The organism is Thioclava sp. F42-5 (assembly GCF_002213195.1).
GTDB lineage: Bacteria > Pseudomonadota > Alphaproteobacteria > Rhodobacterales > Rhodobacteraceae > Thioclava > Thioclava nitratireducens.
The window spans coordinates 170074-398313 of sequence record NZ_NBNZ01000003.1 but is presented as its reverse complement, the minus strand read 5'-3'; the positions used below and the strand labels follow the sequence as shown (position 1 = coordinate 398313).

Below are 228240 nucleotides of genomic sequence, written 5' to 3'. Positions count from 1 at the left end.
CTCTGCCATTGCTTCGGGGTTTCTCCGCCGGCGCGGGTGCCGCGCCCGGCGGCGACGATGATGATGGCGATGCTCATGGCGCCTCCCTGATCGCCCAAGGGCTTAGGCGAAGACGCGACTTTGCGCAATCGGTGCCGCTGGACGCGAGACGCTGCGGGATGTGACAACTGGCCGCGGACCGGTGATTAAAAAATAGGCGGATGCTGATTTTCCCACCTAAAAAGGGCTGGACGCAATTGTGATTCTTTGGTCAAACGCCTAATTCGAAGGAAGACGCGTAACAGGACAGTCTCCGTGCCGCAGAATTTGGTTCTCGACGATATTAAATTGACCCCTCCGGTCTTCCTCGCGCCGATGGCGGGGATCACCGACCTTCCGTTCCGGCGGATGGTGGCGCGCTTCGGCGCGGGTCTCGTCGTGTCCGAGATGGTGGCCTCGGGTGAGATGCTGACGGCGAAGTCCTCCGTGCGCGCGAAGGCCCGGGTCGAGATGGGGCTGGAGCTTCCGACCTCGGTGCAATTGGCGGGCCGTGAGCCCGAGCCGATGGCCGAAGCCGCGAAAATGGTCGCCGGCATGGGGGCGCGGATCATCGACATCAATATGGGCTGCCCGGCCAAGAAGGTGACGGGCGGGGCCTCGGGCTCGGCGCTGATGCGCGATCCAGATCACGCGCTGCGGCTGATCGAGGCGACGGTGGGCGCGGTCGATCTGCCGGTGACGCTGAAGATGCGGCTGGGCTGGTGTGATGACACCCGCAATGCGGCAGAGATCGCGCGCCGGGCAGAGGCTGCGGGCGTGAAGATGATCGTCGTGCATGGGCGCACCCGGATGCAGTTCTACAAAGGCAGCGCCGACTGGGAGGCGATTGCCGAGACGGTCGAGGCGGTCTCGATCCCGGTGATCGCCAATGGCGACGTGGTCGATGCGAGTTCCGCTCGCGCGGCACTTGTGCAATCGGGCGCGGCGGGCGTGATGGTCGGGCGTGGGGCGCAGGGCGCACCGTGGCGCTTGGCTGAAATCGGTCATGAAATCTTCGGATCGCCGAAGCCGCAGGTTCCGTACGGAAACGCACTTTGCGATTATATTTCAGAACATTACGAGGCGATCTTGAGCTTCTACGGCCGTGATCTCGGGCTGCGTCTCGCTCGCAAGCATCTGGGCTGGTATTGCGAGGCGGCGAACGCGCCGCTGCGCGCCGAGATGATGGTCAGCGAAACGCCGGAGGCGACCTTGGCGCTAATCGAGCGCGCTTTCGGCGAAAGGTGCGCCGCATGAACCTTCCGGCCCCCGGCATAATCTGGACTTCGCTGCCGACCCCGGCTTTGCTGATCGACGGCGATGATCTTGTCGACGAGGTGAACCCGGCCGCCGAGCTGTTCCTTAACCTGTCTGCCAAGGCGCTGAGGGGTAAGGCGATCGGCGAAAGGCTCGCGATTTCGGCGCCTTTGGAGGAAATCTTCTACCGGGTTCGGAAGAACCGCGCCTCTCTCTTCGTTAACGATGTCGAGCTGACGACGGGCGAGAAAGCCCCGGTGCAATGCAACCTTCAGGCTGCGCCGGTGGGCGAAGACCCCGACCGGGTGTTGCTGCTGATCGAGCCGCGCGAACTGGCTGACCGGCTGGGCCGCGCCAGTCTCGTGAAATCGGCGGCGCGCTCGGCCATCGGTATGGCGGAGATGTTGGCCCATGAGATCAAGAACCCGCTCGCCGGGATCGCCGGGGCGGCCCAGCTTCTGAGCATGAACTTGTCCGGAGAAGACCTTGAATTAACGGACCTGATCGTCGACGAGACGCGCCGGATCGTGAAGCTTCTCGAGCAGGTCGAACAGTTCGGCAATGTCCGTGCGCCCGAGAAGAAGCCGGTCAATATCCATGACGTGCTCGACCGCGCACGCAAATCCGCAGGTGTGGGTTTCGGCGCGCATATGGCGATCACGGAGGATTACGATCCCTCGCTGCCGCCGACGCTGGGCGATGCGGATCAGTTGACTCAAGTCTTCCTGAACCTGTTGAAAAACGCCGCAGAAGCCTCTGAAGGAGCTGGGAATATCAAGATCCGTACCTTCTACGAACACAGCCTGCGTCTGCGTCGCGCCGATGGGTCGGGGCAGCCCTTGCCGCTGCAGATCGAGATCATCGACGACGGCCCCGGTATTCCGCCGGAAATCTCCAACGAGATCTTCGAGCCCTTCGTCTCGGGTCGCGAGAACGGGACCGGGCTCGGTCTCGCCCTTGTCTCGAAGATTATCAATGATCACGACGGCTGGGTCACGCTCGACTCGGTCCCGGGCAAGACCCGGTTTCGCATTTCACTTCCCGTTGCGCCGAAGGAGGCCTGATCCATGGACGGCACCGTACTTGTCGCGGATGACGATCGCACAATCCGCACCGTTCTGACCCAGGCGCTGACCCGTGCGGGCTGCAAGGTTCACGCCACGGCCTCGCTCGTGACGCTGATGCGGTGGGTCGAAGAGGGCAAGGGTGATCTGGTGATTTCGGACGTCATGATGCCCGACGGGAACGGGCTGGAGGCGTTGCCGAAGATATCCGAGGAGCGTCCCGGCCTGCCGGTCATCGTTATCTCGGCGCAGAACACGATAATGACCGCGATTCAGGCGGCCGAGGCCGAGGCTTACGACTATCTGCCCAAACCGTTCGATCTGCCCGACCTGATGAAGCGTGCGCAAAAGGCGCTGGAGCAGAAACGCCGCAGTCCGACCGCGCCGCGCGAGATCGACGGACGCGCCGATGCGGGCGATCTGCCGCTGGTCGGGCGCACGCCTGCGATGCAGGAGCTTTACCGGCTCGTTGCGCGGGTGATGAATGCCGATCTCGCGGTGCTGATCGCGGGTGAGAGCGGCACCGGCAAGTCCCTCATCGCGAAGGCTATTCACGACTTTTCCGACCGCCGCACGCTTCCCTTCGTGGTGGCGCAGGCAGGCGATCTGCAGGGCGCGGACGGCCCCGCGGCACTGGTGGCGAAGGCCAAAGGTGGCTCGCTCGTTTTCGACGAGGTCGGCGATTACGACGACGAGACGCAGGCGCGGATCGTGCGTATGCTCGACGCGCTGCCCGATCCCGCACCGCGTATCATGGCGACGACGCAGATCGACCTCGCGGGGCTGATGGAGGCGGGAAAGTTCCGCCAGGACCTGTTCTACCGGCTGGGCGGCGTGACGCTGAACGTGCCGAGCCTGCGCGAGCGGGTCGAGGATATCCCGCTTCTGGCCGAGCATTTCCTTGCCCGCGCCGAGCGCGACGGGCTGGGGCTGCGCCGTTTCACGCCCGAGGCGCTGCAACTCGTGCGCGCCTATTCCTGGCCCGGCAACGTGCGCCAGCTGGAGAACACGATCCGCCGGCTTGCCGTGACCTCGCCCGAAGAGGAAATCACCCGGGCCGAGGCGGAATTCGTGCTGGGCAACCAACCCGCGATCGAGCCGCTACGTCAGGGCGGCGAGGGCGAGAAGTTGTCCTCCTCCATCGCACGCCACCTGCGGCGCTATTTCGACCTTCACGGCGGCACGCTGCCACCGCCGGGCCTCTACGACCGGATTTTGAAGGAAATGGAGGCGCCGCTGATCGAAATCGCCTTGGATGCAACCGGCGGCAATCAAGCCAGATGTGCCGATTTGCTCGGCATCAACCGCAATACGTTGCGGAAAAAGATCACTGATCTGGATATTCAGGTGACACGGCGCCGCAAACTGATGTAAACCCGCAACAGGGGCCTGTGGCTTTTCCGTCTAACGGATTCGCGAGCTTCAGCCCGGAATGAGGGGGCATTGGTGCAGGGCAGCACGGCATATCGCTCAGGCTGGGACCGTTTGGCGCGCTTTCGCCGCCAGAAGCGGGTCCGCAACCTGTTCACCTTCGGCCTGGTGGTGCTTGGCCCGGCGCTCGCGATTGCGACCTTTATCGTCCTCGGCCCCCTGGGACAGGGGGCGGACAGCACCGCGCTGCGCCTGATCCTGCTCGCCGATTTCGTCTATTTTCTGCTGCTCGCCGGTCTGATTTTGATGCGGCTGGTGCAGATCATCGCAGCCCGGCGCGCCCATTCCGCCGGCTCGCGGCTCACCCTGCGCCTGACGGGCGTTTTCGCGGGCATTGCACTGGTGCCGACGATCCTCGTCGCAGTCTTCGCGTTCCTTACCGTGAATATCGGCCTCGAAGGGTGGTTTTCCGACCGCGTGCGCTCGGTCGTCGGCACCTCGCTTCAGGCCGCCGAGGCCTATCAGTCCGAGCACAAGCGCGATCTGGTGCAGGACAGCCGGGCGCTCGCGAATTTCCTCGACCTGCGGCGGCAGGCGTCGACCTTCATGTCGGATGGCGAGCTGCGCGAATTGCTCATTACCGGGCAGGCGGGCATCCAGCGCGGCGTGAAAGAGGCCTATGTGATCGACGGTACGGGGCGCATCATCGCGCGCGGCGATCGCTCCTATCTCTTTGATTACGAAGAACCTTCTCCGCGTGACATCGTCGAGGCGCAGAAGGGCGAGACGGTGCTGATCGAGGATTGGCCGAACTCGGAACTGCGCGCGCTGATCCGGCTCGACGCTTTCGTGGATCGGTATCTGTATATCTCGCGCAAGGTGGATGGGCAGATTCTCGCTCTGCTGGACAAGACGCGCGAAACGGTGACGCTCTATCAGCAATTGGAGAGCGCCCGCGGTCGCGTCATCTTCGAATTCGGGCTGGTCTATTTCGGCTTCGCGCTGATCCTGATCCTCGCCGCGCTCTGGATGGGGCTGTGGTTCGCGGAGCGCCTGTCTCGGCCGATCGGGCGGCTCGCCGCCGCCGCGGAGCGGGTCGGCGCTGGTGATTTGGACGCGCGGGTGATCGAGGCCGAGGGCGACGACGAGATCGCGACGCTTGGCGAGGCGTTCAACCGCATGACCGGGCAACTGAAGGGCCAGCGCATGGCCCTGATGGAGAACCACCGCGAGACGGAAGAACGCCGGCGTCTGTTCGATTCCGTGCTGTCCTCGGTGACTTCGGGGGTGATCGGACTCGATGCCGACGGGCGGATCGATTTCATGAACCGGGCAGCTATGCAGCTGCTGGCGCTCAATAGCGTGAGCGATCATTCCCGCGACCTTGCAACCGCCGTTCCAGAGTTTCTGTCTATTTACAACAAGTTGCAGGACGGTCTTAATGAAGTCGCGCAGGAGGAAATCCGGATTTCGCGCGGCGGGCGGCTGGAGAGCCTGCTGGTGCGCATGGCCGTTCGACGCAACGATCTGGGCACGCCCGAAGGCTATGTGGTCGCGTTCGAGGATGTGACCGATCTGGTCTCTGCGCAGCGGATGGCGGCCTGGGGCGACGTGGCGCGGCGCATCGCACATGAGATCAAGAACCCGCTCACGCCGATCCAGCTCTCGGCCGAACGGATCAAGCGTAAGTTCGGCAAGATGACCGAGGGCGAAGACCTAGAAACGCTCAATCAGTTGACCGGCGTTATTGTGCGCCAGACCAATGACTTGCGGCGCATCGTGGACGAGTTCTCGCGCTTTGCCCGGATGCCCGAGCCCGACCGTGCCGATCACGATCTTGCGCAGCTCGTGCGCGATGCGGCGACCTTGCAGCAAGACAGCCTGCATGGCGCGAAACTGGTGACGGATGTCCCGACCGAGCCGGTGATCGTCGAACTGGACGCGACGATGATTTCGCAAGCGGTGACTAACCTCGTGAAGAACGCGGGAGAAGCGATTGAATCCTATACGGAAAAAGGGAATGTGGAGGAAGGCTACGCGCCCGAGGTGCGCCTCGATATGGAAGTCGCCTCTGATCACGTGACGATCCATATCGCGGATAACGGGATCGGCCTGCCGCCGGACCGTTCGCGCCTGTTCGAGCCTTACGTGACGACGCGCGAGAAAGGCACCGGGCTGGGTCTTCCCATCGTCAAGAAGATCATCGAGGAACATGGTGGAACGTTGACGCTGAGCGACGCGCCCGCCTTCGTAGAGGGCGCCCATCGCGGGGCGCTCGCCGAAATCAGGCTCCCACGCGCCCGAGCAGCGCTCAGAGCCATCAAGGAGAGGGGCGAAGCCCCCGGGGAAGTGACATGAGCGACATTCTGATCGTCGACGACGAGAAAGACATCCGCGAGCTGATCGCCGACATCCTGCGCGACGAAGGCTTCAAGACACGCCTCGCGGCGAATTCCAACGAGTGCATGGACGAGATCAACGCGCAGGAACCGGCGCTGATGATCCTCGATATCTGGCTGAAGGACAGCAAGATGGACGGGATCGACATCCTCAAGACGGTCAAGCGCGACAATCCGGACGTGCCGGTGATCATCATCTCGGGCCACGGCAATATCGAGATCGCTGTGGCGGCTATCAAGCAGGGCGCTTACGACTTCATCGAGAAGCCGTTCAACATCGACCAGCTGATGGTGGTGATCTCCCGCGCGATGGAGACGGCGCGGCTGCGGCGCGAGAACTCGACGCTCAAGCGCCGCGACATGTCCTCGGGCGAGATGATCGGCGACTCGGCGGCGTTCCGGCGGCTGAAGGATCAGCTCGACAAGGTGACCAAGTCCAACGGCCGGGTGATGCTGACGGGCGAGCCGGGCTCGGGCAAGGAGATGGCCGCGCGCTACATCCACCAGTTCTCGACCCGCGCGGCGGGGCCCTTCGTCACGGTCAATTCCGCCTCGATCGAGCCCGACCGGATGGAAGAGGTCCTCTTCGGACGCGAGACGCCCGAGCGCGGCGTCGAGAAGGGCTTGCTGGAGCAGGCCCATGGCGGCGTGATCTATTTCGACGAGGTGGCGGAGATGCCGCTCGGCACGCAGTCGAAGATCCTGCGCGTCTTGACCGAGCAGCAATTTCTGCGTGTGGGCGGGGCCGACAAGGTCCGCGTCGACCTGCGGGTTATCTCGTCGACGACCCGCGATCTGACGGCACAGATCCGCGAGGGGCATTTCCGGCAGGAGCTCTACGACCGGCTCAACGTGGTGCCGATCGAGGTGCCGCCGCTCTCCGAGCGCCGCGAGGACGTGCCGCTTCTGGCCGACCATTTCCTGCGCGGCTTCAACGAGACCCAAGGCCTGCCGCTGCGAGAAATCTCGGAAGAGGCGGCGGCGCTGATGCAGACGATGGAGTGGCCCGGCAACGTCCGCCAGCTGCGCAACGTGATCGAGCGGGTGCTGATCCTCGGGGAAGGCACGGGCGTGATCGAGGCGCGCGAATTGCCCGGCCAGGAAGGCCCGGCGGATGAAGGGCGCATCGTTCTGGGCGGCGCGCTTGCAACGCTTCCACTGCGCGAGGCGCGCGAGCTGTTCGAGCGCGAATATCTGCTCACCCAGATCAACCGTTTCGGGGGCAACATCTCGCGCACCGCGAATTTCGTCGGCATGGAGCGCTCGGCGCTGCACCGCAAGCTCAAATCGCTCGGCGTCGTCACCACGAACAAGGCCGGCGCCCGCGTCGCCCAGTTTGACGGTGGCGAGGAGTAACCCAAAAAAACGCGCGCTCCTTGCGGGGCGCGCGTCTTGTCTTCGGCTTGGAAGAAATATCCCGGGGTGAGCCCGGAACGGGCGAGGGGCAGAGCCCCTCTTTTTTATTTCTCCGGCAAGAGCCCGCGCGGGCTGAAGCGCAGCACCATCAGCAGGATGATACCCATCACCAGCATCCGCATATGCGGGGCCGATTGGATCAGGTGATCCTTGAACCCGCCATCGGGGAAGGGAGCCGCCAGCGCGCCCATGATATCCGGGCCCCAGTCGCCTGCCTTGACCCAGACATACCAGATCAGCACGCCACCGAGGATCGAACCCCAGTTGTTGCCCGAGCCGCCCACGATCACCATCACGAGGATCAGGAAGGTGTAGCGCAGCGGGTTGTAGGAGGTCGGCGTCATCTGCCCGTCGAGCGAGATCATCATCGCGCCCGCAAGCCCGATCACCGCCGAGCCCAGCACGAAGATCTGCAGATGGCGGCGCGTGACGTTCTTGCCCATTGCCGCCGCCGAGATCTCGTTGTCTCGGATCGCGCGCATCATCCGGCCCCAGGGCGATTTCAGCGACATCTCGGTCAGCCAGATCAGCGCGAGGATGACGATCACGAACAGCACGAGGAAGGCCAGCTTCACCACGATGGTCGAGCCAAGCTGCGGATCGAGGCCCCAGCTCTGCATCTGCGCGACGAAATCGGGCGAGTTCTGCAGGTCGATCTCGTAGGGCACCGGCCAGGGGCGCGGGATGCCATTGACGTTCAGCACGCCGCGGTCGAGCCACTGCTCGTTCTTCAGGATCGCAACGATGATCTCCGCGATGCCCAGCGTGGCGATCGCGAGGTAATCCGAGCGCAGGCCGAGGGCGGTCTTGCCGACCAGCCAAGCCGCGCCTGCGGCGAGAACCGCGCCCACGGGCCAGGAGATCAGCGTCGGAAGGCCAAGTCCGCCGAGGTTGCCCTGCGCCGAGGGGTTGATCGCCTCGATCACTTCGACCGCCGGATCGAAGAGCCAGCGATAGGTGAAGAAGCCGACGATCAGCACGGCCGTCACGGCGAGACCGCGCGTCTTTCCGCGCAGATTGCGCCAGATCCAGACCGCCGCCAGCACGGCGACGATGGCCACGAAGAAGGCCGCCATGATGCCCGGACCGCCGCCCGAGAAAGCGCCGGGAGTGGGCGGCATGGAGATCAGCACCGGGGCGAGGCCGCCAAGCGCGAGGAAGCCCATCGCGCCCGCGTTGAACAGGCCCGCATAGCCCCATTGCATGTTCACGCCGAGCGCCATGATCGCCGACAGAAGCCCCATGTTGAGAATGCCGAGCGCCGAGTTCCAGCCCGAGGTGAAACCTTCGAGCAGGATGAGCGCGGCCATGATGGCGAAGAAGAGGGGCGCACGGAGACGGCTGGTCTCACCAGCCTGACGATTGCTGCTCATACGATTTTCCCCTTGAAGAGGCCGGTCGGCTTGAAGATCAGGACAAGGATCAGGATCGTGAAGCTGACTGCGTATTTGTAGTCGGTGGAGAGAAGCTGAACGAGCCCGTCCGGCTCCCAGTTCGGGATCAGATAGGTCGCCACCTTCTTCCAAGCGTAGGTGAGGCCCACCTCCGAGAAGGAGATCACGAAGCCGCCCGCGATCGCGCCCACCGGGTTGCCGATGCCGCCGACGATGGCCGAGGCGAAGATCGGTAGCAGAAGCTGGAAATAGGTGAAGGCTTTGAACGACTTGTCGAGCCCGTAGAGCGTGCCTGCGATGGTCGCGAGCGCGCCGGTGATGATCCAGGTGACCGCCACGACCTTGTTCGGGTCGATGCCCGACAGTAGCGCCAGATCCTCGTTATCGGAAAACGCGCGCATGGATTTGCCGGTGCGCGTCTTGCCGAGGAACCAGAACAGCGCGGCCACGGTGATGATCGCGGTGACGACGGTGATCACCTGCGTCGAGCGCAGCGTCAGCGGCTCGGAGAGGCCCGTCATGTCGCGCCATTGCCGGGCGTTGATGACGAAGCGGGTGCCGTCGTCGAAATTGATCTGGTCGACGCCGATCAGGAAGCGCGTGAGCGCGTTCATCACGAACATCACGCCGACCGAGACCATGACCATGACCACGGGCGCAGCCCTGACTTTTCGGTAATACTGGTAAACGACCTTGTCGGTCCCGAGCATCAGCGCCGAGGTGATGACGATGCCGAATGGCAGGGCGAGCAGGGCGGTCGGCAGAGGCCCGAAGCTGATTCCCATCGCTTGGAAACCCCAGGTGATCAGGATCACGACCCCGGTGCCGAAGGCCATCGTATCGCCATGCGCGAAGTTGGAAAATCGCAGGATCGAGTAGATCAGTGTGACCCCGAGCGCGCCAAGCGCAAGCTGCGCGCCATAGGCGGTGGCGGGGATGATGACGTAATTGGTAACCGCGACGAGCGCGTTGATGAGTTCCATTCCTCAGCCCCCCAGGAAGGTGCGGCGGACTTCCGGGTCGGCCAGAAGGGCCTCGCCAGTGTCGGTGTACTTGTTCGCGCCCTGCACGAGCACATAGCCTTTATCCGCGATCTCAAGCGCTTGGCGGGCGTTCTGTTCGACCATCAGGATCGAGATGCCGGTGCGCGCGACCTCGATGATGCGGTCGAACAGCTCGTCCATCACGATGGGCGAGACGCCTGCGGTCGGCTCGTCGAGCATCAGGAGCTTCGGCTGGGTCATCAGCGCGCGGCCCACGGCCACCTGCTGACGCTGCCCGCCTGACAGTTCGCCCGCATTCTGGCGACGCTTTTCCTTCAGGATCGGGAACAGGTCGAAGACCTGATCCATCGTGCCCCGGAAATCGTCGTCGCGGATGAAGGCGCCCATCTCGAGGTTTTCCTCGACCGTCATGGTCGGGAAGACGTTGTTCACCTGCGGCACGAAGCCCATGCCTTTCTTGACGCGGTCCTGCGGCGAGAGGCCGGTGATGTCCTGCCCGTCGAGCGTGACCTTGCCTTCGCGCAGGCCGAGCATCCCGAAGACCGCCTTCATCGCGGTGGATTTGCCTGCGCCGTTGGGGCCGACGATCACCGCGATCTCGCCTTTTTCGACGGTCAGGGTGCAGTCGTGCAGGATGTCGGCCTTGCCGTAGCCGCCGGTCATGTGTGAGGCGTCGAGGTAGCTCATTGGTCGCCTCCATGGCCTGCTTCGTCGCCCAGACCGGGCTGCGCGCCGTGGTCTTCATGCGCGGCGGTCTCGGCGGTTTCCTCGGCCTTGACCTTGTTCTTCAGGCCGGTCCCCAGATAGGCCTCGATCACGGCCTCGTTTTCCATGATGTGATCGGCGGACCCTTGGGCCAGCACCTTGCCCTCGGCCATCACGATGACCGGGTCGCAGAGGCGGCCGATGAAATCCATGTCATGTTCGATCACGCAGAAGGTGTAGCCGCGCTCCTTGTTCAGTCGCACGATGGCGTCGCCGATCGTGTTCAGAAGCGTGCGGTTCACGCCCGCGCCGACCTCGTCGAGGAAGACGATCTTGGCTTCGACCATCATCGTGCGGCCCAGTTCCAGAAGCTTCTTCTGCCCCCCCGAGAGGTTCCCTGCCTTCTCATCCTTGAGATGCGAAATCGTCAGGAAATCAAGCACTTCATCGGCTTTCTTCAGAAGCGCCGCTTCTTCCTCGCGGATGTGTTTTCGCCCGAACCACGTGTTCCAGAGCGTCTCGCCGGCTTGCCCGGTGGGCACCATCATCAGGTTCTCGCGCACGGTGAGCGAAGGAAACTCATGCGCGATCTGGAAGGTGCGCAGCAGACCCTTGTGGAACAGCTCGTGCGGGGCAAGCCCGGTGATGTCCTCGCCATCCATCGTTACACGGCCCGCGGTGGGTTCGTGCACGCCTGCGATGACGTTGAAGAGCGTGGATTTGCCGGCGCCGTTCGGTCCGATCAGCCCGGTGATAGAGCCGGTTTCAATCTCGAGGCTCGCGCCATCGACCGCCCGGAATCCGCCGAAGGATTTGACTAGGTTTTCAACCCGGATCATAGGGTCCCCTGAGTTGTAGGCATGTTAGCTTCACGCCGCATCTTGTTGTTTTATAATTGAAAACAGCCCGGATTGCTCCGGGCTGCTTCAGCTCTGATGACCGCTTAGCGGTATTTCACCGTTTCGATCTTGTCGTCCTTGATCTCGATTTCGCGGAAGGTGCCCGCGGCTTCGCCATTGCCGATCAGGTTGACGGCGGTCGCGCCTTCGTAATCGACCGGCTTGCCTTCCTTGATCAGGTCGAGCGCCTTGCCCAGCTCGCCGGGATAGATCTTCTCGCCGGGGCCGTTCGCGACTTCCATGACCTTGTCCTTGTAGACTTTCGGGTCGGTGGAGTCGGCGGCCTGCATCGCCAGCAGCATCAGGGCCGCCGCGTCATAGGCGCCGCCCGAATAGGCCGACGAGCCGTCGAAGCCGGCTTTCTCGGCCATGCCGAGATAGGTCTTCATGCCGTCGCCCGCGGAGTCGGGAAGCTGGCCGAAGGAGCCGTTGATTTCCGAGCCGAAATTGTCTTCGAGCGTCTGGCTGACCATGCCGTCGGGGAAGACGAAGGTCTCGAAGGCGCCGGTGTCGAGCGCGCCGCGCAGAATGCCCGAGCCGCCCTGGTCGATATAGCCGACGATGACGAGCGCGTCGCCACCCGCGGAGGCGAGCGATGCGACTTCGGCGGAGTAGTCGCCCTTGCCGTCTTCATGCGCGGCCGAGATCGTGACGTTGCCGCCCTTGGCCTTGTAGGCTTTCTCGAAGCTGTCCGCGAGACCCTTGCCGTAGTCGTTGTTGGTGTAGGTGACGGCGGCGTTCTTGATGCCTTTCTCGATCAGCTCATCGGCCATGACTTCGCCCTGACGCGCATCCGACGGGGCGGTGCGGAAGAACAGGCCATCGTCTTCGAGATCCGAGAGCGCCGGCGAGGTCGCCGAGGGCGAGATCATCACGACGCCGTTCGGCATGGCGACGTTCTGCAGGACAGCGGTGGTCGCGCCCGAGCACATCGCGCCCATGATGCCAGCGACCTTGTCGGTGGTGACGAGCGTTTCGCCAGCCGCGGTTGCGGCTGCTGCGTCGACGCAGGTCGAGTCGCCGCGGACTGCGGTCACGGTGTCGCCACCCAGCAGCTTGCCGGAGTCGGAGACTTCCTTGATCGCCATCTCGGCACCCTGCGCCATCGGCGGGGCGAGCGATTCAAGCGGGCCGGTAAAGCCCAGCAGGACGCCCATCTTCACGTCATCGGCATATGCGCCGGTCGCGCCAAGCGCGATCGCAGCCGAAGCCAGAAGCAGTTTTTTCATGTGTTCACTCCCGTGTTGGAACTCGCGTTCTTGCGCGAGGTTAGTGCGCGGTGCGTCAAATGTGAAGAACCGCGAGTGGCGCGATGACGCGAAAAACCGACCCGAAGGTCAAGCATCGCGCAATGCGACGTAACGGCAATTTGGGCCGTTGTGCAAATTCGTGAAAGGCGAGGGGGCGGATTGCGCAATTTTCAGTCGAGCGAGTCTTCCGGTCCAACCTCGGAAGCGGCGTCCGGGATCTCCTTCTCGCCCGCAGCGCTCGCGCCGCGTTCACGGTAGGGTGTGGTCTGGTAATGCGCGCGGTAGCATTTCGAGAAATGCGAGGGGCTGGCGAAGCCGCAGGCCATGGCAACGTTGATCACGCTCATTTCGGTCTGCATCAGCAGGTTACGCGCCTTCTGCAGCCGCAATTCCATGTAATAGCGCTTGGGCGAGCGGTTGAGGTAGCGGCGGAACAGCCGCTCCAGCTGGCGCGCCGACATGCCGACCTCGGTGGCGAGCGTCGCGGGGCTGATCGGGTCTTCGATATTGCGCTCCATCCGGCCGATCACCTGCGCGAGCTTCGGGTGGCGCACGCCGATCCGGGTGGGAATCGATAGCCGCTGGGTGTCGCGGTCCGAGCGGATCGAGGAATGGATCAGCTGATCGGCGACGGTATTGGCCAGTTCCTCGCCGTGATCGCGGGCGATCAGCCGCAGCATCAGGTCGATCGAGGCGGTGCCGCCCGCCGTCGTCACCCGGTTGCCGTCGATCACGAACACGCCCTTGGTCAGTTCGATATCGGGAAAATCCTCGGCGAAGGCGTCGATATTCTCCCAGTGGATCGTCGCGCGCTTGCCGTCGAGCAGCCCCGCGCGGGCCAGCGCGTAAGAGCCGGTGCACAAGCCGCCCATCACCGCGCCGCGCCGCGCCTCGCGCCGCAGCCAGTTCAACAGCGGCTTGCTGACCGCCTCGGCCACGTCGATGCCGCCGCAGACCAGCACCATCGTGTCGCGGCCCAGCTCCTCCAGACCGATATCGGTGCGGAAGGTCGTCCCGTTCGAGCAGGTGACATCCGCGCCGGACTCTGAGGCGAGTTTCCACGTGTAGAGCGTGCGACCGGACACCTGGTTGGCGAGGCGCAGCGGCTCGATCGCGCTTGCGAAGGCCATCATCGTGAATCGCTCTAGAAGCAGGAAGACGACCGAACGCTGGCGTGCGTCCGGGCCAATCCGGATCATTCCTTGCGAAGGGGCTGGCCGACGGGTGGGGCGGGGATCAGGCATGTCGTCAATCCGTCATCTGTGGTGAATCACCGAAACAGGAAATTGGCGCGCGCCGCAAGAGGGGGGCAAGGTGGGCGCTGCAGACTTGTCGAAATGCAAATTCGGGTTTGTTTCCCAGACCCGCGCCGTCTATAAGCGGCGCCGAATGAACACGACCACGCTTTTGGAGGATCAGATGGGCAAGGGTTGGAGCAAATCGGACTGGCGCGCGAAACCGCGGGTTCAGATGCCCGACTATCCCGATCAGGGGGCGCTGAACGCTGTCGAGGCACAGCTGTCGCGGATGCCGCCGCTGGTCTTCGCGGGCGAGGCGCGCACGCTGAAGGCGGAGCTTGCGAAAGCTGCGCGTGGCGAGGCGTTCCTGCTGCAGGGCGGCGACTGCGCCGAGTCCTTCGGGGAATTCTCCGCCGACAATATCCGTGACACGTTCAAGGTGATGCTGCAGATGGCGGTCGTGCTCACTTGGGGCGCGAAGGTTCCGGTCATCAAGGTCGGCCGCATGGCGGGCCAGTTCGCCAAGCCGCGTTCGGCGCCGACCGAGACCATCGACGGCACCGAGCTGCCGAGCTACCGCGGCGACATCATCAACGGCTTCGAATTCACCTCGGAGGCGCGTCTGCCCGATCCGAACCGGATGCTGCAGGCCTACACGCAGGCGGCGGCGTCGCTGAACCTGCTGCGCGCCTTCTCGACGGGCGGTTTCGCCGACATCCACCGCGTCCAGAGCTGGATCGCCGGCTTCACCGATGCCGACGAGGCCGAGAAATACCGCGAAGTCGCCAACCATATCAGCGAGGCGATGGACTTCATGCGGGCCGCGGGCGTGACCTCGGAAACCGCGAATGAGCTGGCTTCGGTCGATTTCTACACGTCGCACGAAGCGCTGCTGCTGGAATACGAAGAGGCGCTCTGCCGCATCGATTCCACCTCCGGCCTGCCGATTGCGGGCACCGGTCACATGCTCTGGATCGGCGACCGCACCCGTCAGCCCGACGGTGCACATGTCGAATTCGCACGCGGCGTGCAGAACCCGATCGGTCTGAAATGCGGCCCGACCACCACCGAGGACGACCTCAAGGTGCTGATGGAGAAGCTGAACCCGGAGAACGAGGCGGGCCGTCTGACGCTGATCGCGCGCTTCGGCGCGGGCAAGGTTGGCGATCACCTGCCGCGCCTGATCCGCACGGTCGAGGCCGAGGGCGCGAATGTCGTCTGGTCCTGCGATCCGATGCATGGCAACACGATCAAGTCCGCGTCGGGCTTCAAAACCCGCCCGTTCGACTCCGTGCTGCGCGAGGTGAAGGAATTCTTCGCGATTCACAAAGCCGAGGGCACGATCCCCGGCGGCGTGCATTTCGAGATGACCGGCAAGGACGTGACCGAATGCACCGGCGGCGTGCGCGCGGTGACCGACGGCGATCTGTCCTCGCGCTACCACACCGCCTGCGACCCGCGCCTGAACGCCTCGCAATCGCTGGAACTGGCGTTCCTCGTGGCCGAGGAGCTGCAGGACCGCCGCAAGCTGGCGAAAGCGGCTTCGCAATAAGGCGCGATCGTCGCGCCGCGGCACAGTTTCGGAAATAGATCGGCCCGGACCCTTGCGTCCGGGCCTATTTATTGCTGTCGGCGGTGCAGAGGTCATCCATCACGGGTCTTAACCCGTCCTGTCGCACCACCCGGAACATCGCGCGGCGCTCTTCCGGGGTCATTTCCGCCAGATGTGCGGCGCGGGATTTCGGCCGCGGGGTGTAAGGCGTCTGGCTTTCGGCGAAGCCGGAGGTGGCTGCGGTCGGCACGGGCTGCTCGAAGGAGTGCGCCGGAGGAGACCTGCGCCCAGTCGGTCGGGGCGAAGGCTGCGGGTCGCGCAGGGGCGGCATCTCCAAAGGCTTGATCCGCGCGGCTGACACGCTAAAGCGGCGCGGGGCGCGTCCAGCGTCGAGGTTACCGTCCGCCGCGTCCGGAGCGCGCAGAGGCTCCGCTACGAAACATCCAAGCGCGCGCGTCACCGCCTCGAAATCGTCCGTCAGCGGCAGCATCAGCAGATGGCCCGTCAGTTCCGGTTTTCCAAGCCCTGCCGCCGAGGCCAGCTGCGCCTCGGCGATGGCGGGACGCGCGAAGACGGCCTCGGTCAGATCGGCAATCTGTTTGCGGGCTTCGGGCGCGAAGAGCGAGGTCAGGGGCATGCCGCGCACCTCCATTCCCATCAGGCCGCAGATATGCTGGCCGGCAAGGCGAAACCGCGCGATGCCCGGCGCGACGCGCTCGAGGATGAAGGCGAATTGCAGTGCCCGGTCGATGCCGCGCGGATCGATATCGGCGCGCGCGGGCATCGGGCGACCGTCGAGCAGCGCCTCCCAATAGGCGTGCAGCTCGTTGCCGACCCGGCGACCTTTGGCCGAGGCGGGGGATGCAGCGTTGCTGTCGGTCTCGCGATCCATTTCTATCATCCTTGTTTCGTCCCGCGCGGCACGGGCGCGGGGCCGCTTTCTCTCGCCCGGCGCGCCGGTGGCGCGGGGCGCCTTGCGGTTGACCGTCGGGACGAAATCGTTACTGAACTCTTACCGGGCCCCAAGTTAGGCCATTTTTTCGTCACATGGAGAAAGAAACTCTTAAATGGTTAAGCCCGCCCCAGAGCCGCGCCCGGAGGGGGCGCCCGCCGCCGCCACCGTCTCGATGACCGGATTTGCCGCCGGACAGGGGAGCGGCGCGGGGCATGACTGGAGCTGGGATCTGCGCTCGGTCAATGGCAAGGGCTTCGACCTGCGGTTGCGGCTGCCCGATATCGAGGGGCTCGAGCCGGCGCTGCGCAAGGCGGTCGGCGAACGGGTCGCGCGGGGTAACGTCACGCTGAACCTGAAGCTCACGCAGGCCGTAGGCAGTGCCGCGATGCGGATCGAGCCGGAGGTGCTGAACGCGGCCCTTGCTGCCGTCGACAAGGTCGAGCGCGCCGCCGAACGCAAGGGCGTGGCGCTGGCGCCGCTCAAGCCGAGCGACCTGATGGCGATGCGCGGGGTGATCGACCACTCGGGCAGCACGATCGAGGATCCCGCCGCACTGCTGGCCGCCTTGATGGAGAGTTTTGCGCCCGTTCTGGAAAGCTTCGTCGCGATGCGCCGCGAGGAAGGCGCGCGGACGGGTGCGTTGCTGGCCTCCCGCATCGACGAGATCGCGGCGTTGACCGATGAAGCGGAAATCGCCGCCGCAGCGCGCGCTCCGAAAGCTGCAGAGACGCTGCGCGCGGCGCTCGCGCGGGTGATGGAAGCGACCGAGGCCGATCCCGACCGGGTCGCGCAGGAACTGGCGCTGATCGCGATCAAGGCGGATGTCACCGAAGAGATCGAACGGCTCCGCGTCCATGTCGAGGCCGCGCGCGCGCTTCTCGCCGAGACCGGGCCCGTGGGCCGCAAATTCGAATTTCTGGCGCAAGAATTCGTGCGCGAGGCCAATACGCTGTGCTCGAAATCGGGCGATGCGGAGTTGACGCGGATCGGTCTGGCGTTGAAATACGCGATCGACCAGCTGCGCGAGCAGATCCAGAACGTAGAGTGATACCAATGCCCGACACTGCCCGCCGCGGCCTTCTGATCATCCTGTCCTCGCCCTCGGGCGCTGGAAAATCCACGCTCGCCAAACGGCTGATGAGCTGGGATCCGACGCTGCGCTTCTCGGTCTCGGCCACGACGCGCGATCCACGCACGGGCGAGACCGATGGTGTCGAGTATTTCTTCAAGACCCGCGCAGAGTTCGAAGCGATGGTGGTGCAGGGCGACATGCTGGAACATGCCGAGGTGTTCGGCAATTTCTACGGCACCCCGAAAGGCCCGGTGGAGGCGGCGATGGGCGAGGGGCGCGATACGCTCTTCGACGTCGACTGGCAGGGCGGTCAGCAGATCCGCAACTCCACGCTTGGCAAGGACGTGGTCTCGATCTTCATTCTGCCGCCTTCGATCGCGGCGCTGGAAGACCGTCTGCGCAGCCGCGCGCAGGACAGCGACGACGTGATCCGCAGCCGGATGGAGAAATCGCTCGCCGAGATCAGCCATTGGTCGGAATATGACTATGTTCTGGTCAATGACGACCTCGACCGCGCCGAGGAGATGCTGCGCACCATTCTGACTGCGGAGCGTAACCGCCGCGATCGTCAGGTCGGGCTCAGCGAATTCGTGCGAAAACTGAACTGGGAGTTTGACGCAAGATGATTTACGAACTGGACGGGATCGCCCCGAAAATCGCCGAAGACGCATGGGTCGCCGCCGACGCCAACGTGATCGGCAAGGTTGTGTTGGAGGCCGAAACCTCGGTTTGGTTCTGCGCGACCCTGCGCGGCGATAACGAGGAAATCCGGGTCGGACGCGGCTCGAACCTGCAGGAAAACGTGGTCTGCCATACCGATATGGGTTTTCCGCTGACCATCGGCGAAAATTGCACGATCGGCCACAAGGCGATGCTGCATGGATGCACGATCGGGGACGGCTCGCTGATCGGGATGGGGGCGACGGTTCTGAATGGGGCGAAGATCGGCAAGGGCTGCCTGATCGGCGCCGGTGCGCTGATCACCGAGGGCAAGGAAATTCCCGACCGCAGCCTCGTGATGGGCGCGCCGGGCAAGATCGTTCGCGAACTCGACGAGGGCGCGCGCAAGGCGCTTCTGGGCTCGGCCGCGCATTACCGCGAGAATGCGGCGCGTTTCGCCAAGGGGTTGAAAGCGATCGGCTAATTGTCGCGACGCTTGTCGACCGGCAAGGTGAATATATCGAAATCGAGCTGGGGATGCGCGGCGCGCACCTCCTGCCGGATGAAGTCGATATTCGGAAGCGGAGTGGAATAGGCCCGCAGCTTGCCGGTAAACCCGAACCGTTCGAGACGCTTTGCCAGATCGAGAATGTCGAACCGCGTGGTCAGCAGCGGCGCCAGCACCAGTTCGGGGCGCAGAGCCGCCATCTTTTTCGCGGTGATCTGGTCGTATTGCAGTACCTGAATCGCCTGGCCCGAAATCTCGTTGAGCGACGGGGGCAACTTTCCGCCCGGGTCTACAAGCAGAAGGTTGCTGCTCTCGGACGTTTTCACGCATTGAAAGAGAACAGCTTGTAGCGCAAGGCGGGAACTCGGGGTTCTTGGCATAATTCGTAATAACCTCATCGCCCCCGATGATGTATTCGACGGAACCCGACCGGGCTCCGCTAAATACACGCCTAGGTTTAACGTCTCGGTGACCATTCTACAACCCATTGATTGCGAACCGCGAAGCGAGAGTTGCGATGCCGATGCGGGGTTGGATTGCATGTCTATGACAAGCCTTTACAGCTCGCCTCGCATCGCTCAAACCTTGCTCCGAACGAGATGGCAGGCGGGGAGGCGCGGCAATGAGCCAAGGGGCGATCGGACAGGTTCTCGACGCGCTGCCGAGCGCGGTTTTGCTGATCGGGCGCGACGAGCGGATCGCGCAGGGCAATCTCGCAGCCAATCGGCTGTTCGGCACGCAGTTTCTCGGGCGCCCCTATGTGACGGTGTTGCGCCAGCCCGGCTTTGGCGCGGCGGTAAGCGCGGCGCTGCGCGGGGCGCGACCCGATCCGGTTCGCCTGCGGCTGCATCCCACCGGTCAGGCCGAGACGATCACGCTGGTGCATTTCTCTCCGCTGCCGCCCGCGCCCGAAGGGCCGCTTGCGACGAATTCGGTTCTGGCAAGCTTCGAAGACATCACGGCTCTCGAATCTGCCGAAGCCATGCGGCGCGATTTCGTTGCAAATGTGAGCCACGAGTTGCGCACGCCGCTGACCGCGCTGATGGGCTTCATCGAGACGCTCCGCTCGAGCGCGCGCGACGATGCGGCGGCGCGCGACCGGTTCCTGTCGATCATGGAGCGCGAGGCGGCGCGGATGAACCGTCTGGTGGGCGATCTTCTCTCGCTCAGCCGTGTCGAGGGCGAAGAGCGGATGCGTCCCACTGGCAAGGTCGATCTGGCGCTGGTGCTCAAAGGGATCACGCAGACGCTCGAACCCGTGGCAGAAGCGGCGTCCGTCAAGCTGATCTGCGAGGGCGAAACCGGGGCCTTGCCCGTCCAGGGCGATCCCGATCAGCTGACGCAGGTCTTCTCGAACCTCGTGGAGAACGCGATCAAATATGGCGGGCAGGGCGGCGAGGTGCGGCTGCGGGTCTCACTGATCCCGCATGAGCCGGTGTTGCGCGGCAAAGCCTATCGCGTCGATGTGATCGACCGCGGCGAGGGCATCGACGAACAGCACCTGCCGCGCCTGACCGAGCGCTTCTACCGCGTCGATACCCACCGCTCGCGCGAGAAGGGCGGAACGGGGCTGGGTCTCGCCATCGTCAAGCATATCGTGGCGCGCCACCGTGGCCGGTTCCGCGTCGACAGCAAGAAGGGCGAGGGCAGCTGCTTCACGGTGATCCTGCCTGCGGCCTGAGAGCGCGCCGGTAAGGTTCGGTTTCGGCAGACGAGATGCGCTGACGTTCTGTCACTTCCGCGTCGCGCTCCCTTGAACCGGGACGCGCAAACCGATAGCTTTATGGCAACTTCAAATCGGAGGGCGTAATGATGACGCCCAAGCGTCCCCGGTCGGCGGGCGCGCTCCCGACAGCTGCATCGCCCGCGCGGGCGGTGAAACCGGCTCAGGTCGAGTCCCCCGCGACCAAATCCGCCAAGTCCGGCGAGGGGCTATATGCCGCTCTCGATCTTGGCACCAACAGTTGCCGGATGCTGATTGCCCGTCCCAAGGGTTCTCAGTTTCAGGTCGTGGACAGCTTCTCGAAAGCGGTCCAGCTGGGTCAGGGTCTCGAAACCTATGGCCGGTTGTCGCGCAGCTCGATGTCGCGCACCGTTCAGGCTTTGCAAATCTGTCGCCGCAAGATCGAAACGCACGGGGTCACCCGGATGCGTCTGGTGGCGACCGAAGCCTGCCGGCGCGCCAAGAATGCGCGCGACTTCATCCGTTATGTGCGCCGCGAGACCGGCCTGCCGCTGGAGATCATCGCGCCCGAGGAAGAGGCGCGGCTGGCCGTGATCTCCTGCGCTTCGCTGGTGTCGCCCAATTCCGAGCAGGTTCTGGTGGTCGATATCGGCGGCGGCTCGACAGAGCTCGTCTGGATCGACCTCGAAGACGTGCCGCCCGGCGACAGGGCCCGCGCGATCATGCGCCTCTCGCAAGGGTTCAACCAGCCCGACGGGCCCGATCCGGCGGCACGCGTTGTCGATTGGATTTCGGTGCCGCTCGGGGTCGCGACGCTCAAGGATCAATTCGCCGATGTCGAAGACGATGCCGCACGCTTTGCGCTGATGAGCTGGTTCTTCGAGGAGAAGCTCGCGGACTTCACGCCCTACGCGGCGGGCAGCCCGCAGGACGGGTTCCAGATCATCGGCACCTCGGGCACCGTCACGACGGTCGCGGCCTGCCACCTCAACCTGAAGCGCTATGACCGCAACCGGGTGGACGGGCTGACCATGACCTCGGGCGAGATCGACGCTGTGATCCGCTCCTTCCTGCAACTCGGGCCCGCCGGGCGGCGCTCCGACCCGCGGATCGGGCGCGACCGACACACCTTGATCATGTCCGGCGCCGCAATTCTCCAGGCCCTTATGCGGGTCTGGCCCACCGACCAGATGTCCATTGCCGACCGTGGCCTGCGCGAGGGGCTCCTCTATGCGCAAATGGCCGGAGACGGCGTGTTAGAAGAGATTAAATGATGGCGAAGACACCCAGCGGCAAGAACACTTCGGGACGCGGGCAGCGCGACCTGCGCGTGCGCGTAAAGACGGCGAAGGGGCGCAAGCTGTCCTCGACCCTCTGGCTGGAGCGGCAGCTGAACGACCCTTACGTGCAGCGTGCCAAGAAAGAAGGCTATCGAGGCCGTGCCGCCTACAAAATCCTCGAGCTGGACGACAAGTATCGCTTCCTCGTGCCCGGCGCGCGCGTGGTCGATCTGGGTTGTGCGCCTGGCGGCTGGTGTCAGGTGGCGGTCAAGCGTGTGAACGCCTTGGGCGAGAAATCCGGCAAGAAGGTCGGCACCGTTCTGGGTGTCGATCTGCAGGAGGTCACACCGATCGCCGGGGCCGAAATCCACGTGCTCGATTTCCTCGAAGAAGGCGCCGACGACAAGGTCAAGGAATGGCTTGGCGGCTCTGCGGATGTGGTGATGTCGGATATGGCGGCCGCGTCCTCGGGGCACCAGAACACCGATCACCTGCGCATCATCACGCTGTGCGAAGCGGCGGCAGAGTTCGCCTTCGACGTGCTCGAAGAGGGCGGCACCTTTGTCGCCAAGGTTCTCGCAGGCGGCGCGGAGCAGGGATTGATGACGATCCTGAAGAAAAACTTCACCAAGGTCGCCAATGTGAAACCGCCAGCCTCGCGCTCGGACAGCTCGGAGAAATTCGTGGTGGCGCAAGGTTTTCGCGGGCGGCGGCACGAGGAGCCGTGAGCCTAGACTGTCTCAACCCCGAGACAGGTGCCTGCCCGCTCAGCGGGAATTTACGTTGTGAACGGTTCGAATCGGCCTAACCTGCGTGGGCTTTCATAGGCTGCGCAAGAGAGGGAGGCTTTCGCATGCCGTCACTGCATACGGGCGTTCCGCGCCAACATGCCGATATCGTGCGCGAAGTCGTCTCTTCGCCGAAATCCGCCACGCGGGCGGGGTTCGCGGCGAGTTGGCGCCGCTCGATGATCCATCACCGCATCGACCCCGAAACCGGTGGGCGCAACGAGCGCCTGACCCAAGCCGAGATGCGCGAGCGGCGCGAGCGGGCGGAACTGATGATGCGGATCGCCTCGCCGGTGCTCGACCGTCTGTCGCGGGCGGCAGGCGATGCGGGCTGCACGGTCCTTCTGTCCGACGCGGGCGGGCTCGTGCTGGACGAGCGTTTGCGCGACGCGGATAAGGATGATTTCCATTCCTCCAACCTCGCGCCCGGCTCGGACTGGTCCGAAGGGGTCGAGGGCACGAACGGCATCGGTACCTGCGTCGCCGAGGCGCGCCCCGTCACCGTCTGGCGCGATCAGCATTTCCGCACCCGCAACACGGTGCTGACCTGCATGGGCTCGCCCATTTTCGGCGCGCAGGGCGATCTGGCCGGCGTGATCGACGTCAGCTCCGCGCGCTCCGACATGACCGAGGGATATGCGCGCCTCGTGGCGCTGACCGTGCAGGACGCGGCGCACCGGATCGAGGCGGACCTGTTCCGCGCCTCCTATGACGGCGCGCGCATCCTCTCGACCGGCTCGGGCGAAACCGGGGCGCAGGGCGTGATGCTGTTGGCGCTCGACCGCGACGATCTCGTCGTCGGCGCCACCCGCGCCGCCCGGCGGCACCTCGGAATCGAGGCCGGGCAGATCGGCCAGCTTCCGGCCTCCGATCTGCTGGAACATGGCATCCGCAACGGTCTCGAAGAAGCGCAACGCGCCGAAATGGCCCGCGCACTGGCCCGCAACGGCGGCAACGTCTCGGCTGCCGCCCGCGATCTCGGCATCGGTCGGGCGACCTTCTACCGCAAGGCCAAGGCGCTCAACCTCGGCGTTTGAGTGGCGGTGAGGCGGGCAGGGGGCTGGCCGACCGATCACGGCGCTATTCTATCGCGTTTCCGGATCTCCGTTTCTTGCCTGGCACCCCGTGGGGCGCCTGCCTTGTCGTAACAGCTGCAAGGCGTCGTGCGCCCAATTAGGTGTGCAAAGTGCTTCACTCACATTTTCGCAACGGTTTCTCACATAGATCGTGTCCGGTGTCGCTCGGCACGATCTGCGCCCCAGAGTTGTAAAGATCATACGAAAATCGCCGCCCGAACGTCCAAAACACGCCACAGTTCGATGCTTCCTTGAGGCATGAAGACCTCGGAATCTTCCGGCACGTATCGCTCCGATACCCGCGGCGTGCCTGAGGCAAAGCATAGGGCAGAGGCGAATGATGAGCTGCAAGTGCGGTGCTAGCTCTTAGCATCCCGATGCAGGGTATGGCGGGCGAGGCTTACTTGGCGCGATGCTCCCCTTCGGTCCTGAAAGTATTCCGGCGGCTCCGCGAGTGCGGGGCGGCGCCCCTCCTTCCTCTGAATGCTGCGCCTGCACCTGTCTCAGGTCTGATACAGATGACGTATTCCCCCAGCGCAGGCCGGCTATGCGTAGCGTGCGCGATTAGGCAAGCTGAGCCCCATGCTGCGCGGCCCTGTCGGTTGCGCTCTAAACTGGGAGGAAGACCAATGGCCAATGATATGACGCCCGAGTTCAAAGGCGTTTCCGTGTCGCCGTTCCGCGACCGCTACGACAACTTCATCGGCGGCAAGTTCGTGCCCCCGAAAAGCGGCAAGTATTTCGACAACATCACACCGATCACTGGCGGCAAGGTCTGCGAAGTCGCCCATTCGAACGAGGCGGATATCGAAGCCGCGCTTGATGCCGCCCATGCCGCGAAAGACGCATGGGGCAAGACCTCGGCTGCCGAGCGCTCGAACGTCCTTCTCAAGATCGCCGACCGGATCGAGGAAAATCTCGACTTGATCGCCGCCGCCGAAACCTGGGATAACGGCAAGCCGATCCGCGAGACCACGGCCGCCGACATTCCGCTCGCCGTCGACCATTTCCGCTATTTCGCGGGCGTTCTGCGCAGCCAGGAAGGCACGATGTCGGAAATCGACGCCGACACCGTCGCCTATCACTTCCACGAGCCTCTGGGCGTCGTCGGGCAGATCATTCCGTGGAACTTCTCGGTTCTGATGGCGGCATGGAAGCTGGCGCCGGCGCTGGCGGCAGGCAACTGCGTGGTGCTGAAACCGGCCGAGCAGACTCCGGCAGCGATCATGGTCGTGGCTGAAGTCATCGCCGACCTGCTACCCGATGGCGTTCTCAACATCGTCAACGGCTACGGCGCGGAAGTCGGCGCGGCGCTGGCGCGCTCCTCGCGCATCGCCAAGATCGCCTTCACCGGCTCCACCGCGACGGGCCGCAAGATCATGCAGGCCGCGACGGAGAACCTGATCCCGGTCACCTTGGAACTTGGCGGCAAGTCGCCCAACATCTTCTTCTCCGACGTGATGGCCGAGGATGATGCATTCCTCGACAAGGCGGTCGAAGGCTTCGTGCTGTTTGCCTTCAATCAGGGTGAAGTCTGCACCTGTCCGAGCCGCGCGCTCATTCAGGAGGACATTTACGAGAAGTTCATGGAGCGTTGCATTGCCCGCGTCGAAGCCATCAAGCAGGGCGACCCTCGCGTGATGGAGACGATGGTCGGCGCGCAAGCGAGCCAGGAGCAGCATGACAAGATCATGTCCTATCTGAGCATCGGTCGCGAAGAAGGGGCCGAGGTGCTCACCGGCGGTGACGCCGCGCGCTTCAACGGCGATCTGGCGAACGGCTTCTACATCCAGCCGACGATCCTGAAAGGCCACAACAAGATGCGGGTCTTCCAGGAGGAAATCTTCGGCCCCGTGGTGTCGGTCACGACCTTCAAGGACGAGGCAGAGGCGCTCGAGATCGCCAATGACACGATGTACGGCCTTGGCGCCGGTGTCTGGACCCGTGATGGCTCGCGTGCCTATCGCTTCGGTCGCGGGATCGAGGCGGGCCGCGTCTGGGTTAACAACTACCACGCCTATCCGGCCCACGCGGCCTTCGGCGGGTACAAGCAGTCGGGCATCGGTCGCGAGACCCACAAGATGATGCTCGATCACTACCAGCAGACCAAGAACATGCTGGTCAGCTACAACCCGAACAAGCTCGGGTTCTTCTGATAGGGTTTACCTCCCCGAAACCCGGGCCGCGCCTGCAAGGGCGCGGCCCATTTCTATGCGGCGCGGCGGGCCGCCGATATCGCGTGAACGAGATGTTAGGAGAATCGTTCTAGTCCGGATCCGACTGACTTTGAGAAAGGGTCCGACATGTCCATTCGCCGGCAAATCCTGTTGTTGCCAATCGTGATCTCGCTCATCGCCTGCGCGCTGATGGCTGCGGGGATGTTCTGGGTCGGTGGCAAGCTCGAGGATGTCTCGCGCGTGCGCAATCTGAATGCGGCCGAGGAACGGATGCGTAGCGCGATCGAGGCCGCGAGTGTCGGTGCGCGCGACCGGGCGCTGCTGATCGCAGGATTGCCGCAGGTACAGGCAGCAATGGCTGCGCGCGACGATGCCGCGCTCGAAGCGATCTTCGCGCCGAACTGGCCGGTCTTGCGCGACGAGACCGGCGTGGCGCAGTTTCAGTTCCATCTGGCGCCTGCAACGTCGCTGATCCGTATCCACAAGCTGGAAAAACGCGGCGACGATCTGTCGGGGTTTCGCAAGACCGTGGTCACGGTGAACGAGACCGACAAGCCGGTCGCGGCGCTGGAATCGGGCAAGGCGGGGATCGGCGCGCGGGGCGTCGCCCCGGTCTTCCACGAGGGCAAGCAGGTCGGTTCGGTCGAGATCGGCCTCAATATCGGACAAACCTTCTTCGACGCGCTCAAGGCCCAGACCGGCTCCGAGTATGAATATTTCGGTCTCCTTGGGGATGGGAAAGCCGAACGGCTCGCCTTCACCGTGGATGAGCGGAACCCGCTGAACGACGCGGATTTCGCGGCATTGCGCGCAGGCGAAACGGTCGACAAGTGGATCTCCCATGACGGGGCGGACTACGTGCTGCGCGCGACACCGGTGCGGGATTTCTCCGGCGACGTCGTCGGTGCCGCGACTGTGGAACTGAGCGCCGATGAGCTGGCGGCTCTGCGGCGAATGATCTGGCAGATTTCGCTCGGCTTGATTGCTGCGGCCTTCGTCGTCTCCGGGTTGATCGCCTGGATCGCGGGTGGACGGATCACGCGCCCGATCGGCGCATTGGCGCGGGCGACCGATGCGATTGCAAAAGGGGATACGCAGGTCAAGGTTTCGGGCGCCAAGCGGCGCGATGAGCTGGGCGAGATGGCACGGGCACTTCAGGTCTTCGCCGAGAATATCGAGCGGAACGCCGAAATGCAGGAGAGCCTGCGTCTCGAAGAGGAAAATGCCCGAAAGGCGGATCGCGCGCGTCAGGAAGAGGTCGCGCAGGCCGAGGAGGCTCGCCGTGCTGAGGCAGAGGCCGCGCAACGCGCGGAGCGCGAAGCCGAAGCCGTGGAACAGGCAGCCCTGCGCCAGCGCGAGGAAGAGTCGCGGCAAGCTCTCGCGGATCAGAAGACCATCGTGAATACGCTCGCTGCGGGGCTCGATGCGCTCGCGCGCGGCGATCTCGGTGCTTCGCTCGATCACGAACTGCCCGGCGAGTATGAAAAACTCCGCCACGACTTCAACGCGGCCGTGGCCCAGCTTGCCGCTTCGCTCAGTCAGATAGACAGCGGGGCACGGCATATCGACGGCGAGGCCCGCGCAATCGCAAACTCCGCCGATGAACTCAGCGCCCAGACAGAGCGCAATGCCGCAACGCTCGAACAAACTGCGGCGGCCCTCAACGAGCTTACGGTCTCGGTCCAATCGGCAGCGGAAGGGGCGCAGTCGGCGCGCGATCTTGCCAGCGACGCGCGCGGACATGCCGAGAGCGGCTCCAACGTAGTGGATAGCGCGGTGGCCGCGATGGCGGAGATCGAGACCTCTGCAAAGGCGATTTCGCGGATCACTTCGGTGATCGACGATATTGCCTTCCAGACCAACCTGCTCGCGCTCAACGCCGGGGTCGAGGCCGCACGGGCGGGCGAGGCGGGCCGGGGCTTCGCGGTCGTCGCTTCAGAAGTGCGCGCGCTGGCGCAGCGCTCCTCCGAAGCCGCTAAGGAAATCTCAGAGCTGATCTCTTCCTCGGACCGGCAGGTGCAATCCGGCGTGAGTCTGGTCGGCCAGACCGGTGCGGCGCTAGCGCGGATCGTGGGCTCGGTGCGCGAAATCCATGACCGGGTCTCGGAAATCGCGGCTTCTTCGGGGGAACAGGCGAATGGTATCGCCGAAATCAACACTGCGGTGCACCAACTGGATCAGGCAACGCAACGTGGGGCCGCGATGTTCGACCGCAGCGCCGCTGCCAGCCGCGCGATGCTGTCCGAGAGCGCGCAGCTGATCGCCGCCGTTTCGAGTTTCACCCTACCGCAACGCGATGGCACCGCGAGCGCTGCATGATGCGTCTGATCCATGGGCTCGTTCCAAAGACGCACATCGCTGTGACAAACGCGCGAGGGCGATTTCCCCGCCGCCTCGGCGCACGGATCGAGGCGGCGAGGTATCGTCGCCCTTGGCGTGATGGGACGAATTCGCCCAGACGCGACCCACGCGTCGGCCGGTCGCAGTCCCCCGGGGCGATCGGCCCGGGGCCCGCTCGGAAGGCAAGCCCGCCGGCCCTTCCTCGCGGCGCGAGACGCCGCTCAGGTGGCGCGGCGGAAGGCGATCGGGGTACTGCCGGTGCCGGCCTGAAAGGCGCGGGAGAAATATCCGGCGCTGCGATATCCCAGAAGCTGCGCGATCTCCTTGATCGGGACGGGGGTATCGCGCAGCAGGCGGCGGGCTTCGTAAAGGCGCCGCTCCTGCATCAGTTCCAGAGCCGATTTCCCGCAGGCGTCGCGACAGGCGCGCGACAGATGGGTCGGTGTTACGCCCAGTTCGCGCGCGATATCCGCGACCGGCGTTCCCGCGCGATACTCGCGCTCGACCAGAACGGCGTAGCGCGTAACCAGACGGCGCGCCGCGCTCGGGCGGATCGCCTCGCTCGCATTGCTCGCGATCTGTCGCTCGAGCCAAACGCTGAGCAGGCCCAGATGGCTGCGCAGTGCCCGGTCGGCGGCGGGACGCGTGCTCTCGTTCTCGCGCTGGATCGCTTCCAAGATCGAGCCGATTTCGCCCTGTGCGATCGCCTCCCGGATGCGCAGGTGATGGGCGGCGGGCGGCAAGACGATGTCGCTGTCGCGCCCGAAGAACAGCGCCTGACCGTGGGTCTGGTTGGAAATCTCGAAGCCGTGCATCACGCCCGGCGGGATGAAAATCGCGTTATTTGGCCCATAGCCGCGCGTCACGCCCGCCAGCGTGATCCGGCCCTGCCCTCGAGAGAACCACAGAAGGCAAGGTTCGGAATGGGCGCGCATTGCCTCGACCCGCCAACGCCCGCCCTTGGCCAGATGGGCGATCTGCACCAGCCGTGGCTCTCGCGGAACGGTGGGCAGTTCCGAAGGCTGGCCGACGTCGCCGCGCGTCGGGCCGGACATGGACTGCGACCCGGGCCTTACGGTCTTGGCCTGCGACAGCTGCGACAGGGGCGGAGTGGAAAAGAGCTTCACGATGCGTTGATCCCAAGCGATGACGGCGGGAGGATAGCCCGCAACCCGCTTAGCGACCAAGGAATTTTCCACAGAAGCCCGGACGCGCAGTTGCCGTTGGGTCACAGTCTACGTGATCTTGTGCCACGCCTTCATACGGCTACGAAACCATGTGCGTTGCCGCTTGGCATATTGGCGACTTGCCGCCTGCGCGCGTTTGCGCGCCTCACTCAGATCGAGTTGGCCATGCAAATGCGCGATCAATTCCGGCGCTCCGATCGCCTTCGCCCAAAGCGCATCCGGATCCCAGATTGGCTCCACCCTGCGAACCTCGTCGAGCGCGCCTTGTTCAAGCATCAGATCGAACCGGCGATCGATGCGTTCGGCCAGCCAGTCGCGCTCCGGATCGAGGTGGAGGGGCGCCGCAGTCTCGAGCGGCAGAAGCGGCGGCGGGGTGCGGGCCTGCCACACGGCGAGGCCTTCGCCGGTGGCGCGCAACACCTCCCACGCGCGCTGGACGCGCATCGGGTTCTGCGGATCGATCTTCGCGCGGGTCGTCGCGTCGAGCTCGCCCAGCATCCCCGCATGGCCTTCCGAGAGCCGCCGCTGATCGGCCTCGGCGCGAATTTCCGGTGGCGTTACGGGGATCTCCGCCAATCCCTGCGTCAGCGCCGTGAAATAGAGCCCGGTGCCGCCAACGACGATCGGGCGCGGCCCGCCTGCGTGAAATGCCTCCAGATGCGGCGTGACATCGCGCAGCCAATGGCCGACGGAATAGTCCGCGCCGGGATCGAGATGCCCGTAGAGGGCATGCGGCGCGCGGGCCTCTTCCTCGGGCGAGGGTCGCGCGCTCAACACCCGCCAGCAGGACCAGACCTGAAGCGCATCGGCATTGATCACGATGCCGCCCGCGGCTTCGGCGATCGACAGTGCCAGCGCCGATTTTCCGCTCGCCGTGGCGCCCGCGATCAGCACGGGCGTTCGCGGCGATATATCGGGCAGGGCAGGCGGCATCGGCGGCTCTTGCAGGCTTTCTGTCGGGCTCGGGGAACAACGCTTCTGCAAGAGGTTGAACCCCGGCTCTATTTGGATCATTTTGCGCGCCAATGACAACAGCCCATCGGAGGATCAGATGAGCGCCGAGACGCATCCCGCGGCCAAATACAATCGCGTGCTACTGAAAATCTCGGGCGAGGCGCTGATGGGGGACCAGGGCTACGGCCTGCATCCGCCGACCGTGTCGCGTATAGCGCATGAAGTGAAGTCGGTGCGCGATCTCGGTGTCGAAATCTGCATGGTAATCGGCGGCGGCAACATTTTCCGCGGGCTTGCGGGCTCTGCTCAGGGGATGGAGCGCACGACGGCCGATTACATGGGGATGCTCGCGACCGTGATGAACGCGCTGGCGATGCAATCGGCGCTGGAAGGCCTGGGCGTCTTCACCCGCGTAATCTCGGCCATCCCGATGGATCAGGTCTGCGAGCCCTATATCCGCCGCCGCGCCGTACGCCACCTCGAGAAGAAGCGGGTCTGCATCTTCGCCGCCGGCACCGGCAACCCCTATTTCACCACCGACACGGCCGCGACGCTGCGCGCCAACGAGATGTCCTGCGAAGCGATCTTCAAGGGCACCAAGGTCGACGGGGTCTATGACAAGGACCCGAAGAAATTCGACGATGCGAAGCGGTACGATACCGTCAGCTATGACGAGGTTCTTCAGAAGAATCTCGGAGTGATGGATGCCTCGGCGATCGCGCTCGCACGCGACAACAACAAGCCGATCATCGTGTTCTCGCTTGACGAGCCGGGTGGCTTCCGCGGCATTCTGGCAGGCGAAGGCACCTACACCAAAGTGCAGGGCTGAGCGCCGCGCGACGATCACAAATGCTAGTTTTCGCCTGCGAGCTGCGCTAAAGCTCGGCCCGAGGCTCAACAAGAACGGGGAAATACCCAATGTCCGACGATTTCGAGATCGATACCGATGACCTGGCACGCCGTATGGATGGCGCTATGAGCTCGCTCAAGCATGAATTCGCGTCGCTGCGCACGGGCCGCGCCTCGGCTTCGATGGTGGAGCCGGTTCAGGTCGAAGCCTATGGCCAGATGACCCCGATCAACCAGGTCGGGACCGTCAACGTGCCCGAGCCGCGGATGGTCACGATCAACGTCTGGGACAAGGGCCTCGTCGGCAAGGTCGAGAAGGCGATCCGTGAATCGGGTCTGGGCATCAACCCGCAGACCAACGGGACGATCATTATGCTGCCGATCCCCGAGCTCAACGAGGAGCGCCGCCGCGAACTGACCAAGGTCGCTGCCCAATATGCAGAGCACGCCCGCGTCGCGATCCGCAACGTGCGCCGCGATGGCATGGACCAGATCAAGAAGGCCAAGGCCGACGGCATGTCCGAAGATGACGTGAAGCTCTGGGAGAGCGAAGTCCAGGAAATGACCGACGCGCATATCGCCAAGGTCGACAAGGCGCTGGAAGACAAGCAAGCCGAGATCATGCAGGTCTGAGGCCTCCGCCTCAGCCCCGCATTGCGTCCTGCGCGAGAAGGATCACATCGCCGATGGCCCCTAGCATTCCCGATATCGCCCAAACCCCGCAGGGGCATGACGGCGGCGCGCCTGCGCCGCTGCATGTCGCGATCATCATGGATGGCAATGGGCGGTGGGCCACCCAGCGGGGCTGGCCGCGTCTCGCCGGTCACCGCAAGGGGGCGGAGCAGATCAAGAAGGTCGTGCAGGCCGCGCCCGACCTCGGCATCCGCTACATGACGATCTACGCCTTCTCGACCGAGAACTGGAAGCGTTCGACGCAGGAAGTTCTTGGTCTGATGAAGATGTTCCGGCTGATGATCAAACGCGAGGCGGCGGAGCTCTCGCGTCAGGGCGTCGAGCTGCGCTTCATTGGGGACCGGACGCCGCTCGACCCGCTTCTGCGCGAGACGATGGACGCGATCGAGACCCGCACCAAGGGCAATTCGAAGCTGACGCTGGCGGTTGCGATCAATTACGGCGGGCGCGACGAGCTGAAGCGCGCCGCGCAATCCATCGCGCGTGACGTGGCCGCGGGCAAGATCGATGTCGATGCGGTCGACGAGGCCCTGATCTCGGCGCGGCTCGACAGCGCGGGGATGCCCGATCCCGATCTGGTGATCCGCAGCTCGGGCGAGACGCGGACCTCGAATTTCCTGCCGTGGCAGGCGGCCTATTCCGAATATGAATTCACGCCCACGCTCTGGCCCGATTTCACCCCGGCCGAGCTTGCGGACATCCTCGAGCGGTTCGCCGGGCGCGAGCGGCGCTTCGGCGGGGTCGCCTCGTGACCCGTCAGCCGCGGACCGGCAAATGGGGCGATCTCGTCCCGCGGCTCGCCTCCGGGCTTGCAATGGTCGCGATCGGGCTTGCCGCGATCTGGTGGGGCGGGCCGGTCTTCGCGGCGCTCTCGGTGCTCGTCACCGGGCTGATGGTCTGGGAGCTGACCGAGATGCTGCGCCCCGAACGCCCCGGCAAAGCCGTGGGTCTGGGGCTCGTGGCGGCGGCGACCCTGACCTTCGTCTTCGTGATCCACGAACCTTACGGGCTGCTTTACCTGCTGATCGTACCGATCATGGCGGCGGTGATCTGCACCGGGCGGCGCCGGATCGGCGCGGCCTATGCGCTGGCGATCATGCTGACGGGATACGGGCTGGTGGCGCTGCGAGAGGGCGCCGGGCTGGGTGCGATCACATGGATCGTCGCGGTGGTCGTTGTCTCTGATATCATGGGATATTTCGTCGGCCGGACGGTCGGCGGACCGAAATTCTGGCCCAAGGTCAGCCCGAAGAAGACATGGTCGGGCACGATCGGCGGCTGGGTCGGCGCGGCGCTCGTGGGCTTCGTCTTTGCCCAGATGGGCGGCGGTCTCGCGATGATCTGGATCTCGCCGCTTCTGGCCTTCGCGGGCCAGCTGGGCGACATCGCCGAAAGCGCGATCAAGCGCGCGACCGGGGTGAAGGACAGCTCCTCTCTGATCCCGGGCCATGGCGGTGTGCTCGACCGGTTCGACGCGCTGACCGGGGCCGTCGTGTTCCTGATGCTGATCTCGCAGGTGACGACCCTGCCGCTGACGGAAGGCTGAACGATGCGGAAGGTTTCGGTCTTCGGGGCAACCGGCTCGATCGGCGAAAGCTGCTTTGATCTGCTGATGGCACAGGGCGGGGCGGAAGCCTACGACGTCGTGGCGCTGAGTGCGGGCCGCAATGTTGCGCGACTGGCCGAGCAGGCCGTGGCGCTGAAAGCCGATCTGGCCGTAACCGCATTCGACGATTGCCTGCCCGCCTTGCGCGATGCACTGGCCGGGACCGGGATCGAGGTGGCCGCCGGGCCGCAGGCTTTGATCGAGGCGGCCTATCGCCCCGCAGATTGGGTTCTGTCGGGGATCGTCGGCGCGGCGGGGCTCGCACCCGGCTTCGCGGCGCTCTCGCAAGGGGCGACGCTGGCGCTGGCGAACAAGGAGTCGCTGGTCACCGCCGGGCCGCTCCTGATGGCCGAGGCGCGCACCCATGGCGCGACGATCCTGCCGGTGGACAGTGAGCATTCGGCGATTTTCCAAGGGCTCGTGGGCGAGGATATCGCCGCGGTCGAAAGGGTTATCATCACCGCCTCGGGCGGCGCATTCCGCGACTGGCCGATGGAAAAGCTGGCCCATGCGACCGTGGCAGAGGCCTCGGCGCATCCGAATTGGGACATGGGGCAGCGGATCACGATCGACTCCGCGTCCATGTTCAACAAAGCCTTGGAAGTTATTGAGGCGAAAGAGTTCTTCGGTTTCGCGCCAGAGCAGATCGAAGTCCTCGTGCATCCTCAGAGCATCGTCCATTCGTTGGTCGGGTTCCACGATGGCGGGCTGATGGCGCATATGGGTGTGCCCGACATGCGCCATGCGATCGGCTATGCGCTCAACTGGCCCGCGCGAAAGCCGCTTCCGGTCGAGAAGCTCGATCTGGCGAAGATCGGACAGCTCGATTTCCGCGCCCCCGATCTGCAGCGGTTCCCCGCGCTGCGATTGGCGCGCGAGGTGATGGAGACGGGCGGTCTGGCGGGCACCGTGTTCAACGCCGCCAAGGAGGTGGCGCTCGATCTGTTCATCGCGGGACGTATCGGATTTCTCGACATGGCGGCGCTGGTCGAGACCACCTTGGGCGAGATGTCGCGGGATCAGGGGCTTGGAATCGCGGCGAAAGACCTCGATATGGTTCTGAGCTGCGACGCCGAGGCGCGCGCGCGCGCAATGGCGATCTGTGAACACGGAAGGATCTGAGTTTTGGACCTGCTGCCCCAATTCGGAAATCTGCTCTATACCGTGGTGGCCTTCGTCGTCGCGCTCTCGATCATCGTCGCGGTGCATGAATACGGCCATTACATCATCGGACGGATTTCCGGCATCAAGGCAGAGGTTTTCTCGCTGGGCTTCGGGCCCAAGCTGATCAGCCGCGTCGACAAGCATGGCACGCGCTGGCAGATCGCGGCGGTGCCATTGGGCGGCTACGTCAAGTTTCTGGGCGATGCGAACGCGGCCTCGGCCGGGGTCGATGTCGAGGAGATGCAGCACCTGAGCCCCGAGGAACGCCGCCACACCATGCATGGCGCGCCTCTTTGGGCACGGGCTGCGACCGTGGCGGCAGGGCCCGTCTTCAACTTCATTCTGTCTATCCTCGTGATCGCGGGATTGAGCCTCTGGGCCGGAAAGGCGACCGAGACGCCCGCGATCCAGACTGTCGTGGCGCTGCCCGGTGGGTCAGGCGATCTGCAACAGGGCGACGTGATCGACGCGGTGGCGGGCAAGCCGACGCCGGATTATCAAGCGCTCTCCGACGTGGTCGATCAACTGCCCGCAGGGCCGACGCTCGATTACACCGTAACCCGCGACGGCAGCAAAACCGACGCCACGGGGCCGCAGCTTTTCCCGGCGCGATTTGCGGGCGTTCAACCCGGCTCGGCCGCCTATGATGCCGGGCTGCGGGCCGGCGACGTGATCACGGCGATCGACGGCAAGCCGGTCTATCGTTTCATCGATCTGCAGGATGCGGTGAAAGCGGGCGCGGGCAAGCCGGTCGCGCTCGATATCTGGCGGCCCGAGGGAGATGCGGGCAAGACGTTCTCCGTGACGCTCGAGCCGCGCCGCACCGATCTGCCGGTGGGCGACGGACAATTCGAGACCCGGTTCCTGATCGGCGCCACGGGCTCGTTCATGTTCGAGCCGGTAACCCAATCGGTCGGCCCTGTCGATGCGCTGGTGGGTGGCGTGACCCAGACCTGGGGCATCATCACGCAATCGGTCTCGGGCATTCAGGCGATGATCGCGCAGCGGATTTCGAGCTGTAATCTCACCGGCGCGCTGCGCATTGCCGAGACTTCGGCTGCGGCGGCGAAATCGGGGATGCTCGACTTCATCTGGTTCATCGCGGTGCTGTCGACGGCTGTGGGTTTCCTGAACCTCTTTCCGATCCCGGTGCTCGATGGCGGCCACCTTATGTTCCACCTCTACGAAGCGATCACGGGCAAGCCACCCTCCGATCAGTTGATGAACGTCTTCATGTCGATCGGGCTGGCGCTGGTGCTGACGCTGATGGTCTTCGGGCTGTGGAACGATCTGACCTGCTGAGCGGGGACTGACTGAGCGGGGCCTGATGGGCGCGCGAGCGGGCGGTGCCGCGGTTTCGCCACATTTGCCTCGCAATGCCGACATGAAGGCCGGGTAGGGAACCTTTAGGCGCAACTCGCGCGAAGGAGGCCACCCATGTCCGAGATCATCGCGCATCACTATCGCGAACTCCGCCCCTTGGTGGATATTGTCGGCGACCGGCTGCTGTTCATCGCGGCGGTTCTGGTCGCGCTTCTCGGTGCGGCTCTGATCGGTGTTCAACTGATCGATATTCTCGGCGGCGACGCTTCGAGTTTCCAGCGCATTTGAGCCGGAGCCGACAGGGGCGCAACGCCCGCAAAATCCGTTCTTCCTTGATCCCGGGGCCGCCTTCGCGGCCCTTTCCTTCGTGGCAAGATGATCGCGGTCCACAAAATCTCGGGGCCGAGGGGCCATCCCAGCTTTGACATCGGTTACGCCCTTCGCTACCACCCTAACCAAAGGGAAAAGTGAACTTCCGGCGGGAGAGGGCGATGTCGATGAGCGTGCAAACTATGCTGAGACTCTGTGCGACGCGAAAGGCACTGCGGGCCAGCGTAGTATTTCCAGCAGTTGCAATGAGTTGCCTCGCGGTTCCCGTGATCGCTCAGGCGCAGCAATACAGCTTCTCGCAGGTGGTCATCACCGGTAACGAGCGCGTCGACGCGGCGACGATTCTGTCCTTCGCCAGAATCGCCCGCAATCAGCCCGTCACCGCCGCCGATCTGAACGCGGCTTACCAGCGCCTGACGAATTCCGGCCTGTTCGAGAACGTTGCGATCACGCCGCAGGGCAACACGCTCAAGATCGCCGTGACGGAATATCCGACGATCAGCGTGATCAATTTCGAAGGCAACAAGATCATCAAGGATGCGCAGCTCGCCGCGATCATTCAGGCGAAGCCGAACCGTGTCTACAATCCCGCCCAGATCGAAGCCGACGCCCAGCGTCTGGCGCGTGCCTATTCCGAGGATGGCCGCATGGCCGCGCGTGTCGTGCCGAAGGTCATTCGCCGCGACAACAATCGCGTCGACGTGGCCTTCGAGATCAAGGAAGGCAAAGTCACCTCGATCGAACGTGTGACTTTCACCGGCAACCGCTCCTTCTCGGATCGTCGTCTGCGTCAGGTTCTCGAGACGAAGCAGGCGGGGATTTTCCGCACCTTCGTGAAGAACGACACGTTCAACGCAAGCCGCATTCCGGTCGACCGTCAGAAACTGATCGAGTTCTACCAGGCGCGCGGCTACAAGAACGTGCAGGTCACCGGCGTGTCCTCGCAGATGTCGCGTCAGCGCGATGCGTTCTTCATGACCTTCAACATCATCGAAGGGCAGAAATACCACTTCAACGCGATCAACACGAGCTCCGAGATCGACGGGCTTGCGCCTGACGAGTTCGCGCCGCTCACCAAGATCCGCCAAGGTCAGACCTTCTCGCCAAAGGCGATCGAATTGGCCGTGACCCGGATGGAACAGCTTGCGATCAAGAAGGGCGTGCAATTTGTCCGCGTCGATCCCCGCATCACCGAAGACCCGCGCACGCAATCGGTCAATGTCGATTTCGTTCTGGTCCGTGGCCCGCGCGTCTTCGTGCAGCGCATCGACATCGAAGGCAACACGGCGACGCTCGACCGGGTGATCCGGCGCGAATTCCGCACCGTCGAAGGCGACCCCTACAACCCGCGCGAGATCTCGAACGCGGCTGACCGGATCCGTGGCACCGGCTATTTCAAGTCGGTCGACGTGAACACCAAGCCGGGCAGCAACTCCGATCAGGTCGTGGTCGACGTGAACGTCGAGGAGCAGCCCACCGGCTCGCTCGGTTTCGGCGCGTCCTATTCCAAGACCGACGGGATCGGCTTCAACGCCTCGCTGGAAGAGAAGAACTTCCTCGGCCGCGGGCAATATCTCGGTCTGTCGCTCGGAACGACCAAGGACAACAACAGCTCGAGCATCCGCTTCGTCGAGCCGGCTTTCCTCGGCCGTGACGTGGCGCTGAAATTCTCGGCGATCTATGCGACGTCCAGCTCGGCCACGAACACTAATTACGACACGCGCCGTATCAGCATCGAACCGGCGCTGGAATTCCCGGTCTCCGAGCGCGGCCGGCTGCAGGTGAGCTACAAGATCGGCGAAGACACGCTGAACAACGTGCCGGCCGACTCCTCAGAAATCCTGCAGCGTGAAGAAACCGAGAAGGGCTCGCAGCGGTACAGCGGCCCGGGCCTTCGCTACAGCTACGACACCTCGCGCGAACAGATCGACCCGCGTTTCACCTGGCGCTTCAACGTCGACCAGCAGTTCTGGGGCCTGGGCGGTGACGTGAAAGGTGGCCAGACCACCGCGAAGATCGTCGGTGAGCGCAAGATCTTCAACGAGGAAGCGACGCTGCGCGCCTCGCTCGAAGGCGGCGCGGTCGATGCCACGGATGGTTCGACGATCCTGCAACGCTTCTCGGGTAGCCAGATCCGCGGCTTCGAGAGCTACGGTATCGGTCCGCGTGATCTCAATGCAGCGAACAGAGACGCGCTCGGCGGCAACTACTACTGGGTCGGCAAGGTCGAAGCGGAGTTCCCGATCGGTCTGCCCGAGGAATACGGCATCACCGGCGGTGTGTTCTGGGATGTGGGTTCGGTCTGGGGTCTGGATGACACCAACGGCACCGGCGGTAACGAGGTCGACGACTCGATGCATGTCCGTTCCGCGGTCGGCGTATCTCTGTTCTGGAAATCGGCGATCGGTCCGTTGCGTCTGAACTTCTCGCGCGCGATCAAGAAAGAAAGCTACGACAAGACGCAGAACTTCGATCTGTCTCTTTCCACGCAGTTCTAAGGGCGCGCGATGCGTCTGAGCCGTATCTCCGTCACCCTTATCGCAGCCGCACTGGCCTTCGGGCCCGGCGCGGCTGTCGCGCAATCGGCAGGTCAGACTCCCGACGCGCAGGCCTTGGGGCCACGCGCACAACAGAGCGCGGTTCTGACCCTCGATTGGGAGAAGCTTTACGACAACTCGCTGTGGGGCAAGCGAGTGCAATCCGAGATTCAGGCCGCCTCAAACGCGCTGCGCAAGGAAAACGACCGGATCGCGAGTCAGCTCGAGGCGGAGGAGCGAAAGCTCACCGAGGAGCGGCTGACGATGCCTTCGGACGCGTTCCAGAAAGCCGCCGATGCGTTCGACAAGCGGGCAACCGATATTCGTCAGGCCCAGAAGGCCAAGGCCGATGCGATCCAGCGCCAGCTCAATCAAGAGCACCAGACCTTCGTCCAAACGGTGGTGCCGTTGCTCGACGAGGTACTGCGGGCGCGCGGTGCGGTCGTGGTGCTCGATTCCCGCGCGATCATCCGCGGGCTCGCGCAGGCCGACGTGACGCAGGAACTCGGCGCGCGGGTCGATAAGGAAATCGGCGACGGGGCCGGGCGCGTGACACCGCTGGTCCCGCCCGCCTCCAATGACAGCGCGGGTGCGGCGACCGATACGCCCGCGCCTTCGGATCAGGCGGCGCCTTCCCAGCCCGCTCCGGATCAACCTGCGAATGGCGCGACGACGGATTCGAGTGGCGAGGCAGGCGTTTTCGTGGATACGACGCCGAACACGAAGCCCAAGGGCAACGGCAATTCCACGCTGGACGGGGCGACCCGCGATGCGCCCGGATTGCCGCTCGGTCTGCCGGTGGTAGATGGTACTCAGGCCACTCCGACGGACACCAAGCCGGGGCAATAGCAGGCGCGCGCTGCTTGCCAAGCGAGGCCGCGATTGCTAGCAACAAGCCAAAAGCGACGATTGCGTGATGCGGCGCCCTAATGCGGCCGCAGGCGCAATTTGCCCGAGAACGAGGACAGCTCATGACCGAACCCGCCCCCTATACCGAAGCCGATCTGTCGCTCATCAAGCGCATCATTCCGCATCGTTATCCGTTCCTGCTGATCGACAAGGTGCGTGACATCGTTCCGAACAAGGGCGCGGTCGGAATCAAGAACGTCACCGCGAACGAGCCGCATTTCCAGGGCCACTTCCCGGAAGAGCCGATCATGCCCGGTGTCACCATCGTCGAGGCGATGGCGCAGACCTCGGCGGTCGTCGTGGGGATTTCGCTCGACGTGATCGACAAGCCGCTGCTGACCTATTTCATGGGTATCGACAAGTGCAAGTTCCGTCGCAAGGTGGTTCCTGGCGACGTGCTGGAGCTGCATGTCTCCGTGAAGCGTGGCGGCGGCAAGATCTGGAAATTCGAGGGCCGGGGTACGGTGAATGGCGAACTGGCCGCCGAAGCCGAGTTCACCGCGATGATGGACCTTCAGGGCTGAATGCATGAGCATTGACCCAAGCGCGCAGATTCACGCCTCCGCGGTGGTCGAGCCCGGGGCGGTGATCGGTCCGGACTGCCGGATCGGTCCGTTCTGCGTGGTCGGGCCCGAGGTCGTGCTCGGCCGCGGCGTGTCGTTGCAAAGCCATGTCGTCGTGCAAGGCGCGACCGAGATCGGCGACGAGACGGAGGTGTTTCCTTTCGCCTCGCTCGGGCAGATCCCGCAGGATCTGAAATTCAACGGCGAGAAGACGCGGCTGAAGATCGGCAAGCGCAACCGCATCCGCGAATACGTGACGATGAACACCGGCACGGAGGGCGGCGGCGGGCTGACCGAGATCGGCGATGACGGGCTCTTCATGTCGTCGTGCCACGTCGCGCATGACTGCAAGCTGGGCGATCGGGTCATTCTGGTGAATTCGGTCGCGGTGGCGGGGCATTGCGTGCTGGGCGATGACGTGATCGTCGGGGGCCTCTCGGGCGTGCACCAGTTCGTCCGCATCGGGCGCGGCGCAATCATCGGCGCGCTGTCGATGGTGACGGCGGATGTTATCCCGCACGCGCTGGTCGCAGGACCGCGCGCCGGGCTCGAAGGGCTGAACCTCGTGGGCCTGAAGCGTCGTGGAACCCCGCGCGAGGAGATCTCGGCATTGCGCAAGACCGTCGAGGCGCTCGGTCAGGGCAGCTTCCGCGAAAGCGCGCGAACCCTGTCCGATGAGGGTGTCGAGGGCGAATTGGCGCGCGAAGTGCTCGACTTCATCCTCGGCCCGTCCGAGCGCAGCTTCCTGACGCCCGGCAAATGAGCGGGGGCAAGCATACCGCGCTGATCGCCGGCTCTGGCCGTCTGCCCGCGATCGTGCAAGAGGCCGTGCCGGACATCCTCGTTTGCGAGATGATCGGCGCGCCCTGCGATCTGGATGGCGATCACCTGCGATTCCGGATCGAGCGGCTGGTGCCGTTTCTCGACGAACTGGCCGATCGCGGGATCGAGCGAGTGGTGTTCGCCGGCGCGATGCAGCGACCGGCGATCGACCCCGAGCAGTTCGATCCGCGCTCGGCGCAACTGGTGCCGCGTCTCGCCATGGCGATGCAGGCCGGCGACGATGCGACGTTGCGCGCGGTGATCGAGGTCTTCGAGGAGTTTGATCTGGAGGTCGTCGGCGCGCATGAAATAGTGCCGACATTGCTGCCCGAGGCGGGTGTGCTGTGCGGCAAACCGTCCGCCGTGGACGAAGACGACGCCGAGCGTGGCGCCGAAATCGTGGCCGCGCTTGGGGCTTCGGATATCGGTCAAGGGGCGGTCGTTGGGCGCGGGCTTTGCCTTGCCGTCGAGACACTGCCGGGCACCGATGCAATGCTCGATTTCGTGCGTCACCACAAAGGCTTGCGCGGCGATCTTAAAGCGGTGAAAGGGGTCTTCTACAAGGCACCGAAGCCTGATCAGGACCGTCGCGCCGATCTGCCCGCCATTGGCGTTGAGACGGTGAAGAACGCCGCCGCTGCTGGCCTGTCCGGTATCGCCTTCGAGGCGGGCGGCGTGATGCTTCTCGACCGCGACGCGGTCATCGAGGCCGCCGAGGAAGCGGGCCTCTTTCTCTGGGCGCGGGCGTCATGAGGCTCTACGTCATCGCGGGCGAGGCTTCGGGCGACAAGCTCGGCGGCGCCCTGATGGCGGGGATTAACGAGCTTGCACCGCAGGTCGAATGGTCCGGCATTGGCGGAGAGGAAATGGGCGCGCAGGGCCTGACCAGCCTCTTCCCGATGGAAGAGCTTTCGGTCATGGGACTGATGGAAGTTCTGCCGAAATACCGCCATCTGAAACGTCGCATCGCCGAGACCGCGGATCATGTGATCGATAGCGGCGCCGAAGCGCTGATCACCATCGACAGTCCCGATTTCTGCCTTCGCGTCGCGCGGCTGGTGAAGGAAAAGCGCTCTGATCTCAAGGTGATCCACTATGTGGCGCCTTCGGTCTGGGCGTGGCGTCCGGGGCGTGCGCAGAAGATGGCGCGGGTGGTCGATCACGTGCTCGCGCTGCTGCCTTTCGAGCCGCCCTATATGGAAGCCGCCGGGATGAGTTGCGATTTCGTGGGCCATCCCGTCGTCGCCGAACCGCGTGCGACCGGTGCGGACGCGGCGGCCTTCCGCGAGACCCATATGATCGGCGAGGATCAACCGCTGGCGCTGTGTCTGCCGGGCTCGCGGCGCGGCGAGGTAAGGCGGCTCGGGGCACGGTTCGACGAGGCGCTGATGCAGCTGCGCGACCGCGAGCCGGGGCTGCGCGTCGTGCTGCCGACGGTGCGGGGCGTGGCGCCGATGGTGCGCGAGATGACGGCGCGCTGGCCGGTCGCGCCGATCGTGGTCGAGAATGCCGATGACAAGCGCGCGGCTTTCGCCGCCGCCGATATCGCTCTGGCGGCCTCGGGGACCGTCAGCCTGGAGCTGGCGGCGAACCGGGTGCCGATGGTCATCGCCTATGACGCGAATTTCCTGACTTGGCATATTATCTCGCGGATGCTCAAGATCGACACGGTGACGCTGGTCAATCTGGTCTCGGACACGCGGGTGATCCCGGAATTCCTCGGCCCAGAATGCAAGCCGCGCGAGATTTCGGCGAAGATGCTGGAGTTGCTGGAAGAAGACGCGGCGCGTGACGAGCAGATGGCCGCGATGGAAGAGGTGATGCGCCGTTTGGGCGAGGGCGGCGAGCCGCCCGGCCTTCGTGCGGCGCGTTCGGTTCTGGAGTTTCTCGGGAGGGCGTGATGCGCGTCTTTTTGGTGATGACGCTGACATTTTGGGCGGGAAGCGTTTTGGCCGAACCCGATCCGGCGCAGCTTTTCACGCAATCCTGTGGGCGCTGTCATCGCGATGCGGAGCGATTGATGGCACGGCTCGGCTGGGCGCTCGGTTCGAAGACGCCGGAGGAGCGGCGCGAATGGCTCGACGATTTCATCGTCTCGCATCATTCGCCCGATCCCGACAGCCGCGCGGCGATTGCCGCATGGCTGGCAGAGCTCGCCTCGTAAGACGACCCCTGCCGAGGGGCCTTAGCCCAGCACCGATTTCACGGCATCGGCGGTGACTTCGATGATCTTGTCGGCCTCCGCCTCGGTCAGGCACAGCGGCGGGGCGAGGCCAAGGATGTCGCCCTGCGGCATCGCACGCCCGATCACGCCACGCTCGACCATCGCGCCTGCGATCTTCGCGCCGATCTTGTCGGAGGCGTCGAAGAAGGTGCGGTTGTCGCGATCCGAGACGAATTCCACTGCGCAGAGCATCCCTTCGCCGCGGATATCGCCGACATTCGCGTGCTCGCCGATGGCGGCGCGCATTTGGTCATTGAGGTATTTGCCGACTTTACCCGCATTCTCGACCAGACCCAGCTTGTCGATCAGTTCGAGGTTCGCGACACCGGCCGCCGCCCCGATCGGGTGTGCCGAATAGGTCCAGCCGTGTCCGATCGGCCCATTTTCGTCGGTGCCTTGCTCGAGCACTTTCCAGACCTTGTCGCTCACGATCGTGCCGGAGAGCGGCGCATAGGCCGAGGTCAGACCCTTGGCGATGGTGATCAGGTCGGGCTTCATTCCGTAGTGATCCGAGCCGAACATGCTCCCCAGACGTCCGAAGCCGGTCACGACCTCGTCTGCGATCAGCAGGATGTCGTATTTGTTCAGCACTTTCTGGATCGCCTCCCAGTAGCCTTTCGGCGGGGGCACGATGCCGCCCGTGCCCAGAACCGGCTCACCGATGAAGGCGGCGATGGTGTCGGGGCCTTCGCGTTCGATCAGCTGCTCCAGCTCCGTGGCGCAATAGGCGGTGAAGGCCTCTTCCGACATCGCCTCATCGGGGCGGCGGAAGTAATAGGGCGCCTCGGTGTGGACTACTTGGCTCAGCGGCAGGTCGAACTTCTTGTGGAACAGCTCCAGCCCCGTGAGCGAGCCGGTCATCAGCCCCGAGCCGTGATAGCCGCGCCAGCGCGAGATGATTTTCTTCTTCTCGGGGCGGTTCAGGATGTTGTTGTAATACCAGACCAGCTTGATGTTGGTCTCGTTCGCATCCGAGCCCGACAGGCCGAAATAGACCTTCGACATGTGATCGGGCGCACGGTCGAGGACCATATGCGCCAGCGTGATCGAGGCTTCCGTGCCGTGGCCGACATAGGCGTGGTAATAGGCCAGTTCCTTCGCCTGCTCGGCGATGGCCTCGGAGATTTCGGTGCGCCCGTAGCCCGCGTTCACGCAGTAGAGGCCTGCGAAGGCGTCGAGCAGCTTGTTGCCGTCGCGATCCTCGATGAAGACGCCCTTGCCGCCGGTGACGATGCGGTTGGGGGACTCGCCGCGCGCGTGCTGGGCGAGATGGGTCGAGGGGTGGAAGAAGCTTTCGCGATCCCACTTGTCGAGTTGGTCATTGGTCAGCAATTTTCTCTCCTTCTTCTTGTCTTGGGGCGTCCGGGCGGGCGGGGCGATCAGCCCCAGTCGCGGCAGACGTATTTGATTTCCATGAACTCCTCCATTCCGCGGCGCGAGCCTTCGCGGCCGAGGCCGGACTGCTTCATGCCGCCGAACGGGATCGGCGCGCCGGTGACCTTGGTGCGGTTGACCGCGACCATGCCGAATTGCAGCGCGCGGGTGGCGCGGTAGATGCGTTTCGGGTTCTGGCTATGGACGTAAGCCACGAGCCCGTATTCGGTAGCGTTGGCGCGATCGAATACCTCTTCCTCGGTGTCGAAGACGGTGATCGGAGCGACCGGGCCGAAGGTTTCCTCCTGCATGATCTTCGCGCTGTCGGGCACATCCGTGAGAACGGTCGGCGCGAAGAACAGCGGGCCGCGGTCGAGCCGCTTGCCACCGCAGGCCAGTTTCGCGCCCTTGGCCAGCGCGTCGGCGACATGCTCTTCCTGCTTGGCGACGGCCTTTTCGTTCATCAGCGGTCCGATATCGGGGTCGTCCATGCCGATGCCCACGCTCAGCGCCTGTGTGGCCTCGGTGAACCGACGGCAGAACTCTTCATAGACGGGGCGCTCGACATAGATGCGGTTCGCGCCGAGGCAGTCCTGACCGGAGGTTGCGAATTTCGCCTTGATGACCTCTTCCACTGCCCGGTCCAGATCGGCCCCCTTGAAGACGATGACCGGGGCGTGGCCGCCCAGTTCGAGGACCAGTCGCTTCACCGTCTGAGCCGATTGGCGATAGAGCAGGCGGCCTACTTCGGTCGAGCCGGTGAAGGACAGCGCGCGAACACGGGTGTCTTCTCCCCAAGGCTCGACGATCTCGGCGGCGTGGCCGGTAAGCACGTTGAACACGCCTGCGGGAAGTCCTGCACGTTCGGCCAGTTCCGCCAGCGCCAGCGCGGAATAGGGCGTCTCGTGAGAGGGATGCGCGACTACGGTGCAGCCAGCCGCGATGGCGGCGGCGGCCTTGCGGGTGAGCATCGCGGCGGGGAAGTTCCAAGGCGTGACGAGGCCCACGACGCCCACCGGTTCGAGCCACAGCTCCACCTCTGCGTCATGCAGATGCGAGGTGACGCCCTCGATATTCGGGCGCTTGGCCTCTTCGGCGTAATATTCGATGAAGCTCGCCGCGTAGTCGATCTCGCCCAGAGCTTCGCTCAGCGGTTTGCCCTGTTCGAGCACCATGATCCGCGCGAGGTCATCCTTGGCCTCGATGATCAGATCGAACCAGCGGCGCATAATCGCGGAGCGCTCCTGCGGGAGCGTCGTCGACCAATCGAGAAACGCGCGCTGTGCGGCATCGACGGCTTCTAGCGACTGGCTGCGGCTGAGTGCGGTGATGTCGCCCAGCCGTTCCGAGTTGGCGGGGTTGGTGACGGGGATCACCTCGCCCGTCTCGCCCGCGACCCAGCGACCGTTCACATAGGCAAAGCTGCGCAGAAGGCGCTTGTCGGCGATATCGGGACGGGCGGAAATGGCGGTATCGAGCATGAGAGACCTCCTTGGTTGAGATCACTCTGCGCCCGTTTTGACAGGGTAATAGTCCGAATGGGCTGCGCGGGCCCCGCATTTGGGCTGAAATACCGCCGACCGTCAGTCCATTTGGTCTGCGAAGAGGTCGAAGGGCGGCATGGCGGCGTTCTTCACCTCCTTCGTGACGATATAGGTGAAGTAGCGCGCGATCCCGATCCGCGCGTCCAGCATCGAGTCGATCAGCCGCTGATAGGCGTCGATGTCGCGCGTGACGATCTGCATCAGGTAGTCGAATCCGCCGCCCAGAGCCCAGCAGCCCACGACTTCGGGGTGCTGATCGAGCGACCGCTCGAAGGTCTGGAAACTGGCGGCGGTGTGATCGGCCAGTTCGGCGGCCACGAACAGCGTCACATGCGGCCCGAGCTTCTTGAGGTTGAAGGTCGCGCGATAGCCAGCGATGAGGCCCGCCTTCTCCAGCTTTTTCAGCCGGTCCCATGCGGGCGTCGGCGAGAGGTTGATCTTCTCGGCCAGCGCCGCCTTGGTGATGCGGCCCTCGCGTGCCAGCACGCGCAGAATTTCGATATCGCGGGGGTCGAGCTTGATCATGGCGCCACGCTACACCGGCTCAACGCCTTGTGCATCCCCGATTTTCCGGCTGCTCTCTTGGGGGCTCACTCGGCCGCTTCGCGCGCCTCCTTGGACTGCGGAGCGTGGAAGCGTTCGCGCGAGGAGCCGTAGGGCTCGACCGTCCGGCGCTTGCGACGCAGCCCGTCGGCATCGCCCCGGCGCAAGCGCATGAAATAAAGCGCCGAGAGCGGTCCCGTCGCACCCGCGATGGCAAATCCCCAGAGGAAAGCGTGGATCGGGATCATCTCGGCCCCGGTGGTGGTCGCGGCCGCCCCGGCGGTCAGTTCCAGCACCACGCCCGCCAGCGCGATGCCGAGCGCGAGCGAGACCTGACGGCTCATCGCGGTGAAGGCGGTGGCGGGGCTCATCTCGCGCAGGTCGAGATCGGCAAACCCGATTGAGTTGATCGCGGTGAAGACCACCGATTGCGCGGCGCCGCCGATCAGCAGAAGCGGGATCAACTGCCAGTCATGGATGCTGGTCACGGTGAGGAAGCCGAAGATCGTGGCGCCTCGGATCACAGCCGCCCAGATCATCACCCATTTGAAGCCGAACCGATCGAGGATGCGCGGCACGAAGGTCCGCAGGCTGACCGCGCCCAGGGCGTTCAACCCGGTCAGTGCGCCGGAGACCATCACGGAAGCGCCGAGCCCCAGCTGGAAGAACAGCGGCAGCAGAAGCGAGATCGCCCCGTTCGACAGCCGGAAGATCAGCCCGCCGGTAATCGAAACGTCGAACGTCCTGTGCCGGAATAGCCGCAGATCGAGAAGCGGCTCGGACGTATTGCGCGCGCGCAGCCAGTAGAGGACCAGCAGGGCCACGCCCGCGACGCTGAGGGCGACTGCGGCCTGCCACGGCAGGATATGCTCGCCCAACGCGGAAAACCCGGTCATCACGGAGGCCAGACCTACGGCAGAGAGCACGAAGCCCGGAAAATCGAATGGTTTCGGCTCGGGCGGGCCGTCGGCGGGCATGTGGCGCAGCGTCAGCCAGATCGCCAGCGCGCCCAGTGGCAGGTTCATCAGGAAGATCGAGCGCCAGCCAAGGAAGGTCGTCACCGTCGCGCCCACGAAGGGGCCCAGCGCCGGGCCGATCAGCGCGGGCAGGGTGACATAGACCATCGCGCGGGTCATCTCCTCCTTGGAGGTGTGGCGCAGCACGATGAGTCGGCCCACCGGGCTCATCATTGCGGCCCCGATGCCCTGCAGCGCGCGGGCCAGCACGAGCCCCGTCACGCTCGTCTGGATCGCGCAGAGGAGCGAGGCCACGAGAAACACACCCATCGCGGCCAGAAACGTTCGTCGTGCGCCGATCCGATCCGCGATCCAGCCGGAAATCGGCACGAAGGCCGCGAGCGCGATCAGGTAGGTCGCCATCGCCATCTTGAGCGACAGCACCGGCACCGAGAGGTCCCGCGCGATCACCGGGATCGCAGTGGCCAGCACGGTCGCGTCGATCAGCTCCATCAGGAGCGACAGCGCCACCGTCAGCGGAATGATATTTTCGCGAAGCCTGCTCAGCATGACCGGGCATAGCTAGCACTTTGCCGCGCGGTGTCACCCCGCCGGGCGCGCGCAGAGCGCCGTGCTCTATCGCGCAGGTGAGATCGGCAAAGAAAAACCCCGCCCGAGAACGGGCGGGGAGTTGGGAGTGATGGGGCCTGCTTCCGGGCAGGAGAGACGAGAGAACCCGGAAGCAGGTCGTCGCGGAAACCCGGGCAGGGAGGGGGAGAGAGAGAAACCCGGCCTTTCCGAATGTCGCGAGGCATCTGCGCTCGACGGCGATGTCCGGGGGGTGGCGTATCCCGGCCTGCCATCTTGCCTATGCCCTTGCGTCTCGAGATGTGCAGGGAGAACCGATGCAGCAATGCCGCAGTTCCGATATTTCATTCGCCTCCCGTTCATGTGAGATCGCGCCGGTTTTCCGTGAGGTGCCGCGGGCGCGTCCTCCCTTGCGTCAGGTCAAACCAATGTCATGCTTTCTGCGCTAGGTTTGGCGTGGAATCGCACAGGCAGGAGACAGCGGGATGAAGGATCTGGCCGGGGACAAGGTGCCGCCGCGCAAGGGGACGTCACGCAAGGGGTCGCCGCGCAAGGGCGCGACGGCGGGCGCGGGATCGGCCAATGTGGTGAGCAAGCTCGCGGGCGTCGATCAGCCCCGGACCGAGGAACACAGCGCGGCGCTGGCCTCCTTCGAGGCGCTCGACCGTCTCTCTCACGCGTTGATGGGCCGGGCCGAGGGCGGGCTGTCTCCGATCTCGCTGAGCCTCGCCTGGGCCGATTGGGCGACGCATCTGGCCCTCAGCCCCGGCAAACAGGCCGAGCTTGGCTGGAAGGCCGGGCGCAAATGGATGCACCTGTTGCGCGCAATGGCGCCGCACAGCAGCGACGATGTCGAGGCGCAGCCGCTCGAACCGCTGCCGCAGGACCGCCGTTTCTCCGCGCCCGACTGGCAGCAGTTTCCGTACTCCCTCTACGCGCAGAGTTTCCTGCATGCCCAGCAATGGTGGCACAACGCCACGACGGACGTGCGCGGGGTCGAGGCCCGGCACGAACAGATGATGCAGTTTTACGCGCGCCAATGGCTCGACATGGTGGCGCCCACGAATTTCATCGCGACCAATCCGCGAGTGATCGAGCGGACGTTGAAGGAAGGCGGGGTGAACCTCCTGCGCGGGGCGCGCTATTGGGGCGAGGATGCGGTCAAGGCGCTCACCGGCGATACCAAGCCGGAACCCACGCTGATCCCGGGGACCGATGTCGCGCTGACGCCGGGCAAGGTGGTGCTGCGCAACGATCTGATCGAGCTGCTGCAATACGAACCGCGCACCGAGAAGGTCCATTCGGTGCCGCTGCTGATCGTGCCGGCCTGGATCATGAAATATTACATCCTCGATCTGGAGGAGACGAATTCGCTGATCCGCTGGCTCGTGGGGCAAGGCTTCACCGTTTTCGCGATCTCTTGGAAAAATCCCGACGAGGGCGACCGCGATCTCGGCTTCGACGATTACCGCGAGAAGGGCGTGATGACGGCGCTCGATGCGGTCTGCGCGATCACCGGTGCGGAGAAGGTTCACGGGTTGGGCTATTGCCTCGGCGGGACGCTCCTGTCGGTCGCGGCGGCGGCGATGGCGCGCGATGGCGACGAACGGCTGGCCTCGCTGACGATGTTGGCTGCACAGGTCGATTTTACCGAGGCCGGGGAGCTGAGCCTGTTCACCAATGAAGACCAGCTGAGCCTGATCGAAGATATGATGTGGGAGGAGGGCTATCTCGACAAGACCGCGATGGCGGGTACTTTCACCATGCTCAAGTCGAAGGATCTGATCTGGTCGCAGGCGGTTCATACCTACCTGATGGGCGAGCGCGAGACGGACAGCGCGCTGGCCTCGTGGAGCCACGACGCGACGCGGATGCCCTACCGGATGCATTCGCAATATCTGCGCCGGCTGTTTCTCGACAATGATCTGGCAGAGGGACGAATGGATACGCGCGGCGTGCCGGTCTTCCTGCAGGATATCGAGACGCCGGTCTTCGCCGTCGCGACCGAGGCCGATCACATCGCGCCGTGGCACTCGGTCTTCAAGCTGACATGGTCTCTGCCGGGAGCGGTGAATTTCGCGCTGGTCTCGGGCGGGCACAATACCGGGATCGTGCGTCCGCCGGGTGCGCCGCGGGCGCATTACCGCCTGATGGAGCATCGCCCCGGCATGCCGCATCCCTCCGCCGTGGACTGGGCCTCGGAATGTGCGCCCCGCGAAGGGTCGTGGTGGGAGCCTTGGGCGAAATGGCTGCGCAAGACCGGGGACGGGTCCGAGATCGCGCCGCCCCCGATGGGCAAGGGGCGCAAATACCGCGCGCTCTGCGATGCGCCGGGGGCGTACGTGCTGACCCGCTAGGGCTGCTCGACCTCGGGCAGCATCGCGCGCAGCGTCTCGATCCGGTCGGCCTCACCTGGGGGTTTGTCCCAGCGGATTCGCGAGATGCGCGGGAAGCGCATCGCGACGCCGGATTTATGTCGGGTGGAGCGGTTGAGCCCTTCGAAGGCGACCTCCACCACCAGATCGGGTGACAGGGATCGCACCGGGCCAAAGCGTTCCACCGTGTGATTGCGCACGAAACGGTCGAGCTTGCGCAGTTCCTCATCGGTAAAGCCGGAATAGGCCTTGCCCACGGGCACGAGATGCTCTCCCTCCCAGACGCCGAAGGTGAAATCGGAATAGAAGCCAGAGCGTTTGCCATGCCCGCGTTGCGCATAGAGGATCACTGCGTCGATGATCCGCGGGTCGCGCTTCCACTTGAACCACGGCCCCTTGGGGCGGCCCGCCATGTAGGGCGTATCGCGACGTTTCAGCATCACGCCCTCGATCACCACCTCGGGCGGCGCTTCGCGTAACTCGGCGAGATCCTCCCAAGTGTCGAAGGGCAGCAGTTCCGAGACGTCGAAGCGCTCGGGGTTGAGATCAGCAACAAACGCCTCCAGCCGGGTGCGGCGGGCCTCGAAGGGCAGGGGGCGCAGATCTTCCTCGCCCGCGATCAGGATATCGTAGAGCCGCAGCGCCGCCGGGTGGGAGGCGAGCATCGCCTTGCCCGGAGATTTCCGCCCCAGCCGCTTCTGCAGATCGCCGAATGGCGCCACCTGATCGCCGCGCCGTACGATCAACTCGCCATCGAGCGCGCCATCGAATGCCATATGCGCGACTACATCAGGAAACGCCCCCGAAATATCCTCGCCGGTGCGCGAATAAAGCCGCCTCTCGCCGCCCTCGGCCACGGCCTGCACGCGGATGCCGTCCCATTTCCACTCGGCGGCGAAGTCGTCGGGCATCAGCTCGGTGAGCGCGTCGAGATCGGTGGGAGTCGACAGCATCACCGGACGGAACGGCGCAAAACCTGCGCGCTCGGGTTTTTCGCCGCCCTCGATCCAGTCGAAAAGCGGCTGATAGGGCGGCGATAGCCCGTGCCAGATTTCCTCGATCTCCTCAAGTTCGGGCGTGCCGAGCGAGGCCAGAGCCACCCGGGCAAGCCGCGCCGAGACGCCCACGCGCAGCCCCCCGGTCGCGAGTTTCAAGAGCGCATAGCGTTCCGAGGGCTCGAGCCGGTCAAGCCACCCGGCGATCAGCGGCCCGACGCGGGTCTTGGGCGTGTCCTGCAGGGTCTCGACGATCTCCACCAGATCTAGGTCCTGGGGCGTGTTTTCCTGCGGCCAGATGAGTGCGATCGTCTCGGCCAGATCGCCTACGTAGTCATAGGACAGCGCGAACAGCTCGGGATCGACCCGTTCGCCCACCATCGCGCGCAGCACCGCAGGTTGCGCGCGGCCCAGTTCCAGTTCTCCGGTGAGCGCCGCAAGCGCATAGCCGCGCTCGGGGTCGGGCGCGTGGCGCAGGTAATCGGCCAGCGCGTCGATCTTGGCGTTGCGCCCGGGCGTGAAGGCGAGACGTTCGAGAAGGACCGCGAAGGCTTTCATTCCGGCTCCTCCTCGTAGCCCACAAGATGGAGCGGACGGGCCACGCGCCCCTCCAGTTCCGCCCAGCGCATCAGCGCCTCCTCGCGGCCATGGGTGATCCACAGCTCGGACGGGTCGATCTCGCGCACCGTGCGCGTAAGGTCCACCCAGTCGATATGGTCCGAGATCACCAGCGGCAGCTCGACCCCGCGCTGGCGGGCGCGGGCGCGGATTTGCATCCAGCCCGAGGCGAAAGAGATCACCGGGTCGGCGAAGCGCTGCACCCAAGGCGAAGAAAAGGCCGAGGGCGGCGCGATCACCAGCGCCTCGCGCAGCTCCCGCGCCTCTGCCTTGTCCATCGTGGCGGGGCGCAGATCGCCCAAGGGGATGCCCTGCTCCAGGTGGTAGTCGCAGAGCCGCTGCAGCGCGCCGTGGATGTAGATCGGCGCGTCATAGCCCGCCTCGCGCGCGAGCATGATGACGCGCTGCGCCTTGCCCAGCGCATAGGCGCCCACCAGATGCGGTCGCTCGGGGGCTGCGCGCATCGAGGCCATCAGCTTCGCCATCTCTTCGGCAGGATCGGGATGCTTGAAGACCGGCAGCGCGAAGGTGGCCTCGGTGATGAACGTGTCGCAGGGCACCGGCTCGAAAGGCGCGCAGGACGGGTTCGCGACGCGCGCGTAATCGCCCGAGGCCACGATGCGCTGCCCCTTATGCGTGATCGCGATCTGCGCCGAGCCCAGCACATGCCCCGCCGGATGAAAGCTGACATCCACGCCCCCCACCGAGAGCGGCCCCTCGTAAGCCTGCCGCTGTCCTGCGAAATCCTCGCCATAGCGGATCGCCATGATCTCCAGCGTCTGGCGCGTGGCCAGTACATGCCCGTGGCCTGCGCGCGCGTGATCGGCGTGGCCATGCGTGATCAGCGCACGCGCCACGGGACGACTCGGGTCGATGTAGAAATTGCCGCTCGGGCAATAGAGCCCCTCGGGGCGCGGGATCAGAAGCGGCTCGGCCATCGGTCTTTCACTTACGGTAACGCTCGAAATGCATACGCGAGGGCGCGCGCCCGGCCCAAATTTTCGGCAATCGCCCTAGTGCAAGCTTTTCGCGCGACGATTGTTCCAAATCAAACGATCTTCGGCGCGCCCATGTTAGGGTTGCGCTATCCAGTCACAAGGGAGGCTTACATGGCAGAGAAGAAATCCCCACCCGGCATGAACATGGCCGGCTGCATGCCGGTGCCGGATATGGGTTCGGTAAGCTCGGTGATGGCACCGCAGCTCAAAATGATGGAATCGATGATCGCGCAGAACATCGAACTGCTCGAATTCCTGAAAGCCCGGTTCGAGCGTGATCAGGAGATGGTCAACCAGCTGTCGGAAACTGCCGATCCGATGCGCGCGATGACGCTCTGGGGTGAGTTCTGGCAGCGTACGGCCAGCGATTACACCGCCGAGATGACCAAGCTCGCCACCTCGATGACGGGGATCGCGGAACGCGCGGTGCGCTCTGCCACCGAAGAGGGCGAAGCGCTCGCCAAGGCGGTCGGAAAAAAGTGACGACTCGGGTCGGCAAGCACGGGGTGAGCCTCGGCGGCGTGCCGGTCTGAGCGATCCGAAAACGCGTTGGCGCGGCAAGCCGAAGGGGCTCGCCGCGCGCAGTGCCGCTTGCGGGCAGTCTGCGGGCTTACTTCTTGTAGATCCAGCCGCCGCCGAAGATGCGGCTGTCCTCGGGCGCGTAGAACACGCAGGCCTGTCCGGGGCTGACGCCTTCCTCTGGCACGACCAGTTCGACCTCGGCCTCGGTCTCCGAGACGGGGCGGATGATCGCCTCGCGCGGCGGGCGGGTCGAGCGGACCTTGACCTTCAGGTGCCATTCCTCGCGCGAGGTGAAGGGCTCGTCGCCTAGCCAGTTGATCTCGCGCACGGGGATGGTGCGGGTCGACAGCGCCTCTTTGGGGCCGACGACGACATGGCGCGTCTCGGGGTCGAGCTTCACAACGTAAAGCGGATCTTCCAGTCCGCCGATGCCGAGCCCGCGCCGCTGACCGATCGTGTAATGGATCACGCCGCGATGCTGGCCGAGCACGTTGCCCTCCATGTCGACGATATCGCCGGGATCGGCGGCGCCGGGGCGCAGCTTCTCGATGACGCTTGCGTAGTTCCCGTTCGGCACGAAGCAGATATCCTGACTGTCGGGCTTGTCGGCCACCGCCAGCCCGTATTTCGCCGCCAGTTCCCGCGTCGCATCCTTCGAGGGCAGGTGGCCCAGCGGGAAGCGCAGGTAATCGAGCTGCTCCGGCGTGGTCGAGAAAAGGAAATAGCTCTGATCGCGGTTCGGATCGGCTGCGCAATGCAACTCGGGCCCGGCCGCGCCGTCCTTGCGCTGGATGTAATGGCCCGTCGCCATGCAATCGGCATCGAGATCCTTCGCCGTCTCCAGCAGATCCTTGAACTTCACGCGCTCGTTGCAGCGGATGCAGGGCACCGGCGTCGCGCCACCCAGATAGGCGTCGGCGAATTCGTCGATCACCGCCTCGCGGAACGTGTTCTCGTAATCGAGCACGTAATGCGGGAAGCCCATCTCCTCGGCGACGCGGCGGGCATCGTGGATATCCTGCCCCGCGCAGCACGCGCCTTTCTTGGCCAGCGCCGCGCCGTGGTCGTAAAGCTGTAGCGTCACGCCCACCACGTCATAGCCTTCCTCGGCGAGTTTCGCGGCCACGACCGAGCTATCGACGCCGCCCGACATGGCGACGACGACGCGGGTGTCCGCGGGCGGTTTGGCGAAACCGAGCGAATTGAGCGGCAGATCCTTGGGCATGATGAAGCGTCCTTTAACGAGACGTGCAGCAATATAGGAAAATGCGACCCACTCTCAACCCCGCGTTTCACGCAGTGTTAACGGCGTGCGCACCAATGTGGCCGGCGTGAAGAGCTTGAAGGGGTGAGCCCATGTATCTCAAGAAAGTCGACGGCCCGCGCGCGGTGACCCTCGCCGACGGCACGATCCTGACCCGTGCCGATCTGCCTTCTCCGAAAACCCGAAGATGGGTGGCGAGCCGAAAAGCCGTAATCGTGCAGGCGGTCGCGCATGATCTGATCTCGCGCGATGAGGTGCTGGAGCGCTACGGGCTCTCCGACGAGGAGCTCGACCTCTGGATCGAAGCGATCGAAAGGCACGGGATTCAAGGGCTTAAGGTGACCGCGATCCAGAAGCTCAAACAGCTTTAGGTTGCACCCTCGCGGAAACGTGAGAAGGTAACCCGGTGTTAACCATTTGATGTAAGTCTCGACCTGATCGAGGGATTAATGCGGAGAACCCAGAATGCGTATTTTATTGGTGGAAGACGACCCGACGACCTCGCGCAGTATCGAATTGATGCTGACCCATGCGAATCTCAACGTCTATTGCACCGATCTGGGTGAAGAAGGCATCGATCTCGCGAAACTCTACGATTACGACCTGATCCTGCTTGACCTCAATCTGCCCGACATGAACGGGCACGAGGTGTTGCGCCAGCTGCGCCTGTCGAAGATCGACACGCCGATTCTGATCCTCACCGGGGCCGACGATACCGAAAACAAGATCAAGGGATTCGGCTTCGGCGCCGATGACTACATGACGAAGCCCTTTCACCGCGAGGAACTGGTGGCGCGTATTCACGCGATCATCCGCCGGTCCAAGGGCCATGCGCAGTCGATCATCCGCACCGGCAAGATCTCGGTCAATCTCGATGCGAAGACGGTCGAGGTCGATGGCAAACCGGTGCATCTGACCGGCAAGGAATACCAGATGCTCGAACTCCTGAGCCTGCGCAAAGGCACGACCCTGACGAAGGAGATGTTCCTCAACCACCTCTATGGCGGCATGGATGAGCCTGAATTGAAGATCATAGACGTTTTCATCTGCAAGCTGCGCAAGAAACTCGCCGATGCCACCGAGGGCGAGAATTACATCGAAACCGTCTGGGGCCGTGGCTACGTGCTGCGCGATCCCGACCCTTCGGAGTTGGAGCGGCGCATCGCCATGGGCGCCTGACTTCACAAAGCCGGCGATCTCCGTCGTCACGGCTCTTTACGCCCCCTCGGCGCTTGCCTAAACCAAGGTCAGCACGAGGGGGTTTTCCATGTCCGAGCCAAGCCGCACCGAGATCGACGCGCTGAGCGAGGCCGAGGCCCGCGCAGAAATGCCCAGCCTGATCGCCAAGATCGAGGCGGCCAATACCGCCTATCATACTCATGATGCGCCCGAGATTTCGGATGCGGAATATGACGCGCTCAAGCAACGCCTCGCAGCGATCGAGGCGAAATTTCCCGCGTTGAAATCCGAGCAATCGCCCACCGAACAGGTTGGCGGCCAACTCGCGGAAGGCTTCGGCAAGATCACCCATGCGATCCGCATGATGAGCCTGGCCAATGCCTTTTCTGACGAGGAGGTGACCGAGTTCGACGAAAGCGTCCGCAGCTTCCTCGGTCTGAAATCCGACGCAAAGCTAAACTACACGGCCGAGCCGAAGATCGACGGGCTGTCGCTCTCGATCCGCTACGAGAAGGGCAAGCTGATCCATGCCGCCACGCGCGGCGACGGTGCGGTCGGCGAGAACGTGACCGAGAACGCACGCACCATCGACGACATTCCGACCTCGATCGCGGATGCGCCGGACGTGCTGGAAGTGCGCGGCGAAGTCTATATGAGCCATGCCGATTTCGACGCGCTCAACAGCCGCAACGAGGCCGCGGGCGAAAAGCGTTTCGCCAATCCGCGCAACGCCGCCGCTGGATCCTTGCGCCAACTCGACCCGAAAGTGACCGCGTCGCGCCCTCTGAAGTTCTTTGCTTATGCCTGGGGGGAGCTTTCCGCGCCGCTGGCCGAGACCCAGATCGAGGCCATCGCGCGGCTGCAATCCCTCGGCTTCCAGACCAACCCGCTGACCGAGCTTTGCGACGGACCTGCTGACATGCTCGCCCATTACCGCGAGATCGAGGCAAAGCGCGCCACGCTCGGCTACGATATCGACGGCGTCGTCTACAAGGTGAACGACCTCGCGCTGCAGCGCCGCCTCGGCTTCCGCTCGACCACGCCGCGTTGGGCGATCGCGCATAAATTCCCCGCCGAGCTTGCCTGGACGCAGCTCGAAGGGATCGACATTCAGGTCGGTCGCACCGGCGCGCTCTCGCCGGTCGCGCGGCTGACGCCGGTGACGGTGGGCGGCGTGGTCGTCTCGAACGCGACGCTGCATAACGAGGATTACATCGCCGGGCGCGATTCCAAGGGCGCGGAAATTCGCGGCGGCAAGGATATCCGCGTCGGCGACTGGGTGCAGGTCTATCGCGCGGGGGACGTGATCCCGAAGATCGCCGATGTCGATCTCGCGCGCCGCCCCGAAGACGCGGTGCCCTACGACTTTCCGACCCATTGCCCTCGCTGCGGATCCGAGGCGATCCGCGAAGAGGGCGATGCGGTGCGCCGCTGCACCGGCGGGCTGATCTGCCCCGCGCAAGCGGTCGAAAAGCTGAAACATTTCGTCTCGCGCGCGGCTTTCGACATCGAAGGTCTCGGCGCGAAACAGGTCGAGCAATTCTACGAGGATGGCTGGATCAAGGAACCCGCCGACATCTTCACGCTGGAAGAGCGCTACGGGCAGGGCATCCAGCAGCTCAAGAACCGCGAGGGCTGGGGAGAGAAATCGGCGCGCAACCTCTTTGCCGCCATCGCAGAGAAACGCAGGATTCCGCTGCAACGCCTGATCTTCGCGCTCGGCATCCGTCATGTCGGTGAGACGAGCGCAGGGATGCTTGCCACACATTACGGCACATGGGACGCATTCGAGACCGCGATGACGCAGGCAGACTGCGGCCAGGGCCCGGAATGGGACGATCTGATCTCGATCGACGGGGTCGGCGAGACACTCGCGACCTCGGTCGTGACGACGTTCCAGCAAGAGGCCGAGCGCGCCTCGATCGACCGTCTTACCGCACATCTGAGTGTCGAGGAGGCCGAGAAGCCGAAATCCGACAGTCCGGTTTCGGGCCTCACCGTGGTTTTCACCGGCACGCTGGAGAAGATGACCCGGGCCGAGGCGAAGGCGCGGGCCGAGGCGCTTGGCGCGAAGGTCTCGGGGTCCGTCAGCGCCAAGACCGACCTGCTCGTCGCGGGGCCGGGCGCTGGATCGAAAGCCAAGAAAGCGGCCGAGTTGAACATCCGCGTCATCGACGAGGATGAATGGATCGCGCTCGCGGGGGGCGCATGAGCACCCGGCCCTCCGAACTGTTCGAGCTCTTCGCCGAGCTCGACAGTCTCGCGGGCGTTGGTCCGAAAACGGCCAAGCATTTCGAAGGGTTGGGGATCACCCGCCCGCGCGACGTGTTGTTCACCTTGCCCTATTCGGTGATCGACCGCCGTCCTGTCGCGACCGTGCAAGGCGTGCCCGCGGGCACCACAGTCACCGTCGAAGTGACGATCGGCGCCCATAGTCCTGCGCGCAAGCAGGGCGCGCCAGACCGGGTTCTATGCCATGACGCGCAGGGCGACATCACGCTGGTCTTCTTCCGCGCGCGGGGCGACTGGCTCGCGAAACAGATGCCCAACGGGGCGCGGCGGATCATTTCGGGCAAGCTCGAGATTTATGACGGGCAGGCGCAGATCGTGCATCCCGATTACATCCTGCCGCCCGAAAATGCGGGCGAGATGCCCCGCTTCGAGCCGGTCTATCCGCTCACCGCGGGCGTCACGCAAAAGCTGATGGCGAAGGCGGCGGAGGGGGCCTTGGCGCGTGCGCCGGACCTGCCCGAATGGATCGACGCTGCGCTCAAACGCCGCGAGGGCTGGCCGGATTGGCGCGACGCGGTGCAAACAACGCATCACCCTGAAAAGATTGACGATCTCGCGGCCACAGCGCCGGCGCGCGCGCGCCTCTCCTATGACGAGCTTTTCGCGCATCAGATGACACTCGCGCTCGCCCGACGCCAGTCGCGACGCAAGAAGGGTCGGGTGACGCGCGGCACCGGCAAGCTCTCGGCGCAGGTTCTGGCCAGCCTGCCGTACAAGCCGACCGGTGCGCAGACCCGCGCGATCGCCGAAATCGCGGGCGATATGGGCTCCGAGCGGCGAATGAACCGGCTGCTGCAGGGCGATGTCGGCGCGGGCAAGACGCTGGTCGCCTTCATGGCGCTGCTGACGGCGGTCGAGGCTGGCGGGCAGGGCGTGATGATGGCGCCCACGGAAATTCTCGCGCGCCAGCATCTGGAAGGTCTGGCGCCGCTGGCCGAGGCGGCGGGCGTCCGGCTGGAGATTCTGACCGGACGCGACAAGGGGGCGGAGCGGGCGCGCAAGCTCGCCGATCTGGCCTCGGGCGCGATTGGTATCCTCGTGGGCACCCATGCGGTTTTTCAGAAAGACGTGGAATTTCAGGATTTGCGGCTTTCCGTGATCGACGAACAGCATCGCTTCGGTGTGGCGCAACGGATGGAGCTGGGTGCCAAGGGGCAGGCGGTCGACGTGCTGGTCATGACCGCGACGCCGATCCCGCGCTCGCTCGCGCTGGCGCAATATGGTGACATGGATGTGAGCCTTCTCGACGAGAAGCCACCGGGTCGGACGCCGGTCAAGACCGCGCTCGTCGCGATGGAGCGGATGGGAGAGGTGGTCGAGCATCTGCGCAAGGCGGTGGCCGAGGGGCGGCAGGCTTATTGGGTCTGCCCGCTGGTCGAAGAGAGCGAGCGGGTCGATCTGAGCTCCGCCACCGACCGCTTTCTGGCGCTGCGCGCAGCGCTTGGCGACGATGTCGTGGGGCTGGTTCACGGCCAGATGCCCTCCGCCGAGAAAGACGCCGCGATGGCGGCCTTCGTGAAGGGGCAGACCCGGGTGCTGGTCGCGACGACGGTGATCGAGGTGGGCGTGAACGTGCCCAACGCCTCGATCATGGTGATCGAGCGGGCCGAGAGTTTCGGTCTCGCGCAGCTCCATCAGCTGCGCGGGCGGGTCGGGCGCGGCGCTGCGGCCTCGACCTGCCTGATGATCTACCAGAGCCCGCTGAGCGAGACGGCAGAACGACGCCTGTCGATCCTGCGCGAAAGCGAGGACGGGTTCCGCATCGCGGAGGAAGACCTCGCCATGCGGGGCGCGGGCGATGTGATCGGCACGGCGCAGTCGGGCCTGCCGCGTTTCCGCGTGGCGGACCTTGAACGTCAGGCCGGTCTGATGGCGGTGGCGCAGTCGGATGCGCGCAAGCTCCTGTCCGACGATCCCGAGCTGAGCGGCCCGCGCGGACAGGCGGCGCGGGTGCTGCTGTGGCTGATGGAACAGGACCGCGCGATCCGCCTGATCGGCATCGGCTGAGCCCGGTTCGACTCACGTTCTCCCCCTAGTGTTCTCAAATGTTCCTAAAAAGTTCTTTACACGCGACGTCAATTATGAGAACAAAGTAGCAACAGAGGGAATGGAGGTGCCAGATGGCCAAGGAAATCAAGGAGCTTCTCGACCGCAATCACAGCACGCTGCTGGCCGACGCCGTAGGGGGCATCGCGCTTTGCGCAAGTTTCATCATGGCGCTTTGGCTGCCGGGGCTCCTCTAAGCCCGACCTGTCTCATCGTTACTGCCTCGCGCTTTTTGGCTGCCGCACCTGTCCCAAACCCGCGGCTTTGCCTGTCCCCCAGGCCCCGCCTGTCCGTAAAGCGCAACCTTCAGCCGCCGCTCTTTCGAGTGGCGGCTTTTTTATCGCGTAGGAGAGAGTTTAGCGGCTCAGCACTGCTCGAGCGCTTCGAGCGTCGCCTCGGGGGCGAGCAGGATCGAGCCATGCCGGTTGGGGTAGTCGCGCGCGGCTTGCAGTACTTCATAATCGCCGAAGGGCGCATCGGGGACAGGGCCGCCCTTGAGCATCTCGGCCAGCTGATCGCGCAGCTTCGCGATCTCATCGCGCGTGCGGCCCACGACCTGGGCCCCGAAGATCGCAGCCGAGGCCTGACCCAGCGCGCAGGCATGTACGGTCTGGCTATAGCCGGTCACGCGGCCGTCTGCGCAGGTCAGCGCGACTTCGACTGTGGAGCCGCAAAGCGGCGCGCGCTTGCGCATGGTCACGTCGGGCTCGGGCAGCGGATCGGTGCCCGGCATATCGGCGGCCAGCGCCAGAATACGCTGCGAATAGAGCTTGATCAGATCGGTGTCGCTCATCTCTTTCCCCTTCGGCCCGTCCGGCGTAGATAGGACCTGAGCCACAGGAAGGAAAGAGCCGATGCCATTCGATCCCGCCAGCTTGACCTATGACGCCAACGGTTTGATCCCCGCCATCGCGCAGGATGCGCTGTCCGGCGATATCCTGATGATGGCATGGATGAACGCTGAGAGCGTTGCGAGGACACTCGAAACAGGGCGCGTAACCTATTGGTCGCGCTCGCGGCAATCGTTCTGGGTAAAGGGCGAGACCTCGGGCCATGTGCAGCGCCTGCGCGAGATGCGGGTGGATTGCGACCGCGACACGCTTCTGGTGCTGGTGGAGCAGGAAGGCCCGGCCTGCCACACCAATCGCCGGTCGTGCTTCTATACCGCGATCCGCGATGGCGAGGAGGTCGAGATCCTCACGCCGATGGAAGATTGAGAGCGACCCTTCGGGGAGGATATTTCCGTCAAGAGGAAGCGGGTAGCCCGACCATGCGGCGAATCTCGTCCGGGGTGATCCCATCCTCGCGGTATTTCGCAATCGCGCGGGCGTCGTCGCGCTTGGCGAGGCGCTTGCCGTTTTCATCGCGGATAAGCTCGTGATGGCAATAAGTTGGCGTGAGAAGTTCGAGTAGTCTCTGAAGCAGCACGTGGATCTGCGTGGCGTCGAACAGGTCTGCGCCGCGTGTGACATGGGTAATGCCCTGTGCGGCATCATCTAGCACCACGGCGAGGTGATAGGACGTACCCATCTCGCGGCGTGCAAGCACGACATCGCCCACCTTGTCGATCAGATCGGCGCGAGAGATGTGATGCGTGCCTTTGTGCAGCGCGCAGATTTCCTCGAAGCGGATATCGCGGGCGGCGCGGGTCATATTCAGCCGCAAGGCGCTTTCAGGCAGCGGAGCCCCGGGTCGGCGCGCGCCGCTGTCGCGGCAGGTGCCGGGATAGATCAGGCCGTCGGGCCCGTATTGCGCGCCTTCCTGCGGTGCGGAGGCCGCCGCCTCGATATCGCGGCGGGTGCAGGAGCATGCAAAGAGCAGATCGCTTTCCCAAAGTATTTCAAGGGCTTCGCGATAGAAGTTCAAGCGATCCGATTGGCGCAGAACCGGCCCGTCCCAAGACAGCCCGAGCCAGTGTAGATCGTCGTAGATCTGCTGTTCCCAGTGCGGGCGCGCGCGGCTCTGGTCGATGTCTTCGATGCGCAGCAAGAACTGCCCGCCGGCCTTGCGCGCCATGTCATGCGCTAGGATCGCGCTATAGGCATGGCCCAGATGCAGCGGGCCCGTTGGCGAGGGGGCGAAGCGTGTGATCATCGACGCGCGCACCCTGCCAAATCAGCCGCCCGCGCGGCGATCCGCATGCGCCTGATAGATCAGGATCCAGGCGAGCGCGATGAACATCGGATGCGTCAGGCCACCCGAGAAGATGATCGCCGGAACCCAGACCACGAAGACGAGGATCGCAAGGAAGATGCGCCCGATCAGCAGGATCGAAAGCGGTGGCAGAAACAGGGCCAGAACGTAGTTCATACGGTCTCTCCTTGATGTGCCAGCCAGTCGCCGAAGACCGTCTTGGCGCGATCGGTATAGGCCTTGTAGCGGTCTTTGCGGCCACGCCGCCCGCCCTTGGCGTCGATCGGCGGGAAGAGCCCGAAATTGACATTCATCGGTTGGAACGTCTTCGCCTCGGCCCCGCCTGTGATGTGGGTGATCAACGCCCCCATCGCGGTTTCGGGTCCCGGCGGCGGCAACTCGCGGCCCTGAAGCTCCGCAGCGGCCATGCGACCCGCCAGAAGGCCCATCGCGGCGCTTTCGACATAGCCTTCAACGCCGGTGATCTGGCCCGCGAAGCGCAGGTTCGGGTGCGACTTGAGCCGCATCTGAGCATCGAGGAGCGTCGGCGAATTGATGAAGGTGTTGCGGTGAATCCCGCCGAGACGCGCAAACTTGGCATCCTGAAGTCCCGGAATCATCCGGAAAACAGAAGCTTGCGCGCCGTACTTCATCTTGGTCTGGAAGCCCACGATATTGTAGAGCGTGCCGAGCGCGTTGTCGCGGCGCAGCTGCACCACCGCCCAAGCCTTGGTCTGCGGATCGTGCTCGTTGGTCAGGCCGACCGGTTTCATCGGCCCGTGGCGCAGGGTCTCGCGACCGCGTTCAGCCATCACCTCGATCGGCAGGCAGCCGTCGAAATAGCCCGCGGTCTCGCCCTCGTGGAACTCGGTCTTGTCGGCCTCGAGCAGCGCGTCGATGAAGGCCTCGTATTGGTCCTTCGTCATCGGGCAGTTGATATAGGCCGTGCGCTCTTCCTCGGTCTCGCCCTTGTCGTAGCGCGACTGGCGCCATGCGACGGACATGTCGATCGTGTCGGCATAGACGATGGGCGCGATGGCGTCAAAGAAGGCCAGTCGCTCTTCGCCGGTGGCTTGCAGGATAGCTTTGCCGAGGCTCTCAGACGTCAGAGGCCCGGTCGCAAAGATCCATTTTCCCTCTGAAGGAAGCTCCGTAACTTCTTCCTCCGTAAAGGAAATGTTCTCGTGGGCGCGAAGCGCCTCGGTCACCGATTGCGAAAACGCCTCGCGGTCCACGGCCAGCGCGCCGCCTGCGGGCAGACGATGCTTACGCGCGGTCTCCATGATCAGCCCGTTCGCGGCGCCCATCTCCCAATGGAGTTGACCCACGGCGTTGCGTTCGTGATCGTCCGAGCGGAACGAGTTCGAGCAGACCATCTCGGCATAGTTGCCGGTCTGGTGCGCGAAGGTTTCGACCTTGGGCCGCATCTCGTGCAGCACCACGCGGATGCCGGCATTCGCCGCCTGCCAGGCCGCTTCCGAGCCCGCCATGCCACCGCCGACGATATGGAGTTCTTCTGTCATGGCCGCTCATGTAGTGGTCAAAGCGGCAAAAGGGAAGGCCGATCCGCGGAGGGAAAACGGGAAACGGCCCGGAGCATCCCCGGGCCGTTTCTTGCGATCAGAAATCGTCGAGCTTGGGTCTCTTGCCGATCGAGACATGGTCGATGTCTTCAAGCGCAAATCCCTTGATGATCGAAGGGATCATCATCGACACCAGTATGAAGATCGGCAGGCCCACGACGGTGATCACCTGTTGCAGCGCGGTCAACCCGGCATCGCCTGCGAGTATGATCAGCATCGCCGCGACCAGACCTTCGGCCGCGCCCCAGAAAACGCGCTGATGGACGGGGCCGGGCGTCGGCGTGCCGGTGCAGAGCATGTCGACCACCAGCGAGGCCGAGTCCGACGACGTCGCGAAGAAGATCGCCACCACGACGACGGCGATGCCCTGAACGATATGGACGAAGGGGAAATGCTCGAAGAAGGCGAACATCGCGAGCGGAACGCTATCGGAGACCGCTTTCGACAATTGCCCCGCCTGATCGCCCATCGCGGCGCGCGCCGCCTGTCCGATGCCGTCGAACTCCATCGCCTGCCAGCCGAATATCGCGAACCAGATCAGGGTGAAGAGCGAGGGTGCCAGCAGCACGCCGAAGACGAATTCGCGCACCGTGCGACCGCGCGAGATGCGCGCGACGAACAGCCCGATGAAGGGCGACCAGGTCACCGTCCAGGCCCAGTAGAACACCGTCCACGAGCCCTGCCAGCCCCAGCCGGGCGTGTCGGGGTTCTCGTTGGCCAGCATGTCGTTCCAGAAGGCCAGATGCGGCAGGTTGGAGAAATAGAGCCCGAAGGTCTGGACGATCCCGCGCAGCAGGAACAGGGTCGAGCCGAAGATCAGCACGAAGACCATCAGACCGACCGCCATGCCGATATTGATATTCGACAGCAGCTTCACGCCCTTGTCGAGCCCAGCGACGATGGAGGTGATCGCAACGGCGGTCAGCGCGGTGAGGATCGCGATCTTGACGAAGGTGCCGTCGCCCGTACCGAGAAGCGCATCGAGGCCGGCGGCGATCTGGCTGGAGCCGAGGCCGAGCGAGACGGCGACGCCAAACAGCGTGCCGAGGATCGAAGCGATGTCGATCGCCTTTCCGATCGGCCCGTTGATGCCCTCTTTCAGGAGCGGGTAGAACACCGAAGAGACCCGCACCGGCAGGTCGTAGCGGTTGATGAAATAGGCAAACCCCAGCCCCGGCAGCGTGAAGATCGTCCAGGTGTGCAGGCCGAGGTGATAGATCGCGATGGAGATCGCGTCTTTCGCGGCCTCGTCGGAAAAAGGCTCGACGCCCGGCAGCGGTGGTTCGGAGAAATGGCTGATCGGTTCGGCCACGCCCCAGAACATCAGCACCGTGCCGATACCGCCCGCGAACAGCATCGTGAACCAGGACAGATTGCCATATTCCGGACGGCTGTCCTTCGGCCCGAGCCGGATATGGCCATGGCGCGACAGCGCAGCCCAGATCAGGAAGCCCAGCCAGATATTGACGCCGAGAATGAAGAACCAGCCGAGATTGGCGACGATCCAGGAACGGCCCGCGGCGAACGCGTCGCCAATCGGGCCGGGAAAGATCACAAGGGCGAGCACGAAGACGATCGTGAAGCCTGCCGATACGAAGAAAATCGTCGGGTCGGTTCTTAGGCCGAGCCTATCTGCCAAGGCTTTCATGAAACTCTCCCTTTTTTGAATAGTGCAACCGCAACGGGTGGCTTCAGGGGTGGTTCCGGGCAAATGGCGAATTGAGAGCAACAAAGAGTCGAAACGGCGCGGCACGTGGCTGAGCCGCAACATCGAAAGTCCGTGCGATCAGAAGGCGAGGTTGTGGCGGAAGAGGTTCGTGGTCGAACCTTTTCCAAGGGTGACGCCGAGGCCGACGTTCCAGAGATCGAACTCGCCATCGCGACTATCCTTCTAGCGTGGAAGCCATAATGGGAAAGCCCCCGGTCCTTGCGGAACGGGGGCTTGATCTCATTGCTTTTTGCGAAGCCGTTGCGAATTGCGAGCAGCTTACGCGGGATCAGCTTTCGCTATCCTCCGCACCGCCGTTCCCGGAGGCGTCCGGCGCGGAAGGTGCATCGGGTGCATCGGTCGACCCATCGGAATCCGGATCCAGATCGTCGTCGTCGCCCTGATCGGCGATCCGCGCGACCGAGACCACGACTTCGCCCTTGGCGGTGTTGAACACACGCACGCCACCGGCAGAGCGCGAGCGGAAGGAGATGTCTTCCACCGGGCAGCGGATCGACTGACCCGTCGAGGTGGCGAGCATGATCTGATCGCTCATCTCGACCGGGAAGGAGGCCACCAGCGGGCCGCCCCGCATCGCCTTGTCGATCGCCGTCACACCCTGACCGCCGCGACCGCGGGTCGGATAGTCGTGGCTCGACGAGATCTTGCCCGACCCCTTCGAGGTGATCGTCAGGATCAGATCTTCGGCGGCGGACATCTCGGCATAACGTTCCATCGAGAGCGGCCCCTCGGCCACGGTTTCCTCGTCCTCGTCGGGCTCGACCTCGTCCTCGGTCACGCCCGCCATCAGGCGACGCTGCTTGAGATAGGCCGCGCGCTCTTCCGAGCTGGCTTCGAAGTGGCGGATCACCGACATCGAGACGACCTCGTCATCGCCCTTCAGCTTGATGCCGCGAACGCCGACCGAGTTGCGCGAGTTGAACACGCGCACTTCCGGCACCGGGAAGCGGATCGCGCGACCGCTGGCGGTGACCAGCATCACGTCGTCGTCCTCGGAACAGATGCGCGCATTGATCAGGCGCATTCCGGCGTTCTCGTCCTCGAACTTCATCGCGATCTTGCCGTTGCGCATGACGTTGGTGAAATCCGACAGGCGGTTGCGGCGCACGGTGCCCTTGGAGGTCGCGAAGACCATCTGCAGGTCGTCCCATTCCGCCTCGTCGCGATCGACCGGGGTGATCGCGGCGATCGAAACGCCTGTGGGGATCGGCAGGATGTTGACGATCGCCTTGCCCTTCGACTGGCGAGAGCCGAGCGGCAGCTGCCAGCACTTCATCTTGTAGACCATGCCTTCGGTCGTGAAGAACAGAAGCTGCGTATGGGTGTTGGCGACGAACAGCGTGGTGACCGTGTCGTCATCCTTCAGCGCGCCACCCGACAGCCCCTTGCCGCCGCGCTTTTGCGAGCGGAAATCGGCCAGAGGCGTGCGCTTGATGTAGCCGCCCTGAGTGACGGTCACGACCATGTCTTCGCGCTCGATCAGGTCTTCGTCGGCCATGTCGCCGGCCCAGTCGATGATCTCGGTGCGGCGCGGCACGGCAAACAGCTCGCGCACTTCGCGCAGCTCGTCGGCGATGATGCCCATGATCCGCTCGCGCGAGGCGAGGATGGCGAGGTATTCGCGGATCTTCTCGGCCAGCTGGGCGAGCTCGTCCGTGACTTCCTTCACGCCGATCTGGGTCAGACGCTGAAGGCGCAGATCGAGGATCGCGCGGGCCTGCGTTTCCGACAGGTTATAGGTGCCGTCATCGTTGACCGGATGCAGCGGATCGTCGATCAGCTTGAGATATTCGACGATGTCATGCGCGGGCCAGCGCCGCTCCATCAGGCGGGTGCGGGCCTCTGCCGCGTCGGCCGAGGAGCGGATGGTCGCCACGACCTCGTCCACGTTCGACACCGCCACGGCCAGACCGCAGAGGATGTGGCTGCGCTCGCGCGCCTTGCGCAGTTCGAACGCGGTGCGGCGTGCGACGACTTCCTCGCGGAAGCTGATGAAATAGGTGAGGAACTGGCGCAGCGTCAGCTGCTCGGGGCGGCCGCCGTTCAGCGCCAGCATGTTGCAGCCGAAGGAGGTCTGCATCTGCGTGAAGCGGAAAAGCTGGTTCAGCACCACATCGGGGGTCGCGTCGCGCTTCAGCTCGATCACGACACGCACGCCAACACGGTCGGATTCGTCGGCGATGTTCGAGATGCCTTCGAGTTTCTTCTCGCGCACGAGATCGGCGATCTTCTCGATCATCGCCGCCTTGTTCACTTGATAGGGAATTTCGTCGAGGATGATCGCGAAGCGGTCCTTGCGGATCTCTTCCACGCGGGTCTTCGCCCGGATGATGACCGAGCCACGGCCCTCGAGGTAAGCCTTGCGCGCACCGCCGCGCCCCATGATCTGGCCGCCGGTCGGAAAGTCGGGGGCGGGGACGATCTCCATGATCGCCTCGTCCGACATGTCGGGGTTCTCGATCAACGCCAGCGTCGCGTCGCAGACCTCGCCGAGGTTGTGCGGCGGAATGTTGGTCGCCATGCCGACGGCGATACCGCCCGCGCCGTTGACCAGCATGTTCGGGAAGCGTGCGGGCAGAACCGTCGGCTCTTCCTGCTTGCCGTCGTAGTTGTCCTGGAAATCGACCGTGTCTTTCTCGATATCGGCGAGAATGTAATTGGCCGGTTTCGCCATGCGCACTTCGGTGTAGCGCATCGCCGCCGCGTTGTCGCCGTCCATCGAGCCGAAGTTGCCCTGACCGTCGAGCAGCGGCAGCGACATCGAGAAGGGCTGCGCCATCCGCACCAACGCGTCGTAGATCGCGGCGTCGCCATGCGGGTGATACTGACCCATGACGTCGCCGACCGGACGCGCCGACTTGCGATAGGGCTTGTCGAAAGTGTTCCCGGTCTCGTGCATCGCATAGAGGATGCGCCGGTGAACGGGCTTCAGACCGTCGCGCAGATCGGGGATCGCGCGGCTCACGATCACGCTCATCGCGTAATCGAGATAGGCGGTTTTCATCTCGTCCGCGATGGAAACGGTGGGGCCGAGATAAGCGGGCCGCCCGGGGCCTTCTTCTTCGGTTTCCGGCGGTTCAGGAGTGTCGGTCACGCGCGCCTCGATATTCTAGATATTGTTGTGGAACCTTATAAAGGCCGCAAGCGGCGGGTGCAATCATGGAGAAGGCCCCGGCGGGTGCGCGGGGCCTTCTTCGTGACGTCAGGTTAGGGCGATCGGGGCGCGGCCCGTGCCGCAGCCGATCAGCCTTCGCGGGCTGCGCGCTTCCGCTCGTGCGGATCGAGGTGCAGTTTGCGCAGGCGGATCGCCTTGGGCGTGACTTCGACCAGTTCGTCGTCGTTGATATAGGCGATGGCCTCCTCTAGCGACAGACGCACCGGCGGGGTCAGGCGGACCGCTTCATCCGTGCCCGAGGCGCGGACGTTGGTCAGCTTCTTGCCCTTGAGCGGGTTCACTTCGAGATCGTTGTCGCGCGAATGCTCGCCGATGATCATCCCGGTATAGACCTGCTCCTGCGAGCCGATGAACAGCTTGCCGCGCTCCTCGAGGTTCCACAGCGCGTAGGCGACAGAAACGCCATTCTCCATCGAGATCAGCACGCCCTGACGACGCCCGTCGATCTGGCCCTTGTAGGGCGCCCAGCTATGGAACAGGCGGTTCAGCACGCCCGAGCCGCGCGTGTCGGTCAGGAACTCGCCCTGATAGCCGATCATGCCCCGCGAGGGGACATGGGCCACGATGCGCGTCTTGCCACCCTCGGCCGGGCGCATCTCGGCCAGTTCGCCCTTGCGGTAGCCGGTCAGCTTCTCGATCACGACGCCGGAATATTCGTCATCCACGTCGACGATGACTTCCTCGATCGGCTCCATGCGCTGGCCGTCTTCCTCGCGGAAGATCACCTTCGGACGCGAGATCGACAGCTCGAACCCTTCGCGGCGCATGTTCTCGATCAGCACGCCCATCTGGAGTTCGCCACGACCCGAGACCACGAAAGCCTCGCCGCCGGGGGTGTCCTCGACGCGGATCGCGACGTTGGTTTCGGCCTCTTTCATCAGGCGGTCGCGAATGACGCGCGACTGCACCTTCGAGCCGTCCTTGCCGGCGAGCGGCGAGTCGTTGATGCCGAAGGTCACGGAGATCGTCGGCGGATCGATCGGCTGGGCGTCGATCGGGGTATCGACTTCCGGCGCGCAGAGCGTGTCGGCGACGGTGGCCTTGGTCATGCCTGCGACGGTGACGATGTCGCCAGCGACGGCTTCGTCGATCGGCTGCTGCGACAGGCCACGGAAGGCGAGGATCTTGGTGCAGCGGAAGGCTTCGATGCGCTCGCCCTTGCGCGAGAGCGCCTTGAGCTGATCGCCGACCTTGAGCGTGCCCGCCTCGATACGGCCGGTCAGGATGCGCCCGATGAACGGGTCGGCCGAGAGCGTGGTGGCCAGCATCTGGAACGGCTCGTCGGCGCGGAATTCCTGCTTCGGCGGCTCGACATGCTTCAGGATCAGCTCGAACAGCGCGTCGAGGTTCTCGCGCGGGCCGTCCAGCTCGGTATCCGCCCAGCCACCGATGCCCGAGGCATAGAGATGCGGGAAGTCGAGCTGCTCGTCATCGGCGCCGAGATTCGCGAAGAGGTCGAACACCTCGTCCAGCGCGCGGTCGGGCTCGGCCGCGGGCTTGTCGACTTTGTTGAGCACGACGATCGGCTTCAGGCCAAGCGCAAGCGCCTTCGAGGTCACGAACTTGGTCTGCGGCATCGGGCCTTCGGCTGCGTCCACCAGCAGCACGACACCGTCCACCATCGAGAGGATACGCTCGACCTCGCCGCCGAAATCGGCGTGGCCGGGGGTGTCGACGATGTTGATGCGGGTGCCGCCCCATTCCACCGAGGTGGCCTTGGCGAGAATGGTGATGCCGCGCTCGCGCTCGATGTCGTTGCTGTCCATCGCGCGTTCCGCGACGGCCTGGTTTTCACGGAAAGCGCCCGATTGGCGCAGAAGCTGGTCCACGAGCGTCGTCTTGCCGTGGTCCACGTGAGCGATGATCGCAATGTTGCGAAGGTCCATGGGAGGTCGTCCTGTTCTTGAGTTGCCCCGCCCATAAAGGAAAGATCGCCTCTCGGCTAGCCCCCCAGCATGGCGATCTCGCCGCGATGCGGCATCGTGTCAGTGGAAATGCGATTTCGAGAACAGGTTGATCACGAGGATGCCTGTCAGAATCAGCGCGATCCCGATCAGGGCGGGCAAATCCAGCCGCTGATTGAACATCAGCCAGCCCACGCCCGCGATCAGGACCATGCCGATCCCGGACCACAGCGCATAGGTGATCCCGAGCGGCAGCACCTTCAGCACCAGCGTGAAGAAATAGAGCCCGCCGATGAAGCCCACCGCCACGCCCACCGTCGGCCAGAGCCGCGTGAATTGCTGGCTGGCCTGCAGGCAGGCCGAGCCGAAGGTCTCGAAAGCGACCGCGATGAGCAGGATGACATAGGTCTTGAGCATGGCCGGCACTCTGCCGGATCACTCGGCGATATACCAGTCCCGGCGGTGGTTCATCGCGATGACGAAATTCAGCACGATTGCACCCAGAAGCGAGTAGAGCACCAAAGGCGGCGCGAGGATGAAGCTCGCGATGACGAAGAGGCAGAGGTCGTGGATCAGCTGCGTCCAGCCGGCGCGAAAGCCGAACTTGTCCTGCAAGATCACGGCGACGATGGAGACGCCACCGAGCGAGCCCTTGTGACGGAAGAGGCCGAGAAGGCCGACGCCTGCGGAGATCCCGAACAGCACGGCGGCCACGGCAGGGTGGATATCCGCGACATGCAGAACGGGCTTGAGCGCCTCGGCCATCAGCGACACGAGCGTCACGGTCACGAGGCTTTTCAGCGCAAAGCCTGCGCCGCGCGCGTAATAGGCGAAGGCGTAGAAGGGGATGTTGATCACGAAGAACACGACCCCGAAGCTGACCCCCGTGATATAGGACAGGATCAGCGCGGCGCCTGCGGTGCCCCCGGTCACGAGGCCCGCGGCGCGCAGCAGGTGAATTCCCAGCGCGGCTTGAGCGGCGGCCACGAAAAGGCCCTGCAGATCCTCGAGCTTCGAGTAATGCGGACGGGTCGCGTCTTTGGCGGCGATCTGGTCGGCGGTGATATGTGCGTCAGTGGTCATGACCTAATAATAGGGCATAATCGCTGACCTACCAACTCGCTGGGCGCAGGTCCGCCTTGCAGTACTCGAAAGGGTCGGGCAGGGCGCGCGGGCCCGTGGCCGGCCGATCGCGTCCGGATCAGGTAGCGATATAGCGGTCGCGGCGGTGGTTGATCAGGATGATCACGTTCAAAACCATCGCGCCCAGAAGCGACCACAGCACCTTGTCGAGCGGCAGCACGAACAGCGCGAAGAGGAACACGCCGCAATCGAACAGGATCTGCGTGCGGCCCGCTTTGAACCCGGTCTTGTCCTGAAGATAAAGCGCCACGATCCCCACGCCGCCAAGGCTCGCGCCGTGGCGGAACAGCGCCAGTAGCCCTGCGCCCGAGACGACCCCCGCCAAGACAGCCGCCGCACCGGGGTGAAGGGTGGCGAAGCTGAGAAGATGCGGCAAGATCTCGGTAAAGACAGACAGGATGGCCACTGCGATCACCGTCTTCACCGTGAATCGCTTCCCCATCCGGCGCAAGGCAAGCCAATAGAAGGGCAGGTTGAGCGTGAAAAAGATCGCACCGAAGCTCCATCCGGTGACGTAGGAGAGCACCAGCGACAGCCCCGCGATCTGCCCGGTAAACAAGCCCGCGCCGTGCAGCAGCGCTACGGCGAGCGCCATCATCAGCGTGCCGGAGAGAAGCCCTTGGGTGTCCTCGGGCAGGGTATGGCGATGCGGGTCTTGGATGCGGGTCTGGCTCATGGCGCTCAGATGCCATGAGGCAACGCCAAGCGCAAGAACTGAGGCGCATCGGCAACAGAGGTGCCTCAATACCTCCCAAACACCGTCGCGTGAGTTGCCGTGCTGTCGGAGATCGGGCCAAGTGGCGCCATTCGCAACGCCCAAGTCAAGAGGAGGGCCGCCATGATGTCATATCACCAAGCCCTCGCAGCGTATTGCGAAACCCGTATCGGTTTTTCGGTCTCCGCCCGCGTCGCACGACGCCTCGCCTGACCGTACCGATCCGACCCGGGGCCTAGGCCCCACTCCCGCAAACTGACCCGATTTCCGCGTCCCGATCCTGTCGCGACGCATCCTGGCCGCGCTCTCGCGGTTCCCGTCGGGTCTTCTTTCACATCAATCGAAGAAAGGCCGGTTGCGGGATTGGACCCGCGCCGGGACATCACATGATCCAGACTCTCGAGCGTCCGAACGACGCCTTCACCATCGAAGCCACGATCGCCAAGTTCGGCGCAGGTAAAGTGCTGCGCGCGGCGCTGCTCGCGCTTATTTCCCGCGGAAACAAGCCGCGTCCGCTCGATGCCGGGCAGCTGAGCGACCACTTGCGCAGAGATATCGGGCTCGGGCCCGCTGAGCCTCCGCCAGAGCCGTGGAGCATGATGCGGTAAACGAAAGGGTCGGGCGTGTGATGCGCCCGGCCCATGCAAGGACATGAGGGGCGCGCCCGAACTCGGGTCGGCCCTTTGATCCGCCTGTGTGAGGGTGTCTTATCTCGCAAGCCCGAATGACTGCGTGCTTGCGGAGACACCGCCGATGCGCCCTCCCGGGGGGAATGAGGAGGGACCGTCGCGCCTGTGGCGCGGCGTAAGCCTGACGAATGGGCGCGGCCCGGGGCTGGTCGTCCCGTGCCAGTCGGGCGTCGCTCGCCAAACGAAAAAGGCGGGGATAACCCCGCCTTCCTCAACCCATTTCGCGCGCTTTAGAGCGACAGCGACTTGTTCAGGTATTCGTCGATCTTCTCGAGGAAGCCCATCGTGGTCAGCCATTTCTGATCGGGGCCCACGAGCAGCGCGAGGTCCTTGGTCATGTGACCATCCTCGACCGCCTGCACGCAGACCTTCTCGAGCGTTTCCGCGAAGGTCTGAAGCTGCGCGTTGCCGTCCAGCTTGGCGCGGTGCTTCAGGCCACCGGTCCAGGCGAAGATCGAGGCGATGGAATTCGTCGAGGTCTCCTTGCCCTGCTGGTGCTGGCGATAGTGCCGCGTGACCGTACCGTGGGCGGCCTCGGCTTCGACCGTCTTGCCATCGGGCGTCATCAGGATCGAGGTCATCAGACCCAGCGAACCGAAGCCCTGCGCGACCGTATCCGACTGCACGTCGCCGTCGTAGTTCTTGCAGGCCCAGACATAGCCGCCCGACCATTTCAGCGAGCTCGCCACCATGTCGTCGATCAGGCGATGCTCGTACCAGATGCCGGCTTCCTTGAACTTCTCGGCGAATTCTTCCTCGAAGACCTGCTGGAACAGATCCTTGAAGCGGCCGTCATAGGCCTTGAGGATCGTGTTCTTGGTCGACAGATAGACCGGCCAGCCCTTCATCAGGCCGTAGTTCAGCGAGGCGCGCGCGAAGTCGATGATCGACTTGTCGAGGTTGTACATGCCCATCACGACGCCTGCGTCAGGCGCCTGGAACACTTCCTTCTCGATCACTTCACCATCGTCGCCCACGAATTTCAGCGTGATCGTGCCCTTGCCGGGGAAGCGGAAATCGGTGGCCTTGTACTGGTCGCCATAGGCGTGACGGCCCACGACGATCGGCTTGGTCCAGCCGGGCACGAGGCGCGGGACGTTCTTGCAGATGATCGGCTCGCGGAAGATGACGCCGCCGAGGATGTTTCGGATCGTGCCGTTGGGCGAGCGATACATGCGCTTGAGGTTGAATTCCTCCATGCGCGCCTCGTCGGGGGTGATCGTCGCACATTTGACGCCGACGCCGTACTGCTTGATCGCCTCGGCCGCATCGACGGTGATCTGGTCGTCGGTCGCGTCGCGGCTCTCGATGCCGAGGTCGTAATATTTCAGGTCGATATCGAGATAGGGCAGGATCAGTTTCTGCTTGATGAAGTCCCAGATGATGCGGGTCATCTCGTCGCCGTCGAGTTCGACGACGGGGTTCTCTACCTTGATCTTGGTCATGCGCGTTCCTTTTCAGATCGGGCTTAATTCACGGGTTCGTGTGCCGGGGAGGCCGGGAATTGAAAGGGGCGGCCCGCGCCGCCCCCTGGTCTCAGTGCTCTCAGCCGATGATGGCGTTGAGCGTCTCGCTCGGGCGCATCACCGCGGCGAGCTTTTTCGGATCGGCGTGGTAGTAGCCGCCGATATCGGCGGGCTTGCCCTGAACCTCTGCCAGTTCGGCCACGATCTTCGCCTCACCTTCGGCCAGCGCCTTGGCGATCGGGGCGAATTCGGCGGCCAGTTCGGTATCGTCGCCTTGCGCGGCGAGAGCCTCGGCCCAGTAGCGGGCGAACCAGTAGTGGCTGGCGCGGTTGTCGGGCTCGCCGACCTTGCGCGAGGGCGACCGGTCGTTGTCGAGAATGCCCTGCGTCGCGGTCTCGACCGTCTCGCCCAGCACGCGCGCTTTCGCGTTGTCGGTCTGGTCCGCGAAGAACTTGAAGCTCTCGCCGAGGGCGCAGAATTCGCCGAGGCTGTCCCAACGCAGGTGATTTTCCTCCACCAGCTGCTGAACGTGCTTGGGGGCCGAGCCGCCAGCGCCGGTCTCGAACAGACCGCCGCCCTGCATCAGCTTCACGATCGAGAGCATCTTGGCCGAGGTGGCCAGCTCCAAGATCGGGAACAGGTCCGTCAGGTAGTCGCGCAGCACGTTGCCGGTGATCGCGATAGTGTTCTCGCCCTTGGTGATGGTCTCGAGCGAGGCGATGGTCGCCTCACGCGGGGCCATGATCTCGAACTTGTCGGCCACGCCCTTGGCTTCCAGGATCGGCTTCACGTAGGAGATCAGCTCCGCATCGTGAGCGCGGGTCTCGTCGAGCCAGAAGATCGCGCGGTAGCCGGTCGCCTTCTGACGGTCGATGGCGAGGTTCACCCAGTCTTCGATCGGCGCCTTGCGGGCCGAGGCCGAACGCCAGATGTCGCCCTTCTTCACGTCATGCGAATGCAGGACCGTGCCGTCGTCCAGAACCATCTTCACGGTGCCGTCGTTCGGGATCTCGAAGGTGGTCGGGTGCGAGCCGTATTCCTCGGCTTTCTGCGCCATCAGGCCGATGTTCTGAACGGTGCCCGCGGTGGCGGGGTTCAGTTTGCCGTTGGCTTTGAAATACTCGATCGTCGCGTCATAGACCGGCGCGTAGGAGCTGTCCGGGATCACGCAGACGCAGTCGTGTTCCTTGTTGTCCGGGCCCCAGCCTTTGCCGCCGGCGCGGATCAGCGCGGGCATCGAGGCGTCGATGATGACATCGGAGGGCACGTGCAGGTTGGTGATGCCCTTGTCCGAGTTCACCATATACATCGGCGGACGCTGGTCGCGGACTTCCTCGATCGCAGCCAGGATTTCCGGCTCGCCCTTCACGCGCTCCAGCAGGTCGCCCATGCCCGAGGCCGGATCGACGCCGAGCGACTTCATCTTGTCACCGTATTTCTCGAAGACCGGCTTGAGCCATTCCTTCACCGCATGACCGAAGATGATCGGGTCGGAGACCTTCATCATCGTCGCTTTCATGTGCAGCGAGAACAGGACGCCTTCGTCCTTGGTCTTCTTGATTTCCTCGGCGAGGAAGGCGTCGAGCTTGTCAGCCGACATGTAGGTCGCGTCGACCACGGTGCCTTCGGGATAGCTCACGCCGTCCTTGAGAACGGTCTCGCCATCGGCGCCTTCCAGCACGATCTTGGCGGTGGCCGCCTTCGGCAGGGTGGCCGAGACTTCGTTCGAGAAGAAATCGCCTTCTGACATCGAGGCGACGCGGGTCTTGCTGTCGGCGGTCCACTCGCCCATGCGGTGCGGGTTGTTCTGCGCGAATTTCTTCACGGCAGCGGCGGCGCGACGATCCGAGTTGCCCTCGCGCAGCACCGGGTTCACGGCCGAGCCCTTGATCGAGTCGTATTTCGCGCGGACGGCTTTTTCCTCATCGGTCTTCGGCTCTTCCGGGTAATCGGGCAGGGCGTAGCCTTGGCCTTGCAATTCACGGACGGCAGCGACCAGCTGCGGCACCGAGGCCGAGATGTTCGGCAGCTTGATGACGTTGGCCTGCGGCGTTTTCACGTAATCGCCGAGCCAGGCCAGATCGTCCGACTGGCGTTGCTCTTCGGTAAGCGCTTCGGGGAAGGTGGCGAGGATGCGGCCCGCGAGCGAGATATCCTTGGTGCCCACCGAAATCCCGGCCGCTTGCGCGAATTTGCGCACGATCGGCAGCAGCGATGCGCTTGCCAGTTCCGGGGCCTCGTCGACCTTGGTGTAAATGATGTCAGGAGTGTTCTTGTCGCTCATGGCACAGCCCTCTTCGGTTGAAGCCTCGGTTTGCTGCCTCTTACCCGATTCAGATGCGCTTGGCTAGACGGTATGCGATTGTATACGGAGGTTGCCCGAAATCCCCATGCAGCGGGCGCTGAGGGGCCGCACGCGTCAGCTGCGCGCCGCGAACCAGCCTTCGACCCGATCGCGCACCCAGTCCCACACCGCGGGCGCGCCACGGGCGATCTTGGTGCCGATGCGCTCTTCGAGTTGGGTGAAGCTGACATCGTAATCGATCCACGATCCGCCGCCTGACTGGTGGTTCAGCAGGACCGGCTGCACCCGGTCGAGCGATTTCGCGAAGATCGCGTCGGGGGTCTCGTTGGCCTCGAATTCCTGCCACAGCGCCAGCATCGCTGCCCCCTGGTCCTCAGGCAGCAGTCCGAAGATGCGCTCGGCGGCGGCAGCTTCGGCCTTCTGGATGTCTTCCGCGCCGTGCGCCGTGCCGCCTTGGCTGTGGATCGGCACGTCACCTACGTCGATCTCGACCAGATCGTGCAGCAGGAGCATGCGGATCACGCGGTCGATCGAAACACCCTCGGGCGCCTGCTCGGCCAGTGTCAGCGCATAAAGCGCGAGCGACCAGCTATGCTCGCCGGAATTCTCAGGGCGCGAGGCGTCGTGGATCGGCGTCGCGCGGGTCACCGATTTAAGTTTCTCGGCTTCGGCGAGGAAGGTGAATTGCTGATCGAGCCGGGTCATGAACGTCTCCAGAGCCGGGGCAGAAGCAGAAGAAGCGCCACGAAGGCGAACAGACCGCCCGCGCGCCAGCTCATCGCGCGATCGGTATAGGCAGCACAGTCGAGGTTCGGCGCCGCGAAAGCGTAGAACAGAACCGTGCCGAAGATCGAGAAAACGACGATGCCCATGCCCAGCACCGGCGGGATCGCGCGGTTCGCGGCGGCGAGCAGGAGCCCGGTCCAGCCAAGCCAGAGCGGCACCGCCACGACGATCAGGTGCAGCGGCCGCGCGAGCAGGTCTGCAAGCCCGAGGCGCAACGCCTCGCCACGCGAATGCGATCCGGCCCAGTCGCCGTCGCAGAGCATCTGGCCTGCATGAAAGGCCGTCGCGATGATCAGCGACAGGGCAAGGGAGAGGGCTGCCGCGAAGAGGACGCGCGCGGCCCCCGGGCTCATGCCCCGGTCCCGGAATCCGGTGTTTTCGCCGCCGCCTGTGCGCGTTTTTCCAACTCCACCAGCTTGCGCTCGAAGAATTCTCGGCCGCGTTGCTCGGCCATGTGCAGGCGACAGGCGGTCATGTAGGCCTCCTGCAGGGAGGGCGACGACGTGCCGATATAGTTGCTCACCTCCATGAAGAGGCGATCGTCGTCGTATTTGCGCATCGCCTCCATTGTGTCGGTGGCGAGCTTTTCGGCCAGTTCGTCGATCAGCGCCATCAGCGCGTGCCCTCCGTCAGCCGGCGGCGCACATAGGTCTGAACGGTCTCAATCATCGGCTGCATATGGGCTTCTTCGTTCTTGAAGAAGTGGTCCGCGCCCTCGATGACCTCATGGGTGATCGTGATGCCCTTCTGCTCCTGCAGCTTGGAGACCAGCTGCTCGGTCTCTTTCGGCTGCGCGATCCGGTCGTTCGTGCCGTTGATGATCAGACCCGAGGACGGGCATGGCGCAAGGAAGGAATAATCGTAATTGCCGGGGCCGGGCGAAGACGGGCCGGGCGGGGCAACGGAGATGAAGCCGGTGATCTCGGGGCGGCGCATCAGCAGCTGCATGCCGATCCACGCGCCGAAGGAATGGCCCGCGACCCAGCAATGCTTCGAGTTCGGGTTCATCGCCTGCAGGTAGTCCAGCGCCGAGGCGGCATCGGACAATTCGCCCACGCCTTGATCGTATTCGCCTTGGCTGCGGCCCACGCCCCGGAAGTTGAAGCGCAGAACCGTGAAGCCCATTTTGAAAAAGGCGTAGTGCAGGTTGTAGACGACGCGGTTGTTCATCGTGCCGCCGAACTGCGGATCGGGATGCAGGATGATCGCGATCGGCGCGTCGGGTGCGGGCTGCGGGTGGTAGCGCCCCTCGAGGCGACCTTCGGGACCGGGAAAAATGACTTCGGGCATCGTCTCTCGTTTTTATTGCGCCAGCTCTGGGTTCCGGGGCCGCCAGCGCATCCGCCTTTCTTGACGGGTCGGCGCGGCTGGCCTAGGAGAAAGCCACCCCCGGCGCCATGCCGGGAGATCGGGCATTGGTGGAGGTAATCGGCCCTCGCGCTTGCGTCAATGCTTTAGCAATGATTCACTCCTGCGCGGGCAGAGTTTTCGGGCCGATTTGCGGTCAAATACGGGTTCGGATGGGTCTCGGACCGGGGAGGGTGCATGAAACTGTCGACGAAAGGCCGTTACGCGATGGTCGCGCTGGTCGATCTGGCGCTGGCGGGCGAAGGCAGCCGGACCTCGCTGGCGGCGCTGTCCGAGCGTCAGGATATCTCGCTGCCTTATCTGGAGCAGCTCTTCGTGCGGCTGCGCCGCGCGGGGCTGGTGAATTCGGTCCGCGGCCCCGGCGGGGGCTACCGTCTTGCGCGCACGCCCGCGGAAATCCGCATCTCGGAGATCTTCGAGGCCGTGGACGAGACCGTCTCGGCGATGCATGTCGGCGCCGGCGCCTCGGGCGCGATCTCGGGTTCACGGGCGCAGTCGATGGCGAACCGGCTGTGGGAGAGCCTCTCGGCGCAGGTCTTCGTCTTCCTGCATCAGACGACGCTCGAAGACGTTGTGAAGAACCAGCTCAAACCCTGTCCGGCGGTGCCGAGCCTGTTTTCGGTCGTCGACGAGTGATCCCGTCCGTCCGGGCATGATGGCCGCTCGCGGGCGCTTCGCGCGGGATGTTTTCGCCGAGGCGAAGGCACGCCCTTTCTTCTTCGGCTTGGGTCAAATATCCCCGCCGGAGGCATCCGACATTTCATTCACGCGGAGCGTATCATGGCGCGCAGCTATCTCGACTGGAACGCGACAACGCCGCTGAGGCCCGAGGCCCGTGCGGCGATGATCGAGGCGATGGACGTGGTTGGCAACCCATCCTCCGTGCATTCCGAGGGGCGTGCCGCGAAGGCACTGATGGAGCGGGCGCGCAATCAGGTGGCGGCCTCCTTGGGCGCAGAGGGACAGGACGTGATCTTCACCTCCGGCGCCACGGAAGCCGCCGCCTTGGCGCTGGCCGGGCGCGAAGTCCATTGTGCGGGCGTCGAGCATGACGCGGTGCGCAGCTGGTGCGTGGAGGACCTGCCTGTGGACCGGGCAGGGCGGATCACCGTCACCGATCCCGCAAATTCGGCGCTGCAGCTGGCCAATTCCGAGACCGGCGTGGTGCAGGAGTTGCCCGAAGGCCTGTATCTGAGCGATCTCACCCAAGGGTTTGGCAAGATCCCGTTTGCGTTCAACTGGCTCGGCACCACCTGCGGCATCGTTTCGGCGCATAAGCTGGGCGGGCCGAAAGGCGTCGGCGCGCTGATCGTGAAGCGCGGCACGGATATCGCAGCGCAGCTCAAGGGCGGCGGTCAGGAGATGGGGCGCCGCGCCGGCACCGAGAACCTGATCGGCATCGCGGGCTTCGGTGCGGCAGCCGAGGCCGCCTCGCGTGATCTTGAGGGCGGAATCTGGCGCGAGATCGAAAAACTTAGAAACATTCTAGAAAACGCCATTGCGGATCGGGCAAGCGAGACTATTTTTGTCGGGAATGAATCGCGCAGGCTTCCGAACACGTCCTGCTTCATCACGCCCGGCTGGAAGGGCGAGACGCAGGTGATGCAGATGGACCTGGGCGGGTTCGCGGTCTCCGCAGGCTCCGCGTGTTCGAGCGGAAAGGTCAAAAGCTCCGCCGCGCTGGTCGCGATGGGCTTTTCGGAAACCGAGGCGGGATCGGCATTGCGGGTCTCGCTGGGGCCGCAGAGCCGCGAAGAAGATGTCATGCGTTTCGCCGAACACTGGCTGAAATGCGAAGCGAAACACCGCGCACGGCGCGGGTAAGAGATGGGAGAGCCGGATATGGCGGGCGTTGATCAGGTGGAAGTACGTGAAGGCGTCGATCGCGAGACGGTCGAGACCGTTCAGAATATGGGCACCTACAAATACGGCTGGAACACCGATATCGAGATGGAATACGCGCCGAAAGGCGTGAACACGGATATCGTCCGCCTGATCTCGGACAAGAACAAAGAGCCCGAGTGGATGACCGAATGGCGTCTGCAGGCTTTCTCGCGCTGGGAAGATATGCCCAAGCCGAACTGGGCGCTGCTGAAGGTTCCGGAAATCGACTTTCAGGACCAGTACTACTACGCGCGCCCGAAAAGCATGGTCGAGAAGCCCAAGTCGCTCGACGAGGTCGACCCCAAGCTGCTCGCGACCTATGAAAAGCTCGGCATTCCGCTGAAGGAACAGATGATCCTCGCGGGCGTCGAAGGGGCGGAGGACATCAACCTCGAAGATCGCCAGATCGCGGTCGATGCGGTGTTCGACAGCGTCTCCGTAGGCACGACCTTCAAGGACAAGCTGGCCGAAGCGGGCGTGATCTTCTGCTCGATCTCGGAAGCGATCCAGGAACACCCGGAGCTGGTGAAGAAATATCTCGGCTCTGTCGTGCCGCAGGGTGACAACTTCTACGCAGCGCTGAACTCCGCCGTGTTCTCGGACGGCTCCTTCGTCTACGTGCCGCCGGGCGTGCGCTGCCCGATGGAACTGTCGACCTATTTCCGCATCAACGCGGAGAATACCGGGCAGTTCGAGCGCACCCTGATCATCGCAGACAAGGGCTCCTACGTGTCCTATCTCGAAGGCTGCACCGCGCCCAAGCGCGACACCGCGCAGCTGCACGCGGCCGTGGTCGAGATCATCGTCGAGGAAGACGCCGAGGTGAAATATTCCACGGTGCAGAACTGGTTCCCGGGCGATGAAGACGGCAAGGGCGGCATCTACAACTTCGTCACCAAGCGCGCCGATTGCCGCGGCGACCGCGCCAAGGTGATGTGGACGCAGGTCGAGACCGGCTCCGCGATCACATGGAAATACCCGTCCTGCATTCTGCGCGGCAACGAAAGCCAGGGCGAGTTCTACTCTATCGCCATCGCGAATAACTGGCAGCAGGCCGATACCGGCACCAAGATGATCCATCTCGGCAAGGACACCCGCTCGCGGATCGTGTCCAAGGGCATCTCGGCTGGTCAGGCGCAGAACACCTATCGCGGTCTCGTCTCGATGCACCCGAAAGCGACCGACTCGCGCAACTACACGCAATGTGACTCGCTGCTGATCGGCGATAAATGCGGCGCGCACACGGTTCCCTATATCGAGGTGAAGAACAACTCGAGTCGGGTCGAGCACGAGGCCACCACCTCGAAGGTCGATGACGATCAGCTGTTCTATTGCCGCGCCCGCGGGATGGACGAGGAAGAGGCCGTGGCGCTCGTCGTCAACGGGTTCTGCCGCGAAGTCCTTCAGGCGCTGCCGATGGAATTCGCGATGGAAGCTCAAAGCCTTGTGGCGATCTCGCTGGAGGGGAGCGTCGGGTGATCTTCACGCGCGCAAATATCGAAATTGCCGAGGATCTGCCCCATTTCGGGCATAATCCTTATGCATGTCTTAACCTGTCCAAATGGATAGGTGAGGACCATGACGATATCGAGCGCCAGCTTCAACGATCGCCTCGCGCGGATCGAGAAAACGCGGAAATCGGCGAAGGGCCGGATTCAGCTGCATATCGGCGATCAGGAAGCCTGGGTGACCAACGATTCCGCGATGCTGCGTCGGGTCATCGCCAAGCCGCGTCACTCGCGGCTGGCCGTGTTCAAGGTCCTGCCCGCGCTGATGGTCGGCGCGATCGGGATGATGATCGTGACGGCGCTCAAGATGCGCTTTCTGACGCCGGAACTCGCCGAGAAGGTCGGCTCCAACCCGGATCTGGTCCTCGTGGTCGCGGCAGTGCTGACGGCCTTCGGGCTGGGCATGGTGCTGCGGCTCGCCTCGGTGAAACTGATGGCGGTGCAGCTGCTGGGCGTCGCGCTGGCCTTCGTGGGGCTGCACAATATCGCGTTCTGGGAACCGGATATGGCGGCGCTCGCCTTCACGCCCGACTGGGTGGAGCAGCAGACCGCGCAATTCGAGCCGCGCACGCTGCGCTACGCCGAGACAACCATCCGCTTCTGACCCCATGCGCGCCCGCCGCAGCCCGTAAGGGTCGCCAAGGGGGAGAGCGCGCATGATCGTCACCACCACACCCACCATCGAGGGTCGCCCGATCGCGACCTATCATGGCATCGTCGTGGGCGAGGCCATCATGGGCGCCAATGTCGTCCGCGATATCTTCGCGCAGGTCACCGACATCATCGGTGGCCGCTCCGGCGCTTACGAATCCAAATTGCAAGACGCGCGCGCCACGGCGCTCGGCGAGCTTGAAGACCGCGCCCGCGAGCTGGGCGCGAATGCCGTTGTCGGCGTCGATCTCGACTACGAGGTCGTCGGCCAATCCATGCTTATGGTGTCGGCCTCCGGCACCGCTGTAACCGTATCCTGAGGAAGAACCATGCTTGATATCAAGAACCTGCACGTCAAACTGGAAGAAGAGGACAAGCAGATCCTCAAGGGCGTCAACCTGAGCGTCGAGTCCGGCAAGGTCCATGCGATCATGGGTCCGAACGGGTCCGGTAAATCCACGCTGTCCTACGTGCTCTCGGGCCGCGATGGCTACGAGGTCACCGAAGGCGAGGCGCATCTCAACGACACCGACCTGCTCGATTCCGAGCCCGAAGAGCGCGCGGCGGCAGGCCTGTTCCTCGCGTTCCAATATCCGGTGGAAATTCCCGGCGTCGGCAACATGACCTTCCTGCGTACCGCGCTCAACGCACAGCGCAAGGCCCGCGGCGAGGAGGAAATCTCCGCTGGCGACTTCCTGAAACTGGTGCGCGGCAAGGCGAAATCGCTCAAGATCGACGCCGATATGCTGAAGCGCCCGGTCAATGTCGGCTTCTCGGGCGGTGAGAAGAAACGTAACGAAATCCTTCAGATGGCGATCCTCGAGCCGAAGATGTGCATCCTCGACGAGACCGACTCCGGCCTCGACGTCGACGCGATGCGTCTGGTGGCCGAAGGCGTGAACGCGCTGCGCGACGAGGGCCGTTCCTTCCTCGTCATCACCCACTACCAGCGCCTGCTCGACCATATCAAACCCGATGTCGTCCACATCATGGCGGATGGCCGCATCATCGAGACCGGCGGGCCGGAACTGGCTCTCGAGGTCGAGAAGAACGGCTATGCCGACCTGCTCGCGAAACACGGGATCTCGGAGGTGATGGCGTAATGTCGGCAGTCGAGAAAATGACCCCCGCCGAGACGCGGCTGGCGCGCGTTTCTCTGCCCGAGGGCTTTGGGCCGCAACGTCGCGCCGCGCTGGACCGTCTGAACGCGATGGGCCTGCCGGGCCGTCGCGACGAATACTGGCGCTGGACCAACCCGACCGATTTCATCGCGCCCGATCCGGTGCCCGCCGCGCCCTTCGCGGATGACGAGCCCGAAATTTTCGGGGAAATCGATCGGCTGAAGATCGTATTCCGCGACGGTGTTTTCGATGCCGAGGCCTCCGACGATCTGGCGATGTCCGGTGTCGAAATCCTGCGTCTTGCCGATGCGCCCGACGTGAACTGGGCCAGCAGCCTTTACGGCACGCTGGAAGCCAACGGTCAGGACCCGGTGAAGCGTCCCTTCGCGGCGCTGAACACCGCGTCGGCGACCGATGGCGTGCTGATCCGCGTGACCCGTGCCGCCGAGAAGCCCGTGAGCCTGATTTATACCCATGAGTCAGAGAGTTCCGACCCGATCCTTCATCACCTCGTGAAGCTGGAAGAGGGCGCGGAGATCACGGTTCTGGAGAACGGCCCGGCCGGGGCGCGCTTCAACCAGCTGATGGAAGTGGATGTCGCGAAACACGCGAAATTCCACCACATCCGCGTGCAGGGCCGCGACCATGAGCGTCGTGCGATCACCTCGATCTTCACCCGCGTCGCGGAAGAGGGCCTGTTCAAGAGCTTCACGCTGACCTCGAACGGGGTGCTGACGCGCAATGAATGCGTGATCGACATCGTGGGCGACGACGCGAACGCCCATGTCGCGGGCGCGGCTCTTGGCGATGGCAAGACCGGCAAGTTCCACCACGACGACACCGTCTTCATCACCCACGGGGCCGAGCGCGGCGAGAGCCGTCAGGTCTTCAAGAAAGTGCTGAAGAACGGCGCCGAGGGCATCTTCCAGGGCAAGATCCTCGTGAAGCCGGGCGCGCAGAAGACCGATGGCTACCAGATCAGTCAGTCCCTGCTGCTCGACGAGAACAGCCAGTTCCTCGCCAAGCCGGAGCTCGAGATCTATGCCGATGACGTGCAGTGTTCGCACGGCTCGACCACCGGCGCGATCGACGAGACGGCGCTTTTCTACCTGCGCTCGCGCGGCGTGCCGGAAGAGGAAGCCACCGCGCTTCTGGTTCTGAGCTTCGTGGCCGATGCCATTGAAGAGATTGAGGAAGAGCGGTTCCGCGATGCGATCCTCACCCGGTTGGAAGGGTGGCTTTCGCGCCATCGCGGCTGAGGCGCGGCGATGTCCGCGACCGACGATATCCGGCGCAGCTACCGGCGTCCGCGCGTGGTGATGCGCGAGCATCTCGCGCGCCCGGCTTCGGAGCCGCGCGCGCTGGTCTTCCTGCTTGCGGCGCTGACCGTGATCTTCATCGCGCAATGGCCGCGGTTGTCGCGGATCGCCCATGAGATGCCCGACCAGCCGATGGTCGGGCTGATGATGGGCACGGTGCTGGCGCTGCTGGCCACCGTGCCCGTTTTCTACGCGATTGCGGCATTGAGCCACCTTGTGCTGCGCCTCCTTGGCGGGCAGGGAAGCTGGTATGGTGCGCGCGTCGCGCTGTTCTGGTCGCTTCTGGTTGTCTCGCCGCTGATGCTGCTGCAAGGGCTGGTCGCGGGGTTCATCGGACGCGGCGCGGAACTTTCGCTCGTCTCCGCGCTTGTGACCGTAGCCTTCGTCCTGCTATGGGGCGCAGCGTTGCGGGTGGTGGAATTCGAAGGAAAAACAAACTGATGCAGCCCGACCTTAAAGAATGGCTTATCCGCAGCTTCACCGATCCCAAATCGGTTGCGCGCGATTTGATCGGGCTGAATCTGAGCGGCAATGCGCGGTTCATGGCGATGGTGCTGGTGGTCGTGATGACGGCGATTCTCGGCACGCTCGCGCAGCTGGTGTTCTCGTTCATTACCAAGGTCGATATCGGCACGGTGACGCCGCCGCTGACCGTGGTGGGGCTGCAGGCAACCCTTCTGGTCTATGGCGCCTTCGCAATGTCTTTCGTCGGCCAACGCTTTGGCGGGAATGGGAAATTCTCGGATGCGCTGCTGCTTCTGACCTGGATTGAGTTCGTTCTGATGATCGGTCAGATGATCCAGGTCGTGCTTATGGTGTTCTTCCCGATCTCGGCCACTCTGATGTCGGTGCTGCTGGTGGCGCTGATGTTCTACTTGCTGGTGCAGTTCACGATGGTTCTGCACGGGTTCGAAAACCCCTTGGCGACCGGCTTCGGGGTTATCTTGACCTTTCTGGGCTCGGCGATGATCGCGGGGATCGTGCTGGTCTCGACCGGCCTCGTGCAAATGCCCGCAGACCCCGCGTCACTCTGAGGTGCTCCATGTATGATATCGAAAAAATCCGCGCGGATTTCCCGATCCTGACGCGAGAAGTGAACGGCAAGCCGTTGGTTTACCTCGATAACGGGGCCTCGGCGCAGAAGCCGCGCGTCGTGATCGACGCGATGACGCAGATGTACGAGCACGACTATTCCAACGTGCATCGCGGGCTGCATACGCTGTCCAATATCGCGACCGAGAAATACGAGAGCGTGCGCGGGATCGTCGCGCGCTTCCTGCATGTCGCAGATGAAGAGCAGATCGTGTTCACCACCGGCTCGACCGAGGGGATCAACCTCGTGAGCTACGCCTGGGGGGCGCCGAACCTCGAGCCGGGCGACGAGATCATCCTGTCGGTGATGGAGCACCACGCCAATATCGTGCCGTGGCATTTCCTGCGCGAGCGGCAGGGCGTGAAGCTGGTCTGGGTGGAGCCCGAGGCCGATGGCTCGCTGCCGCCCGAAAAGGTGCTGGAGGCGATCACGCCGCGCACTAAGCTGATCGCGATCACCCATATGTCGAACGTGCTGGGCACCCGGGTCGATGTGAAACCGATCGCGCAGGCAGCGCGCGCCCGCGGGATCGCCACGCTGGTCGATGGCTCGCAGGCGGCAGTGCATGGCCCCGTCGACATCGACGATCTGGGCTGCGATTTCTACGTCATCACCGGACATAAGCTATACGGGCCAAGTGGTTCCGGGGCGCTCTTCATTCACCGCGACCGGATGCTCGAGATGCGCCCATTCCTTGGCGGCGGCGACATGATCGACACCGTTACCCGCGATACGGTGATCTACAATACGCCGCCGATGAAATTCGAGGCTGGCACGCCCGGCATCGTGCAGCAGATCGGCATGGGGGTCGCCCTCGATTACCTGATGGGGATCGGGATGGAGAACATCGCCGAGCATGAGCGCGATCTGCGCGACTATACGGCCGAGAAACTGAGCGGGCTGAACTGGCTCAACCAGCAGGGCACCGCGCCCGACAAGGGCGCGATCTTCTCGCTCACGCTGAACGGGCCGGCGCATCCGCATGACATCTCGACCATCCTCGACAAGCGGGGCGTCGCGGTGCGCGCGGGGCAACATTGCACCGGGCCGCTGATGGAATGGCTGGGCGTTTCCGCCACGGCGCGCGCGTCTTTCGGGATGTATAACACCCGCGAAGAGGCCGATGCGCTGATTTCCGCGCTGGAACTCTGCCACGATCTGCTAGGCTGAGGCGACCGCCCGGGCGAGAGACTTGCTTTTGCTGCGACGCAGCATAACTCTGCGGCAGGGAGGCGGGCAGCGAAAGGGCCGAGCCGATGAACCGCAAGAGCATCAATCTCGCATTGCAGGGCGGGGGCGCACATGGCGCGTTCACCTGGGGCGTTCTCGACCGATTTCTGGATGAAGAGTGGCTGGACTACGCGGCGATCTCCGGCACCTCTGCCGGGGCGCTGAACGGGGCCGCGTTCAAGGCGGGCTATGCGCGCGCTGGCCGTCAGGGCGCGCGCGAGTCGCTCGACGAGCTCTGGAGCCAGGTGGCCGAAAGCGTCGATCTGCGGCTCGAGCGGTTGATGCCCGCGCAAGTGCCCGGCTCCGAGGCGCTGAAACGCTGGTTCGACGCTTTCACCCCTGCGGCCTTCATCGACGGCATGTCGCGCGTCTTTTCGCCCTATGATGCAGGGCCGTTCTACGTCAATCCGCTGAGCTCGGTGGTCGAACGGTTCCGATATCGCGATGTCTGCGCGGAAGAGGGGCCACGGCTGCATGTCTCGGCGACCAATGTGCGCACCGGCAAGGTCCGTGTCTTCACCGGCGAAGAAATTACAGCGGATGCCATCCTCGCCTCGGCCTGCCTGCCCGAGATTTTTCAGGCGGTCGAAATCGACGACCCGAAGACGGGCCGCACAGAGGCATATTGGGATGGCGGCTATACCGGAAATCCGCCGCTTTTCCCGCTGTTCGAACCCGCCTATCCGCGCGACGTCGTGGTGATTTCGATCAACCCCCTCTGGCGCGACGAGATCCCCCGGACGCCCGCGCAGATCGACGAGCGGATCAACGAAATCAGCTTCAACACCTCGCTGCTGCGGGAATTGCGCGCGATCAATTTCGTGCATCGGCTGATCCGCGAAGACCGGCTGCCGGAGGGGGCGATGAAGGATGTGCTGATCCACATGATCGCCGATGACGACGTCATGACCGAGCTGGGTGCGAAGTCCAAAATCCTTCCCGAATGGGGGATGCTGGCAAAGCTGAAACTGGCAGGCCGGGCGGCGGCGGATCGCTGGCTCGAAGCTCACGCCGACAAGATCGGCAAAGAGGCGTCGACCGACCTTCAGGCGTTGTTCGACTGAATCTTCGCCTTCGACTTGCGCGGCTCCTTCACCGGTTTGGGCTGCGGATAGACGAGACCCGCCGAGATGATCAGCTTCGCCGCATCCTCGACCGACATCTGGAGATAGGTGACCTTCGATTCCGGCACGAAGAGCAGGAAGCCCGAGGTCGGGTTCGGCGTCGTCGGCAGGAACACCGAGATCAGCGGGTCGCCATCCTCGGCCTGTGCCGCGATCTCGCCCTTCGCGGTCGACGACACGAAGGCGATCGCCTTCAGGCCCTCGCTCGGATACTCGATGATGCAGGCGCGGTCGAACTTGCCCTCGGACTGGCTTAGCACCGTTTCCGCGATCTGCTTGAGACCGTTATAGACCGTGCGCACGAAGGGCAGCCGGTCGACGATGCTTTCGCCGAAGCGGATCATCGTGCGGCCGAAGAAGCCCTTCGCGAGCCAACCGACGATGACCGTGAATACCAGGAAGATGATGACGCCGAGCCCGCGCACATTGATGCCGATATAGCGTTCGGGGCGCAGCTCGGGCGGCACCAGCGGCAGCACCCAGCCGTCGACCCAACCGGCCATCGTCCACATCAGCCAGATCGTCAGGCCGATCGGCGCGACGACGATCAACCCGGTAAAGAAGGAGGCGCGCAGCGCGCCGAAACGCGAGCGGCGGCGCGGATGGGAATCGTCTTTGGTCATGTCAGGATGCGCCCTCTCGTGGCGATGCGTTGCCTGCTATCTAGGCAGCGCCGCCACGATGAGCAATGGTCCGCGTATCAGGCGCCGCGAGCTGTGATGATTTCGCCCGCGATTGCGGCAGCCAGACGGGCATTGTTCAGAACGAGGGCGATATTGGCCTCGAGCGAGCGACCTTCGGTCAGTTCGAAGATGCGCGACAGCAGGAAAGGCGTGACGGCCTTCGCCGCGATGCCCTGCGCCTCGGCCTCGCTCAGCGCCTGTTCGATCACCGGCACGATCTCTTCGCGGGCAATCTCGGCTTCTTCGGGGATCGGGTTCGCGATCAGCTGGCCGCCCGGCAGACCGAGCGACGCGCGCGCGAGTTGCGACTTGGCGATCTCGGCGGCGCTATCGGCGCGCAGCGGCGCGGCAAGGCCGGAATTGCGCGACCAGAAAGCGGGGAAGGCGTCTTGCCCGTAGGCGATGACCGGCACGCCGTGGGTCTCCAGCACTTCGAGCGTCTTCGGCAGATCGAGGATCGCCTTCGCACCGGCCGCGACCACGCTGACCGGAGTCTGTGCCAGTTCCAGAAGGTCCGCGGAGATGTCGAAGCTGTCTTCGGCACCGCGATGGACGCCGCCGATCCCGCCGGTGGCAAAGACGTCGATGTCCGCGAGGTTCGCGCAGATCATCGTCGCGGCGACGGTGGTGGCCCCGGTCGCGCCCTTCGCGAGGCACACCGCCAGATCGGCGCGGCTCACCTTCATCGTGTCCTTGGTCTGCGCGAGCTGCTCCAGTTCCTCCGGCTCCAGCCCGATATGGATCTTGCCGCCCATCACCGCGATCGTGGCCGGTACCGCGCCCGCCTTGCGGATCTCGGCCTCGACCGCCTGCGCGGTTTCAAGATTCTGCGGATAGGGCATCCCGTGGGTAATGATCGTCGATTCCAACGCGACGATGGGACGGTTTTGTGCTTTCGCATCAGCGACTTCGGCGGCGAAGGTGAGGGGGGCGGTCATGTGGCCAGTTCTCCGGAAACGTAGCGCGCGGCAGCGGTCAGAGCGCGCTCCAGCGCCTCCTCACGACCCGCGCCGCGCTGTTCGGCCACGAGATGCGCGGCCATGAAAGTATCGCCCGCGCCGGTCACGCGGGTCACGAGGACGGGGGGCGGCGCCGAGGCGATCACGTTGCCCGCGACAGCACTTCCGTCGGCGGCCGCCTTGCCGCCGTCGGTCACGAGCACGCGTTGCGCCCCGCGCTCCAGTAGCGTTTCGGCGGCGTGCTGGGCGCTGTCGAAGCGGCCCTGGCACAGGATGCCCGCCTCTTCGAGATTGACGTAAAGCGTCGCCGCCGGATGCGTCAGAAGTGGCATCAACCTTTCCGCCTTGCCGGGGCTGGCAGGCGCCACGCGCAGGTCGGCCTTGGCGAACAGAGGCGAATGCGCGATCTGGCTGAGCAGAGCCTCGGTCAGGTTGCCGTCGAGTGCGATGGCGCCGGTCCACGGATCGTTTTCCGTGCCGAGCCGTCCGTCGGAAAGCGGTGCGAGGATCTTCTCGCCCGCAGCCTCGAGCGAATGCGCATCCGCGATCGCCGCGATCAGCCCGTTCGCCCCTTCGATCGCCATGTAGCGGTCGGTCGGAAGGTCGTCGGAGCGGTAGAGATAGCTGCAATCGACGCCCAGCACCTCGGCGGTCCGGATCAGGTCGTTGCCCTGGCTGTCGCGCCCAAGCGCGGTGAGTACGGCCGGTTTCAGCCCGAACCGATGGAGCGTCATCGCGATGTTCATCGCAACGCCGCCGGGCAGCCGCTCGATCCGCCCCGGCACGTCGGAGCCCTCGTGCATATGCACCGAGGCGCGGCCGATGATGTCCCACAGGACCGAACCGATGCACAGAATATCAGGTCTGGATTCGCTCATGCGCGGTTCTTGGCGCGGTTTCGGGAGCGGGGCAAGGGGGCTTGGCCCCCGCTCGGGTGGCTCAGGCGCGGCGCGACTTGAGGAACGCCCAGAGCCAGATGCCCGCAAGAACGAGCGAGCCGATTGCGTTGAGGTTCGCCATGGTGATGCCGAAGATGTCCCACGGAATCTCGTCGCAGCGCACCAGCGGGGCTTCGTTGATCTGTTTGAGCAGGTCGGCGGCGGAGACGGTGGTGTCGACGCCATTCGAGGTGCAATCGGTCGGACCTTGGAAGATCTTCCGCTCGACGCCCGAATGATAGAAGCCCAGCACCGAGGTCGTCAGCGCCGCCAGCATGCCCAGAAGCGCAGTCCAGCCGGGCAGGCGGAAGGCGAGGATCGCAAGTCCGATCAGGATCGCGACCAGATGCGGCCAGCGTTGCAGCAGGCACAGGTGGCAGGGCGCATAGCCCAAGGCCTGAAACACGAAGGCCCCGGCCAGCACGACGGCGGAGCCTGCGGCGGCGAGGCCGACGAGGCCGCGGAAAGAGGTCAGGGTTTGCAGGCGATCTTGCATCGGAGGCCTCAGAGATATTTCAGAAGATAGAACCCGCCGATCAGCAGGATGACGAAGATAGTGAAGAGCGGGCCGAGCCAACGTTCGATGAAGGTCTTGATCGGCTCGCCGAATTTCCAAAGGAGGCCAGCGACCACGAAGAAGCGAAGCGCGCGGGCGATGAACGAGACGCCGAGGAAGAGAACCGGGCTCAGGTTCGTGGCGCCCGCGAAGATCGTGATCACCTTGTAGGGGAAAGGCGTGACACCTGCGATCAGCACGGCCCAGCCGCCCATCTGGTTGAACCGGGCGGCGAGTGTGTTGAAATCGTCCGCCTTGCCGTAGAAGTCCAGCACCGGCCTGCCGATCGCATCCATGAAACCATAACCGATCAGGTAGCCCAGACAGCCGCCCGCGACCGACGACAGCGTCGCCACCAGCGCGATGCGCCAAGCCGCCCAGGGCCGGGCGAGGATCATCGGGATCATCAGCACATCCGGAGGGATCGGGAAGACCGAGGCCTCGATGAAGGCGACGGCGGCGAGATACCACATCGCATGCGGGTGGCTCGCGCGGGCCATCGTCCAGTCGTAGATGCGGCGGATCATGGCGGCATCCTTTTCCTTGCTGCTCGGATCGCTTCATCTCCCGCGCGGGCCGCAAGGTCAAGTCGCGCGCGTCGCACCTTTGCTTTTGCGGGCCTCGCGCTAGACTTCACGAAAAAGCGAGGGAGGCATTCGCAAATGCAATGGCGTGGACGGCGCGGCAGCCGCAATATCGAGGACCGGCGCGGCCAGCGCAGGGCAGGGGGCGGCGCAATCCGTCTGGGCGGCGGCGGCCTTGGCGTGGTCGCGATCATCGTGGTGGCCTATTTCCTCGGGATCGATCTGACGCCGCTGCTCGATGGCGGATCGGGCTCGGGGCCGGTGATCACGCAATCGGGCGAGCTGAGCGAACGCGAGAAGGCGATGGGTGATTTCGTCTCGGTGACGCTGGCCGATACCGAGGAGGTCTGGCAGGGCGTGTTCCAATCCGACCTGGGACGGCAATACGATCCGGCGGTGCTGGTACTCTTTAGCGGGGTCACTCAATCGCCCTGCGGCAATGCGAGCGGCGCGACGGGGCCGTTCTACTGTCCGGGCGATCAGAAAATCTATCTCGATACGGCGTTTTTCGACACGCTGAGCCAGCAGCTCGGCGCGCGGGGCGATTTCGCCGCCGCCTATGTCGTGGCGCATGAGGTGGCCCACCACGTTCAGGACGAGCTGGGGATTCTCGGTAAAGTTAACGAAGTGCGCGCGCAAAGCTCCGAGGCGCAGGCTAATGCGCTCTCGGTGCGCATCGAGCTGCAGGCCGATTGCTTCTCAGGGATCTGGGCGCGCCGCGCCGAAGATCAGATCGGCGCGATCGAGCCGGGCGACATCGCGGAGGCCATCAACGCCGCGGCACGGATCGGGGACGATACGCTGCAACGCGAGGCCGGCCGGGTGCCGATGCCCGACAGCTTCACCCATGGCAGCTCCGCTCAACGGCAACGCTGGTTCGAGCGGGGCTATCTGAGCGGTGAGATCAAACAATGCGACACGTTTTCAACGCGTAACCTCTAAGCGTACTTGCCTCGGGCGCGGCTGCGCGCTAGAGGATTCGGACTGGGCCCGAGTGGCGGAATGGTAGACGCAGCGGATTCAAAATCCGCCGCTGCAAGGCGTGTCGGTTCGAGTCCGACCTCGGGCACCAGACCTTCCGCAGAATGACAGATCCGCGCGCCGATGGTGACCCGGCCGGCGCATCTTCGTTCCTATGTCTTGTCGGGACCGCATTTTCCGGGCTCGCAAGACTTTGTCCAAATTTGGCGTCATCGTGAAAAGCGGCGTCTTGGGACGTGGTTAGCAAAAGATGATTCGAAGTAATCTCGTTTCGTTCTCAGAACAAACGGGCGCGAGATACCGGATTGCGGCGCGGTCGAGGACAATTAAGACTTATCCGTGGGAGAAATATCGCTGCGATTGGGGGCATCCCAGGAAACAAACTCGCCCGGTTATTGTCGCGAAATCGAAAACAGTTTTTCGCCTTTCGCAACGGGTCCGACAAATACCTTTCAACCACCGGTTTAAATGTGGCGAAACCTAGGCAGGTTTCCTGTCCAAAAAGATAGGTCGATCTTTTTGTAAACGGAAACGGTGTTTAAAAACAGTTACTTCCCGATTCGGATTATTGATGACCGTTTCCCGGGCATTTCCTCGAAATGAGGCAAGAAAGCGGCAAATTCCCCTTTTCTTTGTGGCGGTCGCGAGGGCAGATTGAGGCCAAGCCCTGCTGGGGGGCGATTGGCCATGGGGGTGGCCAAAGAGAAGAGTTGTCGAAAGAGAGCTCGCCCGGCGCTGCCAAGGGGACCGATCCATAACGGCCTCGACCATGAGGGCAAAGGAGACGCAGAGCGATCTGCGGCGACTTTGCCGGCAGCGCCCGCGCGCGCCGACGCTGGCCAATTCTTCTCAAAAAACACGTTCGGACTTCGGATCCGGACACGTCACGGCGCCGCCGCTTTGCGCCCTAGGGAAGATACGCCACGGCGCGGGGCCAGGGAGCCAAGCGGACGGCAAAGGAGAGTTGGGGATGACTTATTTCTACTATCATCACGACGACGATGATTGCGACAAGAATTCCGATCCGAATGCTACCAACGACAGCGCGAGCGTTAAGTACAATACTGCGCAGACGATCGCCGTTCTCGCGAATGACAGCGACCCCGATGGCGACCCGCTCAAGGTGCAGTGGGCGAGCGACCCGGCGCATGGCTCGGTCACGGTGAATGCCGATGGCACGATCACCTACACGCCCGATCCCAACTATTCCGGCACCGACAGCTTCACCTACAAGATCTATGACGGGCAGGGCGGCTACGACACCGCGACCGTTACGATCAACGTGAGCGCGCCCGACGGTATCGTCGAAGGCACCGCCGGCGGCGACCTGATCGACGATCATTACACCGGTGACCCCGAAGGCGACATGGTCGACAATAACGACGCGATCCTTCCGGGCGCCGCGCCGAATGACGACTACATCATCGCGGGCGACGGCAATGACACGGTCTATGCCGGTCAGGGCGACGACTCCGTCGAGGGCGGCCAGGGCGACGATCTTATCTATGGCGAGGGCGGCAACGACACGATCTCGGGCGATGCCGGAAACGACACGATCTATGGAGACAACGATCCGGCCGGTGGCCCCGCGGCCGATCCGGTTTCGGAAACCGTGGACTGGAGCCATTTCCAGACCGATTGCGGCGAGGTGAAGGACCAGACTGTCGATCTGGGCGAGACCAAGGTCCATTTCGACTTCCAGTCGCAGGATTACGGGGCGAAGGCGACGCTGACGACCTCTGCGCAATATACCGAAGCTGGCGAGAACTTCGACAGCTGCTCGGCGCTGCAGCTCTACGGTGCGGGCGGCGATTGCGAAGGCGGTGTGTCGCCGACCTCGACGACCGTCCTGACCTTCTCTTCGGACAATAGCGATTACACCGGTGAGGTTCAGGGGCTGAGCTTCCGGATCAACGATCTCGATCGTTCGGACAGCTATGACGACCATGTCGATGTCGTGACGCTCTCGGCCTTCGATGCCGACGGCAACCCGGTCGCGATCACGATCGATCCCGAGGGCAACCAGACGGTCACCGACAATGGCGACGGCACCTACACCATCACCGGTGGCGATCAGGACGACGGCAGCCTGCATCAGGACGACAAGATCGGTTCGGTCAAGGTCACCATCAATGATCCGACCGCAAAGCTGAGCATCGCCTATTCGAATGGCGGGGCGACGGATCAGGCGATCTCGATCACCGACATGACCTATGACACCTGCCCGGTGGAAAATGATCCGGGCGAGCCCGGCGACGACAGCCTGATGGGCGGTCTGGGCGATGACGTGCTCTACGGTCAGCAAGGCAACGACACGCTGGAGGGCGGTCACGGATCGGACAGTCTCGACGGCGGTCAGGGCAACGATACGCTCGATGGCGGCGCGGATGCGGACACCGTCTCCGGTGGCGACGATCGCGATCTGTTCATCGTGGGTTCCTCGACCGATGGCATCGGAGATACGCTCGACGGCGGCGAAGGCGGCGACGATTACGACACGCTCGACCTGCAGGGCGCGGGGCCGCTGCGTGTTCATTCCACGGTCACCGATTACGATCCGGTCTCGGGTGTCAGCACCTATGCCGGGACGGTCGACTTCCTCGACGGCTCGGGCAATGTCACCGGTACGCTCGAATTCTCCAACATGGAAGAGGTCATCCCCTGCTTCACGCCGGGTACTCTGATCGCGACGCCGCGTGGCGAGGTTCCGGTGGAGACGCTGCGCGAAGGCGACAAGGTCCTGACCCGCGATAACGGCATTCAGGAGGTCCGCTGGGCCGGCCGCGCCGACATGACGCATGAGCAGCTCGCGCGTGCACCGCATCTCAAGCCGGTGCTGATCCGCAAGGGCTCGCTCGGCAACGACCTGCCCGAGCGCGACATGATGGTCTCGCCGAACCACCGAATGCTCGTCGCCAATGACAAGACTGCGCTCTATTTCGAAGAGCATGAGGTTCTCGTCGCGGCCAAGCATCTCGTCGGCAATCAGGGCGTGGACACGGTGGAGACGCTGGGCACCAGCTACCTGCACTTCATGTTCGACCGCCACGAGGTTCTGCTCGCCAATGGTGCCTGGACCGAGAGCTTCCAGCCCGGCGACCAGACGCTGGGCGGGATGGGCAATTCGCAGCGTCAGGAAATCTTCGAGATCTTCCCGGAACTGCAGACCGCGAAGGGCCGCGAGGCCTATCAGGCGGCGCGCAAGACGCTCAAGAAGCATGAAGCCAACGTCCTGCGCATGAGCTGACGCGCAGGCCTCGTCAGAGGCCCCGCCAGCCCAATAACTGCGACCGCGTCCGGGATGTTTCCGGGGCGCGGCGCTGCCGTGTTGTTTCCGCAACTCGAACAATTCGTTTCCGCTAATCCGCACGTAGAGACGCCATCACGCGTTTTCGCCTCAGGGTTTTGTCGCTATCGTGTGAAGGAAGGGGGCCTCGACTGCTGGGAGGCAGGAGGATCGGATGACGCGGAGCATGCGCGCAACGGATATCGCGGAGATTTTGGCGCAATCGCCGGCTCAGGGGCTGCGATGTACCGCGATGGCGCGCACCGAGTCGCTGCGCCTGGAATTCGACAGCCATGACGAGACGGACGGCCATATCAGTGGCTTTGACGCATCCGGAGATACGGTTTTTTCCGGCTCCATCGCTGCGTTTCGCGCGGCCATTCCCTGCGTGACGCCCGAGACGCGGGTCGCAACCGAGGCTGGCGGCGTTCCTGCGGGCGATTTGCGCCCCGGTGCGCGGCTGGTGACGCGCGAGTCCGGTGTTCAGACGCTGCGCTGGATCGGTTCACGAGTGTTCACGGCTGCCGATCTCGCGCTCAATCCTCTGCTGTGCCCGGTGCGTATCCGCGCGGGCGCGCTTGGCGAGGGGCATCCGGTGCAGGATATGTGCGTATCACCCAATCACCGTCTGATGTCGCCGCTACGGGGGAATCTCGTTTCCGCGCAAGAGCTTGTCGGGCTGGACGGGGTCGAGGCCGAGCGGGCGGCGGGCGGCGTGCGCTATCTGCAACTGCTACTCGACGCGCCGGAAATGTTGCTCTGCGACGGACTATGGGTCGAGAGTTTCCGACCGGAGTTGGCGATGCTGGCGGGCTTCGATGCGGCGCAGCGGGCGGAGCTTCTGGCGCTGCGCCCCGATCTGTCCCGGCGCGACGCCGAGGCCGCCTTGCCCGAGACGCACCCCACCGAGTGATTTTCATCAACCGCAAAAAAGAGCCGGGCACTGAGGCCCGGCCAATAGACGATTCCGGTCAGGGGAATTGCCCGGATCGTTCGCGTCACAGGAAGCGGCGCACTTCTTGCCGGGCAATCTCCCGGCTGATTCCGATATCTTTGAGCAGATGGTCATCGAGTTTCTCCAGCGCCATCCGCGAACGGCGCGCTTCGAGGACGCGCGCAACGCGCGCGATCAGGCTCAGACGGCCATGACGAGCGGGAACGGGACGGGTCCGCGACAGGGTAAACATTGCGATGCCTTTCTGTATTGATACAATGTGGCGTTTGTTGCTATAGGAGGGATACAATACCTCAAAATAAGCAACCAGAGAAATATTGTGACTGATACAAGCTGGTCTCCTCAACTCGCCCATATCGCCGGACCGAAATATCTCGCGCTGGTGCGCGCGCTGCGCGAAGGGATCCGTCGCGGAGACCTGAAACCGGGCGCAAAACTACCTACTGTCAGGGACTTGGCGTGGTCGCTGGGGGTGACGCCCGGCACTGTCGCGCGGGGCTACCAAATCGCCACGCAGGAGGGGCTGCTGGAGGCCAAGGTGGGACGCGGCACATTTGTATCGACACAAACGCAGCGACTCGGCCCGCGCGAGCCGCTTTACCGCCATACCGGGGAGGAGATCGACGCAACCCCGGACGATCTGGTCAACCTTAGATCGCCACAATTGCCCGATGTCGGCCAGACAAAAGCGTTACAATGGGCGATGGAGGAAGCTGCGCGCTCGATCGGCAAGACCTACCTGCAATATCCCGGTCTGCGCCGCGACGCCTATTGCCGCGAGGCGGTGCTCGACTGGTTTCCGAAAGATTGCTCGCTCGCCTCTATTCTGAACGCGGATGATCTTGTGCTGACGCATGGCGGGCAGAACGGGATCAACCTCGTGATGCAGACCTGCCTGCGTGGCGATCGGCCCGGCGTTTATATCGAGGAGCTGGCCTATCCCGGCTTCCGTCACGCCGCACGGCTCAACCGCGCGGAGGTCCATCCCGTGGCCATCGACGAGCAGGGGATGATGCCCGATGCGCTCGACGCGGCTTGCCGCAAACATGGCGGCCAGATCGTTTGCATCACGCCCGACGCACAGAACCCCACGGCGGGGCGGATGGATGTCGCGCGCCGCGAGGCGCTGGTCGAGGTCGCGCGCCGCCATGACCTGCAGATCATCGAGGACGATTGCTACACCGCGCCGGTCACCGGCCTGCCGAGCTTCCGGGTGATCGCGCCCGAGCGCAGCTGGCACATCACATCTCTGTCGAAGACGATCTCGGCGGGCATGCGCTTCGGCATCGTCGCAGCCCCCGAAGGCATGGGCGAAGTGGGGCGACTAGCCGCCCAGCACAGCTTCTTCGGCCTCGCCCGGCCGATCACCGACATGGTCGCCCGGCTCTTCGAGAGCGGCGAGGCGATGCGTCTTCGCTATGCCGCGCAGGAGGAAATGGGTCGGCGGTTGCAGATGACGGTGCAATCGCTGGCGGGACAGGATTTCAACTGGCTGCCGGGGCTGAGCTTCCTTTGGCTGAAGCTGCCGATGGGCTGGCGTGGCTCCACCTTCGCGCGCATGGCGGAGATGGAAGGCGTGCTGCTGCGCTCGGCGGATGAATATGTCGTGCAGGACGGTCAGGCGCCCAACGCGGTGCGCATCGCGATGGCGGGCTCAGTCCCCGAAGAGCGCTTCCGTACCGCGCTGCGCACGCTGACGGGGCTGCTGGAGCGGATGCCGGACGATCTGCCGGTCTGAGGGCTGAGGCCTGACGCCGCGCCGCCGAAGCGCGCTGCACAAAATTACGGCATCTGCCTTGCCCTTGCGCGAGTAGGGGCGCTTGCCCTCTTTTCACGCCCGCGCCCTTGTGCTTTCGTGACAGCCAACGACGCCCGAGACGGGTGCAAATCGGGAGAGATGGATGGCGGGTAAAGGGGAGAGCTGGCTGCGCAGCGAGTCCGCGCAGGGCTATGCGCTGATTTCGCCCCCCTTCCTCTATGCCGTTCTTTTGCTGGCCGCGCCGCTGGTCACGATCCTTGCCTATTCCTTCTTCAAGGATGGCTATCTGACGGTGGTGCATGAATTCACCGTGCAGAATTACATCGCCACATGGACCGATCCGATCTTTCGCGTGATTCTGGTCCGCTCGCTGCTGGTGGCGGGGCTGGTGACGCTGGTCACGGTCGCGCTGGCCTTCCCGATTGCCTATTATCTGAGCTTCGGTCTGGCGCCGAACCGCAAGGCGCGCTGGATCTTTCTGATCACCATCCCGTTCTGGACGTCGTATCTGATCCGCGTGTTCCTGTGGAAGGTGATCCTTGGCTATAATGGCGTGATCAATTCCGCGTTGGAGGGGATCGGGCTCATCGGGCCGAACGGGCTGATCGCCGATCCGCTGCAGATGCTCAATTCGGTGGGGGCGATCGCGCTGACGCTGGCCCATGCCTACGCGCCCTTCGCGATCCTGCCGATTTTCGTGAGCCTCGAGAAGATCGACCGCTCGTTGCTGGAGGCAGGGCAGGATCTGGGCGAAAGTCGCTGGCGCACCTTCCTGCGCGTGACACTGCCCTTGGCGATGCCCGGTGTCGTAGCTGCGACGCTGATCGTGTTCATCCCGACGGTCGGCGATTACGTCACGCCCGAGCTGATCGGGGGCGGCAAGATGCCGATGGTCGCGAACCTCATTCAGGCGCAGATGCTACCCCTGGACAATCGCCCGCTGGGCTCGGCCATTGCCGTCAGTTCGCTGCTCGTGGTCGCGGCCCTGTCGCTGGTCTTCCTGTGGCTCAACCGCCGCTTCCTGAAGGTCGGAAAGTGAGCCGCGCATGAAAATACCGTCCCTCAAGATTTACGCGATCGCCTACCTGATCTTCCTCTACGCGCCGATCTTCCTGCTGCCGCTGTTTGCTTTCAATGACGGCACGATCATCGCCTTTCCGCTGAAGGGTTTCACGACCGACTGGTTCGCGAAAATGGCCGAGAACGACACGCTGCGCCACGCGCTGTCGAATTCGCTGATCATCGCGCTGACCTCCTCGGCGGGCGCCACGATCCTCGCGGTTTTCGCCGCCCGCGCCTCGACGCGTTACCGCTTCAAGGGCAAGGGCGGGATCATGGGGCTGATCCTGCTGCCGATGGTCCTGCCCGATATCCTGATGGGGATGTCGCTGCTCTTGGTGATGCTCGAAGTGCTGAAGGTGAACCTGTCGATCGCGACGGTGATCCTCGGCCATGTGATCATTTCGCTGCCCTATGCCATCGCGGTGCTGCAGACGGCCTTTGCCACGCTCGATCAGTCGCTGGAAGAGGCGGCGGTCGATCTGGGTGAGACGCGAATGTCGACCTTCCGCCTGATCGTTCTGCCGCTGGTGATGCCCGGTATCATCTCGGCCTTCCTGATCTCCTTCACGATCTCGCTCGACGAGTTCATCGTGGCCTTCTTCCTCGCGGGCAACCAGCCCACGCTGCCCACCTACATCTTTTCCCAGCTGCGTTTCCCGTCAGCGATCCCGGTCATCATGGCGCTTGGCACCTGCCTCGTCGCGGCCTCGATCCTGCTTCTGAGCGTGGCCGAATTCTTCCGCCGGCGCGGGGTCAAACGGACCGGCGCCAAGGATACCGGAGGTTTCCTGTGACCGATAAACCGATGATCGCCTTTCAGGACGTTCATAAATATTACGGCGATTATCACGCGCTGCGCGGCATCACCGCGGAGATCCGCGCAGGCGAGTTCTTCTCGCTGCTCGGTCCGTCGGGCTGCGGCAAGACCACGCTGCTGCGCACCATCGCGGGATTCGAGGAGATCTCGGAAGGCGCGGTGCTGATCGACGGCAAGACGATGGTGGGCGTTCCGCCGAACAAGCGGCCCACCAATATGGTGTTCCAGTCCTACGCGATCTTCCCGCATCTGAGCGTGGCCGAGAATGTCGGCTTCGGCCTGCGCCGCGATCCGCGTTCGAAATCGGAGAAGGCCAAGCTGGTCGAGGAATCGCTCGAGATGGTGGGGCTCAAGGGCTACGGCTCCCGCGCGGCCCATGCGCTCTCGGGCGGGCAACGGCAGCGTGTGGCGCTGGCCCGCGCGCTGATCCTTAAGCCTAAGGTTTTGCTGCTCGACGAGCCGCTCTCCGCGCTCGACCGCAAGATCCGCGAGCAGATGCAGGTCGAGCTGATCAAGCTGCAGCGCGAGGTCGGCATCACTTTCGTTCTCGTGACCCACGATCAGGAAGAGGCGCTGGTCATGTCGGACCGGATCGCGGTGATGTTCGAGGGCGAGATCGCCCAGCTCGCCGACCCGGAAGTGCTCTATGGTCGCCCCAATTCGCGTCGCGTGGCCGATTTCATCGGGGTGATGAATTTCTTGCCTGCGACGGTCACGGATGGGCCTGGCGAAGCGGTCACCGCAGAGGTCGCAGGTCTCGGACGGCTCGAGGTCGCGCCGAGCCAGATCTCGGTCGCACCTGCGGGCGATGGCGCCGCGGTGGGTTTCCGCCCGGAAACCTTGACGCTTCTTTACGAAGGTCAACAGGCCTCCGACCGCGAAGCGCCCGGCACGATCGACGAGGTTGTCTATTACGGCGACATGACCTATTACGACGTGCGCCTCGACGGCACCGAAAAACCGGTCCGTATCTCGATGCGCAACGTGTTCGGCCGCCCCGTGCTGGAAGTCGGCACCCGCACCCGCGTCGCATGGTCGCCCGGAGCGCTCGTTCTGTTCCGGTGACCGGGGCAGGGGGGCGCTGACCCCGTCGCCGGATGGCGACAAAACTTAAGAGGCACAGGGCGCTGCCCTGTCGCCGGAGTGCAGCATGGCTCAAAGGCGGAAGCGGCCTCGCAAGAGGGGCCTCGCCAGTGGCTCTGGTCACTCCTCCGGCGGTGCGTAGCCATCTGTCAGGGTCTCGAGAAAGGCGATGATATCTGCTTGCTCGGCCTCGGTCAGCGCGTCGCCTTCTCCGGGCTTGCGTCCGAAAGGCGCATCGGTGCGGTCGATATTTCCCTGATAGCGAGTGGGCAGGTCGTCGAACCGCGCCACTTTTCCGTTGCGCGTGGGGTAAATCGCGCGGGGATCGCTGTCGCGCTTGGCGTAAAAGCGCAGGACCTGTTGCAGGCTGGTGTAGACACCGTTGTGGAAAAACACGTGCCGGGTCTCGACGTTGCGCAGGCTCGGGGTCTTGAACATCCCGCAATTGCCGGGCTGCGTCGAAATCGTGTCGTGGCGCAGCGGGCCGCACAGACCGAGATCGACATAATGGGGATCGGCATTGGCCGGGATCGCCGGGTTGCGGGGCACGCCGAGCGCCTCGTATTCGTAATCGGTGAATTGCGGCGGGCGACCATCGGCGGACCGGGTGTCGAGATGACAGGCCGCGCAATTGCCCTTCTTCGGATCGTCGAAGAGCGCACGGCCCCGCGCCTCTGCCGGCGAAAGCTGCGCCTCGCCCGCGAGAAAGGCGTCGTATTTGCTGGTATAGGGATGAAATTCCACCGCCTCGGTCTGGTAGCGCGACAGAGCGAAGGCGGCCTCGTCGATCAGCATCTTGTCGTCGTCACGCACCGCCTCGCCGAAGAGCTGCGCTAAGCGGTCGCCATAGCGCGCTCGCAGGGTCGCGGCGAGGGTTGCGCGGTCGGGCTCTGCCATCTCGAAATGAGTGAAGAGGACGGCCAGCGCCTGCTCTTGCAGCGTATCCGCGCGCCCGTCCCAGAACAGACCGCCCCGCGGCACCGGGCTCGCGGCGGCGGGCGTGCCGGCGGTTTTTTGCGGCGCGGGCTGCGTAGATGCGCTTGCTCCTGCGGCTCCTTTCGCGCCCGCCCCTCGCTGTGCGACCGCCTGCGGCGCGGCTTCGCCCGCCTCCGAGGTCGGGTCGAGCATCCCGAAGGTGAAGGGTGGCGTCTGGCGCTTGTATGTGAGCGATGGCACCGCGCGCAGTCCCGGCTGGTCGAGATACGCCCCGCCAAGCTGCACCGGGCGGGCATTGGAGGGCGCGAAGTGATTGCCCGGGTCGTGGCAGCTCGCGCAGCTCATCTGGCCACTGGCTGACAGCGTGGGGTCAGAAAACAGCGCCTTGCCGATCGTGGCCACGGCGCTCAGATCGGCATCTCCGGGCGCGGTCGTTTTCGAACCGGCGTCGGACGCTGCCCCGACGGGGGTGGCCGAAAGGAAAGCCGCGAGCGTGATGCTCGCGGCCCCCTGTGCCGAACGGATCGTTCTGGGAGTGATCAATCTCAGGTTCGGCAGTCTCATCGCCTCAGCCTTTCGGGTTGCCGGTGGCCGGGTCGAGGATCAGCTTGCCATTGGCCGCTTTCGAGAAGTCGAACATGCCGTTCAGCTCGCCCGCCTGGTCGTCGAAGGAGCCCTGACCGATGCGCTGACCGTTCAGCCAGTTATCCTCGATAAACTTGGTGACCGAGGACTGATCGACCAGTGTGTGATCCACCGCGTTCTTCTTCGCATAGGGCGAGATCACCAGCATCGGGATGCGGGTGCCGTAGCCGCAACGGCCCTGCGCGGGCTTGCCGTCGAGACCGGGCAGCGTCTTGTCGCTGGCGCAGTTGCTGCCATTGAGCACGTCATAGCCCGCGACCGGGATGTTCGAGCCGTTCACCACTGCCATCGCGTGGTCATACCAGCCATCGGAATCGTCGTAGGTCACGACGATCGCAGTGTCCTTCCAGTCGTTCGATTTCTGCAGCGCGTTGACCGCGTTGACGATGAACTCCTGCCCATCGAGCGGGTCGGAATAGCCCGCATGGCCGTCCTGATAGGCGGGCGCTTTCAGGAAGCTCACCGCCGGCAGGTTGCCGTTTTTCAAGGCCGCGTAGAAATCCTTGCTGTCATATTGGTGGTTCGCGCCGCCATCGTCCGACGTGCCGATCACATCGACCGAGGCGGGACGGGTGTGATCGACGTTCCGGGTCGATTTGTAATACTGGAAGGGTTCGTGGTGGGGGATGTAGTCCTTCGAGGTCTCGCCGGTCACCTGCGAGAGCGACGAGCGGTCGCAGCCGGTGGTGCCGTTGCCGTTCACCGCGGTCAGATCGAAGCCGCCCTCGAACCAGCCCCAGGTAACGTTCTTGGCGTTCAGCAGATCGCCGATATTCTTGCCGCCCATAAGCGTCGTCGGGTATTTCGGGTTCGAGCAGACATCGCCGGTCGGGTCGAGATCCGAGATCATGGTCCAGCCGCCATTGCCGTCGGGTACGACGCGCCCCTTGTCATAGGTGCCGTCGGCTTCGAGCTTGTAGCCCTTGGGCAGCACCGCGCCATTGGTCTGGCCCGAGACGAGGTTGATCGCGCCCGGCGTCGAGGGGCCGAAGGTGCTCGAGAAGGCATTGTCGTTCATCGCGTAGGCCTGCGCGTAGTTCCACAGTGCGGTGACGGTATTGCCGTCGTAATAGCCCATCACCTGGCCCTTGGTGCCGAACGCGCCCGTGCCGCCTTTCGTGCCCTTGCCGGTATTGGCCGGGAAGGCATCCATCTTGCCGCCGTGGAAAGCGGCCTGCTCGGCGGTGTAGCCGTGGTTCTGGTCGGCGGACGCGGCCTGCGTCCGGTCGAGCCGGAACGGGGCGGCGGCATTCGCGCCATTGACGGCATTGCTCTTGTTGGGGTTGTTCTTCAGCAGACCGGCGCTTGCGAGCGTATTGGCCTTGGGCGTGTCTTTCGCGGCGGTGAATTGCGGCTCGCCCTTGGGGTTGGCGGCCTTCGGATAGGTCGCGAAATAATGGTCGAAGGAGACGTTCTCCTGGAAAATCACCACGAGATGCTTGATCGGGGTGGCGGTCTGGGTGTCGGCGGCGGTGCCAGCCTGGGCGGTCGCGGCAGCGCAAGCCAGCGCGAGCGCGCTGACGGCACCGGTGAGGCGGAGCGTGTCGATCATGTGAAGTCCCTCGTTGAGATGGCAGCTTTCCCGTGCGTTACGGGGCGTGGCCTCTGGCTAGGGGCGTCATTTGACACTTCGGTGACGGTTCCGCTCACGCGCCATCACCGCTCGGTGAGACCGCCGCGGATACACGCGGATGGGATGTTGCGTGAGCGACCGGTGATCGCGGCGCGGGCGCACCGGCCAGGTTTTGCGAGGGGGCTGAGCAGGGGCCGGCCTCCGCTCGCCACGGCCGTTCTCTGGCGCTACGGGGCGTGCGGCGGGGCGTCCTTCCGCTTGAAGTTCGTTTATCCTGCTTCACCCCCAAGGTTATTCTCGGCAAGAGGAACGGGCTTAGGTTTACGAGGCTGACATGCGGCTTGCGTGTTTGCCATTTGACCACCCCCGGCAACGCGGCCTAGATAGGGGCCAAGTAAGGCGCGGAGGCATTTGCCATGAAGGTCATCATCTGCGGTGCGGGTCAGGTCGGTTGGCAGATCGCGCGCCATCTGGCGGGCGAGCGCAACGACGTCACAGTCGTGGATTCCAATCCCGAACTGGTGCGTCGCGCGGCCGATACGCTCGACGTCCAGGGCGTGGTGGGCTTCGCCTCGCATCCGGACATTCTCGAGCAGGCCGGGGCGCGCGATTGCGACCTGATGATCGCCGCAACCCATTCCGACGAGGTCAACATGGTGACCTGCCAGGTCGCGATGTCGGTCTTCGGGATCACGCGCAAGATCGCCCGCATCCGGGCGCAAAGCTATCTGCAGCCGGAATATTCCGATCTCTACCGCCGCGATCATCTGCCGATCGACGTCATCATCTCGCCCGAGCGCGAGGTGGCCGAGGCTGCGCTGCGCCGTCTGGCGGCGCCCTCGACCTTCGACACCGAAAGCTTCCTCGACGAGCAGTTGCAGTTGCTGGGGATCGAGCTGGACGCTGATTGCCCTGTGCTCGACACGCCGCTGCGGCAGCTGACCGATCTGTTCTCGACGCTGCGCGCTGTCGTGGTGGGCATTCGCCGCGAGGGGCGGCTGTTCGCGCCCGAGCCGGGCGATCAGCTTTTCGCGGGCGACCAGATCTATGTCTTCGCCCATGTCGAGGACGTGAACCGCACGCTCGATATCTTCGGCAAATCCACGCAGAAGCAGGAACGCATCGTCATCATCGGCGGCGGCAACGTCGGTCTCAGCGTGGCCAAGTCCCTCGAAGCGCGGACCGAGCGCGTGCGTGCCAAGATCATCGAGCGCTCGCGCGCGCAGGCCGAGAAGGCCGCCGATGCGCTGGACCGTACGATCGTTCTCAACGGAGACGGGATGAGCTCGGAACTGCTGGAGGAGGCGAATATCGCCACCGCCGACGCGGTTCTGGCGATCACGGATGACGACAAGACGAACATTCTCGTTTCGGTGCGCGCGAAACAGGCGGGCTGCCGGATGGCGATCTGCCTGATCAACGATCCGACGCTGGCGCCCTTGCTGAGTGCGCTCGATATCGATGCCTATATCAACCCGCGGGCGACCACCGTGTCGTCGATCCTGCGCCATATCCGCCATGGCCGGGTGCGCGCGATCTACTCGATCGGGGATGCCGAGGGCGAGGCGATCGAGGCGCAGGTCATGGGAACCTCGCCGATGTCGGGCAAGGCGGTGCGCGATGTCGATTTCCCCGAAGGGGTTCTGATCGGCGCGATCCGCAAGGGCGACAAGATCGTCAAGCCGACCGGCAATACCCGGATCGAAGAGGGCGATATCGTGGTTCTCTTCGCTCTGACCTCCGACGTGCCCGAAGTGGAGCGCCTGTTGCAGGTCTCCATCGACTTCTTCTAAGGGCCGGTCCGCATGGAACGCATGATCAAGGCCTTGCCGCTGCCGATACTCCTGATGGGAGTTTCGGCGCTGGCGATGTATGTGCCGGCGATCCACGCGCTCCTGACGCATCATCACCATACCGCGCGATCGTTCTTCTATTCGGCGACGCTGTTTCTCTTCGCGACCGCCCTGATCGGCTTGGCCAACGGGTCGAACCCGCGGCCTGCGCGGGCGGGGCGGGCGAGCCTTCTGATCATGCTGGCCGCTTTCACCGTGCTGCCCGTGATGCTGGCAGTGCCGTTCTATATCGCGGTGCGCGACACGTCGTTTTTCAATAGCTGGTGGGAGATGGTCTCCGCCTTCACCACCACGGGCGGCACGCTTTACGAGCCCGACCGGTTGGTCGGCTCGGTGCATCTTTGGCGTGGGCTTGTGGCGTGGATGGGCGGCTTCTTCATCCTCGTGATGGCAATCGCGGTGCTGGCGCCGATGCGGCTTGGCGGCTTCGAAGTGTTCTTCTCGGGTGGCCCCTCTGGCGCCCCGGCCGCCGCGGCCCCGGCCGCAGATGGTGGCGCGGAGATGTCCGAGCGCATCGCCCATTACGCGGTCTCGCTGGCTCCTATCTATACCGGGCTGACGGTGCTGCTGTGGGTCTGCCTGCTGATGGCGGGGGACCGGTCGCTGACGGCGCTGATCCATGCGATGTCCACTCTCTCGACCTCCGGCATCTCGCCAGTGGGCGGGATGGCCAATGCGCGCTCTGGGGTGGCGGGCGAGATGGTGATCTTCGTGTTCTTCCTGCCCGCGCTGTCGCGCAGGCTCTGGCCGGGGGGCGGCGAGCTGCGCGCCTCGCCGAAGCTGATCGACGACCCAGAGCTGCGTCTGGCTGCGGGGCTGGTGATCCTCGTGCCGCTGTTCCTGTTCCTGCGTCACTGGATCGCGGCGCTGGAAGTGCGCACGCCGGGCGATTTCGGTGCGATCTTCCGCTCGATCTGGGGGTCGCTGTTCACCTCGCTGTCCTTCCTGACCACGACCGGCTTCGAATCGAACGGCTGGCACGACGCGCGCGACTGGTCGGGGCTGGGCACACCGGGCCTGATCCTCGCGGGGCTTGCGATCATCGGGGGCGGCGTCGCAACGACCGCGGGCGGGGTGCGCCTGCTGCGGGTTTACGCGCTGCTGCGTCACGGCGAGCGCGAACTCGACAAGCTGATCTATCCGAACTCCATCGCGGGCGGCGGCATGATGGCAAGGCGGCTGCGCCGCGAAGGCGCCTATATCAGCTGGATCGTGTTCATGCTGTTCGCGATTTCCATCGCCGGCGTGATGATGGCGGCGTCGCTGTTCGGTCTGTCGTTCGAGCCCGCGACGATCCTGACCATCGCGGCGCTGTCGAATACCGGACCGCTGGCGGGGATCGCGGCCGATGTGCCACTGAGCTGGGCCCATCTGAGCGAGCCAATCAAGGCCGTTTTCGCCTTTGCCATGGTGCTTGGCCGGCTCGAGACATTGGCGATCATCGCCCTGTTCAACCCGGAATTCTGGCGCGCCTGAATCCCGGATTTGATACGCAATTTCTGGCTCAGGGCCTAACAAACTGTTTTTTGGGCTGGAATCTCCCGCTATGCGCTGCATACTTGAAGAAAGGGCAAATCAGGCCCGTCCGATCACGCGCGATGCGAAACGCGATACGAAAAACAAGGGCAAGAATAATATGGCTGGCGACAAACAGAACCTGCAAGACGCATTTCTCAATCATGTGCGCAAGACAAAGGTTCCTGTCACGATCTTCCTGATCAACGGGGTGAAGCTGCAGGGCGTCATCACCTGGTTTGACAACTTCTGTGTGCTTCTGCGCCGCGACGGGCAATCTCAGCTTGTTTACAAGCACGCGATCTCGACGATCATGCCGGGACAACCTATCTCGCTTTACGAAGGCGACGACTAAGCGGCGCCGCGCGCGGCTTTAGCGATACATATCTTGAGCGAAACGACCTCTACCGAGACGCCCGATACGCGGGCCTACGTGATCCATCCCGACATTCCGTCGCGAGAGGGCCAGCGACACTTGCCCGAATTTGCGCTGGCCGAAGCGGTTTCGCTCGCCGCCGCCCTGCCGCATCTGCAGGTGGTGGGCGAGGAGATCGTGAAGCTGCGCAAGCCCGAGCCGGGCAAGCTGTTCGGCCAGGGCAAGCTGGCCGAGATCAAGGCGCGGCTGGAGGAGAACGAGGTCGATCTCGTCTTCATCGACGGGCCGGTGACCCCGGTGCAGCAGCGCAACCTCGAGAAGGAATGGGGGGTGAAGCTCCTCGACCGGACCGGGCTGATCCTCGAAATCTTTGCCGACCGTGCGCGCACCCGTGAAGGTGTGTTGCAGGTGGAGCTGGCCGCGCTGAGCTATCAGCGTACGCGGCTGGTGCGCGCCTGGACCCACCTCGAGCGTCAGCGCGGCGGGCTCGGCTTCGTCGGCGGCCCGGGGGAAACCCAGATCGAGGCCGACCGCCGCGCCATCGACGAGCAGATCGTGCGTCTGCGCCGCCAGCTTGCGAAGGTCGTGAAGACCCGCGAGCTTCACCGCGCCGCACGCCGAAAGGTGCCGTTCCCGATCGTGGCGCTGGTGGGCTATACCAACGCGGGGAAATCCACTCTGTTCAACCGCGTGACCGGGGCCGAAGTGCTGGCCAAGGACATGCTGTTCGCCACGCTCGACCCGACGATGCGCGGGCTGGAGCTGCCGACGGGCCGCAAGGTGATCCTGTCCGACACGGTGGGCTTCATCTCGGACCTGCCGACGCAGCTTGTCGCCGCCTTCCGCGCGACGCTGGAAGAGGTGCTCGAAGCCGATCTGATCCTGCATGTCCGCGACATCTCGCATCCCGAGACCGAGGAGCAGGCGGAGGATGTGAACGACATTCTCACCAAACTCGGCGTCGCCAAGGAAGTGCCGCTGATCGAGGTCTGGAACAAGATGGACGCCGTACCGCCCGAGCCGCGCCGCGCTCTGCTGGTGCAGGAGGCACGCGAGCCCGATCTGCAGGCGATCTCGGCGCTGACCGGAGAGGGGCTCGACGCGCTTCTGACGGCGATCGACGAGAAGCTTTCGGAAGAACGCTATCAGGAAGAGATCACGCTGGGCTTTGCGGATGGCCGCAAACGCGCCTGGCTGCACGAGCAGAACGTGATCCGCGCCGAGACGCAGACCGAAGATGGGTGGACCTTCGAGGTCGAATGGACCGGCAGTCAGCGCAACCGGTTCCGCGCGCTGTAAGCCGGGCCGGAGACGGGGCAGGGGCGCTGCCCCTCTTCGCTGACGCGAATTCACCCGGGATATTTACACCAAGCCGAAGCGGGCGCGCGCGCCTTGGTTTTCCCGGGGACGCCCATGACCGGTAGGGGTTGCCAAGGCGGCGCGATGGGTCTATATCGCGCGCACTTCACAGGCGGAGGCGGGCCGATGGGGGAGACATCCCCAAAAGTCCACCGGTTGGGGCATATGCCCTGAGACCCTCCGCTCAGGCGCAAACCGGAAAAGGAATTGGACATGGCGCTTCCTGAATTCTCCCTGCGTCAGCTCTTGGAAGCTGGCGTTCACTTTGGCCACCAGACCCAGCGTTGGAACCCCCGTATGGGTCAGTACATCTATGGCGAGCGTAACGGCATCCACATCGTCGACCTGACGCAGACCGTTCCGCTGCTCGATCAGGCTCTGCAGGTCATCCGCGACACCGTTGCGAAAAACGGCCGCGTTCTCTTCGTCGGCACCAAGCGTCAGGCCGCGCGCCCGATCGCCGAAGCCGCCGAGAAATGCGCACAGTATTACATGAACCACCGCTGGCTCGGCGGCACGCTGACCAACTGGAAGACCGTCTCCCAGTCGATCAAGCGTCTCAACGAGATCGACGAGAAGCTCGAGCAGGGCGCTGAAGGCCTGACCAAGAAAGAGCGTCTCGGCATGGAGCGTGACCAGGCCAAGCTGCAGGCGTCGCTCGGCGGTATCCGCGAAATGGGCGGTCTGCCGGACCTCCTGTTCGTGATCGACGTGAACAAGGAAGACCTCGCCATCGCGGAAGCCAAGAAGCTCGGCATCCCGGTCGTGGCTGTGGTCGACACCAACTGCTCGCCGAACGGCGTGGATTACGTGATCCCGGGCAACGACGACGCGGCCCGTGCGATCGCGCTCTACTGCGACCTCGCTTCGCGCGCAGCTCTCGACGGCATGTCGGCCCAGATGGGCGCGGCGGGCGTCGATGTCGGTGCCCTCACCGAGACCCCGGTTGAAGAGGCGCTGGCCGAGGCCGAGGCCAAGTAAGGCCGCGACCGTCACCCAGATGACATGAGGGCGGGGTATCCCGCCCTCGCAGAGTTCTTGAAGGAGATCCGACCATGGCGATTACCGCCGCTCAGGTGAAGGAACTGCGCGAAGCTACCGGCGCAGGCATGATGGACGCGAAAAAAGCGCTGACCGAGACCGATGGCGACATGGACGCCGCCGTTGACTGGCTGCGCACCAAGGGCCTTGCGAAGGCTGCGAAGAAATCGGGCCGCGTGGCTGCCGAAGGTCTCGTCGCGCTTGCCGTCAACAACGGCAAGGGCGTCGCGATCGAGATGAACTCGGAAACCGACTTCGTCGCGAAGAACGCCGATTTCCAGAAACTCGTCTCCGACATCGCGGAAGTCGCGCTGGAAACCGGTGAAGATGTCGAAGTCGTCAAGGCTGCGCATCTCAACGGCAAGAAGGTCGAAGACGTGATCACCGACGCAATCGCGCGTATCGGTGAGAACATGAACCTGCGCCGCATGCACATCCTCGAAGGCGACACGCTGGTGCATTACGTGCACAACGCTGCCGCCGACGGCATGGGCAAGATCGGTGTGCTCGTTGCGCTGAAGGGCGAAGACAACGGCATCGGCAAGCAGATCGCGATGCACATCGCCGCGACCAACCCGGCCGCGCTGTCCGAATCCGATCTCGACCCGGCTGTCGTCGAGAAGGAAAAGCAGGTTCAGATCGACATCGCGCGTGAATCGGGCAAGCCCGAGCAGGTGATCGAGAAGATGATCGAAGGCCGCATGAAGAAATTCACCGCGGAAGTAACGCTGCTGAACCAGCAATTCGTCGTCAATCCCGACCTCACCGTCGGTCAGGCCGCGAAAGAAGCTGGCGTCGAGATCACCGGCTTCGTCCGGATGGAAGTCGGCGAAGGCATCGAGAAGAAAGAAGAAGATTTCGCCGCTGAAGTGGCGAAGACCGCAGCTGGCAACTAAGCCCGCGCCTCTTCTTTGAAACAGGAAACGCCGCCCTGATCGGGGCGGCGTTTTTCATTGTGGGGCAGGGGTTTGGGATGCGAACCTAACGCGCCGCCGCGTGTGAGGCGTTCAGGAAAATCTGCTTTTGCACCGAGGCTTTCATGACCGCCTGCGCGGTGGTGTCCACGTCCAGCGCCTCGCGCGCCAGTCGCAGGTGTTTCTCCACCGTCGACGGGGTCAGCCCCATGATGATCGCGATATCGGCGGTCGTCTTGCCCTCCGCCACCCATTCGAGGACTTCGCGCTGCCGATCCGTCAGTGGGCGTCGCCCGGTGGAATAGGGCATGGTCGAGATGCGCAGATGAATGAGGCTGTTCATCACCATCAATTCGCGTTCGTTCTCGCGCCAGATGCGGTCGACGTCGTCCTGGCTCAGCCCCGGCCGCCCCACGAGTCCGATCGCGCCGCGCGCGTAGGAGAGCGGGTCGGAGAAACCGATCGAATAACCCGCGCGGATGCCGAAACGGTGGTTGATGTCGATCACGTCGATCTCTGCCGGGGTCAGCTCTCCCCGCATTGCGCGGTCCGCGACAATGCGCCACGAGCAGGGCCCGTCATTCTTCGCGGCCCATTGCACCATCGGCGCGTGGCGATATTTTCCCTCTCCGATGAAGAGGTCGAGATATTCCTTCTGGTGGTTCGAGAGGATCAACAAATCGTCTTCGTGGCCGAAGTTGTTTCCCTTTCGGAAACTCGTGAACCCATAGATCAAACGGTCGAAGCCGAACCGCTCCATTTCGCGGCAATGGCGGGACCAAATTTCCTGCACGGATTTTGCGCGTAAGACCGCCTCACAGAAGGATAACATCGCGTTTCACCCCACAATCGGTTAGTTCGCGTAGCTCATTAACACTACTCCGGAGGCGCATGTTTCCCCGCGCCGGAGACCCTGTTCAAATGTCTTATGTTTCGCGCGCCATGGCAACCCACGTGGGGCACGAAGACGCTTAGCGGTGGGTCTCGACACGGCTCTCGTGTGCGCAACCTTGGGTGGTCTCGGGGGCGAGCGTCGCAAGCGCGTCGTAATGGGTAAGGTAGATCTGCCCGGTTAGTTGGGTGATCAGGTCCGAGCGCGTCAGGCGGTCCATCACCGGGCCTTTAACCTCGGACAGGTGCAATCGCACGCCCGCGTCGTTGAGCTGGTCGTTCACCTCTTCCAGCGCCTCGAGCGCGGACATGTCGATATGGTTGATCGCGGGGCAATTCAGTACGACATGCTTGATGGACTCGTCGCTCGCGATCCGGTCGTAGATCATCTCCTCGACGAAGCGGGCATTCGGGAACCACAGGCTCTCGTCGATGCGCAGGCTGAGGATGCCCGGCGCGCAGTTCACCCGGTGGCGCCGGATATTGCGGAAATGCTCGGTGCCGGGAACCTGGCCCAGCTCGGCCACATGCGGGCGCGAGCTTTGCCACAACCGCAGCGCGATCGAGAGGATGACACCGAAGGCGATGCCGTCCTCGACGCCCCAGATCAGCGTGACGAGCACCGTCAGCGCCATGCCGACACCTTCGCGGGGGGCGTATTTGAACGTGCGCTTGAGCGCCTTGATGTCGACCAGCGTCAGCACCGAGACGAAGATCGTGGCCGCGAGCGTCGCTTGCGGCAGGTAATAGAGGGCCGGGGTCAGGGTGAAGGTCGCGAGCGCCACCCCGATCGCGGTGAAGGCACCAGCGGCGGGCGTCGTAGCGCCGGCCTCGAAGCTGACGACAGAGCGCGCGAACCCCCCGGTGATCGGAAAGGATCCAGAGATCGCTGAGCCGATGGAGGCGCCGCCGAGGGCTATGAATTCTTGGTCCGGGTCGATGCGCTGGCGTTTCTTAGCGGCCAGTGTCTGGGCGACCGAGATCGTCTCGACATAGCCGATGATCGCGATCAGGAGCGCCGGGACGAAGAGTTCTTTCCAGAGCGCGAGATCGGCGGGCGGCAGGCTCGGGGTCGGGAAGCCGAGCGGCACGGTGCCGACGACGCGGACCCCGCGCCCCTCGAGCCCGAACAACCAGGTGATCAGGATCGTCGCGGCGACTGCGTAAACCGGCGCGGCTCGGGTGAGGATGGCCGCAAGCCGCTCGGACAGCCCCGCCTTTAGCAGGCGCGGCTTAAGCCCACGTCGCGCCCAGAACAGGAAGACCAGCGACAGGATCGAGATGACGACCGTGTAGGGATTGGTCTGGCCGAGATGCGCCCAGAGGCCGCCGAGAATATCGAGAATCCCGCCGCTCTCCGCCGGAATACCGAAGAAATGCTTCATCTGGCCCGCGGCGATCAGGATACCGACAGCCGATGTGAAGCCCGACAGCACCGGGTGGCTGAGGAAGGCCGTTATGAAGCCCATGCGCAGGAAGCCCATCACCACCAGCATCACGCCCGAGAGAAACGCCAGCGCCACTGCGGCGGCGATATATTCGGGCGTACCCTGCGCCGCGACCCTGCCAACCGCGGCGGCCGTCATCAGCGAGATCACCGCGACCGGGCCGACGGCCAGCGGGCGCGAGGTGCCGAAGACAGCGTAGATCAGCAGCGGCAGTACCGAAGCGTAGAGCCCGTATTCCGGCGGCATCCCGGCCAGCAGCGAATAGGCCAGCGACTGCGGGATCAGCATGATCGTGACGATCACCGCCGCGATCAGATCGGCCTCGAAGGTCGGGCGATCGTAGTCGCGCCCCCAGCTTAGGATCGGCAGGTAGCGTTTGAGCATTGGCACGTCGCGAAAGGGCTGGATCAGGCCTGATCGCGGCGGCTGGCGTAATACTGCATCACCGGCACCAGCGTGGAATGGTCATAGCCCGCTTCGGCGGCGGTCGCGACGATCTTGTCGATTTCCATCTCGCCCGCCTGGCTGACGCCCCACAAATGCGACGAGCGCGTGCCCGAGCGGCAATAGCCCAATGCGGGTTTCTCTGCCGCGTCCATGATCGTCGCGAAATTGTCGACCAGTTCGAGGCTCAGTTCGCCGGGATAGTAGGGCAGGTAGTAAGGCGTGAGGCCATGCGTCGTGCAAAGCGCGGCGATCGCGTCCGAGCGCTGATCTGCGTCCTCGATCTCCTCGTCGGGACGATTGATGATCAGCGTGCGAAAGCCCATCTCGGCAAGCTTCGGCACGTCTTCGGGTTCGATCTGCGGGGCGACGGAGAACTCGTCGGAAAGTTTGCGCAATTCCATGATCTGTCCTGTTATCCTGCCTTCTAGGTGGAGATGGGCGGGGTTTCCCGCCCTCTCGGTTTATCGTCTCAGAGCCCGTTGACTGGCACTTTGAGGTAGGTCTTGCCGTCCTCGTCCTTCGGAGGCATCTGGCCCGCGCGCATGTTTACCTGAAGCGACGGGATGATGAGCTTCGGCATCGCCAGAGTCGCATCGCGCTCGGTGCGCATCTTGACGAATTCGGCCTCGGACTTGCCGCCGCCGATATGGATGTTGCGGGCCTTTTCCTCGGCCACGCTCGTCTCCCACGCAAATTCGTCGCGGCCTGGTGCCTTGTAGTCGTGGCCCACGAAAATGCGGGTCTCGTCGGGCAGCGACAAGATTTTCTGGATCGAGGCATAGAGCGTCTCCGCCGAGCCGCCGGGGAAGTCGCAGCGCGCGGTGCCGAAATCGGGCATGAAGAGCGTATCGCCCACGAAGGCCGCATCGCCGATGACGTAGGTAAGGCAAGCGGGCGTATGGCCCGGCGTGTGCAGAACGCGACCCTCCAGCGCGCCGACGCTGAAAGTGTCGCCTTCCTTGAAGAGCCTGTCGAACTGCGAACCGTCGCGCTGAAACTCGGTGCCTTCGTTGAAGATCTTGCCGAAGGTGTCCTGCACGACCTGAATGCGGTCGCCGATGCCGATCTTGCCGCCGACGCGTTCCTGAATGTAGGGCGCGGCGGAAAGGTGGTCGGCATGGACGTGGCTCTCGAGGATCCACTCCACCTCAAGCCCGTTCTCCTGCACATAGGCGATCACCTCGTCGGCGGATTTGGTATCCGTCCGGCCCGAGGAATAGTCGAAATCGAGCACGCTATCGACAACGGCGCAGGCTTTGCTGCCGGGATCTTTCACCACATAGGAGACGGTGAAAGTCGCGGTGTCGAAAAAAGCTTTGACGTCCGGTTTGATCATGGCGGCCTCCGTTAACCTGCCCAGCATATGTAGCCGAGTCCGATCTTATGAAATTGCGGCACTCTGTCCCAGCCCTTCCGTGATCTCGGGCGGTAAGGGGTGCGAGAGATCGGGGAGCACCCACTCCGCGCTCGAGAAATCGCCGCCATCGGTATAGGCCGAGGGCGTCACGACCACGCGCAGCCCGGCCGCTTGCGCAGAGCGCAGGCCCACCTCGCTATCCTCGAAGGCGATGCAGGCCTCGGGCGGCAGATGCAGCCGGTTCAGCGCGAGTTCGAACACGTCGGGCGCGGGTTTCTTGGCGGCGACCTCGTCGCCTGCCGCGATCGCATCGAACAGGTGATCGGGGTCGGCACCCAGCTGCGCGCGGATCAGCGCATCGACATTGGGACGGTTCGTCGTCGTGGCGATGGCGAGCTTCATCCCGGCGGCACGCGCATTTGCGATCAGCCGCGCCACGCCCGGGCGCAGCGGGACCTGCCCGGCGGTGATGATCTCGACATAGCGGCGGGTCTTGATCTCGTGCAGCATGGCGATCTCGTCGTCGGTCGGGCCGAAGCCCATGACCTCGCGGTGGCGCGCCATGCGCTCCTTGCCGCCGGCGGTCTTCAGCAGTTCGCGATAGGTCTCCTGCGACCAGTTCCAGTCCACGCGCCGTGCAGCAAAGGTCTCGTTGAATGCACGGCGATGGGCTTCTTCGGTTTCGGCCAGCGTTCCGTCGACGTCGAAGATCAGCGCGCTTACCATTTCCAGCCCTCCACCAGACCTGGCAGCATCGCCCAATCCGAGAAGGCGACGTCATGGGGCACGTCGGTCAAGGGCGTCTTGCGATAGCCCTCGGAATAGATCGCAAACGGGGCCTGCGCATTCGCCGCCGTTTCCGCATCGACCTCGCTGTCGCCGACATAGATCATCTGTCCGCCGCCCAGGGCCCGATGGCAATGATGCAGCATTTCCGGCTCGGGCTTGCGGGTGGGCATGGAGTCCCCGCCCAGCGTCAGCTCGAAATAGTCCCATAAACCGACATGGCGCAGCGCGGCTTCAGCGGGGCGGACCGGTTTGTTCGTGCAGACCGCCATCCGGCAGCCCATCTCCGTGAGCCGGTCGAGCGCGGCGATCACGTTGGGGTAGGGCACGTTGCCCTCCACATCGGTCTCGTAGCGCGCGACGAGAGCGTGCTCCACCCGATTGAAGAGCGGCCCGTCCGGGTCTTCGCCCGAGGTGATCAGCAACTGGCGCACGAGGTTGGGCACGCCCTTGCCGACGAAGCTGCGGACCGTCGGCAGCGAGAGCGGCTCGAAGCCCATTTCGGTCAGAACGGCGTTCGAAACGGCATGGATCGCGGGCACGGAATCGATCAGCGTTCCGTCGAGATCGAAGATGACGGAAGGCGCGTCGCTCATGCCGATTTCCATTTGATGGAGCAGCCCATCGACGGAATCTGGTCACGCGGGCCTTCGCCGGTCTCGGCGACCAACATCATGCCTTCGTAGAGTTCTCGCTTGGCGTCGACCGCGGCGGCCTGCTTGGTCGAGGCATCGAGACGGCCGCGATATTGCAGCCCGTCCTCGGCGTTGAAACCGAAGAAGTCCGGGGTGCAGGCGGCCCCGTATGCCTTCGCGACCGCCTGAGTTTCGTCATAGAGATAGGGGAAGGGGAAGCCCTTCTCCTCGGCCAGTTTGGCCATGTTCTCGAAGCTGTCCTGCGGATATTCGTCGACATCGTTGGCCGAGATCGCAACGACGCCGATCCCCGCCTTCTGCAACTCCGCCGCATCGCGCAGGATGCGGTCGAGGATTGACTGGACATAGGGGCAATGGTTGCAAATGAACATCACGAGCGTGCCCTTGGGACCACGGATGTCGTCAAAGCTGTATTGCTTGCCGTCGGTGCCGGGCAGGGTGAAGCCCGGAGCCTTCCAGCCGAAATCGCAGACGGGGGGAGTGACAGCCATGCGGCCTCCTATTCGAATTCCATTTCCTCGTAGACGACGCCCGCGTTTTTCGTCGCCAGTTCCTCGAACGTGTCGAGGTTTTTGTAGGGGCTCTGATCCACGTAGTAGGCCTCGGCCAGATCGCCACCATTGTCGAGATGTTCGGCGATCTTTCCGCGCAGATATTTCAGGTAGCCCGTCGTTCCGCGCGTGACCTTCTCGAGGTTCGTCGGATGGCCGTGACCGGGGATGATGAAGGCAGGCTCCAGCGGCGCGAATTTGGTCTCGAAGGTCTCGATCCAGCAGCTCGTGCAGGTGCCCGAGAAGATCGGCGGCATCCGTTCCGAAAAAGCGATATCGCCCGCGATCATGAATTTCTGTTCCGGCAGCCAGACCTGCGTGTCGCCGGGGCTGTGCGCGGGGCCCAGATGCATCACTTCGATGGTCATGTCGCCCATCTCGATGACGCGCTTGTCCTCGAAAGTCTCGGTGGGCAGCTTCGGATCGGTACCTTCGGCGGTTTCCTTGCCGTAGCTCTTGAGCGCCTCGAAGGCGCCGCCGGCGTCATGTTCGAACTCGGCCGCCGCATCGACATGGGCGAGCACCGGCACGCCCTGTTCGATCCAGTAATTGTTGCCGAGCATCGAATGGCCCTGACCGTTCTCGTTGATCACCAGCTTCACCGGCTGATCGGTGACCGCCTTGATCTCGTCATGCAGCGCCTTGGCGAGCTGATAGGACGCGCCGGAATTCACCACGACCACGCCATCGCCGGTGACGATGAAGCTGAGATTGTTGTTATGACCCGAATTCTCATAGGTCGGCGGCGCGGTGGCCCCGATCGCGGTCCAGACGCCGGGGATCACCTCGTAGGGCTTAGAGTAGAGAACCGAACCGGGATACATATCCGGCACGTCTTCAGAGGCGAGTACGGGGCTCACATGAAGAAGCCCAGCCAAGACGCTGGTCAAAAGGAGTTTTTTCACCCTCAGACCTCCGGCACGTAGCGATAGGCGTCGCCGTCGCGCTCGACCCGGCCCAGGCCGCCTTCGGGCAGGTGATAGCCGATGATCGGCAGCTTGTCGGTCGCCAGCTGATCGAGCAACGCGACACGCGTCTCCGCGCCCAGATCGGGGTTTTGGTCGGAGCCTGCCGCCATGCCCGGCGCGGCGAAGGCGAGGTAGTGGTTCACGATCGCATCGCCGATGATGAAGGCCTGCGTCTCGCTGTTCTTGACGTGGAAGGACATGTGACCGGGCGTGTGGCCGGGCGTCATCTGCGCCATGATGCCGGGGAGGATTTCCTCGCCATCTCCAAAGGTTGCAATCTGGTCTTCAAGGATCTGGAGGCGACGCAGCGCGCCTGCCGCGAAGGTCTTGCGGCCCTGATCGATCGTGTCGAGCGTCTCCGGGTTGAGCCAATATTCGAATTCGTCCTTGCCCATCATGTGCTCGGCGTTGGCGAAGAACGGCTCGTCGAAATCGTCGAGCACGCCCCAGAGGTGATCCGGGTGGCCATGGGTGAAGACGACATGGGTCACGTCCTCGGGGGCGACTTCGAGCGCGTCCATCGCCTCCATCAGCTTACCCGCAGACGGCATGAAGTCATTGCCCGACCCCACGTCGAACAGCACGGTGTTGGTGCCGTCGCGATAGAGCGTGACGTTGCAGGGCGGTTCGACCGAGTCTCCGGTGATGCCGTAGCTCTCGAGGATCGGCTTGGCCTCCGGATTGTCGGTCACAAAGCCGATCGGCAGCACGAGATTGCCATCGGACAGCGTGTCGAGCCGGGCCGAACCCATCTCGAGGGTCTGGGCGGCGAAGCTGAGCCGGGGAAGGGCTGTCATGGCGCCCATGGCCAGCCCTCCGCGCAGAATGGTGCGTCGCGTGAATGTCATGCCAGTCCTCCCTAGCTGGTATTCAATTCCACGAATATGAACGAGAGGCAGCGGCAGGGCAAGCGGTCAGATCACGAGATCGCGACCGATCTCCTTGCAGCTTGGCAGTTTCTCACTGCGCGGCTTTGAGAGCACCCTCCGCCGCTTCGCGGATCGCGCGCATATTCTGGCCATACACCTCCGGCCTATCGACCGAGCCGCCCTTGAAGACGGCGGAGCCCGCGACGAAGCAATCCGCACCAGCCTCGACCAGCGGGCCGACCGTGGTCGGATCGACGCCGCCATCCACCTGAATGTGAATCTCCCGATCGCCAATCATTTCGCGCACTTGGCGGACCTTGTTGATGCTGGAGGGGATGAATTTCTGACCGCCGAAACCGGGATTCACGCTCATCACGAGAACCATATCGACGAGGTCTAGCAGTTCCGAGATCACGTTGGCGGGCGTGCCGGGGTTCAGCGAGATGCCGCATTTCACGCCCTGCGCCTTGATCGCCTGCAGCGTGCGATGCGGGTGCGGACCGGCCTCCCAATGCGCCACGATCATGTCGGCGCCTGCTTCGGCATAGGCCTCGATGTAAGGGTCGACCGGCGCGATCATCAGGTGGACGTCCATGAAGGTCTTCACATGCGGGCGGAACGCTTTCACGGCGGGCGGGCCGAAGGTGAGGTTCGGCACGAAATGCCCGTCCATCACGTCGACATGGACCCAATCGGCCCCCTGATCTTCGATGGCGCGGATCTCGGCGCCGAAATTGGCGAAATCGGCCGACAGGATCGAGGGCGCGATCTTGATGGAACGGTCAAAGCTCATGGGGGCCTCCTTGGCGGCTCATTTCGTCAGTTGCGCGAACAGGGTCGGCAGTTTCTCGGGCAGGCGCTCGACCTGATCGATCACGGTGTAATTGTTGGTCCCGAAGATGCGCGACACATAGGCATCGGCTTCGGGGTCCAGCGTCAGACAATAGCTGTTAATGCCGATCTGCTGGAGTTCCGCAACCGCCTTCTTGGCATCCATGCGCAGATATTGCGGGTCGCGCTCGTCGATATCGGCCGGTTCGCCATCGGTGACGATCAGCAACAGTTTATGGGCTTCCGGGCGCAGGGACAAATGATGGGCGGCATGGCGCATCGCGGCCCCCATGCGGGTCGAGAGCCCGCCCTTCATGCCCGCAAGGCGGCCTTTGACCTCGGAGTCGAGCTTCTGCTCGAAATCCTTGAAGCGCTGATATTGCACGTCGTGGCGGCCATCCGAGGAAAAGCCGTGGATCGCGAACGGGTCGCCGATCCCTTCGATCGCCGAGGCCACCAGCGCCGAGGCTTCGCGCGTCAGTTCCAGCACGGTCTTGTCCGAGCCGCGCACGGTCTCGTTGGTGCTCTCCGACAGGTCGAGCAGGATGCAGACCGCCAGATCGCGCCGGTTGATGACGTTGCGCATGGTGATCCGCATGTCGGGCTGCATGCCGATGCGCTGCATCACCATCGCATCGACGGCGGCGTTGATATCCAGCTCGTCGCCATCCTCCAGCCGCCGCTGGCGCGAGATGCCCTGCGGGCGCAGCCGGTCCACGATCTGCTTGATCCGGTGACGGATGCCGCGATGCGCGGTCAGGATCGTGTCGATCTCGTCCGGGGCGCCCATCGGCGGGCGGTGTTCGTAGACAGTCGACCACGACGGGCGCATCAACTGCACCTTGTAATCCCATTCGCCGTAATGGAACGGGTCGGAGATCGGGGCCTTGCCCTCCATCTCGTTATAGCTGACGCCTTCATCCTCGTAGGGGAACAGCTCTGACGACAGCACCCAGACCTCCTGCGCATCGTCGCCCGCGGTCTCGACATCGACCTCGTTGACGAATTCCATCAGGCCTACGCGCTTGCGCACCTGACCCTGCGCGGGCTGATAGGCGTTCTGGTTCGACCAGTCGTAATCCGAGAGCGACCAGATGAAGCGGTTGTCGTCGCGATACGGAATTTTCAGAGATTCGAGAATGCGAAGGGACGGCACCGCGCGGCGCTGCGCGAGCAGGTTGTAAAGTTCGACGCCGAGCGACCAGGAGAACATCGTCTCACGTGCATTGTCTGCGATCTCGCCGTTGAAGGTCTCGACGAGATTGTCGATTTCCAGATCGCCGGTGCGGGTGCCGGGCGTGTTGAGCGCGCGGGCGACTTTTTCCAGCAGATACATCGTCTCGTGTTCGTACTGTCCTTGCGGCGTGTCCGGCATCAGCCGGTCGAACATCGCGCGCAGCCCCGGAAAGGCCTGCGTCGCGCAGTACTCGACGCGGGCATCCTCGATCATGCCGATCAGGAAAATCTGCGCCGGATTGAGCGCTTCCTGCCCGAGCCCGTGATCGGAATAGACGATATGGGCCGCCATATGGGCGCACATCGCGCGGTAGAGATCAAGGCCGGAGGCGCCGTTGATCCCGTCCACCGCATCGGGCAGATGCAGCGCACCGTCCTCGATGAAGGGGCGGAAGCCTTCGAAGTCGGCGGCAGAGGGACGCAGGAAGAAGTCGCGGGCCCAGAAGGCGCGGAGGTAGAAGTTCAGCCGGCGCTGGCTGTCGATGAAGAGCGTGCCGCGGCGTTCCTGTTTGAGCACCGCGCGGCTGTCTTCAGAAACAAGCCCGAAGTAATCCGCCTGTTTCGGCAGGTCGCGCCGATAGGCCTCGGCGCCGAAATCCACCCAGCGGCGCAGACCCGACAGCGTGAGTTTCGCCAGCAGTTCTTCGAGCACGCCGAACATCGGACGCAGTCCCCGTGGCGCGCGGGCCGCCAGCCGGTGCAGCAGCGCGAGATAGCCGCGCAGCAGTTCGGGGTCACCGAAGCGGTTGGCGGCGCCGGGCAGCGTGTCGAGCATCAGCACCAGGATTTCGCCCGACACCATCGAGGCCAGCTTCAGCACCGCGCCCACCACGTCCCGAATGACGTCCTCACCGCATTCCTTGGCGACCTGCGGCATCTCGTCGAGATAGGAGATCAGCAGGCGGGGGCCCTTGCCGAGCGAGGTCATGGCCTTCGCACCGTCCATGTAATCCTTCAGTCCGGCGGGCGACATCATCCGCGCCGCCTCGTGAAAGAGCCCGTCGAGGGTCTCCTCCAGCTCCGGCGCGGATTTGATCAGATCGGCGGCGTAATCGTCGAGATCGACCTTCATCGGACGCGCTCCTTACGCCACCTTCGAGCTGTCGGTGATCTCGGGGAAGAAGGTCTGGACGGCCGCCTGCAACGTGTCGCGCATATCCGCGTCATCTGTCAGCGGCTCCACCAGCGCCATCTGGCAGGCGGCTGGCGCGGGGATGTCCTGCGAGATCAACTGGCCTGCATAAACGAGAAGGCGCGTCGACATGCCCTCATCGAGGCCGTGGCCCTTGAGATTGCGCGAGCGTTGGGCGACCTGCACGAGCTTTTCGGCGGTCTTGAGGTCGATCCCGGCCTCGTGGCTGACGATCTCGGCCTCGGTCGCGGCCTGGGGGTAGTCGAAGCTCATCGCGCCGAAACGCTGCTTGGTCGATTGCTTGAGGTCCTTCATCATCGACTGGTAACCGGGGTTATACGAGATCACGACCTGAAAATCGGGATGCGCGTCGACCAGCTCGCCCTTCTTCTCCAGCGGCAGCTGGCGGCGGTGATCGGTCAGCGGGTGGATGACGACGGTGGTGTCCTGACGGGCCTCGACGACCTCGTCGAGATAGCAGATCGCGCCGATCCGCGCGGCAACGGTCAGCGGGCCATCCTGCCACTTTGTGCCGTTGATATCGAGGAGGAACCGCCCGATCAGGTCGGACGCGGTCATGTCCTCGTTACAGGCCACCGTAATCAGGGGGCGTTGTAATTTCCACGCCATATATTCGACGAAACGCGACTTGCCGCAGCCCGTGGGGCCCTTGAGCATCACCGGCATGCGCACGTCATAGGCGGCGGCGTATTGTTCGATCTCGTTGCCGACAGGCCGGTAATAGGGCTCGGTCTTCACGCGGAACTGGTCTGGGTCGATATCGCTCATGGGTGGCTCTCCGTCGCGCAGGAAAATCCGGGGGGTATGGGGCAGGGCGGGCCGCCGCGATCGGCAGCCCGCCCCGGTATCAGATCAGGCAGAGGCCGACATGTCGGCGCGGTGCACCACCATCGAGGTGCCCTGCGTCTGCTTGAAGTTGTCGTAGCCGACGAGGCGGACATGGTTGCCCGGGTTCGCCTTCTTGCACATCTCGATCTCGCGGAAGATCGCATCGACATCGGTTTCCCCGAACATCGGCAGCTTCCACATGTACCAGAAGTTCGAGCGCATATTCTCGGGCTCGGTATGCTCGATGGCCGGGTTCCAGCCCTTCGAGACGATGTATTCCACCTGCTTGCGCAGCTCGTCATCGCTGAGCTGGGGCAGATAGGAGAAGGTGCCCATCTTGCGGCTGTTCGGGTCCGAGATGCGGGAGCCGTAATCTTGCATTTCACTCATGGTGTCAGTCCTTTCTCAGGCGTTGGTGGGAGGGGCGCGCCTTAGCGGTGCGCCACGTCCAGCTTGTCCACGGTGTCGAACTCGAACTTGATCTCTTTCCACGTCTCCATGGCGATCTTGAGTTCGGGCGAGTGCTTGGCGGCCGAGGTCATGATGTCTTTCGACTCCTTCTCGAGATCGCGGCCCTCGTTGCGTGCCTTGACGCAGGCCTCGACCGCGACGCGGTTGGCGGCCGCACCGGCGGCGTTGCCCCAGGGGTGGCCCAGCGTGCCGCCGCCGAACTGAAGGCAGCTGTCATCGCCGAAGATGTTGACAAGCGCGGGCATGTGCCAGACGTGGATGCCGCCCGAAGCCACCGGGAGCACGCCCGGCATCTGCCCCCAGTCCTGATCGAAGAAGATGCCGCGCGAACGGTCTTCCTTGACGTATTTGTCACGCATCAGATCGATCCAGCCCAGCGTCGCCTCGCGGTCGCCTTCGAGCTTGCCGACGACGGTGCCCGAGTGCAGGTGGTCGCCGCCCAGAAGGCGCAGCATCTTCGCGAGAACGCGGAAGTTGATGCCGTGCTTGGGGTGGCGGTCGATCACGCCATGCATCGCGCGGTGCACGTGCAGCAGCATGCCGTTATCGCGGCACCAGCGGCTCAGCGAGGCCTGCGCGGCCCAGCCCATCGTCAGGTAGTCCGACATGATGATCGGCGACCCGATCTCCTTGGCGAACTCGGCGCGCTTGTACATCTCTTCGATGTTCGGCGCGGTGACGTTCAGGTAGTGGCCCTTGCGCTCGCCGGTTTCGCGCTCGGCCTTGTCGATCGCTTCCTGACAGAACTCGAAACGGTCACGCCAGCGCATGAAGGGCTGCGAGTTGATGTTCTCGTCATCCTTGGTGAAGTCGAGACCGCCCCGCAGCGCCTCGTAGACCGCGCGGCCGTAGTTCTTTGCCGAGAGACCCAGCTTCGGCTTGATCGTGCAGCCCAGGAAGGGACGGCCGTATTTGTCGAGCTTGTCGCGCTCGACCTGAATGCCGTGGGGCGGGCCGTCACAGGTCGTCACGAACCACAGCGGGAAGCGCACGTCTTCCAGACGCAGGGCCCGCACGGCCTTGAAGCCGAAGACGTTGCCCACGAGCGAGGTGAAGACGTTGACGACCGAGCCCTCTTCGAACAGACCCATCGGGTAAGCGATGAAAGCGTAGTAGCTCTCGTCATCGCCCGGCACGTCCTCGATCGCGTAGGCACGACCCTTGTAGTAGTCGAGATCGGTCAGCAGGTCGGTCCAGACGGTGGTCCAGGTGCCGGTCGAGCTTTCTGCGGCGACGGCGGCTGCGGCTTCCTCGCGCGGGACGCCGGGCTGCGGCGTGATCTTGAAGACGGCGAGCACGTCGCTGTCCTTGGGGGTGTAGTTCGGCTCCCAATAGGTTTCACGGTATTCCTTGACGCCGGCGCTGTATTTACCGGGATTTGCATGCTGGTTCATCGGGGTCTCCTTGTCTCCCTAAATCCGATAACTGCGGCCCCGGGCGCTCGACTGCCGGGATCGCGGGTGTGTCAGGCGGCCTTGGCCGCGGAAATCACCGGGTCGAGCGATCCTTCGGCATAGCGCTTGGCCATGTCGTCGAGGTCGATCACCTTGATCTTGCTGGCATTCCCGGCGGTGCCGAAGCGCTGGAAGCGGTCGAGGCAGAGCTTCTCCATCTCTTCCATCGCGGGGATCATGAATTTGCGCGGGTCGAATTCGGTCGGCTTGCTTTGCGCGACCTTGCGGAACTGAGCCGTCAGGGCCATTCGGTTGTCGGTGTCGATATTCACCTTGCGCACGCCCGACTTGATGCCGCGCTCGATCTCTTCGACCGGCACGCCGTAGGTCTGGGGCATCTCGCCGCCGGACTCGTTGATCAGGTCCTGCAGATATTGCGGCACGCTGGACGAGCCGTGCATGACCAGATGGACGTTCGGGATCTTCGCATGGATCTTCTCGATCTGGCTGATCGCGAGGATGTCGCCCGTGGGCTTGCGCGAGAACTTGTAGGCGCCGTGGCTGGTGCCGCAGGCGATGGCGAGTGCGTCGACCTTGGTCAGCTTGACGAAATCCAGCGCCTCGTCGGGATCTGTCAGGAGCTGATCGTGGCTGAGTTTGCCAACCGCGCCCGAGCCGTCTTCCTCCGCCGCTTCGCCAGTCTCGAGATTGCCGAGCACGCCCAGTTCGCCCTCGACCGAAGCGCCGACCCAATGGGCCATGTCGGCCACGCGCTTGGTGATGCTGACATTGTAGTCCCAATCGGCGGGGGTCTTCATGTCCTCTTTCAGCGAGCCGTCCATCATCACCGAGGTGAAGCCGTGGCGGATCGCGGTGAGGCAGGTGGCCTCGTTATTGCCGTGGTCCTGATGCATGCACAGCGGGATATCGGGATACATCTCCGACAGCGCCTGGATCATGTGGCGCAGCATGATGTCACCGGCATAGCTGCGCGCACCGCGCGAGGCCTGCATGATGACGGGGGCGTCGCATTTCGCCGCCGCCTTCATGATGGCGATACCCTGTTCCATGTTGTTGATGTTGAACGCCGGCACGCCGTAGCCGTATTCCGCGGCGTGATCGAGCAATTGTCTGAGCGTAATCAGAGCCATATCAGGTGTTCCTTACGTTGTGGGCCTTATGTTGCGGGCCTAACCGGTCGCGCCGCGGTCAGAGGAGCTTTCCCATCGCGACGGCGGTGTCGGCCATGCGGTTGGAGAAGCCCCATTCGTTGTCGTACCAGCTGAGGATGCGCACCATCCGGCCGTCCATCACCTTGGTCTGATCCATGTGGAAGACCGAGGAGTGAGGATCGTGGTTGAAGTCGCTGGAAACATTGGGTTTGTCGGTATAGCCGAGAATGCCTTTCATGAGGCCGTCAGCGGCCGCGCGGATAGCCGCGTTGACCTCTTCCACAGTGGTATCTTTCGCGGCCTCGAAGACCAGATCGACGACCGAGACATTCGGCGTCGGCACGCGGATCGCGACTCCGTCCAGTTTGCCGTTGAGCTCCGGCAGCACCAGACCCACGGCCTTCGCGGCCCCGGTCGAGGTCGGGATCATCGACAGCGCGGCGGCGCGGGCGCGATACATGTCGGGATGCATCGTATCGAGCGTCGGCTGGTCGCCGGTATAGCTGTGGATCGTCGTCATGAAGCCTTTCGAGATGCCGATCGCGTCGTTGAGCGCCTTGGCGACCGGCGAAAGGCAGTTCGTCGTGCAGGACGCGTTCGACACGACCAGATCGTCCTTGGTCAGCGCACCGTGGTTCACGCCGTAAACGATGGTCTTGTCAGCACCGGCCGCCGGGGCCGAGACGAGCACGCGCTTCGAGCCGTTCTCCAGGTGGAAGGCAGCTTTCTCCCGCGCGGTGAAGATGCCCGTGCATTCCATCGCGATGTCCACGTCGCCCCAGGGCAGCTCCTTCGGGTCGCGGATCGCGGTGACCTTGATCTTGCCGCGGCCTGCGTCGATCCAGTCCTCGCCGGTGGTGACCTCCTGCGGGAAGCGGCCGTGGACGCTGTCGAATTGCAGCAGATGGGCGTTGGTTTCGACCGGGCCCAGATCGTTGATCGCAATTACCTCGATATCGGTGCGACCCGACTCGATGATCCCGCGCAGCACGTTGCGGCCGATACGTCCAAACCCGTTGATGGCAACTTTAACCGTCATTCTCGTTAGTCCCTCAGATCAGTTCTTTTGCATCCGAAACAATCGCTTCGGACGTGATGTTGAAGTGTTCGTAGAGCGCCGGGGCAGGGGCCGAGGCTCCGAAACCGGTCATGCCCACGAAGCGGTCCTCGGGGCGCAGGAAGAGATCCCAGCCCTGACGGATCGCGGCTTCGCAGCCGACGCGCGGGGCATCGCCGAGAACCTCGGCGCGATAGGCCGCGTCCTGTTTCTCGAAAAGCTCGAAACACGGCGCGGAGACGACCGCGGCCTTGATCCCTTGCTCGGCCAGTTGTTCGGCAGCGGCCATTGCGATCTCAACTTCGGACCCGGTGGCGATCAACGTCACGTCGCGGGCCTCGGGTGCGCGCAGCAGATAGGCGCCGCGTGCGGTGAGGTTCTCGTCCGTATGTTCGGTGCGAACCGTCGGCAAACCCTGACGCGAGGCCACGATCATCGTCGGCGTGGCCGTCGAGGTCATGGCGATTTCCCAGGCCTCGGCGGTCTCCACCGCATCGGCCGGTCGGAGGACGAGCAGGTTAGGAATGGCCCGGAGCGAGGCCAGATGCTCTACCGGCTGATGGGTGGGACCGTCCTCGCCGAGGCCGATCGAGTCATGGGTCATGACATAGCAGGTCGGCACGCCCATCAGTGCCGACAAACGAATTGCGGGGCGGCAGTAATCGGCGAAGGCCAGGAAGGTACCCCCATAGGGCCGCAGCCCGCCATGGAGCACGATACCGTTCATCGCAGCGGCCATGCCGTGCTCGCGAATGCCGTAATGGATGTAATCGCCGGTGAAATCGGTAGGCGTGATCGATTTCATGCCCGAGGATTTCGTGAGGTTCGAGCCGGTCAGATCGGCCGAGCCGCCGACGGTGAAGGGCAGGGTGGCGTTGACCACTTCCAGCGCCATCTGGCTCGCCTTGCGGGTCGCTACCTTGGGCCTGTCCTGAGACAGCTTGCGCTTGTAGACGGCGATCGCGGCGGGCAGGGCGCTGGTGTCGGCCTCTTCTGCGGCGAGGAAGTCGGCGCGAGCGGTCGCGGCGTTCAGCCTCGTCTCCCATTCCGCCCGCGCCCGCGCGCCGCGCGAGGCGATCCGGCCCCATTCCTCGTAGATCGCGGCCGGAATTTCGAACGGCGGATGGTCCCAATGCAGTTGCTTGCGCGCGGCAGCGATCTCGGCGTCACCCAGCGGCGCGCCGTGGACATCGTGGCCACCTTGCTTGTTGGGCGCACCGAAGCCGATGATGGTGCGGCAGGCGATCATCGACGGGCGCGGATCCTGACGCGCGGCCTCGATCGCAGCGGCGATCTCGGTCGGGCTGTGGCCGTCGCAGTCGACGACATGCCAGCCGGCGGCGGCGAAACGCGCCTTCTGATCCATCGAGGTGGAGAGATCGGTGTCGCCGTCGATGGTGATCGAATTGTCGTCCCACAGCACGATCAACTTGCCGAGCGCCAGATGACCCGCGAGGTCGATCGCCTCGTGGCTGATCCCTTCCATCAGGCAGCCGTCGCCCGCGATGACATAGGTAAAATGATCAACCAGATCGGCGCCATAGCGCGCATTCTTCATCTTCTCGGCAATCGCCATGCCCACGGCGGTCGCGACACCCTGACCAAGCGGCCCGGTGGTCACTTCGATCCCGTCGGCATGGCCGTATTCCGGGTGACCAGCGGTGCGCGAACCCAGCTGGCGGAACGTCTTGATTTGGTCCATCCCCATGTCTTCATAGCCCAGCAGATGGTTGATCGCGTAGAGCAGCATCGAACCGTGCCCGGCCGACAGCACGAAGCGGTCACGATCGGGCCATTTCGGCGCGGTGGGATCGATATTGATGAAGCGGTTGAACAGAATCGTCGCCACATCGGCCATGCCCATCGGCATGCCGGGATGGCCAGAATTGGCCTTTTGCACCGCATCCATCGCGAGCGCGCGGATCGCATTCGCCATCCGGGTTTCTTGCGTAATTTGAATATCTTTCATCGCCTTGTTCATCCTTCTCAAGCCCGCTTCGCTTCGCGCACGAGGCGCTCGATGAGGGGGGTGAGGATCAGCTGCATGGCCAGATCCTGACGGTTGCCGGGAATGACGATCGAGTTGGCGCGGCTCATCCACGAGCCGTTGATCATCGAAGTGAGATAAGGGAAATCGATCCCGCGCGGGTTCTTGAAGCGGATCACCACGAGGCTCTCATCCGCGGTCGGAATCCAGCGCGCGATGAACGGGTTCGACGTGTCGACGACCGGCACGCGCTGGAAATTGATATCCGTCTCGGTGAATTGCGGCGTGATGCAATGCACATAGGCGTGCATGCGGCGCAGGATCACGTCGGTGACGGCTTCGGTCGAATAGCCGCGAGAGGCCCGGTCGCGATGGATCTTCTGGATCCATTCGAGGTTGATCACCGGAACCACGCCGATCTTCAGATCTGCCAGCGCCGAGAGGTTCACCTCGTCATTGACCACGCAGCCGTGCAGACCTTCGTAGAAAAGCAGATCGGACTCGTCGGCGAAATCGCTCCAGTCGGTGAAATGACCGGGTGGCGTGCCCCATTTCTCGGCCTCGGCATCGTCATGGACGTAATGCCGGGTCTTGCCCTTGCCGGTCTCGCCATATTCGCGAAAGACGCGCTCCAACTCCTTGAGTTCATTGGCTTCGTAGGAGAAGTGGGAGAAGCCCTGATCGCCCGCGTCATAGCGCTTTTGCAGCTCTTCCTTCATGTCGGCGCGGTTGTAGCGGTGGAAGGCGTCTCCCTCGATTGAGACTGCGGAAATCCCTTCGCGGCGGAAGATCTGGTCGAAGGTCGATTTCACCGTCGAGGTACCTGCACCGGAGGAACCGACGACGGAAATGATGGGGTGTTTCTTGGACATGTATCAGCTCCGGAAGAGGCCGCGGGTATTGAAGAGCGCGTGGGCTTCATCCTGCGGCAAGTCGTGATAGGCGGCGACGCGGGCGACCTTGCTGGCCGAGCCGAATACGAAGGGCGTGCGGGCATGCAGCCGGTCGGGCGTCGCGGACATTATGGGATCGGCGCCGTCGGTGGCCTCGCCGCCGAGCTGCTCGATCAGCATCGCGATTGGCGCGCATTCGTAGACGTGCCGCAGGCGTCCGCGCTGGTAGCCTTCGCGGTCGTCACCGGGATAGAGGAACACGCCGCCGCGCGAGATGATGCGGTGGGTCTCGGCCACCAGCGACGCGATCCAGCGCATGTTGAAGTTGCGCCCGCGCGGGCCTTCGGCGCCGGCGACGAGATCGTCGATGAAGGCGCGGATCGGCTGCGGCCAGTGGCGGTAGTTCGAGGCGTTGATCGCGTATTCCGAGGTCTCGGAGGGCAGGGGCTTCGGATCGGCCACGCGGCGCCAGATGTCGCTTCCGGGCTCGAGAACCCATTGCTGCACACCCTTCCCGAAGGTCACGACCAGGGCGGTCTGCGGTCCGAAGATAATGTAGCCGCCCGCGATCTGCTCGTTCGCCGGACGCAGGAAGCTGGCCTCCGCGTCGTCGGCTGCCTCGAAGATCGAGAAGATCGTGCCGATCGAGACATTCACGTCGATATTGGACGACCCGTCGAGCGGATCGATGGCGAGCGCGAGCGTGCCGGTCCCGAAATCGACCACCTCGTCCTGCTCTTCCGAGGCGTAATGGCGCACCGCACCACCGCGCAGCGCGGCCATGAAGGCCTCGTCCGCGATCACGTCGAGCGCTTTTTGCCCGTCGCCACCGGCATTGGTGCCAGCCGCCTCCGCCAGATTTCCGTCCAGCCCGTTGCGCGCAATCATGCGGGCAAGCTGGGCACCGACGCTGGTCAAGCGGGTCATGGTGTCGGCAAGATCGGCAGAAATACCGAGGCCGTCGAAACTCACGGACATCTTCTCCTCCTCCAAAGACGATGTTCTTGTGAGCCAGACCATTGCCCGGATCGGTTTTTTATGAAATTTAAATAAAGGGAATGTGCGTTAAGGAAATTTGAAACCCAATGCGGATGAATGCTGTGACGCTGAAGCAATTGCGCGCGCTCGATGCGGTGGCTCGCGGCGGTTCGCTGACGGCTGCCGGAGAGAGCCTGAACCTCACAACCCCAGCAATTCATACGCAAATCAGGGGACTGGAGGACGCGATCGGGATGAAGCTGATCCAGCGTGCCGCTGATGGCGCCGGATCCGAGCTGACCGAAGCAGGCAAAGCGCTGCGCGAGAGCGCGCTGCGGATCGAGGACAACTTGTCGCAGGCCGAAGCGACGCTGAGCGCCATCGCACGGGGGCAGGTGGGTCGGATCACGCTCGGCGTCGTCTCCACCGGCAAGTATTTCGCGCCGCGGCTGGTGAAGATGCTGCAAGACGCACATCCCGAGATCGAGGTCGCGCTGCGCGTGGGCAACCGTTCGGCCATTATCGAGGGGATCGAGCGCGGCAGTTTCGACATCGCCGTGATGGGGCGACCGCCGCGCCATCCGCCGGTCGTGGCGCAGCCGATCGGCCAGCATCCGCATGCGCTGGTCGCGCCGCCGGACCATCCTCTTGTCGCCAAGGCAGACGATGTCGAGCGGCTTTTCGGCGAGACCTTCATCTCGCGCGAGGAAGGATCGGGGACGCGGATCCTGATGTCGCGCTGGCTCGACCGGGTCGGTGACGGGCGGCTCTATGACACGCTGGAGATGGACAGCAACGAGACGATCAAGCAGGCGGTGATGGCGGGTCTCGGCATCGCGTTTCTCAGCCTGCACACGGTGACGGACGAGCTGGAGACCGGACGTCTGGCGCTGATCCCGGCGCCTGGTTTGCCGCTGATGCGTCATTGGTTCCTCGTGCGCCGCGAGAGCGAACGCCCGCGCGAACTGGCGCTGCGCGTCTGGGATGAGATCGTCGAGATGAACGGCGCGTTCCTTCCGCATCCGATCCCGGATTGACGCCGGGGCCGCGCGGAGTACCTTTGCGCGGCAACAGGGAGGATATCATGGCTTATGCGATGGCAATCGCGCGCCCCGGCGGGCGCGACCAGTTCCACAAGATCGAAATCGAGGTCCCCAAGCCGGGCCCGGGCGAAGTCACTTTAAAACACACCGCTATCGGATTGAATTTCATCGATGTTTACTTCCGCACGGGTCTTTATCCGTGGCCGGTCGAGAGCGACCTGATCACCGGCGGTGAAGCGGCGGGCGTCATCGAGGCGGTCGGCGACGGCGTCGATCTGCAGGTCGGACAGCGCGTGGCCTATACGCAGCCCAATGGCGCTTATGCGAGCCACCGGGTGATCGCGGCGAAAAACGTGGTGCCGATCCCGGACGATATTTCCGACGAAGTCGCCGCGGCGGTGATGCTTAAAGGTCTGACCGTGCATTACCTGATCCATCACTCGTATCCGGTAAAGTTCGGTGACACCGTGCTTTTCCACGCGGCTGCAGGTGGCGTCGGCTCGATCGCGGGTCAATGGCTCAAGGCCAAGGGCGTACGCGCGATCGGTACGGCTGGCGGGCCTGAGAAATGCGCGCGTGCGCTTGAGCACGGATATGACGCGGTGATCGATTACCGGACTGAGGATTTCGGCGCAGAGGTCAAACGGCTCACCGACGGCGCAGGCGTCGCGGCGGTCTATGACTCGGTGGGCGCCGACACGGTGATGACGTCGCTCGATGTGCTCAAGCGCTTCGGCACGCTGGTGTGCTTCGGACAAAGCTCGGGACCGGCGGATCAGTTCAAGATCGGCGATCTTGCGCGTAACTCGCTGTTCCTGACGCGTCCGACCTTGTTCCAGCACACGGATCAGCCGGGGTGGCTACGAAACTCCGCCGCAGAACTCTTTGAGATGATTGGAAAAGGCGACATCAAGATCGACGTGCCGCAGACGTTTTCTCTGGAGGATGTAGCTGCAGCCCATGAGGCGCTTGAGGGCCGAAAAACGGTCGGGAGCACGGTTTTGACCCCATAATCGGCATCAAATCGCAATCATATTTTACATAATACCGATTATCGGTATTAATGTAGTATGAAAACGGGGGGCGATTTCAGCCCCCCGACTTTGTTTTGCGGCTGGATTTACCCCCTGACGGGATCAGGTGATGACGTCGGGCTTCTCGCGCCCCGTGCGCTCTCGGATACCCACCAACGTCTCGGTCGCCCGGATGATCGGTGCCAGCGCCTCTTGCGGATCATGGTCCAGCCCATCCGGTCCAGGTGCATAGCGCTCGAGATACACGCGCAGCGTCGCGCCCTCGGTGCCCGTGCCCGACAGACGCAGCACGACGCGCGAGCCGCCTTCGAACAGAATACGGAAACCCTGACCTTCCGCGACCGAGCCATCGACCGGATCGGTATAGGAAAACTCGTCTGAGCTTTCGACCGTAAGCCCTTCGACCTGCGTCCCTTTCAGCTCTCCGAGACGAGCGCGCAGATCGTCCAGCATCGCCTCTGCCTGCTCGGTCGGCAGCGCCTCGTAATCGTGGCGCGAATAGTAGTTGCGGCCATAGCGCGCGAAATGATCGGCCATGATCTCGGCCACCGACATCTTCCGCGCGGCAAGGATGTTGAGCCACATCAGCACCGCCCAGAGCCCGTCCTTTTCGCGCACATGGTCAGAGCCCGTGCCGAAACTTTCCTCGCCACAGAGCGACACGCGCCCCGCATCCATCAGATTGCCGAAGAACTTCCAGCCCGTCGGCGTCTCGTAGCAATCGAGGCCAAGCGCCTCGGCCACCCGATCCGCCGCCGCAGAGGTCGGCATCGAGCGCGCGACGCCCTTCAGCCCGTCCTTGTAGCCCGGAACGAGATGCGCATTTGCGGCCAGCACAGCAAGACTGTCCGACGGCGAGACATAAGTGCCCGCGCCAAGGATCATGTTCCTGTCGCCATCGCCATCCGACGCCGCGCCGAAATCCGGGGCGTTTTCGCCCATCATCTCGTCCATCAACTCATGCGCCCAGGTCGGGTTCGGATCGGGATGCATACCGCCGAAATCCGGCAACGGCGTGCCATGGGTCACGGTCCCCGCCGGCGCACCGAGACGGTTCTCGAAGATCTCGACCGCGTAAGGTCCGGTGATGGCGCACATCGAGTCCATCCGCATCCGGAACCCCGCCTTAAAGACATCGCGCAAAGCGTTGAAATCGAATATCGTTTCCATCAGGTCGGCATAGGCGGTCACGGGGTCGACGACTTCGACGGTCATCTCTCCCAGTTTCGTCTCACCGACGCTGTCCAGATCCGGAACTGCCGCGTCGAGCAGATGATATTCGGTGATCTCCTGCGTGCGTTTGTGGATCGCCGAGGTGATCGATTCCGGCGCTGGACCGCCATTGGAGCTATTGTATTTGACGCCAAAATCCTCGTCCGGGCCGCCCGGATTGTGGCTGGCCGAGAGGATGATGCCGCCGTTCGCCTGACGCTGCCGGATCAGGTTCGAGGCGGCGGGCGTCGAGAGCCACGCACCCTGCCCCACGATCATCCGCGCGGCCCCATTGGCAGCCGCCATTTTCAGGATCGTACTCGCAGCTTCACGCCCGAAATAGCGCCCGTCACCGCCAAGAACCAAAGTCTTGCCCCGCACGCCGCCGATCGCGTCGAAGGTCGATTGCACGAAGTTCTCGAGATAGTTCGGCTGCATGAAAACGCGGGTTTTCTTGCGCAGCCCCGAGGTTCCGGGTTTCTGGCCGTCGATGGGCTGGGTCGCGTGGCGGGTCATGATTTCTCCTGCACTGTTGCGCGGGTAAAGACTTGAACGGATTGTGCGGCAAGGCAAGCCTCAGGGGCGCCCAATTGTTCCGCCTCCCGTTCAGGAAACGCGGAATCGATCAAGCAGGTCCAGCGACCGGGAGGTAACTGCACCTGTTGTTTGGGCCCTGCGTTGAGGATCACATAGACCGCTTCGCTCCCGGCCTCGCCTGCCGGCCCCTCGGCGGCGCCACGGATCTCGACACCGATGCAGCGCAGTTCGGGATCGTTCCAATCATGCGGCTCGGGTTCGTGCCCCGAGGCGAGCCGCCAGATCAGATCGCGCATCCCGTCCTGCTTGCGGATCAGCGAATGCAGATAGCGGTTCTGCCGCAAGACGCGGTGATTTTTTCGTATCTCTATCAAGCGTTTGACGAATGTTGTTAAAGTCTCGTCAGGTCCACTCCAATCGATCCAACCGACCTCGTTATCCTGCGCATAGGCATTGTTGTTGCCGCCCTGAGAATTGCCGATCTCGTCGCCCGCCAGCAGCATCGGAACGCCTTGGCTCATCAGCAACGTCGCGAGCAACGCGCGTTTGCGCAAAGCCTGCGCCTCAGGGTCCTCGAGCGCCTCAGAGAAGTTCGCATCATGGCCATCGCGGTTTTCCTCGCCATTCGCGAGGTTCTGCTTTTCGCCATAGGAGACGAGGTCTTGCAACGTAAATCCGTCATGCGCGGTGATGAAATTCACCGATGCCGTCGCGGGCCGCCCCATCTGGTCGAAGATCTCCGCCGAGCCCGCGACGCGTCGCGCCAGATCGCCCGCCATCCCACGATCACCGCGCCAGAAGCGCCGCGCGTCGTCACGGAAACGGTCGTTCCATTCGGTGAACGGATGCGGGAAGCCACCGAGGTAATAGCCGCCCGGCCCGATATCCCACGGTTCCGCGATCAGCTTCACGCTCCGCAGGACGGGATCCTGCTCGATCGCGGTGAGAAATTGCGAATGCGCCTCGACCGCCCCCGACGATCCGCGTGCGAGCGTCGCGGCCAGATCGAAGCGGAAGCCATCGACTCCCATCTCCTCGACCCAATGGCGCAGGCAATCCATCACCAGACGCAGGCAAAGCGGGTTCGACAGGTCCAGCGTATTGCCCGTTCCGGTCTCGTCGATATAGGCGCCGTCCGGTGTCAGGCGGTAATAGCTCGCATTGTCGAGGCCGCGAAGGCTGAGCATCGGCCCGACCGCGTTGCCCTCACCCGTATGGTTGTAGACGACATCAAGGATCACCTCGATCCCGGCGCCATGGAAGCGCCGCACCATGTCGCGGAATTCGCCGCGCGGATCTGGCCCGGAATAGCGCGGCTCGGGCGCGAAATTGGCGATCGGCTGGTAGCCCCAGTAGTTGCTCAACCCCTTCTCGACCAGGAAGCGGTCGTCGAGATAGGCACAGCTCGGCAGCAGCTCGATCGCGGTGATCCCAAGATCGGCGAGATGCGACAGGATCGGATCAGAGGCGAGCCCTGCCCATGTGCCGCGCGGCGCCACGGGCACGTCCGGATGGGTCATCGTCAGCCCCTTGGGATGGGCCTCGTAGATCACTGTTTCCGACCAGCTGTGGCGCGGGCGATCCCATTTGGGCCGCTCGATATCGGTCACGACCGACTTCGGCACAACGCCCGCACTGTTTCGTCGGTCTGGCCTGGTTTTTCCATATTGCATAGGTGCTTGCCAGCTGATCTTCGAGTCGATCTGCCGCGCGTAGGGGTCGATCAGCAGCTTCGCCGGATTGAACCGATGTCCAGCTTCGGGGGCCCAGGGCCCATGCACCCGGTAGCCATAGCGTGCGCCCGGATTGAGCCCCTCGACGCGGCCATGCCAGATCGGCCCCGAACGTCCCGGCAAGTCTATGCGTTCTTCCTTCTCGCCGTTGAACAGGCATAGCTCCACCCTCTCGGCATGGGCCGAGGCAAGCGCGAAATTCACGCCACCTTCGCAGGGCGTCGCGCCCAGCGGGTCCGGTTTCCCTAGGGTGATCTTCATCGAGCGACAAGGTCGTCATACAGCGCGGCATAGCGCGCGGCTGACCGCTCCCAGCCCCAGTCGGTCTTCATGGCGCGGCGCTGCATCGCGGACCAGCCTTTTCGATCGCCGTAAAGCGCGATCAACTTCATCAGCGCCTGCCGCAGCGCCAGATCGTCGACGGGATGGAATACGATGCCGGTCGATGCGCCCGCGGCTTCGGTCGCGGGCGTTGCGCCCACCACCGTATCGGCCAGACCGCCGACGGCAGAGACCACCGGGATACAGCCATAACGCAGCCCGTAAAGCTGCGTCAGCCCGCAGGGCTCGAACCGCGAGGGCACCAGCACCGCGTCGCCGCCCGCAAACATCCGGTGGCTCAGCGCCTCGTCATAGCCGATCTTCACGCCAACCCGACCGGGATGGCGCGCAGCAAGCTCGCGCATCGCATCCTCGGCCCAGCCATCGCCCGATCCAAGCACGGCAAGGCCACCGCCCGCTTCGAGATAGGGCTCGAGCGCCGGGGCGATCAGATCCATCCCCTTCTGCGCTGTCAGGCGCGAAATCAGAATCGCAAGCGGCCCCGGCGCATCCAGTTCAAACTCGGCTTCCAAGGCCTTGCGATTATTAGATTTCCCACCGAGCTTCGTAGCCGAGAAAGACGTCGCCTCCGGATCGGCCTCAGGGTTCCAGACCTCCAGATCGATGCCGTTGAGGATACCGTGCAGATCGCCCGCGCGGGCCTGAACGACACCTTCCAAACCCATCCCGAACTCGCCGCGCATCAACTCGTCGGCATAGCGAGGGCTGACCGTGGTGATTGCGCTCGCCGCAACCAACCCAGCCTTGAGCGTCGAGATGTCGCCCCAGAACTCCACGCCTTCGCGGGTGAAATCCCACGCCTGCAGCCCGAGGGCTGCCAGCTTGTCGCGGCCGAACCGGCCCTGAAACGCGATGTTGTGGATTGTCATCACGGTCGGGATGCCAGTGCCGCGCAGATACCACGGCACGAGCCCGGTCTGCCAATCGTGGCAATGCACCAGATCGGGCTGCCATTTGCCCGCGCCCTCGCGCGCGATCTCGGCGGCGACGAAACTGAGGGCTGCGAAGCGTTCGGCATTGTCGGGGTAGTCGCGCCCGTCTTCGGAATACGGGCCCCCGTCACGGTGAAACAGATGGTCGGCCTGCAGCGCCAGAACCTCCATGCCGCCCGCCTTGCCCAGCACCAGCCGCGCCGGACCGCCATAGAGGCTCTCGCTTTCCCATACTGGTTTCGGCGATTTCAGCTTTTTCAGGATTCCGCGATAGGCCGGGATCATCACCCGCATCTCCCAGCCCTGCCCTTTGAGAGCGGCGGGCAACGCACCTGCCACATCGGCCAGACCGCCCGTCTTGATCAGTGGAACCGCTTCTGACGCAACCGAGAGCACGCGTTTCATGTCTTCGCTCTTTCCAAATATCCCGGGGTGCGGGGCAGCGCCCCGCTATCTACCCCAGTTAGTCCAATGCCGCCGCGCGTTTGTCGAGCATCGCCTGCGTAATCAGCACGACCCCGCCTTCCGACCGGCGGAACCACTTCTCGTCTTCTTCCGGATCCTCGCCCACGACAAGGCCTGCGGGGATTTGCACGCCGCGGTCGATCACGCATTGGCTGAGCCGCGCATGTCGCCCGATATCGACGTAAGGCAGCACCACCGCCTCCTCGAGGCTTGCGAAACTATGCGCACGCACGCCCGTATGAAGCAGCGAATTGCGCACCTCCGCACCCGAGACGATGCAATCGCCAGAAACCAGCGAGGAGATCGCAGAGCCCCGTCGTCCGTCCTCATCGTGGATAAATTTCGCGGGCGGCACGATCTCGGCATAGGTCCAGATCGGCCATTCGGTGTCATAAAGGTCTAGCTTCGGCGTAAAATCCGTGAGGTCGATATTGGCCTGCCAGAACGCATCGACCGTACCGACGTCGCGCCAGTAAGGCTCGGTCTCCAGTCCCGTCGTCACGCAGCTATCCGAGAACTTATGCGCCATAGCCTTGCCGTGCTTGACGATCTGCGGGATCAGGTCATGACCGAAATCGTGGCTTGAATTCGGATCCTCCATGTCGCGGATCAACAATTCGCGCAGGAATTCCCAGTCGAAGACATAGATTCCCATCGAGGCCAGCGCGTGATCGGGATCGCCGGGCATGCCGGGCGGGTCGGCGGGCTTTTCGAGGAAATCGGTGACCTGGCCGGTCTTGTCGATCGCCATCACGCCGAAGGCCGTCGCTTCCATGCGCGGCACCGTCAGGCAGCCGATCGTGACATCGGCCTTGGTCTCGACATGCTGGCGCAGCATCACCTCGTAATCCATCTTGTAGATATGGTCGCCGGCGAGGATGATGACGTATTTCACGCCGTAATCTTCAACGATATCAATGTTCTGAGCGACCGCATCGGCGGTGCCCGCATACCAGCGGCTATCGGCTACGCGCTGGCTTGCGGGCAGGATGTCGAGATATTCGTTCCGCTCGGCGCGGAAGAAATCCCAGCCGCGCTGGATGTGGCGGATCAGCGAATGCGCCTTGTATTGCGTGGCGATGGCCATCTTGCGGATGCCGGAATTGAGCGCGTTCGACAGAGCGAAATCGATGATCCGGGTCTTGCCGCCGAAATAGACCGCGGGTTTCGCGCGCCTGTCGGTGAGCTCCTTGAGGCGACTCCCGCGGCCGCCCGCAAGTACGAAGGCCATGGCCTGTGCGCTCAGGCGCGTGTTGGGCTGTGGTTTCATAATCCTCCCCCTCCTCTGGGCACCGCTTATGCGGGCGTGAACATCACGACTGACAGCGGCGGCAAATATACCTCCGCGCTATGGGCGCAGCGGCCATGGGCGTGGTCTTCAGCGGCGATCGCGCCGAGGTTGCCGCGGTTGCCACCGCCATAGAATTCGGAATCCGTGTTCAAAATCTCGCACCATTCGCCGCTCTGGGGCAGACCGATGCGGTAGCTGCGTTCGACCGGGGTCAGGTTCGCGACGACCACGACCGGATCGGAGCCGGGCGCGCGGCGTTCGAAGATGAAGACCGAGGCCTCGGAATCGTTGGCCGCGATCCACTCGAAACCCTGCGGCTCGCAATCGCCCCAATGCAGCGCGGGCGTGTCGCGGTAGAGCCGGTTGAGGTCACGCACCAGCGCGCGCAGCCCCTCGTGGCGCGGATCGTTCAGAAGATACCAGTCCAGTTCGCGCTCGTGGCTCCATTCCGACCACTGGCCAAATTCCTGCCCCATGAAGAGAAGCTTCTTGCCCGGATGCGCCCATTGGAAGGCGTAGAAGGCCCGAAGGTTGGCGTATTTCTCGGGCTCGCTTCCCGGCATCTTGCCGAGCATCGAGCCTTTGCCGTGCACGACCTCGTCATGGCTGATCGGCAGAATGAAATTCTCGCTGTAAACGTACGAGCTCGCGAAGGTCAGCTCGTTATGGTGAAATTTGCGATATAGCGGATCGCGCGCGAAATAGCGCAGGCTGTCATTCATCCAGCCCATGTTCCACTTGTAGCCGAAACCGAGCCCGCCCTCATGCACGGGCCGCGTGACCCCGGGATAGGCGGTGCTTTCCTCGGCCACCGTCATGATGCCTTCCGCGCCGCCGTAAGAGGCCGCGTTCATGTTCTGCAGGAATTCGATCGCCTCGAGATTCTCGCGCCCGCCATATTTGTTGGGCACCCATTCGCCCGCCGCCCGGGAGTAATCGCGGTAGAGCATCGAGGCCACCGCATCGACGCGCAGCCCGTCGAGGTGATATTCCTCCAGCCAGAACAATGCGTTGGCAAGCAGGTAGTTGGACACTTCCCGCCGCCCGTAATTGTAGATCAGCGTATTCCAGTCCTGATGGAAGCCCTCTTTCGGGTCGGCATGCTCGTAAAGCGCCGTGCCGTCGAAATGTCTCAACCCGTGATCGTCGGTCGGGAAATGGCCCGGCACCCAGTCGAGGATGACGCCGAGCCCTTTCCGGTGTGCGGCATCGACGAACTCCGCGAATTCTTCGGGGCGGCCATGGCGGATCGTCGGGGCGTAAAGCCCGATCGGCTGATAGCCCCAGGAGCCGTCGAACGGGTGTTCGGTAATGGGAAGCAACTCGATATGGGTGAAACCCATGTCGCAGACGTAATCGACCAGCTTCTCGGCCAACTCGTGGTACGAGAGCGGCCTGCCCCCATCGTCCCAGATCCGCATCCACGAACCTAGATGTACCTCGTAGACCGAGATCGGCGCGTGACGTTCCTGCGCCTCGGCCCGGGTCTGGCACCATGCGCTGTCACCGAAGCGGTGCAGCCCCAGCTTGCGCACGACCGAGGCCTGCGCAGGCGGATGCTCCGCGCCGAAGCCGACCGGGTCCGCCTTCAGCGGCAGCACCGTGCCCTCGGCGTCGAGCAATTCGTACTTGTAGAGCGCGCCTTCATGGATGCCGGGGACGAAGATCTCCCACACGCCGGACGCACCGATCCGGCGCAGCTGGTGGCGCCGCCCGTCCCAGAAATTGAACTCACCCACGACCGAGACCCGGCGCGCATTGGGCGCCCAGACCGCGAAATGGACGCCTTCGACGCCTTGGTGGGTGATCGCATGGGCGCCGAGCTTCTCCCAGAGACGCTTATGCGTCCCCTCCCCGATCAGATACTCGTCGATCGGTCCAAGCACCGGCGCGAAGCTGTAAGGGTCGTCGAAATCCCATGTCGTCTGGTCGCGTCGCGCGCGCAGACAATAGGTTTTCTCGCTCCAATTTCCGGCGAAGACCCCGGGCACCACAGGCTCCAGCGCGACGTCCTTTTTCCCGAGCGCCCAGACCTCGTCCGCCCCGGGCACGAGTGCCACGATTTTCCCGTCATGAAGACCCAGCACGGAAAACGGGTCGGGATGATGCGCTTCGATCAGCGCTTCGGCCTCGTCGCGGGAAAGTGTCATATCGCTCCTTGGTTCACAGGGCAGATCGCGTGGTCCAAATCTCGTCCATGTAGCCCTTGATTGCCCGGTCGGAGGAGAAGAACCCCATCCGCGCGGTGTTCAAAACAGCCATCTTCGCCCAGCCTGCGCGATCGGCGAAGGCCGTGTCCACCTCTTTCTGGGCGGTCCGGTAGGCCTCGAAATCGGAGGCAACGAGGAAATAATCGCTGTGCCACATGTTATGAACAAGATCGTGATAGCGTTCTGGTTCCTCTGGAGAGAAACGTCCCTCGGCGATCATCTGCAAAACGTCCTGCAAAGGCTGGCTTTCAAGGATCGCGTTGCGCGCATGTTCGGGATCGCGGCGGCGCTCCATCACCTCGTCGGCGGTCATGCCGAAGAGGAAGAAGTTTTCCGCGCCGACCTGTTCACGGATTTCCACATTCGCGCCATCGAGCGTGCCGATGGTCAGCGCACCGTTCAATGCGAACTTCATGTTGCCGGTGCCGGAGGCTTCCTTGCCCGCAGTCGAGATCTGTTCTGACAGATCGGCGGCCGGGATCAGTCGTTCGGCCATGGAGACGTTGTAGTTCGGCGGATAGACGATCTTTAGGCGCCCATCGACGTAAGGGTCATTGTTCACCACCCGCGCCACGTCGTTGATCAGCCGTATGATCTGTTTCGCGGTGTGATAGCCCGGCGCGGCCTTACCGCCGAAGAATTTCACGCGCGGCTGGAAATCGGCCTGCGGGTTCTCGCGGATCGCATGCCAGTCCGCGATGGTCTGCAGGATGTTCAGCAGCTGGCGTTTGTATTCGTGGATGCGCTTGACCTGAATGTCGAAGATCGCGTCGGGGTCAATGGTGATCCCTTGGCTTTCGTGCACCCACTCCGCGAGATGCACCTTGTTATGGCGTTTCGCGCCCATGAAGGCCTCGCGGAAGCCCGCGTCATCGGCGTAAGGCTCGAGCGTGCGCAGCTTGTCGAGATCGGCCTCCCAGCCCTCGCCGATCGTGTCGATGATGAGGTGGGACAGCGCCGGGTTCGCCATCCGCAGCCAGCGGCGCGGCGTGATCCCGTTGGTCTGGTTGATGATCCGCCCCGGATGCAGCGCGTCGAGCTCGGGAAAGAGGTTGCGCTTGATCAGCTCGGTATGCAGCGCCGATACACCGTTCACCTTGTGCGAGGTGATGAAGGCCAGCTCGCCCATCCGCACTTCCTGATGCTTCACGATCCCCACGAAATGCGCGCGTTTCGGATAGGTGCGGCGGTGCCAACTGTCGATCTTCTCGATGATCTGCATGTGGCGCGGCAGCACCGTGCCCATCAGATAGGTCGCCCAACGCTCCAGTGCCTCGGGCAGCAGCGTGTGGTTGGTATAGCCCAGACATTGCATCGTGATCTCGAGCGCGGTCTCGAACTCCATGTCATGCAGATCGACGAGGATGCGGATCAGTTCCGGCCCTGCTATCGCTGGATGCGTGTCGTTCATCTGGATCGCGACATAGTCCGGCAGCTCTTCGAGCGTATAGCCCGAAGCCAGATGCCGGCGCATGATGTCCTGCAGCGCGGCGGAGGTCAGGAAATACTCCTGTTTGAGCCGCAGCTCCTTACCCGCATAGGTCGTGTCATCCGGGTAAAGCACGCGGCTCAACGTCCGCGCCAGAGCCTCGGGCTCGGCCGCGGCGGCGTAATCGCCGTGATTGAACCGCGCGAGGTCGAAGAGCTCGGTGGGCTTGGCCGACCACAGCCGCAGCGTGTTCGCCCATTTGCCCTCCCAGCCGATGATCGGCATGTCATAGGCCTCGGCCAGCACCGTCTCGCCGGGGATCCAATGCGGCTTGCCGTCCAGCGTCTCGACATGGCCCTTGAAGCCGATCTCGTAGGCCGCCTCTGGACGCTCGAATTCCCACGGATGACGCTGCTTGAGCCAATCCTCAGGCGTCTCGACCTGACGCCCGCCCTCGAAGCGCTGCTTGAAGAGGCCGTGCTCGTAGCGGATGCCGTAGCCGTAGCCCGGGCAGCCCAGCGTCGCCATGCTCTCCATGTAGCACGCCGCCAGCCGCCCCAGCCCGCCATTGCCAAGCGCGGCATCCGGTTCGTTCTCGACCACCGTCTCCCAGTCCTGCCCCAACCCTTCGATCGCCTCGCGGCAAATCGCACGCAGCCCGAGATTGATCGCGGCATCTTCCAGCATCCGTCCGATAAGGAATTCCATCGAGAGATAGTAGACCCGCTTGCGCTTTTCCTCCCAGGTGCGGCGGGTGGCCGCGAACCACGGTGCCACGACCCGGTCGCGTATCGCGAGGCTGAGTGCCATGCGCCAGTCATAGACCGAGGCGTGATCGGGATCCTTGCCCATCGAAAATGTGATGTGGTGCAAAATTTCTTCGCGAACCGTCTCGGCACTGGGCAATTGGGTGTCTTTCAAGGGGGAGGTCTCCGGATCTCTTCAGATAGCAATTGATTGATGAGCCGCCCCCTGTTCAAGGTCAAGCGACGGCGTAGAAACCATCTGAGCGGCTGTTGCCGTTTGCGCTAACAAGTCTACCCTTGCCGCGTTAACGGGCAACAGGAAACTGAAAGAGGAGCGATTCATGGCGAAGGATTGGTGGCGCGGAGCGGTTATCTACCAGATTTATCCGCGTAGCTTTCAAGACGACTCGGGCGACGGGATCGGCGATCTCAAGGGGATCACGCGCAGGCTTGATCATGTCGCCTCGCTGGGCGTCGATGCGATCTGGCTGTCGCCGATCTTCACCTCGCCAATGGCCGATATGGGGTATGACGTGTCCGATTATCGCGGTATCGATCCGCAATTCGGCACGCTGGAGGATTTCGACGCGCTGGTCGCGCGGGCGCATGAACTGGGCCTGAAGGTCGTGATCGATCAGGTGATCTCGCACAGCTCCGATCAGCACCCGTGGTTCAAGGACTCCAAGAAAGGCGGTACGAAGAAGGACTGGTATGTCTGGGCCGATCCCAAGCCCGACGGCAGCCCGCCCAACAACTGGCAGGCGGTGTTCGGCGGCTCGTCCTGGGAATACGCCCCCGAGCGCGGCCAGTATTACCTGCACAATTTCCTGATCGAACAGCCCGACCTGAACCTGCACAATCCCGAGGTGCAGGCGGAATTGCTCGACATTTTCCGTTTCTGGCTCGATCGCGGCGTCGATGGCTTCAGGCTCGATACAGTGAACTACTACTTCCACGACCCCAAGCTGCGCGACAACCCGGCGATGGAACCCGACCCGGAGCGTTGGCCGCCGGTCTCGACCTACGACATGCAGGATCACGAGTTCGACAAGAACCGCCCCGAGAACATCACCTTCCTCAAGAAGATGCGCGTGGTGATGGACGAATACGAAGACCGGACTCTGATCGGCGAAGTCGGCGAAGCGCCGCATCGCGCGCTCGGGCTCATGGAGGAATACACGCGCGGCGTCGATCGCCTCCACATGGCCTACAGCTTCGACATGCTGGGGCCGAAATTCTCGCCCGCGCATTTCCGCGGCAAGATCGAAGGCTTCTTCGAGAATGCCCCCGACGGCTGGCCGAGCTGGTCCTTCTCGAACCACGACGTGCAGCGCCATGTGACCCGCTGGGCGAAATACGGCACCGAGGACGGCATCGCACGGCTGGCCATCGCGATGCTCGCCTCGTTCCAGGGCACGATCGGTATCTACCAGGGCGAGGAACTCGGCCAGACCGAGACCGAGATGGAATATCACGAGCTCACCGACCCGCCCGGTCTGCGCTTCTGGCCCGAGAACAAGGGCCGCGACGGCTGCCGCACGCCGATGGTCTGGGACGAAAGCACGAATGCGGGCTTCTCCAAGGCCAAGCCGTGGCTGCCGGTGAAACCGCCGCAAGCCGCCCGGGCGGTCTCGGTGCAGGAGGCCGACGCGCACTCTGTGCTGGCCTATTACCGTCGCGTGCTGGCCTTCCGGAAGGAAAACCCGGTGCTGCGCAAGGGCGCGTCGACCTTCCTCGACCTGCCGGACCCGATCCTCGGCTTCATCCGCGACGATGGCGAGACGAAATTCGCCTGCTACTTCAACCTCAGCCCGGATCCGGTGACGCTCAAAGCGGAGGGGGAGCTTGTCGGCCCCTGCCTCGCCGCGACGCTGGAGGACGGCACCCTGTCGCTTGGCCCGAACGGCGCCGCCTGGCTGAAGATCTAACCAAACCGGAAAAACGCGGCGCGCGGGCCCCGAATTGCAGCCTGCCGCCACGTCTCGGACCCGCGACGGCGTCGGGAGCGTTTGCTCTCGACGCCGTTCGCATTCCGGTGTTCTGCCTCTGGTCAGCCGCGCCGTCTCGGTCGATAAGATGCCATCGGAAGCGATTTCTTACGGAATTTTAAGAAGGCCATAAATTCCTTCTGCGATCGTTCCGCCAGAGATTGGAAAAACTTGGAAATACAAGATGGTTCACGTTGATCCGGCGCAAGCCGCCCCTGCCTCGTCGCGCGTCAAGATACTCTGGCCGATCGCGCTGGGGCTGCTGCTGTTCCTGATGGGGCTCTGGGCGCTGCATCATCTGCTCGCCAGCATCGACGTGCGCCAGGTAATCGCGCAGATCAGGGCGACGCCGTGGCCCACGCTCGGCGCGGCCGTGGGGGCGACCTCGCTGGGCTACGTGGCGCTTGTCGGCTATGATTTCTGGGCGCTGCATTACCTTGGCAAAAAGCTGCCCCTGAGCACCGTCGCGCTTGGCGGGTTCCTTGGCTACGCCTTCGGCAACACGGTCGGGATCAGCGTGATCTCGGGCGGCGCCGTGCGCTACCGCATCTACTCCGCCGCCGGGCTGAACGCGTTCGAGGTCGCGGCGCTGTCCTCCTATATCGCGATCGCGATTGGGCTCGGGCTGACGATGGTGGGCGTTCTGGCGCTTTCCGTGCATCCTGCTGCGCTCGCCGGGGTCATCTCGGCGCCCGAGTCCTTGATCCGCGTCGGCGCGCTGGCCGCGACGGCCTTGATCCTGGGCGGCGCCTTCTACCTGTCCTATACGGGGCGCGCCCTGCGCATCCGCGACCGCGAGATCGCGATGCCGGCCCCGCGTATCCTTGTCGGGCAACTCGGCGTGGCGCTCTTCGACTCGACGATGGCGGCGGGCGCGCTTTGGGTGCTGATGCCCGCAGGCACGCCACCTTTCGCGAGCTTCGTCGCGATTTACGCTGCGGCCAGCATGGTCGGCATTCTCAGTCACGTGCCCGGCGGGGTCGGCGTGTTCGAGACGGTGGTGATCGCCGCCCTGCCCGCCGGCGTGCCCCTCGGCGATGCCGCGGCGGGCCTGCTGGCCTTCCGGATGATCTATTTCCTGCTGCCCTTCGTGATCGCCTTCGTGGTGGTCTCGCTTAACGAGGCGCGTCTCGCAGGCGGCTGGGCCACGCGCATCTTCGGCGAGATATCCGAGCCGATGCGCCCGGTGATCAGCGGCATCGAGGGCATCGCGCCAAGGATCGCCGGGGTCGCGGTGCTTGGCCTCGGTTTCTGGATGGTTATCGTCGCGCTGATGCCCGTACTGGGCCAGCAAGGCGGCGAGCCGGGGCTGATCACGGCGGTTCTGGCCGAGGGCGGCACCCAGCTTTGCGCCTTGGCGGGCGTGCTGTTGATCGTGCTCTCGCATGGTCTGGTTCGCCGGGTGCGGCTCGCCTATTGGCTGGCGCTCGCCGGGCTCGTGCTCGGTGTGATCTCGGTGCTGGCGGCCGATCTCGACATCGACAACGCCATCGTCCTGTCACTTGCCGCGCTGGTGCTTCTGCCGTTTCGCCGCGCGTTCCACCGGCAGGTCGCGCTCACCGAAGGGGGCTACGGCCCGCTCTGGCTGGCTGTGATCGTGGGGATGGTGGCCTCGGCGGCGGTTTTCTTCTTCCTCGCCTATGCCGCGCATCCTTATTCGAACGCGCTCTGGCTCGATTTCACCGCACGTTCGCCGACACCGCGGGCGCTTCGCGCAGGTCTTCTGATCAGCGCACTGCTGTTGGGCTTCCTGCTTTGGCTGATGCTGCGCCCGATACGCCACTTCGCCTTCTCCGTGGATCCCGAGCAGGATGCCTCGGTCGCCGCGATCCTCGCCGCGCAGGACGTGCCGCAGGGCTGGTTCGCGCTGACGGGCGACAAATGCGTGATGTTCTCCTCCGACCGCTCTGCTTTCCTGATGTATGCGCAGCGCGGCGGGATGCGGGTCGTCCTTGGTGATCCCGTCGGCCCGCCGGAGGTTGCGCGGCAACTGGCATGGGAGTTTCATGAACGCGCCGTGAGCGAGGGGCTCACCCCCGTCTTCTACGAGGTCTCGACGCGCAATCTGCCACTCTGGATCGAGATGGGCTACGCGCTGCACAAGATCGGCGAAGAGGCCGTGATCGACCTGCAGAAGTTCTCGCTTTCGGGGTCGAAATTCAAAACGATGCGGGCCGAGCAGAACCGCGCCCTGCGCGAAGGATACACGCTCGAACTCGCCGCCCCGCCGCATGCGCCCGAGCTGCTGTCGACGCTTCAGGAAATCTCCAATGCGTGGCTCGCCGGTCAGAAAGGCCGCGAGAAAGGCTTCTCGATCGGACGCTTCGATCCGCGCTACCTCAACCACTGCGAGATCGCCCTGATCCGCTGCGAGGGAGAGATCCTCGGCTTCGCGAACCTTCTGGGCGGCAACGGAGCGCAACATTTCGCGATCGACCTGATGCGATATCGCCCGGAAGCCGCCGACGGCGTCATGCAATTCCTGTTCCTCGGCCTGATCGAGGCACTGCGCGATCGCGGCGCGACCGAGCTGAGCCTCGGCCTCGCACCGCTGGCGGGGCTGCCCGATCGCGCCTCCGCGCGGCTCACGAGCCGGGTGGGAAACCTGATTTATCGTCACGGCGGAAGCTTCTACAATTTCGAGGGGCTGCGCCGGTTCAAACAGAAATTCCGCCCCGAATGGCGGCCGCATTACGTGGCGCTGCCGCCCGGCACCTCGCCCTATCTCGCGCTGACCGAGATCGCGCTCTTGATCTCCGGCGGTGCGCGCAACCTGCTGACAAAGGACTGACATGCTAGACGCCATCCACCAAGTGCTCCCGAATCTCGCCGCTCTGGGGATCTTCGGCTACTGGGTGATCGGGGCCGCGGCGGGGCTGGAGGCCTTCCTGCCAACCGGGTTGTTCCTGCCGGGAACGCTTCTCGTCGACGCCGGCGGGGTGATGGTTCAGCGGGGGATGCTCGACCTGCTCGACCTGCTGTGGTTCGTCGCGCTCGGATCGGTGCTCGGCGGCGAGGCGACCTTCTGGCTCGGTCGTCATGCACGGCGCGGCATGCTTGGGCGTTGGAATGTCGAAGGCATGGCCGCCTATCGACGCGCGGAGAAGCTATTTGCCCGCCATGGCGGCTTGGCGATCGTCATGGGGCGTTTCCTCGGTCCCGTCGCGGGCTTCGTTCCCTTCGCCGCCGCCGTCGCCGGGATGGAGACGCGACGCTTCCGGATCTGGAACCTGCTGAGCGGCTTGCCCTACGCTGTCTTCCATGTCGGCTTCGGTTATGCGCTTGGCGCGGGTTTCGCCCAGCTCAGCCCGATGATGACGCGCAACACCTTGTTCGTGCTTGGCATTGTCGTGATCGCCGCGGTGCTTTTCTGGATTCTGCGCCGACTCGACCGGGCGGTGCCCTATCTCCTTGCGATGGCGGGCGGTCTGATGGACGACATCGCGCGCCACCCCCGCGTCGACAGCTGGGGCGGGCGCCATCCGAAAACGGCGGCCTGGATCGCGCGCAGGCTCGACCGGACGAAATTCTCCGGACTGCCGCTGAGCCTTCTCGCACTGGCCTTCCTCTACCTCGCCTCCGTGCTGGTCGGGCTGTCGCTCGATTTCCTGCAAAGCGATCCGATCGTGCAGATCGACGCACGGCTGGCGGCTCTGATGCGGCTGTTCTGGACGCCGGGTCTCATACAGATATTCACCTGGATCACCGCGCTCGGCGATACGCAGCTCGTGGCCGCGCTGCTCGTGCTGGCCCTCGTCTGGCTCGCGTGGCTGCGCCGCTTCGATCTCGCCACGGGGCTCGTGGTCTCGCTCGGACTCGATTTGGTTTCGGTGATAATCCTGAAGGCCGGCTTCGGGCGGCCGCGTTCGATCCTCGGCTATTTCCACGAAACCTCGGGCAGTTTTCCCTCCGGCCACGCGACGCTCTCTGTCGCCTTTTACGGGATGCTGGTCTTCCTCCTCTGGCGGCTATCCCGGATCGGAGCACTCAGCGCGAGCTTCCTGGCATTCCTGTTCGCCGGGCTGATCGGGCTGAGCCGTCTCTACCTTGTCGAGCATTACCTGAGCGACGTGATGGGCGGCTGGCTTCTCGGCGCGCTGTGCCTGCTCGTGGGCATCGCCGTGGCCGAGTGGCTTTATCCGCGTTGGGCCGGGGCGCCGCGCACGCGACCGCGCTGGCAGATCGGCGTGATCGGAGTCGTGACGCTCGCGCTTATGGGCTTCACGATGGTTCGGGTGCGCGACTACTCCAAGGCGTTGAACCCGCCGCCGGTCGCGCAGCCGCTGATCGTGATCGCCCAAGGGGCCGAGCCGCAAGCGTTGAGCGACGCGCCGCTGATGGCGCAGACGCTCGATGCGGAGCAACAGTTCCCGCTTTCGCTCGGGATGTGGGCGGCGAACACCGATCAGATTACCGCGGCGCTGACATCCATCGGCTGGCAGCGCGCCGATCCGGTGACGCTGAAGACGCTGGCGGGCGCGGCCTTCGGAGCGGTGCGCGACACGATACGCCCCGGAGCAGCCCTCGCACCGCTTTTCTGGAACAACAAGCCGAGCGAGCTTGGCTTCACCCGCGTGCCGGAGGGCGACGCGACCGACGAGCTGCCGCGGCTGCGAATGTGGCAGACGCGCTATACCGATGCGTCCGGCGCGCGGCTCTGGATGGGGGCGATCACTCGCGATGACGGGCTGGTGCCGAGCGACGGGTCGGCGGCGGGGCCGCTGGCCTCTGACGTTGTGAAGGCGCTGAGCCAGAGCGGCGGGGCCAAGACGGTCGGCCATATCTCCGGCACTGACGCGTCGGCGATCCCGGTTCTGGCGCTGCGATAAGCGCGCATGTCAGCCTGCGCGCAGATCCTCGAGATAAATGCGAACCGCTTCCTGCACATGACGGAATCGGTCGCCGCCCAGATGCTTGCCGCCGAACCAGCGGGTGACGACGATGATGTGGTCATAGAGCTCTTCGCGCTCGAGCATCCGCAGGATCACCATGCCGGCGCCTGCCTCACCGTCGTCGTTCTTAACCGGAGCGTCGGCCGTCAGAAGCGCCCAGGTGTTATGCGTCGCCTTGGCATATTTCTTTTTCCGGCAGAGTTCCTTGACGAAGGCCTTGGCCTCCTCCTCGGAGGTGCAGGGCCCGCCCGAAACCGCGTATTTCGAGCCGCGGTCGCTGATGATGTTCTCCAGGATGCGCATGGCGCAGGTTTATGGGCCAAGCGCCGAAGCGGCAAGGGCGGGCCGCGGACCCGATGGCCCGCCGCCCTGCCCGCTCAGCCCAGCTTGCGCAGACGGGCGATCAGCGAGGACGTGTCCCAGCGGTTGCCGCCCATCGCCTGCACGTCCTTGTAGAACTGGTCGACCAGCGCGGTGACGGGCAGCGAGGCCCCGATCTCGTCGCCGGTCTTCAGGCAGATTCCCAGATCCTTGCGCATCCAGTCCACCGCGAAGCCGAAGTCGAATTCGTCCTTCGCCATGGTCTCGTAGCGGTTCGCCATCTGCCACGAGCCGGCCGCGCCCTGAGAGATCACTTCGACCACGGCGGCGATGTCGAGATCGGCCTTCTCGGCGAAGTGGAGGCTTTCCGCGAGGCCCTGCACCAGACCCGCGATCGCGATCTGGTTGCACATCTTGGTCACCTGCCCGGCGCCGCTTTCGCCCAGACGGCGGCAAATCTTGGCATAGGCGTCGATCACCGGCTCGGCCTTGTCATAGGCCGCCGCATCGCCACCGCACATCACCGACAGCTGACCGTTCTCGGCCCCCGCCTGCCCGCCCGAGATCGGCGCATCGATGAAGGCCACGCCGTGGCCAGCCGCCTCGCCCGCCAATTCGCGGGTCACGGCAGCCGAAACCGTGGTGTGGTCGACGAAGACCGCGCCGGTTTTCATCCCCTTGAATGCGCCGTCCTTACCAAGGCAGACCTCGCGCAGATCGTCGTCGTTGCCGACACAGGACATCACGAAATCGGCGCCCTTGGCCGCTTCGCGCGGCGTGGGCGCGGCGGAACCGCCATGTTCGGACACCCATTTCTCGGCCTTGGAGACCGTGCGGTTATAGACCGTGACCTCGTGGCCCGCCGATGCGAGATGCCCCGCCATCGGATAACCCATCACCCCAAGCCCCAGAAATGCAACTTTCGCCATCGACCTCTCCCTTGCGTGAATACGAAACCGCGCCCCGTGAAGCGCGAGCGCGTTGATTGTAGCGTCGGGCTCAACTAGTAACGCGCCATCCCGGCGCGTCAACTCATGCGCCGGTCGGAGGGATTCCGGGTGAGGCGCGCAGAGGGCTCGATGTACAAGGCATTTCGATGGGGCGTTCGGCTGATCATGGCCGCGATCGTGGGCGTGGTGCTCATCGGGGGTCTGATCTATTTCTTCGCCTCGCGCTCGCTGCCCGATTACGACGCGACCTACAAGGTCACTGGCCTCACCGCCCCGGTCGAGATCGTGCGCTCCACCGAGGACGTGCCGCATATCTTCGGCAAGAATGACCCGGACGTGTTCTTCGCCCTCGGTCTGGCGCATGCGCAGGACCGGCTCTGGCAGATGACGCTGATGCGCCGCACGGTGCAGGGGCGGCTGTCGGAGGTGTTCGGACAGGAGACGCTGAAGACCGACGAGCTGATGCGGCGGCTGGGCCTCTATCAGGCGGCGGTCGACTCGGTGGCATCGCAGGACGATTACACCAAGGCCGCGCTTCAGGCCTATGCGCGCGGCGTCAACCAGTGGATCCAGATCGTCAACGAGGGCGCGATGGGGCGCGGCGCACCGGAATTCTTCCTTTTCGACAGCAAGATCTCCTACTGGACGCCCGCGGATTCGCTCGCGATCATGAAGCTGATGGCGGTGCAGCTGTCGAACCAGCTGCAGGACGAGGTGCTGCGCGCCCGCGTCTCGCTCGCCGGAAAGGATCTCGTGCGCGACATCATGCCCGACGATCCGCAACAGGCGACCGCCGCGCTGCCCGATTACGCTAGCCTGTTCCCGACAATGCGAAAAGGCATCCAGACGGCAGAGAACGGCGCGCCCGGCGCGTTCTCGCCCTTCCCCGAGCGCGGCTCTGCCGGGGCGTCCAACGCATGGGCCGCGGGGCCTGACCGCTCGGCCGCGGGCGGCGCACTTCTGGCCAACGATCCGCATCTTGGGCTCACCGCGCCCTCGATCTGGTATCTCGCGCGGCTGCAACTGCAATCGGGCGGCGTGATCGGCGGCACGATCCCGGGGATGCCGCTCGTGCTGTCGGGCCGCAACAAGGATCTGGGCTGGGGGCTGACCACGGCCTATGTCGACGATCAGGACCTGCATATCGAGGAAATCGACCCCGACGATCCGACGAAATACCGCACGCCCGATGGCTGGAAGCATTTCAAGACCAAGCGGGTGATCGTCGAGGTGAAGGACGCGAAACCCGTGACACTCACCCTGCGCTGGACCGATAACGGCCCGGTTCTGCCCGGCAGCCATTTCGATCTGGCGACGGTGACGCCGCCCCATTCGGTGATGTCGCTCAGCTGGACGGCCTTCGATCCGAAAGACACCACGATGACCGGCGCGATGGACCTGATGCGGGCGAAATCGATCCCGCAGGCGCTCGACGGCGCAAAAGAGATCGTGGCGCCTGCACAGAATATCACGCTGGCCGACAAGGATGGTGTGGCGCTGGTCACCGCCGGGAAAATCCCGCTGCGCGACCGGGCGAATGACACGCAGGGCCGGATGCCCAACGCGGGCTGGAAACCCGAAAACCGCTGGAAAGGCGCCCTGCCCTTCAAGGACAATCCGCAATTCGTGGAGCCCAAAAGTGGCATCGTCGTGAACACCAACAACAAGACGGTGGACCGGCCCTTCCCCTATAACGTCTCGTTCCACTGGGGCGACACGCAGCGCATCCAGCGCCTTTCGAAACTGATGGGCGAGCGCGAGGTGCATTCGCGCGACAGTTTCATCTCGGCGCAGCTCGATACCGTCTCGCCCGCCGCGCGCGGCCTGCTGCCGCTGGTCGGTGCGAACCTGTGGTATACCGGCGATCCCGCGCCTGACGGCACGCCCGAGCGGATGCGTCAGCGCGCGCTGGAGATGCTGGCGAGTTGGGATGGCGAGATGTCCGAGCATCTGCCCGAGCCGCTGATCTACGCCGCCTGGATGCGCGAATTGCAAAACCGGCTGATCCGCGACGAGCTGGGTCCGCTGGCGAAGAAATTCGACCACCTGGAGCCGCTGTTCATCGAGCGCGTCTTCCGCGACACCCAAGGCGCGAGCCATTGGTGCGACATCATCCAATCCGCGCCCAAGGAGACCTGCAGCGACATCGCGCGGCAATCGCTCGACGCGGCGCTCTTGGACCTGTCGAAGAAATACGGGCCGAATATCGAAAGCTGGCGCTGGGGCGACGCGCATATCGCCGAGCAGGACAATCCGGTGCTGGGCAAGGTGCCGGGGTTGAAATGGTTCGTGAATATCCGGCAATCGACGTCGGGTGGCGATTTCACCCTGATGCGCGGGCGGACCAAGGGCGGCGACGGGCCCGATCGCTTCGCCAATGTCCATGCGGCAGGCTATCGCGAAGTTCTCGATTTCGCCGATCCGGACAGCTCGGTCTTCATCATCTCGACCGGGCAATCGGGCCATCCGCTGAGCCGCCATTACGACGACCTGTCAGAGCTGTGGCGTTCGGGCGAATATATCCCGATGTCGCTCGATCCGGCACTGGCGCGGGCAGCGGCGACGGGGATCACCCATCTGGTGCCGAAGGGCGCGGCGCAAGCGGCCAACTGATCCATAATGAAACGGGGACGGACCTTGGCCCGCCCCGGATCAAATCTCAGTCGTAGCGCCCTCAGTCCTCGCGCATCGTGCGCTGCACCTGATCCGCGACCGGCTTGAGCAGGTAGGAGATCGCGGTGCGCTCCCCCGTCTGGAAGAACACCTCCACCGGCATCCCCGGACGCAGGCCCCGCCCGTCGGGCAGCACCGGCGCCTCGGTCAGCGCGACGGTGCAGAGATAGTAGTTACCGCCGCTCTCGTCCTTCGTGGCCGAGGCCGCGACGACGCGCACCTCGCCCGCCACTTCCGGCGTCGTCCGCTGGTTGAACGCGGTGAAGCGCAGCCGCACCGGCTGCCCCGGCATGACCTGGTCGATATCGGTGGTGCGCAGCCGCGCCTCCACGATCAGCTCGCCATCGGGGACGATCGCCATCACCCGCTCCCCGGGCGCGATCACGCCGTTCACCGTATGCACGCCCAACTCGTTCACCACCCCTGCGATCGGCGCGCGGATCTCGGTGCGCGAGAGCCGGTCGCGCGCCGCCACGGCGCGCTCATGCAGTTCGGCCATCTGCGCGTCGATGTCGCGCAGCTCCTTCTGCGCGGCGGTGCGCGCCTGATGATCCAGTTCCAAGATGCGCAGGTTCGACTCGCTGATCTGGCCCCGCACTCGCGCGATATTTGCCTCTATCTCTCCGGAGACCCCGTCGAGCCGCGCCATGTCGCGCTCGATCTCGGTGATCGCGCCTTTCTCGGTCAGCCCCTTCTTCAGGAGCGTCTCGAGCCGGGCATGATCTTCGCCGCGCAGACGCCGTTCGATCTCGTTCGAGTGGCGCTGCGCTTCGAGCGCGCGGATCTCCTCGTCGAACTGGTCGACCTGAGACAAAAGCTGGTCGCGGCGCAAGTCCTGCATCGCCCGGTCATGGGCCAGAAGCTGGCGCTCGCCATCCGCGATCGCGGCGGTTTCCTCGGCGGTATCGAACCCCTCCGGGAACACGATCTCGACGGCGCTGTCGCGCACTGCAAGGAGCCGCGCGCGGCGGCCGGTAAGCTCGCGGATCTGGGTCTCGACGATCCCCAGTTCCGAGCGCAGCTGCGTGTCGTCGAGGCTCAGCACGACATCCCCCGCCTGCACGAGATCGCCGTTCTCCACGCGGATCTCGCGGATCACGCCGCCGTCCGGGTGCTGCACGACCTTCAGCTGCGATTTCACCGCAACCTGCCCCTGCGCAATCACCGCGCCGGAGAGTTTCGCCTGCGCCGCCCATCCGCCGAAGACGAGGATCAGCGCGCCCAGAAATGCCGTCGCGAACAGAATCCGCGCACGGATCGAGAACAGGGCCGGATCATGGTAAGTCTTGGTCATTTTCGGTTCCCCCCACCAAAAACTCGCGAGCGCCCGTCAGACGGTCGCGTCGCAGTCAAACAGAAAATTGGCTTCTTCCAGCGAGTGATGGCCGTCGAGTTCGATCTCGAAGTCGTAATCCTCGACGCTGCCATCCTCGTGCTGCGCGCTCAGCTTGGCTTTCACGATGGTGAATTCGTGCCCCTCGTCGCCGTCTTCGATCTCGTAAGCCACGAAAACGCCACCACGCGCCTCGGCGACCTCGCCATTGGCACCGGCGTAGAACAGCCGCATTTCGCCATAGCCTTCGCCCATCGGGTCGATATGCGAGAAGTCTATCCGGTCGCCGGGCTCGAAATCGGTGATGCGGTCATGGCCCGCGCCCGCGTTGCGGATCGCAGAGACCGAGGTGAAGACGAACACGTCCTCGCCTTCGCCGCCGCTGAACAGGTTGCAGGCATCACTTGCGATCAGCTGGTCATCGCCGGCGCCGGAAGCGACGTTCTCGATACTGACGAGCGTCGCTTCGCCGGTCTCGCTCGTCATTGTCCCTGAAGACAGATCGACGGTGACCGACTCCGCGATGCGGTGCAGATCGAGCGTGTCCGAACCCGCGCCGCCATCGTAGCTGTCGCCCGTGGCCTCCGCGATTTGCGAAACCACGATGCGGTCCTCGCCCGCGCCGCCGGTCACGAGGTCTTCGCCCGCGCCACCGTCGAGCAGATCGGAGCCCTCGCCGCCGACCAACGTGTCGTTGCCCGCCCCGCCATCTAGGCTGTCCGCGCCGGAGCCACCGTCGAGATAGTCATTGCCGTCCTCGCCATGCAGCAGGTCCGCCCCGGCCTCGCCGAAGACAATGTCGTCACCCGCGCCCGCGAAGACCGTGTCGTTGCCGGCGCCGCCATAGATCACGTCCGAGCCCGCGCCGCCGATCAGCACGTCGCAACCCTCTCCGCCGTCGAGCATGTCGTCGCCCTCGCGGCCATAGAGGATGTCGTCGCCCCCCTCGCCCCGCATCGCGTCGCGGTCGGGCGTGCCGAGCAGCAGATCGTCTTCGGCGGTGCCGATCACGTCGTGATACTCGGGTGGCAGGATCAGCGCGGTCGCGGTCTGGCCGATCGACAACTCGCCGTCGCTGAGCTCGTAGGTGATCACCAGCTCGCCCTCGAAGCCCTGATCGGGCTTGATCAGCCATTCGCCCGCGCCATGGGCGATCACTTCGCCGCCTTGCGCTTGCATCGACAGGATCGAGAGCGGGTCGCCATCGGGATCGCTCGCCCCGGTCAGCAGGACCGCCGCCACGATGAAGAAGCTCTCATCCCGCCGTCCGGGCGACAGCCGCACCGGGCCCTTCGTCTCCGGCGCACGGTTGCGGGGGGCTTCGGTCGCCGCGTCCGGAGGACGGGCTTCATCGGGAGCGCCCCGGCTTTCACGCGCCTTGCGTGCAGCGGCACGGGTCGAGGTAAAGACCGGCACTTTCGGAAGATCGAGTTCCTTGACCTCGATCGCGTCCGGGAAGAACAGCGTATCGCCCTGCGCCTCCACCGTCGCCTTGTGCTTAGCGTGCCATCGCTGCGGCGAAAGCGTGAAGGGCGCGGGATTGGCGCCCGGGAACAGGATCACGTTGTCGGGCAACGGATCGGGCGGCGTGTTTTCCTCCGTAAGCACGTCACTCGGCCCCATTTCGGGGATGTGATGCGCGTTCGGCGTCTGCGGGCCGGCGGGGGCGTCGGGATCTGCCGGGGGGTGGGCCGGTCCATCCTGAACGCCTTCCGCCTGCGCCGCATCCGTGCCGAAGAGCTTGCGCGCGAGCGCAGCCCAGGCAATGGCGACCAGCCCCACCGCTGCGCGGCCGGGCCAGACCGAGCGCCGTTCCGGCGCACGGTATTTCTGCATCGGCGCGATGGCCGCTTCGTCGTCCGGGATACCGAGCTTGAGCTTGTCCTGTTCCATGGCTCAGCCCACCGCCTGCTCGATACTGTCTCCCAGCTCCGCCGCCGGTGCCGCGGGTTTTCCCTTGGGCAGTGGTTTGAGCCCGACGGAGCGGTTCACGATCTCGTCTTTGGGGCCGAAGGCCACCAGTTTGCCGCCCTGGACGAAGCCCACGAGATTCACGGATTCGAGCGCCTTCGGGCGATGCGCGATCACCACCACGATGCCGCCACGCGCGCGGACCGAGGCGATGGCCGCGCTGAGTGCCGCTTCGCCATCGGCGTCGAGGTTCGAGTTCGGCTCGTCCAGTACCACAAGGAACGGCGCGCCGTAGAGCGCACGCGCCAGACCGACCCGCTGACGCTGCCCCGCCGAGAGCGAGGTGCCGAAGGGGCCCAGCTGCGTCTGGTAGCCATCGGGCAGATGGATGATCGTCTGATGCGCACCCGCGGCCTTCGCCGCGGCCACCACATCGGCATCCGTCGCGTCCGGCGCAAAGCGCGCGATATTCTCGGCGACCGTGCCTTCCATCAGCGAAACCTCCTGCGGCAGGTAGCCGATATGATCGCCCAGCAGATCCACGCGCCACTGGTCGAGCGCGGCCCCGTCGAAACGGACATGCCCGCGCAGCAGCGGCCAGATCCCGACGATGCCCTTGGCGAGCGTTGTCTTGCCCGAGCCAGACGGCCCGATCAGGCCGAGCGCATCGCCGGCTTTGAGATCGAAACTGACATCGCCCAGCAGCACCGCGCCGGAGCCCGGCGCGACGACCGTCATCCCCTCGACCGTGAAGCTCTCGGTCGGCGCGGGCAGAGCGATCAGGCTGTCGTCATCCTCGAGCGTCGCCAGCGTGTCGCGCAGACGCGCATGGCTGCGGCGCGCGGCAGTGAAGCCCTTCCAGTTGCCGATCGCCATTTCCACCGGCGCGAGTGCGCGCGAGGCTGCGACCGAACAGGCGATGATCGCACCGGGCGACAGCTCGCCCACGATGGTCAGATACGCGCCGAGGCCCAGCAGCGCCGATTGCAGCATCATCCGCGTGACCTTCGACAACCCGCTCAGTGTGCCGGTGATGTCGCTGGTGCGCGCATGCAGGCGCAGGTGCTCCGCATTGGCGGTGCCGAACCGCTCCACCGCGCGGCGGCCGAAGCCCATCGCGTGCAGCACGTCGGCATTGCGCGTGTTGGTATCGGCGATCATCGCGCGGGCGATGGAGGCCTTCTGCAGCTCCCGGCCCGAACGGCGCGACAGCATCTCGGTGATGACGGTCAGCGTGATCAGCACGCAGGCACCACCGATGGTCAGCAGCCCCAATAGCGGATGCAGCATGTAGACGAAGCCCAGAAACAGCGGCATCCACGGAAGGTCGAGAAGCGCGATGGCCCCTGCCCCCGAGACGAAGCTGCGGATCGTGTCGACGTCGCGGCCGCGCTCCAACGCCTCGGACGTGGAATAGCCGAAGCGGGGCATTTCGATTGCCACCCGATGCGCGAGCGGCGCGAGGCGGTTGTCGATCCGCGCACCGACCCGCACGAGGATCTGGTTGCGCAGCACATCGAACAGCCCCTGAAACAGATACAGCGCGATGGCCAGAACAGAGAGTGCAAGCAGCGTCGGAACCGAGCCGCTGGTCAGCGCCCGGTCATAGATCTGCAGCATGTAGAACGAGCCCGTCAGCGCGAGCAGGCTGATCACGAAGGACAGTCCGAGGAGAAAGACGATCAGACCGCGATAACGGCCCAGACGCTCGGAAACGAGTTCTTCGCTGGCTTGAAAACGACGACGTGCGTTGCTCATGTGATCCTCCCACCAAGATCTTGAGACTTATGTACAAAGCGCCCGACGGACCCCTCCGCCGGGCGCCAACCCTTAGTTCACTCCGTTGAAATCAGAGGCGTCGAGCATGTGATGACCCGTGAGGTCGATCTCGAAATCGGCATCCAGATCGTCGTCGACATTGCCGGCGATGATGGTGTGCTCGCCATCGTCGCGCATCTCGAAGGAGACCCGCAGTTCGCCCGCGGCGCTGAAATCGCCCGCCGCGAACAAGACGAAGGATTGCGAACCGGCCGCGCCCTGATCTGCGTCGATCCCGCTCAGGTCGATCTTGTCGCCCGGTGCGAAGCCGTTGATCCGGTCGCCGTCGGCATCGGCTGCGGAGTTGAACACGAAGGTGTCATGGCCGCCGCCGCCATCCATCACGTTGACCGCACCGTTGGCGATGATCGTGTCGTCGCCGCTGCCGGTGATGACGTTCTCGAAGCTGTAGATCTGGTCGGCGGTCTCGCCGATCATCACCTGGCCGTGGCCGTTGGTGCCGTGGCCCAGATCGACCTCGACCGAGGCCTGGATCGCGGCGTAGTCGAGCGTATCCGAGCCCTCTCCGCCCCAGTAGCTGTCGGCCCCGTCATCCTCGGTCGCGATGACCGTGTCGTCGCCATCATCGGCGAAGACCATGTCATGCCCCTTGCCGGCTTCGATCACGTCGTCACCGTCGCCGCCGAAGAGGCGATCCGCCCCGCCATCGCCGAAGATCATGTCGTCGCCGCCGTTGCCAAGCGCATTGTCCGCGCCGCCGCCTGCGAAGATGACGTCATTGCCCTCCATTCCGATGAAGGTCTCGGCGGTGTCGTCGCCGACCAGCACCACCCCGTCGGACATCGCGTCGTCGGAACTGTCGTCGGCGCCGCCATCGCTGCCGCTGTTCGAGCCGTCCTGATCGGAACTCTCCGAGCGTGTGCCATAGCGGGCACCGTGAACTTCGTCCTGCGGACGTTCGCCGCCGACCACCATGTCATCTCCGCCGCCGCCGTTGAAGACGATGCGGTGATCCGAGGTGAGTCCCGAGATGTCGACCGTGTCGTCGCCCGCGTCGCCATTGATGGTGATCGTGGAATAGGCGAGGCTCGTGCCCGAGAAATCGCCCACGATCTGGACCGTGTCGCCGCGCCGCGGATTCGCGCCGTCGGGCACGCCATTGCCGTTGTCCGCTGTCACGTCGAGAGTGTTGATCGTGATTTCCTCGATATTGGCAAGTTCCGCGATCACGACACCGTCGCGTGTGATGATAATCTCGGCGTTCGCGAGATTCTGAACCGCTATCCCCGCGTCAATCGCAGCAGCGAGCGTGTAGATCGCGAAGGTCTCGCGGGTGTTGTTGCCCGACACGACGAAGCGATCTCCCGCCGCCCCATTGGCGCCTCCATCCACGAAATCGCGACCGTCCGGGCGCTCTGGCCGATTGGGACGCTGGTTCGTTACCGTCCAGACGAAGGAGTCGTCGCCCGCCCCGCCGCTGATCGTGTCATTACCCTCGCGACCGTAGACCAAGGTGTCGTTGGTCGAGCCGCTCAGATCGATCGTATTGTCTCCGGCATCGCCGGTGACGATGTTGAGGGTCTCGGTGACCTGCGTCCCGGTGAGGTCGGTGGCACGGATCGTCGCGCTCAGCGTCTCGTTGTCGCCAAGCCCGCCCGCGACGCGAAGCTCATCGTTATTGGCGCCGCGAAGTCGCATCTCCGGCGAGCCTCCGACCAGTTCGTAGGTCGCCTGCCCGTCGAAAGGTACATCCGCGCTTAGCGTCGCGATAGTTCCGCCGCCACGGTTCCCGGTGGCGTTCATCATGATATCGGACATCGGGTCCGCCGCGAGCGAGAGCATCTCGCCATTCGCGAACTTGGCGAATTCGACGCCGACGAGGATATCCACGCCATCGGTCGCGACCGGGTTCCCCTGGTTGTCGGTGCCGCTGCGAAGATCGGTGATCCGAACCGCCTGCTGGCCGTTCATCGCGATCAGCTCGATGCGGTAGTCGTCGCGGTTGCCGGTATAGAGCGCGGTGTCGGTGCCCTCCGCCCCGGTGTCGCCGAGGATGTGGCCCAGCGAGCCGTCCGAGAACACCACACGGGTGTCGCCGGTGCCGTACCAGTTCTCGATCCGGTCGACCTCGACCACCGACTGGTCGTGACGGTTGTCGCCGATCCAGTAGAGGTTCGAGTCCACGACCACGCTGTCGCCGAAGATGAAATCGGCCTGACCCGTGGTCTCGTCGCCCCCATCGCCCAGACCGGTCAGCTTGTCATCGCCGCCGCCGCCCACGAGATAGTTGTTCATCCCGTTGGAGCCGATGCCGTTCTCGTCCGCGCCGGTCAGCTCGTCATTGTATTGCGAGCCCACGAGCCCTTCGAGGAAGGCGTACTGGTCCATCAGGACCGACCCGGTGCCTGCGTTGTTCGAGGTCTGCAGGTTCGCGATCACGTTGATATAGGCGTCCTCGTAGGAGCCGATATCCATGTCGCCCTCTGTGCCGTCGCCGTTGAACTCGATCACCGGGTTGAGCTGCGCGGGGCTGTCGCCGTTGAGGCGGTCGCCATCGTTCGCGGTCGGGCCGAGGCCGCCTTCTAGCAGGTCGTTGCCCGAGCCGCCGTTGATGTTGTCGTCGCCGACGCCGCCGACCATCCAGTCCGCGCCGTTGCCGCCGAACATCTCGTCGACGCTGTCGCCGCCATCCATGTAGTCGTTGCCGTCACCGCCCATCATCAGGTCGGTGTCGCCCTCGCCATAGAGCCGGTCATCGCCGTCGTCGCCGAAGACCTCGTCGATGCCGTCGCCGCCATGGACCTCGTCATCGCCCTCGTTGCCATGCGCCGTATCGAGCACGCCGGGACCGGCGAAGATCGTGTCGTTACCGAGTCCGCCGAGAATGAAGTCGTCGTTCTCGTAATCGGTGATGTAGTCGTCGCCGTCGCCGCCATAGATGTGATCGTTACCCTGCGCGCCTTCGATGCGGTCATTGCCTTCGTCGCCGTAGAGCACGTCATCGCCCAGAGCGCCGACGATGAAGTCGTCGCCGGAGAGGCCGATCACCGTGATATGGCCGTCATTGGCCGGACCGCCGGGGATGCTCTCGGTGAGTTGGACATTGTCGATCAGGATCTGGTCCATCGAGCCCGCGAGATCGAATTTCTCGATCACGATGCGCAGGTCCAGTCCCGCAGAGGAAGCCGGGATCGGGTCGCTCACCAGCGTCACCGTCACCTTGCCACCGTTCACGGTCGGCGGGTCGAAGATGACCGAGCCCAGCAGATTTCCGTTGCTGTCGAAGAGCTTCGCCTCGCCGCCGGTCGCTTCACGGTCGAGCCGGTCGATCACGTCGAAAGTCAGTGTATAGGTCGCGTTCTCGACGAGCGGTGTCTGCACCGTCTTCGACAGGATTGCGGCATCGCCGAGGTAGGCGACCTGATCGCCGGTCAGCATCGCGCCGTCCACCGGCGGATTGGGATCGGCCGAGAGCACTTCGGTCTCGGGCGCCCAGGTGCCGCCATTGGTCAGCTGCCAACCCTGCGGCGCGCCGTTCAGGTAAGTGCCGTTCGTGTTGGTCGTGCCGACACCATTGCCCATGACCTGCTCTTCGAAGCTGCCATTGCCGACGTCGATCTGGCGCACCTCGTCGGGCAGCCGCTCCAGCGTGGCGTTGAAGTAATCGTTGTATTGGTAGGCGTCGGTGCCATCCGCCACCAGACCATCGCGGGCATTGTCGTTGATGGTGCCCGCCGAGGTCTCGCCGTCGAGCACATAGGTGGCCGAGGGCGTCGCGAAGGCGTCCGGGATATGCTCCAGCCCGGTGGTGCGCATGATCAGGTGGGCGAATTGTTCGCCAATGATCTGGTCGCCCAGATGGTGGCCGACCGGCATCCGGTAGAGGTAGTAGAAGCGGTCGCCATCCTGCAGGCGCTGCGTGAAGTCCAGCATGATGAAGCTGAACGTCGTGCCGAGCGGGCCATCGAACATCGGCTGTTCGGCCAAGCCGCCGACCCAGAGGTCGATATCCCAGAAGCCCTGATCGCCCGAACCGCCCGAGAGCGTCCAGCCCTCGCCCGGAGTGTAAGTGGGCTCGCCCGAGCCGCGCATGAACATCAGCGCCGCGTCATGCAGCTGATCGGACGGATCCGCCGCCGCATCGATGATCGCCTGCGCCTTCTCGCGGATCTGCCGCAGCTCGCCCGTGCCCGCCTGATAGGCGTCGCGCGCCTCTTGCAGCTTGAACGTGCCCGCTTCGTCCCGGCCATAGGCCGCGATGAAGTTCACCAGCGATTCCGGGGTGCGCAGATGCGCGCCGAAATCTTCCCAGCTGTGATAGGGCGCGATGCCCGCGCCATTGGCGTTGTTCGAGGTATTCTGCATCAGCCCGTCGAAGACCTGCTGGCGCAGTTCGTTCAGCGTCGGCAGCCCGACATCGCGACCGCGCGCGATATTCAGCGCGGCCAGGTCGAGCGGCACGCCGACCAGCGACTGCTGCAGGGCCGCGGTGACGAATTCGTCCATCTCGTTGCCTTGCTGGGACAGCAGACCCGCAGCGATCCCGGATGCGCCGTAGGCGTCGAACTGATCGGGATTGAGGAAGACGTCGAAGAGACCCCTTTCGACATAGGTCGGCACGTAGCCCGGCTCGCCCGGATGGACGCCGGCGTCGTCAGTCACCGCGATCTGCACGGTCTCGCGCAGTTGCGAGTGGCCTAGACGGAACACCGCCTGCGCGAATTCAAGGCTGATATTGAGGTTGATATCGGCCGAGTAGGACACGAATTCCGGCAGCGCCGGGTAGAGCGTCGTCATGTATTGGTCGACCGCGACGTGGTTGTACTCGCTCTCGGTGATCAGACGTGCGGCCTGGTAGACGCGTTCGCCATCCCAGGTGAGGCTGTCGACGATGTCCTGCACCGCCCCTTCGTCGTTCAGGTTCGTCGTTGCCCAGCTGTCGAAGGTGGCCTGATCGACATCCACCGCGAGCCAGCCCTCGTTGGCCGCGTCGGTCCCGTTCAGGCCACTGAGGTCACCGGTTTCGATCGCATCGCGGATCGCCGACATCATGATGTTATGGGCCTGGATGTTGTGCTCTTCGTGGAAAACGTGGTGGACCGAGGTGAGCGTGATGTTCTCGTTCACGCGGCCGTCGCCCGAGACCTTGTGACGGGCCAGAAGCGCGTCGTCATAGGTGAAAGCGCCCGAATTCGGATCCGAGGCCGGGTTCAGCTCGTTGCCCTGGAAGTCGAGGCCCGGCGTCGCGCCATGCGCGATATCGATCAGGATCGGCTGGTTCGTCGTGCGCACTTCGCCGATATCAGCCGCCGCGCAATGGCCGTCCATTGCATCCTGCAGCGTCCAACGCACGAAGGGATCGTAGCCCGCGGCTTCCAGTTGCGCGTAGGACTCGTAGGTCATGCCGTTGATATCGATCCCGATCGTGGAAGCGATCTCGTCGATATCGGCGATGCTCTGATCCGAACGGAAGTGGAAACCCTGCTGCGGCGTGAAGTTCAGCCGACCGATCGCATCGGCGTTGATCCACGGGCAATCGAGCACATCCGTGTCGATCAGTTCGACGCCGATCCGCATCGCGTTGACCTTCATGTCGGCCCAGGTCGCAAGCTCGTCCTTACCCGTGACCTCCGTGCCATCGGGCGCGATTGCCGAGCCGTCCGAAACGTCGAGCGCCACGAGATTTCCATTCGCATCCTGGCGATGGACGATCCCGTCCTCGGATCCGGTGATCAGCCTGCCAGTGACGACGCCGTTGGCATCGTAGTGCCGCAGCAGCGCGTTGACCGACTCGTGCGAGCCGTAGGTCTGGCTCTGATCGATCATCAGGCCGGTATTGTTGTTGTAGAGCGGCGTCACGCCGGGCAGCAGGTTGCCGTAATCGTCGAAATCCGAATCCGGGTTCGACAGCTTCGCCCGGCTCAGCATCATCATGTTCGAGACGCCGGAGATGTAGGCAGGATCGGCGGGGTCGATCCAAAGCGGATCGTTCGGGCTCAGCGGGATCATGACCACGCCGCCGGTCTTCTGGATGAAATCCAGCCCGTGATCGAAGAACTGACCGAAGGCCACGAACCATTCGTTATAGCTCACCCCGCCCAGCACGCCGGGATTCGGGATGAACGCGGTGGTGATATCGCCCACCACGGAGTTCGACACATCCACTGCCGAGCCGCCAAGCGCGTTCATCGCCGCGACCGCAGCCGGGTTGTAGTTCGGATCGGTCATGTCGACATTCGAGCTGCTGATCAGCTGCGAGATCAGGCGCGGCGTCGAATCCACCACGACAGAGCTGTTGAGGATATCCAGCGTCGAGCCATCGCTTGTGAACTGGTATTCCGGCTGCGCGTCCGACATCGCGGTCATCATCGACGTCGCATCGACGGTCGGCAGGTAGCCCGGTGCACCCGGTGCCACGCCGTTCGAGTCGGCCACGAACATCGAGGGCGACATCGACATCGGGTTGTCGACCAGCACCTGCTTCGAGGTCGGGACATAATCGAGATCGCCGGGCAGACGGCCCTCGCTATCGGGCAGCACCAGCGTCACCCACATCTTCTGCACGGTCGCATAAGAGGTGCCGTATTCCGGCTCGGTCGGGTGGTTTGTCATGAACATACGCAGGAACTCGGTATCGGCCTGCCCCCAATCGGGATGCACGTTGCCACCGCCGGTCCAGACGACGTTGCCGTTCTCATCGACGGTATAGCCGCCCGCGAGGTTGTTGTTGTGGCCCGACACTTCGCGCACCCCGTTCGGGTCGAGCGCGCTCGTCAGTCGCGAATAATCGTTCAGGATATTTGCCTGTTGCAGCAGATAATCGAGATCGGCTCCGGCCAGTTTGATCGTCATGGTAGCCCCCTAAGACCAATTCGGCCCGCGCATCGCGGTCCGTGTCACACCCATTGCCGAAGCTCGGTTCATAGGAGGCTGTGCGAGACGGCAAACACCCCTGCGCCGCATCTCTCGCCGACACCCCCACAAGCTCGGCGCTTTTCCTGTTTCCATGAGGCCATCGAATCGGGACGACGAAAATTGTCTTAGGTCCAACGCGATTTTCCCCTATGGTCGGGAACGCTCCTCGCCAAAGGACGCAAGGGAACATGGGACGAAGGTCTAAGAGCGATGCGACCAAGGTCGGGGATGTGGGGGCCCCGGACCGGGTGCAGCCGGTGCGCAACCCGCTGCGCTGGTTTCTGGGATTTTCGTTATCCCTTCAGTTTCTGGTGGGTCTGGGCCTGGTGCTGAGCCTCTTGCTGGCTTCCCTCGCCTATTGGATCAACAACCGCGCGACGACCCGGCTTCTCGACGCCTCTGCCGACACTGCCGCCTTCTACATGCAGAACCTTCTGCAGCCGCATGTTCAGGCGCTGGGCCGATCGGATGCGTTGCGCGCCGAAGATCTCGCCGCGCTGCACGCGCTCGCGGAGGGGTTTCGCAAACAGGGCAACTTCCTCGCCATCAAGATCTGGAGCCGCGAGGGCAAGCTGATCTTCGCGCCCGATGCAGGGCTTGGCCATGTGCTGCCCGACGACGAGATCTTCGAGGCTCTCAAGGGGAATGTCTTCGGAAGGTTTCCCGATCTCGAGGACGCGGCCCATGATGCCGAGCGCGCGCTGGGCGTGCATCTCTATGAAATCTATGCGCCGCTGCGAGACCTGGAGACCGGCACCATTCTTGCCGTCGGAGAATTTTATCAGAACGCCGATGTGGTCCGGGGCGCGCTGCTGACCTCCGCCAAGACGACATGGCTCTTTGTCGGGCCAGTGGCGATCATCGTCTTCACCATGCTGTTCCTGATCGTGCAGCGCGGCAGCCTGACGATCGAGCGCCAGACCGTCGAGCTCCGCCGCCAGTTCGCCGAGCGCGAGCGGCTGCTGCTCGGCAATTCGCAACTGCACCGCTCGATCGCCGAAGCCGCGCGGAATGCCGCCGATATCGACGAGCGCGCGAAACGTCGGATCGGCGCGGACCTGCATGACGGCGCCTGCCAGCTTCTCTCCTACCTGGTGCTGGAGATCGACCGGCTGGAGCATCTGATTCGTTCGCCCGGGGCGACCGATGAAGCGAAAGCGGCCGGGATTGTCTCGGAAATCAAAAAAGTTGCGCGCAAGACGATGGAGGAAATCCGTGCCATCTCGAGCGGATTGGTCGCGCCGCAATTCGACGCTGCGCCGACGCTGGCCGCGCTGGTCGAAACGCTCGCCACCGATCACCGCCGACGCACCGGTTTGGAGGTCACGCTTTCGCTCGCACCTGACGCTCCGGAACTGTCCGAGACGACGCGGCGCACCTTGGGCCGGATCGTGCAGGAAGCGCTGGCCAATGCCGCGCGACACGCTCCAGGCTCGACGCAGAAAATCGAAACCTATCAAGAGGATGGCGATTTCGTTCTGCGCATAAGCGACAGCGGCGCGGCCCCCGGCCACCCCCCCCCGCAGGAGCGCGAATACCGCGAGGGCGGGCTTGGTCTGCCGGGGATGCAATTCCGGGCGCAATCGCTGGGAGGCACGCTCGAGTTCCGCTTGCTTGAGCCGCAGGGATCGGAGGTGATCTGCCGTATCCCGCTCGAACCGGAACGCCGCTGAAAGTGACGCAAAGGTAAACCCTTGGAGCTACGCCCATACACCGATGGGGCTAGATGATAAGCGTCTTTCTTTATTGTGTTTCTTCAAGACCTCTTCATTCTGGACGTCCGGGGGGAAGACGGATTTCGCGACAGTCCGGATGGCTTGGCCTTCACGCGTTGGGGAACGCGGTCGCGGGATCGTTCAAGGGGTATTTCGATGTCCGATTTTGTGCCGACGACGGCTTGTATTGTAGACGACCATCCAATTTTCCGGCAGGGGCTGTGCGCCGTGCTGCAGGACGCGCTCGATATCGACGTGCTCGATCAAGGCAGTTCCGCCATCGACGCGATCGAGCTTGCCCGGGCGCGACGGCCCGACGTGATGATCCTCGATCTCAGCATGCCCGGCGGCGGGTTGAACGCGCTTCGCAAGATCATCGATCACGACCCGTCCATGCAATGCATCCTGCTGACCGCCTGCGACGAGCCCGCCACCGCGATCGAGGCGATGAGCGCGGGGGCGAAGGGCTACATTCTCAAAGGGGTCGGCGTCTCGGAACTCCAGGCGGCAATCGACGCGATCCTGCACGGCGGCACATTCGTTTCGCCGAGCTTCGCGGCGGCGCTGCTGCAGGCGGCACTTTCGGGGCAGGAAAGATCCGAGAGCGAGAGCCTGACCCACCGCGAAATGCAGGTGCTGCGCGAGTTGGAGCGCGGCAAGACCAACCGCGAAATCGCCAAGCGCCTCGCGATCAGCGAGAAGACGGTGAAGTTCTACATGACCAATATCATGCAGAAATACGGGGTGAAGAACCGGCTGGAGGCCGTGATCGCGCATCGTCAGGCGCATGAGCGTACGCTCTCGTCACGCCCCTATTGAAGAGGCGGAGCGAAACCGCTCCGCCAGTCTTTCAGGTTACAGCGCGGTCCAGCCGCCATCGACCGAGATCGTGGTCCCGGTGATCTGCGCCGCCGCGTCCGAGCACAGGAACACGGCGGTGCCGCCGATCTGCTCGACCGTCGCGAATTCCTTCGACGGCTGGCGCGCGAGGATGACCTTCTCGATTACCTCTTCCTCGGTCATGTTGTATTCCTTCGCCGTGTCGGGGATCTGCGCCTCGACGAGCGGGGTTTTCACATAGCCCGGGCAGATCGCGTTGACGGTGATGTCTTCCTTCGCGGTCTCGAGCGCGGTGACCTTGGTCAGGCCCACGACGCCGTGCTTGGCCGAGACATAGGCCGATTTATAGGGCGACGCGGTCAGACCGTGCGCGGAGGCGATGTTGACGACCCGGCCCCAACCCGCCTTGCGCATCATCGGCAGCGCGACGGCGGTGGTGTGGAAGGCCGAGGTCAGCATGATCGCGATGATCGCGTCCCACTTCTCGACCGGGAATTCCTCGATCGGCGAGACGTGCTGGATGCCAGCATTGTTCACGAGAATATCGCATTTGCCCGCCTGCTCGATCAGGGCGCGCGCTTCGGCACCTTTCGAGAGATCGGCCTTGATGTAGCGCGCGGTGACACCGAATTCCGATGCGATATCGGCGGCGAGCTTATGATCCTCGTCGCGGTCGGTGAAGGAGTTGATGACAATATCGGCGCCCGCGCGCGCGAGTTCGCGCGCGACCCCGAGACCGATCCCGGAATTCGACCCGGTAATGACGGCGGTTTTTCCCTGAAGCGACATGTTCTCTCCTTCGGTGACGTAAGTGACGGATTCGCCGGGATCATGCCGCGCCGCGCGTGCGAACGCCATGCTGCAAGCGCAATACCGCGTGAGATCGCGGTGAGGGCCTTGTTTTCTTGGGTAATGAGGTAAAAAAAGACGCCCGCGCTAGGGCGGGCGTCAAGTCATGAGGCAGGTTTCATACAGGCAAGAAACCTATCGAGCAGTGCATCCCTTATAAGCAATCCTGCGCCGCTCTCCAAGGGAAAAGTTTGCGCAGTTTCAAACCTCTCGCTAGCTTGGCGCCAATAAATGCAGGCAAGGCAGGGATTGTTAACATGACGAGATCGGTGTTTTTCCATTTACTCGGCGGGGCTCTTTTCGGGCTCGCCCCTGTATTTACAGGGATCGCTGCCGCGGAGCCACAACCTGCGATTGCAATGTACGGCGAGCCTGCACTTCCCGCCGGCTTTACCCATCTGCCCTACGCCAATCCCGATGCCCCAAAGGGCGGCGAGATCAGATTTGGCGTGGCCGGCATGTTCGATTCGCTCAACCCGTGGATCCTGAACGGGAGACCGGCGGAAGGAATCAGCCGCTATGTCGCCGAATCGCTGATGGGCCGCTCGATGGACGAGCCTTTCACGCTCTACGGACTTCTCGCCGAATCGGTCGAGACCGACCCGGACCGCACTTGGGTGGAATTCACCCTGCGCCCCGAGGCCAAGTTCTCGGACGGCAACCCGGTGACGGTCGAGGATGTCATCTGGTCCTACAAGACGCTCGGGACCGAAGGCCATCCGCGCTATCAGAACGCCTGGTCGAAGGTCGAAAAGATCGAGAAGACCGGCGATCGCAAGGTCCGCATCACCTTCAAACCCGAGGTGAAGGACCGCGAAATGGCGCTCATCATGGGGATGCGCCCGGTTCTCGAGAAGTCGCAATGGGAGGGGCACGACTTCGCCTCCACCACGAATATGGCTCCGATCGGCTCCGGCCCCTACGTCGTGGGCCGCGTCGATCCGGGCAAATATATCGAGCTGAAACGCAACCCCGATTACTGGGGGAAGGATCTGGGCTTCAACAAGGGCCGGAACAATTTCGACACGATCCGCTATGATTATTTCGGCGATGGCGGCGTCGTCTTCGAGGCCTTCAAGGGCGGCGAGACCGACAGCTACACCGAATGGAACGCGGCCGACTGGGGCCGGAACTACGACTTCCCGGCGGTGCAATCGGGCGACGTGATCAAATCCGAGATTCCGAACGGGCGTCCCTCGGGGATCAAGGGGCTGGTGATGAACACCCGCAACCCGGTTTTCGCGGATTGGCGGGTGCGTCAGGCGATGATCGACGCGTTCAACTTCGAATTCATCAACAAGACCATCAATGGCGGCGCGGAGCCGCGGATCTCGTCCTATTTCTCGAATTCCGAGCTGGGGATGGAGCACGGCGCCGCTGCGGGCAAGGTGAAGGCCCTGCTGGAACCCTTCGCCGATCAGCTCCCGCCCGGCACGATCGACGGCTACAGCCTGCCTACGTCCGACGGCGGCGTGCGCAACCGCAAGAACATGCGCGCCGCCGCGAAGCTGCTGGAAGAGGCCGGCTGGCAGGTCGACAGCGATGGCGTTCTGAAGAAGGACGGCAAGCCCTTCACCTTCGAGATCGTGCTGCAACAGGGCGCGGCCGAGACGCAAAGCATCGTCGATATCTATACCGAGGCGCTCAAGAAGCTGGGTATCTTCCCGAAAGTGACCGTGATCGACGATGCGCAATACACACAGCGCACCAATTCCTATGATTTCGACATGGCGTGGTACTGGCGCGCTCTGTCACTGTCGCCCGGCAACGAGCAGAACCTCTACTGGGGCTCGAAAGGCGTGAAAGAGCCCGGCTCGCGCAACTGGATGGGCATGAATTCCCCAGCCGCCGAGGCGATGGTGAAGGCCATGCTCGATGCGAAAAGCCACGAGGATTTCGTCGCCGCGACCCGTGCTCTCGACCGGGTGTTGACTGCGGGCCGCTATGTCATTCCGATCTGGTACGCACCGGTTGACCGGATCGCCCATATCAAGCAGCTTCACTACCCTGAGAAGACCCCGCTATACGGGGCATGGCCGGGCTTCGAGCCCGATGTCTGGTGGTACGAAGAGGCAGGACAATGAAGAAACTCATCCTTCTGGCAGCGATCGCTGCGGCAATGGCGGGCTGCAACACGGTGGCCGGTGTGGGCGACGACATCTCCGGCGGTGCCCGTTCGGTGCAGGGCTGGTTCAGGTAACTCCCGGAATTCAACGCGATATGGAACCGCGCGAGCTATCTCGGCCTTGTGCCTTGCAAAGCCCCGCGCGCGTCCCTTTCTCAGTATGAGGGTCACCCGCGACACGAGCCGTGAAGAAAAGGATCAAAAGCGATGAAATGGCACCATATCGAGGAAAACTGGGCGGCATTTTACGAGGCTATCGTGGATCGGTGGCCGGATGCCGACGAGGCCGAGCTTGACGAGATCGACGGCGATCAGAAAGCCTTCATCCGCTATATCGCCGAGCTGACCGAACAGGAGCCCGCCGACGCGCGCGACGAAATTCGCGACTGGATGCGAGGCGAATTGCCCTCCGACGTGATCATGGACCCGACTCATGACGGTCACTCGATCGCGGCCTCCTCGAAATACGTCCCCGAAGGCGAGGACGAATATGACGACGACGCGCGCTTCGGCGACGACGAGGAAGAGGACGAGTAAGCTTAGCCCGCGCATAGGCGCGCAAACTTCACGTCACATGGGCGCTTTGCTCCCGCGCACGGTCGCACATGGCTAAAGTTGCAGGGGGCTCTGCCCCCGCTGCGTCGTGGCCCTTCCTCTGCGCTCCGGGCGTTCGGCGGGGCGTCCTTCCATTGGAAGGCAGCTCGTCCCACCCCAAGATAATTTCGCCAAGGCGAAGTCAGAGTGAAGGGCGCGCGTTCGGGCTTGCTCGGGCGCGCGCCGCGTCCTAGCTAGGCGGCATGGATTCAGTTTACCGCACAGACCCGATCCCCGCCCCGCCGAGCGCCTTCAACATGGCCGCGCATGTTCTGGCGGCAGGCGCGGCGACCCCGGACAAGCTGGCGATGCAGATCGTGAAGCCTTCGGGCGCGCAGCGCTGGTCCTATGGGCGGCTGACCGCGGCGGTGCGCGGTGCGGGAACGCTGTTGTTGGACGCCGGGCTGACGCCCGGGGATCGTGTGATGCTGCGGCTGGGCAACGGTCCGGAATTTCCCATCGCTTTCCTTGGCGCCATCGCAGCCGGGCTGGTGCCGGTGCCGACATCGGCGCAGCTGACCGAGGCGGAGATTACCAAACTGGCGGGCGATCTCGATCCGGCGGCTGTCGTGGCGGGGGAAGGGATCGCCCTGCCCGATCATCCGGCGCGCGTGATCCCCGCCGATATTCTGCGCAAGGCCGAGGACGCCGCCCCCTGCGACTACGCAATGGGCGATCCGAACCGCCTCGCCTATATGATCTTCACCTCCGGCACGGGCGGCTCGGCGCGCGCCGTGATGCATGCGCATCGCGCGATCTGGGCGCGGCAGATGATGTATCGCGGCTGGTATGGCATGGGGCCCGACGACCGTCTGATGCATGCAGGCGCCTTCAACTGGACCTATACGCTCGGCACCGGGCTGATGGACCCGTGGACGCTGGGCGCCACCGCGCTGATCCCGGCGGACGGCGTGGAGCCGCGCAGCCTGCCCCTGCTGCTCAAGCGCTTCGACGCGACAATCTTCGCCGCCGCTCCCGGGGTCTACCGGCAAATCCTGAAACATCATGAGGCGCTATCGCTGCCGAAGCTACGCCATGGGCTGAGCGCGGGCGAGGCGCTGCCGGAGCCCACGCGCGCGGCCTGGATCGCGGCGACGGGCACCAGGGTCTATGAGGCGCTCGGCATGTCCGAATGCTCTACCTTCATCTCGGGCAGTCCGGACCATCCCGCGCCGCCCGGCACCTGCGGCTATCCGCAGGCGGGCCGTCATGTCGCCGTGCTGGGTGAAGACGGGCAACCGGTGCCGCGCGGCGAGCCGGGGCAGCTGGCGATCCATGAAAGCGATCCGGGGCTCTATCTGGGCTATTGGAACGCGCCCGAAGAATCTGCGGCGCGCCGGGTCGGCCCGTGGTTCGTCACCGGCGACACGGTCTCGATGGGCGAAGATGGTGCGATCACCTATCTCGGACGCGGCTATGATATGATGAATGCGGGCGGCTTCCGGGTCTCGCCGATCGAGGTCGAAGAGATCATGCATGACTGCCCCGGCGCGGGCGACGTGGCCGCGGTCGAAATCGCGGTGAAAGCCGATGCAAGCGTCATCGCACTGGCCTATACCGGCGACGCCGGGGAAGAGACGCTGCGCGCCCATGCCGAGGCCCGGCTTGCGCGTTACAAGCAGCCGCGCCTTTACGCCCATATCGCCGCCCTGCCCCGCAACCGCAACGGCAAGGTGCTGCGCTCGGAAATCCGCACCATGCTGCAACAGGAGGTCACCTCATGATCACGCTCGATATTTTCGCCGATCCCGTTTGCCCGTGGTGCTTCATCGGCAAGGCGCGGCTCGACCGGGCGCTCGCCCAACGCCCCGACCACCCGTTCCAGCGTGCGTGGCAGCCCTTCGAGCTGAACCCGACGATGCCGCCCGAGGGGATGGCGCGCGCCGATTACCTGCAGGCGAAGTTCGGTCAGGACGGAGCGGCGAAGATGCATGTGCAGCTGCTCGAGATCGCGGAGGCCGAGGGCTACGATTTCCACCCCGAGCGCGTCACCCATCAGCCGAACACCCGCAACGCGCATCGCCTGCTCTATTGGGCGGGGCTGGAAGAGCGGCAGGAAGAGGCGATGGAGGGGCTGCTGGCCGCACATTGGAGCGACGGGCGCAATATCGGCGACTCGACCGTGCTGTGTGAAGTGGCCGAGGCGGCGCGGATGGACCCGCGACTGGTGGAGCGGCTGCTGGCTTCGGATGCCGATATCGACACGATCGTCGCCAAGGAACAACATGCGCGCGAGCGTGGGATCAACGCGGTGCCCTCGGTCGTTGTCGCAAATGCTCATCTGGTGAGCGGCGCGCAACCGACCGAGCTGTGGCTGCAGGTCATCGACGAGCTGTCCGGCACACCGTCCGACGCGACCCAGCACTGACCGAGTTGTCCGGCGTCGCAGCCGCCGTCACTATCGCGTGAGCGCACAGGGGGCTGCGCGCCCGGCCCTCTGGCCAAATCGGCGCAGCTCCCTATGCTCGCGCTTCGAATAGATCCGACTCTCGGAAAGTCCCCCAGAATGTCCCACATCTCTGACGCGCCCCGGGCGCGCACGCCCCTTTCGCTGCCCGAACTGACGGTTATGCTCGCCTCCTTGATCGCGACGGTCGCCTTCTCGATCGACGCGATGCTGCCGGCACTGCCGCAGATCGCGGCAGAGTTGAGCCCCGACGCGGTCAACCGTGCGCAGCTGGTGCTGACCGCCTTCGTGCTGGGCATGGGCGTGGGCACGCTGTTCGCCGGGCCGATCTCGGATGCGCTGGGGCGGCGCAAGACCATCGCGGGGGGGATTGCGATCTACATGGTCGGTGCCTTCGTCGCCGCCCATGCGCAAAGCCTCGAAGCGCTTCTGGCGGCGCGGGTGCTGCAAGGGATCGGCGCATCGGGTCCGCGGATCACGGTTATGGCGCTGGTGCGCGACCTCTTCGCCGGGCGCGAGATGGCGAAGATCACCTCATTCATCATGATGATCTTCATCCTCGTGCCGGCCGTCGCCCCCTCGATCGGCCAACTGGTGATCGCTCTCGCGGGCTGGCGCGGCGTATTTTGGGCCTTCATGGTCTTCGGCTGCGTCGGCGTGAGCTGGCTGATGATCCGCCAACCCGAAACGCTCGCCCCCGAGGATCGCCGTCCCCTGAGCGTATCCAAGCTGCGCGCCGCGGCGCTGGAGGTGATCACCCATTCGGATGTGCGTCTCTATATCGTGACGATGACGCTGGGCTTCGGGCAGATGTTCGGCCTGCTGTCCACCGCGCAGCAGCTTTACGCGGCGCATGGCGTCACCGACACCTTCCCGATGTGGTTCGCGATCGGCGCGCTGCTCGCGGGCTCGGCCACGATCTTCAACGCGCGCTACGTGATGCGGCTGGGGATGCGCAAGATCGTCAAGGGGACCTATATCTCCCAGGTGGCGATCTCGACGGTGATGCTGGTGCTGGTGTTGCTCGGGTTCACTGACGGCGCGGCGGGCTTCCCGTTCATCTTCATCTACTCCGTCTCGGTCTTCGCGATGGCGGGCCTGACCTTCGGAAATCTCAACGCGCTGGCGCTGGAACATATGGGCCATATCGCGGGCATGGCGGCGTCCATCGTGTCGGCGATTTCGACCGTCGGCGCGGTGATTATCGCAGCCCCGGTGGGCCTGTCCTTCAACGGCACTGCGCTGCCGATGGTGATCGCGACGCTGACCTGCTCGAGCCTCGCCTGGTGGCTGATCCGCAAGACGCAGGAAACCGGCTGACGGGGCTTTACGCGCAGGTGCAAAAGCTACATATGCGCGCATCGCCCTTGTCACGGAGCCTCACCGATGTCGTCGCCCTATGCCCGCCCCGGGTTCTATGATGAGGCGCTCGCCAAGGGACGCCACCGCGACATCGTGGGCGGCCGCTGGGACGAGACGGGCCGCGCGCAGATGGCCGCGCTTCTGGATCACGGGCTGCGGCCCGATCATGTCCTTCTCGATATCGGTGCGGGGGCGTTGCGGCTGGGCTGCAAGGCGGTGCCCTATCTGGAGCCCGGCCATTACTGGGCCACGGATGCCTCGCGCGCACTGATGCTTGCGGGCTATGCGGCGGAGTTGGAGGCGCGCGACCGGCTCGATCCTATGCAGTTGGTCGAAGACGCGGATTTCGGTTTTGATGGCGTGACGGACACGATCACCCATGCCATCGCTTTCGGTGTCTTTCCGCATCTGGAAAGCGACGCGATTGCACATTGCTTCAACGGCTTGCGGCGCTTTGCTCAACTGGAGTGCCTGCTGCTTACGGTATTCCTAGCCCCCGAAGGCGCCACAATCCACCGACAGAACGACGGCGTCGTCACCCACGCGACCCGCGCGCCCTATCACCTTTCGGACGCCGCGCTCTACGCGATGGCGGAGGCGGCTGGCTGGCGCCTTATCCGCGACGACCGGATGCTGCCGCGCGGACAGGTGATGTTCCGCGCGGAGCCGCTCAGGCCTTCGTCTTCTTCGCCTCGATAACCTTCTCGGCCAGGTCGCGGGCGATCGCGAAGGCGCCCTTGATCTTGTCCTTGTCGTTCTTCCAGTCGCGGCGAATGACCAGCTTGTTGTCCTTTACCTTGGCCAGATCGCGCTGTGCGGTCAGGAATTCCACGAGCCCCTGCGGGTTCGGGAACTTGTCGTTGTGGAACTGGACGGTCGCGCCCTTCGGCCCGGCATCGAGCTTGGCGATCATCGCGCGTTTGCACATCGCCTTGATCCGGACGACCAGCAGCAGCGTGTTGACCTCTTTCGGCAGTTCGCCAAAGCGGTCGATCAGCTCGGCGGCGAACCCTTCCAGCTCGACCTTGGTGGTCAGGCTCGACAGGCGACGATAGAGGCCGAGGCGCACGTCGAGATCGGGGATGTAGCTCTCGGGGATCATCACCGGCACGCCGAGATTGATCTGCGGCGACCAATCGCCATCCGCCGTCTCGGTCAATTCGCCCGATTTCAGCTTCGAGATCGTCTCTTCCAGCATCGACTGATAGAGCTCGTAACCCACCTCGCGGATATGGCCCGACTGTTCCTCGCCCAGCAGGTTGCCCGCGCCGCGCAGGTCCAAGTCCTGGCTCGCAAGGTTGAACCCGGCCCCGAGGCTGTCGAGCGAGCCTAGCAGACGCAGCCGTTTCTGCGCTTGTGGCGTCAGCGGCATGCGCGGCTTCGTCGTCAGGTAACAATAGGCCCGTGTCTTCGCGCGGCCTACCCGGCCCCGGATCTGGTAAAGCTGGCTGAGGCCGAACATGTCGGCGCGATGAATTACCATCGTGTTCGCGGTCGGGATGTCGAGACCACTTTCCACGATCGTCGTGGCCAAAAGAACGTCGTATTTGCCGTCGTAGAAGGCGTTCATCCGGTCGTCCAACTCGCCCGCGGCCATCTGACCATGCGCCACGAGATATTTCACCTCCGGCACGTGGGTTTGCAGAAATTCCTCGATTTCGGGAAGATCGGAAATTCGCGGCACGACATAGAAGCTCTGCCCGCCCCGGTAATGCTCGCGCAGAAGCGCTTCGCGCACGGTGACCGTGTCGAATTCGGAGACATAGGTGCGGATCGCAAGGCGGTCGACGGGCGGCGTGCCGATGATCGACAGGTCGCGCACCCCGGTCAATGAGAGTTGCAGCGTGCGCGGGATCGGCGTCGCGGTCAGAGTGAGGACGTGGATCTCCGAGCGCATCTCTTTCAGGCGCTCTTTGTGCTGCACGCCGAAATGCTGCTCCTCGTCGATGACCAGCAGGCCGAGATTGGCGAATTTCACCGATTTCGCCAGAACCGCATGGGTGCCGATCACGATATCGACCGTGCCATCGCGCAGCCCCTCGCGGGTCTTCGTCGCCTCCTTGGCGGAGACGAAGCGGCTGAGCGGTTTCACATTCAGCGCGGTGCCCCGGAAGCGTTCGGCGAAGGTCTTGTAATGCTGGCGCGCAAGCAGCGTCGTCGGCGCGATCACCGCGACCTGCATGCCCGATTGCGCGGCGACGAAGGCCGCGCGCATCGCGACCTCGGTCTTGCCGAAGCCCACATCGCCCACGACGAGACGATCCATCGGCGTGCCCGATTTCAGATCGTCCACCACATCCTCGATCGCGCTCATCTGGTCGTCGGTCTCGGTATAGGGGAAGCGCGCGGCGAAGCTTTCCCACTCGTGATGCGGCGCTTCCAGAATGGGTGCGTGACGCAGGTGACGCTCTGCCGCGATCCGCATCAGCTTGTCGGCGATCTGGCGGATGCGTTCCTTCAGCTTGGCCTTCTTGGCCTGCCATGCGCCCCCGCCAAGCTTGTCGAGCAAGCCCTCCTCATGGCCGTAGCGGCTGAGCAGTTCAATATTCTCGACTGGCAGATAAAGGCGATCCCCGCCCGCATATTCCAAGAGCACGCATTCATGCGGCGCGCCAAGGGCCGTGACCGTCTCCAGCCCCTTGTAACGGCCCACCCCGTGATCGACATGGACGACCAGATCGCCGGGCGAGAGCGTCGTGTGTTCGGTCAGGAAGTTCTCGGCCTTGCGCTTGCGCCGCGGCTTCGAGACGAGCCGTTCGCCCAGCACGTCCTGTTCCGAGATCACGGTCATCTCGCCGCCGTCACGCGGGGCTTCGAACCCTTCGTCGAGCGGCCAGACCGTGAGGTTCACCCCCGGTCCGATCTCGCGCGCCGATCCGATCAGCTTCGCGCCGATCACGCCCTCGTCTTCCATCAGGCCTTTCAGGCGCTCACGTGCCCCCTCGGACCACGAGGCGATCACCACGGGACCATCGGCCAGACGCGCTTGAACATGGTCTTTCAACGCGCTGAACAGGCTGACGTTTTCCACCTTGCGTTCGGGCGCGAAATTGCGCCCCACGCGCCCACCCGCATTGAGAATGCCGGGTCCGGGCGGTGCCGGGATCACCTGCAGACGCAGCACGCGAAGCGGTTTCAACACCGCCTCCCAACTCTCTGGGTTCAAATACAAAAGCTGCGGCGGCGCGGGTTTGTAGACGGAGTCCAGCCGGTCGCGCCGGGTCATCGCTTCGCGCCGCGTGTCATACTGATCCGCGATGCCTTCCCAACGGCTTTCCTGCTGCGCCGCGATCTGGTCGTCGAGCATCACCGACGCATCGGGCAGATAGTCGAAAATGGTCTCGAGCTTTTCATGGAAGAAGCCCAACCAATGCTCCATCCCCGCCTGTTTGCGCCCTGCCGAAACCGCCTCGTAAAGCGGGTCTTCCGCACCGCCCGAGCCGAATTCGATCCGGTAATTCTGCCGGAAACGGGTGATCGCCGCCTCGTCGAGGATGACCTCGGAGACCGGCGCCAGCTCCACGCCTTTCAGCTTCTCGGTGGTGCGCTGGCTGACCGGGTCGAAGCCACGCGCGTCGTCCAGCACATCGCCGAACAGATCGAGCCGCACCGGACCGCCCTCGCCGGGCGGGAAGATGTCGATGATGCCGCCGCGGATCGCGTAATCGCCGGGCTCGGACACGGTCGAGGCCTGCGAGAAGCCCATCCGGACGAGGAATTCGCGCAACGCCTGCTCGTCGATCCGCTTGCCGACCTGCGCGGTGAAGCTCGCGCCCGCCAGAACCTCGCGCGCGGGCACGCGCTGCATGGCAGCCGAAAGCGTCGTCAACAGAACGAACGGCCCGGGCATCCCCGAAGCCAGCGCGGCCAACGTCGCCATCCGCGTGGCGGAGATATCGGCATTGGGCGAGACCCGGTCATAGGGCAGACAATCCCACGCCGGGAAGTCCAGCACCGTCGCCTCGGGCGCAAAGAACGCAAGTGCCCCGCGCATGGCCGCCAGACGGCGATCGTCGCGCGCGACATGGATGACCGACTTGCCCTTGGCAAGTTCCTTGGCCAGCAAGGCGGCGTCGAACCCTTCCGGGGCGCCCGAGAGAAGAAAATGCTCCATAGCCAAGCGAGGTATCCGGCCTGTCTCCGGTGTCAAGTTGCTTCGCGCGTCAAACCAGCATCGAGGCGAGAAGGTTCTGATACATTCCCCAGAGCGCGCTCACGATGATCGCGACCACGCCGATCGCCTGCACGTTCACCCGGTGGCGCGAGAGCGCCTTGATCGCAATCGCCGGGTCATGCGCAAGCGTGGGCTCTGCATCGAGTTTATGCGCCAGTCGCAGGCTCAAGCCGAACACGGCCATCATCGGCACAAGCAGCAGAGCGAAAGCCTGCGCCGTCTCCGAGCCGTAGATGAACCCGGTGATGATGAGAAAGCTCAACATGAAGGGGATGGTGATCGACATCGAGAACCCGGCATCGCGCCGGATGCGGTTCAGCCGCCGTGCGCTCAGCGCCGTCATCGCGGCCAGATCCTGACCCGCGTCGCCTCCCTTGCGGCGCGCGCGGATCACCATGTCCCACGGCACGCCCAACACCCAATGCGAGGCCGAAGACCAGACTGCGGCCAAGGCGATCCAATACCACAGGTTGGAAAAGCTGCGCAGGTCGATCAGCCGCGCGATCGTGTCGAAAACTTCCAAGCCCCTCGCCCTCGTTCTTCCGGGTCGTCGTGTCGCGCCCCCTCCTGACGATGCATAGACCAGCCCAGCCCCGAGCGGAAGCCCGCGCGGATCTGCCGCGCTTGCCTGTTACATCGATCCGTGGCACCCATTTTGCCCGAGCCAGAGGAGCCAGCCGATGAACCCGATCCTTCCGCCCTTCCCCCACACCCGTTTGCGTCGGATGCGCCGCACTGCAGCGCTTCGCGATCTCGCGCAGGAGCACCGGTTGAGCGTGAAGGACATGATCTGGCCGATCTTCATCACCGACGTGCCGGGCGCGGATGTCGAGGTGCCCTCGATGCCGGGCGTCGTGCGCCGCACGCTGGAGGGCGCGGTGCGTGCCGCCGAAGAGGCCGCGAAGCTCGGCATCCCGGCGATCTGCCTCTTTCCCTATACCGATCCGGCGGTGAAGACCGAGGCCTGTGAAGAGGCCTGGAACCCCGAGAACATCACCAACCGGGTGATCCGCGCGATCAAGGCCGAGGTGCCCGAGATCGCGATCATGACCGATATCGCGCTCGACCCCTACAATGCGAACGGCCATGACGGGCTGGTGCGCGACGGGGTTATCCTCAACGATGAAACCGTTGAATGTCTTGTGAAAATGGGGATCGCGCAGGCCGAAGCCGGGGCCGATATCCTCGGGCCTTCGGACATGATGGACGGGCGGATCACGGCGCTGCGCTCGGCGCTCGAAGGCGCGGGTCATTCGGACGTGACGATCCTCAGCTATGCCGCGAAATATGCCTCCGGCTTCTATGGACCATTCCGCGACGCGGTCGGCGCCACCGGTGCGCTCAAGGGCGACAAGAAAACCTATCAGATGAACCCCGGTAATTCCGACGAGGCGATCCGGCTGGTCGCGCGTGATCTGTCGGAGGGCGCAGACATGGTCATGGTGAAGCCGGGGATGCCCTATCTCGACATCTGCCACCGCGTGAAAGAGCAGTTCGGCGTACCGACCTATGCCTATCAGGTCTCGGGCGAATACGCGATGATCATGGCGGCGGTTAAGAACGGCTGGCTCGACCACGAGAAGGTCATGCTCGAAAGCCTGATGAGCTTCCGCCGTGCGGGCTGCGATGGCGTGCTTACCTACTTCGCGCCGGAGGCCGCCAAACTGCTCGGTAACGGCTGAGCAGGGTCTTGCCACTTCGGCGTGAATTGGCTCAAGAAGAAGTGACAAAGCGGGTTCCCTCGTCTATTAATTGTGCCAAGCGGTCGTAATAAGACCATTCAGCCCGGCGCGAGATCGGGCATATCGAGCGGAGCGACAGACATGACGAAACTTTCCAGACGGACCCTTCTGGCGATGGGCGGTGCGGGGCTCGGCCTTGCGGCCTGCGGCAACGGCGTGGGCAGCGCAGGCAGTGCCAAGCTGGACGCGCGGGTCGACGCCACCCGGAACTACCTTCTGACGAAATATCCCGGCACCCGCGATCTCGAGAACAAATCGGTGGGCGTGCTCTGGATGCCGCTGATGACCGAGGCGGGCTTCGGCGTAGGTGGGGCTTTCGGGCGCGGCGCATTGCGGATCAACAACGTGACGGTCGATTACTACGCGGCGGCAGCGGCGAGTTTCGGTCTGCAGATCGGCGCACAGCAATATGCCCATGCCCTGTTCTTTATGACGCCCGAGGCGCTGTCCAGCTTCCGCCGCGGCGATGGCTGGCAACTGGGCGCGGATGCGCGCTACGCGGTGCCGGATCAGGGCGGCGCGATTTCGGCCTCCACGCTGACCTCGACCGCGCCGATCATCGCGCTGGTCTTCGGCCAGGCCGGTCTGATGGCGGGCGCGACGCTCGCGGGCACCAAGTATACCCGGATCATTCCGTAAAATCTGCCGCTTAGACTGCTTCCTTAAAGCCAAACATAAAGAAAGCCCCGCAGATTGATGATCTTGCGGGGCTTTTCATGATTTAGGGCGCATAATGGATCAACCGCCGAGGATCACCCGCACATAGTTGCGAGTCTCGCGATACGGCGGAATGCCGTTATGTTTCGCGACCGCCTCCGGCCCAGCGTTATAGGCCGCGAGCGCCAGCCGCCAGCTTCCGAAGCGATCATACATCATCTTCAGGTAGCGCGCGCCGCCCTCGAGGTTCTGCGCCGGATCGCGCGGGTTCACGCCCAGTTTCGCGGCGGTCGCGGGCATCAGCTGTGCCAGCCCCATCGCCCCCTTGTGCGAGCGCGCCTGCGGGTTCCAGCCGCTCTCCTGCTGCACGAGCCGCAGAAACAGGTCGGTCGGGATGCCGTGGCGCGAGGCCACCGATTTCGCGGTGTTGATATACTGGCCGCGATACTTGCCGTTGTAGCGTGGAACGCTCTCGGCACTGGCCGTCTGGGTCAGCTTGCCGCCGGGTCGCAGCCGCGAGGAATGTTCGTATTGCTGGGCTGCGCGCGTGTCGAGGATGTTGGTCTGGTTTCGGAACAGCATCGCACGCGATTTCGAAGAGTTACCCTGAAGCCTCAGCCCCTCTGCCTGGGCGCTCATCGGGCCCGTCATCACCGTTGCCGCGGCAATCGCCGTAAGCCCGAGAATTCCGATCGTCCTACGCATCGGCCCCTTACCATTCACTGTCCATATTTTCGGGGCCAAACTATAAAGAAATCGGCAAAAAGTTAAAGGAAAACGCCGAATGCCTCGGCAATCTCCCGCCGACTCGCTTCCCTAACGTCAGATTGCGCGTGCCTGTTGCGCTTTCGCATCAGCCTTGATGGGGCCGTGAAACAACTCCTCCACGAAGATCGAGACAAGCTGGGAGCGACCCGAGACCCCTGCTTTGCGGTAGACTGAATTGAGGTGGGATTTCACCGTCGCCTCGCTCGATCCGCGAAAGGAGGCGGTCTCCGAGACCGAGAATCCTTTGATGGTGAAGGCCGCCACATCGGCCTCTGCGGGCGTGAGCCCCCATTGGTCGAACTGCGCGCCCATCATCTCGGCCATCGCGCCCTGTGCGGCCCCGATGGTGCGATCCGCGCGCGCCTGACGGCGCAGGAGCGCCCAGAGCACCGTCGCCTCAACGACGATCCCCGCGATAAGGCCGAGATTGGCGAACAGCTCCATGTTGAGATCCACCGTGAACCGTCCGGCTTCGCGGATGTCGTTGAACACGTCTGCCACGAAGAGAGCGGCACAGGCCGTCTGGAATAAGATGAGGGCGACCAACGCGCCCTCTTTCGTCCAGACCGAGACTCGCGCTCGCGATATCGCCATGGGCGTTTACCCTCTGTTGCTGCGGAACACCTTCTTACCGGTGATCATCGCGCGCGCAAGGTTCACGCGCAACCGACGGCTCTCAAAGACGACGGCGGCGATATGGGCGGCGATCGAAACCTCGGCCCAGTTGACGGCCAGTTCATGCACTTCCTTGGGCCATTTCACGCCCCAATAGGCGTCGGTCGTCATCAGGTAACCCGAGCCCGCGATGACCAGAAGCGTGATCAAAAGATTGTAGATCATCAGCGCGCCGAGTGGCGAATGGCCCAGATGCGCGTGCCGCCGCCCCGTCGCCATATCGCGCAGCTGCGTCAGCGCGCCGGTGGGCGATGGCGGGAAATCCTTGAACTTCGCATGACGCGTCCCGAACACCCCCCAGAGGATGCGCGCGATCACGAGCCCCGCGACCGTGTAGCCGATCCAGTGATGCAGATCATTCTTCGGCGAGGTGAAGAAGGCGTTGGCGGTAAAGAGGCCCGCGATCGACCAGTGGAACACCCGGACGAACGGGTCCCAGACGCTATGCGCGCCAACGGGCGGCGGTTCTGCGTGAGACGTTTCATGCGACGGAAGATCGGTAAAGCTCGCGTCTTCGATGGCCATGATCGGGCCCTCCTGCTGCTTTCGGGAAAGACTGGCGTGAAGAGGACGGGCCGATCGTGCCGGCCCGCCCCCGAGGATCGGATCAGTTGCTGTCCGAACGCTTCACCTGCTTGAGGTTCGAGTCGAAGAAGAGTTTGGCGCGCTTGCCGTCCTTCATCGCGTAAACCTCGATATAGCCGCCATCCGTTTCCATGCTGCGAACCTGGTATCCCTGATCTTTCAGCTCGGCTGCGAGCTTCTGCTCTTGTGCCGGGGCCACGTCGCCTTCGCCACCTTCGGCGAGTGCGGGGAGAGTGGAAGCAGCGGCAATCGTAGCGCTCGCGGCGATCAGCATCAGGTATTTCATGGGGTATCTCCTCATGGGATATGGGTTTGCTCGACCGGATCGGGCGGGGTCGTCCCCGGGTGCCGTCCGGCTCGTGCAGACCTGGGGCAAACCCGGACCGCCAGCTATCGACGCAAGGTTGGAAATGCGGTGCCGAAATCGCTCTCAAACCAAAGATGCACGCGGGATTTCGCCGCTTTCCGTCACGGTTGAGCGAAGCTTCGCCCCTAGGCTCCAGCGGGGCTCTGCTCTATACCCTTTGGGACCAATTCTAGAATCGCAGGCGGAGGCAATATGGCAGGCAGCGTCAACAAGGTCATTCTGATCGGCAATCTGGGGCGCGACCCAGAGGTGCGGACCTTCTCGAACGGCGGCAAGGTGTGCAACCTGCGCATCGCCACCTCCGAGACGTGGCGCGACCGCAATACCGGCGAGCGCAAGGAGCGCACCGAATGGCATTCGGTCGCGATCTTCTCGGAGCCGCTGGCGAAAGTGGCCGAGCAATATCTGCGCAAAGGATCGAAGGTCTATATCGAAGGCCAGCTCGAGACCCGCAAATGGCAGGACCAGAACGGTCAGGACCGCTACTCGACCGAGGTCGTGCTGCGCCCCTATCGCTCGGAACTGACCATGCTCGACGGGCCTGGCGGCTCGGGCGGCGGTCAGGGCGGCGGTGGCGGTGGCTACGGCGGCCCGTCCTCGGGTGGCGGCGGCTACGATGACGGCGGCGGCTATGGCGGCCCGTCCTCGGGCGGCGGCGGCGGCGGTGGCCGCTCGGATTTCGACGACGAGATCCCGTTCTAAGCCAGAAACAAGAAAGGCCCCCGGTTCGGGGGCCTTTGCTTTTGAAGCTGTCCGATGTCAGAGAAGCGCGCCTGCGCCCTGCCCTTTATTTCGCGGCGGTTTCGCCATCCAGAAGCGGGCGCAGATCCGAGGCGATCACGCGCTCTGTCAGCGGTCCGGCAAAGCGATAGAGCACCTTGCCCGCGCCATCGATCACGAAGGTCTCTGGCACGCCGTAGACGCCCCAGTTCAGCGCCATCTTCCCTTTCGGATCGGCCCCGAGTTCGGCGAAGGGGTTGCCCATCTCGCTGAGGAAACCCTGCGCCTTGGCGGGCTTGTCCTTGTAGTTGACCCCATAGATCGGAATGCCTTCGTCCGAGAGCGCTTCGAGGTTGGGATGCTCCACCCGGCAGGGCGCGCACCACGAGGCCCAGAAATTCACCAGCTTGATCTTGCCGTCCTTCAGATCGGCATCGGTGAAGGGTTTGAAATCGCCCAGAGGCTCCAGCTGCACCGACGGCGCCGGTTTGCCCGCAAAGGCAGTGGGAAGCTGCGTCGGGTCTTCGCGCGTCATCCCCCAGATGAACACGCCCGCGAGCCCCGCGAAGATCAGCGGCGGCAATAGCATCAGCGGCTTAACCATGTGCGCCCCCTTTCCGGCGGGCCTCGGCCTCGGCCAGTTGACGTTTCACCTTCGCGCCCCGCATCAGCGAGACGACGACGATCAGCACCAGAAGCACGACCGTCGAGGCCCAGGCGATATTGACGGTGTAGGTGTAGGATTTGGTGGACGGGTCCACGAGGACGACGCCGCCCTCGGTGACGGTGCCGCCTTGTTCGGTCGTATCACTCATGCCATGCGCTCACGTTGCTGGATGGCGCCCAGACGGCGCGCGCGGACCTCGGTGCGGGTGCGGATCAGCACCAGCGCGAGGAAGAAAAAGATGAACCCGGCCATGCAGAGAAGCAGCGGGAACCAGTAGACATCCGCGATGTGCTGCTCGGAATCCATCGAGAGCGTCGCCCCCTGATGCAGCCCCTGGTTCCAGAAATTCGCCGCATAGCGCGAAAGCACCGCGAAGACCCCGCCGACGAGGCTGAGCACGCCGGTCAGATCGGCGGCCGTATCGGGGTTCTCGACCGCGGCCCAGAGCGCGATATAGCCGAGATAGAACAGGAACAGGATCAGGAACGACGTCAGGCGCGGATCCCATTCCCACCAGGTACCCCACATCGGCTGGCCCCAGACCGCGCCGGTGATCAGCGCAATCAGCGTCATCACCGCGCCGATGGGCGCCGCGGCCTTGGCGGCGAGCGCCGAGACATGGTGGCGCCGGATCAGCCAGATCAGCGAGGTCACGACCATCATCACCCAGATGTTGATCGCCATCATCGCGGCGGGAACATGGACATAGATCACCTTCACCGAGCCGCCGAAATTCTCGGCGGCCGGGACGAAGAAATAGCCCCAGACCAGCCCGACGATCAGCGTGATCGCGGCAATTCCCACCGTCCAGGGCAGGACCTTGTCCGTGGTCTTCATGAATTTGACGGGGTTGGCGTATTCCCAGATCGACATCTTGTTGTTCTGCTCACCTTCTGGCCAGGTTGGCTCTTCCTATCATGGGATGCGCGCGGGAAGCCCTAGCGCAGATTGACGCGGATCGCGGCGGCCGAGGCGAAGGGCACGAGCGCGATCGTCGCCGCCGTGATCCCGGCGAGCATCAGAAGCGGTGTCTCGGTGTTCATCCCCTCGGCGCCACGGCGCACGAGCTCCGCCCCGAAGATGAGGGTCGGCACGTAGAATGGCAAGACCAGCAGCGACAACAAAAGTCCTCCGCGCTTCAGCCCGACGGTCAGCGCGGCCCCGAACGTGCCCAGAACCGAAAGCGCGGGCGTGCCCAGAAGAAGCGAAACCACCATCCAGACATGCGCCCCTTGCGGCAGATGCAGCAAGATCCCGAAGATCGGCGCCGCGACGACCAGCGGAAGCCCGGTCGTGATCCAATGCGCGAGCGCCTTGATAGAGACCACCCCTTCCAGCGGCACAGGCGCGGTGACCAGCAGATCGAGCGAGCCATCCTCGTAATCGAGCGCGAAGATCCGGTCGAGCGAGAGCAGGCAAGCCAGAAGCGCTCCGACCCACAGGATCCCCGGCGCGATCCGCGCGAGGATTTTCCCCTCGGGGCCGACGCCGAAAGGCACCAGCGTCACCACGATCAGGAAAAACGCGAGCCCGAGCCCGAAGCCGCCACCTGCGCGTACCGCGAGGCGCAGGTCTCGCATAAGAAGCGCAATCATGCCCGGCCTCCTTCGGGAGCCATGGGGGCGCTGCCCCCCTCGCGGCTGCGCCGCTCACCCCCCGGAATGTTTTCGCCAAGCCGAGACTGGGCGCAGCTGCTTTCGCCTTGGTCCAAATATCCCCGCCGGAGGCTCCCGACCGCGCAGACCGCGCCGCGGTACGTCACAGGAAGGCCTCGTCGAAGGCACCCTGCATCCCGCCCTCTTCCGGCATCTTGGCCTTGAAGGGCGTCAGGTCGAGGACCTTCGCCTCGTCCAGCCCAAGATCGATATGGGTCGCGATCAGCGCCGCTCCGCCGCCCGCGAGATGGCCGCGCACGGCCTCGGCGAACAGCGCGACGGAGGCCGTGTCGAGCGAGACGGTCGGCTCATCCAGCACCCAGATCGGGCGCCCGGTCACCAGAAGACGCGCAAGCCCGAGGCGGCGTTTCTGCCCCGCCGACAAGCTATGCGCAGGCCGTGTCTCGAGGCTTTTGAGGTTCATCCGCGCCAGTGCCGGCTCGATATCGCGGGTCGCATAGACCGACGCCCAGAAGCCGAGGTTCTCGCGCACGGTCAGCGTCGATTTCAGCCCGTCGGAATGGGCGGCATAGGCCATGCTTTCCGGCGGCACCGAGACTGTCCCCGCCAGAGCCGGTTGCAGCCCCGCCAAGGTGCGCAGGAGCGTCGTCTTGCCGACCCCGTTGGGACCGCGCAACACTAGCGCATGACCGGCGTCGAGCGTGAAGCTCAGGTCTTCCAGCACCGGAAGCCCCCCGCGCGACACTGCGAGCCCGTCGACCGACAGCATGCTCATTCAGGCGTCTCGGAGGCGTCGGGTTTTTCCGGCATCGCGATCAGCGCGCAGCCGACGCGGCGGCCTTCGGACAGCAGCACGTTATAGGTACGCGCCGCCGACGGCGTGGCCATGCCCTCGCACATCAGCCCCTCGGCCTCCAGCTCGGCCACGAGGTCCTTCGGCAGATGGGCGATCTCATCGCCGGTGCCGATGAACAGCACGTCGAGCTTTCCTGCGAGCGCGAGCAGCGGCGCGCGGTCGTCCAGACCGCCCCAGCTGCCCATCTCCTCTCCCGAGACCCAGATCGAGCCTCGCGTGACCTCTCCGGCGACGCGGAAAAATCCCGGCCCGTAACCGTCGATCGGCAGCGAGGCCCCGAAATTGGCTTCAGTCAGTAGCGACATCCGTTTTGTCGAAGAACTTCTCCGAGGGGTCCTTCTTCTCCTTGTTGCGGTCCAGCCCGATGAACAGGACGATGTTCTTTGCGACATAGACCGAGGAATAGGTACCCACGATCACGCCCCATGTCATCGCGAAGACGAAGTTGCGGATCACGTCGCCGCCCAGAACGAGCAGCGAAATCAGCGCCAGCAGCGTGGTGCCCGAGGTCATCACGGTGCGCGACAGCGTCTCGTTGACCGAGAGGTTCATCACCTCGCGCAGCGGCATCTTCTTGTATTTCACGAGGTTCTCGCGAAGACGGTCGAAGACGACGACGGTATCGTTGATCGAGTAGCCGAGGATCGTCAGCAGCGCCGCGATGATCGACAGGTCGAACTTGATCTGGAACAGCGCGAATATGCCCACGGTAACGGTCACGTCGTGGATCAGCGCCGCGACGGCGCCGACCGAGAACTGCCACTCGAACCGCAGCCAGATATAGACGAGGATCGCGGCGACCGCGGCCAGAACCGACCAGATCGCGGTCCAGATCAGCTCGCCCGAGACTTTCGGGCCGATCGACTCGGTCGCGACGATCTTGATGTCCTTGTTCACCGTTTTGAGCGAGTCCAGCACCTTGGCCTGGGTCTCGGGGCTGATCGCCTCCTGCCCGTCCTGCGCCTGGATGCGGATCGTGACGACCTTCTGATCTGCGCGGAAGTTGGGGTCATAGACCTGCGTGATCAGCACGTCGCCCAGACCGAGCGGCGCGATGGCCGAGCGATAGGCGCCGATGTCGACCGGTTCGGTCTGGTCGGCCTCGGTACGGATCGTGGTCCCACCTCGGAAGTCGATGCCGAGGTTCAGCCCCATGGTCAGCACGAGCACGATCGAGGCCAGCACCATGACGACGGAGAAGCCGAAGGTCGCGACCTGATGCTTGAAGAAGTCGAAGTTGGTCTTTTCGGGAACCAGTTTCAGACGGAATGCCATGTCTCGATCTCCCTTAAAGAACCAGTTCGCGGGGACGACGGCGCGCGAACCAGAGGCTCACGAACAGCCGCGTCACCCAGATCGCGGTGAAGACCGAGGTGATAATCCCGATCAGGAAGGTGACGGCGAAGCCCCGCACCGGGCCCGCGCCCAGCACGAAGAGGATCACCGCGGTGAGGAAGGTGGTCACGTTGGCGTCGATGATCGCCGACATCGCGCGCTCGTAACCCAGTTCGATCGCTCTGGCGGCTTTCGCCTTTTGCTGATTGCGCAGCTCCTCGCGGATACGTTCGAACACGAGCACGTTGGCATCGACCGCGGTCCCCATTGTCAGCACGATCCCAGCGATACCGGGCAGCGTCAACGTGCCGCCGATTGCCGACATGATCGCGAAGATCAGCGCGATGTTGATCCCCAGCGCCAGCGAGGCGAAGACGCCGAACGTGCCGTAGGAGGCGATCATGAAGACCACCACGAGCACCGCGCCCACGGCCGCCGCCATCTTGCCCGCGGCGATCGAATCCGCGCCGAGTTCCGGGCCGATGGTCCGCTCTTCGAGGAAATTCATCGAAGCAGGCAGCGCGCCGGCGCGCAGCAACAGCGCGAGATCGGTCGCCTCTTTCACCGTGAAGCGGCCGGTGATGATGCCCGAGCCGCCCGCGATATGCGATTGGATCGTCGGGGCCGAGATCACCTTCTTGTCGAGCACGATGGCGAAGGGCTTGCCGATATTGTTCTGCGTGTAATCGCCGAAGGTGCGCGCCGCGCTCGCGTTGAAGCGGAAGGCCACCGCCGGATAGCCGTTCTGATCGGTATCGGGGCGCGCGTCCGTCAGGTCCTCACCGGTCACGACCGGAACACTGTCGAGGATGTAATAGAGGCCCTTCTGGTCGGCCGAGGGCAGGATTTCCTGATCCGAGCCCACGGCTTCATTCGGGTTCGAGCTGGTGCCGATCACCGAGTTGAAGGTCAGTTTCGCCGTGGTGCCGATCAGCTGCTTGATCTCCTGCGCGGAGCTCGCGCCCGGCACCTGGATCAGGATGCGGTCGGAGCCTTCGCGCACGATCGTCGGTTCACGGGTGCCAGCGGCGTCGATCCGGCGGCGCACGATCTCGAGCGATTGCTGCATCGTGCGGTCGTCGGTCGCGGCTTTCTCGGCATCCGAGAGCTGGACGATAAGCTGGTTGCCCTGGGTGGTGATCGCGAGCGTCTTCTGGCCCACGCCGGTCAGCGACGAGACCGGGTTGTTCAGCGTCTCGGCGATCTTCTGGGCTTCGGCGATCTGGTCGGCATTGCCGATCTGGATGCGCAGAACGCCGGGATCGGCGTTGAGCCGACGGATCGAGCCGAGCGTCCCGCGTTCGGCGGCGAGCGCCTTGCGGAACTCGGGCCAGAGCGCATCGACGCGGGCCTTGTAGACCTCGTCGACATTGACCTCGGCCAGAAGCTGCGCGCCGCCGCGCAGATCGAGACCGAGGTTCACGATGTCGGAGGGCAGCCAGTCGGGCCAGCCCGCGCGCGCGGCCTGCTGATCGGGCGTCAGGGCCTGGCCCTTCGCAGCGGCGGCAACGGCATCGTTATGCCCCTCCACCCGGTTGTAAAAGATGTTCGGCGCGGCAAAGACGAGCCCGATCACAACGACGATCAGGATCAGCACGCGCTTCCACAGCGAAATATGCAACATGGGGGACGGGCCTTATATGGCTTATTCGGAGGTCTTGGCGGGTTCGGTGCGCGAGAGAACCTGCACGATGGTCGATTTCACAACGCGGACCTTCACGCCCTGCGCGATCTCGACTTCGACTTCGCCGTCTTCTTTGAGATGGGTGACTTTGCCGAGGATACCGCCCTGGGTCACGACCTGATCACCGCGGCGCAGCGCCTCGAGCATCGCCTTGTGCTCCTTGGCTTTTTTCTGCTGCGGACGGATCAGCAGGAAATACATGATCACGAAGATCAGGATCAGGGGAAGGAACTGGCCGAACGCGGCGGCGGGGTTGCTGGCGCCACCGGCGGCCTGCGCGAAAGCGGGGGTCACGAACATGATCTATGGTCCTTTGTCATGGGCCTTGGGGGCATGACGCCCCGGTTGTCGGCGCGCACCCTATCCGTGGCCCTGAGGCTTGGCAAGGCGAAGCGGCCCCGGCACGCGCGTCCTCACGTCGCGTTGACGGGGCGAAAGGAGGCGCGCAGCGCCGGGTCGTCGCCCGGTCGCGACAAAGAGCAACGGAAACGGTGTGCGGCCCGCGTCGCGAAAGGGAGACACTCGACGCGGAAAGAGGGGCTCTGCCCCGTTCCTGCGGAGCGTCCCCGGAATACCTGCACCTAGGGGAAAGGGCACCCGGTGGCCGTCAGGCCAGCGGCAGGGCGCGCTCGGCCAGACGTGCGAGCAGCGATGCGCCCACCGGCGCCGCCTCGTCGTTGAAATCGAAGCGCGGATGGTGGAGCCCCGCCCCCTCGCCGGTGCCCATGAACAGATAGGCGCCGGGCCGCGCGGCCAGCATATAGGCGAAATCCTCGGCGCCCATTTCACGCGGAGCATCGGTGACCACGCGCTCGGGGCCCGCGATTTCACTTGCGACCTCCGCGGCGAAGCCGGTCTCGTCAGGGTCGTTCACGGTGGGCGGGTAGCCACGTTCGTATTCGATCTCGACGCTGACACCGTGCGCCGTCGCGATACCTTCGCAGATCTCGTGGATCCGTTTCTCGGCCAGATCGCGGATTTCCGGCTCGAAGCAGCGAATCGTCGCAGTGAGAAAGCCGCTTTCGGGGATGATGTTGAGCGCGGTGCCCGCGTGGATCTGCGTTACCGAGATAACGAGCGCATCTCCCGCGCCCACGTTGCGCGCGACCACCGTCTGCAGCGAGGAGACCATCGCCGAGAGCGCCGGGATCGGATCGATGCAACCCTGCGGTGTCGCCGCATGGCCGCCGCGCCCCGTCACCGTCACGCGGACCTCGTCGACCGACGCAAGATAGGGACCGGGCGTGGTGTAGAAATGCCCGAAAGGCAGCCCCGGCGCATTGTGGATCGCGTAGACGCGCGAGATGTCGAAGCGCTCCATCACGCCGTCCTCGACCATCACCTCGGCGCCGCCGCCGTCTTCCTCGGCGGGCTGGAAGATCAGCGCGACGGTCCCGGCGAATTTTCGGGTCTCGGCGAGATAGGCCGCCGCGCCCAGAAGCATCGCCGTATGCCCGTCATGCCCGCAGGCATGCATCTTGCCGGGGGTTTCCGAGGCATAGTCCGCATGGGTTTCCTCGGTGATCGGCAGAGCGTCCATATCGGCCCGCAGGCCCACGGTCGGGCCCGCGCCCTGCCCCTTTATCAGCGCCACGATACCGGTCTCGGCGATGCCCTCATGAATCTCGTCCACCCCGATCTCGCGCAGCCGGGCCGCGACATAGGCCGAGGTTTCGTGCAGCGCGAAGCGCAGCTCGGGATGGCGATGCAGCCAGTGCCGCCATTCGGTCATTTGCGGGCCGAGATCGGCGATACGGTTGAGAACGGGCATAGTGGACTTCCCCTTGCGGGCTGGTTAGGCCAGAGGCATTCGCATGGCAGGAGGCAAGCTGCAATGGCCAAACCCGACGATGCCCTGATCTTTGATGATACGGGAGACGCCGCGCATCAGTTCACCCGGCTGACCGCGATCATGGAATGCCTGCGCGATCCCGAGACCGGCTGCCCGTGGGACCTGGAGCAGGATTTTGCCTCCATCGCGCCCTACACGATCGAGGAAGCCCATGAAGTCGCCGATGCGATCGCGCGCAAGGCTTGGGCGGAATTGCCCGGAGAGCTGGGCGATCTCGCGCTGCAGGTGGTCTATCACGCGCAGATGGCGTCCGAGGACGGGCGTTTCGACATCTCCGACGTGCTGCGCGCGATCAACGCCAAGATGGTGGCGCGCCATCCGCATGTCTTCGGGTCGGAGAGCCGCGAGAAATCCGCCGAACAACAGACCGCCGATTGGGAAGCGATCAAGGCGGCCGAGCGCAAGGCTGCAGGCAAATCCGAGCGTGTCGGTGTTCTGGACGGGGTCGCCTTGGGCCTGCCCGCGCTGACGCGTGCGATCAAGCTGCAGAACCGCGCGGCCCGTGTTGGGTTCGACTGGCCTTCGACCGATGAGGTTCTGGACAAGATCGTCGAGGAGGCGCGCGAGTTGGAAGAGGCGCGCGACGAATTGGGGCCGGAGGAACTGGCCGAGGAGTATGGCGATCTGCTGTTCGTGATGGTCAATCTGGGGCGGCATCTGGGGCTGGACCCGGAGGCGTCCCTGCGCGCGGCCAATCTGAAATTCACCAATCGGTTCAATCATATCGAGCGCGAACTTGAAGCGCGTGGGAAAGCGCCCAAGGAGAGCGATCTAGCCGAGATGGATGCGCTCTGGAACGAGGCTAAGGCGCGCAAGATCAAGTGACGGAGGGGGGCGCTGCCCCCGCGCATTCGCGCCCCCCGGGATATTTTCAGCAAGCCCGAAGAGACTTAGAGGAACGCTTTTCGCAGCATGTTCAGCGCGACGAGCATAAGAAAACCCGCGAAGACACGCTTGAGCTTCCTGGGATCGAGCTTATGCGCCAGCGCTGCGCCCAAGGGGGCGGTGAGCGTGGTCATCGCGATGACGATCAGGAAGGCGGGGATGTTGACCGCGCCGATCGAGTAAGGCGGCGCGTCGGGGACCGGGGTCAGCAGGAAGCCGATCGCCGAGGGCAGCGCGATGGTCACGCCGAAGCCTGCCGAGGTTGCGACCGCGCGGTGGATCGGAATGCCATGCAGCGTCTGCATCGGCGTACCGATCGACCCGCCCCCGATGCCCAGAAGCACCGACAGGAAGCCCATCAGCGGGCCGAACCACGCGCGGAAGATGCCACCCGGCAGCCCGTCCGAAATCCGCCAGCTCGATTTGCCGAACATCATGTAGCAGGCGATCAGCAGCACCATGACCGCGAAGATGATCTGCATGGTCGAAGAGCGCAGTTGATGCACCACCAGCACCCCGATGATCGCACCGATGGCGATTGGGACGACCCATTGCTTGAGGATGTCCCAGTCGACCGCGCCCTTGCGGTTATGGGCCATGACCGAGCGGATCGAGGTCACGATGATCGTGGCCAGAGAGGTTGCGACGCAGACTTGCATAAGATCGCTCGACCCGTAGCCCAACCCGCTGAAAAGATAGAAGAACGCGGGCACGAGGACGATCCCGCCGCCGACGCCCAGAAGCCCCGCCAGAACGCCTGCGAACGCCCCCACTGCCATCAGGATCAGGACGAGCGGCGCGAGCGTGGCGAAATCGGGCATGTCGGGAAATCTCCTTGGGTTCCGCTCAGTTAACCCGTTCACGTACCGCTGACAACGCACTCTCGAAAAGTTCAACCCCGGCACCGTCGCGGGTCGCGCCTTCCGACAGAATCTGCCGGAAGCGCCGCGCGCCGGGCTTGCCGTGGAACAGGCCCAGCATGTGGCGGGTGATCTGGTGCAGCCTGCCGCCGCGCTCGAGATGGCGCGCGATATAGGGGATCATCGCCCGCGCCACATCGAACGGATCGCGCGCCTCGCCCTGCCCCCAGAGGCGCCGATCGGCGGCGCCGAGCACCTCCATCGGCTGGTGATAGGCCGCGCGGCCCACCATCACCCCGTCGAGCCCTTGCGCGAGTTCCTCCTCGGCCGCGAAGAGATCTTTGATACCGCCATTGATCGACAGGTGAAGCTGCGGATAGGCCGCTTTCATCGCGTGGACGAGCGGGTAATCGAGCGGCGGGATCTCACGGTTGTCCTTGGGCGAAAGGCCTTGCAGCCACGCTTTGCGCGCATGGATCGTGATCCGGGTCACGCCTGCGGCGGCAACTTTCTCGATGAATTCCGGCAGCACTTCCTGCGGGTCTTGGTCATCCACCCCGATGCGGCATTTCACTGTGACTTCTACCGGTTGCGCGGCGATCATCGCAGCGCAGCACTCCGCCACCAGATCGGGCGTCTTCATCAAGACAGCGCCGAAGGCCCCGGATTGCACGCGATCCGACGGGCATCCACAGTTGAGGTTAATCTCGTCGTATCCGAAATCCGCACCGACCTGCGCCGCCTCGGCCAGTTCCTTGGCATCCGAGCCACCCAGCTGCAGCGCCACCGGATGCTCGGCATCTTCGAACCCCAGCAGCCGCTCCCGGTCGCCGTGAATCACTGCGGGTGCGGTCACCATCTCGGTGTATAGCAGCGCATTGCGGCTGATCTGACGGTGGAAGTAGCGGCAATGGCGGTCGGTCCAGTCCATCATCGGCGCGACCGAGAGCTTCGCTGCGCGGATCAGGGCGTCATCTGTCGTCATCGCATCTCTCATCGGGTCTGTCTCGGGGCCGTCTCGATAGCGTCTATGCCGCCCCCAAGGCGCTGAAATTCCGGAAACTGGGGGAAATGGCGCACCCAGAAGGATTCGAACCTTCGGCCTCTGCCTTCGGAGGGCAGCGCTCTATCCAGCTGAGCTATGGGTGCCTGAAGCGGCGTATAAAGAAGGAGCGCGCGGCTCGCAACTGGGAAATCGGCTTACCGCGCGGCGAGCGCGTCGTCGAGCACGCCTGCCAGCACGTCGCGCGGCACATCCGACGTCACGAAAGCCTCCCCGATGCCGCGCGCGAGAATGAAGCGCAGCTTGCCATCGAGCACTTTCTTGTCCTGCGCCATCAGGTCGATCAGCGCGTCGCGCCCCGGCAAATCGCCTTCGATATCGGCCAGATCGGTCTTCATCCCCATGTCGCGCAGATGCGCACGCACGCGGCTCGGGGCCTCTTGCGAACACAGGCCGAGGCGCTGGCTGAGCTCGAACGCCATCGCGCAGCCGATCGCCACGCCCTCGCCATGCAGGAGGCGGTCGGAATAGCCTGTCGCGGCCTCCAGCGCGTGGCAGAACGTGTGACCAAGGTTGAGGAGTGCGCGATCGCCCTCCTCCGTCTCGTCGCGCGCCACGATCTCGGCTTTCATCTCGACCGAGCGTTTCACAGCGTGCAGCCGCTTTTCCATGTCGCCCGCCGCCATCGCGGGGGCGTTGGCCTCGAGCCAGTCGAAGAAATCCGCATCGCCCAGAAGGCCGTATTTCACCACCTCGCCATAGCCCGCGAGGAAATCACGCGGCTCGAGCGTGCCGAGCACGTCGAGATCGGCCAGCACCAGCGAGGGCTGATGGAAGGCGCCGATCAGGTTCTTGCCCTGCGGCGCGTTGATCCCGGTCTTGCCGCCCACGGAGCTGTCGACCTGCGCAAGAAGCGAAGTCGGGATTTGCACGAAGCGCACGCCCCGGCGCAGCACGGCGGCCGCAAACCCCACCAGATCGCCGATCACGCCGCCGCCCAAAGAGATGACGATATCCTTGCGCTCGACCTTCTGCTCCAGCAGCCATTCGACGGTGCGGGTGAATTGCGGCCAGCTCTTCGTACCCTCGCCCGGCGGCAGGGTCAGCGAGACCATCTCGATATCGCCAAGACCGCGGCGCAGGGTTGCGAGATGCAGATCGGCCACCGTCTGATCGGCGACGACGGCCACGCGCGGACGGCGCAGCAAGGGTGCGATCTCGGTGCCTGCGTTTTCCAAGAGCCCGGTGCCGATGCGCACCTCGTAGGAACGCTCGCCCAGCTCGACCGGCACGATCTCACGCATCTTTCACCTCTTCGATCAATCCGTCCACCTCGCGCAGATGGCTCACCACCTTGCGCGCCATCCCCAGCACGGAGAGGCCCGGTTCGGCCTCCACCACGATTTGGGCCTTCTCGTAATGCGGAAGGCGCGCCGTGAGCAGGTCGCTCAGCGTCCGTTTCGGGTCGGCTGTGCGCAGCAGGGGCCGCGTGTTCTTGTGGCGCACGCGATTCCACAGGATCTCCAGATCCGCCTTCAGCCAGACCGAGACGCCGAGCCGGTTGATCAACTCGCGGTTCTTTTCCGACAGGAAAGCCCCGCCTCCGGTGGAGATGACGCCGGGCGGCCCCATCAGCAGCCGCTCCAGCACTTCCGATTCGCGGGCGCGGAAGAACGGCTCGCCATCGCGGGCGAAAATTTCGGCCACGGTCATCTGGGCGGCGCGTTCGATTTCGTGGTCGCTGTCGAGAAACGGCGAATCGAGCATCTTGGACAGCGCGGTACCAACGGCGGTCTTTCCAGACCCCATCATGCCCACGAGCACGACGGAGCGCGTCAGATGGCCCACTTTCCCGGTTTCGCCTTCCACTGCGCCCCCTGCCTCGCGTCGCCTGCGGTATTCCTGCCCTGTCAATCCCGGCGGGGCGGACAAGGCTTGCCATCGGCGGAGCCTTGCACAATCGTGACGCAGGACCCCTTGAATGGCGTGAACTTCCCTGAAATGCCATATATGATCAACGCGAAACCGCAACCAAGAACGGCCCGCCCGCCGAGAGACACGATCTGGGACGGGCCGCGACAGACGGCAGAAAAGAGAGATTATGGGGCGCATCTTCAAGCTTATCGTCATCCTTCTGGTGCTTGGCGCGATCGGCGTGATCGGCTTTGCTTACTTGGGCGACATGAGCCCCGACAGCCAGGAACAGCGTATCGAGGTCACCCTGCCCGACGGCACGGGTGCCGCGGCGGGCGCGGGTAGTTCCGATGCGAGCACCAAGACGGGTACCGATGCCGGGACCGACGGAGATACGGCGAGTGGCAACTGATCGCCGTCCGGCGATCCTCGGCCTGATCTGGCTGAGCGGTTTCGCGCTTGGCGGTCTCGTGGCGGGTCCGGCCGCCGCGCAATCGACGACGCCGGTGGATGCCTCCGCGACGACCGGCAGCCCGATGTCCGCAATCGACTGGCTTTCACATTCGCTGGCGACCACGCCGCGCGGCGGTTCGACCTCTTCGCAAGCTCCGGTCACCGGCGCGGGCGGGATCGAGGATATCGCGGTGCTCTCGCTCGATGCGCCCTCCGCCGACAGCCTGGGTCTTCTGACTCCGGATCGCACCGGATTGCCGCGCGATCTCTGGGGCAAGACGCCCGAGCCGGAACTGGCGCAGGCGCTGCGGGCAATGCCGCTCGATCAGCTGCCCGCGCTGCAGGGCTTGAGCCTGACGCTTCTGCTGGCGGAACTGAATCCGCCCCAGATCGAGACGCCGGCGCAACGCAACCAGCTCTTCCTCGCCCGGATCGACCGGCTGTTGGACATGGGTGCGCTGGAACAGGCGAATGCCCTTCTGGGACAGGCAGGCACGGCGAGCCCCGAGATTTTCCGCCGCAGCTTCGACGTGGCGCTGCTTCTCGGGCAGGAAAACCGCGCCTGCAAGATCATCGAGCGCACTCCCGGCATTGCACCATCCTACGCGGCGCGGGTGTTCTGTCTGGCGCGCAACGGGCAATGGGACACGGCCGAGCTGACCTATGGCACCGGCAGTGCGCTGGGGCAGATCCCGGCAGAGGACCAGTCGCTGCTGGAGCAATTCCTCGATCCGGCGCTGGCCGAGGAGGCCGGCGATGCGCCGCCGCCCGATCACGTCACGCCCTTGGCCTTCAAGATGATGGAGGCGATCGGTCAGCCGCTGCCTACTGCGACGCTGCCGCTGGCCTTCGCACAGGCGGATCTGACCGAGAATAACGGCTGGAAGTCGCAATTGGAGGCCGCCGAGCGGCTGGCCCGCGCGGGTGTGCTCGACCCGAACCAGTTGCTGGGGCTCTATACCGAGCGCAAGGCAGCCGCGTCGGGCGCGCTCTGGGATCGCGTGTCGGCGGTGAGCGCGCTGGATGATGCGTTGGAGAGCGGCAAAGCCGATGCGATCGCGACCGCCCTGCCCGCCGCCTATGATGCGATGGCCCCGGAAGACCTGGTCCCGGTGCTGGGCACCCTGTTCGGGGACCGGCTTGCGGGCATGGACCTGCCGGGCCGCGCCGGGCGCATCGCCTATGAGCTGAGCCTGCTCACCCCGAATTACGAAGAGAACGCCCTGAAATCGGCGCCGCAGTCACCGCGGGCCAAGCTGCTCAAGGCCCTCGCTGCGGGCGATACCGGAACCGCGGCTGCGACCGGGGCCCGCGATCAGGCGCTGAAATCCGTCTTCGATGCGTCCCCCGCTGCGCCGCCTGCTCGCTACGAGAGCTTGCTGCCCGACCAGCTGGGCCTCGCCCTGATCGAAGCGATCGGCGATGTAAGCGAGGGATCGAAAGGCGATTACCCGCGGCTTCGGGAAGGTCTGAGCCTACTACGGCTCGCCGGGCTGGAAACCGTCGCCCGGCGCGCCGCGATCGAGATGATTGTACTCGGAGACACCCCGTGACCGGCCCCGGTTCAGACGCGCCGCCCGATCCGCAATGGCTGCCGATCTTCCTCGACGCTCAGGCCGCCGAAGCGGGCGCAGCGCGCAACACGATCCTGAGTTACGGGCGTGACCTCAATGACTTCGCGGGGTTTCTTCAGGCAAAGGGGCTTAGCTACGCCAGCCTCACCCGCGCTGATATCGAGATCTACCTGATCCGCTGCGAGGCAGAGGGTCTGGCGAAATCGACCCGCGCGCGCAGACTCTCCGCGATCCGGCAGCTTTACCGCTTCGCCTATGAGGAAGGCTGGCGCGCGGACAATCCGGCGATCCGCATCTCCGGCCCCGGGCGCGCGCAGCGCCTGCCCAAGACGCTGAGCCTCGAGGAGGTGGAGGCTCTGCTGGAGGCTGCCCGCGATCAGGGCCGCTCGCAAAAGGACCAGATCCGCAATCGCTGCCTGATGGAACTGCTCTACGCGACCGGGATGCGGGTGTCCGAGCTGGTCTCCCTGCCCGTTTCCTCCGCGCGCGGCGACCCCCGGATGCTACTCGTGCGCGGCAAGGGCGACAAGGAGAGGATGGTGCCGCTCTCGCCCCCCGCTCGCGAGGCGCTCGCCGACTGGCTTAGCGCACGCGACGAGGCCGAGGAACAGGCGCGCATCGAACACCGCGCGCCGCCCTCGCGCTACCTTTTCCCGTCGGGCGGCAAGGAAGGTCACCTCACGCGACAGGGCTTTCACAAGCTCTTGAAGGATATCGCGGTCAAGGCCGGGGTGAGCCCCGCCAAGGTCACGCCCCACGTCTTGCGCCACGCCTTCGCCACCCATCTTCTGCAAGGCGGTGCCGATCTGCGGGCGATCCAGATGCTTCTGGGGCACGCGGACCTGTCGACCACGGAGATCTACACCCATGTGCTGGACGAACGGCTCAAGGAGCTGGTGCTGACCCATCACCCGCTGGCGAAACCGCGCGGCAAAACTGACGGCACCGCTTGAATGCGTCCTGCCCGCGCCCCATAACCTGACACCATGGAAAACACTCTCGATTTTGCCTTCTGGCTCACCGCCGGTTCGATCATTCTGCTGCTGGCGCTCTCGGCCTTCTTCTCGGGCTCGGAAACCGCACTGACCGCGGCCAGCCGCGCGAAGCTGCGCGCGCAGGCCGACAAGGGCGAAAGTGGCGCGCAGACCGCGCTTGAGGTCACCGAGGATAGCGAGCGTCTGATCGGCGCAATCCTGCTGGGCAACAACGTGGTCAACATCCTCTCGGCCTCGCTGGCGACCGCGCTGCTTACGCGGGTCTTCGGGCAATCGGGCGTGGCGCTCGCGACGCTGGTGATGACGGTGCTGGTGCTGGTCTTCTCGGAAGTCCTGCCCAAGACCTACGCAATCACCCTGCCGGAGAAAGTCGCCTCGAAAGTCGCGGGCCCGATCCGCGTCGTGACCCTCGTCCTCGCCCCGATCGTCGCCATCGTGCGGATGATCGTGCGCGGCATCCTCTATGCATTCGGGATGCGGACCGACAAGAACACCCATATGTTCTCGATCCACGAGGAAATCGCGGGCGCGCTGGCGCTGGGGCAATCCGAGGGCACGGTGGACAAGGAAGATCGCGACCGCTTGCTGGGCGCGCTCGACCTTGGCAATCGCACGGTCGAAGAGATCATGCTCCACCGGAGCCAGATCGAGATGATCGACATCGAGGAAGACCCCGATGCGATCCTCACGGCGGTGCTGTCCTCACCTCATACCCGGCTGCCGCTCTATCGCGGCGAGCGCGAGAACGTGGTGGGCGTGATCCACTCGAAAGACCTGCTGCGCGCGGTCGAGAAAGTCGTGCGCGGGGGCGACGGGACGCTGGAGAGCGTGGCGGACCTCGACATCTCCAAAGTGATGATGAAGCCCTATTTCGTCCCCGAGACGACGCCCCTCGACGAACAGATGCAGGAGTTCCTGAAACGTCGCACCCATTTCGCGCTGGTGGTGGACGAATATGGCGATCTGCGCGGTCTGCTGACGCTGGAGGACATCCTCGAGGAAATCGTCGGCGAGATCACCGACGAGTTCGATCCCAAGTCCGAGAAACGCCTGAAACCCACCGAGAACGGCGATTACATCGTCGACGGCGCGATGACGATCCGCGATCTGAACCGCGAAACCGACTGGACGCTGCCCGATGACGAGGCCAACACCGTCGCCGGTCTGGTGATCCACGAGGCGCAGACCATCCCGACCGAGGGTCAGGTCTTCTCCTTCCACGGCTTCCGCTTCGAGGTCGCGGGCCGCAAGGACAACCGGATCACCCGGCTGAAGATCCGGCCACTGATCCCGGGAGGCTATCCGGAGAGCTGAGCGGCGATGTCGAAGAAGCAACACGCGCGATAAACAACCGTTGCGCAAGCTGCCCTCTTGCCAAGCGCGAAAACGCGTCCTAATGCCATCGGCATGACAGACCATCAGCGCCTCCTCATCATCGACTTCGGTTCTCAAGTCACGCAGCTGATTGCGCGGCGGCTTCGCGAGCTTAACGTCTATTGCGAAATCCATCCCTATCAGAACGTCACCGACGCCTTCCTGAAAGAGTTCGCCCCGAAAGCGATCATCTTCTCGGGCGGGCCAGATTCGGTCACGCGAGAGGGCTCTCCGCGGCCGCCGAAATCGGCCTATGAGCTTGGGGTGCCGATCCTCGGCATCTGCTACGGCCAGCAGGTGATGATGCAGGATCTGGGCGGCCTGGTGGAGGCCAAGCACGGCTCCGCCGAATTCGGGCGAGCCTATGTGACGCCGACCGAGACGCGGATCGATCTGCTCACCGGCTGGTTCATGGATGGCGCGGGCCGCGAGCAGGTCTGGATGAGCCATGGCGACCATGTCAGCCGCATCGCGCCTGGCTTCGAGGTCTATGGCACCTCGCCGGGCGCACCTTACGCGATCACCGCCGATCTGAGCCGTAGGTTCTATGCGGTGCAGTTCCACCCGGAGGTGCATCACACGCCCAACGGCAAGACGCTGTATGAGAACTTCGTGCGCGACGCGGGCTTCACCGGCGACTGGACGATGGATGCCTATCGCGACGAGGCGATCAAGCAGATCCGCGAGCAGGTCGGCGACAGCCATGTGATCTGCGGCCTGTCCGGCGGCGTCGACAGCTCGGTCACCGCGATCCTGCTTCACGAAGCGATCGGCGATCAGCTGACCTGCGTCTTCGTGGATCACGGGCTGCTGCGGCATAACGAGGCCGAAGAAGTGGTCACGATGTTCCGCGACCATTACAATATCAAGCTGATCCATGCCGACGAGAGCGAGCTGTTCCTCGGCGAGTTGGAAGGCGTCACCGACCCTGAAGTGAAGCGCAAGACGATCGGGCGCCTCTTCATCGACGTGTTCCAGAAATACGCGGGCGAGATCGAGAACGCGGAATTCCTCGCGCAGGGCACGCTCTATCCCGATGTCATTGAATCGGTGAGCTTCTCGGGCGGCCCTTCCGTCACGATCAAGTCGCACCACAACGTCGGCGGCCTGCCCGAGAAGATGGGCCTGAAACTGGTCGAGCCGCTGCGCGAGCTGTTCAAGGACGAGGTCCGCGCGCTCGGTCACGAGCTGGGTCTGCCGGCGTCGTTCATCGGCCGCCACCCCTTCCCCGGCCCGGGCCTCGCGATCCGCTGCCCCGGCGAGATCACCCGCGACAAGCTGGAGATCCTGCGCAAGGCCGACGCGGTCTATATCGACCAGATCCGCAAGCACGGTCTCTATGACGAGATCTGGCAGGCTTTCGTCGCGATCCTGCCGGTGCGCACCGTCGGCGTGATGGGCGACGGCCGGACCTATGATTACGCCTGCGCCCTACGCGCGGTGACGAGCGTTGATGGCATGACCGCGGATTACTACCCGTTCAGCCACGAATTCCTCGGCGAGACCGCGACGCGGATCATCAACGAGGTGAAAGGCATCAACCGGGTGACCTACGACATCACCTCGAAGCCCCCCGGCACGATCGAGTGGGAGTGAGCCGCGGCGGCCCCCTCTGGGGCCGCAAATTCCTTCCAGTGGAAGGAATTAAGTTGCGAACGCCCGAGGCCCCCGTCCGAGGGCTGATGCCCGCGTCCGAAAGGCGCGGGCCTTTTCTTTCGGGGAGACAAAGATGGTCGTCAAACTAACCGGGCGCCTGATCTGCGCCGATGCTGCCGAGGTCGGGATCGTTCGTGCCCATCTGCCCGAGCACATCGCGCTCACCCATGCCGAGCCGGGATGCGAGATGTTCGAAGTCAGGCAAGGAGCCGATCCGCTGGTCTTCACGGTCTTGGAACGCTTCACCGACCGGGACGCGTTCGAGGCGCATCAGGCGCGGGTGCAGGCTTCGGAATGGGGCCGCGCGACCCAGGGGATCGCGCGGGATTATCAGATCGAGGAAGACTGAGCCGTTACAGGAAAGCGTCCGGCACTTCTGCCTTCTTTCGTGCGACATAAGCCGCCAACGCCTCGGCGATGCTCGGATCCATGGCGGGCTGCTGATACTCGCTGAGCATCTTCTCGACCCGCTTCGTCGCGAGCGCCATCGTGTCGGGTGCGCCCTGCTCTTCCCAGGTCTCGAAGGGACGGTAATCGAGCAGCTGCGTGCGCCAGAACGCGTCCTTGAAATTGGCCTGCGTATGGGCGCAGCCGAGATAGTGGCCGCCTGGGCCAACCTCGCGGATCGCGTCCATCGCCTGCCCGTTTTCCGAGGCGTCGACGCCCTGCGCCAGACGATGGAGGACGCCCAGTTGATCGGCATCCATCACGAATTTCTCATAGGACGACACCAACCCGCCTTCGAGCCAGCCGCAGGCATGGAGCATGAAGTTCACGCCCGCATAGAGGCCGTTATTGAGCGTGTTGGCGCTCTCGTACGCGGCCTGCGCATCGGGCAGTTTCGAGCCGGTGAAGCCGCCAGCCGAGCGGTAAGGAAGGTTGAGACGGCGTGCGAGTTGGCCCGCACCAAGCGTGATCAGCGAGGCTTCCGGCGTGCCGAACGTGGGTGCGCCCGAGTTCATGTCGATCGAGGTCACGAACGCGCCGAAGATCACCGGCGCACCGGGACGGATCAGCTGGGAATAGGCCACGCCCGCCAGCACCTCGGCCAGCACCTGCGTCAGCGTGCCCGCGACCGAGACCGGCGCCATCGCGCCGCCCACGATGAAGGGCGAGATGATGCAGGCCTGATTGTTGCGCGCGTAGATTTCCAGCGCGCCCATCATCGTGTTGTCGAAGGTCAACGGCGAGTTGATGTTGATGAGCGAGGTCATCACCGGGTTATTGTCGACGAACTCCTCGCCGAAGAGGATCTTCGACATCTCGACGCTGTCCTCGGCGCGCGAAGGTTCGGTAACAGAGCCCATATAGGGCTTGTCCGACAGCGTCATATGGGCGTGGAGCATGTCGAGGTGACGTTTGTTCACCGCCACATCGGTCGGCTCACAGACGGTGCCGCCGGAATGGTGGAGCCATTTCGACATGTATCCGAGCTTCACGAAGTTCCGGAAATCCGCGATCGTCGCGTAGCGGCGACCGCCTTGCGCGTCGCGCACGAAGGGAGGACCATAGACCGGGGCCAGCACGAGGTTGCGGCCGCCGATCTCGACATTGCGCTCGGGGTTGCGGGCGTGCTGGGTGAATTGCGACGGCGCGGTCGCGCAGAGCTTGCGGGCCAGACCGCGCGGGATGCGCACGCGTTCGCCTTCGATCGAGGCGCCGGCTTCGCGCCAACGCTCCAGTGCTTCGGGGTTTTCGACGAAGTTCACGCCGATCTCTTCGAGCACGGTTTCCGCATTATGCTCGATGATCTCGAGGGCTTCCTCGTTCAGGATTTCCATGTCGGGAATATTGCGCGTGATGAAGCGCGAGAACTCCACCTTCACGGCCGTGCGCTCGGCCCGTCGGGCCGCCCCGCCACCACCGCGCGCGCGACGCCCTACACGTTCACCCAAATCCGAATCGGCCATGATTGCCTCCGCCCGTTTATCTCACCTCAAACTAACGGGCAGAGGGATACGCGATGGCCTGTTTGCGTCCGTCAGCGGTAGAGAAGCGACTGACCGTCCGCGAAGAGGTGTACCTTGGACGGATCCGCGCCGAGCTTAATCTCGCTGTGGCGACGGTCGTGATGGATGCCGGGCAGTTTCGCGATGATCGGCTCATGACTGCCCTCCGCCTCGAAGTAAAGCAGCGTCACCTCGCCCAGAGCTTCGACGATATCGACCTTTCCGGTGTAGATCCCCTCGCCCTCGACGGGCTCGAAATCCTCGGGGCGCACGCCGATATTGACCCGGCGCGACAGGTCTTCCGGACGGGTCGCGATGGTGGATCGCGCGATGCCGCCACCATCGAGTTTCACCGTGGTCATCTCACCCGTCTCGGTGATCTCGCCCGACAGCAGGTTCATCGCAGGCGAGCCGATGAATTGTGCGACGAACTCGTTTTGCGGCTTCTCGTATAGCTCCAGCGGCGTGCCGACCTGCGCGATCCCCTTGTTGGCCAGAACCACGATCCGCGTCGCGAGCGTCATCGCCTCGACCTGATCGTGGGTGACGTAGATCATCGTGCGATCGGGCATCGCCTCTTTCAGCTGGGCGATCTCGATCCGGGTCGCGACGCGCAGCGCCGCATCGAGGTTCGAGAGCGGCTCGTCGAAGAGATACACCTTCGGGTCGCGCACGATGGCGCGCCCGATGGCTACGCGCTGCCGCTGACCACCCGAGAGCGCCTTCGGCAAACGGTCGAGATAATCGGTCAGTTGCAGCATCTTCGCGGCCTTTTCGACGGCGGCGTTGATCTCTTCCTTCGACTGTTTCGCGATCTTCAGGGCGAAGGCCATGTTGTCGCGCACCGTCATGTGCGGATAGAGCGCATAGGACTGGAAGACCATCGCGATGCCGCGGTTCGAGGGCGGCACGTCGTTCATCCGTACCCCGTCGATCTCGAGCGTCCCGCCCGTGATCTTCTCCAGCCCCGCGATCATCCGCAGAAGTGTCGATTTCCCGCAGCCCGAGGGGCCCACGAAGACGATCAGCTCTCCGGCCTTGATGTCGAGGTTGATGTCCTTGAGGACCGACACCTCGCCATAGCTTTTCGCGACGTTTTCCAGTTTGAGTTCGGCCATTGTCTCCCCCTCAAGCCCCGTGTTCGTCGAGGCGCAGAATGCTCGGCTGCCACGGGCCGAGATGCAAAGTGTGATCGGGCATCGGGCGGATCGAGCCCAGCTCGCCCCCGACCGTCACCCAGTTGCCCGGCGGAACGGTGGCGTTCACCGGATGATCGGACAGGTTGAAATAGCACAGGATCGTCTCCTCCTCGTTCCTGCGCGTGAAGACCAGCAGGTCGCCGGAGCAATACATATCCTCCATCGCGCCGGTCCGAAGCACGTCGTGATTGCGACGGAACGCGATCGCGCGGCGGTAATGGTGCAGGAGCGAGGCCGGGTCGTGCTCGGCCACATCGGTCGCGATATTCTGGTGCGTGGTCGGCACCGGAAGCCACGGGCGCGCCTGCGAGAAGCCCGCATAGGCGGCGTCGCGCTCCCAGACCATCGGGGTCCGGCAGCCGTCGCGGCCTTTGAACTCGGGCCAGAACTCCTTGCCGTAGGGGTCTTGCAGATCTTCGAAGGACAGTTCCGCTTCGTGCAGCCCGAGCTCCTCGCCCTGATAGAGACAGAGCGATCCGCGCAGGCACATCATCAGCGTCGTATAGAGCCGTGCCGAGGCGGGCGTCAGGTTCCAGCGAGAAATATGGCGCTCAACGTCGTGGTTCGAGTAGGCCCAGCAGACCCAGCCGTCCTTGGCGACCGCATCGACCTTGTCGAACACGGATTTGATGAACTCCGCCTTGAGCGGCTCGTGCCCCGACAGAAGCTCGAACGCGTAGGACATCTGCATCTTGTCCGCGCCGGAGGTGTATTCGCCAAGGATCTCCAGCCCGCGCTGGCTGTCGCCCACTTCGCCGACGGCTGCGGCGTTGTAATTGTTCATCAGCGTCCGGAGCTTGCGCAGGAAGCGCAGGTTCTCGGGGTTGTTCTTGTCGTAGATGTGGCGCTGGTGATTATAGGGGTTCACCTTGGGCGCGGTCTGATCGTTACGCTCTTCCGGCGGCAGCGGCGGGTTATCGCGCAGCTCGTCGTCATGCATGTAGAAATTGATCGTGTCGAGGCGGAAGCCATCGACGCCGCGCTCCAGCCAGAACTGCGCCACGTTGAGCAATTCCTGCGTCACTTCCGGATTGTGGAAGTTCAGATCGGGCTGCTCCACGAGGAAGTTGTGCATGTAATACTGCTCGCGCCGGCTGTCCCAATGCCAGCCCGGCCCGCCGAAAATCGACAGCCAGTTATTGGGCGGCGTGCCATCGGGCTTGGGATCGGCCCAGACATACCAGTCGGCCTTGGGGTTATCCCGGCTCGACCGGCTTTCCTGAAACCACGGGTGCTGGTCCGAGGTATGGCTCAGCACCAGATCGATCATCACCTTCAGACCCAGCGCATGGGCCGTCGCGATCACCTGGTCGAAATCGGCAAGGCTGCCGAACATCGGATCGACATCGGTGTAATCGCTGACGTCATAGCCGAAATCCTTCATCGGAGAGGTGAAGAAAGGCGAAATCCAGACCGCGTCCGCCCCGAGGCTCGCGACATGCGGCAGGCGTCTGACGATCCCGAGAAGATCGCCGATGCCGTCGCCATTGCTGTCTTGAAAGCTGCGCGGATAGATCTGGTAGATCACTGCTCCGCGCCACCAGTCTTCTTTCTTTGTAAGGGTTTTCATCAACCACCTTTAACCGAACCCGCCAGCAGACCGCGGACGAGATATTTCTGCATTGCGAAGAACACCAGGAGCGGCACGGCGATCGAGATGAAGGCGGCGGACGCCAGAATACCCCAATCGCCGCCGCGCGACCCCAGAAGGTCGTCGGCGATCTTCACGGTCATCACCTTCGACGCGTCATTGGCCGGAAGGAAGACTTTCGCGACAAGTAGGTCGTTCCAGACCCAGAGGAACTGGAAGATTGCAAAAGAAGCGAGCGCCGGGAATGACAAAGGCAGCACGATTTTCATGAAGATCTGGAAATCTGTCGCCCCGTCGACCTTCGCGCTCTCGATGATGTCACGCGGCAGACCCACCATGTAGTTCCTGAGCAGGTAGATCGCGAGCGGCAAGCCGAAGCCGGTATGGGCCAGCCATATCCCGAGGAAGCTTTGCCCGATGCCGATCTCCTGATGGAGCCGCAGAAGCGGCACCAACGCGAGCTGCAGCGGCACGACCAGAAGGCCCACAACGGCCGCGATCAACAGGCCGCGGCCCGGGAACTCCATCCAGGCCAGCGCATAGGCCGCGAAAGCCGCGACGAGGATCGGGATGATCGTCGCCGGGATCGTCACCGTCAGCGTGTTCATGAAGGCCTGCCCCATGCCGTCGGAGAACAGCACGTTGCGATAATTGGCCAGCGTGAAGGCGGGCGGCATCTCGGCCACGAAATAGACCCGCGGGCCCGAGCCCTCGAAGCTCGTCTTCGACGTGGCCTTGTAGGTGCCGTCCTTGGCGACGCTCAGCGTGCCGCCATCGCCGGTATCGACCGTCTCCCCCGCCTTGTAGGCGCCCGGCTTGATGCCCGAGGTACCGAAGGCGGTGATCGTCGTGCCCGGTTTCAGGTCATTCGCGTTCTGCCCGTTATTGAGCAGATCGCCCTCGAGCACGTAGAGCCCGTCGACCTGTTTCTCACCGTCGGCCGGGATGCGGTCGCGGAAGGCTTTCTCGACCGAGAATGCCGCGTCCCACCAGCCCGACTGACTGATCTGGTCCGTCGTGCGGAAGGAGCTGACCAGGAGCCCCACCGTCGGCACGAGCCAAAGCACCACCATGAAGACGACCGAGAGTTGCACCGCCCATGTCAGGCGCGATTTCTGTCCTGCGATAGCGGCCATCAGCGCGTCTCCCTACGGGCTTGAATGATGTTCCAGATCATCACCGGCAGCACGATGATCATGATGACGAAGGCCACAGCCGTCGCGCGCCCGTCGTCGCGGAACATGTATTGCATCATGTAGCTGGGCAGGATCTGGGTGCCGAAATTCCCGCCCGTCGTTGCGTAGACGATGTCGAAGACCTTCAGCACGAGGATCGTGATCGTGGTCCAGACCACGACGATCGTCGGCATGATCTGAGGCACCTTGATCTTGAAGAACAGCTGGAACGGGTTCGCCCCGTCGAGCACCGCGGCTTCGATCGTCTCCTCGGGGATCCCGCGCAGCGCGGCCGACAGGATCACCATCGCGAAGCCGGTCTGGATCCAGATCAGGATCACCATCAGGAAGAAGTTGTTCCAGAACGGCACCTGCAACGGGTCGAGCGGCTGCATGTGGAAGGCCACGCGGATCGCGTTGATCATCCCGATATCGGGGTTCACCGCATAGACGAATTTCCAGATCAGCGAAGCACCCACGAAAGAGATCGCCATCGGCATGAAGATCAGCGATTTCGCGATGTTACCCCACTTGATGCGGTCGGTGAGCTGCGCGGCCAGCAGACCGAGGAAGGTCGCGAGCGCAGGCACGACAAGCACCCAGAGGAAGTTGTTGAACACGGCCTGACGGAAGCTCGCATCCATCGCGAGCCGCTCGTAATTGCCAAGGCCGATGAACGTCCCGCCATCGCGGTTGAACAGCGAGCGCCAGAACGAGCCCACCACCGGATAGGCGAGATACAGACCGAGCGCGAAGATCGCCGGGAACAGGAACAGCCAGGGGCGGACCATGTTCGCGCGGTTGATGTTGCGCCCCGGATCGGCGCCTTTCGGCGGGAAGATGACTCGGTCGAGGACGATGTTGGCGGCGTAGAAATAGGCCACACAACCGCCCACCCCGAGCGCGATCGTTATCAGCCCCTGCAAGATCGGTGACATCAGGTCCCTCCCCGAACCGGCGTGTGAAGATGCAAACGCCCCCGGAAAAACGCTCCGGGGGCGCAGGCGTTGGTTACTTCTGGATGCTGTCCCAGCGCTTCTGGACCGCGTCGGCGGCCTCTTGCGCGGTCTCGTCACCGGTCGTGTAGGCGACCATCGCCTTCCAGAACGCATCGGTACCGATCTCGCCCGGCATCTGGTCCGACCCGTCGAAGCGGAAGGTCGTGGCGTCCAGCAGGATCGAGTTCATGTGACGCTGCACGTCATTGGCGAAGGCCGCCGGATTGACGTTCTTGTTCGGCGTCAGGAAGCCCGATTGCGCCATCCAGATTTCCGAGGCGATCGGCGTCTCGAGGAACTTGATGAAGGCCTCGGCAGCCTTGGAGTCCTTGGTGATGCCGAACATCGTGCCCGCGCCGAGAACCGGTTTACCCAGATCCTTGTCTGCATAGGCCGGGAAGTAGAAGAAGTTCACGTCCTGACCGACTTTGGTCCCTTCGGGGAAGAAGGTCGGGATGAAGCTCGCCTGCTTGTGCATGTAGCATTTCGGCGGGAAGTCGAAGAGACCCTTCGGGCTGTCGCGGAAGTCGGTGGTGGCCACCGCCTGCTCGCCGCCTTCGGCGAAGCCGGGGGTCTTGGCGAACCAACCGTAATCCTTGATCGCCTCGACGACCTTGGGATCGTTGAACTTCAGCTTGTTGGTGACCCAATCGTCATAGGTCTCGGGCGACTGCGTGCGCAGCATGATATCCTCGACCCAGTCGGTCGCGGGCCAGCCGGTCGCAGCCCCCGAACCCAGACCGATACACCACGGCGTGCCGCCATCGGCCTTGATCTGCTCGGTCAGCGCCTTCAGATCCTCCATGGTCTCAGGCACCTTGTAGCCCGCTTCCTTGAAGTTCTCCGGCACGTACCAGACGAGTGATTTCAGGTCCGCCTTGAACGGGAAGGTGAAGGTCTGCGCCTCGCCATCCTTGTTCTTGTAGGTGGACAGATCCTCCCAGGATTTTCCGGCGGCGTAATTGTTCTTGATCCAGTCGCCCGTCCCGTCGGGCATCGGCGTCAGGTATCCCTGGCGGGCCATGTCCGATGCGAGGCCCGGCTGCGGGAACACCGCGATATTCGGGGGCGTGCCGGCCTTGGCGGCGATCACGATATCCTGCTCGAAGCTCTCCGACCCCGAGTAGTTCACCTTGGCCCCGGTCGCGGCTTCGAAATAAGCCAGAACGCTCTCGAAGAGCGCCTTGTCATTGCCGGTCCACGGGCCAGTGATCGTCAGCGTCTCGCCGCTCAGATCGGTGTCGCTCTTGAATTGGTCATAGCTTTGCCAGTCGAACTTGTCGCCGTCGCTGCCCGGCGCGAATTTGAGATCCTGCGCGTTAGCGAGCCCGGCCGACAGCGCCAGCGCCGCGATCCCAAGCATCAGATGTTTGGTCATGAAATCCTCCCGGTGTGTCGCGCTTTTCGGCTTGGCGACTCGCCCGACCCAAAGCGCTTTGGACGTCTGCGACCGTTTCAGAGCCTCGCAGCGATGTCAACAAAACGCGCTCTCGTCGTGTTCAAATATACTCTATATCGTCGTTGGTTGCGCGCAGCTGCACGCCGCGGCGCAGCGGGAGGAACGCCGCGCGCGCAGCATTGACGGCGTGCGAGGCTAAGCCTAGTCTCGCCTCCAATCCAAAGCGGTTTGGCTTTTAGAACCCGATATGAATCTCAAGACCTTGGCACAGGAACTGGGGCTGTCCCCCACCACGGTGAGCCGCGCGCTCAATGGCTATCCGGAAGTTTCGGAAGCCACGCGCCGCCGCGTGCGCGAAGCTGCCGAGGCCGCGAACTACCACCCCAATACGCAGGCGAAACGGCTTGCGACGGGACGGACGATGGCGATCGGTCACATCATCCCGATCTCGGATCGGCACGAGATCGTGAACCCGGTCTTCGCCGATTTCATCGCTGGCGCGGGTGAAGTCTATGCGCAGCGGGGCTACGACATGGTCATGACGATCGTGCCCGACGATTCCGAGGCCCGCGCCTATGCCGAACTGCGCTCGAAAGGCAATGTCGACGGCGTGCTGATCCACGCCCCGAAAGTCGGGGATCACCGGATCGAGATGCTAGACGCGCTCGGGCTGCCTTACGTACTGCACGGGCGGGTCAGCGGATCGGATTCCGCCTTCAGCTGGGTCGATGTGAACAACAAGCGCGCCTTCGAGCGGGCCACAAATTTCCTGCTCGATCTGGGTCATCGGCGGATCGCGCTGATCAACGGCATCAAAGAGATGGATTTCGCCTGCAGGCGTCGACGCGGCTACGAGGCGGCGCTCCGGGCGCGCGGCCTTCCGGTCGATCCCGACCTGATCGTCGAGGGCGAGATGACCGAGGCACAGGGCCATGATGCGGCGCGCGAGATGTTGCAATGGCCCGACCCGCCGACCGCCTTCCTGACCGCCTCGCTGCTCTCCGCGATGGGGGCGCGACGCGGCATCGAAGAGGCCGGGCTGGTGATGGGGCGCGATGTCTCAATCGTGACCCATGACGACGAGCTGGGCTACCTGAGAAACGGCACGGCGGAAGAGCCGATCTTCACCGCGACGCGCTCGTCGGTGCGCGAGGCGGGACGACGCTGCGCGGCGCTGCTGATCGAGCAGATTGAGAGCGGCGACCGCAGACCGCGCCACGAACTGATGGAGGCGGTTCTGGTTCTCGGCCAGTCCACCGGACCCGTCCCCGCACAATGAGGCGCGCCGCGCCCGAATTGAAACCAATTTTACACACAGGATGAAGATGCTCCCGAAACGCTCTGATTTTCCTGCCGATTTCCAGTTCGGCGTCGCCACCTCCTCCTACCAGATCGAGGGGCATTCCTTCGGTGGCGCAGGCCCGACCCACTGGGACACATTCGCCGCCACACCGGGCAATGTCGTGCGCGCCGAGAATGGCGCCGTGGCCTGCGATCACTACCACCGCTGGGAAGAAGACCTCGACCTGATCGCCAATGCGGGATTCGACATCTACCGCTTCTCGACCTCCTGGGCGCGCGTGATGCCCGAAGGGCGCGGCCCGGTGAATCGCGAGGGTCTGGACTTCTACGACCGGCTGGTCGACGGAATGCTGGAGCGCGGGCTGAAACCGGCGCTCACGCTCTATCACTGGGAGCTGCCCGCGCCGCTCGCCGACAAGGGTGGTTGGCGCAACCGCGATATCGCCTCCTGGTTCGCCGACTTCACGCAGGTCATCGCGGATCGTCTGGGCGACCGGATCTGGTCCGCCGCCCCGATCAACGAGCCTTGGTGCGTCAGTTGGCTGAGCCACTTCCTCGGCCATCACGCGCCGGGCCTGCGCGACATTCGCGCGACGGCGCATGCGATGCATCACGTTCTGCTCGCCCATGGCAAGTCGACGCGTGTTATGCGCGCGCACGGGATGAAGAACCTCGGCGCGGTATGCAATCTGGAATACCCGATCCCCGCCGATGACAGCCCCGAGGCCGCCGCCGCTGCAGATCTCTATGATGCCTATTACAACCGCTTCTTCGTTGAGGGCATCTTCAAGGGACGTTACCCCGAGCAGGTGATGGAAGCCTTCGCGCCGCACATGCCGCATAACTGGGAAGACGATTTCGCTCTGATCGGCGAGAAGCTCGACTGGCTGGGGCTCAATTACTACACCTGCAAGCGCATCGCGCCCACCGAGGGCCCGTGGCCCGCGCATCACGAGGTCGACGGCCCGCTGCCGAAAACCGCGATGGGCTGGGAGATCTATCCCGAGGGGCTCTATCAGTTCCTGACCCGTCTCTCGCGCGAATATACCGGTGACCTGCCGCTCTACGTGACCGAGAACGGCATGGCCGCGCCCGACGTGGTCGAGGATGGCAAGGTCGAGGACCCGCATCGCATCGCCTATTACAGCGAGCACCTCGCCGCCGTGCAGCGCGCGATCGCCGAGGGCACCCCCGTGAAGGGCTATATCGGCTGGTCACTGATGGACAACTACGAGTGGGCCTTGGGCTACGAGAAACGCTTCGGGCTCGTCCACGTGGACTTCGACAGCTTGCAGCGCACCCCGAAAGCGTCCTATCTGGCGTGGAAAGACGCATTGGGGAGCCGCGGATGAGCGATCAAATCACCCTGCTGGCCGATATCGGCGGCACCAATACCCGGGTCGCGATGGCCCGCGACGGCAAGCTGATCCATTCAACGATCCGTCGTTATCCCAATCTGGGCCGCGGTGCGCTGGAGGAGATTCTCGCTGAATATATCCGCGACGAGGATTGCGGTCCCATTGCGGGTGCCTGCGTGGCCGCCGCCGGCCCGGTGCGCGACGACGTAGCCGAGATGACCAATCTCGCCTGGATAATCCGTGCCGACAATATCGCGCGCCTGACCGGGACGGATCAGGTCTTCGTACTCAACGATCTGCAGGCGCAGGGTCATGCGCTGGGAAGTCTCGCCGAGGATGCCGTGCGTCCGATCCTGCCCGGGCTGCCCGCGAAGGAAGGCTCTGCGCGGCTGGTGGTCGGCATAGGCACCGGCTTCAACGCGGCTCCCGTGCACGAGGGCCCCGGCGGCCGCGTCGTCCCCCCGTCCGAGGCCGGACACACCACCTTGCCGATCGAGACCGAGGCCGATTTCGCGCTCAAGACCTATCTCGATGCGAAACATGATTTCGCCAGCGTCGAGCATGTCGTGTCGGGCCGCGGTCTGGAACGTCTCTACGCCTATCTCAGGGGAGAGGAAGACGCGACCACGTCCGGGCAGGAAATCCTCGAAGCGATCACCCGTGGCGAGGAAAAAGCCGTCGCGGCGGGGCAATTGTTCGTTCAGATGCTGGGCCGTGTCGTGGGTGATCTGGCGCTGACCCACCTGCCCTTCGGCGGCATCTACCTGATCGGTGGCGCGGCGCGCGGCGTCGTGCCGTGGCTCGAGGAATTCGGCTTCGCCGAAGCGATGCAGGCCAAGGGCCGCTTCTCGGAGTTCCTGCGCGCCTTCCCGGTCTGTGTGATCGAAGACGATTACGCAGCGCTGCAGGGCTGCGCCTCCTATCTTTCTTCGCGGATGTCGCGATAGGCGCGTTTCCGTCAAGCCTATTTTAACGGCTTGAGCTTAGACCTCTTGCACGGATGTGTTTGAAAGAGGTTGCCGATGCGTACGCCCTGCCTTCGTGACTTTCCGGTGGCGCCATGACTGCGCTTACCCTGCCCGACCGGATCGATCTTGCGACCGTGCGCTCGCTGCTTGAGTCGCTGACATGCGTGGCGACGCAGGACGTCGCGCTAGATGCCTCCAACGTGACCCACCTCGGGGCGCTTGGGCTACAGCTGCTGGTGTCGGCGGCGAAAACCGCACGAGGCGCGGGCCACCGCCTCGAGATCACGTCCAGTTCCGAGGCATTCGACAGCGCGCTCGCCCGGTTCGGCCTCTCGCGCTCCGATCTGCAACATCAGCCGGATGCGGAGGCCGTATGACCCTGAAAGTCCTCGCGGTCGACGACAGCCGCACCATTCGCGACATGCTCAAACTCACCCTCGAACACGCCGGGATGGAGCTTTATCTCGCCGAAGACGGCGTGCACGGGCTGGAGGTTCTCGACGGGCTGGAGCCTGACGCGATCATCTCCGACATCAACATGCCGCGCCTAGACGGGTTCGGCTTCATCGAGGCTGTGCGCGGCCAAGAACGCCACCGCGCCACCCCGATCCTCGTCCTCACCACCGAATCCGCGGCAGAGCTGAAAGCCCGCGCCCGCGCCGCCGGGGCGACCGGCTGGATCGTGAAGCCTTTCGACCCGACCAAGCTGGTCAAGGCGCTCAACATGGTTGCCGGATAAGGAGCGCGACATGTCCGACCCGATGGCAGAAATCAAAGCGTCCTTCTTCATCGAATGCGAAGAGCTGCTCGAAAGCCTGCAAGACGCGCTCTCCGACCTCGACGAAGGGGCCGACGATGGCGAAACGATCAACGTCGTCTTTCGGGCGGTCCATTCGATCAAGGGCGGCGCCGGCGCCTTCGGCCTCGATGCGCTGGTCGCTTTCGCCCATCGCTTCGAAACCGTGCTGGACGAACTGCGCTCCGGAAGGCTCGCCCTCACGCCCGAAGCGGTGAAACTATTCTTTCAGGCGGCCGATTTGCTCACCGACGAGATCCATGCCGCCCGCGAAGGCTCACCTGAACCCGCAACCGCCGAGGCGTGCCTGCAGTCTCTCGAAGCGCTTTTGGGCGAGAGCGGGGCAGAGCGCGTGGCGGAAGCGGAAGACGATGAGGTTTCAGATTTCCAACCGATGGGTCTTGCGCTCGATCTCGACTTCGATTTCGCGCCGGTGGAGGCACCTCCGTCGGGCTTCAACCTGGAGTTCCGCCCGGATTCCGCTCTCTACGCCTCTGGCAACGAACCGCTCCAACTCCTGCGAGCCCTTTCCGATATTGCAGATATCTCCGTCGTGACCGACACGACTGCGGTCCCGTCGCTTGACGCGCTCGACGCCGAGGAGAACCATCTCGGCTGGTCGGTACAGATCACCGGCGATATCGGTGAAGACGAAATTCGCGAGGTCTTCGAATTCGTCGAAGATGTCTGTCAGCTCGATATCTCCCCGACACTAGAAACACCCGAAGTGCCCCCTGCGGGGCTCCCCGACATCGATAGCGAACTGCGCGAATACGCCCACGAAGAGGAAGACGACGGCCAAGATCTTGAAACGGAGGCGCAGAGTTCGGAAAACGCTGCCCCTCCCCGAGCGGAAGAGGGAGCCGAGGCCGCGCCCGCAGCCCCCTCGCGCAAGGCCGATCCGTCCCCCACCGGGCATCAAGCTGAGACTGCGAAGCCAACCGCTGCGCAGCCTGCGGCCGCCGCCACCCCCGCGCCGGCCGCCGAACACGGTGCCACAGTGCGCGTCGACATCGAGCGTATCGATCGTCTGGTGAACCTTGTCGGCGAATTGGTGATCAACCAAGCGATGCTCGCCCAATCCGTCGCCGAAGCCGGGCTTCCGCCCAATTCAGCCGTAAATACTGGGCTCGAAGCTTTCATGATGCTCACTCGCGACATCCAAGACAGCGTAATGATGATCCGCGCTCAGCCGGTCAAACCGCTGTTCCAGCGAATGGCCAGGATCGTTCGCGAGGCCTCCTCGGCAATCGGAAAGGATGTCCGCCTCAAGACCGAAGGCGAGACCACCGAGGTCGACAAGACCGTCATCGAACGCCTCGCCGATCCACTCACCCACATGATCCGCAACGCCGTCGATCATGGTCTCGAAGCCCCGGACACGCGCGTGGCCGCAGGCAAACCACGCGAAGGCATCGTCACCCTCTCGGCCCACCATCGCTCCGGCCGGGTCGTCATAGAAGTCAGCGATGACGGCGGCGGCATCAACCGCAAGAAAGTCTTCGGCAAAGCCGTCGAAAAAGGCCTGATCGCCGCCGATGCCCAACTCTCGGACAGCGAAATCGACAACCTGCTCTTCCTGCCCGGCTTCTCCACCGCCGATCAGGTTTCGGCGCTTTCAGGTCGGGGCGTCGGCATGGACGTCGTCAAAAGCTCGATTCAATCCCTCGGCGGTCGAATCTCGATCACCTCCGCCCCCGGCAAGGGCAGCTGCTTTTCGATTTCCCTGCCGCTGACACTCGCCGTGCTCGACGGCATGGTCGTCAACGTCGCCGGAGAAACCCTCGTCGTGCCTCTCTCATCGATCCTTGAAACGGCCACGCTAACGAGTGAAGACATCCGCGCACTCGGGCCATCGACCAATGTGATCCACCTGCGCGGTGCCTTCGTGCCCCTTTTCGATCTCGGCGCGGAACTCGGATACCGAGACCCGAAGAACTCCTATAGCGGAGATGTCGTCCTGCTCACAGCGCAGGAAGACGGCGCCCGATCCGCACTTGTCGTCGATTCAATACTCGAGCAACGGCAGGTGGTGATCAAAGGCCTACAGCAGTCCTACGGTCACATTCCGGGCGTCGCTGCGGCGACAATCCTCGGCGATGGTCAGATCGCGCTCATTCTCGACCCTGCCGATCTCGTGCAAACCGCCTCGGGCAACACCCGCGCCATCGATCTCTCACTCGCAGGATAAGCCATGACCGAAGACAATTCGTCCAAATCTGAAGCCGCCGAAGTCGAGCTCCTCTCCTTCCGTCTGGGCGAAGAGGAATACAGCGTCGACATCATGTCGGTCCGCGAGATCCGCGGTTGGACCCGCGCCACCCCACTGCCCCACGCGCCCACCTTCGTACGCGGCGTGATCAACTTGCGTGGCACGGTTCTGCCCGTTGTAGATCTTTCCGTTCGCCTGGGAATGGAACCGGTCGCAGGCGATGCTCGCAACGTGATAATCGTCGTTCAGGTCGGCGGGCAAACTGCAGGACTCCTCGTCGACGCGGTCTCCGACATCCTCGCCCTCCCCCGGTCGGAGATGCAACCTCCGCCCGATCTCAACGCCGACATCTCGCAACGCTACATTTCGGCGCTCACGATCGTCGAAGGCCGAATGATCCGGATCCTCGACCTCACGTCCGTACTCCCGCAAGAGGCGATCGAGGCCGCATGAACGCTCCGCAGTCCACATTGGGGCAAGTCGCGCCGACAGAGGCGGAATTTAGAGCGATCGCACAGCTCCTTTCCGACACGACGGGCATTGTGCTCGCGCCCGGCAAAACCTCGATGGTCCAAAGCCGTCTTGCTAAACGGCTCAGGGCCTTGGGGCTCGCAACCTACAAGGATTATATTGCGCTCGTGAGCTCCGAGGGGGGGCGCGACGAATGCCGTCGCATGGTTTCGGCTCTCACGACGAATGTCACCCATTTCTTCCGTGAGAACCACCACTTCGAGACACTGCGCCAAGTAGTGCTCCCCCCCCTCCTGGAAGAAGCCCGCCGCGGAGGCCGCGTTCGTCTGTGGTCAGCGGGATCCTCGAACGGTCAAGAAGCCTACTCGATCGCCATGACAATCGCCGAGCTCGCTCCCGATTTCGCGACCCTGAACCTGCGTATTCTCGCAACCGACATCGATCCTCTCATGATCGAACAGGGCGCGAAGGGGAGCTATCCCGCAGCTGCGCTTGAGGCGGTGCCTGAGAAACTGCGCAAAAAATATTTTCGAAAGGAAGGCGAAAATTATCAAGTTGTCTCGAATCTTCGCGGTCTTGTGCAGTTCCGTGAACTCAATCTCCACGACCGCTGGCCAATGCGCGGAAAATTCGACGTGATTTTTTGTCGCAACGTCGTCATCTACTTCGCGCCGGCAGCGCAGGCCCTACTCTGGGAGCGGTTCGAAGAACAGCTGACACCAGGGGGATACCTCTTTGTTGGCCATTCTGAACGGGTAACGGACGGGAAACACTCGAATCTCCGAACCGCAGGCGTCACGACCTATCAACTGACTAATCGAACCAGCAGGATCTGACTTCATGGCATTGAGAGACCAATTGCGTATCCTCGTGGTCGACGACATGTCGACCAGTCGAGGTCTCATTATGCAAGCGCTCGACGCGATGGGTATTCGACAGGTCGGATACGCGACCGACGGTCAAAGCGCACTTCAGAGCCTCGAAGCCAAGCCCGTTCATCTTGTGATCTCTGACTACAACATGCCCGGAATGGACGGCTTGCAGTTCCTTCAGGCAATGCGAAAGAACGCACGCACGAAGGGGCTAGGATTTATCCTGATCACCGGACGAGCCGATCGCGAAATCATCGAGACTGGCCGACGTCTTGGGATGAACAACTTCATTAAAAAACCATTCACCCCGCCCGAACTGAAAGCGTGTATCGAAGCTGTCGTGGGACGTTTGTAATGCGGCAATACGCCCGCCAACTCCCAGTCAGAGACATCACCGCATGTGTCGGGCGAGAATTGGAAACGCTCGCTCGCTTGTCGGTTTCACTCCAGAAAACGCTTTCAGCAAGCGGGATTGACGGCGATCTCTCGCCGCATATCGTTCGTGAGCTTCAAAGCATTGATTTCTTAAGTCAATCTCTTGAAGACCTCGGGCAGTTCGTCAACAAGCTCTCTGAGCAGATATCGCCCGACCTCGCCTGCGACGCAGACACGGTTTTTGCCTCACTTCGGCTTCAAGACCTTGCAGCAGCTCTCGATCCCGAGCATTTTGCCGAGTTTCAAAAACGCGCCACTGACGGTGACGTCAGTTGGTTTTGAAGTAGCTGAGCTTCCGAATACATTTTGAGACTCGATTAAGCCTTGCCCGAACTACCAAGGGAGGCAACGTGTTTTTCATCCGACGTACTAGAACAACTCGATTTCGAGAGACGGCGCTGGTGCAATCTCGCGTTCAAGAACCTCTGCATCCCCGAGCAGCTTCTGGCGCGCTCGCCCGGTGTCAGGCCAAAACACTATCCGACGCGCTTGCGTGCCCCCTAGGCTTTGGCTGACACAGGGGATACCCTCCTTGGCGAGGAACTCGATTGAGAACTTGCTGTTCTTCGATCCGATATCCGATAGTCCATTGACCATGCGCGCGCCACCGAAGAGCTTCGCGCAAAGGTCACCACGTTGCGCACCCTGCTTGATCAGTTCATTTATCAGCAGTTCCATTGCGTTCACACCAAAGCTTGCCGCTTGAAAAGTTGAGCCGGTGGTATCTGGCAAGAGAAAGTGGTTCATTCCGCCGACACGCGCTTTCCCATCGTAAAGACAGCAGGCCACACAGGAACCAAGGATGGTCGTGATAGATTGCGCTCCCGCTCCTGCGACAAGAAACTCACCTTGCGAAATGTGGATTGGCCGACCTGAAGCAACGGCGCTCATGTACCACCCACCTTGCCGTCCGGCGCGGAAATCTGAGCAGATCTAGTCAGAATTTCTTGCGAAATCTCTTGCAGCGGAACCGAATAGGACGCGGCTCCGAGTTCAAGAGCAGCACGCGGCATTCCAAAAACGATCGATGTCGCTTCATCTTGGGCGAAACAATGTGCTCCAGCTCTGCGAAGTTGCAACATTCCCTCCGCCCCGTCCCTTCCCATACCGGTGAGCAAAACAGCGACCGCCTTCGCCGCTATCTCGACCGCAGATTCGAATAGCACATCTACTGACGGGCGATGCCCGTTTCGCTTCTCGCTCTCGATCAATGCGATTTCAGGAGCTTTCGCGTTTCGAACCGTGAGATGCGTTGCGCCACCAGGCGCGAGATAAACATGACCTTGCTCAAGAGACGTCCCCGTCATGCCGAGGCGAACGTTTGGCGCTATCATGCGATCGAGTCGTTCGGCGAAGCTCGCGAGGAAGCTTTCCGGCATATGTTGCGCGATGAGGGTGGGAGGGCAATTCCCGGGAAACCCTTTCAGTATCGTCTCAAGCGCGTCGACACCACCGGTCGAGGAACCGATAAGCACGATTTGACCGTCCCACCGAAAGTTTCGCGCGGGTGTAATCGCGGCGCGATCACGCGCTCTTTGAGGTAGTCGCGCGTTCGCACTTGCGAGAAGAATTTCCGGAAGCACTTCGAAACTTCTTTCGAGATTACCGAACCGGGGCTTTCCAACGCAGTCGATCGCTCCGAGGGCGAGCGCTTCGATTGCCGCACGCGATCCTTTATGTGTTTCTGTCGACACCATGACCACGGGGATCGGCCGTAAACGCATGAGGCGTTCGAGGAAAACGAGACCGCTCATTCGCGGCATCTCGACATCGAGTGTGATCACATCGGGCAAAAGCATTTTTATTTTTTCGCGCGCCTCGAACGCGTCTGCCGCCTCGCCGACCACGACAAGCCGCCGGTCCGTCGCGAGGCGCGCCCGAATAAGCTTACGCATCGTAGCGGAGTCATCGACGATGAGAACCCGTTTGGCGGAAGCAAAATCATCCGGCATCAGTTTTCCCTCGCGCGAACTCAAAATTCTTCCCAGTCTTCGGCTGCAAAGCTGGCGGCGCGCGGCGTCGTGTCGCCGACCGCGCGCGAAAGCTCGACGTTCCCGTCTTTTTCGTTCGATGTTACTTGCGACAACTCGGAGCGCTCGCGCGCAGGCGGCGAGAGTGACTGCGTATTGACTGTAAATTGCGCTGTGATGTCGCGCAGTGAAGTCGCGTTTGTGGTCAAGGCGTGGCTCGCCGCTGTGGTTTCTTCGAACATTGCAGCGTTTTGTTGGGTCACCTGGTCGAGCTGATTGACCGCAGTATTGATCTCCTTGAGTCCTTCCGCCTGTTCACGCGCGCCGCCCGCTATTTCTGAAACGCGCGTTGAAATGTCCATCACCGCGCCGAGAATACCCTCGAGGGCGCGACCGGTTTCATGGACGAGGCCGACGCCGCGCGTAACCTGTTCGCTCGACGCGGTGATCAGGGCATCGATCTCGCGAGCGGCCTCCGAAGAGCGCTGCGCGAGGGCACGCACCTCTGAGGCGACGACGGCGAAGCCGCGCCCCGCTTCACCCGCGCGCGCAGCTTCGACGCCGGCATTAAGTGCGAGAAGGTTGGTCTGGAACGCGATTTCGTCGATCACGCCGATGATTTTGGAAATCTGAAGCGAGCTGGTTTCGATCTCGCCCATAGCTTGAATTGCCTGTTTCACCACTTCGCCCGATGTCTCGGCGCTATTACGGGCCTCGGAGACCACGCGATCCGTTTCGGCCACCCCTTGCGCCGAGGTTGTGACAGACGATGACAGTTCATCGAGCGCGGCAGCCGTTTCTTCGAGCGTGGCGGCCTGTTGTTCGGTTCTGCGACTGAGATCGTCAGAGGCCGACGCGATCTCACGGGCCTCGGTATCGATCGCCGCCGCGTTGTCTATCACGGTTTCGATTGCTGCAGCGAGATTTCGCGCTGCATCATTGAAGTCATTGCGCAGCGCCTCGTATTCCTCGGTGAACTCCATGTCGAGAGTCAGGCTCAGGTCGCCGCGGGAGAGGGCGGCAAGGCCGACCTGCAAGGACTCGACCACCGATTTCTGCGCCTCCAGCATTGCAAGGTTGCGGTTCCGCGCGGCGGTGAGAGCGGTCTCTGCCGCAGTCACGTCATTCGCCATGAGAAAAATCTTCATCAAGCGACCGGCTTTGTCCGAGATCCCATTCAGCGTTCCGTCGAGCAGGTAGGCATCTCCCTCCGGGGCGCGCATCGTGAAGCGGGCGGTCACGGACTGCCCGGCGGCGACCGTGGGCCAAGGATCGCTGCCATCGATAGGGCTCAGCCATTCCTTCAGCGGCTGCCCTGTCAGGTTTTGCGCCTGCGCTCCAAGGAGCGTCTGCATATTTGCGTTCATTCGCGTCACCAAGCCCGCAGAGTCCGCTTCGCAAACGAGTTGGCCACGCTCGATGGCCGAAACGAGCGCATCCTTCATGCGACGCTCGGTGACATCTTGCCATTCGACGACAAAACCGGCCTGATTGCCGTCGGCATCGACAAAATTGGTGACGTCGACTCCGAAACGGCCATCACCGACCTTGATATCGACATGAAGCGGCAATTTGCCGGGATCATCGAGCAGCGCACGCGCGTGATGCCGCTCCGCATGGAAGTCGTCCATCGACCGGCCAACGAGACCGTCGGGATCAAGGTCGGGACTGACGACGCGAAACTCCTTGATCCGGGATGCGACCAGTTCTACCAGCGCACGGTTGACATGCGTGATGCGGAAATCCTGATCGACGATCATCAGCGCGGCGGAGGCATTCGCAAAGGCTGCGCCTTGTCGGGTCGCCTCGCGCTGGATGGCTTCGGCACGATCGAGCTCATCGCGCAGGTTGCTCAGCGCCGAGGCGATCGCGCCGACCTCGTCGCCGCGACGGGTCTGCACGATCTCACCGGTGTAATCCCCTTCGCTAATCTTGCGGATGGACTTCTCAAGTCCTTTAAGGGGATTGGAGACAGATCGCGCCATCCAGGTCGACAGCGCCGCAAGCAGAAGGATGAGCCAGGACGCATTGAAAAGCATCGAGCGGGCGAGCGACGTAGCTGGCGCGAAAAGCTCTGCCCTGTCCTGTTCCACGACCGCCCAATAGGGTTCATCGAACAGGGTGAGCGCCAATGTTCGTTCGATTGCCGGGTGCCCCGAAAGCGAAGTC

General features: G+C 63.9%; 199 protein-coding genes and 2 tRNA genes (2 of these 201 cut by a window edge). 97 read left to right on the top strand and 104 right to left on the bottom strand.

The window, feature by feature from the left end; translation table 11 throughout:
- Positions 1-77 carry the beginning of a bifunctional 2-C-methyl-D-erythritol 4-phosphate cytidylyltransferase/2-C-methyl-D-erythritol 2,4-cyclodiphosphate synthase gene (locus tag B6V74_RS11315; RefSeq protein WP_088722828.1) on the bottom strand. The gene continues 1051 nt to the left of window position 1, outside the view, so only the first 77 of its 1128 coding nucleotides appear in the window; the start codon lies at positions 75-77; its stop codon lies off the left edge, out of view.
- 217 nt (positions 78-294) lie between these two features.
- On the opposite strand from B6V74_RS11315, the gene dusB reads away from it, so the two are divergent.
- The 5 genes from dusB to B6V74_RS11290 all read left to right on the top strand — a co-directional run bounded on the left by dusB (position 295) and on the right by B6V74_RS11290 (position 7465).
- On the top strand, positions 295-1275 hold the full coding sequence (dusB, locus tag B6V74_RS11310; protein WP_276206154.1) for a tRNA dihydrouridine synthase DusB: 981 nt from the start codon (positions 295-297) through the stop codon (positions 1273-1275).
- Positions 1272-2339: an ATP-binding protein gene (locus tag B6V74_RS11305; protein ID WP_075774912.1), complete on the top strand. Its 1068-nt coding sequence runs from the start codon at positions 1272-1274 to the stop codon at positions 2337-2339. Before dusB ends, B6V74_RS11305 begins: the two co-directional genes overlap by 4 nt.
- 3 nt (positions 2340-2342) lie before the next feature.
- Complete coding sequence (locus tag B6V74_RS11300) at positions 2343-3713, top strand: response regulator (RefSeq protein WP_075774911.1); 1371 nt, start codon at positions 2343-2345, stop codon at positions 3711-3713.
- Positions 3714-3785: 72 nt separating this feature from the next.
- Positions 3786-6068, top strand: a complete 2283-nt coding sequence (locus tag B6V74_RS11295; protein ID WP_088719364.1) for a PAS domain-containing sensor histidine kinase — start codon at positions 3786-3788, stop codon at positions 6066-6068.
- Positions 6065-7465 carry a sigma-54 dependent transcriptional regulator gene (locus B6V74_RS11290; RefSeq protein WP_075774910.1) on the top strand — a complete coding sequence of 467 codons (1401 nt, stop codon included), beginning with the start codon at positions 6065-6067 and terminating at the stop codon, positions 7463-7465. Before B6V74_RS11295 ends, B6V74_RS11290 begins: the two co-directional genes overlap by 4 nt.
- Positions 7466-7569: 104 nt before the next feature.
- Here B6V74_RS11290 and B6V74_RS11285 read toward each other — a convergent pair whose 3' ends face one another.
- The 6 genes from B6V74_RS11285 to B6V74_RS11260 form a co-directional block, all read right to left on the bottom strand.
- Positions 7570-8898: a branched-chain amino acid ABC transporter permease gene (locus tag B6V74_RS11285; RefSeq protein WP_088722827.1), complete on the bottom strand. Its 1329-nt coding sequence runs from the start codon at positions 8896-8898 to the stop codon at positions 7570-7572.
- Positions 8895-9902, bottom strand: a complete 1008-nt coding sequence (locus tag B6V74_RS11280; protein ID WP_075774908.1) for a branched-chain amino acid ABC transporter permease — start codon at positions 9900-9902, stop codon at positions 8895-8897. The genes B6V74_RS11285 and B6V74_RS11280 overlap by 4 nt, the downstream gene beginning before the upstream one ends.
- A gap of 3 nt (positions 9903-9905) precedes the next feature.
- Positions 9906-10610: an ABC transporter ATP-binding protein gene (locus tag B6V74_RS11275; protein WP_075774907.1), complete on the bottom strand. Its 705-nt coding sequence runs from the start codon at positions 10608-10610 to the stop codon at positions 9906-9908.
- On the bottom strand, positions 10607-11467 hold the full coding sequence (locus tag B6V74_RS11270) for an ABC transporter ATP-binding protein (RefSeq protein ID WP_088722826.1): 861 nt from the start codon (positions 11465-11467) through the stop codon (positions 10607-10609). The genes B6V74_RS11275 and B6V74_RS11270 overlap by 4 nt, the downstream gene beginning before the upstream one ends.
- 104 nt (positions 11468-11571) lie before the next feature.
- The gene (locus B6V74_RS11265; RefSeq protein ID WP_075774905.1) at positions 11572-12756 is read right to left on the bottom strand and encodes an ABC transporter substrate-binding protein; all 1185 of its coding nucleotides are present in this window, start codon (positions 12754-12756) and stop codon (positions 11572-11574) included.
- A gap of 191 nt (positions 12757-12947) precedes the next feature.
- Positions 12948-13976 (bottom strand): GlxA family transcriptional regulator, encoded by a 1029-nt coding sequence (locus B6V74_RS11260; protein WP_088718547.1) that lies wholly within the window; start codon positions 13974-13976, stop codon positions 12948-12950.
- A gap of 220 nt (positions 13977-14196) precedes the next feature.
- Between B6V74_RS11260 and B6V74_RS11255 the strand changes: the two genes are divergently transcribed.
- The gene (locus B6V74_RS11255) at positions 14197-15567 is read left to right on the top strand and encodes a 3-deoxy-7-phosphoheptulonate synthase class II (RefSeq protein WP_075775120.1); all 1371 of its coding nucleotides are present in this window, start codon (positions 14197-14199) and stop codon (positions 15565-15567) included.
- A 64-nt stretch (positions 15568-15631) separates the two neighbouring features.
- Here B6V74_RS11255 and B6V74_RS11250 read toward each other — a convergent pair whose 3' ends face one another.
- Positions 15632-16459, bottom strand: coding sequence for a PAS domain-containing protein (locus tag B6V74_RS11250; protein ID WP_088722825.1), 828 nt, complete (start codon positions 16457-16459; stop codon positions 15632-15634).
- 175 nt (positions 16460-16634) lie between these two features.
- Between B6V74_RS11250 and B6V74_RS11245 the strand changes: the two genes are divergently transcribed.
- Genes B6V74_RS11245 through B6V74_RS11235 form a run of 3 tightly spaced genes read left to right on the top strand, consistent with a single transcriptional unit; the run spans position 16635 to position 18738 of the window.
- Positions 16635-17570 carry a YicC/YloC family endoribonuclease gene (locus tag B6V74_RS11245; protein ID WP_240497093.1) on the top strand — a complete coding sequence of 312 codons (936 nt, stop codon included), beginning with the start codon at positions 16635-16637 and terminating at the stop codon, positions 17568-17570.
- 5 nt (positions 17571-17575) lie between these two features.
- Complete coding sequence (gene gmk / locus B6V74_RS11240; protein ID WP_088722824.1) at positions 17576-18220, top strand: guanylate kinase; 645 nt, start codon at positions 17576-17578, stop codon at positions 18218-18220.
- A complete protein-coding gene (locus B6V74_RS11235) occupies positions 18217-18738 on the top strand; it encodes a gamma carbonic anhydrase family protein (protein ID WP_088722823.1) in 522 nt (173 codons plus the stop codon). Before gmk ends, B6V74_RS11235 begins: the two co-directional genes overlap by 4 nt.
- Here B6V74_RS11235 and B6V74_RS11230 read toward each other — a convergent pair.
- Positions 18735-19037 carry a hypothetical protein gene (locus B6V74_RS11230; RefSeq protein WP_088718550.1) on the bottom strand — a complete coding sequence of 101 codons (303 nt, stop codon included), beginning with the start codon at positions 19035-19037 and terminating at the stop codon, positions 18735-18737. The two genes, B6V74_RS11235 and B6V74_RS11230, sit on opposite strands and share 4 nt — an antisense overlap.
- Before the next feature lie 347 nt (positions 19038-19384).
- On the opposite strand from B6V74_RS11230, the gene B6V74_RS11225 reads away from it, so the two are divergent.
- From B6V74_RS11225 to B6V74_RS11200, 6 genes are all read left to right on the top strand, one after another.
- Positions 19385-20443, top strand: coding sequence for an ATP-binding protein (locus tag B6V74_RS11225; protein WP_088718551.1), 1059 nt, complete (start codon positions 19385-19387; stop codon positions 20441-20443).
- 131 nt (positions 20444-20574) lie between these two features.
- A complete protein-coding gene (locus tag B6V74_RS11220) occupies positions 20575-21720 on the top strand; it encodes a Ppx/GppA phosphatase family protein (RefSeq protein WP_075775118.1) in 1146 nt (381 codons plus the stop codon).
- Positions 21720-22454 carry an RlmE family RNA methyltransferase gene (locus B6V74_RS11215; RefSeq protein ID WP_075775117.1) on the top strand — a complete coding sequence of 245 codons (735 nt, stop codon included), beginning with the start codon at positions 21720-21722 and terminating at the stop codon, positions 22452-22454. The genes B6V74_RS11220 and B6V74_RS11215 overlap by 1 nt, the downstream gene beginning before the upstream one ends.
- 125 nt (positions 22455-22579) lie before the next feature.
- Positions 22580-23551, top strand: coding sequence for a GAF domain-containing protein (locus tag B6V74_RS11210; protein ID WP_075774898.1), 972 nt, complete (start codon positions 22580-22582; stop codon positions 23549-23551).
- Between the two features lie 668 nt (positions 23552-24219).
- Positions 24220-25746 carry an aldehyde dehydrogenase gene (gene adh, locus B6V74_RS11205; protein ID WP_088718557.1) on the top strand — a complete coding sequence of 509 codons (1527 nt, stop codon included), beginning with the start codon at positions 24220-24222 and terminating at the stop codon, positions 25744-25746.
- A 147-nt stretch (positions 25747-25893) separates the two neighbouring features.
- Complete coding sequence (locus B6V74_RS11200) at positions 25894-28086, top strand: methyl-accepting chemotaxis protein (RefSeq protein ID WP_088722822.1); 2193 nt, start codon at positions 25894-25896, stop codon at positions 28084-28086.
- Between the two features lie 242 nt (positions 28087-28328).
- Here B6V74_RS11200 and B6V74_RS11195 read toward each other — a convergent pair whose 3' ends face one another.
- A complete protein-coding gene (locus B6V74_RS11195) occupies positions 28329-29162 on the bottom strand; it encodes an AraC family transcriptional regulator (protein WP_077701379.1) in 834 nt (277 codons plus the stop codon).
- Between the two features lie 180 nt (positions 29163-29342).
- Positions 29343-30227, bottom strand: coding sequence for a tRNA (adenosine(37)-N6)-dimethylallyltransferase MiaA (gene miaA / locus B6V74_RS11190; protein ID WP_088722821.1), 885 nt, complete (start codon positions 30225-30227; stop codon positions 29343-29345).
- Between the two features lie 118 nt (positions 30228-30345).
- Here miaA and pyrH point away from each other — a divergent pair, with 118 nt between their 5' ends.
- The 14 genes from pyrH to B6V74_RS11125 all read left to right on the top strand — a co-directional run bounded on the left by pyrH (position 30346) and on the right by B6V74_RS11125 (position 43208).
- Positions 30346-31077 (top strand): UMP kinase, encoded by a 732-nt coding sequence (gene pyrH, locus B6V74_RS11185; protein ID WP_075774894.1) that lies wholly within the window; start codon positions 30346-30348, stop codon positions 31075-31077.
- 89 nt (positions 31078-31166) lie between these two features.
- A complete protein-coding gene (gene frr, locus B6V74_RS11180) occupies positions 31167-31730 on the top strand; it encodes a ribosome recycling factor (RefSeq protein ID WP_075774893.1) in 564 nt (187 codons plus the stop codon).
- A 53-nt stretch (positions 31731-31783) separates the two neighbouring features.
- Positions 31784-32542 carry a polyprenyl diphosphate synthase gene (uppS, locus tag B6V74_RS11175; RefSeq protein WP_088718561.1) on the top strand — a complete coding sequence of 253 codons (759 nt, stop codon included), beginning with the start codon at positions 31784-31786 and terminating at the stop codon, positions 32540-32542.
- Positions 32539-33336 carry a phosphatidate cytidylyltransferase gene (locus tag B6V74_RS11170; protein ID WP_088722820.1) on the top strand — a complete coding sequence of 266 codons (798 nt, stop codon included), beginning with the start codon at positions 32539-32541 and terminating at the stop codon, positions 33334-33336. Before uppS ends, B6V74_RS11170 begins: the two co-directional genes overlap by 4 nt.
- Positions 33337-33339: 3 nt before the next feature.
- Positions 33340-34518, top strand: coding sequence for a 1-deoxy-D-xylulose-5-phosphate reductoisomerase (dxr, locus tag B6V74_RS11165; RefSeq protein ID WP_240497092.1), 1179 nt, complete (start codon positions 33340-33342; stop codon positions 34516-34518).
- A gap of 3 nt (positions 34519-34521) precedes the next feature.
- Positions 34522-35862, top strand: a complete 1341-nt coding sequence (gene rseP, locus B6V74_RS11160; RefSeq protein ID WP_233243035.1) for an RIP metalloprotease RseP — start codon at positions 34522-34524, stop codon at positions 35860-35862.
- 135 nt (positions 35863-35997) lie between these two features.
- Complete coding sequence (locus B6V74_RS18980) at positions 35998-36171, top strand: hypothetical protein (RefSeq protein ID WP_157771582.1); 174 nt, start codon at positions 35998-36000, stop codon at positions 36169-36171.
- A 287-nt stretch (positions 36172-36458) separates the two neighbouring features.
- A complete protein-coding gene (gene bamA / locus B6V74_RS11155; RefSeq protein ID WP_088722819.1) occupies positions 36459-38711 on the top strand; it encodes an outer membrane protein assembly factor BamA in 2253 nt (750 codons plus the stop codon).
- Between the two features lie 9 nt (positions 38712-38720).
- Positions 38721-39599 carry an OmpH family outer membrane protein gene (locus tag B6V74_RS11150; protein WP_088722818.1) on the top strand — a complete coding sequence of 293 codons (879 nt, stop codon included), beginning with the start codon at positions 38721-38723 and terminating at the stop codon, positions 39597-39599.
- Positions 39600-39721: 122 nt separating this feature from the next.
- Complete coding sequence (fabZ, locus tag B6V74_RS11145; RefSeq protein WP_075774887.1) at positions 39722-40183, top strand: 3-hydroxyacyl-ACP dehydratase FabZ; 462 nt, start codon at positions 39722-39724, stop codon at positions 40181-40183.
- A 4-nt stretch (positions 40184-40187) separates the two neighbouring features.
- The gene (gene lpxA / locus B6V74_RS11140; RefSeq protein WP_088722817.1) at positions 40188-40985 is read left to right on the top strand and encodes an acyl-ACP--UDP-N-acetylglucosamine O-acyltransferase; all 798 of its coding nucleotides are present in this window, start codon (positions 40188-40190) and stop codon (positions 40983-40985) included.
- On the top strand, positions 40982-41797 hold the full coding sequence (gene lpxI / locus B6V74_RS11135) for a UDP-2,3-diacylglucosamine diphosphatase LpxI (RefSeq protein ID WP_088722816.1): 816 nt from the start codon (positions 40982-40984) through the stop codon (positions 41795-41797). The genes lpxA and lpxI overlap by 4 nt, the downstream gene beginning before the upstream one ends.
- Positions 41794-42945, top strand: coding sequence for a lipid-A-disaccharide synthase (lpxB, locus tag B6V74_RS11130; protein ID WP_088722815.1), 1152 nt, complete (start codon positions 41794-41796; stop codon positions 42943-42945). Before lpxI ends, lpxB begins: the two co-directional genes overlap by 4 nt.
- On the top strand, positions 42945-43208 hold the full coding sequence (locus B6V74_RS11125) for a hypothetical protein (RefSeq protein ID WP_088722814.1): 264 nt from the start codon (positions 42945-42947) through the stop codon (positions 43206-43208). Before lpxB ends, B6V74_RS11125 begins: the two co-directional genes overlap by 1 nt.
- Positions 43209-43229: 21 nt before the next feature.
- Here B6V74_RS11125 and B6V74_RS11120 read toward each other — a convergent pair whose 3' ends face one another.
- From B6V74_RS11120 to B6V74_RS11105, 4 genes are all read right to left on the bottom strand, one after another.
- Positions 43230-44600, bottom strand: coding sequence for an aspartate aminotransferase family protein (locus B6V74_RS11120; protein ID WP_075774882.1), 1371 nt, complete (start codon positions 44598-44600; stop codon positions 43230-43232).
- Between the two features lie 47 nt (positions 44601-44647).
- Entirely contained in the window at positions 44648-46123 is a 1476-nt protein-coding gene (locus B6V74_RS11115) for an NAD-dependent succinate-semialdehyde dehydrogenase (RefSeq protein ID WP_088722813.1), read from the bottom strand.
- A gap of 102 nt (positions 46124-46225) precedes the next feature.
- On the bottom strand, positions 46226-46708 hold the full coding sequence (locus tag B6V74_RS11110) for an Lrp/AsnC family transcriptional regulator (protein ID WP_075775114.1): 483 nt from the start codon (positions 46706-46708) through the stop codon (positions 46226-46228).
- A gap of 68 nt (positions 46709-46776) precedes the next feature.
- A complete protein-coding gene (locus B6V74_RS11105; protein ID WP_088722812.1) occupies positions 46777-48255 on the bottom strand; it encodes an MFS transporter in 1479 nt (492 codons plus the stop codon).
- A gap of 503 nt (positions 48256-48758) precedes the next feature.
- Between B6V74_RS11105 and B6V74_RS11100 the strand changes: the two genes are divergently transcribed.
- The gene (locus B6V74_RS11100; protein WP_088722811.1) at positions 48759-50630 is read left to right on the top strand and encodes an alpha/beta fold hydrolase; all 1872 of its coding nucleotides are present in this window, start codon (positions 48759-48761) and stop codon (positions 50628-50630) included.
- Here the strand turns inward: B6V74_RS11100 and B6V74_RS11095 are convergent.
- Positions 50627-52201: a cisplatin damage response ATP-dependent DNA ligase gene (locus B6V74_RS11095; protein ID WP_088722810.1), complete on the bottom strand. Its 1575-nt coding sequence runs from the start codon at positions 52199-52201 to the stop codon at positions 50627-50629. The two genes, B6V74_RS11100 and B6V74_RS11095, sit on opposite strands and share 4 nt — an antisense overlap.
- Complete coding sequence (locus B6V74_RS11090; RefSeq protein ID WP_088722809.1) at positions 52198-53199, bottom strand: ligase-associated DNA damage response exonuclease; 1002 nt, start codon at positions 53197-53199, stop codon at positions 52198-52200. Before B6V74_RS11090 ends, B6V74_RS11095 begins: the two co-directional genes overlap by 4 nt.
- Positions 53200-53370: 171 nt before the next feature.
- On the opposite strand from B6V74_RS11090, the gene B6V74_RS11085 reads away from it, so the two are divergent.
- The gene (locus B6V74_RS11085; protein ID WP_075774876.1) at positions 53371-53742 is read left to right on the top strand and encodes a phasin family protein; all 372 of its coding nucleotides are present in this window, start codon (positions 53371-53373) and stop codon (positions 53740-53742) included.
- A 127-nt stretch (positions 53743-53869) separates the two neighbouring features.
- Here B6V74_RS11085 and mnmA read toward each other — a convergent pair whose 3' ends face one another.
- A complete protein-coding gene (gene mnmA, locus B6V74_RS11080; RefSeq protein WP_088718572.1) occupies positions 53870-55006 on the bottom strand; it encodes a tRNA 2-thiouridine(34) synthase MnmA in 1137 nt (378 codons plus the stop codon).
- 131 nt (positions 55007-55137) lie between these two features.
- Between mnmA and B6V74_RS11075 the strand changes: the two genes are divergently transcribed.
- From B6V74_RS11075 to B6V74_RS19220, 5 genes are all read left to right on the top strand, one after another.
- Positions 55138-55416: a DUF1153 domain-containing protein gene (locus B6V74_RS11075; protein WP_075774874.1), complete on the top strand. Its 279-nt coding sequence runs from the start codon at positions 55138-55140 to the stop codon at positions 55414-55416.
- 94 nt (positions 55417-55510) lie between these two features.
- Positions 55511-56224 (top strand): response regulator transcription factor, encoded by a 714-nt coding sequence (locus tag B6V74_RS11070; protein WP_075774873.1) that lies wholly within the window; start codon positions 55511-55513, stop codon positions 56222-56224.
- Between the two features lie 88 nt (positions 56225-56312).
- Entirely contained in the window at positions 56313-58436 is a 2124-nt protein-coding gene (gene ligA / locus B6V74_RS11065; protein WP_088722807.1) for an NAD-dependent DNA ligase LigA, read from the top strand.
- Entirely contained in the window at positions 58433-60523 is a 2091-nt protein-coding gene (gene recG, locus B6V74_RS11060) for an ATP-dependent DNA helicase RecG (protein ID WP_088722867.1), read from the top strand. The genes ligA and recG overlap by 4 nt, the downstream gene beginning before the upstream one ends.
- Positions 60524-60636: 113 nt before the next feature.
- Positions 60637-60759, top strand: a complete 123-nt coding sequence (locus tag B6V74_RS19220) for a hypothetical protein (protein ID WP_255266459.1) — start codon at positions 60637-60639, stop codon at positions 60757-60759.
- Between the two features lie 167 nt (positions 60760-60926).
- Here B6V74_RS19220 and B6V74_RS11055 read toward each other — a convergent pair whose 3' ends face one another.
- A complete protein-coding gene (locus B6V74_RS11055) occupies positions 60927-61355 on the bottom strand; it encodes an iron-sulfur cluster assembly scaffold protein (protein ID WP_075774871.1) in 429 nt (142 codons plus the stop codon).
- A 61-nt stretch (positions 61356-61416) separates the two neighbouring features.
- Between B6V74_RS11055 and hisI the strand changes: the two genes are divergently transcribed.
- The gene (hisI, locus tag B6V74_RS11050; protein WP_075774870.1) at positions 61417-61779 is read left to right on the top strand and encodes a phosphoribosyl-AMP cyclohydrolase; all 363 of its coding nucleotides are present in this window, start codon (positions 61417-61419) and stop codon (positions 61777-61779) included.
- A 28-nt stretch (positions 61780-61807) separates the two neighbouring features.
- On the opposite strand, the gene gluQRS is transcribed toward hisI, so the two are convergent.
- The 9 genes from gluQRS to B6V74_RS11005 all read right to left on the bottom strand — a co-directional run bounded on the left by gluQRS (position 61808) and on the right by B6V74_RS11005 (position 72905).
- Positions 61808-62656, bottom strand: a complete 849-nt coding sequence (gene gluQRS, locus B6V74_RS11045) for a tRNA glutamyl-Q(34) synthetase GluQRS (RefSeq protein WP_088722806.1) — start codon at positions 62654-62656, stop codon at positions 61808-61810.
- A 21-nt stretch (positions 62657-62677) separates the two neighbouring features.
- A complete protein-coding gene (locus B6V74_RS11040; RefSeq protein ID WP_088722805.1) occupies positions 62678-62872 on the bottom strand; it encodes a hypothetical protein in 195 nt (64 codons plus the stop codon).
- On the bottom strand, positions 62869-64218 hold the full coding sequence (trmFO, locus tag B6V74_RS11035; RefSeq protein WP_088722804.1) for a methylenetetrahydrofolate--tRNA-(uracil(54)-C(5))-methyltransferase (FADH(2)-oxidizing) TrmFO: 1350 nt from the start codon (positions 64216-64218) through the stop codon (positions 62869-62871). Before trmFO ends, B6V74_RS11040 begins: the two co-directional genes overlap by 4 nt.
- A gap of 97 nt (positions 64219-64315) precedes the next feature.
- Positions 64316-65926 carry a BCCT family transporter gene (locus B6V74_RS11030; protein WP_075774866.1) on the bottom strand — a complete coding sequence of 537 codons (1611 nt, stop codon included), beginning with the start codon at positions 65924-65926 and terminating at the stop codon, positions 64316-64318.
- A 349-nt stretch (positions 65927-66275) separates the two neighbouring features.
- A complete protein-coding gene (gene gyrA, locus B6V74_RS11025) occupies positions 66276-69101 on the bottom strand; it encodes a DNA gyrase subunit A (RefSeq protein ID WP_077701229.1) in 2826 nt (941 codons plus the stop codon).
- A gap of 149 nt (positions 69102-69250) precedes the next feature.
- Complete coding sequence (gene typA / locus B6V74_RS11020) at positions 69251-71068, bottom strand: translational GTPase TypA (protein WP_075774865.1); 1818 nt, start codon at positions 71066-71068, stop codon at positions 69251-69253.
- Positions 71069-71167: 99 nt separating this feature from the next.
- The gene (locus B6V74_RS11015; protein ID WP_075774864.1) at positions 71168-71503 is read right to left on the bottom strand and encodes an SMR family transporter; all 336 of its coding nucleotides are present in this window, start codon (positions 71501-71503) and stop codon (positions 71168-71170) included.
- Positions 71504-71521: 18 nt separating this feature from the next.
- Positions 71522-72169 (bottom strand): YitT family protein, encoded by a 648-nt coding sequence (locus tag B6V74_RS11010; protein WP_088722803.1) that lies wholly within the window; start codon positions 72167-72169, stop codon positions 71522-71524.
- Positions 72170-72287: 118 nt separating this feature from the next.
- Entirely contained in the window at positions 72288-72905 is a 618-nt protein-coding gene (locus tag B6V74_RS11005; protein WP_088718578.1) for a YitT family protein, read from the bottom strand.
- Positions 72906-73330: 425 nt separating this feature from the next.
- Here B6V74_RS11005 and B6V74_RS11000 point away from each other — a divergent pair, with 425 nt between their 5' ends.
- On the top strand, positions 73331-73552 hold the full coding sequence (locus B6V74_RS11000) for a hypothetical protein (RefSeq protein ID WP_088722802.1): 222 nt from the start codon (positions 73331-73333) through the stop codon (positions 73550-73552).
- 311 nt (positions 73553-73863) lie between these two features.
- Here the strand turns inward: B6V74_RS11000 and B6V74_RS10995 are convergent, their stop codons facing one another.
- From B6V74_RS10995 to B6V74_RS10970, 6 genes are all read right to left on the bottom strand, one after another.
- Positions 73864-75078, bottom strand: coding sequence for an NADP-dependent isocitrate dehydrogenase (locus B6V74_RS10995; RefSeq protein WP_075774861.1), 1215 nt, complete (start codon positions 75076-75078; stop codon positions 73864-73866).
- Between the two features lie 100 nt (positions 75079-75178).
- A complete protein-coding gene (locus B6V74_RS10990) occupies positions 75179-77383 on the bottom strand; it encodes an NADP-dependent isocitrate dehydrogenase (protein WP_088722801.1) in 2205 nt (734 codons plus the stop codon).
- 135 nt (positions 77384-77518) lie between these two features.
- Positions 77519-78109: an HD domain-containing protein gene (locus B6V74_RS10985; RefSeq protein ID WP_075774859.1), complete on the bottom strand. Its 591-nt coding sequence runs from the start codon at positions 78107-78109 to the stop codon at positions 77519-77521.
- Positions 78106-78543: a hypothetical protein gene (locus B6V74_RS10980; protein WP_088722800.1), complete on the bottom strand. Its 438-nt coding sequence runs from the start codon at positions 78541-78543 to the stop codon at positions 78106-78108. Before B6V74_RS10980 ends, B6V74_RS10985 begins: the two co-directional genes overlap by 4 nt.
- On the bottom strand, positions 78540-78803 hold the full coding sequence (locus tag B6V74_RS10975; RefSeq protein WP_075774857.1) for a hypothetical protein: 264 nt from the start codon (positions 78801-78803) through the stop codon (positions 78540-78542). The genes B6V74_RS10980 and B6V74_RS10975 overlap by 4 nt, the downstream gene beginning before the upstream one ends.
- Complete coding sequence (locus B6V74_RS10970; protein ID WP_075774856.1) at positions 78803-79480, bottom strand: alpha/beta hydrolase; 678 nt, start codon at positions 79478-79480, stop codon at positions 78803-78805. Before B6V74_RS10970 ends, B6V74_RS10975 begins: the two co-directional genes overlap by 1 nt.
- Before the next feature lie 255 nt (positions 79481-79735).
- Between B6V74_RS10970 and B6V74_RS10965 the strand changes: the two genes are divergently transcribed.
- From B6V74_RS10965 to B6V74_RS10915, 11 genes are all read left to right on the top strand, one after another.
- Positions 79736-80194 (top strand): Rrf2 family transcriptional regulator, encoded by a 459-nt coding sequence (locus tag B6V74_RS10965; RefSeq protein ID WP_075774855.1) that lies wholly within the window; start codon positions 79736-79738, stop codon positions 80192-80194.
- A 144-nt stretch (positions 80195-80338) separates the two neighbouring features.
- A complete protein-coding gene (locus B6V74_RS10960; RefSeq protein WP_088722799.1) occupies positions 80339-81382 on the top strand; it encodes a cysteine desulfurase family protein in 1044 nt (347 codons plus the stop codon).
- Positions 81383-81400: 18 nt separating this feature from the next.
- Complete coding sequence (sufB, locus tag B6V74_RS10955; RefSeq protein WP_075774853.1) at positions 81401-82921, top strand: Fe-S cluster assembly protein SufB; 1521 nt, start codon at positions 81401-81403, stop codon at positions 82919-82921.
- Positions 82922-83020: 99 nt separating this feature from the next.
- The gene (locus tag B6V74_RS10950) at positions 83021-83554 is read left to right on the top strand and encodes a hypothetical protein (RefSeq protein WP_075774852.1); all 534 of its coding nucleotides are present in this window, start codon (positions 83021-83023) and stop codon (positions 83552-83554) included.
- 52 nt (positions 83555-83606) lie between these two features.
- Entirely contained in the window at positions 83607-83921 is a 315-nt protein-coding gene (locus B6V74_RS10945; protein WP_075774851.1) for a heavy metal-binding domain-containing protein, read from the top strand.
- Positions 83922-83930: 9 nt separating this feature from the next.
- Entirely contained in the window at positions 83931-84704 is a 774-nt protein-coding gene (gene sufC, locus B6V74_RS10940; RefSeq protein WP_075774850.1) for a Fe-S cluster assembly ATPase SufC, read from the top strand.
- Positions 84704-85981: a Fe-S cluster assembly protein SufD gene (sufD, locus tag B6V74_RS10935; RefSeq protein ID WP_088722798.1), complete on the top strand. Its 1278-nt coding sequence runs from the start codon at positions 84704-84706 to the stop codon at positions 85979-85981. The genes sufC and sufD overlap by 1 nt, the downstream gene beginning before the upstream one ends.
- Before the next feature lie 9 nt (positions 85982-85990).
- Positions 85991-86482: a Yip1 family protein gene (locus B6V74_RS10930; protein WP_075774848.1), complete on the top strand. Its 492-nt coding sequence runs from the start codon at positions 85991-85993 to the stop codon at positions 86480-86482.
- On the top strand, positions 86482-87075 hold the full coding sequence (locus tag B6V74_RS10925) for a YIP1 family protein (protein WP_088722797.1): 594 nt from the start codon (positions 86482-86484) through the stop codon (positions 87073-87075). The genes B6V74_RS10930 and B6V74_RS10925 overlap by 1 nt, the downstream gene beginning before the upstream one ends.
- An 8-nt stretch (positions 87076-87083) precedes the next feature.
- Positions 87084-88304, top strand: a complete 1221-nt coding sequence (locus B6V74_RS10920) for a cysteine desulfurase (RefSeq protein ID WP_075774846.1) — start codon at positions 87084-87086, stop codon at positions 88302-88304.
- Between the two features lie 86 nt (positions 88305-88390).
- Positions 88391-89428 carry a patatin-like phospholipase family protein gene (locus B6V74_RS10915; protein ID WP_088722796.1) on the top strand — a complete coding sequence of 346 codons (1038 nt, stop codon included), beginning with the start codon at positions 88391-88393 and terminating at the stop codon, positions 89426-89428.
- Here B6V74_RS10915 and B6V74_RS10910 read toward each other — a convergent pair.
- The 5 genes from B6V74_RS10910 to B6V74_RS10890 form a co-directional block, all read right to left on the bottom strand.
- On the bottom strand, positions 89410-90111 hold the full coding sequence (locus B6V74_RS10910; protein WP_075774844.1) for a DUF502 domain-containing protein: 702 nt from the start codon (positions 90109-90111) through the stop codon (positions 89410-89412). The genes B6V74_RS10915 and B6V74_RS10910 overlap by 19 nt on opposite strands.
- 77 nt (positions 90112-90188) lie before the next feature.
- Positions 90189-91109, bottom strand: coding sequence for a pseudouridine-5'-phosphate glycosidase (locus B6V74_RS10905; RefSeq protein ID WP_088722795.1), 921 nt, complete (start codon positions 91107-91109; stop codon positions 90189-90191).
- Entirely contained in the window at positions 91106-92008 is a 903-nt protein-coding gene (locus tag B6V74_RS10900) for a PfkB family carbohydrate kinase (RefSeq protein WP_088722794.1), read from the bottom strand. Before B6V74_RS10900 ends, B6V74_RS10905 begins: the two co-directional genes overlap by 4 nt.
- 61 nt (positions 92009-92069) lie before the next feature.
- Positions 92070-92564, bottom strand: coding sequence for a disulfide bond formation protein B (locus tag B6V74_RS10895; RefSeq protein WP_199224636.1), 495 nt, complete (start codon positions 92562-92564; stop codon positions 92070-92072).
- 8 nt (positions 92565-92572) lie between these two features.
- Positions 92573-93151, bottom strand: coding sequence for a YqaA family protein (locus tag B6V74_RS10890; RefSeq protein ID WP_075774840.1), 579 nt, complete (start codon positions 93149-93151; stop codon positions 92573-92575).
- A gap of 135 nt (positions 93152-93286) precedes the next feature.
- Between B6V74_RS10890 and B6V74_RS10885 the strand changes: the two genes are divergently transcribed.
- The 4 genes from B6V74_RS10885 (at position 93287) to B6V74_RS10870 (ending at position 98388) form a co-directional block, all read left to right on the top strand.
- Positions 93287-94150, top strand: a complete 864-nt coding sequence (locus B6V74_RS10885) for a neutral zinc metallopeptidase (RefSeq protein ID WP_088722793.1) — start codon at positions 93287-93289, stop codon at positions 94148-94150.
- A gap of 46 nt (positions 94151-94196) precedes the next feature.
- Positions 94197-94280: transfer RNA gene (locus B6V74_RS10880), tRNA-Leu, on the top strand.
- Between the two features lie 879 nt (positions 94281-95159).
- Positions 95160-97436 carry a Hint domain-containing protein gene (locus B6V74_RS10875; RefSeq protein ID WP_168184215.1) on the top strand — a complete coding sequence of 759 codons (2277 nt, stop codon included), beginning with the start codon at positions 95160-95162 and terminating at the stop codon, positions 97434-97436.
- 214 nt (positions 97437-97650) lie between these two features.
- Positions 97651-98388 (top strand): Hint domain-containing protein, encoded by a 738-nt coding sequence (locus B6V74_RS10870; RefSeq protein ID WP_088722792.1) that lies wholly within the window; start codon positions 97651-97653, stop codon positions 98386-98388.
- Positions 98389-98473: 85 nt separating this feature from the next.
- Here the strand turns inward: B6V74_RS10870 and B6V74_RS18780 are convergent, their stop codons facing one another.
- Positions 98474-98662, bottom strand: a complete 189-nt coding sequence (locus B6V74_RS18780) for a DUF1127 domain-containing protein (protein ID WP_109171954.1) — start codon at positions 98660-98662, stop codon at positions 98474-98476.
- Between the two features lie 87 nt (positions 98663-98749).
- Between B6V74_RS18780 and B6V74_RS10860 the strand changes: the two genes are divergently transcribed.
- The 4 genes from B6V74_RS10860 to B6V74_RS10845 all read left to right on the top strand — a co-directional run bounded on the left by B6V74_RS10860 (position 98750) and on the right by B6V74_RS10845 (position 103133).
- Positions 98750-100168: a PLP-dependent aminotransferase family protein gene (locus B6V74_RS10860; RefSeq protein ID WP_088718589.1), complete on the top strand. Its 1419-nt coding sequence runs from the start codon at positions 98750-98752 to the stop codon at positions 100166-100168.
- 163 nt (positions 100169-100331) lie between these two features.
- Positions 100332-101228, top strand: a complete 897-nt coding sequence (locus B6V74_RS10855; RefSeq protein ID WP_088722791.1) for an ABC transporter permease — start codon at positions 100332-100334, stop codon at positions 101226-101228.
- A 7-nt stretch (positions 101229-101235) separates the two neighbouring features.
- Positions 101236-102045 carry an ABC transporter permease gene (locus B6V74_RS10850; protein WP_075774834.1) on the top strand — a complete coding sequence of 270 codons (810 nt, stop codon included), beginning with the start codon at positions 101236-101238 and terminating at the stop codon, positions 102043-102045.
- Positions 102046-102056: 11 nt separating this feature from the next.
- Positions 102057-103133, top strand: coding sequence for an ABC transporter ATP-binding protein (locus B6V74_RS10845; RefSeq protein ID WP_088722864.1), 1077 nt, complete (start codon positions 102057-102059; stop codon positions 103131-103133).
- A gap of 138 nt (positions 103134-103271) precedes the next feature.
- Here B6V74_RS10845 and B6V74_RS10840 read toward each other — a convergent pair whose 3' ends face one another.
- On the bottom strand, positions 103272-104651 hold the full coding sequence (locus tag B6V74_RS10840) for a cytochrome c peroxidase (protein WP_088722790.1): 1380 nt from the start codon (positions 104649-104651) through the stop codon (positions 103272-103274).
- Between the two features lie 4 nt (positions 104652-104655).
- Positions 104656-106284: an alkaline phosphatase family protein gene (locus tag B6V74_RS10835; protein WP_088722789.1), complete on the bottom strand. Its 1629-nt coding sequence runs from the start codon at positions 106282-106284 to the stop codon at positions 104656-104658.
- Positions 106285-106721: 437 nt separating this feature from the next.
- Here B6V74_RS10835 and trkA point away from each other — a divergent pair, with 437 nt between their 5' ends.
- The 6 genes from trkA (at position 106722) to tsf (ending at position 113345) form a co-directional block, all read left to right on the top strand.
- On the top strand, positions 106722-108098 hold the full coding sequence (gene trkA, locus B6V74_RS10830; RefSeq protein WP_075774830.1) for a Trk system potassium transporter TrkA: 1377 nt from the start codon (positions 106722-106724) through the stop codon (positions 108096-108098).
- A gap of 12 nt (positions 108099-108110) precedes the next feature.
- A complete protein-coding gene (locus tag B6V74_RS10825) occupies positions 108111-109634 on the top strand; it encodes a potassium transporter TrkG (protein ID WP_075774829.1) in 1524 nt (507 codons plus the stop codon).
- A 160-nt stretch (positions 109635-109794) separates the two neighbouring features.
- Positions 109795-110028 (top strand): RNA chaperone Hfq, encoded by a 234-nt coding sequence (hfq, locus tag B6V74_RS10820; protein WP_038060695.1) that lies wholly within the window; start codon positions 109795-109797, stop codon positions 110026-110028.
- A gap of 33 nt (positions 110029-110061) precedes the next feature.
- Positions 110062-111348: a GTPase HflX gene (gene hflX / locus B6V74_RS10815; RefSeq protein ID WP_240497091.1), complete on the top strand. Its 1287-nt coding sequence runs from the start codon at positions 110062-110064 to the stop codon at positions 111346-111348.
- A 273-nt stretch (positions 111349-111621) separates the two neighbouring features.
- Positions 111622-112389 (top strand): 30S ribosomal protein S2, encoded by a 768-nt coding sequence (gene rpsB / locus B6V74_RS10810; RefSeq protein ID WP_075774827.1) that lies wholly within the window; start codon positions 111622-111624, stop codon positions 112387-112389.
- Positions 112390-112463: 74 nt separating this feature from the next.
- Positions 112464-113345, top strand: coding sequence for a translation elongation factor Ts (gene tsf / locus B6V74_RS10805; protein WP_075774826.1), 882 nt, complete (start codon positions 112464-112466; stop codon positions 113343-113345).
- Between the two features lie 85 nt (positions 113346-113430).
- Here tsf and B6V74_RS10800 read toward each other — a convergent pair whose 3' ends face one another.
- From B6V74_RS10800 to B6V74_RS10710, 19 genes are all read right to left on the bottom strand, one after another.
- Positions 113431-114195: a LuxR family transcriptional regulator gene (locus tag B6V74_RS10800; RefSeq protein ID WP_088722788.1), complete on the bottom strand. Its 765-nt coding sequence runs from the start codon at positions 114193-114195 to the stop codon at positions 113431-113433.
- A gap of 139 nt (positions 114196-114334) precedes the next feature.
- Positions 114335-116086, bottom strand: coding sequence for a sulfate permease (gene sulP / locus B6V74_RS10795; protein ID WP_075774824.1), 1752 nt, complete (start codon positions 116084-116086; stop codon positions 114335-114337).
- Between the two features lie 23 nt (positions 116087-116109).
- The gene (locus B6V74_RS10790) at positions 116110-116550 is read right to left on the bottom strand and encodes a TIGR01244 family sulfur transferase (protein WP_088722787.1); all 441 of its coding nucleotides are present in this window, start codon (positions 116548-116550) and stop codon (positions 116110-116112) included.
- Positions 116551-116618: 68 nt separating this feature from the next.
- On the bottom strand, positions 116619-117482 hold the full coding sequence (locus tag B6V74_RS10785) for an MBL fold metallo-hydrolase (protein ID WP_075775107.1): 864 nt from the start codon (positions 117480-117482) through the stop codon (positions 116619-116621).
- Positions 117483-117530: 48 nt separating this feature from the next.
- The gene (locus B6V74_RS10780; protein ID WP_088722786.1) at positions 117531-118232 is read right to left on the bottom strand and encodes an HAD family hydrolase; all 702 of its coding nucleotides are present in this window, start codon (positions 118230-118232) and stop codon (positions 117531-117533) included.
- Complete coding sequence (locus tag B6V74_RS10775; RefSeq protein WP_088722785.1) at positions 118226-118888, bottom strand: phosphoglycolate phosphatase; 663 nt, start codon at positions 118886-118888, stop codon at positions 118226-118228. The genes B6V74_RS10780 and B6V74_RS10775 overlap by 7 nt, the downstream gene beginning before the upstream one ends.
- Complete coding sequence (locus tag B6V74_RS10770; protein WP_075774820.1) at positions 118885-119439, bottom strand: thioredoxin family protein; 555 nt, start codon at positions 119437-119439, stop codon at positions 118885-118887. Before B6V74_RS10770 ends, B6V74_RS10775 begins: the two co-directional genes overlap by 4 nt.
- A gap of 8 nt (positions 119440-119447) precedes the next feature.
- Positions 119448-120323: an MBL fold metallo-hydrolase gene (locus B6V74_RS10765; RefSeq protein ID WP_077701221.1), complete on the bottom strand. Its 876-nt coding sequence runs from the start codon at positions 120321-120323 to the stop codon at positions 119448-119450.
- Between the two features lie 83 nt (positions 120324-120406).
- Complete coding sequence (locus B6V74_RS10760) at positions 120407-121315, bottom strand: MBL fold metallo-hydrolase (protein WP_088722784.1); 909 nt, start codon at positions 121313-121315, stop codon at positions 120407-120409.
- A 112-nt stretch (positions 121316-121427) separates the two neighbouring features.
- Positions 121428-122129 carry a ribulose-phosphate 3-epimerase gene (gene rpe, locus B6V74_RS10755; protein WP_088722783.1) on the bottom strand — a complete coding sequence of 234 codons (702 nt, stop codon included), beginning with the start codon at positions 122127-122129 and terminating at the stop codon, positions 121428-121430.
- Between the two features lie 18 nt (positions 122130-122147).
- Positions 122148-124475, bottom strand: a complete 2328-nt coding sequence (locus B6V74_RS10750; RefSeq protein WP_088722782.1) for a VWA domain-containing protein — start codon at positions 124473-124475, stop codon at positions 122148-122150.
- Between the two features lie 12 nt (positions 124476-124487).
- Positions 124488-125324: a CbbQ/NirQ/NorQ/GpvN family protein gene (locus tag B6V74_RS10745; protein WP_088722781.1), complete on the bottom strand. Its 837-nt coding sequence runs from the start codon at positions 125322-125324 to the stop codon at positions 124488-124490.
- A gap of 84 nt (positions 125325-125408) precedes the next feature.
- On the bottom strand, positions 125409-125774 hold the full coding sequence (locus B6V74_RS10740) for a ribulose bisphosphate carboxylase small subunit (RefSeq protein ID WP_075774814.1): 366 nt from the start codon (positions 125772-125774) through the stop codon (positions 125409-125411).
- Between the two features lie 41 nt (positions 125775-125815).
- Complete coding sequence (locus tag B6V74_RS10735; protein ID WP_075774813.1) at positions 125816-127249, bottom strand: form I ribulose bisphosphate carboxylase large subunit; 1434 nt, start codon at positions 127247-127249, stop codon at positions 125816-125818.
- A gap of 71 nt (positions 127250-127320) precedes the next feature.
- The gene (fba, locus tag B6V74_RS10730) at positions 127321-128400 is read right to left on the bottom strand and encodes a class II fructose-bisphosphate aldolase (protein WP_088718603.1); all 1080 of its coding nucleotides are present in this window, start codon (positions 128398-128400) and stop codon (positions 127321-127323) included.
- A gap of 58 nt (positions 128401-128458) precedes the next feature.
- Positions 128459-129460 (bottom strand): type I glyceraldehyde-3-phosphate dehydrogenase, encoded by a 1002-nt coding sequence (gene gap, locus B6V74_RS10725; RefSeq protein ID WP_088722780.1) that lies wholly within the window; start codon positions 129458-129460, stop codon positions 128459-128461.
- 13 nt (positions 129461-129473) lie between these two features.
- Positions 129474-131447 (bottom strand): transketolase, encoded by a 1974-nt coding sequence (gene tkt, locus B6V74_RS10720; RefSeq protein WP_088722862.1) that lies wholly within the window; start codon positions 131445-131447, stop codon positions 129474-129476.
- A gap of 17 nt (positions 131448-131464) precedes the next feature.
- Positions 131465-132337 carry a phosphoribulokinase gene (locus tag B6V74_RS10715; protein ID WP_088722779.1) on the bottom strand — a complete coding sequence of 291 codons (873 nt, stop codon included), beginning with the start codon at positions 132335-132337 and terminating at the stop codon, positions 131465-131467.
- 3 nt (positions 132338-132340) lie between these two features.
- Entirely contained in the window at positions 132341-133336 is a 996-nt protein-coding gene (locus B6V74_RS10710; protein WP_088722778.1) for a class 1 fructose-bisphosphatase, read from the bottom strand.
- A 107-nt stretch (positions 133337-133443) separates the two neighbouring features.
- Between B6V74_RS10710 and B6V74_RS10705 the strand changes: the two genes are divergently transcribed.
- Both B6V74_RS10705 and B6V74_RS10700 read left to right on the top strand, forming a co-directional pair.
- Positions 133444-134373, top strand: a complete 930-nt coding sequence (locus B6V74_RS10705; RefSeq protein WP_088718607.1) for a LysR substrate-binding domain-containing protein — start codon at positions 133444-133446, stop codon at positions 134371-134373.
- 47 nt (positions 134374-134420) lie between these two features.
- Positions 134421-135392, top strand: a complete 972-nt coding sequence (locus B6V74_RS10700; protein ID WP_088722777.1) for a quinone oxidoreductase — start codon at positions 134421-134423, stop codon at positions 135390-135392.
- A 123-nt stretch (positions 135393-135515) separates the two neighbouring features.
- Here B6V74_RS10700 and B6V74_RS10695 read toward each other — a convergent pair whose 3' ends face one another.
- Genes B6V74_RS10695 through B6V74_RS10670 form a run of 6 tightly spaced genes read right to left on the bottom strand, consistent with a single transcriptional unit; the run spans position 135516 to position 146485 of the window.
- Positions 135516-137141 carry an alpha-D-glucose phosphate-specific phosphoglucomutase gene (locus tag B6V74_RS10695; RefSeq protein ID WP_088722776.1) on the bottom strand — a complete coding sequence of 542 codons (1626 nt, stop codon included), beginning with the start codon at positions 137139-137141 and terminating at the stop codon, positions 135516-135518.
- The gene (gene glgX, locus B6V74_RS10690) at positions 137138-139156 is read right to left on the bottom strand and encodes a glycogen debranching protein GlgX (RefSeq protein WP_088722775.1); all 2019 of its coding nucleotides are present in this window, start codon (positions 139154-139156) and stop codon (positions 137138-137140) included. The genes B6V74_RS10695 and glgX overlap by 4 nt, the downstream gene beginning before the upstream one ends.
- Positions 139153-140574: a glycogen synthase GlgA gene (gene glgA / locus B6V74_RS10685; RefSeq protein WP_088722774.1), complete on the bottom strand. Its 1422-nt coding sequence runs from the start codon at positions 140572-140574 to the stop codon at positions 139153-139155. The genes glgX and glgA overlap by 4 nt, the downstream gene beginning before the upstream one ends.
- Positions 140575-140632: 58 nt before the next feature.
- Positions 140633-141904, bottom strand: coding sequence for a glucose-1-phosphate adenylyltransferase (gene glgC / locus B6V74_RS10680; protein ID WP_075774802.1), 1272 nt, complete (start codon positions 141902-141904; stop codon positions 140633-140635).
- Positions 141905-141930: 26 nt separating this feature from the next.
- Entirely contained in the window at positions 141931-144075 is a 2145-nt protein-coding gene (gene glgB, locus B6V74_RS10675; protein ID WP_088722773.1) for a 1,4-alpha-glucan branching protein GlgB, read from the bottom strand.
- Positions 144076-144088: 13 nt separating this feature from the next.
- Entirely contained in the window at positions 144089-146485 is a 2397-nt protein-coding gene (locus B6V74_RS10670) for a glycogen/starch/alpha-glucan phosphorylase (protein WP_075774800.1), read from the bottom strand.
- Between the two features lie 166 nt (positions 146486-146651).
- Between B6V74_RS10670 and B6V74_RS10665 the strand changes: the two genes are divergently transcribed.
- The 3 genes from B6V74_RS10665 (at position 146652) to B6V74_RS10655 (ending at position 153127) form a co-directional block, all read left to right on the top strand.
- Positions 146652-148238: an alpha-amylase family glycosyl hydrolase gene (locus B6V74_RS10665; RefSeq protein ID WP_088722772.1), complete on the top strand. Its 1587-nt coding sequence runs from the start codon at positions 146652-146654 to the stop codon at positions 148236-148238.
- A gap of 244 nt (positions 148239-148482) precedes the next feature.
- Positions 148483-151089, top strand: a complete 2607-nt coding sequence (mprF, locus tag B6V74_RS10660) for a bifunctional lysylphosphatidylglycerol flippase/synthetase MprF (RefSeq protein ID WP_088722771.1) — start codon at positions 148483-148485, stop codon at positions 151087-151089.
- A 1-nt stretch (position 151090) separates the two neighbouring features.
- On the top strand, positions 151091-153127 hold the full coding sequence (locus tag B6V74_RS10655; RefSeq protein WP_088722770.1) for a bifunctional DedA family/phosphatase PAP2 family protein: 2037 nt from the start codon (positions 151091-151093) through the stop codon (positions 153125-153127).
- A gap of 9 nt (positions 153128-153136) precedes the next feature.
- Here the strand turns inward: B6V74_RS10655 and B6V74_RS10650 are convergent, their stop codons facing one another.
- Both B6V74_RS10650 and B6V74_RS10645 read right to left on the bottom strand, forming a co-directional pair.
- Positions 153137-153493, bottom strand: a complete 357-nt coding sequence (locus B6V74_RS10650) for a YigZ family protein (RefSeq protein ID WP_088718618.1) — start codon at positions 153491-153493, stop codon at positions 153137-153139.
- 74 nt (positions 153494-153567) lie between these two features.
- Positions 153568-154542: an NAD(P)-dependent oxidoreductase gene (locus tag B6V74_RS10645; protein WP_341865708.1), complete on the bottom strand. Its 975-nt coding sequence runs from the start codon at positions 154540-154542 to the stop codon at positions 153568-153570.
- 48 nt (positions 154543-154590) lie between these two features.
- Between B6V74_RS10645 and B6V74_RS10640 the strand changes: the two genes are divergently transcribed.
- Complete coding sequence (locus B6V74_RS10640) at positions 154591-157074, top strand: penicillin acylase family protein (protein WP_088722769.1); 2484 nt, start codon at positions 154591-154593, stop codon at positions 157072-157074.
- Between the two features lie 61 nt (positions 157075-157135).
- On the opposite strand, the gene B6V74_RS10635 is transcribed toward B6V74_RS10640, so the two are convergent.
- From B6V74_RS10635 to B6V74_RS10620, 4 genes are all read right to left on the bottom strand, one after another.
- A complete protein-coding gene (locus B6V74_RS10635; RefSeq protein WP_088718620.1) occupies positions 157136-158428 on the bottom strand; it encodes an HlyD family type I secretion periplasmic adaptor subunit in 1293 nt (430 codons plus the stop codon).
- A 36-nt stretch (positions 158429-158464) separates the two neighbouring features.
- Positions 158465-160360, bottom strand: a complete 1896-nt coding sequence (locus B6V74_RS10630) for a cadherin-like domain-containing protein (protein ID WP_088722768.1) — start codon at positions 160358-160360, stop codon at positions 158465-158467.
- Between the two features lie 3 nt (positions 160361-160363).
- A complete protein-coding gene (locus tag B6V74_RS10625) occupies positions 160364-162136 on the bottom strand; it encodes a type I secretion system permease/ATPase (protein ID WP_075774791.1) in 1773 nt (590 codons plus the stop codon).
- A gap of 72 nt (positions 162137-162208) precedes the next feature.
- Positions 162209-169009 (bottom strand): peroxidase family protein, encoded by a 6801-nt coding sequence (locus B6V74_RS10620; RefSeq protein WP_088722767.1) that lies wholly within the window; start codon positions 169007-169009, stop codon positions 162209-162211.
- Between the two features lie 251 nt (positions 169010-169260).
- Here B6V74_RS10620 and B6V74_RS10615 point away from each other — a divergent pair, with 251 nt between their 5' ends.
- Positions 169261-170745, top strand: coding sequence for an ATP-binding protein (locus B6V74_RS10615; protein ID WP_168184214.1), 1485 nt, complete (start codon positions 169261-169263; stop codon positions 170743-170745).
- 198 nt (positions 170746-170943) lie between these two features.
- Positions 170944-171606 carry a response regulator transcription factor gene (locus B6V74_RS10610; protein ID WP_088722765.1) on the top strand — a complete coding sequence of 221 codons (663 nt, stop codon included), beginning with the start codon at positions 170944-170946 and terminating at the stop codon, positions 171604-171606.
- Positions 171607-171642: 36 nt separating this feature from the next.
- On the opposite strand, the gene B6V74_RS10605 is transcribed toward B6V74_RS10610, so the two are convergent.
- On the bottom strand, positions 171643-172416 hold the full coding sequence (locus B6V74_RS10605) for a 3-hydroxybutyrate dehydrogenase (protein WP_075774787.1): 774 nt from the start codon (positions 172414-172416) through the stop codon (positions 171643-171645).
- 317 nt (positions 172417-172733) lie between these two features.
- Between B6V74_RS10605 and B6V74_RS10600 the strand changes: the two genes are divergently transcribed.
- The 6 genes from B6V74_RS10600 to B6V74_RS10575 all read left to right on the top strand — a co-directional run bounded on the left by B6V74_RS10600 (position 172734) and on the right by B6V74_RS10575 (position 179663).
- Entirely contained in the window at positions 172734-174560 is a 1827-nt protein-coding gene (locus B6V74_RS10600; RefSeq protein ID WP_088722764.1) for an extracellular solute-binding protein, read from the top strand.
- Between the two features lie 248 nt (positions 174561-174808).
- A complete protein-coding gene (locus B6V74_RS10595) occupies positions 174809-175138 on the top strand; it encodes a hypothetical protein (protein ID WP_075774785.1) in 330 nt (109 codons plus the stop codon).
- 260 nt (positions 175139-175398) lie between these two features.
- Positions 175399-176919: a class I adenylate-forming enzyme family protein gene (locus B6V74_RS10590; protein ID WP_088722763.1), complete on the top strand. Its 1521-nt coding sequence runs from the start codon at positions 175399-175401 to the stop codon at positions 176917-176919.
- Positions 176916-177563, top strand: coding sequence for a DsbA family oxidoreductase (locus tag B6V74_RS10585; protein WP_075774783.1), 648 nt, complete (start codon positions 176916-176918; stop codon positions 177561-177563). The genes B6V74_RS10590 and B6V74_RS10585 overlap by 4 nt, the downstream gene beginning before the upstream one ends.
- A 138-nt stretch (positions 177564-177701) precedes the next feature.
- The gene (locus tag B6V74_RS10580) at positions 177702-178922 is read left to right on the top strand and encodes a multidrug effflux MFS transporter (RefSeq protein WP_077701219.1); all 1221 of its coding nucleotides are present in this window, start codon (positions 177702-177704) and stop codon (positions 178920-178922) included.
- A 66-nt stretch (positions 178923-178988) separates the two neighbouring features.
- Positions 178989-179663, top strand: a complete 675-nt coding sequence (locus tag B6V74_RS10575) for a class I SAM-dependent methyltransferase (RefSeq protein ID WP_088722762.1) — start codon at positions 178989-178991, stop codon at positions 179661-179663.
- Here the strand turns inward: B6V74_RS10575 and mfd are convergent.
- Positions 179635-183078, bottom strand: a complete 3444-nt coding sequence (gene mfd, locus B6V74_RS10570; protein ID WP_088722761.1) for a transcription-repair coupling factor — start codon at positions 183076-183078, stop codon at positions 179635-179637. The genes B6V74_RS10575 and mfd overlap by 29 nt on opposite strands.
- 49 nt (positions 183079-183127) lie before the next feature.
- Positions 183128-183661 carry a hypothetical protein gene (locus B6V74_RS10565; protein WP_075774780.1) on the bottom strand — a complete coding sequence of 178 codons (534 nt, stop codon included), beginning with the start codon at positions 183659-183661 and terminating at the stop codon, positions 183128-183130.
- Between the two features lie 157 nt (positions 183662-183818).
- On the opposite strand from B6V74_RS10565, the gene hemB reads away from it, so the two are divergent.
- Entirely contained in the window at positions 183819-184820 is a 1002-nt protein-coding gene (hemB, locus tag B6V74_RS10560; RefSeq protein WP_088722760.1) for a porphobilinogen synthase, read from the top strand.
- Between the two features lie 141 nt (positions 184821-184961).
- Complete coding sequence (locus tag B6V74_RS10555) at positions 184962-185519, top strand: YSC84-related protein (RefSeq protein ID WP_075774778.1); 558 nt, start codon at positions 184962-184964, stop codon at positions 185517-185519.
- Between the two features lie 99 nt (positions 185520-185618).
- Here B6V74_RS10555 and B6V74_RS10550 read toward each other — a convergent pair whose 3' ends face one another.
- The 4 genes from B6V74_RS10550 to B6V74_RS10535 form a co-directional block, all read right to left on the bottom strand.
- A complete protein-coding gene (locus B6V74_RS10550) occupies positions 185619-186242 on the bottom strand; it encodes a lytic transglycosylase domain-containing protein (RefSeq protein WP_088722759.1) in 624 nt (207 codons plus the stop codon).
- 117 nt (positions 186243-186359) lie between these two features.
- Positions 186360-186899: a helix-turn-helix transcriptional regulator gene (locus tag B6V74_RS10545; protein ID WP_075774776.1), complete on the bottom strand. Its 540-nt coding sequence runs from the start codon at positions 186897-186899 to the stop codon at positions 186360-186362.
- 6 nt (positions 186900-186905) lie between these two features.
- Positions 186906-187505 (bottom strand): cytochrome b/b6 domain-containing protein, encoded by a 600-nt coding sequence (locus tag B6V74_RS10540; RefSeq protein ID WP_077701218.1) that lies wholly within the window; start codon positions 187503-187505, stop codon positions 186906-186908.
- An 82-nt stretch (positions 187506-187587) separates the two neighbouring features.
- Positions 187588-187851 (bottom strand): PepSY domain-containing protein, encoded by a 264-nt coding sequence (locus B6V74_RS10535; protein ID WP_075774775.1) that lies wholly within the window; start codon positions 187849-187851, stop codon positions 187588-187590.
- A 273-nt stretch (positions 187852-188124) separates the two neighbouring features.
- On the opposite strand from B6V74_RS10535, the gene ssb reads away from it, so the two are divergent.
- The gene (gene ssb, locus B6V74_RS10530; RefSeq protein ID WP_075774774.1) at positions 188125-188634 is read left to right on the top strand and encodes a single-stranded DNA-binding protein; all 510 of its coding nucleotides are present in this window, start codon (positions 188125-188127) and stop codon (positions 188632-188634) included.
- An 85-nt stretch (positions 188635-188719) separates the two neighbouring features.
- On the opposite strand, the gene B6V74_RS10525 is transcribed toward ssb, so the two are convergent.
- The 10 genes from B6V74_RS10525 to B6V74_RS10480 all read right to left on the bottom strand — a co-directional run bounded on the left by B6V74_RS10525 (position 188720) and on the right by B6V74_RS10480 (position 196581).
- On the bottom strand, positions 188720-189256 hold the full coding sequence (locus B6V74_RS10525) for a DsbE family thiol:disulfide interchange protein (RefSeq protein WP_088722758.1): 537 nt from the start codon (positions 189254-189256) through the stop codon (positions 188720-188722).
- Entirely contained in the window at positions 189249-189467 is a 219-nt protein-coding gene (gene ccmD, locus B6V74_RS10520; RefSeq protein ID WP_088718631.1) for a heme exporter protein CcmD, read from the bottom strand. The genes B6V74_RS10525 and ccmD overlap by 8 nt, the downstream gene beginning before the upstream one ends.
- Positions 189464-190192 (bottom strand): heme ABC transporter permease, encoded by a 729-nt coding sequence (locus B6V74_RS10515; RefSeq protein WP_075774772.1) that lies wholly within the window; start codon positions 190190-190192, stop codon positions 189464-189466. Before B6V74_RS10515 ends, ccmD begins: the two co-directional genes overlap by 4 nt.
- A gap of 65 nt (positions 190193-190257) precedes the next feature.
- Complete coding sequence (gene ccmB, locus B6V74_RS10510) at positions 190258-190914, bottom strand: heme exporter protein CcmB (RefSeq protein ID WP_075774771.1); 657 nt, start codon at positions 190912-190914, stop codon at positions 190258-190260.
- A 163-nt stretch (positions 190915-191077) separates the two neighbouring features.
- Positions 191078-191710, bottom strand: a complete 633-nt coding sequence (gene ccmA, locus B6V74_RS10505) for a heme ABC exporter ATP-binding protein CcmA (protein WP_088718633.1) — start codon at positions 191708-191710, stop codon at positions 191078-191080.
- Positions 191707-192096, bottom strand: a complete 390-nt coding sequence (locus B6V74_RS10500) for an Mth938-like domain-containing protein (protein WP_075775103.1) — start codon at positions 192094-192096, stop codon at positions 191707-191709. The genes ccmA and B6V74_RS10500 overlap by 4 nt, the downstream gene beginning before the upstream one ends.
- Positions 192080-193066 carry a protein translocase subunit SecF gene (gene secF, locus B6V74_RS10495; RefSeq protein WP_075774769.1) on the bottom strand — a complete coding sequence of 329 codons (987 nt, stop codon included), beginning with the start codon at positions 193064-193066 and terminating at the stop codon, positions 192080-192082. Before secF ends, B6V74_RS10500 begins: the two co-directional genes overlap by 17 nt.
- Before the next feature lie 13 nt (positions 193067-193079).
- The gene (gene secD / locus B6V74_RS10490; RefSeq protein ID WP_075774768.1) at positions 193080-194750 is read right to left on the bottom strand and encodes a protein translocase subunit SecD; all 1671 of its coding nucleotides are present in this window, start codon (positions 194748-194750) and stop codon (positions 193080-193082) included.
- 21 nt (positions 194751-194771) lie between these two features.
- Positions 194772-195110, bottom strand: coding sequence for a preprotein translocase subunit YajC (gene yajC / locus B6V74_RS10485; protein ID WP_088718635.1), 339 nt, complete (start codon positions 195108-195110; stop codon positions 194772-194774).
- 307 nt (positions 195111-195417) lie between these two features.
- Positions 195418-196581 carry a M20 aminoacylase family protein gene (locus B6V74_RS10480; RefSeq protein ID WP_088718636.1) on the bottom strand — a complete coding sequence of 388 codons (1164 nt, stop codon included), beginning with the start codon at positions 196579-196581 and terminating at the stop codon, positions 195418-195420.
- Between the two features lie 63 nt (positions 196582-196644).
- Here B6V74_RS10480 and mazG point away from each other — a divergent pair, with 63 nt between their 5' ends.
- Positions 196645-197487, top strand: coding sequence for a nucleoside triphosphate pyrophosphohydrolase (gene mazG, locus B6V74_RS10475; protein ID WP_088722757.1), 843 nt, complete (start codon positions 196645-196647; stop codon positions 197485-197487).
- Between the two features lie 65 nt (positions 197488-197552).
- On the opposite strand, the gene B6V74_RS10470 is transcribed toward mazG, so the two are convergent.
- The 5 genes from B6V74_RS10470 to B6V74_RS19160 form a co-directional block, all read right to left on the bottom strand.
- Positions 197553-198368 (bottom strand): sulfite exporter TauE/SafE family protein, encoded by an 816-nt coding sequence (locus B6V74_RS10470; protein WP_088722756.1) that lies wholly within the window; start codon positions 198366-198368, stop codon positions 197553-197555.
- 25 nt (positions 198369-198393) lie between these two features.
- Entirely contained in the window at positions 198394-199392 is a 999-nt protein-coding gene (dusA, locus tag B6V74_RS10465; protein ID WP_088722755.1) for a tRNA dihydrouridine(20/20a) synthase DusA, read from the bottom strand.
- 87 nt (positions 199393-199479) lie between these two features.
- A tRNA-Arg gene (locus B6V74_RS10460) sits at positions 199480-199556 on the bottom strand.
- Positions 199557-199607: 51 nt separating this feature from the next.
- Positions 199608-200714, bottom strand: coding sequence for a 3-dehydroquinate synthase (gene aroB, locus B6V74_RS10455; RefSeq protein WP_088722754.1), 1107 nt, complete (start codon positions 200712-200714; stop codon positions 199608-199610).
- Positions 200707-201279: a shikimate kinase gene (locus B6V74_RS19160; protein ID WP_276206153.1), complete on the bottom strand. Its 573-nt coding sequence runs from the start codon at positions 201277-201279 to the stop codon at positions 200707-200709. Before B6V74_RS19160 ends, aroB begins: the two co-directional genes overlap by 8 nt.
- Positions 201280-201511: 232 nt before the next feature.
- Between B6V74_RS19160 and B6V74_RS18775 the strand changes: the two genes are divergently transcribed.
- The 6 genes from B6V74_RS18775 to B6V74_RS10420 all read left to right on the top strand — a co-directional run bounded on the left by B6V74_RS18775 (position 201512) and on the right by B6V74_RS10420 (position 207725).
- Entirely contained in the window at positions 201512-201736 is a 225-nt protein-coding gene (locus tag B6V74_RS18775; protein WP_075776469.1) for a hypothetical protein, read from the top strand.
- On the top strand, positions 201726-203330 hold the full coding sequence (locus B6V74_RS10440) for a hypothetical protein (RefSeq protein WP_088722753.1): 1605 nt from the start codon (positions 201726-201728) through the stop codon (positions 203328-203330). Before B6V74_RS18775 ends, B6V74_RS10440 begins: the two co-directional genes overlap by 11 nt.
- Positions 203327-204304: a site-specific tyrosine recombinase XerD gene (locus B6V74_RS10435; protein WP_088722752.1), complete on the top strand. Its 978-nt coding sequence runs from the start codon at positions 203327-203329 to the stop codon at positions 204302-204304. Before B6V74_RS10440 ends, B6V74_RS10435 begins: the two co-directional genes overlap by 4 nt.
- Before the next feature lie 33 nt (positions 204305-204337).
- A complete protein-coding gene (locus B6V74_RS10430; protein WP_075776471.1) occupies positions 204338-205660 on the top strand; it encodes an HlyC/CorC family transporter in 1323 nt (440 codons plus the stop codon).
- Between the two features lie 93 nt (positions 205661-205753).
- Positions 205754-207316, top strand: a complete 1563-nt coding sequence (gene guaA / locus B6V74_RS10425) for a glutamine-hydrolyzing GMP synthase (protein WP_075776472.1) — start codon at positions 205754-205756, stop codon at positions 207314-207316.
- Positions 207317-207449: 133 nt separating this feature from the next.
- Positions 207450-207725 (top strand): antibiotic biosynthesis monooxygenase, encoded by a 276-nt coding sequence (locus B6V74_RS10420; protein WP_088722751.1) that lies wholly within the window; start codon positions 207450-207452, stop codon positions 207723-207725.
- A gap of 4 nt (positions 207726-207729) precedes the next feature.
- On the opposite strand, the gene B6V74_RS10415 is transcribed toward B6V74_RS10420, so the two are convergent.
- From B6V74_RS10415 to B6V74_RS10390, 6 genes are all read right to left on the bottom strand, one after another.
- Positions 207730-209286, bottom strand: coding sequence for a trimethylamine methyltransferase family protein (locus tag B6V74_RS10415; RefSeq protein ID WP_075776474.1), 1557 nt, complete (start codon positions 209284-209286; stop codon positions 207730-207732).
- A gap of 71 nt (positions 209287-209357) precedes the next feature.
- Positions 209358-210443 (bottom strand): ABC transporter ATP-binding protein, encoded by a 1086-nt coding sequence (locus tag B6V74_RS10410; RefSeq protein ID WP_088722750.1) that lies wholly within the window; start codon positions 210441-210443, stop codon positions 209358-209360.
- A 10-nt stretch (positions 210444-210453) separates the two neighbouring features.
- A complete protein-coding gene (locus B6V74_RS10405) occupies positions 210454-212094 on the bottom strand; it encodes an alpha-glucosidase (protein ID WP_075776476.1) in 1641 nt (546 codons plus the stop codon).
- Positions 212094-213251 carry a carbohydrate ABC transporter permease gene (locus B6V74_RS10400; RefSeq protein ID WP_075776477.1) on the bottom strand — a complete coding sequence of 386 codons (1158 nt, stop codon included), beginning with the start codon at positions 213249-213251 and terminating at the stop codon, positions 212094-212096. The genes B6V74_RS10405 and B6V74_RS10400 overlap by 1 nt, the downstream gene beginning before the upstream one ends.
- A complete protein-coding gene (locus B6V74_RS10395) occupies positions 213251-214228 on the bottom strand; it encodes a sugar ABC transporter permease (protein WP_075776478.1) in 978 nt (325 codons plus the stop codon). Before B6V74_RS10395 ends, B6V74_RS10400 begins: the two co-directional genes overlap by 1 nt.
- Before the next feature lie 73 nt (positions 214229-214301).
- Positions 214302-215666 (bottom strand): ABC transporter substrate-binding protein, encoded by a 1365-nt coding sequence (locus tag B6V74_RS10390; RefSeq protein WP_088718646.1) that lies wholly within the window; start codon positions 215664-215666, stop codon positions 214302-214304.
- Positions 215667-215934: 268 nt separating this feature from the next.
- On the opposite strand from B6V74_RS10390, the gene B6V74_RS10385 reads away from it, so the two are divergent.
- The 10 genes from B6V74_RS10385 (at position 215935) to B6V74_RS10340 (ending at position 224383) form a co-directional block, all read left to right on the top strand.
- Complete coding sequence (locus tag B6V74_RS10385; RefSeq protein WP_075776480.1) at positions 215935-216966, top strand: substrate-binding domain-containing protein; 1032 nt, start codon at positions 215935-215937, stop codon at positions 216964-216966.
- A gap of 46 nt (positions 216967-217012) precedes the next feature.
- The gene (locus B6V74_RS10380; protein WP_075776481.1) at positions 217013-218341 is read left to right on the top strand and encodes a GH1 family beta-glucosidase; all 1329 of its coding nucleotides are present in this window, start codon (positions 217013-217015) and stop codon (positions 218339-218341) included.
- The gene (locus B6V74_RS10375; protein WP_088722749.1) at positions 218338-219294 is read left to right on the top strand and encodes an ROK family protein; all 957 of its coding nucleotides are present in this window, start codon (positions 218338-218340) and stop codon (positions 219292-219294) included. Before B6V74_RS10380 ends, B6V74_RS10375 begins: the two co-directional genes overlap by 4 nt.
- Positions 219295-219407: 113 nt before the next feature.
- A complete protein-coding gene (locus B6V74_RS10370) occupies positions 219408-219692 on the top strand; it encodes an STAS domain-containing protein (protein WP_088722748.1) in 285 nt (94 codons plus the stop codon).
- On the top strand, positions 219689-220054 hold the full coding sequence (locus B6V74_RS10365) for a response regulator (protein WP_075776484.1): 366 nt from the start codon (positions 219689-219691) through the stop codon (positions 220052-220054). The genes B6V74_RS10370 and B6V74_RS10365 overlap by 4 nt, the downstream gene beginning before the upstream one ends.
- A gap of 10 nt (positions 220055-220064) precedes the next feature.
- Complete coding sequence (locus B6V74_RS10360) at positions 220065-222302, top strand: chemotaxis protein CheA (RefSeq protein WP_088722747.1); 2238 nt, start codon at positions 220065-220067, stop codon at positions 222300-222302.
- Between the two features lie 3 nt (positions 222303-222305).
- On the top strand, positions 222306-222776 hold the full coding sequence (locus B6V74_RS10355) for a chemotaxis protein CheW (RefSeq protein WP_088718650.1): 471 nt from the start codon (positions 222306-222308) through the stop codon (positions 222774-222776).
- A complete protein-coding gene (locus B6V74_RS10350; protein WP_088722746.1) occupies positions 222773-223630 on the top strand; it encodes a protein-glutamate O-methyltransferase in 858 nt (285 codons plus the stop codon). Before B6V74_RS10355 ends, B6V74_RS10350 begins: the two co-directional genes overlap by 4 nt.
- A gap of 4 nt (positions 223631-223634) precedes the next feature.
- Complete coding sequence (locus B6V74_RS10345; RefSeq protein WP_075776487.1) at positions 223635-224021, top strand: response regulator; 387 nt, start codon at positions 223635-223637, stop codon at positions 224019-224021.
- Entirely contained in the window at positions 224021-224383 is a 363-nt protein-coding gene (locus tag B6V74_RS10340; protein WP_088722745.1) for a hypothetical protein, read from the top strand. The genes B6V74_RS10345 and B6V74_RS10340 overlap by 1 nt, the downstream gene beginning before the upstream one ends.
- An 87-nt stretch (positions 224384-224470) precedes the next feature.
- Here the strand turns inward: B6V74_RS10340 and B6V74_RS10335 are convergent, their stop codons facing one another.
- The 3 genes in view from B6V74_RS10335 to B6V74_RS10325 are tightly spaced (at most 20 nt apart) and all read right to left on the bottom strand, a layout consistent with a single transcriptional unit that may run on beyond the window.
- Positions 224471-224992, bottom strand: a complete 522-nt coding sequence (locus B6V74_RS10335) for a chemotaxis protein CheD (RefSeq protein WP_088722744.1) — start codon at positions 224990-224992, stop codon at positions 224471-224473.
- Positions 224989-226053 (bottom strand): chemotaxis response regulator protein-glutamate methylesterase, encoded by a 1065-nt coding sequence (locus tag B6V74_RS10330; protein WP_088722743.1) that lies wholly within the window; start codon positions 226051-226053, stop codon positions 224989-224991. Before B6V74_RS10330 ends, B6V74_RS10335 begins: the two co-directional genes overlap by 4 nt.
- A 20-nt stretch (positions 226054-226073) precedes the next feature.
- A protein-coding gene (locus B6V74_RS10325; protein WP_168184213.1) for a methyl-accepting chemotaxis protein crosses the window boundary here: on the bottom strand, positions 226074-228240 show its 3' portion. Its footprint extends 884 nt past the window's final position; 2167 of the gene's 3051 nt are visible here — the last part of the coding sequence; its start codon lies beyond the right edge, outside the window — the gene reads right to left on this strand; the stop codon is at positions 226074-226076.

Excerpts from the sequence above, each read along its gene's own strand:
- tsf (WP_075774826.1), top strand. The coding sequence starts at position 112,464 with ATGGCGATTACCGCCGCTCAGGTGAAGGAACTGCGCGAAGCTACCGGC.
- B6V74_RS10705 (WP_088718607.1), top strand. The coding sequence starts at position 133,444 with ATGCGGATGAATGCTGTGACGCTGAAGCAATTGCGCGCGCTCGATGCG.
- B6V74_RS10890 (WP_075774840.1), bottom strand. The coding sequence starts at position 93,151 with ATGATCCGCCGCATCTACGACTGGACGATGGCCCGCGCGAGCCACCCG.
- B6V74_RS10640 (WP_088722769.1), top strand. The coding sequence starts at position 154,591 with ATGTACAAGGCATTTCGATGGGGCGTTCGGCTGATCATGGCCGCGATC.
- B6V74_RS11010 (WP_088722803.1), bottom strand. The coding sequence starts at position 72,169 with ATGACCACTGACGCACATATCACCGCCGACCAGATCGCCGCCAAAGAC.
- aroB (WP_088722754.1), bottom strand. The coding sequence starts at position 200,714 with ATGCGTGAGATCGTGCCGGTCGAGCTGGGCGAGCGTTCCTACGAGGTG.
- B6V74_RS11040 (WP_088722805.1), bottom strand. The coding sequence starts at position 62,872 with ATGAACTACGTTCTGGCCCTGTTTCTGCCACCGCTTTCGATCCTGCTG.
- B6V74_RS10380 (WP_075776481.1), top strand. The coding sequence starts at position 217,013 with ATGCTCCCGAAACGCTCTGATTTTCCTGCCGATTTCCAGTTCGGCGTC.
- typA (WP_075774865.1), bottom strand. The coding sequence starts at position 71,068 with ATGGACCTTCGCAACATTGCGATCATCGCTCACGTGGACCACGGCAAG.
- B6V74_RS10770 (WP_075774820.1), bottom strand. The coding sequence starts at position 119,439 with ATGGCTGTCACTCCCCCCGTCTGCGATTTCGGCTGGAAGGCTCCGGGC.
- lpxB (WP_088722815.1), top strand. The coding sequence starts at position 41,794 with ATGAGGCTCTACGTCATCGCGGGCGAGGCTTCGGGCGACAAGCTCGGC.
- B6V74_RS10985 (WP_075774859.1), bottom strand. The coding sequence starts at position 78,109 with ATGACCCGGCTCGATCAGCAATTCACCTTCCTCGCCGAAGCCGAGAAA.
- B6V74_RS11285 (WP_088722827.1), bottom strand. The coding sequence starts at position 8,898 with ATGAGCAGCAATCGTCAGGCTGGTGAGACCAGCCGTCTCCGTGCGCCC.
- B6V74_RS10925 (WP_088722797.1), top strand. The coding sequence starts at position 86,482 with ATGCAGCCCGACCTTAAAGAATGGCTTATCCGCAGCTTCACCGATCCC.
- B6V74_RS11280 (WP_075774908.1), bottom strand. The coding sequence starts at position 9,902 with ATGGAACTCATCAACGCGCTCGTCGCGGTTACCAATTACGTCATCATC.
- B6V74_RS10430 (WP_075776471.1), top strand. The coding sequence starts at position 204,338 with ATGGAAAACACTCTCGATTTTGCCTTCTGGCTCACCGCCGGTTCGATC.
- ligA (WP_088722807.1), top strand. The coding sequence starts at position 56,313 with ATGTCCGAGCCAAGCCGCACCGAGATCGACGCGCTGAGCGAGGCCGAG.
- glgA (WP_088722774.1), bottom strand. The coding sequence starts at position 140,574 with ATGAAACGCGTGCTCTCGGTTGCGTCAGAAGCGGTTCCACTGATCAAG.
- glgB (WP_088722773.1), bottom strand. The coding sequence starts at position 144,075 with ATGACACTTTCCCGCGACGAGGCCGAAGCGCTGATCGAAGCGCATCAT.
- glgX (WP_088722775.1), bottom strand. The coding sequence starts at position 139,156 with ATGAAGATCACCCTAGGGAAACCGGACCCGCTGGGCGCGACGCCCTGC.
- B6V74_RS10945 (WP_075774851.1), top strand. The coding sequence starts at position 83,607 with ATGATCGTCACCACCACACCCACCATCGAGGGTCGCCCGATCGCGACC.
- B6V74_RS10610 (WP_088722765.1), top strand. The coding sequence starts at position 170,944 with ATGTCCGATTTTGTGCCGACGACGGCTTGTATTGTAGACGACCATCCA.
- B6V74_RS10410 (WP_088722750.1), bottom strand. The coding sequence starts at position 210,443 with ATGGCCGAACTCAAACTGGAAAACGTCGCGAAAAGCTATGGCGAGGTG.
- B6V74_RS10710 (WP_088722778.1), bottom strand. The coding sequence starts at position 133,336 with ATGTCCGTGAGTTTCGACGGCCTCGGTATTTCTGCCGATCTTGCCGAC.
- ccmA (WP_088718633.1), bottom strand. The coding sequence starts at position 191,710 with ATGAGCATGCTGTCGGTCGACGGGCTCGCAGTGTCGCGCGGGGGGCTT.
- ccmD (WP_088718631.1), bottom strand. The coding sequence starts at position 189,467 with ATGAGTGATACGACCGAACAAGGCGGCACCGTCACCGAGGGCGGCGTC.
- B6V74_RS10635 (WP_088718620.1), bottom strand. The coding sequence starts at position 158,428 with ATGACCAAGACTTACCATGATCCGGCCCTGTTCTCGATCCGTGCGCGG.
- B6V74_RS10605 (WP_075774787.1), bottom strand. The coding sequence starts at position 172,416 with ATGTCGCTTCAGGGAAAAACCGCCGTCATTACCGGGTCGAATTCCGGG.
- rpe (WP_088722783.1), bottom strand. The coding sequence starts at position 122,129 with ATGAGCTTTGACCGTTCCATCAAGATCGCGCCCTCGATCCTGTCGGCC.
- secF (WP_075774769.1), bottom strand. The coding sequence starts at position 193,066 with ATGGCATTCCGTCTGAAACTGGTTCCCGAAAAGACCAACTTCGACTTC.
- B6V74_RS11115 (WP_088722813.1), bottom strand. The coding sequence starts at position 46,123 with ATGCTCGATACCGCCATTTCCGCCCGTCCCGATATCGCCGACAAGCGC.
- B6V74_RS11095 (WP_088722810.1), bottom strand. The coding sequence starts at position 52,201 with ATGAAAGCCTTCGCGGTCCTTCTCGAACGTCTCGCCTTCACGCCCGGG.
- B6V74_RS10905 (WP_088722795.1), bottom strand. The coding sequence starts at position 91,109 with ATGACCGCCCCCCTCACCTTCGCCGCCGAAGTCGCTGATGCGAAAGCA.
- B6V74_RS10695 (WP_088722776.1), bottom strand. The coding sequence starts at position 137,141 with ATGACCCGCCACGCGACCCAGCCCATCGACGGCCAGAAACCCGGAACC.
- B6V74_RS10735 (WP_075774813.1), bottom strand. The coding sequence starts at position 127,249 with ATGAACCAGCATGCAAATCCCGGTAAATACAGCGCCGGCGTCAAGGAA.
- B6V74_RS11255 (WP_075775120.1), top strand. The coding sequence starts at position 14,197 with ATGGGCAAGGGTTGGAGCAAATCGGACTGGCGCGCGAAACCGCGGGTT.
- B6V74_RS10930 (WP_075774848.1), top strand. The coding sequence starts at position 85,991 with ATGTCCGCGACCGACGATATCCGGCGCAGCTACCGGCGTCCGCGCGTG.
- B6V74_RS10545 (WP_075774776.1), bottom strand. The coding sequence starts at position 186,899 with ATGGCGATATCGCGAGCGCGAGTCTCGGTCTGGACGAAAGAGGGCGCG.
- mfd (WP_088722761.1), bottom strand. The coding sequence starts at position 183,078 with ATGGAGCATTTTCTTCTCTCGGGCGCCCCGGAAGGGTTCGACGCCGCC.
- B6V74_RS10400 (WP_075776477.1), bottom strand. The coding sequence starts at position 213,251 with ATGGCCGCTATCGCAGGACAGAAATCGCGCCTGACATGGGCGGTGCAA.
- B6V74_RS10790 (WP_088722787.1), bottom strand. The coding sequence starts at position 116,550 with ATGGAATTGCGCAAACTTTCCGACGAGTTCTCCGTCGCCCCGCAGATC.
- sufC (WP_075774850.1), top strand. The coding sequence starts at position 83,931 with ATGCTTGATATCAAGAACCTGCACGTCAAACTGGAAGAAGAGGACAAG.
- B6V74_RS11215 (WP_075775117.1), top strand. The coding sequence starts at position 21,720 with ATGGCGAAGACACCCAGCGGCAAGAACACTTCGGGACGCGGGCAGCGC.
- B6V74_RS10470 (WP_088722756.1), bottom strand. The coding sequence starts at position 198,368 with ATGCCCGATTTCGCCACGCTCGCGCCGCTCGTCCTGATCCTGATGGCA.
- B6V74_RS10415 (WP_075776474.1), bottom strand. The coding sequence starts at position 209,286 with ATGGCCGATTCGGATTTGGGTGAACGTGTAGGGCGTCGCGCGCGCGGT.
- B6V74_RS11305 (WP_075774912.1), top strand. The coding sequence starts at position 1,272 with ATGAACCTTCCGGCCCCCGGCATAATCTGGACTTCGCTGCCGACCCCG.
- B6V74_RS10650 (WP_088718618.1), bottom strand. The coding sequence starts at position 153,493 with ATGCGCATCCTGGAGAACATCATCAGCGACCGCGGCTCGAAATACGCG.
- B6V74_RS10850 (WP_075774834.1), top strand. The coding sequence starts at position 101,236 with ATGAAAATACCGTCCCTCAAGATTTACGCGATCGCCTACCTGATCTTC.
- B6V74_RS11030 (WP_075774866.1), bottom strand. The coding sequence starts at position 65,926 with ATGAAAGCCTTGGCAGATAGGCTCGGCCTAAGAACCGACCCGACGATT.
- sufD (WP_088722798.1), top strand. The coding sequence starts at position 84,704 with ATGTCGGCAGTCGAGAAAATGACCCCCGCCGAGACGCGGCTGGCGCGC.
- B6V74_RS10835 (WP_088722789.1), bottom strand. The coding sequence starts at position 106,284 with ATGATCGACACGCTCCGCCTCACCGGTGCCGTCAGCGCGCTCGCGCTG.
- hisI (WP_075774870.1), top strand. The coding sequence starts at position 61,417 with ATGCCATTCGATCCCGCCAGCTTGACCTATGACGCCAACGGTTTGATC.
- yajC (WP_088718635.1), bottom strand. The coding sequence starts at position 195,110 with ATGTTCGTGACCCCCGCTTTCGCGCAGGCCGCCGGTGGCGCCAGCAAC.
- B6V74_RS10515 (WP_075774772.1), bottom strand. The coding sequence starts at position 190,192 with ATGTCGATCTGGGAATACGCCAACCCCGTCAAATTCATGAAGACCACG.
- uppS (WP_088718561.1), top strand. The coding sequence starts at position 31,784 with ATGGCCCCTAGCATTCCCGATATCGCCCAAACCCCGCAGGGGCATGAC.
- B6V74_RS10950 (WP_075774852.1), top strand. The coding sequence starts at position 83,021 with ATGACGATATCGAGCGCCAGCTTCAACGATCGCCTCGCGCGGATCGAG.
- B6V74_RS10895 (WP_199224636.1), bottom strand. The coding sequence starts at position 92,564 with ATGCAAGATCGCCTGCAAACCCTGACCTCTTTCCGCGGCCTCGTCGGC.
- B6V74_RS10595 (WP_075774785.1), top strand. The coding sequence starts at position 174,809 with ATGAAATGGCACCATATCGAGGAAAACTGGGCGGCATTTTACGAGGCT.
- B6V74_RS10625 (WP_075774791.1), bottom strand. The coding sequence starts at position 162,136 with ATGAGCAACGCACGTCGTCGTTTTCAAGCCAGCGAAGAACTCGTTTCC.
- B6V74_RS10615 (WP_168184214.1), top strand. The coding sequence starts at position 169,261 with ATGGGACGAAGGTCTAAGAGCGATGCGACCAAGGTCGGGGATGTGGGG.
- B6V74_RS10845 (WP_088722864.1), top strand. The coding sequence starts at position 102,057 with ATGATCGCCTTTCAGGACGTTCATAAATATTACGGCGATTATCACGCG.
- B6V74_RS10715 (WP_088722779.1), bottom strand. The coding sequence starts at position 132,337 with ATGTCCAAGAAACACCCCATCATTTCCGTCGTCGGTTCCTCCGGTGCA.
- B6V74_RS10620 (WP_088722767.1), bottom strand. The coding sequence starts at position 169,009 with ATGACGATCAAACTGGCCGGAGCCGATCTCGATTATCTGCTGCAACAG.
- B6V74_RS10760 (WP_088722784.1), bottom strand. The coding sequence starts at position 121,315 with ATGACATTCACGCGACGCACCATTCTGCGCGGAGGGCTGGCCATGGGC.
- guaA (WP_075776472.1), top strand. The coding sequence starts at position 205,754 with ATGACAGACCATCAGCGCCTCCTCATCATCGACTTCGGTTCTCAAGTC.
- B6V74_RS11195 (WP_077701379.1), bottom strand. The coding sequence starts at position 29,162 with ATGTCCGGCCCGACGCGCGGCGACGTCGGCCAGCCTTCGGAACTGCCC.
- B6V74_RS10420 (WP_088722751.1), top strand. The coding sequence starts at position 207,450 with ATGGTCGTCAAACTAACCGGGCGCCTGATCTGCGCCGATGCTGCCGAG.
- B6V74_RS11250 (WP_088722825.1), bottom strand. The coding sequence starts at position 16,459 with ATGGATCGCGAGACCGACAGCAACGCTGCATCCCCCGCCTCGGCCAAA.
- gap (WP_088722780.1), bottom strand. The coding sequence starts at position 129,460 with ATGACGGTTAAAGTTGCCATCAACGGGTTTGGACGTATCGGCCGCAAC.
- B6V74_RS11290 (WP_075774910.1), top strand. The coding sequence starts at position 6,065 with ATGAGCGACATTCTGATCGTCGACGACGAGAAAGACATCCGCGAGCTG.
- B6V74_RS10655 (WP_088722770.1), top strand. The coding sequence starts at position 151,091 with ATGCTAGACGCCATCCACCAAGTGCTCCCGAATCTCGCCGCTCTGGGG.
- B6V74_RS10975 (WP_075774857.1), bottom strand. The coding sequence starts at position 78,803 with ATGGCGCTGATCGACGAACTGGCCGAAAAGCTCGCCACCGACACAATG.
- B6V74_RS10345 (WP_075776487.1), top strand. The coding sequence starts at position 223,635 with ATGGCATTGAGAGACCAATTGCGTATCCTCGTGGTCGACGACATGTCG.
- B6V74_RS10990 (WP_088722801.1), bottom strand. The coding sequence starts at position 77,383 with ATGAGCGACAAGAACACTCCTGACATCATTTACACCAAGGTCGACGAG.
- B6V74_RS10370 (WP_088722748.1), top strand. The coding sequence starts at position 219,408 with ATGACTGCGCTTACCCTGCCCGACCGGATCGATCTTGCGACCGTGCGC.
- B6V74_RS10745 (WP_088722781.1), bottom strand. The coding sequence starts at position 125,324 with ATGAGCGATATCGACCCAGACCAGTTCCGCGTGAAGACCGAGCCCTAT.
- B6V74_RS11085 (WP_075774876.1), top strand. The coding sequence starts at position 53,371 with ATGGCAGAGAAGAAATCCCCACCCGGCATGAACATGGCCGGCTGCATG.
- B6V74_RS10885 (WP_088722793.1), top strand. The coding sequence starts at position 93,287 with ATGCAATGGCGTGGACGGCGCGGCAGCCGCAATATCGAGGACCGGCGC.
- B6V74_RS11070 (WP_075774873.1), top strand. The coding sequence starts at position 55,511 with ATGCGTATTTTATTGGTGGAAGACGACCCGACGACCTCGCGCAGTATC.
- B6V74_RS11075 (WP_075774874.1), top strand. The coding sequence starts at position 55,138 with ATGTATCTCAAGAAAGTCGACGGCCCGCGCGCGGTGACCCTCGCCGAC.
- B6V74_RS11245 (WP_240497093.1), top strand. The coding sequence starts at position 16,635 with ATGGTTAAGCCCGCCCCAGAGCCGCGCCCGGAGGGGGCGCCCGCCGCC.
- lpxA (WP_088722817.1), top strand. The coding sequence starts at position 40,188 with ATGAGCATTGACCCAAGCGCGCAGATTCACGCCTCCGCGGTGGTCGAG.
- B6V74_RS10910 (WP_075774844.1), bottom strand. The coding sequence starts at position 90,111 with ATGACCAAAGACGATTCCCATCCGCGCCGCCGCTCGCGTTTCGGCGCG.
- B6V74_RS10335 (WP_088722744.1), bottom strand. The coding sequence starts at position 224,992 with ATGAGCGCCGTTGCTTCAGGTCGGCCAATCCACATTTCGCAAGGTGAG.
- fba (WP_088718603.1), bottom strand. The coding sequence starts at position 128,400 with ATGGCTCTGATTACGCTCAGACAATTGCTCGATCACGCCGCGGAATAC.
- B6V74_RS10405 (WP_075776476.1), bottom strand. The coding sequence starts at position 212,094 with ATGAAAACCCTTACAAAGAAAGAAGACTGGTGGCGCGGAGCAGTGATC.
- B6V74_RS11260 (WP_088718547.1), bottom strand. The coding sequence starts at position 13,976 with ATGATCCGGATTGGCCCGGACGCACGCCAGCGTTCGGTCGTCTTCCTG.
- B6V74_RS11055 (WP_075774871.1), bottom strand. The coding sequence starts at position 61,355 with ATGAGCGACACCGATCTGATCAAGCTCTATTCGCAGCGTATTCTGGCG.
- B6V74_RS10870 (WP_088722792.1), top strand. The coding sequence starts at position 97,651 with ATGACGCGGAGCATGCGCGCAACGGATATCGCGGAGATTTTGGCGCAA.
- B6V74_RS11000 (WP_088722802.1), top strand. The coding sequence starts at position 73,331 with ATGATCCAGACTCTCGAGCGTCCGAACGACGCCTTCACCATCGAAGCC.
- B6V74_RS11150 (WP_088722818.1), top strand. The coding sequence starts at position 38,721 with ATGCGTCTGAGCCGTATCTCCGTCACCCTTATCGCAGCCGCACTGGCC.
- B6V74_RS10385 (WP_075776480.1), top strand. The coding sequence starts at position 215,935 with ATGAATCTCAAGACCTTGGCACAGGAACTGGGGCTGTCCCCCACCACG.
- recG (WP_088722867.1), top strand. The coding sequence starts at position 58,433 with ATGAGCACCCGGCCCTCCGAACTGTTCGAGCTCTTCGCCGAGCTCGAC.
- B6V74_RS10995 (WP_075774861.1), bottom strand. The coding sequence starts at position 75,078 with ATGACCAAGATCAAGGTAGAGAACCCCGTCGTCGAACTCGACGGCGAC.
- B6V74_RS10920 (WP_075774846.1), top strand. The coding sequence starts at position 87,084 with ATGTATGATATCGAAAAAATCCGCGCGGATTTCCCGATCCTGACGCGA.
- B6V74_RS10355 (WP_088718650.1), top strand. The coding sequence starts at position 222,306 with ATGACCGAAGACAATTCGTCCAAATCTGAAGCCGCCGAAGTCGAGCTC.
- B6V74_RS10700 (WP_088722777.1), top strand. The coding sequence starts at position 134,421 with ATGGCTTATGCGATGGCAATCGCGCGCCCCGGCGGGCGCGACCAGTTC.
- B6V74_RS11270 (WP_088722826.1), bottom strand. The coding sequence starts at position 11,467 with ATGATCCGGGTTGAAAACCTAGTCAAATCCTTCGGCGGATTCCGGGCG.
- rpsB (WP_075774827.1), top strand. The coding sequence starts at position 111,622 with ATGGCGCTTCCTGAATTCTCCCTGCGTCAGCTCTTGGAAGCTGGCGTT.
- sulP (WP_075774824.1), bottom strand. The coding sequence starts at position 116,086 with ATGCTCAAACGCTACCTGCCGATCCTAAGCTGGGGGCGCGACTACGAT.
- B6V74_RS10340 (WP_088722745.1), top strand. The coding sequence starts at position 224,021 with ATGCGGCAATACGCCCGCCAACTCCCAGTCAGAGACATCACCGCATGT.
- B6V74_RS11265 (WP_075774905.1), bottom strand. The coding sequence starts at position 12,756 with ATGAAAAAACTGCTTCTGGCTTCGGCTGCGATCGCGCTTGGCGCGACC.
- B6V74_RS10555 (WP_075774778.1), top strand. The coding sequence starts at position 184,962 with ATGACGAAACTTTCCAGACGGACCCTTCTGGCGATGGGCGGTGCGGGG.
- B6V74_RS11105 (WP_088722812.1), bottom strand. The coding sequence starts at position 48,255 with ATGCTGAGCAGGCTTCGCGAAAATATCATTCCGCTGACGGTGGCGCTG.
- B6V74_RS11275 (WP_075774907.1), bottom strand. The coding sequence starts at position 10,610 with ATGAGCTACCTCGACGCCTCACACATGACCGGCGGCTACGGCAAGGCC.
- B6V74_RS11210 (WP_075774898.1), top strand. The coding sequence starts at position 22,580 with ATGCCGTCACTGCATACGGGCGTTCCGCGCCAACATGCCGATATCGTG.
- dxr (WP_240497092.1), top strand. The coding sequence starts at position 33,340 with ATGCGGAAGGTTTCGGTCTTCGGGGCAACCGGCTCGATCGGCGAAAGC.
- secD (WP_075774768.1), bottom strand. The coding sequence starts at position 194,750 with ATGTTGCATATTTCGCTGTGGAAGCGCGTGCTGATCCTGATCGTCGTT.
- B6V74_RS10855 (WP_088722791.1), top strand. The coding sequence starts at position 100,332 with ATGGCGGGTAAAGGGGAGAGCTGGCTGCGCAGCGAGTCCGCGCAGGGC.
- trmFO (WP_088722804.1), bottom strand. The coding sequence starts at position 64,218 with ATGACAGAAGAACTCCATATCGTCGGCGGTGGCATGGCGGGCTCGGAA.
- B6V74_RS10840 (WP_088722790.1), bottom strand. The coding sequence starts at position 104,651 with ATGAGACTGCCGAACCTGAGATTGATCACTCCCAGAACGATCCGTTCG.
- B6V74_RS18775 (WP_075776469.1), top strand. The coding sequence starts at position 201,512 with ATGGGGCGCATCTTCAAGCTTATCGTCATCCTTCTGGTGCTTGGCGCG.
- B6V74_RS11125 (WP_088722814.1), top strand. The coding sequence starts at position 42,945 with ATGCGCGTCTTTTTGGTGATGACGCTGACATTTTGGGCGGGAAGCGTT.
- B6V74_RS10965 (WP_075774855.1), top strand. The coding sequence starts at position 79,736 with ATGAAACTGTCGACGAAAGGCCGTTACGCGATGGTCGCGCTGGTCGAT.
- B6V74_RS10775 (WP_088722785.1), bottom strand. The coding sequence starts at position 118,888 with ATGAGCGACGCGCCTTCCGTCATCTTCGATCTCGACGGAACGCTGATC.
- B6V74_RS10875 (WP_168184215.1), top strand. The coding sequence starts at position 95,160 with ATGACTTATTTCTACTATCATCACGACGACGATGATTGCGACAAGAAT.
- lpxI (WP_088722816.1), top strand. The coding sequence starts at position 40,982 with ATGAGCGGGGGCAAGCATACCGCGCTGATCGCCGGCTCTGGCCGTCTG.
- ccmB (WP_075774771.1), bottom strand. The coding sequence starts at position 190,914 with ATGATTGCGCTTCTTATGCGAGACCTGCGCCTCGCGGTACGCGCAGGT.
- B6V74_RS19220 (WP_255266459.1), top strand. The coding sequence starts at position 60,637 with ATGGCCAAGGAAATCAAGGAGCTTCTCGACCGCAATCACAGCACGCTG.
- B6V74_RS11225 (WP_088718551.1), top strand. The coding sequence starts at position 19,385 with ATGAGCCAAGGGGCGATCGGACAGGTTCTCGACGCGCTGCCGAGCGCG.
- B6V74_RS10750 (WP_088722782.1), bottom strand. The coding sequence starts at position 124,475 with ATGAAGGTCGATCTCGACGATTACGCCGCCGATCTGATCAAATCCGCG.
- B6V74_RS10915 (WP_088722796.1), top strand. The coding sequence starts at position 88,391 with ATGAACCGCAAGAGCATCAATCTCGCATTGCAGGGCGGGGGCGCACAT.
- B6V74_RS10590 (WP_088722763.1), top strand. The coding sequence starts at position 175,399 with ATGGATTCAGTTTACCGCACAGACCCGATCCCCGCCCCGCCGAGCGCC.
- B6V74_RS10525 (WP_088722758.1), bottom strand. The coding sequence starts at position 189,256 with ATGGTTAAGCCGCTGATGCTATTGCCGCCGCTGATCTTCGCGGGGCTC.
- B6V74_RS11300 (WP_075774911.1), top strand. The coding sequence starts at position 2,343 with ATGGACGGCACCGTACTTGTCGCGGATGACGATCGCACAATCCGCACC.
- glgC (WP_075774802.1), bottom strand. The coding sequence starts at position 141,904 with ATGAAACCACAGCCCAACACGCGCCTGAGCGCACAGGCCATGGCCTTC.
- B6V74_RS11005 (WP_088718578.1), bottom strand. The coding sequence starts at position 72,905 with ATGAGCCAGACCCGCATCCAAGACCCGCATCGCCATACCCTGCCCGAG.
- B6V74_RS10550 (WP_088722759.1), bottom strand. The coding sequence starts at position 186,242 with ATGCGTAGGACGATCGGAATTCTCGGGCTTACGGCGATTGCCGCGGCA.
- miaA (WP_088722821.1), bottom strand. The coding sequence starts at position 30,227 with ATGCCGCCTGCCCTGCCCGATATATCGCCGCGAACGCCCGTGCTGATC.
- trkA (WP_075774830.1), top strand. The coding sequence starts at position 106,722 with ATGAAGGTCATCATCTGCGGTGCGGGTCAGGTCGGTTGGCAGATCGCG.
- B6V74_RS11200 (WP_088722822.1), top strand. The coding sequence starts at position 25,894 with ATGTCCATTCGCCGGCAAATCCTGTTGTTGCCAATCGTGATCTCGCTC.
- tkt (WP_088722862.1), bottom strand. The coding sequence starts at position 131,447 with ATGAAAGATATTCAAATTACGCAAGAAACCCGGATGGCGAATGCGATC.
- B6V74_RS10535 (WP_075774775.1), bottom strand. The coding sequence starts at position 187,851 with ATGAAATACCTGATGCTGATCGCCGCGAGCGCTACGATTGCCGCTGCT.
- pyrH (WP_075774894.1), top strand. The coding sequence starts at position 30,346 with ATGAGCGCCGAGACGCATCCCGCGGCCAAATACAATCGCGTGCTACTG.
- sufB (WP_075774853.1), top strand. The coding sequence starts at position 81,401 with ATGGCGGGCGTTGATCAGGTGGAAGTACGTGAAGGCGTCGATCGCGAG.
- B6V74_RS18780 (WP_109171954.1), bottom strand. The coding sequence starts at position 98,662 with ATGTTTACCCTGTCGCGGACCCGTCCCGTTCCCGCTCGTCATGGCCGT.
- B6V74_RS10765 (WP_077701221.1), bottom strand. The coding sequence starts at position 120,323 with ATGTATCCCGGTTCGGTTCTCTACTCTAAGCCCTACGAGGTGATCCCC.
- B6V74_RS10980 (WP_088722800.1), bottom strand. The coding sequence starts at position 78,543 with ATGAGCCCGGGGGCCGCGCGCGTCCTCTTCGCGGCAGCCCTCTCCCTT.
- B6V74_RS10500 (WP_075775103.1), bottom strand. The coding sequence starts at position 192,096 with ATGTCGCTACTGACTGAAGCCAATTTCGGGGCCTCGCTGCCGATCGAC.
- adh (WP_088718557.1), top strand. The coding sequence starts at position 24,220 with ATGGCCAATGATATGACGCCCGAGTTCAAAGGCGTTTCCGTGTCGCCG.
- mnmA (WP_088718572.1), bottom strand. The coding sequence starts at position 55,006 with ATGCCCAAGGATCTGCCGCTCAATTCGCTCGGTTTCGCCAAACCGCCC.
- B6V74_RS11100 (WP_088722811.1), top strand. The coding sequence starts at position 48,759 with ATGAAGGATCTGGCCGGGGACAAGGTGCCGCCGCGCAAGGGGACGTCA.
- B6V74_RS10365 (WP_075776484.1), top strand. The coding sequence starts at position 219,689 with ATGACCCTGAAAGTCCTCGCGGTCGACGACAGCCGCACCATTCGCGAC.
- B6V74_RS11220 (WP_075775118.1), top strand. The coding sequence starts at position 20,575 with ATGACGCCCAAGCGTCCCCGGTCGGCGGGCGCGCTCCCGACAGCTGCA.
- B6V74_RS11090 (WP_088722809.1), bottom strand. The coding sequence starts at position 53,199 with ATGGCCGAGCCGCTTCTGATCCCGCGCCCCGAGGGGCTCTATTGCCCG.
- B6V74_RS10375 (WP_088722749.1), top strand. The coding sequence starts at position 218,338 with ATGAGCGATCAAATCACCCTGCTGGCCGATATCGGCGGCACCAATACC.
- B6V74_RS10825 (WP_075774829.1), top strand. The coding sequence starts at position 108,111 with ATGGAACGCATGATCAAGGCCTTGCCGCTGCCGATACTCCTGATGGGA.
- hemB (WP_088722760.1), top strand. The coding sequence starts at position 183,819 with ATGAACCCGATCCTTCCGCCCTTCCCCCACACCCGTTTGCGTCGGATG.
- B6V74_RS10970 (WP_075774856.1), bottom strand. The coding sequence starts at position 79,480 with ATGCCCGAAGTCATTTTTCCCGGTCCCGAAGGTCGCCTCGAGGGGCGC.
- B6V74_RS10575 (WP_088722762.1), top strand. The coding sequence starts at position 178,989 with ATGTCGTCGCCCTATGCCCGCCCCGGGTTCTATGATGAGGCGCTCGCC.
- B6V74_RS10665 (WP_088722772.1), top strand. The coding sequence starts at position 146,652 with ATGGCGAAGGATTGGTGGCGCGGAGCGGTTATCTACCAGATTTATCCG.
- dusA (WP_088722755.1), bottom strand. The coding sequence starts at position 199,392 with ATGACGACAGATGACGCCCTGATCCGCGCAGCGAAGCTCTCGGTCGCG.
- B6V74_RS10900 (WP_088722794.1), bottom strand. The coding sequence starts at position 92,008 with ATGAGCGAATCCAGACCTGATATTCTGTGCATCGGTTCGGTCCTGTGG.
- B6V74_RS10540 (WP_077701218.1), bottom strand. The coding sequence starts at position 187,505 with ATGGCCATCGAAGACGCGAGCTTTACCGATCTTCCGTCGCATGAAACG.
- mazG (WP_088722757.1), top strand. The coding sequence starts at position 196,645 with ATGGCCAAACCCGACGATGCCCTGATCTTTGATGATACGGGAGACGCC.
- B6V74_RS10585 (WP_075774783.1), top strand. The coding sequence starts at position 176,916 with ATGATCACGCTCGATATTTTCGCCGATCCCGTTTGCCCGTGGTGCTTC.
- B6V74_RS10960 (WP_088722799.1), top strand. The coding sequence starts at position 80,339 with ATGGCGCGCAGCTATCTCGACTGGAACGCGACAACGCCGCTGAGGCCC.
- gluQRS (WP_088722806.1), bottom strand. The coding sequence starts at position 62,656 with ATGATCACACGCTTCGCCCCCTCGCCAACGGGCCCGCTGCATCTGGGC.
- fabZ (WP_075774887.1), top strand. The coding sequence starts at position 39,722 with ATGACCGAACCCGCCCCCTATACCGAAGCCGATCTGTCGCTCATCAAG.
- B6V74_RS10600 (WP_088722764.1), top strand. The coding sequence starts at position 172,734 with ATGACGAGATCGGTGTTTTTCCATTTACTCGGCGGGGCTCTTTTCGGG.
- gmk (WP_088722824.1), top strand. The coding sequence starts at position 17,576 with ATGCCCGACACTGCCCGCCGCGGCCTTCTGATCATCCTGTCCTCGCCC.
- hfq (WP_038060695.1), top strand. The coding sequence starts at position 109,795 with ATGGCTGGCGACAAACAGAACCTGCAAGACGCATTTCTCAATCATGTG.
- ssb (WP_075774774.1), top strand. The coding sequence starts at position 188,125 with ATGGCAGGCAGCGTCAACAAGGTCATTCTGATCGGCAATCTGGGGCGC.
- B6V74_RS10780 (WP_088722786.1), bottom strand. The coding sequence starts at position 118,232 with ATGGTAAGCGCGCTGATCTTCGACGTCGACGGAACGCTGGCCGAAACC.
- B6V74_RS18980 (WP_157771582.1), top strand. The coding sequence starts at position 35,998 with ATGTCCGAGATCATCGCGCATCACTATCGCGAACTCCGCCCCTTGGTG.
- B6V74_RS10360 (WP_088722747.1), top strand. The coding sequence starts at position 220,065 with ATGTCCGACCCGATGGCAGAAATCAAAGCGTCCTTCTTCATCGAATGC.
- B6V74_RS10395 (WP_075776478.1), bottom strand. The coding sequence starts at position 214,228 with ATGTCACCGATCTTGCAGGGGCTGATAACGATCGCGCTCGGGGTGGGC.
- mprF (WP_088722771.1), top strand. The coding sequence starts at position 148,483 with ATGGTTCACGTTGATCCGGCGCAAGCCGCCCCTGCCTCGTCGCGCGTC.
- B6V74_RS10800 (WP_088722788.1), bottom strand. The coding sequence starts at position 114,195 with ATGTTATCCTTCTGTGAGGCGGTCTTACGCGCAAAATCCGTGCAGGAA.
- B6V74_RS10740 (WP_075774814.1), bottom strand. The coding sequence starts at position 125,774 with ATGAGTGAAATGCAAGATTACGGCTCCCGCATCTCGGACCCGAACAGC.
- frr (WP_075774893.1), top strand. The coding sequence starts at position 31,167 with ATGTCCGACGATTTCGAGATCGATACCGATGACCTGGCACGCCGTATG.
- B6V74_RS10350 (WP_088722746.1), top strand. The coding sequence starts at position 222,773 with ATGAACGCTCCGCAGTCCACATTGGGGCAAGTCGCGCCGACAGAGGCG.
- B6V74_RS11235 (WP_088722823.1), top strand. The coding sequence starts at position 18,217 with ATGATTTACGAACTGGACGGGATCGCCCCGAAAATCGCCGAAGACGCA.
- bamA (WP_088722819.1), top strand. The coding sequence starts at position 36,459 with ATGAGTTGCCTCGCGGTTCCCGTGATCGCTCAGGCGCAGCAATACAGC.
- B6V74_RS10330 (WP_088722743.1), bottom strand. The coding sequence starts at position 226,053 with ATGCCGGATGATTTTGCTTCCGCCAAACGGGTTCTCATCGTCGATGAC.
- B6V74_RS11015 (WP_075774864.1), bottom strand. The coding sequence starts at position 71,503 with ATGCTCAAGACCTATGTCATCCTGCTCATCGCGGTCGCTTTCGAGACC.
- B6V74_RS10630 (WP_088722768.1), bottom strand. The coding sequence starts at position 160,360 with ATGGAACAGGACAAGCTCAAGCTCGGTATCCCGGACGACGAAGCGGCC.
- B6V74_RS10480 (WP_088718636.1), bottom strand. The coding sequence starts at position 196,581 with ATGCCCGTTCTCAACCGTATCGCCGATCTCGGCCCGCAAATGACCGAA.
- B6V74_RS10580 (WP_077701219.1), top strand. The coding sequence starts at position 177,702 with ATGTCCCACATCTCTGACGCGCCCCGGGCGCGCACGCCCCTTTCGCTG.
- B6V74_RS10390 (WP_088718646.1), bottom strand. The coding sequence starts at position 215,666 with ATGACCAAACATCTGATGCTTGGGATCGCGGCGCTGGCGCTGTCGGCC.